Origin of the sequence: Nocardioides sp. CCNWLW239, assembly GCF_037137035.1 — a bacterium.
Lineage (GTDB): Bacteria > Actinomycetota > Actinomycetes > Propionibacteriales > Nocardioidaceae > Nocardioides.
This window is the reverse complement of record NZ_JBBBNW010000002.1, coordinates 171,262-399,799: the sequence shown is the minus strand read 5'-3', so window position 1 is coordinate 399,799 and position 228,538 is coordinate 171,262. Positions and strand designations below refer to the sequence as shown.

Sequence of the window (228,538 nt, the reverse complement as noted above, 5' to 3'; positions counted from 1 at the left end):
TCCTCGCCGGCGGTCACGCCGTCGGGCAGGTGCACGGCGACATCCGGCCGGCCATCATCGCCCTTCCCGACGGGGCCGCCGAGGACGGCAGGGCCGCGCTGATCGCCGGCCCGGCCCCGCGTCCAGGAGAGAGCCTTCCCTACCTGGCTCCCGAGCAGATCGATCACCAGCGCACCAGCCCGGCCAGCGACGTCTACGCGCTGGGGGCGGTGTTCTTCGAGATGCTCGTCGGGCGGCCGCCGTACGCGGGGGCCGAGCCCGAACGAGTCGGCTCCCTGGTGACGGTGCCCGGCCAGATCGACGGCATCGTCACCGCGATGCTCGCCGAGGACCCGGCCGCCCGGCCGCGGGCTGACGAGGTCGCGAACGTGCTGGAGAGCGGGCTCACCGCTCCGCCGAAGAAGATCGTCCGGCCCGACGCCAGGAAGGCGCGCCGTGCGCGGCTGGCAGCACCCGTGCTCGGCGTGCTGATGGTCCTGCTCCTGCCGGGGCTGGTCTTCGGGGGCTGGCGTGCGCTGAGCGCTGCCGAGACCAGGTCGAGCGTCGGTGACGCGGAGCCCCTGGCCGACATCCTGCCGACCAGCTTCGCGCTCGCCTTCGATCTCTCGATCGAGCGGGACGTCCTGCGCAGCAGCGGTCGGGTGCCGGAGGAGTTCCTCCGGGTCACCGACCAGTCCATCGAGGCCTGGAGTGCCGAGGTCGACGGGATCGACGCCGGGGGCGACCCGGGGTTGCGGCGGCGTACGGAACGGACGGCGGCGGCTCTGGAGCGGCTCTCGGAGTTCCGGTCGGTGGTGCGGTCGGGCGACCGGGCCGAGATGTCGGCGGACGCGGCGGTCTACACGTCCGCGGTCAACGGGCTCTTCGACCTGGCCGCCGAGCTCCCGGCGTTCGACGACGCGAGGCTCGCCCGGCAGGCGACGAACCTCGAGTCGATAGGGCCCGTCTCGGAGGTGCTCGGCTTCGAGCGCACGATCATGGCGGAGGCGCTGCGCAAGCGCCGGATCAGCGACCGCGCCATCGCCGACCTGAGATCGGCGCAGAGCTCGTGGACGACCCACTCCGCGTCGATCTACGAGGACGCCGAGCCGGGGACGAAGCAGGCCCTCGACTCCATCTCCGGCGGCTCCTTCGCCTACGGCTCCTTCGGGGTGTCGTCGCAGCGCGCGGTCATCCGCGTGCTGAACGCGCGCGACATCGGCGACGTGGCGAAGCAGCTCGAGGACCGCGCCGACGGCGCACCGGTCGACCAGCTCTGGCTGGCCGACGCCGCCGTCTTCGTCCAGGACCTGAGGAACGTCATCGTGGACGCCGCCCGGAAGCTCGCCGACGACATCCGTCGCGAGCACCAGGACGCGCAGGGCCAGACGATCGCGTGGGGGATGTTCACCGGAGTGATGCTGGTGCTGTTCGTCGGGGCCGGCATCGCCTTGCTACGCTCGCGGGCCGAATCGGTTGATGCGTAAACCGGCGAGACCAGCAAATAACGACGGTTCTCATCGGTGCGTACACAAGACGCACGGGGTGTGAGTCCGACAACATATGCGCATGCGAACGCGCCCCCCGATCGCAGGCCGATACCGCCTGCACCGACTGCTTGGCCGCGGCGGGATGGGGGAGGTCTGGCAGGCGGCCGACATCCGGCTCGAGCGGTGGGTGGCCGTGAAGGTCGTGGAGACCTCTGCCGACCCCAAGGTGACCGAGCGGTTCCGGCGTGAGGCGCTCTCGACGACGGCGGCCAGCCACCCGGGCACGGTGCAGGTGCACGACGTCGGGGTCGAGGAGACCGAGTACGGCAGCATCGTCTACCTCGTCATGGAGCTGCTCCCCGGTCCGACGCTGGCCGACCGCCTCGAGAAGCAGGGGCGGTTCACCGTCGAGGAGGCGAGCGAGGCGATGGTCCAGGTCGCGCGTACGCTCACCGCGGTCCACGCCTCCGGGATCATCCATCGCGACATCAAGCCGTCCAACCTGGTCTATGACGGCGACGGGCGGATCCGGGTGCTCGACTTCGGCATCGCCCAGCTGGCCAGTCACCAGGCCGAGCGGTTGACCTCGACCCGCCACGTGATGGGGAGCCTGCCCTACATCTCGCCCGAGCAGGCCGCCGACACCGTGGTCGGCCCGCCGAGCGACATCTACGCGCTCGGCTGCGTCTACTTCGAGCTGCTGACCGGCCGCCCTCCGTACGCCGGCTCCGAGCCGGTCTCGATGATCTACCAGCACGTGACCGCTCCGGTGCCGCACGTCAACGACGTCGTCACGGTCCCGTCCCACGTCGACGAGTTCGTGGCGTCGATGATGGACAAGGACCCGTCCCGGCGGCCGACCGCCGGCGAGGTGGTCGCCTTCGCGCGCCGGCCCGGGGTCGTCCCTGCGCTCGCTCCGGGCGGTCGTGAGCTCACGGCTGCTCCGAAGCCCTTGGCGATCGCTGCGCTCGCGGCTCCGAAGGCCGCATCGTCCGCATCGTCCGCCTCGTCGTCGTTGTCGTCGTTGTCGGCATCGTCGTCGGCATCGTCATCGGGGATGGCGGTCGCCGGGGTGGCGGAGTCGGTGCAACGTACGCCTCGGTCCCATGCCGCTCCGAAGCCGCGGTCCGTCCGCACCCGGGTGCTCGCCGCGCTTCTGGTGCCGGTGGTGATCGCGCTGGCCCTGGGTGGGCTGACCTTCGTCGACGCGCTCGAGGAGCGTTCCGTCTCCGACGAGGCGATGACCATCGCAGGAGCCCTCCCGGAGAGCTACGAGCTCGGGATGGACCTCATCTTCGAACGGGACGCGCTGAGCTCCGACCAGGTCCCCGAGGCCGTCCGGGAGGCCTACCGGAGCGTGACCGACGACTCGATCGAGGCATGGCACGACGACATCACCAAGGTGGATCTGGCCGACACCCCCAGCCTGCGGGAGCGGGTCGAGCGCACCTACACCGTCCTCAAGGGGATCGACGCCTACCGCAATGACCTCGAGGACGGTGACAAGGCGAGCACGGAGGCCGCGGTCGCCGCCTACACCGACACCGCCTACGAGCTGCTCGACTTCGCGACCGAGATGCCCAACATCCGCAACGAGGAGATCTACAAGCAGGTCACCAACCTGAAGTACGTCCGGTCTGCCTCCGAAGCGCTGGGCGTCGAACGCGTCGTGATGGTGCGCGCGCTGATGACGGGCCAGATCGACGAGGAGTCGCTGGAGGCGATGAGCGAGGCGCGTACGTCCTGGCAGCTCACCTCGCGATCCTTCTACGCCGACGCACCCAAGGCGACCCAGAAGGCGCTCGACAAGATCTCGGACGGCACCTTCGCGGACGGTTCCCGCGGCGTGGTGTCGCAGAACGCCGTCGTCCGGGTCATCAACGACGGCTCCGTCGAGGACGTGATCGCGGACCTGGAGCACGGCCAGGGGCGACCCGCCGTACAGGTCTGGACCGAGGACATGACCCGCTTCATCCAGCTCCTCCAGGACAGCATCGTGGCGATGACGCTGATCGTCGCCGACGACGTCGGCGAGGAGCACCGGGGTGTCCAGACCAAGATCGCGCTGAGCGGGGTCCTCGCCGGCGCTGCTCTCCTCGCCGCTCTCGCCCTTCTCGCCGGGATCTTCCTCGGACGCCCGCTCCGCGGGCGGCGGCGGTCCGTCGAGCGGTGAGCGGTGCCGGGAGCCAGGGCTTCCGGGCTCAGACGAGCGTGCTGAGGCTCGAGACGAGGGCTTCCCAGCGGCTGTCGACGTCGAAGCCCATCTGGCTCAGCATCGCCCAGCCGAAGCCCACGACCGCGTAGAGGCTGATCGGGGTCATCACGACCCACTCGCGGATCGAGCCGGCATCACCGAGGACGGGGAGGGCGAAGTTGCCGCCCCGGGTCCACATGTTGTCGAACGGGAGCCACTTGTTGCGGCGTACCCACTTCGGCGGCTTGGGAGCGATCGGCCAGAAAACCGGGATCCCCATGGTGGTGACGAAGTCACCGAGCAGATGTACGACGCAGCCCAGCCCGACCGAGAACGGCATCCACCACCACTCCTCGGGCGCGAAGACCGCGATCACGGCCGCCAGCGCCACCGCCGGGATCCAGGGCCAGAAGACGCCCTTGCGGGTCAGCTTCAGCGCGTCCATCGCGAAGGCGACCAGCAGGACGCACATGATGCCCGGCCCGATCAGGACGCTTCCGAAGGTCTCGGTCTCGAGGGAGAGCTTCCCCGCGCCCCAGGCCAGGCCGGTGAAGGCCAGCACGCCGAGGATCGAGTGGGTGCCGTTGCGATGGCCGCCGGAGACCTTTCCGACGATCTTGGTCACGCCTTCAGAGACCGGAGGAAGCGAATGGGCGATCGTGCCGTTGTGGTGGTCCGCGTCCGGAAGCAGTGCGGCGCCGGCGCACACGAGCGTGCCGGTCATCACCCCTATGTCCGAGACCCCCGGATACCAGCCGAACGCGATCGGTGCCGACGATGTCACTGCGATCCACGCGGCCGCGCCAGAGGCCGCGTGATGCCCGCCCATCATGTGAAGTTGTGTCCCTCTCCAGTGTTCCCCGCGGTATGACCGCGGACGAACGTACCGGTGTCCGAGTCGCTGTGCGCGCGTCGGGGTGGCGTGTCTGCGTCGCGAGATTCGAATCACTGTTCGAGGAATGGTCTGCGCCGCGAAAGAGGTGCGGCGGATACGGAAATCTGAATATGATGCCCGGTCATGACGACTCCCGGCGCTCAGGGCGATGCCCGCCGTGTGCCGTGGACCTTCGAGACCGGCCGGTGTGCCGCGACGGTGACCCGGGAGGCGATCGAGTTCCGGTTCATGGTCACCGCGCCCGACGGCTCGCTGAGCGAGATGCTGCTCTCGGTGGGCCGACACGACATGCCGACGCTGCTCGAGGAGATCGCCTACGAGATGCCCGAGGCGCTCGAGTGGATGTCGGCCGCGATCATGACGGTCGCCCGCGACCGTCGTCTGACGGCGGAGGCCTCGTCGGTGCCTCATCAGCGCGGGGCATAACCTCGGCTGTCGACGGGTTGTGTCCAGACCCCCGATGTCCGCCGTTCCGAGGAGAGATCTTTGACCACCACGCACGACTTCGAAGTCACCGCCGCCGATGGCAGCGCCGTCTCGCTCGCCGACTACCAGGGCAAGCTGCTGCTGATCGTCAACGTGGCGAGCAAGTGCGGTCTGACGCCGCAGTACGAAGGCCTGGAGGCGCTCTACCGCGCCACCAAGGACTCCGGTGTCGAGGTCATCGGTTTCCCGACCAACCAGTTCCTCGGTCAGGAGCCCGGCACCGACGACGAGATCCAGGAGTTCTGCAAGACGACGTACGACGTGACCTTCCCGGTCCTGGCCAAGGTCGATGTCAACGGGGAAGATGCCGCGCCGCTCTACGACTTCCTGCGTGCCGAGGCGCCGGGAGACTGGGGCCCGCACCTGGGGCAGTTCTACGAGGCGGTCAAGGACGTCAGCCCCGCGACCGAGCCCGGTGACATCAAGTGGAACTTCACCAAGTTCCTCATCGGCCGTGACGGCGAGGTCATCAAGCGCTACGAGCCTCCGGTGACCCCGGAGGAGATCCAGTCCGATCTCGCCCAGTACCTCTGACCCCTCGCCGAAGAGTCAGTTCTCGACGCTTCGGCGTCAAGAACTGGCGTTTCGGCGTCAGTTTGTGACGCTTCGGCGGGCGGGATAGTTGGGCAGAAGATAGTTTGGTAGCGGATGGTTCGCTAGGGTTCTAGTCATGACTGGACCACGTGTCGACCTGTTGTTCCTGCTCAACCAGTCCGCTCATGCCTTCGCGGCCCAGGTCGGTGAGGCGCTGGCCGACCTGGAGCTGTCGGTGCGTGAGTACTGCGTGCTGATGAAGGCCGCCGAGGGCGAGTACACCCAGAACGCCGTGGCCGAGATGGCGATGCTGGACAAGACCACCATGGTCACCACGCTCGACAACCTGGAGCGCCGGGGCCTCGCCGAGCGGCGCGTCTCGAGCACCGACCGCCGGGCCCGGATCGTCGCGCTCACGCCGGCCGGGGTGAAGCTGCTCGAGGAGGCCTCGAAGGCCTACAACGCGACCGTCGCCCAGGCTCTCGCAGGCCTGGCGCCGAGCGAGGGGGAGGCGTTCATCGAGGCGTTGCAGCACCTGGTCGAGGGGCCGTGGGCCACTCCGTCGCACACGGTGACGCTGCGACGTCGTGCGCCCTCCTCTGCTCGATGAGAGATAGATCCAAGAACTGAATATCCCGAAATAGATTGTTTCATAACAAACAATCTTCTATGGTCGTATCTATGACGACCAAGACAGTCGCGCTCGCGACCCTCGCAGCTACGCAGCTGATGGTGATCCTCGACGGCACGGTCGTGACCGTCGCCCTCCCCGCAATCCGCGACGACCTCGGCTTCGGCGACACCTCGCTGGCCTGGGTGGTCAACGGCTTCCTCCTCGCCTTCGCGCTCGTCCTGCTCCCGGCGGGCCGAGCCGGCGACGTGTTCGGCACCCGCCCCGTCTTCCTGACCGGGCTGAGCATCTTCACGCTCGGCTCCGCGTGGTGCGGTCTCGCCTGGGATCCGGTCTCCCTCGTCCTCGCCCGATTCGTCCAAGGTCTCGGCGGCGGCATCGCGTCGGCCGTGGTGCTCGGCATGATCGCCGGCCTCTACCCCGAGTCCCGAGACCGTCTCCGTGCCTTCGCGGTCCTCGCCTTCATCGGCTCGGTCGGTGCCTCGGTGGGGACGGTGCTGGGCGGCGTACTCACGGAGGTGGCCTCGTGGCGCTGGGCCTTCCTGATCAACGTGCCGATCGGGATCATCGCGCTGGTGGTTGCGCTCCGCGCGGTCGAAGGTACGCCGCCGAGCGGTGTCAAGGGTGGCCTGCTCCCGCGCGGCCTGTTCGCGGAGCACCGGTTCGCGTTGGCGAACCTGATCCTGCTGACGTTGACCTTCGCCGGGTTCACCTTCCAGTTCGTCACGACGCTCTACCTCCAGGACGCCCTCGGCCTGGGCGCGCTCGCGACCGGTCTGGCGTTCCTTCCGGTCAGCGGGGTGATCGCGTTCGCCAGCCTCGGCTTCAGCGCCGCCCTGGCGGAAAGGTTCGGGTCCGAGCGCATCCTGACGGCCGGCCTGCTCGCGTTCGTCGCAGGCATGCTCTACCTCGTCCGGCTGCCGGAGACCGGCAGCTACCTGCTCGACGTCCTCCCGGGTGCGGTCGTGATGGGTCTCGGGTTCGGGCTCGCGATGCCGCAGGTGACCGCGCTGGCGATGGGCGCGCTGGCGCCGGAGCACGCCGGGGTCGGCTCGGGGCTGACCACGACCACCCAGCAGGCCGGCGGATTCCTGGGCACCTTGATCGCCGCCGGTCTGGTCACGACGTCCGGTTATGCCGCCGGCTACGTGGCGGCGGCGATCGCGTTGATCCTGGGGACGGCCGTCGCGGCGTACCTGCTCGTGAACGCCGGACGCGCTCGGGCCCCGAAGGGCACCGAGCGCGTCCCGGAGGAGGCTGCCAGGCTCTGACGTCTCGACGTCGACAACTGACCTCTCGGCGCTACCTTCGCGCCGGGAGGGTCAGCGTCGAGGGGTGCGTTGTCGTGTGGTGCACCGTGACCACGCCGGCTGCGCCGCGGACCAGCTGCTTGACGTTGGGCAGCAGGTGGGGGACGTCGTAGGAGTGGACGGTGATGCGGAGGCGGTGCCCCTTCTTGATCACGGCGCCGGTCGGGAAGACCTCGACCGGGACCCGATAGATCTTGCCGGGGGTGACCCGCTGCTCGGCCGCACGGGTGAAGGGGTGCCAGGGCTGGACGACCTGCCCGTTCAGCGTCCGCGCCTTCGACGGGATGACGGCTCGGTGCCGCAGCGTCTGCCAGCCGCCGGTGATCCGGTCGACGGACCCGTCGGGAGCGACATCCTCGACCGAGACCGCGACCAGCCCGTCTGTGCCGGTCGTGGACACCGACAGATCGGCGTTGAGAGGACCGGAGAAGGCCAGGTCGGAGGTCGCCGGCGCCGTCTCGTAGGAGACCCCGAGCGCGTCGTTGATCCGGTTGTCGGTCTCACAGCCGGGGATCGCGAGTGCGCCGGCGGTCCACTGCGCGGTGCTCCGGGAGCACAGTCCCTGAACCGGCAGCGGCAGGATCGTGTCGCCGCCGACCGGCTTCAGGTCCGACCCGACGGCGTACGTCTTTGCGCGGACCTCGGAGCCCAGCCACGACTTCATCGTGCGCCACTTCCCCGACCCGATCTCGTGGTAGGTCACCGGGGCGACGTCACGGTCGAGGGTGGGGTCGGGCAGGCCCTTGATGTGCGTGTCGAACCAGCGCAGCGCCGTCTCGTTCAGGCTGCTGATGCCGCTGCCCTCGAGCCCGCCGCCCATCGAGCCCTCGGCGTGCGTCCACGGTCCGATGAGCAGCTTGGTGTCGACGCCGTTGCGCTGCATCCGGTCGAAGAGCATCGGGGTGCCGCGCTGGAAGATGTCGTACTGACCGGCCGTCACGAACGTCGGTACGTCGATCTCGTCGACCACGCTCAGCGGCGAGCGCTTCTGGTAGAACGGGCCGTCGTAGGCGGCGTCGCTGCCCAGCGCGGCACTCACGAGCATCGGCACCTGGAACCCGAGCGCTCCGCCGACGTGCTGCAGCAGCGTGGTCAACGTGGCTTCCGGGCGGGCCTTGTTGACGGCCGGCGGCACCAGCCCCGATCCGGTGACCAGCCCGAACCACAGCGGGATGAAGCCCGCGTCGATCTGCCCGCCGGAGGCGACGACGTCACGGTAGACGTCGCCGGCCGGCACGATCGGGAACATCGCCTTCAGCCCGCGCGGGTGCTGGGCGGCGGTGAAGAACTGGTTGATCGCCATGTAGGACGGGCCCCACAGGCCGAGCTCGCCGTTGCTCCACGGACGCGCCTTCGAGGTCGCCCAGTTGGCGACCTCGAGCCCGTCCCGCTGCTCGCGGTCGCCGAATGCGTCCCACTGGCCGGCGGAGGAGCCGGTGCCACGTACGTCGGTCTGGACGAAGACGTAGCCGCGCTGCACGAAGTAGTCGCCGCCGCTGCCGCCGGAGGCGTTCTTGTTGTAGGGGTTCTGCGTCAGGATCACCGGGAACCGGCCCGCCGCCGGGGTGCCGTCCGCCTTCGCCGGGCGGTGGATGTCGGCCAGCAGCACGACCCCGTCGGACATGGTGATCGGGACGTCCTTCTCGACGACCACGCCGTACGTCGCGGGGCGGGGCTTCCATGCCCCGGCCCGTGCCTGCGGCGGCTGAGCGGCCGCAGGCACGGAAGCCGCCGCCGCTGGAGTGAGCGTCGGTGGCAGGAAGGTCGCGACGAGTGCCAGGAACGGAACGAGGAATGCCAGTCTGCCGAGTTTCACGACTCACTCCAGGGGTGTGGTGGGTATCACATCCCCAAACGAGAAGTGCAAACGGGAGTTACGGAAACCTGTTCCAGTTTTGGATAGTGAGACTAAGCGACTGCGGCTGTGGTCTTGTCGACGACGGGTGCGCCCGTGGCCGCCACGACCTCGTCGTACGTCACCTCGGGAGCGAGCTCGACGAGCTCGAACGCCTCCCCTGAGACGTCGAGGACGCCGAGGTCGGTGATGATCCGCTTCACGATCCCGCGGCCGGTCAGCGGCAGGTCGCAGGCCTCCAGCAGCTTGGGAGCGCCCTTCTTGGTGACGTGCTCCATCAGCACGATCACCCGACCGGCGCCGGAGACGAGGTCCATCGCGCCGCCCATGCCCTTGACCATCTGGCCGGGGACCATCCAGTTGGCGATGTCGCCGTTGGTCGAGACCTGCATCGCGCCCAGGACGGCGACGTCGATGTGGCCCCCGCGGATCATCGCGAACGAGGTCGCGGAGTCGAAGTAGGAGGCGCCGGCGAGCACGGTCACGGTCTGCTTGCCGGCGTTGATCAGGTCGGGGTCGACCTCGTCCTCGTAGGGGAACGGGCCGACGCCGAGGATGCCGTTCTCGGCGTGGAGCACGACCGTCGAGGTCTCCGGGATGTAGTCGGGGATCAGCGTCGGCAGGCCGATCCCGAGGTTGACGTAGTCGCCGTCCTGCAGCTCCTGCGCGGCGCGCGCGGCCATCTGGTTGCGGTCCCAAGCCATGACTCAGGCCTCCTTGTTCGCTGTGGTCTGGGCGGGGCGCTCGCCGCGCGTCGTACGCTTCTCGATGTCCTTGCGGGCCGCCTGCTCGGGCGTCAGCGCGACGATCCGCTGCACGAAGATCCCGGGAAGGTGGACGTCGGCCGGGGCGATCTCACCGACCTCGACGACCTCCTCGGCCTCGACGACGGTCACCCGTCCGGCCATCGCGGCCGGGACGTTGAAGTTGCGCGTGGAGGCGTTGAACTGGGCGTTGCCGGCTCGGTCGATACGGGTCGCCCGCACCAGCGCGAAGTCGGTGATGATGCTCTCCTCGAGCACCATCTGCTTGCCGTGGAACTCGCGCACCTCCTTCGGGGACGAGGCCTCGGCGATGGTGCCGTCGGGGTGGTAGCGGTAGGGCAGGCCGCCGTCGGAGACCATCGTGCCGACGCCGGTCGGGGTGTAGAAGGCGCCGATCCCGCTGCCGCCCGCGCGCATCCGCTCGGCGAGCGTGCCCTGCGGGGTGAGCTCGAGGGTGATCTCGCCGGCCAGGTACTGGCGGCCGAACTCCTTGTTCTCACCGATGTAGCTCGCGATCACCCGGGAGATGCGGTGGTCGTCGAGCAGCAGCCCGAGACCGGCGCCGTCGACGCCGCAGTTGTTGGAGACGACCATCAGGTCGTCCGCACCCTGCTCCCGCAGCGCCTCGATCAGGAACCACGGGATTCCCACCAGCCCGAAGCCGCCCACGGCCAGGCTGGCTCCGCTGTGAATGTCGGCAACCGCTTCCGCGGCCGACCCGACGACCTTGTCCAGACCCATGTCTTCTCTGCTCTCTCGAAGGCTCTACTGAAATGAAGGGGGCGTACGCCTCAGCGCACCGACTCGAACATCGCCGCGAGCCCCTGCCCGCCGCCGATGCACATCGTCTCCAGGACGTACCGGGCCTCGCGACGCTGCGCCTCACGGGCGGCGGTGGCGAGGATCCGGGCTCCGGTGGCGCCGATCGGGTGGCCCAGCGAGATGCCGGAGCCGTTGGGGTTGAGGCGCTCGTCGGTCGCGTCGATCTTCCACTCGCGCAGGACGGCGAGAACCTGGGCGGCGAAGGCCTCGTTGAGCTCGATCAGGTCGATCTCGTCGAGGGTGAGACCGGCGCGGGACAGTGCGGCCTGGCTGGAGAGAACCGGCCCGATGCCCATCCGCTCGGGCTCGCAGCCGGTCACGGCCCACGACTTGAGCGTCAGCAGGGGAGTCAGGCCGCGCCGCTCCGCCTCGGCCCGCGTGGTCACGATGCACATCGCGGCGCCGTCGTTCTGGCCGGAGGCGTTGCCGGCGGTGACCGTCGACTCCTCGTCGACCTTCAGGCGGATCGGACGCAGCGAGGCGAGCTTCTCCAGCGAGATGTCGGCACGCGGGTGCTCGTCGCGGTCGACGACGACGTCGGGCTTGCGGCGGCCGCCGGGTACGGTCACCGGCACCAGCTCGTCGGCGAACTTGCCGGCCTCGTGAGCAGCCACGGCACGCTGGTTGGAGCGCAGTGCGAGCTCGTCCTGCTCCTCACGGGAGATGGCGTATTCGCGACGGAGGTTCTCGGCGGTCTCGATCATGCCGCCGGGGATCGGGTGGTCCTTGCCGCCCGCGGTCTCGCGGGCTCGGTCGAGGCGGTCGAGCAACTCGATGCCGCCCTGCTTCACCCCGCCGCGCAGCCCGAGCGCGTAGTGCTCGACGTTGGACATCGACTCCGCGCCGCCGGCGATCACGAGGTTGGCGGCGCCGGTGGCGACGGAGCCCGCGGCGTACAGGATCGCCTGAAGGCCCGAACCGCAGCGACGGTCGATCTGCAGACCGGGGACGCCGTTGCCGAGCCCGGCGTCGAGCGCCGCGATCCGCCCGATCGCCGGGTTCTCGCCGCTCGCGTAGCCGTTGCCGAGGATGACGTCGTCGACGTCACCCTCCTGCAGGCCGGTGCGCTCCACGAGCTCGCGCAGGACCGTGGTGGCGAGGTCGGTCGCGGTCAGCGGCGCCAGGGCGCCGAGGAACCGGCCGACCGGGGTGCGGAGGGGCTCGCAGATGACGATGTCGGTGGCGCTGCTCATGCTGTCGACGGTACGCGGGCAGTCATGACTTGAGAAGTACTCATTTGGCGTCGATTGACACCTGTCAAGTCTTTATCTCCCTGTCCGACCGGACAGTGCGCCGACGACGCTATTGCGATAAATTCGCGTTAGCCCCCCATTCGTAGATCCAAGAGGTGACCATGCACGTCCCCGACGGCTTCCTCGACGCACCGACGTCGATCGCCACCGGCGCTGTCGCCGTCGTCGCGGTAGGAGTCGCATTGCGCGGCGCCCGCCGCGAGCTCGACGACAAGACCGCTCCGCTGGCCGGCCTGGTGGCCGCGTTCATCTTCGCCACCCAGATGATCAACTTCCCGGTCGGTGCCGGCACGAGCGGCCACCTGATGGGCGGCGCGCTCGCGGCCGTGCTGGTGGGGCCGTGGACCGGGGTGCTGTGCGTCTCTGTCGTGCTGATCGTGCAGTCCCTGCTCTTCGCCGACGGCGGCATCACCGCCCTCGGCACCAACATCCTGCTGATGGCGGTCACCACCGTCGTCGTCGGCTGGGTCGTCACCCGGGTGCTGCTCAAGGTGCTGCCGAAGCGGGTCGGCATGGTCGCCCCCGCGGCGGCCGTCGGCGCCTTCGTCTCGGTCCCCGCGGCCGCGCTGGTGTTCACCGGGCTCTACGCCATCGGCGGCACTGCCGACATCTCGCTGACCACCCTGGCCACCGCGATGCTCGGCTGGCACACGGTCATCGGTCTCGGCGAGGCCGCGATCACCTTCCTCGCGGTCGGAGCGATCCTGTCCGTACGTCCCGACCTCGTCTACGCCGCTCGCGACGTGATCGCCGAGCGTGACCTGGTCATCAAGCCCAAGGAGTCGGTGGCATGAGCACGGCATCGAAGCGCACGGTGCCGTTCACGTGGGTCGCTGTCGGCATCGCCGTCGTCGCCCTGCTCCTGGCCGGCGTGGTCTCCTACTACGCCTCCGCCCACCCCGACGGCCTCGAGTACGTCGCCGGCAAGACCGGCTTCCTCGACAGTGCCTCCGAGCACGGCGCCGCCGACGGCCCGCTGGCCGACTACGGCACCAAGGGGGTCGACAACGAGCGGCTCTCCGGCGGCCTCGCCGGCGTGATCGGCACCGTCGTCGTGCTGCTGGCCGCCGGTGGCCTCGCGATGGTCGTACGCCGCCGGTCCAGCAGTTCGTCCGACGAGGCCTGAGGTGCCGGCTCATCTGAAGATCCTGGCCCTGGTCGGGTTCATGCTCGTGGTGGTCGCCACCCCGCGGGAGTGGTTCGCTGCCTACGCCTTCTTCCTCGCCGTCCTGGTGACGGTGGGCGCGGTCGCTCGGGTGCGCCCGGGGTGGGTGCTGAAGCGGATGGTCGTGGAGACGCCGTTCGTGATCTTCGCGGTGCTGATGCCGTTCATCGCGCACGGACCGCGGGTCGAGGTGCTCGGGATGAGCCTGAGCGAGTCCGGGCTGCTCTCGGCGTGGGGACTGCTCGCCAAGGGCACGCTCGGCGTGATCGCGGGGCTGCTGCTCGCCGCGACGACCACGCCGCAGGAGCTGGTCCACGGCTTGGAGCGGCTGCGGCTGCCTCAGCAACTGGTGCAGATCATGGCGTTCATGGTCCGCTACCTGGAGGTCGTCACCGACGAGATGCGCCGGATGGCGGTCGCGCGCGCCTCCCGAGGCTTCGTCGCCCGCAACCCGCTGCACTGGCCGGTGCTCGCCCGCTCGGTCGGAGCGCTCTTCATCCGGTCCTTCGAGCGCGGTGAACGGGTGCACCTGGCGATGGTCTCGCGCGGCTACACGGGGAGAATGCCCAAGTGACCACTCCAGTCCTCGACGTACGCGGCTTGGCCTTCGCCTATCCCGACGGCCATCAGGCGCTCTTCGGTGTCGACCTGCACGTCCACCGTGGTGAGCGGGTCGCGCTGCTCGGCCCCAACGGCGCCGGCAAGACGACACTGGTCCTGCACCTCAACGGCATCCACCTCGCCGGCGCCGGATCGGTCGCGGTGAGCGGGCTCCCCGTGACCAAGGCCAACATCAAGGAGATCCGACGCCGCGTCGGCATCGTCTTCCAGGACCCCGACGACCAGCTTTTCATGGGCACCGTCCGCGAGGACGTCGCCTTCGGTCCCGCCAACCTCGGCCTGCGTGGCGATGCCTTGGACGCGAAGGTCACCGAGGCGCTCGCGAAGGTCGGCATGGAGGACTTCGCCGACCGTCCGCCCCACCACCTCTCCTTCGGTCAGCGCCGCCGGGTGGCCGTGGCGACCGTGCTGGCGATGGACCCTGAGATCCTGGTCCTCGACGAGCCGTCCTCCAACCTCGACCCCGCCTCGCGCCGCGAGCTCGCCGACATCCTCCGCTCGCTGGACGTGACCGTGCTGATGGTCACCCACGACCTGCCGTACGCACTCGAGCTCTGCGAGCGCTCCGTCATCCTCGACGGTGGCATCGTCGCCGCCGAGGGCCGCACCGTCGACGTACTCTCCAACACCGACCTCATGCGCGCCCACCGCCTCGAGCTCCCCTTCGGCTTCGACCCGGTCGCCGCGGCCGCGACCCTCCCCTAGCGGGAGACGTCAGGCAGGGGGTCAGTCGGCGAGGCGCCGGGAGCGGTAGCGAAGCTTGGCGCTGACGTAGCCACGCCAGCCGAGGAGGGTCAGGCCGAGGAAGAGGATCGAGACGACGAGGAAGGTCGGCGCGAGCCCCTCGCCGGTGAGGCCGCGCAGCACCATCCCGATGAGGTACGTCCCGAGCCACACGACCACGCCGGCCGGCCAGACACGGGCTCCCGACCAGCGGCGCCAGACCACGACGGCCCAGGCCGCGACCAGCCCGACGAGGAAGGGCCAGGCGATGCGGAGCACGACGAGCACCGGCCCGGAGTCGTGCGACCGGCTGCCGACGTAGGTGAAGAGGAGCACGAAGAAGACATCGAGGGCGAAGGCCGCGAGCGCCCACTTCGGAACGAGCCCGGCGATCAGCGTGGGGGAGGCGTCGGGCTTCGTGGAAGACATGGGCCCAGAATACGAGTCAGGCCGGCGTGGACAGCCAGGCACCACCGCGCATCACTCGGATCGGCTGCAGGGCCTCATCGGTGATCACGAGGTCGGCGCGAACGCCGGGCTCGAGTCGACCCGCGTCGAGGCCCACCACCGATGCCGGCCGCAGGCTGGCGGCCCGCATCAGCATGGCCAGGTCGACGCCGCCGGCCGCGTGGCGGCGTACCTGGTCCAGGAGCCGCGAGGTGCCACCGGCGATCGAGCCGTTGCCGGTCCCGTCGGCGATCCGGGCGACCCCGGAGCGTACCTCCACGGACAGCGGTCCGAGCTGGTAGTCCCCGTCATCCATCCCGGCCGCGGCCATCGCGTCGGTGACCAGCACGACCGAGCCGGGCACCATCGACATCACCGCACGGACGGTCTCGTCGTCGAGGTGTACGCCGTCCGCGATCAGCTCCATACACGCCGAGCCCACCGCGGCGGCCCCCAGCGAGCCGAGCACCGGGCCGGGGTCGCGGTGGTGCGCGGGTGGCATCCCGTTGAACAGGTGGGTGACCAGGTCTCCCGGTCCGGACAGGAACTCGCGGCTCCGGGCGGCGGTGGCAGCGGTGTGCCCGAGCGCCACCACGACCCCGGCCTCGGCGAGGACGGAAGCGACCTCGTCGGCCCCGGGAAGCTCAGGCGCCAGCGTCATCACTCGCAGCTGTCCACGGGCGGCGGCGACGAGCTCGCGGGTGAGGCCGGCGTCGGGAGCGAGCAGCAGCTCGGGATCGTGCGCGCCGCGGCAGGAGTGCTCGAGGAACGGCCCCTCCATGTGGATCCCGGCGATCAGCCCGTCCTCCGCGGCGTCGGCCAGGACCGAGACGACCGACAGCAACCGCGAAGGCGCGTCGGTGACGGTCGAGGCGAGCAGCGTGGTCGTTCCGGCCGCGTGGTGGACGCCGGCCGCGACCGCGATCTCCTCCGCCGACGTGGAGTGGAACGACGCACCGCCGCCGCCGTGGTTGTGGATGTCCACGAGCCCTGGCAGCAGGATCCCGGACGACGACGGGTCGCCGTCGACGGCGGCCCGCACGTCGGAGACGACCCCTGACGACACGGTCACGACGACATCGTCGAACCCGCCTGGCCGCGGCGCTCGGCCGCGCACAACAACATCTAGATCCATCGCTTGAACCAGATCCTCGTCAGCCATTCCTGCCGGGTGAGCAGCTCGTCGGTGTAGATGGGCCAGAACCACGCGAAGTTGCAGATCACCAGCACCACGAAGATGCCGCCGACGACAGCCCCGCCGACCCGTCGCCGGCCACCGGGATCGCCCAGGGAACCGGCCCGCGGTGGCGGTCGGTCCAGCAGCTTGCCCAGGCACAGGCACAGGCCGAGCACCAGGAACGGCAGCGCGATGATCATGTAGAAGGAGAAGATCGGCCTCCCGGCGTACTGCAGCCACGGCAGCCACGTCGAGAGCACTCCGACGACCGCGACCCCGAACCGCCAGTCCCGTGCGGCGACCCACATGAACGCGGAGACGATGAGCGCGACGAAAGCGCCCCACCACAGCACCGGGGTGCCCAGGAGCAGCACCTGTCGAAGACAGGTCCCCGCCTCCTCGGGCCCGTCGCCGTCGGGGTCGGTCGACGGCGTGGCGTCACACATCTCCCCGCGTGACTTCGAGCCCGACAGGATCCCGGTGTCGGCGGCGACGCCCACCGGCCGGTTCAGGACGAGCCAGCCGATCGGATGCGATCCGTAGGTGTGCTCGGCGCACTCCAGGAAGTGGGTGTGGAAGGTGAAGACGTCACGGTGGTAGTACCACAGCGACCGTAGCGACTGGGTCACCTCGCCGAGCCCGGAAGCGTCCGGCTCGGACGCGGTCGGCCAGCGCTTGTCGTTGAGGTTCTCCGGGACGTACGACTTGTTCTCGCAGTGTCCCTCACCGGTGTAGCGCGTGTATTGCGTCGCCGAGAGGGCGTCCTCGTAGACGTCCGCATGGGTCATCCAGGGGATCCACGTCATCACGTAGACGGCGAGCGCGACGCCCACCAGATGAACGAAGGCCGTCGGTCCGTCGGCGACACAGGCCCGGAGCCAGGCGAGTCGTACGCCGAAGGAGCGCCGCATCCCCGCGGACCAGGCCACGTAGAGAAGACCGAAGGCAGCCAGCGGGTAGAGCGCCTCCCACTTGGAGCCGATCGCGAGCCCCCAGGCGATGCCCGAGCAGAGCAGCCACGGCCGGAACAGCATCCGCCGGACCGGTCCCCACGCGCCTGGCTCGGTGAGCTGGGTGGGCGTGAGCGCGGAGAACCGCCGTCGACACCAGTCGCGGTCCACCACCATCAGGTGCACCGCGAGCAGCAGGAAGAACGCGACGAAGAGGTCGAGCAGGGCCAGCCGGGAGAGCACGAACGCGAGCCCGTCGAAGGTGACCAGGATGCCGCCGACGAGACCGAGCAGCATGGAGCCGGAGACGCGGCGTACGAACCGGATCGTCAGCATCACCAGGAGCGCGCCGACCACGACCGAGGCGATCCGCCAGCCGAACGGGTTCATCCCGAAGAGCTTGATGCCGGCCGCGATGATCCACTTGCCCACGTCGGGGTGGACGATCATCGACGGCCCGTCGGCGAACTGCCCGTCGAGCTGCCCGGCCAGGATGTTGTCGTCGGCGCCCTCGACGAAGTTGCGCGCGTAGCCGAACTCCAGCAGCGCCCAGGCGTCCTTGGCGTAGTAGGTCTCGTCGAAGGCGAAGACCTTCGGGGTGCCCAGGTGCCACAGCCGCAGCAGGAACGCCAGCGCGGTGATCCCCAACGTCGCCGCCCAGCCGGCTCGGGGCGACCCGTTGATGCGATGGCGGGCGCGTTCCCACGCGGTGGGGAGGAGGTGACCCGAGGGAGTGCTTGCCAGCCCCTCCATGGGCTCATCGGCCCTGGTCACCGTCGTTGTCACGAAGGCACCTTATAGGCCTGCGACAATATCGGGGTGGTAGATCCAGAGGACGGCGTGCTCATCTTGGCAGCGACCCCGATCGGACGTGTGGAGGATGCTCCACCCCGGCTGGCCTCGGAGCTCGCCACCGCGGATGTCATCGCCGCCGAGGACACCCGCCGCCTGCGTCGGCTGACGACCGACCTCGGGGTCGAGGTCACGGGCCGCATCGTGTCCTACTTCGAGGGCAACGAGCAGGCGAAGACACCGACGCTGCTCGCCGACCTCCTCGACGGCAACCGTGTCCTCCTGGTCACCGATGCCGGGATGCCCTCGGTCTCCGACCCGGGCTATCGGCTGGTCGCGGCGGCAGTCGAGAAGGACGTACGTGTCACCGCGGTGCCCGGCCCCTCGGCCGTCCTCACCGCCCTGGCCGTCAGTGGCCTCCCCGTCGACCGGTTCTGCTTCGAGGGCTTCCTGCCCCGCAAGGCCGGTGAGCGCTCGCGTCGTCTGTCGGGCCTGGCGAAGGAGGAGCGCACCATGGTCTTCTTCGAGGCCCCCCACCGCACTCAGGCGGCGCTGGAAGCCATGCGCGACGCCTTCGGCGACACCCGCGCCGCCGCCGTCTGCCGTGAGCTGACCAAGACCCACGAAGAAGTATGCCGCGGCGGCCTCGCCGAGCTCGTCGACTGGGCCGCCGAGGGCGTGCGCGGAGAAGTCACCATCGTCGTCACCGGCGCCGACCCGTCCGCCGAGATCGGCAACGACCCCGACAGCCTCCGAGGGGCCGTAGCCGACCTGGAAGCCGAGGGCCGTACGAAGAAGGAAGCGATCGCCGAGGTGGCCAAGCGTGCCGGCGTCCCGAAACGCGAGGTCTACGACCTGGTCCACAAGCCCGCCGAGTAGGCGAAATCTGACTTCTCGGCGGGCTTCGGGGAGACAGCACCCGGGTCCGTACGATGCTGGTGTGAGTTTTCCGCCGCTTCCCGAGCCACTGCCCGCTCCTGTTGTCGACAACCACACCCATCTCGACATCGTCAGAGGCGACGAGAGCCTCCCGGTCGAGGAGGCGCTCGCGCAGGCGGCGGCGGTGGGCGTGACCAGGGTGGTGCAGATCGGGTGCGACCTGCCCGGGGCGCGCTGGGCGGTGGAGGCTGCCGAGACGTACGAGAACATGATCGCGGGTGTCGCGCTCCATCCCAACGACGCTCCGCGCCAGCCCGATCTCGAGGCTGCGCTGGACGAGATCGAGAAGCTCGCCGGGACGCACGACAAGGTGCGCGTGGTGGGGGAGACCGGGATGGACTTCTTCCGCACCGACGAGGACGGCCGCGAGACCCAGGCCTACTCGTTCCGGCGCCACATCGACATCGCCAAGCGGCTCGACAAGACCTTGATGATCCACGACCGGGACGCCCACGAGGCGGTGCTCGAGGTGATCGACAGCGTCGGTCCGCCGGAGCGCTGGGTGATGCACTGCTTCTCCGGTGATGCCGAGTTCGCTCGCCAGTGCCTGGACCGCGGCGCCTATCTCTCCTTCGCCGGCACGGTGACGTTCAAGAACGCCCAGTACCTTCGCGACGCCCTCGCGATCGCTCCCCAGGACCGCATCCTGGTCGAGACGGATGCGCCGTTCCTGACGCCCCACCCGAATCGCGGCGCGACCAACTCCAGCTACATGATCCCGGCGACGATGCGGGTCATGGCCGACGTACGCGGCGAGGACCTGGAGGCGCTCTGCATCGCCGTCAACGACAACACCGAGACCGCCTTCGGCGGATCGTGGTGATCGCCCGACGCCCATCGTGCTGACATGGGTCGGGCCCGGAGCCGACTGGCTCCGGGCCCGACCTGTATCGGTTCAGCAGGTCACTTGCGGGTGACCTCGATGTTCATCTGGCCCTTCTTCTCGTTGGAGGAGAGGACCTTGATGACCGTACCGGTGCCGCCGACCTTGGTGGAGGCCCCCGGGAGGTCCGGGCTCCAGTAGGCGTTGACGTCGCTGTCGTCGAAGACAGCGGTCGACTTGGTGGACCGGGTCTGGAGCGTCTCGCTGCTGATGTACGCGCCGGTCTTCGGGTCCATGAAGTCGAACTCGAGGTCCAGAGCGTCGGTCTTGTCGACGTCGAAGGTCGAGTCGAACGCCTGGATCCGCGGGCGGGCGAACGCGCCGTTGCTCCAGGTCAGCGGGGTTGCGCCGTTGGCGTCGACCGGCAGTGCCTGGCCGTAGCCCGGGTGCGCGGAGGTGTTGTTGTCGCCGTACAGCGTCGTGCGGTACCAGACCAGCATGCCGTCCTGGTAGGGGAAGTGCTCGACCGTGTTCGGGGCCGAGTTGAGCCAGCCGAAGTTGTACGGGCCGGTCTTCAGCACCTTGTCGTAACCCTGGTAGGTGCGGTTCTCGACCATGTAGTAGTGCGAGTACGAGACCGGGTAGGTGCCGTTGGTCGCGGCGTACATCTGGTCGATCGTCCAGGTGCCGGTGCCGTTCTCGAAGCCCTCCTGGAGCGCCGAACCGACGGCCACCTCGTCGATGGCAGCGCCCATCTCGTTGGTGTTGGCGTCGTTGTAGTTGTGGAACTGGATCTGGACGTTCTGGCCCGCGTAGGCCGACAGGTCGGCGGTCAGGTCGACCCACTGGCCCTTCGAGGAGCCGGTGATGCCGTAGCCGAGGTTCTGCCCGTTCGGGTTGGCCGTGGTCGACAGGTTGGTGTTGAGCGGGACGAAGGTCTTGCCGCCGTCGTTCGAGACCGTGACGAACAGGTAGTCCCAGTCGAGCTCGATGGCGTAGTTGACCTTCGCGGTGAGTTTGCCGTCCGCAGGGACGGTGAACGACGGCGTCGTGGCGAAGGCGTCGCGGTCGTCGCCGCGGCCGGTGTAGAGGTAGCGCGAGCCGTACGCCGGGGCTGCCCCGACCGACATCTCGGTCTGACCGTCCGGCAGGGCCACGGTCGCGGCCTGCTTGCCGAGGGTCGTGGCGTGGTAGCTCGGGCCGAGCTTGACGTCGGCGTCGTCACCCGCGTCGACGACCGCGAGGTCGTTCTCGCCGTACCAGCCGAGGAACATCTTCTCGGCGGGGCCCATGTGGTTCGGGGTGGTGCCGATGGCGCCGTCACCGTGGCCGAGCCAGGAACCCGCGCTCATCAGGGTCCAGTAGGCGGTCGAGTTCTCGCCACCGGCGGTGTCGTAGAAGTCGGGCAGGCCGAGGTCGTGGCCGAACTCGTGCGCGAAGACGCCGAGGCCGCCGTTCTCCGGCTCGGTGGTGTAGTCGCGGATCCACAGGTTCGTGTCACCGATCTGGATGCCACCCAGCGGGTAGGAAGCGTCGTAGTCGCCCGGACGGGGACCGTCGACGTTGATCCCGCCCTGGTTGACCGCCCAGCGGTGCGACCAGATCGACTGCAGCGGGGCGCCGGCCTCCTCGCCCTCACCGGAGTGGACCGCCTGGAAGTGGTCGATGTAGCCGTCGGACTCGTTCTGGTTGCCGTCACCGTCGATGTCGTAGCGGTCCCAGATGTCGAAGCTCTTCAGGTAGTCGCTGATCTCGGCCTTGGTCTTGCCGGCCGCGATCTGAGAGTCGTACCAGGCGTCGGCGGTGTCCTGGACGAAGTTGGTCATGCCCTGCGCGGTCTCGTCGCCGAGCACGCTGTCGGGGCGGCCGTCACCGTTGTGGTCGAGGCCGTCACCCTGGTAGGAGGCCGAGGTGTAGGGAACCGTGACCCAGTCGGAGACGTCGCCCTCGAGGTCGAAGCGGCCGCTGGACATCTCCTGGTAGGCGTCCTTGAAGGACTCGCCCTCACCGAAGAACATGTCCTTGAAGTGGTCGGAGGAGAAGTCGTCGACCCAGTAGGTGCTGTTGTCGTCGGCGGCCGGCTCCGGGATCGAGTTGTGCGGCAGGGCCGAGTCCTCGAGCGCGGCGTTGGTGTTCTCGTCGCCGAACTCGACCAGGAAGGTCAGCAGCTGCGAGGTCTGCGAGACCGGGTAGGAGACCAGACGGCCGTCCTTCATCTTGATCTTGCGGTCCTTGCCCTTGCCGACGGTCTTCGCCTTGCCCGTGGCGAGCTGGTCGACGGCCTTCTGCTGCAGGTTGGTCTTCGCTGCGGCGAGGGAGTCGGGCTTGTTGTCCTGGGGGGCCTTGGCGCTCCCGGCACGGGTGGGCTGAGTCTCGCCCGTCGTGCTCGGCGCGGCGCCGGCGGGGGCGACCTGCAATGCAACGGCAGCGATGCCGGCCGCAGCGGTCACCCCGAGAACGCTGGTAACGCGTCTGTTCATCGTTCCTCCGGAGTCTGGTGACATCGCGCACATCCGCCTTGCCCGAGAACCGACCGGCACGATGGGCCATCACGACACAGATGACCTCGGAGTACAACACCAAGCAACGCGGTTACCTGTAAAGGATTTGTCGCCTATTGGCCAGCGAGCACGATATTTCGTGGCGGGATTACGACATCGACCTGGATCAGCCTCCTGACCTGCGATTTCGGGGTGGTGAATCGCACACCTGTCATTCGCTACGACAGGTATTGACAACGGGCTCTGGCGCTCAGTTGATGCCAAGATTGCATGCTTGTGATTGCCTGCGGACCGGATGGGCGACTTGCATTTAACCGACCGGATTTGTTCCGCTGTCGGGCGAGAAAGCCGGGATCGGGACAGATCCGGACGGTGTTGGGGGTGGGCCTCAGCGCGTAGATCGTCAGATCTCGCAACACCGTTCGCCCGTGCCCGGGCAGAACGAACATCGGAGCATCGTGCCCGTCAGCAGCACCAACTCGTGGTTCCGCAACATCGCTTCAACCCCCCGCCGTAAGGCCATCCTGGTCGGCGGACTCGCCGCCGCTGTGGTCGCCGCAGGCGGCGCAGCCTACGGAGTCAAGACCGCTCAGACCGACGTCGTCCTCTCGGTCGACGGCAAGGCCAAGGACGTCAGCGTCAACGCCGACACCGTCGGCGAGGTCCTCGAGGCCGAGGGCATCAAGATCGGCGACCGTGACGCCGTCGCTCCCTCGGTCGACACCAAGGTCGAGGACGGCAGCGCGATCAGCGTCCGCTACGCCCGCCAGCTGAGCCTGGAGGTCGACGGCAAGTCCCAGGACCACTGGGTGACCGCGACCACCGTCGGCGGCGCGCTCGCCGAGCTCGGCCGCGACTACGACCGGGCGGAGCTCTCGACCAGCCGCGGTGCCTACATCGGTCGCGACGGGATGTCGCTCGACGTCATCACCCCCAAGAACGTCAAGGTCGAGCTGGCCGGCAAGAAGGCCAAGAAGGTGAGCGTGACCGCGCTGACCGTCGGCGACGCGCTGGAGGAGCTCAAGGTCAAGGTGGAGCCCCGGGACAAGGTCTCGCCGGCCCCCGGCAAGGCTCTGAAGTCCGGTCAGAAGATCGTCTTCACCGACTTCGCCTCCAAGGACCAGAAGGTTGCCCGCGAGACCGTCGAGGCGCCGGTCGAGGAGCGCGAGGACTCGTCGATGTACGAGGGCGAGACCGAGGTCGTCCAGGAGGGCTCCGACGGGGTCCGCTCGGTGACCTACCGCATCGTTCTCAAGAACGGCGACGCCGTCTCCCGCAAGGTGCTCGAGCAGAACGTCATCGAGAAGCCCGAGCCGCGGATCGTCAAGGTCGGCACCAAGGAGAAGGAGGCCCCCGCGGCCAACTTCGCCGGTGGCAACACCGTCTGGGACCAGCTCGCGCAGTGCGAGTCCGGTGGCAACTGGGCCATCAACACCGGCAACGGCTACTACGGCGGGCTGCAGTTCAACCTGCAGACCTGGCAGGCCTACGGCGGCTCCGGCCTCCCGAGCGAGAACAGCCGTGAGACCCAGATCGCGGTGGCGACCAAGCTCCGTGACGCCAACGGTGGCTACGGCGCCTGGCCGCACTGCTCGCAGCAGCTCGGCCTGCCGCAGTAAGGCTGTTTCGGCCTTCGGGCCATAGTCTGTACCCATGACCGACCGCACCCCGCCGCGCCTGTTGGGCCCGGCGGAGGTGCGGTCGCTCGCATCCGAGCTCGATCTGCGCCCCACCAAGCAGCGCGGACAGAACTTCGTGATCGACGCCAACACCGTGCGCCGCATCGTGCGGGAGTCCGGCGTCGACGGCTCCGACGTGGTCGTCGAGGTCGGTCCCGGCCTCGGCTCGCTCACCCTCGCCATCCTCGAGACCGGCGCGCGGGTGACGGCGATCGAGATCGACGAGGTCCTGGCGCAACGACTGCCTCGGACCATCCAGGAGTACGCCCCCCACCAGGCGGACGCGTTCAGCCTGGTCCACGCGGACGCTCTCCGGATCGAGTCGGTCCCGGGCCCGCCGCCGACGGCGTTGGTCGCCAACCTGCCCTACAACGTCTCCGTCCCGGTCCTGCTGCACCTGATGGCCCTGCTGCCCTCGCTGCGGCACGGCCTCGTGATGGTGCAGGCCGAGGTCGCCGACCGGCTGGCCGCCAAGCCCGGCTCCAAGGTCTACGGTGTCCCCTCGGTCAAGGCCGCCTGGTACGCCGACGTGCGCCGCGCCGGCGCGATCGGCCGCAACGTCTTCTGGCCGGCACCCAACGTGGACTCCGGGCTCGTCTACTGGAGCCACCGCGAGCCGCCGTCGACGGAGGTGTCCCGCGAGGAGGTCTTCGCGGTCGTCGACGCCGCTTTCGCGCAGCGTCGCAAGGCCCTCCGCGGCGTACTCAAGCCTCTGGCCGGCTCTGCCGACGCCGCCGAGAAGGCCCTGGTCGCGGCCGGGGTCGACCCGCTCGCGCGCGGTGAGTCGCTGACCGTCGAAGACTTCGTACGCATCACCGAATCGCTCCCGAGAGTTCACTCATGACGATCACCGTCCGCGCGGCTGCGAAGTTCAACCTGCACCTCGGCGTCGGGCCGGTCCGTGACGACGGGTTCCACCCGCTGGCGACCGTCTACCACGCGATCGGGCTCTACGACGATGTCACCGTGAGCGACTCCGCCCAGTGGCAGGTCGCGCTCACCGCTGAGGACCACATCGCGGTCGGGGAGGTCCCGACCGGCGACGACAACATCGTCGTACGGGCCGGCAAGGCCCTCGCTGCCCATCACGGCATCGACCGTGCGGCGAAGATCGAGATCCACAAGGGCATCCCGGTCGCCGGCGGGCTCGCCGGAGGCTCCGCCGACGCGGCTGCGACGCTGGTTGCCCTCGACCGGCTGTGGTCGCTGGAGACGTCGGACGAGGACCTGCTCGCGCTGGCAGGCGTCCTGGGTTCCGACGTACCTTTCGCGCTCGTCGGCGCCACCGCCGTCGGTGGCGGACGCGGCGAGATCGTCGAGCCGGTCACCGACAACGGTGCCTGGTGGTGGGTCGCGGTCGGCAACGCGCAGGGGTTGTCCACCCCCGCGGTCTACCGCGCGTTCGACGAGCACGCCGGCCCGGAGGTCGAAGACCCGCAGGTGCCCGAGCGCCTGCTCGTTGCGCTGGAGAAGGGCGACGCCGAGCTGCTCGCCGAGGCGCTCACCAACGACCTGCAGGCCCCCGCGCTGACCCTGCGGCCCGACCTGGCCCAGACCTTCGCCGACGGCGAGGAGGCCGGCGCGCTGGCCGTCCAGCTCTCCGGCTCCGGACCGACGGTCCTCATGCTCTGTCGCGACGCCGCCCACGCCCGCGAGGTCGCCGGAGCGATGCAGGCCAAGGCCTACGACCGGGTCTGGACTGCACCTGGCCCCGTCGCCGGTGCCCACGTGGTCACCTACTGACCCACCCCTGCCGAGGCGTCACCCAGGTCGGCCGAGACGTCACCCCGGTCGGCCGAGACGTCAGTTAGATCGGCCGAGACGTCAGCGTGTGGCGTCTCGACCGACGTAGCCGACGTCTCGACCGACGTAGGTGACGCCTCGGCAGGGTGGTTAGGCGGCGCTGGAGACGACCTCGTCGGAGATCGCTGCGGCGGCGCGACGCAGGTGGCGGGTGATGCTGGCGGCGTTGAACCCGGCAGCGCTGCCGGAGACGGAGACGGCGGCGATCGCACGGCCCTCGATCATGATCGGGACCGCGGCGCAGACGATGCCGAGCTGGGCCTCCTCGCGGTCGAAGGCGATGCGCTCGCTGTTGGCGCGGCGGAGCTCGGCGAGGAACTTCGCCGGGTCGCCGTGCGAGTGACGGGTGCGTCTCACCAGGCCTGACTCGAGCACGGCCGCGATGTGGTCGCGGTCGCTGAACGAGAGGATCGCCTTGCCGAGGGCGGAGCAGGCTGCGGGTGCTCGCCCGCCGACGTACGTGTCCGGCTGGATGCCGCCGCGTCCGGTGATCTTCTCGAGGATGACGATGTCGGTGCCCTCGAGGATGGCGAGGTGAACGGTCTTGCCGGTGGCCACGTAGAGCTCGGCCAGATGTGGCATCGCGGTCTCCCGGATGCCTTGCGGGCGGCAGATCTGCACCGCGTTGCCGAGCTCGAACAGCCGACGCCCCAGCACGTAGTGGCGGCCGGTGCGCTCGACGTACCCGCTCTGTTCGAGGTGACGCAGAAGTCGGAAGGCCGTGGACTTCGGCAGGCCCGCGGTGCGTGCGATCTCGCTGACGCCGAGCTTCGGGCCGGCTCCGAGAAATGCCTCCAGGATCTGGAGGGCCTTCGTCGCAGACGGGGTCGCCGAGGAGGTCGTCCTCGGGGCACCTTCATGGTCGTGCTGACTAGCCAGGGTGGGGATAGCAGAGACGCTCATGGGGGGATCTCCTTTACTGAGACGGAGGCTCACCACGATGGGGGGATCTGGTGGCTCCGGCTCTCTGTGACAGCAGTCACTGTAACGATCGTTCCGGAGGTTGTGGCAGGAATGTTGAATAAATCTCATTCCTGACCTGCGAAAATAGATGACACGACACACATTTCGATGCGTTTCCGACCGTTAGCGTCGTAGATCCTCTGTGGGTCTACGGTAGTAGGTCAGTGACTGATCTGTGTATGAAACGGCGTCGCCGCGACCAGTCGTGCCAGCAGGTCCGCGGTCGCTGCAGGTGGCATGTCGGGCCGTTCGAGCGCCTCGGCGAAGAGGAGTCCGTCTGCGATCACCAGCAGCAGCGCGGCCATCTCGTCAGCGTGCTCCGGCCCGTCGTCACCGAGAGCTCCTCGGAACCAGCCGGCGAAGTCGTCTCGGGACTGGCTGCGTACGGCAAGGAACCGGTCCCGGCCCGGCAGTGGCTCGGGTCGCTTCGGGAGCACCAGCATCAGCCCGATACGCAGGAACGGGGGCAGCCGGCGGAGGCTGGCCACCAGGGGTGTCAGCAGCAGCGGGAGGTCGGTGGACCAGTCGACGTCCGTGCCCGGCGGCCGCCACGAGGACTGCGCGCGGCTCCAGGCGCGGTAGGAGTCGTCGACCGCGGCCGAGAACAGGTCGCCCTTGTTCGCGAAGTGCCAGTAGAGCGAGGAGGCCGGAAGGCCTGCCGCGGCACAGATCCGGCTGATCGAGGCGCCCTCGTAGCCGCTCTCCGCAGCCACCTCCAGCGCAGCCGCCACGAGCTTCTCGCGGCTGCTGATGTCCCCCGCGTACGTCGGCGGCTGCACGTCCATGATCTCGGGGCCGGGGGTCGGGACGTGAGTGGCGAGATGGTCTGCGAGCTCGACCAGCCCGTCGGCGAGCCGCTGCCGGAGCGGGTCGATGTCGGCGTACTCCTCGGTCTGGACGAGGATGAAGAGGCCGTCATGGGCGGCGAGGGTCAGCCGCGCGAGGGTCTGGGTGTGCGCGGCTGGGAGGTCGACGGCCCCGGACCACCATCGCTCGAAGTCGGCGAGGGTCTGGGTGCGGATCTGGAGGAAGCGCTCTCGGGGGCCGTCGCCGACCGTCGGCCCGGACTCCAGGGCAAGCATCAGGCCCATCCGCCACCAGTCGGCCTTGGCACCGCGGGTGTACGACGTCGTCCGCCGCAGGTTGGCCAGCAGCCCCTCGCGCAGGTCGCGGCTCGGTGTCGGCTGCCAGCGCGGGGCGATGCGGTGCCAGCGGGAGTAGCCGTGCTCGAGCGCCTCGGCGAGAAGCTGGTCCTTGTTGGAGAAGTGCCAGTAGAGGGAGGACGGCGGGAGACCGGTCGCGCGCCGGACCAGCGCCATCGTCGTGCCGACATAGCCGCGCTCGGCTGCCAGCCGGAGCGCTGCTTCGAGGATCATCTGACGCGAGCCGTGGGGGTGCTCGCGGAGCGTCTTCTCGACCATTGCACTGAGTCTAGGCAGGTCAGGGCCGCTTCGTCCGCCGCGTGTGCCGCAGGGTGGCCGCCGCGATGGTGGCCGCCTCACCGCCCTCGGGGACAATAGGAGGCGATATGGCAAACCTCCTCAATCTCGAGCACGTCTCCAAGGCGTACGGCATCCGGCCCCTCCTCTCTGATGTCTCCCTCGGCATCAACGCCGGTGAGCGGATTGGCATCGTGGGTCGCAACGGTGACGGGAAGACGACGCTGCTGCAGGTGATGACCGGCCTGGAGGAGCCCGACTCGGGTCGCGTCTCCCGGCAGCGCGGCCTGCTGGTGGGTTTCCTGCACCAGGGCGACCAGCTCGTCGACACCCACACCGTTCGCGAAGCCGTGCTCGGCGGGCGCTCGGACCACGAGTGGGCCGGCGTACCCGCGCTGCGCGAGATCGTCGAGCAGCTGCTGGCGGGGATCGACCTCGACCGGTCGGTGATGGGCTTGTCCGGTGGCGAGCGACGCCGGTGCGCACTCGCCGAGCTGCTGCTCGGGGACCACGATCTGATCGTGCTCGACGAGCCCACCAACCACCTCGACGTCGAGGCCGTGGCTTGGCTCGCCTCCCACCTGGCCGCGCGCACCTCCGCGCTCGTCGTGGTCACCCACGACCGCTGGTTCCTCGACGCGGTGTGCCAGTTCACCTGGGAGGTCCACGACGGTCAGGTCGACGCCTACGAGGGTGGGTATGCCGCCTTCGTCCTCGCCAAGGCCGAGCGGCAGCGCCAGGCGGCCGCCTCCGAGGTGCGCCGCCAGAACCTCGTCCGCAAGGAGCTGGCCTGGCTGCGTCGCGGCGCGCCGGCGCGTACGTCGAAGCCGAAGTTCCGCATCGACGCCGCCAACCAGCTCATCGAGGACGTACCTCCGCCGCGCGACCGTTTCGAGCTGCAGAAGTTCGCCACCCAGCGACTCGGCAAGGACGTCATCGACGTCGAGGACGTCGATCTCTTCCGTGGTGAGCGACAGCTGCTGTCGCACGCCACCTGGCGGATCGGTCCGGGGGACCGGATCGGGATCGTCGGCGTCAACGGCGCCGGCAAGACCTCGGTGCTGTCGCTGCTGGACGGCTCGCTCCCGCCGGCCGTGGGGAAGGTACGCCACGGCCGCACCGTCGCTCTCCGGCACCTGACCCAGCAGCTCGACGACCTCGACCCTGACGCGCGCGTGCTGCCGACGGTGGAGTCGATCAAGCGGGTCACCAAGACGACCGACGGCCAGGAGCTCTCGGCCACCTCGATGCTGGAGCGTTTCGGCTTCACCGGCGACAAGCTGGTCACCCGGATCGGCGACCTCTCCGGTGGCGAGCGCCGCCGCTTCCAGCTGCTGCGGCTGCTCCTGACCGAGCCGAACGTCCTGCTGCTCGACGAGCCCACCAACGACCTCGACATCGAGACGCTCAACGTCCTCGAGGACTTCCTCGACGCCTGGCCCGGCACCCTGATCGTGGTCTCTCACGACCGCTACTTCCTCGAGCGTGTCACCGACTCCATCTGGGCGCTCCTGGGTGACGGTCAGATCTCCATGCTGCCGCGGGGTGTCGACGAATATCTCGAGCGGCGCCTCCCGATCCCTGCCGATGCGTCGGCCCCGCTGGTCGAGGCGTCACCCGCGTCGGCCGAGACGGCATCGGCAGGCCCGCCGAAGGCCAAGCCCGGCTCCGCTGAGGAGCGGGCCGCGAAGAAGGTCATCGCCCGGATCGACAAGCAGCTGGAGCGGATCTCCGAGCAGCAGCAGAAGCTCGAGCTCGCGATGGCCGAGGCGGTCAACGACTACACCCGCCTCGCCGAGCTCAGCGCTGAGCTGGACCGGCTCGCTGCGGAGAAGGACGATCTCGAGCTGGAGTGGCTCGAGGCCGCAGACGTGCTCGAGTAGTCGAGCGTCCCGCCGACCCGGTGGGATCAGGACGAGAACGGGACCAGCAGTCGACGAAGCAGGTCGGTGAGCTGGCTCTGCTGGTCGTCGGAGAGACCGTCGAGGAACTCGCGCTCGGCGGCGAGGAGCGCTTCGAAGGCGCTGTCGACGGTCGCCTTGCCGTCGGGGGTGAGCCGGACGAGCACGCCGCGGCGATCCGCGGGGTCAGGGAGCCGCTCGACGAGGCCGCGGCCGGCGAGCCGGTCGACGCGGTTGGTCATGGTTCCGCTGGTAACCAGGGTCTCGCGCAGGAGCCGACCGGGGGAGAGCTCATACGGATCACCCGCCCGGCGCAGCGCGGCCAGCACGTCGAACTCCCACGACTCGATCCCGGACCCGGAGAACGCGTCGCGGCGAGCGAGGTCGAGGTGACGCGAGAGCCGGGAGAGGCGCGAGAAGATCTCGACAGGGCCAAGGTCCAGGTCGGGCCGCTCGTGTGCCCAGGCCTCGCTCAGGTCGTCGACTTCGTCGCGCATGGCGTGAGCGTAGCCCAAGTTCGTCTCCTCAAGAATCTTGACATCGAGACAAGTCGGGAGGACGATCAGAAGTATCTTGACATCAAGAGAGATCGAGAGGACGTACGCATGACCGCATGGGATCCCGAGCGCTACCTGACCTACTCCGAGGAGCGGGCCCGGCCGTTCGTCGACCTCCTTCGCCGAGTCGGCGCGGACCAGCCGAGGACCGTGGTCGATCTGGGCTGCGGGCCGGGTAACCTGACGGCGCTCGCGGCCGCGCGATGGCCCGAAGCCAGGGTCGTCGGCCTCGACTCCAGTGCCGCGATGATCGACAAGGCTCGGGCGAGCGTCGACGGAGTCGAGTTCGCGGTGGCGGACCTGCGTGACTGGGCCGACTCGGCGGCGCCGGGATCCGTCGACGTACTCCTCTCCAACGCCACCCTCCAGTGGGTCCCGGGTCACCTGGACCTGTTGCCGGCGCTGGCTCGTGCCGTGAGCGACGGCGGCTGGTTCGCCTTCCAGGTTCCTGGCAACTTCGACGAGCCCAGCCATCGGCTGCGCGAGGAGTTGGCCGCCGAGGCGCCGTACGCCGATCACACCCGGCACCTCGAGGCCCCCGGTTCTCACGATCCTGCCGTCTACCTGGACGTGCTGGTGCAGGAGGGGTTCGAGGTCGACGCCTGGGAGACGACCTACCTGCACGTGCTGACCGGCGAGGACCCGGTCTTCACGTGGATCGCCGGTACGAGTCTGCGGCCCACGGCTGCGGCGCTGGAGAAGGCCGGCCTCTTCGAGTCCTTCGCTGCGGAGCTCAAGAATCGTCTGGTAGAGGCTTATCCGGTAAGAGACGATTCCGTAGGAAACAGTTTCGTTCTGCTTCCGTTCCGTCGAGTCTTCATCGTCGCCCGCAAGCTGGAGGCATGATGCGCATCCATCACGTGCAGATCGGCATGCCCGCCGGCCAGGAGGACGACGCCAGGACCTTCTACGCCGAGGGGCTCGGCCTGACCGAGGTGCCGAAGCCGAGCGAGCTGGCCAAGCGCGGAGGCGCCTGGTTCCGTTCGCCCGGCGGCGCAGAGATCCATCTCGGTGTCGAGGACCCGCACCGACCTCAGGCGAAGGCCCATCCCGCACTGGCGGTCGAGACCGAGGCCGACCTGGAAGCGACCGGGGCACGGTTGACGCGCCTGGGCTTCGACGTGGACTGGAGCCAGCGCCACAACGCCGACACCTTCCAGCGCTTCCATGTCCGCGATCCGTTCGGCAATCGCATCGAGATCGTGTGGCCGCTCGGCGGATAGCACGATCTTCGGCTCGGCGTGAGCGAAATTCGGAATCAACCAGAAAAGGACCGTAACGCTCACTGGTCTGGACCGTTGTCCCCCGGGGGATACAACAACGATGCCAGGAACGATGCCAGAAACGATGGAAGGCAAGACTTTGACTGACGACGTGACCGTCCCCCAGCCTCGGGACGCGGAGACGACGAGCGTGGTCAATCGAGTCCGCAGGGCTCAGGGCCAGCTCGGCGGCGTGCTCCGCATGATCGAAGACGGCCGGGAGCTCGCCGATGTGGTCGGCCAGCTCAAGGCAGTGACCCGCGCCCTCGACAAGGCAGCTTTCGCGCTGCTCTCCAACGAGCTGCGCCGGGCGCACGCCGACGGGGATCGCCCGGAGGAGATCGAGGAGCTCGAGAAGGTCTTCCTCTCCCTCTCCTGATCTCGGGCCAGGAGAGGGGAGGAGGTTACCCTCGGGTAACCTAGCCGGCATGAGCCAGCTCTACGACCTCTGGAAGTCCTTCAACCGAGTCCCGGTTGTCGGCAAGCGAGCATTCTCGGTCGCGTTCGCGAAGAAGGCACCGTACTTCGGGTCCATCCACCCGCTGGTCAACCAGCTGCGGCCCAACTACGCCGAGGTCATCGTGCCCCACCGCAAGGGCAACCACAACCACATCGGGACCGTGCACGCCATCGCGCTGTGCAACGGTCTCGAGATGGCGATGGGTGCCCTTGCGGAGGTCACCATCCCGCGCGACAAGCGCTGGATCCCCAAGGGGATGACCGTCTCCTACACGGCCAAGGCGACCTCCGACATCACCTGCATCGCGGAGACCGACCAGGAGGAGTGGGACCAGGCCGACGGCGACCTCGCGGTCCGCGTCAAGGGCATCCGCGAGGACGGCACGGTGGTCATCGAGGGCACGATCAACCTCTGGGTGACCCCGAAGAAGAAGTAAGAGGCTGTACGAAAACGGCCCGCTGCCTCATCGGAGGCAGCGGGCCGTTTGGCATCTGGCGGCCGTGCTCAGAGGCCGCTCGCGCCCATGGTGCTACCGCTGGCGTTGCCTCTCTGCGCGAGCTCGGCCTCGGCGGCGACTGGGTCGACGTCCCCGGCGTGCCCGACGGGTGCCGCGGTGTGGGCCACCCGCCGCGTACGGGCCTCGATCAAGCTCGCCACCAGACCGAGGATCGTGTTGAGCACGATGTAGATCAGCGCGACCACGATCGCCGCCGGGATCAGGTTGTCGAAGTTCCCGTCGATCTTGTTGATCTGGTTGAGCAGCTCGTCGTAGGCCAGGATGTAACCGAGAGCGGTGTCCTTGAGCAGCACGACCAGCTGGGCGATGATCGCGGGCAGCATCGAGCGCACCGCCTGCGGCAGCAGGATCGAGCGCATGACCTGTCCTTGGGAGAGACCGATGGCGAAGCCGGCCTCGGTCTGCCCCTTCGGGAGCGCGTGGACGCCGGCCCGGATGATCTCGGCGAGGACCGAACCGTTGTAGAGCATCAGCCCGATGACGACCGCCCAGAAGACGTCGGACTGCAGGCCGAGCATTCCGCTCTGGGCGAAGTAGATGAACATCATCAGCAGCAGCATCGGGATCGCCCGGAAGAACTCGACGACGACGGCGCTGGGGATGCTGATGAGCTTGTGCGACGACATCCGGCCGACGGCGAAGACGAAACCGAAGGCCAGGGCGAGCACGGAACCGGCGGCGAAGGCCTGGAGGGTGCCGATGATCCCTGGGATCAGGAAGTTCTCCCACACCGGCGACTCGAGGAAAGGCTGCCACTTCTCGGAGTCCCACTGCCCGGTCTCGTCGAACTTCGAGTAGACGATCCAGGCGATCCAGGCGAGGACTGCGAGGGCGATGGCCGAGTAGACCCAGTTGAGCGCCTTCGCGCGCGGGCCGGGTGCGTCATAGAGGACAGAGGCGCTCATCGGGCCACCGCGAATCGCTTGGAGGCCCAGTTGGCGATGAAGCCGATGGGCAGGGTGAGGATCATGAAGCCGACCGCGAAGATGATGAAGATCAGCAGGATCTGGTCGGAGTTCTTCTCCATGAGGGTCTTCATCTGACCGGAGGCCTCGTTGACCATCGAGGCCGTGGTGACGCCGATGGTGACGGCGACGGTGGTGTTCTTCGTCATCGCGATCATCACGCTGGCCAGCGGGTTGATCACCGATCGCAGCGCCTGGGGGAGCACCACCAGGCGGAGGTTCTGGGTGAAGGTCAGCCCGATCGCGCGGGCGGCCTCGGCCTGCCCGAGCGGGACCGTGTTGATGCCGGAGCGGAGCACCTCGCACACGAAGGTCGAGGTGTAGACGCTGAGCGCGAGCACGGCCAGCCAGAAGGCGTTGCGCCAGATCAGGTCCTTGTCGAAGTTCACGCCGAGCTGGTAGCTCAGCCCGAACAGCGCGAAGAACATCACCAGCGTCAGCGGGGTGTTGCGGATCGTGTAGACGACACCGGCCCCCACCCACCGGAGCACCGGCACGGGCGAGACCCGGAAGATCGCGAGCACGACGCCGAGCAGCAGCGAGAAGATCGCGCTGAAGAAGGCGAGTCTCACGGTCAGCCCGAATGAGGTCAGGATGACCGACCCGCTCTCGGAGATGAGGTCCATGGGTCCTTCCAATTTTCTTGCGCAGGACGAGCCGACGGGGCAGGGGAGCGGACTCCCCTGCCCCGCGGGTGGCTCAGTAGCGGTCGACCGTCGGCGGCTCGGGCAGCTGGTAGCCCGACTCGCCGAGGTTGTCGTTGAACGCCTCTTCCCAGGAGCCGTCCTCGAAGGACTTCTCGATCAGGTCGTTGATCTTGTCGCGGTCCTTGCTGCCCTTGGGCAGGCCGACGCCGTAGTTCTCCTCGGAGAACGGCGCGCCGACGATCTTGAACTTGCCCGGGTCCTGCTGGGCGTAGCCCGCCAGGATGATGTCGTCGGTGGTCATCGCGTCGAGCTGACCGCCCTCGATCGCGGTGACGCACTTGCTGTAGGTGTCGAACTCCTGCAGCTGGACGCCCTTGGCGTAGTTCTCCTTGATGTTCTCCGCCGGGGTGGAGCCGGTGACCGAGCAGAGCTTCTTGCCGTCGAGGTCCTTGGGGCCCGTGATGTCGGTGTTGTCGGCGGCGACCAGGATGTCCTGGCCGGCGACGTAGTAGGGCCCGGCGAAGTCGACCTCGGCCTTGCGCTCGTCGGTGATCGAGTAGGTTGCCAGGATCATGTCGACGGTGCCGTCCTTGAGGAAGGTCTCACGGTTGGCGGAGACGGCCTCGACCCACTCGATCTGGTCGTCGTCGTAGCCGAGACCCTCGGCGATGTACTCCGCCATGTCGACGTCGAAGCCGGAGTAGTCACCGTCGGCCTCCTTGAAGCCAAGGCCCGGCTGGTCGAACTTGATGCCGATCTTGATCTTGTCGCCGCCGGCGTCGGAGCCGGTGTCGTCGCTGCCACCACACGCAGCGAGCGAGCCGGCCAGCGCCAGGACGCTGACGGTCGCGGCGATCTTCTTGAGCTTCATCGTTTCCACCTTCTGGAATCTCTAAGGGTTGGTGCGGGTGCGGGGTTCGCGAGCCGAACGGCTCACCCGAGACGTACGTTCAGTGCTTGAGGATCTTGCCGAGGAAGTCCTTGGCCCGCTCGGACTGCGGGTTGTCGAAGAACTCAGCGGGAGTGTTGGACTCGACGATCTGGCCGTCGGCCATGAAGACGACGCGGTCGGCGGCCATCCGGGCAAACCCCATCTCGTGGGTGACCACGATCATGGTCATGCCCTCCTTGGCAAGGCTGACCATGACGTCGAGCACCTCCTTGACCATCTCCGGGTCGAGGGCGGAGGTGGGCTCGTCGAAGAGCATCACCTGCGGCCTCATCGCCAGCGCGCGGGCGATCGCGACGCGCTGCTGCTGACCGCCGGAGAGCTGCGCGGGATACTTCGCCGCCTGGGCGCCCACGCCGACGCGGTCGAGCAGCTTCTTCGCCTCGGCCTCGGCCTCCGCCTTCTTCAGCTTGCGCACCTTCATCGGGCCCAGCGTGACGTTCTGCAGGATCGTCTTGTGAGCGAAGAGGTTGAAGCTCTGGAAGACCATCCCGACCTCGGCGCGCAGCTTGGCCAGACCCTTGCCCTCCGCGGGCAGCTCCTTGCCGTCGAGCTTGATCGTGCCCGAATCGATCGTCTCCAGCCGGTTGATCGTGCGGCAGAGGGTCGACTTCCCGGAACCCGAAGGCCCGATCACCACGACGACCTCGCCACGCTTGATCTCCAGGTTGATGTCCTGGAGCACGTGCAGGTCGCCGTAGTGCTTGTCGACGTGGTCGAGCACCACCAGGGCGTCGCCCGAAGGTGCGCTGGTGGATTCTGTGTCAAGCACGGTCATGTCGCAGACCTAACCACATCCGGCATGGCACATCTACGACTTGGTCCCCGGTATCGGTTACAAGCAGATAACCAACAAGATTCAGTACGCCGGCCCGCGGTCGTCGTCCGCGCTGGATTCCGCCGCACGGCCCCTGCGGTCGTACGCTTGAAGGCGCTATGACTACGTCGATCGCCTCTGACTCCGCCGCGGCGGTGCGCACCTACGAAGTCCGCACCTACGGGTGCCAGATGAACGTCCACGACTCCGAGCGCCTCTCGGGGTTGCTGGAGGACGCGGGCTACCTCAAGGCGAACCAGGGTGAGCAGGCCGACGTGGTCGTCTTCAACACCTGCGCGGTCCGGGAGAACGCCGACAACAAGCTCTACGGCAACCTCTCCCACCTGGCCCCGATCAAGGAGGCCAACCCGGACCTCCAGATCGCCGTCGGCGGCTGCCTCGCGCAGAAGGACCGCGACACGATCACCACGAAGGCGCCCTACGTCGACGTGGTCTTCGGGACGCACAACATCGGCTCGCTCCCGGTGCTGCTCGAGCGCGCCCGGGTGCGGGAGGAGGCCCAGGTCGAGATCCTGGAGTCCCTCGAGGTCTTCCCGTCCACGCTGCCGACCAAGCGCGAGTCCGCCTACGCCGCCTGGGTCTCGGTCAGCGTGGGCTGCAACAACACCTGCACCTTCTGCATCGTCCCCTCGCTGCGGGGCAAGGAGAAGGACCGGCGGCCGGGCGAGATCCTCGCCGAGATCGAGGCACTGGTCGCCGAGGGCGTGACCGAGGTGACCCTCCTGGGGCAGAACGTCAACGCCTACGGCGTGGAGTTCGGTGACCGCCAGGCCTTCTCCAAGCTGCTGCGCGCGTGCGGCCAGATCGACGGGCTGGAGCGGGTCCGCTTCACGTCGCCGCACCCAGCGGAGTTCACCGACGACGTCATCGAGGCGATGGCCGAGACGCCCAACGTGATGCCGTCGCTGCACATGCCGCTGCAGTCCGGTTCCGACCGGGTGCTGAAGGCGATGCGGCGCTCCTACCGGTCCACCAAGTTCCTCGGCATCATCGAGCGCGTCCGCGCGGCGATCCCGCACGCGGCGATCACCACCGACATCATCGTCGGTTTCCCGGGCGAGACCGAGGAGGACTTCCAGGCCACCCTCGACGTGGTCCGCGAGTCGCGGTTCTCCTCCGCCTTCACGTTCCAGTACTCCAAGCGTCCCGGCACGCCCGCCGCCGACCTCCCCGACCAGATCTCTCCCGAGGTCGTCAAGGACCGCTACGGTCGGCTCGTCGACCTCGTCAACGAGATCGCCTTCGAGGAGAACAAGAAGAACGTCGGACGTACGCTCGAGCTGCTGGTCGCCGAGGGCGAGGGCCGCAAGGACTCCTCGACGAACCGGCTCTCCGGCCGCGCTCCCGACAACCGGCTGGTGCACTTCAGTGCGGCCGGGGCCGAGGGCGTACGTCCCGGCGACATGGTGAAGGTCGAGATCACCCGCGCGGCTCCTCACTACTTGATCGCCGACAACCCGGTGCTCGAGGTGCGTCGCACCCGTTCCGGGGACGCGTGGGAGGCGCGACAGGGCCGTCCCGAGCCCGACGCGAGGTCGGTGGGACTGGGCATGCCCACTGTCGGCGTACCTGCTCCGCTGCCGGCCGCGCCGGCGTGCGGCTGATCGTTCGGTCTGCTGTTACCCGAACAGCAAATTATCCGTAACGCCGTTCCCCCCGACGGTATTTCTGCTCTAGCCTGAGGCAACTTGTCTCAGGAAGGGATACCTCATGTCGATTCCCAAGCTGGTCAACAGAGCAGCAGCGATGGGCGCGCTCGGAGTGCTCGTGGCATCAGGTCTGGCAGCGGCAGCTCCCGCGGGTGCGATGCAGGCGACCGGAGGCGGCGACGCCTGCTTCGACCCGCACGAGGTCGGTGCGGCCCGCGTCGCCGATGGCGCCAAGCAGGTGCGCGACACCAACCATCTGACCGCCAAGCAGGCCGACGCCAAGGAGAAGGCGCTCAGCAACGCGCTGGCGGCGAAGGGTAAGGAGGAGGGCAACGCCAACCTCGGCCCGACGACCATCCCGACCTACATCCACGTCATCCAGGAGAACGCCACCACGGGCGCCGTCCCGCAGGCCAACATCGACGCCCAGATCGACGTGCTCAACGCGGCGTACGCCGGCACGCCGTTCTCGTTCGAGGTGGCCGGTCAGGACACCACGATCAACCCGGCCTGGTACCCCATCATCTCCGGCTCGGCCGGCGAGCGAGACATGAAGGCCGCCCTGCGCCAGGGCGGCGACAACGCGCTCAACATCTACATCGGCGAGATCGACGACGGCCTGCTCGGCTGGGCGACCTTCCCGACCAAGAACATCTCGTCGCAGGACGGGGTCGTGATCCTCGGGGGTTCGCTGCCCGGTGGTGACGCGGCGCCGTACGACGAGGGCGACACGGCCACGCACGAGGTCGGCCACTGGCTGCACCTCTACCACACCTTCCAGGGTGGCTGTCGCGGCAAGGGCGACCAGGTCGACGACACCCCGGCAGAGGCGGCGCCCGCCTTCGGCTGCCCGGAGGGATCCGACACCTGCACGGCTCCGGGCCTCGATCCGATCCACAACTTCATGGACTACACCGAGGACGCGTGCATGGACGAGTTCACGCCGGGTCAGGTGCAGCGCATGATCGATGGATGGGTGGCCTACCGCGCCTGATCACTGCGTGACCAGCTGTTCGTGAGATGCGCCGAGCGCCGGGTCCCTTGCGGGCCCGGCGCTCGATCTGTGTGCGGTCAGCAGAACTGAATCAGTACTGCGACTGCCCCTCGTCGCCGCCGAAGCCGCCCTCGTTGGAGCCCTGCTCCGAGCCCTCGTCGGAGCCGTAGGAGGAGCCCTCGGACTGCTCCTGGCCACCGCCGAAGCCGCCCTCGTTGGACTGCTCGCCGCCACCGAAGCCACCCTCGCTCTGGCCACCCTCGCTCTGGCCACCCTCGGACTGGCCGCCGTCACCGAAGGGCGCGCCGTAGGAGGAGCCCTCGTTGGACTCCTGGCCGGCGAAGCCGCTCTGGCTCGAGTCCTCGGACTGCTCCTGGCCGCCGCCGAAGCCGCCCTCGCTGGACTCGCCGGACTGCTCGCCGTAGGAGGAACCGCCCTCGCTCTGGCCGCCCTCGGAGCCGTAGGAGGAGCCCTCGGACTGCTCCTGGCCGCCGCCGTAGCCGCCCTCGTTGGAGGACTCCTGGCCGCCGAAGCCGCCCTCCTGGCCACCCTCCTGGCCGTAGTTCTGCTGCTCGTCGCTGTTGCCGTAGTTCTCAGACATTTTGGTCCAACTTCCGAGTAGTTGTGCGTGGACCGGAATCGGAGCATGCGGTGCACACTCCGCCCCCCGGCTGCCCCTGGATGGGGGCATGTAGGTGAAACGGTCTAGACCGTTCCATGTGACGGCACTGATGGCAACAGGTCCGTAACAGTGTTTCGCAAAAAGCCACGAAAATTGTCCGTCAGGTGTATAGCGCGGACGACGCGAGGCGGGGAGCGACCCGATGAGGGTTGCTCCCCGCCTCGCGTGATGGTCGGGCGTCAGGCGTTGTTGTTGCCCTCGTTGTTGCCGTCCAGCTGCTCTGCGTGGTTCTTGGCGGTCTCGACGCCCTGGTCGATGTGGTCGGTGTACTTGCCGCCGGTCTTCTCGTCGGCGAAGTCGCCGGCCTTGTCCAGACCCTCGCCGACCTTGTCGGCGCCGACCTTGTCGATGCCCTGCTGGGCGAGGTCCTTCGCCTTGTCCAAGAAGCTCATACTTCCCCCTCTGGATCGGTGGCTCCCCGTTTGAGCCAACTTGCGGCCAGACTAACCACATGGAGTACGACAGCAACAGGGGAACACGCGATTCAGGTAGTTCACTTGGACTACCCGAATTGGGATCTTTTACCCTAGTGGGTATCCCGGTCGTCGCCGTCGTCGGAGCCACCGCAGCGGGTAAGACATCGCTCTCCCTGGACCTCGCCGAGACCCTCGGCGGCGAGATCATCAACACCGACGCGATGCAGGTCTACCGCGGCATGGACATCGGGACGGCGAAGCTGCCGGTCGCCGAGCGACGAGGGATCCCGCACCATCTGCTCGACTTCCTCGACATCGCCGAACCGGCCTCGGTTGCCGACTTCCAGCAGCTGGCGCGGGCCGAGATCGCAGCGCTCCGCGAGGCTGGGAAGGTGCCGGTGCTGGTCGGTGGCAGCGCGCTCTACACCCGTGCGATCCTGGACCGGTTCGAGTTCCCCGGCACCTCGAACGAGGTGCGTGAGCGTCTGGAGAGGGAGCTCGAAACCGCAGGTGAGAAGGCACTTCACGACCGGTTGCGAGCCCTCGACCCGGTGGCGGCCGAACGGATCGAGGTCGACAACGGCCGTCGTGTCGTACGTGCGCTGGAGGTCATCGAGCTGACCGGTGAGCCGTTCAGTGCACGCCTGCCCGAGCAGGTCTACCACGACCCCGCCTCCATCCAGATCGGTGTCGACATCTCTCGAGAAGCCCTGGACGTACGCATCCGGCAACGCGTCTCGGAGATGTTCGAGTCCGGGTTCGTCGACGAGGTGGCTCGGCTCCTGGACGCCGGGCTGGGGCGTTCGCGGACCGCGGCCAAGGCGATCGGCTACCAGGAGGTCGCCGCGCACCTCGCCGGAGAGATGACGCTGGAGCAGGCCATGGAGCGGACCGTCATCAAGACCCGGCAGTTCGCGCGGCGTCAGGACGCCTGGTTCCGCAAGGATCCGCGGGTCGTGTGGGTCTCACATGATGACCCGGCGCGTCTCGACAAGGCCGTCGCTGCGGTTCGGGCGGTGGGACAGTGAGTGAACGCGACCGTCTGCGAGAGCTCTTGGACGTGGTGCTCGACGGTGCCGACGACGGTGAGCCGCGCACGCTGACCCAGATGGCAGGAGACGCCTACACCTCGCCATACCACTTCAGCCGGCTGCTCTCCCGGGGCGCGGGCGAGCCCCCGGTCGCGATGCGACGGCGGGTGATGCTCGAGCGGGCGGCGTGGCAGCTGAAGCACGGCGGCACGGTCACGGAGGCGGCCTGGGCGGCCGGCTACGAGTCGGTGGAGGGGTTCTCGCGGGCGTACGCGCGAGCCTTCGGCCATCCACCGAGCACGGCCGCGGCCAGCCACTGGCTGCCGGCACCGAACGGCATCCACTTCCATCCGCCGGAGTCGCTGTGGGTCGACTCGCAGGAACGGGTGCTCTCGCCGCTGACCGAGCAGCTGGTGATGCACGACGTCGATGACACCAGAGCACTGCTCGACCAGGCGACGGAACTGTCCGAGGACATCCTCACCGCGGTGCGGCTGCCAGGTCACGAGGTGCTGTCGTGGGACGGGCCGGAGGAGTCGATCCTCCAGGTCCTGGAGGCCACCGTGTGGTCCAAGGAGTGCTGGGTGGCCTCGATCGAGGGGCTCTCGATGCCGGTACGCGGCGGCCCGGCCTCGATCGGCGAGCTGGTCCGGCGCCATGAGGCGGTGGCGCCACGGTGGCTGGCGGTCGTCCACGACATCGAGCGCCGTGGGGCCTGGGAGGACCGGCTCATCGACGCCCTGTGCGAGCCGCCGGAGAGCTTCCAGATCGGGTCGGTGATCGCCCACGTCCTGACGTACGCAGCCCACCGCCGCCTGCTGGTCCGGGCGATGCTCCGGATGGCTGGTGTCGGTGTCGACCAGGGCGACCCGATCGAGTGGCTGCGGGCTCGCCGGGGTGAGGTGCTGCCTAATACCCTGGGGCGGTGACCCCTACCTGGACTGAGATCAGCACGCTCGAAGAGCTCGTCGACCTGGTCGGCACGCCGAACGAGCGGGCCGTCACCAAGGGGCGCCCGGCGCTCCTCGACATCGACCGGGCGTGGCTCGCGGCCACGCCGTTCTGCGTGCTCGCGACCGCGGATGCGGACGGCAACTGCGACGCCTCGCCCAAGGGGGACCCGGCCGGGTCGCTGGTGCACGTCATCGATGACACGACGATCGCGATCGCGGAGCGACCGGGCAACAAGCGGATCGACGGCTACCGCAACGTACTCTCCAACCCGCACGTCGGCCTCAACTTCCTGATCCCGGGCCGCGGGGACACCCTGCGGATCAACGGCCGCGCACGGCTGGTCTCCGATGCGCCGTTCTTCGACGAGATGGCGGTGAAGGGCAAGCGACCGATCCTCGCCCTGGTCGTCGACATCGACGACATCTTCTTCCACTGCGCGAAGGCGTTCCTGCGCTCGGGGCTGTGGGACCCGGAGACCTGGGACCCCGACCACCTCCCGAAGCGCGCGGTCATCGCCAAGGAGGTCGAGAACGACCCGCGCACGCTGGCGGAGATGGAGGACTACTACCGCACCGACGCCTACTCGAAGTCGCTCTACTGATGACCTACACCTACCTGAAGGGCCACGGCACGGAGAACGACTTCGTGCTGCTGCCGGACCTCGACGGGTCGGTGCACGGCGCGCTCTCCGACGAGGAGATGGCCGCGCGCGTCCGGGCGCTGTGCGACCGGCGGGCCGGCATCGGCGGCGACGGGATCCTGCGGGTGGTCCGCACCGCCGCCTACACCGGAGCCGACCGCCCGGCCAGCGACGCCGAGTGGTTCATGGACTACCGCAACGCCGACGGCACCCTGGCGGAGATGTGCGGCAACGGCACCCGGGTCTTCGCCGAATACCTGCGCTCGGCCGGTCTGGCCGGCGACGAGGTCACCTTCGCGACGCGCGCCGGTGACAAGACGCTTCGTGCCGACGGGGACGTCTGGACCGCCGACCTGGGCTCGCCGAAGCTGCTGGGGTCGACCCAGGTCACCGTCGCCCACCACTTCTGGTCGGCCTGCAACGTGGACATGGGCAATCCGCACGCCGCCGCCGAGGTCGAGTCGATCGACCCGCACGGCCCCGTCGGCGACCTCTACGACTCCCCGGTCTTCGAGGAGACCGTCTATCCGCACGGCGTCAACATCGAGTTCTTCACCCGCGTCGCGGACCGCCATGTCGCCATGCGGGTCTACGAGCGTGGTGCCGGCGAGACCCGCTCCTGCGGCACCGGTGCCTGCGCGGTGATGGTCGCGGCCGCCGAGGCCGACGGTCTCGCGGTCGCGCGCGATGCCGACGTGACCTACCGCGTCGATGTTCCGGGTGGCACCCTCCACGTCACCTGGACCACCGACGACCGTGTCCTCCTCACCGGTCCCGCCGTTCTGGTCGCCGAGGGCACCACCGCACTCTGAAGCCGCCGAGACGTCACCACGGTCGGCCGAGACGGCAGCTCGCTGCCGTCTCGGCCGACGGATCTGACGCCTCGGCGAGATAGTTAACGGGTGTTCACCGCGGTGAGGGCCGTCACGTCTATGGTGTCGCCCATGGAGTTGACTGAGAGCACAGCGATCGTGACGGGTGCGGCCAGCGGGATCGGGGCGGCGACGGCCCGGGCGCTGGCGGCCAAGGGTGCGACGGTGATCGTCGCGGACATGCAGAAGGACAAGGGCGAGGCTCTGGCGGAGGAGATCAAGGGGCTGTTCGTGCCCGTTGACGTCACCGACACCGACCAGATCACCAACGCCGTCGAGAGGGCCGTGGAGATCGCGCCGCTGAAGGCGGTGGTCAACTCGGCCGGGATCGGGTGGGCGCAGCGCACCATCGGCCGTGACGGTCAGATCGGGTCGGCGCACGATCTGGACGCCTACAAGAAGGTCATCGCGATCAACCTGATCGGCACCTTCGACATGTGCCGCCAGGCGGCCACCTACATCAGCCGCAACGAGCCCGACGCCAACGGACAGCGCGGCGCCATCGTCAACCTGGCCAGCGTCGCGGCCTTCGACGGCCAGATCGGTCAGGTGTCCTACTCCTCGTCCAAGGGCGGCGTCGTCGGCCTCACCCTGCCGCTCGCGCGCGACCTCGCCGCGGTCGGGATCCGCGTCAACACCGTCGCCCCCGGTCTGATCGACACCCCGATCTACGGCGAGGGCCCGGAGGCCGAGGCGTTCAAGGCCAAGCTCGGCGAGAGCGTGCTGTTCCCGCACCGCCTCGGCGTACCCGAGGAGCTGGCCAGCATGGTCGTCGAGTGCCTGACCAACGACTACATGAACGGTGAGACGATCCGCGTCGACGGCGGCATCCGGATGCCACCGAAGTGACCGGGCGCAATCGACGCAACCCACGCTGGTAGTACCCCGACGGCTGGCGCACCGCTAATGTGTGCGCCAGCCGCGGACAGCTCAGACCGCTCCGCGGATGTCGGAGCTAGGGAGTTCGCATGTCCGATAAGGCGTACATCAGTACGTCGAAGGCGCTCGCGATCATCGGGTCCGAGGAGCCGGCGGAACCGACAGAGCCGACCGGGCCCGAGCAGAAGCCACGGTTCAGCCGCGAGACGATCGGGGTGATCGCAGGCGCGGCCGGGCTGTTGGCGGTGTGCCTGCTCGCGACCGCGCTGGTCGCCCACGGCGAGGCGAACCCGGGCGAGAACAGAAGGTGCTCGGGCCCGCCGATGACGGTGGCGGTCGCCCCCGAGGCGGCGAACGTGGTCAGCAGCATCCTCGATGATGCCGGCTGTGACCAGTTCGAGGTGGATGTCACGAAGGCCGACGAGGTCCTGGGGCCTCTGGCGCTCGGTGGCGACCTGCCCGACGTGTGGATCCCCGACTCCTCGCAGTGGCTCGAGCGGATCGACCCGGCGACCGAGCCGGTGACGCTGCGGGCCTCGATGGCCTCCTCACCTGTCGTCATCGTCGCCGGCGACGGGCTCGTCCGGAGGTCGTACGCCGAGGCCTTTGCCGAGGAGGATCTGCTGGTCGGCGACCCGGGGCGGATGATGAGCGCCCTCGGCACGGCGATCGCCAGCCACGGCGACCCCCAGCGCGAGGCCCGGATGGAGTCGCACGCGGCTCGGATCGCCTCCGGTGACGAGGTTGCCGCACCGACCGATTCCGGACGCCTGGCCGAGCTGCAGACCGTCTTGAGCGGTGTGACGGCGACCAGCGAGCAGCAGTGGTCGGAGTACGCGCCGACGCTCAAGGCCGCCGCGCCGAAGGAGGGCACGGTGGTCCTCGACTATCCCGTCCTCATCACCGCCGACTCGTCCCGCCGCAACGCGCTCGCGTCCTCGATCACCACCTTCGCCCGGGTGATCGACAGCGGCGCCGCCGACACCGCCCTGACCGAGGCCGGTTTCCGCACCACCGGTGCCGGAAAGCCGTCCCCGAACGTCGGAGCGTTCACCAGGGTCGATCCGGCCACGGTGGCGAAGACCGCCGCCGACTGGAGCACGAGGCTGCGGCCGACGCGCGCGATCGCGGTCGTGGACGTCTCCGGGTCGATGGCCTGGCCGGCCGCGCCGGACAGCAGCACGTCCCGCCTCGAGCTCACCCAGGCGGGCGCGTCGGAGGCTGTCGAGGCCCTCCCCGGTGGCGCCGCCATCGGGCTGTGGGCCTTCTCCGAGGAGACCGAAGGCAGGCTCGGCGGTGACCATGCGGTCCTCGTCCCGACCCGCCAGCTGGCCGCCAAGGGCCAGCGCACCCAGCTGAGCGAGGAGATCGCCGGCCTCAGCGAGCGCACCGGCGGCGGCACCGCGCTGCACGACACCGCGCTCGCGGCCTATCAAGCAGCGGTCGCCTCCTACGACCCGCTCGCGGCCAACACCGTTCTGCTCATCACCGACGGCACCAACGACGACCCGGACTCGATGGACCTGGCAGAGCTCGTACGCCAGCTGGAGGCCGCCTCCGACCCACGACGGCCGGTCCGGGTGATGGGGATCGGGATCACCGCCGACGCCGACCTGGGCGCGCTGCGCGCGATCGCCGACGCGACCGGCGGGGAGGCGTACGTCGCCGAGCGGCCGGAGGATGTCGGAGCCGTTGTGCGGGAGGCGCTCAGGCACCGTTGAGGGGCCCCGGATCAAGCTCCGCCGGATAAGCATTGTCCCCCGGGTGGTGTGGCGCCGTACCCTTGTTGGTATATGACGAACAACGCACACGATTTTTCACTCGCTGACGAGCTCGAGGCCACCGAGGACTGGGACGCGCTCGACGACGGCTTCGAGAGTGGTTACGCCGACGAGGATCCCGAGGACACCGATCCGACCGTCGGTGCGATGGAGCTCGCCGAGCGACACGCGCTCAAGCGCGTCGCCAGCCTGCGCACCGAGCTCGAGGACATCACCGAGGTCGAATACCGCCAGCTGCGTCTGGAGCGAGTGGTGCTCGTGGGCGTGTGGGCCGGCGGCACCCAGGCCGACGCCGAGAACTCTCTGGCCGAGCTCGCGCTGCTCGCCGAGACGGCGGGCTCCGAGGTCCTGGAGGCGATCTACCAGCGTCGCCAGGCGCCGGACCCTGCGACGTACATCGGACGCGGGAAGGTCGAGGCGCTCAAGGAGATCGTCGCCGCGACCGGCGCCGACACCGTGATCGCCGACGGTGAGCTCGCGCCTTCGCAGCTGCGAAACCTGGAGGACCGCACCGGGGTCAAGGTCGTCGACCGGACCGCGCTGATCCTCGACATCTTCGCCCAGCACGCCAAGTCGCGTGAGGGTCAGGCGCAGGTCGAGCTCGCCCAGCTCAGCTACATGAAGCAGCGGCTTCGTGGGTGGGGTGGCAACCTGTCCCGTCAGGCCGGTGGCCGGGTCGCGGGCGGTGCCGGTATCGGTGGTCGTGGTCCCGGTGAGACCAAGATCGAGACCGACCGCCGCCGGATCAACACCAAGATCGCCAAGCTCAACCGTGAGCTGAAGGCGATGAAGGGCACCCGCGACACCAAGCGTGCCGACCGCAAGCGCCACCAGATCCCGGCGGTCGCGATCGCCGGCTACACCAACGCCGGCAAGTCCTCCCTGCTCAACCGGCTCACCGGTGCCGGCGTGCTCGTCGAGGACGCGCTCTTCGCGACCCTGGACCCGACCACCCGCAAGACGACCACCGAGGACGGGCGGGTCTACACGATGTCCGACACCGTCGGTTTCGTACGCCACCTGCCCCACCAGCTCGTCGAGGCGTTCCGCTCGACGCTGGAGGAGGTGGCCGACGCCGACCTGGTCGTGCATGTCGTCGACGGCTCCCACCCCGACCCCGAGGGCCAGCTGGCCGCGGTGCGCGAGGTGTTCGCCGAGATCGGCGCCAGCGAGGTCCCCGAGCTGGTCGTGATCAACAAGTCCGACATCGCCGACCCGCTGGTGATCGCCAGGCTGCAGCGTGCCGAGCCCCACTCGGTCGCGGTCTCGGCCAAGACCGGCGAAGGCATCGAGGCGGCCATCAAGGCCGTCGAGACCGATCTGCCGCGGCCGGGCGTCGAGTTCTCCGCGCTGGTTCCCTACGAGCGGGGTGACCTGGTCAACCGGATCCACCAGCACGGCGAGATCGACCATCTCGAGCACACCGCCGACGGCACCGTCGTCAAGGGTCGCGCCAACGCGGACCTGGCCGGCGAGCTGGCCGCGTACACGAACTGAGCGCCCATCCCGTCTGATCCCGGGGGCGCTGATCCCGCCACGGGTTCGGCGTTTCGACGTTGGCGATGACAGGCTCGTCCCGCACACTTGGGACGACCGGTCGTTGGAGAGGTCAGGATGCGGACAGAGGTACGCCGAGCAGCGCGCGCCACGATGGTGAGCGCGCTGGCTGGTGCTGTCCTGGTGGCCACGCTCGCCGGCTGTGCCAGCGAGGACGACGGCGTACTTCCTGGGCAGGACGTGAGCCACGGGGCCCAGGTGACCCAGGACCTGTGCACGCGGCTGGCCGCCGAGTCGGTGACCCGCGCGGCGGTGGTGACCGGCGCCGGTGAGCGGGTCGTCGTGATCGGTGACTCCTGGGCATCGGGGTTCGGCCTGGAGGACCCGGCGCTGTCGTGGCCGCGGTATCTCGACGGGGAGGTGCGAGTCTCCGGTTTCGGCGGCACCGGCTACGCGCGAGGGCTGATGGAACGGTGCGGCCCGATCTCCTTCCCCGAGCGGGTCCCCGACGCGATCGCCCCGGGGGCCGACCTGGTCGTGCTCGAGGGCGGCATCAACGACTCCAAGAGCGAGCTCGACGATGTCGAGGAGGGGTTCCGAGACACGCTGGACGAGCTGAAGGGCCACGAGGTCGTCGTGCTCAGTGCGCCCAAGGTGAAGTCGCGGGCCAAGGCCATCAAGGTCGTCAACAAGATGATGCGGCGGGTATCGGCGGAGTACGGTGTGACGTACATCAACGTCTTCGACCTCGAGCTGCCCATGCTCGAGGACAACACCCATCTGACCGTCGCGGGCCACATGCAGTTCGGGGAGATCGTCGCGCAGCGGATCGCGGAGAGCCGATCGGAGACTGTCCCCGCCCACGGCTAAGGTTGCCCGAGTGACCGCAACCGACACCGCCTCCCAGACGCCCGTACGCGAAGCCCTCGCGGATGCGGTCGCGACCCTCGGCGGGGCCACCCGTGAGGGTCAGGTGTTGATGGCCGACGCGGTCGCGCAGGCCCTGGCCGACGAGGAGCACCTGCTGGTCGAGGCCGGCACCGGCACCGGGAAGTCGCTGGCCTACCTGGTCCCGTCGCTGCTCCACGACAGCCGCGTCGTGGTCGCCACCGCGACCCTGGCGCTGCAGCATCAGCTCGTCGAGCGCGACCTGCCGCGCCTGGTCAAGGCGATCGGCTCGCGTCCCGGCGTCGACGCCTCCTACGCGGTGCTCAAGGGCCGCTCCAACTACGCCTGCCTCCACCGCGTGCGCGAGGGCGCTCCCGACGACCAGGGCACCTTGGTCGACGTGCCGTTGGGCCCGATGGCCGAGAAGGTCCTCGAGCTGCGCAGCTGGGCCGAGAAGGAGGCGGAGAAGGGCGGCAGCGGCGAGCGTGACTCCGCGCCCCGTCACACCGACCGCGAGTGGCGACAGGTCTCGGTCAACCACCGCGACTGCCTCGGTGCCGCCAAGTGTCCCTTCGGCGAGGAGTGCTTCGCCGAGGTCGCCCGCGACAAGGCCCAGAAGAGCCACCTCATCGTCACCAACCACTCGCTGCTCGCGATCGACGCGATCGAGGGGGTGCCGATGATCCCGGAATACGACGCGGTGGTGATCGACGAGGCCCACGAGCTCGTCGCCCGAGTGACCCAGGCGGCGACCGACGAGCTGACCGCGGCCGAGGTGGAGCGGGCCGCCCGCCGGGCCCAGAAGCACATCGACGGCTCCGAGGCCGACGACCTGGCCGATGCCTCCGACGCGCTGCGGGCCGCGATCAACGAGACCTCTCCGGGCCGGCTGATCACGCTGCCCGAGGTCGTCTCGGACGCGCTGATCCTCGTGCGGGACGCCGCCCGGTCCGCGCTCTCGGCGCTCCCCAAGCCGAAGGACTCCGACAGCGCCGACCCCGGCTTCCAGCAGGCCAAGGGCGGCCTGCAGGAGGTCTTCACCACCGCCGAGCGGATGGCCGCCGCCGCTGAGTCCGACGTCATCTGGCTCAACGAGGGCGGCGACAGGATTCCTCCGCGCCTGTGCGTCGCGCCGCTGCAGGTCTGGGCGCAGATGCGCGACAAGCTGCTGCGGGAGAAGACCGTCGTCTTCGCCTCGGCGACCCTCAAGCTCGGCGGCGACTTCGGCCCGGTTGCCGGATCGCTCGGGCTCAAGGCGGAGGAGCGCACCGAGCTGGGCGCCGGGGCGCAGCGCACCGAGGACGTGCTGCCGTGGGTCGGGCTCGACGTCGGCAGCCCGTTCGACTACGGCCGCCAGGGGATCCTCTACGTCGCCCGCCATCTGCCCCCGCCCGGGCGCGACGGGATGGGGGCCAAGACCCTCGACGAGATCGTCGACCTGGTCGACGCCGCCGACGGACGTACGCTCGGGCTCTTCTCCTCACGCCGGGCCGCCGAGGCGGCGGCCGAGGTCGTGCGTCAGAAGCTGCCCCACCTGACCACCCTGGCGCAGGGCGACGCGCAGCTGCCCGAGCTCGCCGCGCAGTTCGTCGCCGACCCGCACACCGTGCTCTTCGGCACCCTGTCGCTGTGGCAGGGGCTCGACGTGCCTGGCGACACCTGCCAGCTCGTGATCATCGACCGGATCCCGTTCCCGCGCCCCGACGACCCGCTGATGTCGGCCCGGCAGCAGGCGGCCGACAAGGCCGGCGGCAACGGGTTCATGCAGGTCGCCGCGACCCATGCGGCGCTCCTGCTCGCCCAAGGGGCCGGCCGGCTGATCCGCACCACCACCGACCGCGGCGTCGTGGCCGTCCTCGACGCCCGTCTCGCGACCGCCCGCTACGGTGGGTTCCTCAAGGCGAGCCTGCCGCCGATGTGGGCCACGACGGATCCCGACGTCGTGCGGAAGGCCCTCAAGCGGCTCTCCGAGATGGCCTCTGCCTGACCCACGGCCGAGTCGGCTCGTACTGAGCGACAAGCACGCCGAGTCGGCTCGTTGGAACGAGCCGACTCGGCGGGGGTTGGGTCAGCGGTAGGTCTTCGCCCACCAGCGGTGGGTGGCCTTGTCCGGCGAAGCGATGCCACGGCATGAGTACGCGGTGCCCTGGCCGCACCTGAAGTTGCTGCTCGCGTTGGCGAAGGTGACCTCGACCTTGCGGATCCGCTTGGAGGAGAAGCCCTCGATGGTCTTGGTGGCGATGCCGTCCCGGTTGGGCTTGAGGTAGTAGACGCCGCGGGTGCCGTCGGTGCGGAAGACGCTGACCACGGCCGCGTTGGCGTTGGGGCGGGCGACGTCGACCTTCACGCGCAGCTTCCAGCCCTTGCCGACCTTCTTCGGGACGAGGCGCTGGGAGGCGTACGTCAGGTGCTTGAGGGTGAACTTGCCGTCGACGGTCTGTCGCTTGGCGGGGAGCGCGGTGCGTCCGTCGTAGACCGGCGCGTAGTAGGCGCGGCCCTCGCTGTAGGTCTTCCGGGGGGCCAGGTTGCCGGCGGCGAAGCGGGTGTATTGGGTCTTCAGCGTGGTGCCGCGGTCGGCGAGCGCCCGTCGGATGGCGAGCGTGGAGTAGGTCGACTCGGCTCGTCGCCAGATGTCGAGGACCACTGCCGGAAGCTGGCCGCGCTCGCGCGCGTAGCGCTCGGAGAGGAACCGGAAGAAGATCCAGTTGCCGTAGATGCCGAGGTTGGAGGCGTTGGAGTTGTCCAGCGGCTTGCGCTGGTCCTCGAGCTGGCCGTAGGCGAGATACTGCCGGTTGTCGTCGATGCTGTCGTAGACCTCGTCCTCGACCCAGGTCGCGGTCGACTCCATCATCCAGCGGTCCTCGCCGGCGTCGTAGGCGAACTGGACGGCGTGGAAGTATTCGTGAGCGGCCGTCACCCGGAGGTTCTCGGTGGGCGTGTTGTAGTAGCCGTATTCGCTGCTGGCGTAGTTGTTGTCCAGCACGCAGTAGGCGGTCGCGGCCGTCTTGGAGACCTTCGACTCCGGCGCGCAGTAGCCGTAGTAGCCCTCGTCGTAGAGGTTCTCGAGGTAGATGTCGACCTTGCCCGGCGTGACCGCCTTGTCGGCCGCCGGCTTGCGGTATCCCGCCTGCACGTAGAGGTTGTGGACCTTGGTGACGACGTCACGGACCTGGGTCGCGTACGCCACCGAGGCACGGTCGCCGCCGGAGCCCGGCGTGTAGTGGACGCAGACCGCGGTGCTGCAGGTCTGGCTCGTGGCACGCGGGCGGGCGAGCAGCTCGCGAGCGGCCGTCTTGTCCGAGCCGTCCAGGGCGTCCTTGGCGTTCCACAGGTTGGTCAGCGCGATGGTCGCGTCGGGGCGGCCGGCGACGTGCCGACCCGGCACCACCTGCCGGACGCCGCGTACGGACTGGTTGCGCTTGATCTTCTTCGCCTCGGCGAGCGCCTCACGGGCGGTCTCCTCCGTCACCGGCTGCTCGGCGCTGGCTTCACCGCCGGTCACCGCCGAGGTCGCCGGAGTCGACCCGGTTGCGGGCATGGTGGCGACGAACGTCGCGACGACCATGCCTGCGATCAGGACGAGGGAGCGTTGTTTGCGGGTGATCCGGCGGGCAATGTTTCGCATGAGATACCAGACGTTCGGGATGACAGACCACCGCAGTCTAAGCGCACGACCCCGCCGTGTCCGGGGGACACGGCCGATTGGGCGTTGCCCACGGACGAAGCAGCCGCCGACCCGATGACGGGTCGGCGGCTGGATCGCACGCAGAATGCAGGTCGTCAGAGGCTGCGGAGGACCGCGGTCACCTTGCCGAGGATCGTCGCGTGGGTGCCGTCGATCGGCTCGTAGGCAGCGTTGTGCGGCAGCAGCCAGACCTTGCCGTCCTTGCGGGAAAGGGTCTTGACGGTCGCCTCGCCGTCGATCAGCGCGGCCACGATCTCACCGTTCTCCGCGGTCGGCTGCTGGCGCACGACCACGAAGTCGCCGTCGCAGATGGCGGCGTCGACCATCGAGTCACCGGAGACCGAGAGCAGGAACAGGTCACCGTTGCCGACCAGCTGCTTGGGGAGCGGGAAGACGTCCTCGACGCTCTGCTGGCTCGAGGTCTCCTCGGCCAGGATCGGGCCACCGGCCGCGATCCGGCCGACCAGGGGAACCATCGCGGCGTCGGGGTTGGGGTTGACCCCGGCCTCGGCGGTGACCGTCGACTCGGCCGTGCTGGTCTCCTCGGGCTCGCCGGACATGGCCTTGCGGTGGGCCATCACCTCGGGGAGGAAGACCTCGAGGGCACGAGGCCGCTTGGGGTCCTTGCGGATCAGACCACGCTGCTCCAGCGCGCGGAGCTGGTGGGCGACGCTGCTGGTGCTGGTCAGCCCGACGGCGGCGCCGATCTCGCGCATGCTGGGCGGGTAGCCGCGCTGTTCGATGCTGTCGCGCAGGTGAGCGAGGATGCGCTGCTGACGCGGCGTGAGCCCGGTCGCGTCCGGCGGCCCGTCGGGCAGCTCGCGGACGCGGCTCTTCGAACCGCCTGATCCGGTGCCTGTCTTCTGCGTGGTCATGTCTTCACATTAGTCCCTCTGGCACCACGACTTCAAACATCTGTTCGATCTCGTCACCGGTGCGTGTCGGCGTTCGAAAATTCTTGGGGTCGCTACTTGCGTTGTTCGAACACGTGATCTAACTTCGAACATGTGCTCGATCGAACACGTGATCGAGAGACCGATGAACTGGAGGCCGTGATGAGTGCAACCGTCTATGTGCTGCCCGTAGCCGAACCGCCCCGTCCGGCGCGGGATGTGCGGCGTTCGACGGTGCGGCTCACCCGGCGCGGCCGAGTCGTGGTGTTCGCGTTCGCACTCGTCGTGCTCTTCGGGATCGCGCTGATCGGAGCGCGGGTGGCGTTCGCGGCGAACAGTGCCGGCGCTGATGCCGGATTTCCTGGTGGCTCCGCCCCCGCCGCCCACACGATGGTCGTCGGCGATGGTGACACGCTCTGGGACATCTCCTCGAAGGCAGTTGCCGGCACCGACGCATCGATTCGGGAGATGGAGCAGACGATCAAGGAGCTCAACAGTCTCGAGTCGTCGATGCTCGTGTCCGGTCAGACCCTGATCATCCCGACCGCGCCGTAGGCGCCACACAGATGTCCGGCCGCTCCTTCGACCCTGGCGGCCGGCTACCGGGGAAAAGTGAGAGTGCCGCAGACGATGGGAAGCGTCTGCGGCACTCTCGCTGTGGCGTCAGTGACGCCCGCGGTACGGGGTCCCCGGGTCGGTCGGCGGCCACTGCTTGTTGCGGGTGCTGTGTCGCGGCGGCCACTCGTCGTCCGGTTGGGACGGCGGGTCTTGGGGCGGACGCGGGGTGGGCAGCGCCTGGGTCGCGGCGGGATCCTGGGTCAGCCGGGCCCGCGAACCGGTCTGGCCGTATCCGGTCGGCACCTGGTAGGCGCCCGACTGATACGGCGAGGAGCCGGCTTGCTGGGTCGGGTAGCTGTCCGTGGTGTATCCCTGCGATCCGTACGCCGGGGTGCTCTGCGGTGTCGACGTCGGCGTCGGCGGGTTCGAGTAGTAGGGCTGCGGGGTGGGTGGCGGGCTGGTCGGCGGCTGGTAGGCCGAGGCGCCGTAGGCGGCCCGGCTGCCGGTGCTCCCGTAGCCCTGGTCGTCTCCCGGGTAGCCGTAAGGCGACTGGGAGCCCGTGTCGGTGTAGGCCGAGCGACTTCCGGTGCTGCCGTAGGGCGGGTGGCTCCCGGTGTCGGCGCTGTGGCGGCTGTAGGAGCCGGTGTCCTCGTAGCTGTAGGAACCGGTGCCGTAGTAGCCCTGCTCCGGGTAGGTCTGATCCGCGTAGGGCTGGTCGGCGTAGGCCTGGTCGCCGTAGGACTGGTCCGGGTAGTCCTGCTCCTCGACGTAGGCGCTGGAGTGGTTGCCGGTGTAGTCGTCGGTGGGTGGCGGGGTGGGGGCGCCGGTGAAGTCCCGCCAGGCCTTCCCGGCGAAGGTGAAGGTCAGGAAGAGGCAGGCGACTGCAGCGACCGCCGCGATGGCGAGCTTCACCCAGGCGCCGGAATCGCCTCCCCGTGCGTCGGCCCCGAAACCGACGGCGACCCACACCAGCACACCCCAGATGACGAGGAATGCCAGTGTCGCGATCGCAGGCAAGATGAATGGTGGCCGGGGACCGCTTCTGGGGCGCGTGCCTCTCCGCGACCCGACGCGATTTCCTCCGGAGATGTTTGTCACGGGGGTCATTCTTACGCATCGAGTCCAGCCCGGCGCCGCTGAACCGGAATCTTTCGGCAATTGACCGGCGACACGCCGGGCACGCGGGGAAACCCGACCCTCGCTTGCATCGGCCGGAGGGCGGGCGTACGGTTACCACTACATCTAGTAGTTACACGGCTGTAGTTATCCACATCTAGTTCACATGAACCGATGGATGACCCACAGCGATCAGGGTGTTGTTCCACAGGGATTCACGCTCGTATCCACAGGTTCCACAGGCTCGGGCCGCCGCTGAGACGGCCTGGATCCACAAGCTTCACGAGAGGGGCTCGACCGTGCACTGTCCGTTCTGCCGGCACAGCGACACCAAGGTGCTCGACTCCCGCGTGGCCGAGGAGGGTGGCCAGATCCGGCGCCGCCGGGTCTGCCAGGAGTGCGGGAAGCGGTTCACGACCGTCGAGCAGATGCAGCTGATGGTGGCCAAGCGTTCCGGCGCGGCGGAGCCGTTCAGTCGGGACAAGGCGGTGCACGGCGTACGCAAGGCGTGCAAGGGCCGCCCGGTCACCGAGGACCAGCTCGCGTGCCTCGGCCAGGAGGTCGAGCAGGCGCTGCGGAGCCAAGGACTGGCCGAGGTCCCCAGCCACGAGGTGGGGCTGGCGATCCTCGCGCCTCTGCGAGAGCTCGACGAGGTCGCCTACCTGCGCTTCGCGAGCGTCTACCGGGCCTTCGAGTCGGTGGACGACTTCGAGCGTGAGATCCAGATGCTGCGTACGGAACGGGAAGTCCAGAACTTCGAGACAGAACATCCGGTCGAGGCCCCGGTGGGCTCCGACTAGATACCCACGGCCATTCACAGCGAGATGGCACACAGACGGGCCCGGGCAGGCCGTGGGGAAGCGACCTGTCCGGGCCATCCAGCGAAACAGACCAGGCTCAGCACACGAGCAGGGCGTACGAAGCCCGAACGGGCGCAACAGGAGACTCCACCATCAGCACCGACCAGCAGTACGGCACAGCGATCGATGACAACAGGGGGAACGAAATGACAGACACGGCAGCAGAGGCACAGGCAACGGCGAAGGCGGGCTCCGGGCTGAAGATCGAGCGGATCTTCAGCACCGAAGGCGTCCACCCGTACGACGAGATCACCTGGGAGCGACGCGACGTCGTCCAGAAGAACTGGAAGACCGGTGAGACCGTCTTCGAGCAGACCGGAGTCGAGTTCCCCGACTTCTGGTCGATCAACGCCTCGACGATCGTGACCACCAAGTACTTCCGCGGCGCCCTCGGCACGGCCAAGCGCGAGCAGAGCCTGAAGCAGCTCATCGACCGGGTCGTGAACACCTACGTCGCCTCCGGCAAGGAGAACGGCTACTTCGCCTCCGACGCCGACGCCGACCTCTTCGGTCGCGAGCTCACCTGGCTGCTGGTCAACCAGCACTTCGCCTTCAACTCGCCGGTCTGGTTCAACGTCGGCACCGAGTCCCCCCAGCAGGTCTCGGCCTGCTTCATCCTCTCGGTCGACGACTCCATGGACTCGATCCTGAACTGGTACAAGGAGGAGGGCCTGATCTTCAAGGGCGGCTCCGGTGCCGGTCTCAACCTCTCCCGCATCCGCTCCTCCAAGGAGCTGCTGAAGTCCTCCGGCGGCACCGCCTCCGGTCCGGTCTCCTTCATGCGTGGCGCGGACGCGTCCGCGGGCACCATCAAGTCCGGTGGCGCCACCCGCCGCGCCGCGAAGATGGTCGTCCTCGACGTCGACCACCCCGACATCGAGGAGTTCGTCGAGACCAAGGCGCGCGAGGAGGACAAGATCCGCGCGCTGCGCGACGCCGGCTTCGACATGGACCTGGGCGGCAAGGACATCTCGTCCGTGCAGTACCAGAACGCCAACAACTCCGTGCGCGTCTCCGACGAGTTCATGCGTGCGGTCGAGGAAGGCAAGAAGTTCGGCCTCCGCGCCCGCACCACCGGTGAGGTCATCGAGGAGATCGACGCCCGCGAGCTGTTCCGCAAGATCTCGATCGCCGCGTGGGAGTGTGCCGACCCGGGTCTGCAGTACGACGACACCATCAACGACTGGCACACCAACCCGGAGACGGGCCGGATCACCGGCTCCAACCCGTGCTCGGAATACATGTCGCTGGACAACTCCTCCTGCAACCTGGCGTCGCTGAACCTGCTGAAGTTCCTCAAGGACGACGACACCTTCGACGCGGTCCGCTTCGAGCAGGCCTGTGAGGTCGTCTTCACCGCGATGGACATCTCGATCTGCTTCGCCGACTTCCCGACCGAGGCGATCGGCCAGACCACCCGCGACTACCGCCAGCTCGGCATCGGCTACGCCAACCTCGGCGCCCTGCTGATGGCGATGGGTCTCGGCTACGACTCCGAGGGTGGCCGCACCATGGCTGCCGCCATCACCTCGCTGATGACCGGTGCCGGCTACAAGCGCTCCGCCGAGCTCGCCGGTGTCGTCGGCCCCTACGCCGGCTACGCCCGCAACGCCGAGGCCCACCTGCGGGTCATGCGCAAGCACCAGGCCGCCAACGACGCGGTCCGCTCGATCAACCCGGTCGACCGCAACATCATCGACGCGGCGACCAAGGTGTGGGCCGACGTCATCGAGATCGGTCGCGTCAACGGTTTCCGCAACGCGCAGGCCTCGCTGCTCGCGCCGACCGGCACCATCGGCTTCATGATGGACTGCGACACCACCGGCATCGAGCCGGACTTCTCGCTGGTCAAGTTCAAGAAGCTCGTCGGTGGCGGCTCGATGCAGATCGTCAACCAGGTGATCCCGCGCGCGCTGAAGAAGATGGGCTACCAGCCCGAGCAGATCGAGGCGATCGTCGCCTACATCGCCGAGCACGGCCACGTCATCGACGCGCCCGGCCTGCGCCAGGAGCACTACGAGGTCTTCGACACCGCGATGGGCAAGCGTGCGCTGAAGCCGATGGGCCACGTACGCATGATGGCGGCGACCCAGCCGTTCCTCTCCGGTGCGATCTCCAAGACCGTGAATCTGCCCGAGTCGGCGACCGTCGAGGAGATCGAGCAGGTCTACATGGAGTCGTGGAAGCTCGGCCTGAAGGCCACCGCGATCTACCGCGACAACTGCAAGGTCGGCCAGCCGCTGGCCGACGGCAAGTCGGAGGGGGCCAAGAAGGACCAGGGTCTCTCCACGGGTGCCGCCGCGGCCGCCGTGGCTGCCGAGGCCGAGGTCGAGCCGGAGGTCGTGGAGAAGATCATCGAGAAGATCGTCTACGCGCCGACCCGCAAGCGCCTGCCGAAGTCGCGCGTCTCGCGCACCACCTCCTTCACGGTCGGTGGCGCCGAGGGTTACATGACCTCCGGTGCGCACGCTGACGGCGAGCTCGGTGAGGTCTTCCTCAAGCTCGGCAAGCAGGGCTCGACCCTGGCAGGTGTCATGGACGCCTTCTCCATCGCGGTCTCCGTCGGCCTTCAGTACGGCGTGCCCCTGGAGACCTACGTCTCCAAGTTCACCAACCTGAAGTTCGAGCCCGCCGGTCTGACCGACGACCCGGACGTGCGCATGGCGCAGTCGCTGATGGACTACGTCTTCCGCCGGCTGGCGCTGGACTACATGTCCTTCGAGGACCGCTCGGCCCTCGGCATCTACTCCGCCGACGAGCGTCAGCGCTACCTCGAGACCGGCTCCTACGAGCAGCTCGGCAACGGCACCACCGCCGCCGAGCTCGTCGAGAAGCCGGCTCCCGAGCGCAAGGCCGCTCCGGAGGCGAAGTCCGAGGTCATCGACGCCGACATCACCGAGGACGCCGGTGTCGAGGAGGCCCCGAAGGGTGAGGCCAAGACCGCTCACACCACCGCCGAGCTGCTCGAGTCGATCAGCGGCATGGCCATCGACAGCCCGCTCTGCTTCACCTGCGGCACCAAGATGCGCCCCGCCGGCTCCTGCTACGTCTGCGAGGGCTGCGGCTCGACCTCCGGTTGCAGCTGAGTCGTTGACTGACTGAGTCCGGTCCCGCGCCCCTCCGGGGTGCGGGACCGGTCCGTTTTCGGTCGACCTGGGCGAATAGCCTGGAGCGGTGACGAACGCGGATCTGGCAGAGGTGATGGCCCTCGAGCGTGAGCTGCAGACGGCAGCGGTGCGATCCGACCCGGCTCGTCTCGCCGAGCTGATGGCGCCGGATTTCGAGGAGATCGGCGCATCCGGACGGATGTGGGACCTCACGTCGATCCTGGAGATGCTGTCGGCGGAGGACGACGAGACACCGGAGATCGAGGTGCACGAGCTCACCGGTCGCGAGCTGTCGGACGGCGTGGTGCTCCTGCGGTGGCAGTCCCTCCGCGACGGCCGGCGGGTGCACTGTACGTCGCTCTGGCAGCGGCGCGAGGTGGGATGGCGCCTGGTTCACCACCAAGGCACTCCCGCTGCTTCTCAGGATTCCTGAATGGGGGCGATCGGCGGCGATGGGGTGTATCGCGGGACTGATTTCTACTGCGACGTCGCCATCCCGCACCCTGAGCGCCTGCACGTGGTGCACGAGGACGACCGCGTGCTCGCCTTCCATCACACGCGCCCGTTCTGGGAGGTCCACATCGTGGTGGTGCCGAAGCGCCACATCGGATCGCTCACGACCGTGAGCGCGCAGGACGAGACCGACGTACGTGAGTTACTCCGTGTCGTCCAGACGGTGGCGAGGAACGTGGAGCTCGAGCACGGTGCCGCGGCAGTGCTCACGAATCTCGGTGCCTACCAGGACTCCAAGCACCTGCACGTCCACGTCCACAGCGGTGGGCGCCGAGACCGGAGGTGACGTGGGAGCCCCGGAGTCACTGGGCGACCCTTCGGCAACCTCAGGACACCGCCTCAGGCCTCCCAGGTCGCCCAGGGGTCAGCGGGGCGAAGCGGTCTTGGGCCCAGCCGGCAGCGTCCAGGACGAACCGGAGAAGGACCGAGTCGCCTGTGCCCATGAGCTCGGTGTTCACGCCGCCCGTCCCGAGTCTGGGGGCGTACGCATCTAGGGCACGCCTGCGTCGGTCAGTTGTTCCTCGCGGCCCGGTGATCGTGATGACCGACCTGTTGATGGCAACCCCGGTGACTCGACCGGACCCTATGGGGTGACCTGTGACTGCACGCGCGGTCTCGATGGCTGACGTCACGGAACGCCGGTCCAGGACCGCGCCCAGGGCGGCCCGAGGGTGATGTGCTGCTGCAGCGAGCGCATGCGCGACGGCGTCATGGCAGGCGATGTGGTCCGGGTGGCCGGTCAGTCCATCTGGTCCGACGGTGAGAACGATGTCGGGGCGCAGTGCTTCGAGTGCTGTGATCACGGGAACGGCGAGGTCCGCCGGATCGGCTGCGCTGATCGTCCTTGCCGTCGCGTGGGGCGTGTCCGTCCAGTGTCCGGGTTCCGTGAGATAACCCCAGGTGTCGATGCCTAACAGTTCTGTTGACACCGCGAGGCGTTTCTCCTTGGCGCGGCGTGCGTTCGCGAGACCTGCTGGCGTCAACGGGCTGTTGCGGCCCTCGCCGCCGGTGAAGATGCGTAGGTGAGTGCGCGCTCCGGCGGCTCTGGTGGCGATGGTCGCGGCCCCGGTGGCGAACACTTCATCGTCAGGGTGGGCATGGACGATGAGCACGACCGCGCCGCTCAGGTCGCCGAGCCCCAGGTCGCTGAACATGTCCCACACGCTACGCACGCGGGGTGGGGGCATGGGAACGTGGGAGTCCCAGTGTCACTGGGTGACTCCAGGGCTCCCACGTCACATCCAGGTCTCCAGGGTGCAACTGTCCCCGCACCTTTTCGGGCGTTCCATCCAGCCTCGTCGGCGCAGCAGCTGAGCCATTCTGGCGGCGGTGCGGCACTGGGTCTCGAACACCTGTGGCCTACGGACGCGCGCGGTCAGCCTGCCGCCGAGGGCCAGGTCGTCGAGATCCCGGTCGGCGTCGCGCCCCTGCGCTCGCCAGGACTCGTGGTTGAGGCGGCCATCGAGCTCGACGACTAGGCCGTACGCCTCGTACTCGACATCCCTCAGTTCTCGGCCAGTCGGCGTGGTTCGCTCGCCTTGACGGGTCGCGGTGGGGAGACCGTGGGCGCGTTCGACGCGGGTGAGGTAGGCGTGCTCGAGGACCGAGCAGGTGCCGCTGTCCACGTCGGCGAGTAGATCACCGATGAACGCACGGCGGGGGAGTCTGGAGTGACGCTTCAAGGCGGTGCGTACGGCGTTCGTGGTCACTCCGCGCCGGCCGATGGTGTCGGTCAGGAGGCCGATCACTTCCATCTCGGAGGTTGCGTCGCGTGCCTGGAGAAGAGCGTTGTCCTCGAGTGTGAGGCGGGGTGGGCGCGCGCCGGGGAACATCTGGCGGGACAGGCCGACGACGCGGTGGACGACAACGTCGGGAGGTGGGGCCAGTCGGCGACGACGGTCGATGGCGATATGGATGGGTCCGACAGCGTCCTCGGTGCGACGTGGCTCGAGGATCGTCGGGCCGCACAGCGCGGCGGGCTCGGCGTAGAGCACGGCGGCCCAGGCCCGCTGGCGCCACGTCGGGGGACCGGTGTGGGCGACGTAGACGCCGCGATGCACCTGGCGTAGCTCACGGCGCCTGACCGCTCGACGGATGTCGTTCGGTGTGTAGCCGCCCCAGGTGAGCTGCGCGCGGCTGGCGACACCGTCCTGCAGTTCCAGCTCGCGCGCAGCCCAGGCTCGCCGCGCGGCCAGGTCACGTGCGTCGAGCTCGAGGTCGTTCTCGGTCTTCTCGCTCATCTGCTCCTCCGATGGAGGTCAATCTAGGTGCGACCACCGACAGCCGGGCTTTGTCGGCCGCTGCGACGTACGTGCAGAACTCTTTGCTTGGTGATCAGGGGATCAGGTGGCCTCGAGCCATGCTCGCGCGGCGGCGACCAAGGCGCTCACGCCGACCTCGAGGGTCGGGTCTTGGACCGGAGCGAACAGGGGAGAGTGGTTGGACGGCAGGTCGGCCGCGATCCGCTGGATGTCTTCGGGGCCCTGCGCCTCGGCGAAGTGGGCCGGGTCCGCGCCGCCGAGCAGCCAGAACACGAGCGGCGCGTCGGCGCCGGCAGCGAGAACCCCGACGTCCTCGCTGCCCGTCACGAGGCCAGGGTCGACGATACGGTCGGCTCCGACCACCGCACCCAACGCGTGGTGGACGCGGGCGACAGCGTCTGCGTCGTTGACCACCGCCGGGGACGATTCCAGGTCCTCTACCAACGGCTCGCGAGTCGCTCCGGATGCTTGCGCCTCGGCGTTCACGATGCGTGTGATCCCGGCGCGAACGCTGTCGCGGACGTGGGGGTCGTAGGTGCGTACGGACATCAGGAGCTGTGCTTCGTCCGGGATGATGTTGCTCTTCGTGCCGGCTTGCAGCGCGCCGACCGTCACGACGGCGACGTCGGTGGCGGCGACCTCGCGGGCGACGACCCCTTGCAGTCTCAGCACGGTGGCAGCGGCCATCACGACCGGGTCGATCGTGGTCTCCGGCCGTGAGCCGTGCCCACCGGCCCCGTACATCGTCACCCGCAGGGAGTTGGTGGCGGCGAACGACGGTCCCGAACGCAGACCGATGACGCCGGCAGGTAGCGGGGCGACATGCTGGCCGAGCACCACGTCGGGTCGCGGCACCTGCTCGAACAGGTCGTCCGCGAGCATTCTGGAGGCACCTTGCAGGACCTCCTCGGCCGGCTGGAAGACCACCACCAGCGTTCCCGACCAGTCCGCCTTCGTCGCTACGAGCGTGGCCGTGGCCCCCAGGAGGCAGGTGACGTGGACATCGTGACCGCACCCGTGAGCGACACCATCCACCTCACTGGCGTACGGCAGGCCTGTCGCCTCTTGCAGAGGCAGGGCGTCCATGTCGGCACGCAGCAGCACCGTCGCGCCCGGGCCGTTGCGCAGCACACCCACGACCCCGGTCTCGCCCAGTCCGGCCCGAACCTCGAGACCCAGGTCGTTCAACCACTCGGTGACGATGCCCGCGGTTCGATGCTCCTCGAACGAGAGCTCCGGATGGCGGTGCAGATCCTCGTAGATGCCCTTCAACCGCGTGACCAGAGCCTCGTCCATGCAAATGAGCGTAACGGGAAGGAACGGCGCGGCGAGGCATTCCGTCGAAGGTGCGGGTTCGGCATCGAGACCGGGGTCTCAGGCTCGCGTCGGCTCCGACGGGTCCGTGCGGTGTGGCGCTTCGCGCCCGGCCGTCAGTGGCCGAGGATGCGGCTCAACCAGCTGCCGTTGGGGTCCTTGGGGTCGACGGAGTGGCCGGCGCACCACTGGCCTGCGGGGACGGAGGCCTTGACGTGGGCGACGTGGCGGCCGCAACCGGCCCAGGTGGTTTTCGTGCACTTCTTGCAGCGGACGGGGCGACACATGGTTCTGTTCCTGCTTCTGTGGATCTGGTTCGGTGGTTCAGGCGGGAGGTTCGCCGGCGTCGAGAGCGTCGACGAACTCGCAGAACGCGTCGAAGGCGCGGGCACCGTGGACGGTGGCGGGGCCGCCGTGCATGAGGAATGTGACGCCGATCGCCTCGGCCGCTTCCTGAGGGCTCGCGCCGGCGCGGGCGGCGGCCTGGCCGTGGGAGGCGATGCAGCCGTCGCAGCCCTCGACCACGCCGATCGCGAGGGCGATCAGCTCCTTGGTCTTACGGTCGAGGGCGCCGTCGGCGAAGGCCGCCTTGGAGAGCTCGCCCCAGCCCTTGTAGACGTCGGGGATGGCGCGGCGCAGCTCCTTGTGGAGCGGTCCGAGCTCGCGCAGGACGCGCTTGCCGTGAGGTGAGTCGGTGTGAGGTGAGTCGGTATCGATCGTCGTGATCATGGCGGTTCCTTCGGTTCCTTGTTGCTGCCGCCTGCGGGCGGCGACTCGATCTATAACCCCCCGGGGGGTTACGATTGCGACGGTAACACAACCCCCCGGGGGGTTATAGAATCGTTGGAGAGAAGGAGACCCATGACCAGCTTCACGTTGAGTGCCACCGTTCCGGCGTCGTACGCGGAGACGGTGGCGCGTGTGCGAGACCTCCTCGGCGATGCCGGATTCGGAGTCCTGACCGAGATCGACCTGACTGCCACCCTGCGAGCCAAGCTCGGTGTCGAGGTTCCGCAGCAGGTGATCCTCGGAGCCTGCATGCCGCAGCTCGCCCATCGTGCGCTCGAGGCCGACCCGCGGGTCGCGACGATGCTGCCGTGCAATGTCGTGGTCGCTGCAGAGGGCGACATGACCAGGGTCGAGGTCTTCGATCCTGCCGCGATGACCTCCTTCAGCTCTGACGCCGGGGTCGCCGAGGTGGCGGCGGATGCGCGGCAGCGTCTCACCGGCATGCTGGACGCACTCACTGGAAAGAAGAAGGACGACGATGCAGCTCGAGCCTGACGAGATCAAGGCCATCATCACCCGACTCAAGCGCGCCAACGGTCACCTCGCGTCGGTGATCAGGATGCTCGAGGAGGGCTCGGAGTGCGAGGACGCGCTCACCCAGCTCGCGGCGGTCAACAAGGCTGTCAGCCGGGGCGGCTACGCCCTGGTCGCCACCGGCCTGGAGAAGTGCCTGGCCGAGGGAGGGCGCGACAGCGTGGACGTCAAGAAGATGGAGAAGCTCTTCCTCGCGCTTGCCTGATCGGCGGGCCGATCACTGTCCACAGGCACGCTCCGAACAGAGTTATCCACAGCTCGATGAGCGGCGCTGGCGGGACGTACGAATCCGGGGTCTTCTGGGGTCATGCCCAAACGCACGAAGCACCAGAAGAGGCCAGCCCCGAGAGCGGGAGCTGGGGATCCGCGACGGCGGTCGTTCGCCGAGAAGGTCGTCGACAGTCCTTACTGGCCGGCCCTGTTCGCCGTGAACGATGCCGAGGCCCGCGGGGACGTGAAGGCGGCGCTGGAGATCATCCACCGCACCCGAGACCAGCTCGACAAGGAGCAGTTCTGGCATCCGTCGCGTCTCGAACGCCTGGAGCAGATGTGGCTGCTCGGGGCGCTCATCCCGCGATGGGCACACTCGCGATGGATCGTCGCGCAGGCGCTGCAGGGGACCCATGCGCGCAACAAGCGGCGGATGGCGAAGGCGATCGACCTCGCCCTGGACGTCCGTGGTGGGCCTCATCCCGACCGTGACCGGGAGGACGACCGGATCCAGATCTTGGACCGCGACTGGGTCTACCGGCAGGCGTTCCTCTATGACCTCGGCGGACTCGAAGCGTTCCTGCGGCACCACGCGTCCGGCGACCTCATCGCCGGTGCCGACCGGATCTGGGAGTGGGCGCGGGCGCCGATGCGCGGTGTTCGTCTGCTGCGGCGCGAGCCGCGACACCTGTTCTGGGAGGATCCGGCGACAGGGGAGCAGCCGACCACGATCAACATCGGCGCCGGACTGATGGTCGACGACGGCGAGTGCGTGATCGGTCGGATCGTGCCGATCGACGACGGGCTGATGTTCGAGACAGCACCGCTGAGGGTGCCGGAGGAGGTGGCCTACGCCGTCTCGGACGAGCCGGATCGGTGGATCGACACGCTGCGTGATGCGAGCGGTCCGTCCGATCGTGAGCCGGGGGAGATCTGGACCCACCGCGGACTGCGCGACTACGGCATGCTCGCCGACGTTCCCTACGGGTTGGTCGACCTCGCCATGGAGGCGGGTCTGCGCGCGTTTCGACACCCCGGTGAAGAGGACGACGAGCTCGAGGAGCTGTTCGACCACCCAGCCGACTATCCGGCCTGCCTGGCTGCGTGGTTGGTGCGGCCGGCGACGGTCAAAGCGCTCCGTGGGGGAGTGCCGCTCGAGGGTCATTCCGCGCTCAGAGGATTCATCGAGTTCCTCCACGAACCGGCCGCGAGTCTCGTCCGCGATCTGACCGACAACCGCAAGGAGGCCGCCTGACATTCCGCGCGAATCTCACGCTCGACCCCAGGGTTTGCCCTAGTTTGATTCCAGTAGAGATGTGGGGGTCGCAATGGCAGCATCGATGGTGGCGTCGGACACCGAGCCTCAGCTGAGCCGTCGCAGAATCAACCTCATCTTCGGCACCGTGCTCCTCGGCATGCTGCTCGCGGCGCTCGACCAGACGATCGTGTCGACCGCGCTGCCGACGATCGTGGCCGACGTCGGAGGTGCCGGCCACCTGTCCTGGGTGGTGTCCTCCTACCTGCTGGCCGAGACCGTGGCGACCGTGCTCGCCGGCAAGTTCGGTGACCTCTTCGGCCGCAAGCTGTTGCTACAGGTCTCCGCCGGGCTCTTCATCCTCGCCTCGGCAGCGTGCGGCTTCGCCACCGACATGGTCTGGCTGATCGCCGCGCGCGCCGTGCAGGGCATCGGAGCCGGCGGCCTGATGGTGACCGCGACGGCGCTGATCGGCGACATCATCCCGCTGCGTGAGCGGGGTAAGTATCAGGGCGCGCTCGGCGCTGTCTTCGGTGCCACCACCGTCCTCGGACCCCTTCTCGGCGGACTCTTCACCGACCACCTGTCCTGGCGCTGGGCGTTCTACATCAACCTTCCGCTCGGGATCGCCGTGATCGCGATCGCCAGCCTGACCCTGCCGCAGATCGCCCGTGGCAAGCGGCCCTCGATCGACTACCTCGGCATCCTCTTCGTCGGCCTCGGCGCCTCGATGCTGACCCTGGCCGTCAGCTGGGGCGGGACGGAGTATGCGTGGGGATCAGCGACCATCATCGGCCTGTTCGTCGGCGCGGCCGTCGCCTTCGTGATCTTCGTCTGGGTCGAGTCGCGGGCGGTCTCCCCGATCCTGCCGCTGCGACTGTTCCGGGACCGGGTCTTCACGGTGAGCGTCACCCTCTCGTTCATCGTCGGCTTCGCGATGCTCGGCGCGATGACCTACCTCCCGACCTACATGCAATACGTCCATGGCGTCTCCGCGACGTCATCCGGGATCCGCACGTTGCCGATGGTCGTCGGCCTGCTGGTGACCTCGACGATGGCGGGCTCGATCGTCGGCCGGACGGGGCGCTACAAGATCTTCCCGGTCGCCGGCTCGCTGATCATGGCGTTGGGCCTGTTCCTGCTCTCCACGATGGACGCCGAGACCACCACCCTGACGATGTCGCTGTATCTGTTGATCATGGGGATGGGCGTCGGCCTGAGCATGCAGATCCTGACGATCATCGTGCAGAACACCGCGGCCTACGAGGACCTCGGTGTGGCCACCTCGGGCGTCACCTTCTTCCGGACGATGGGCAGCTCCTTCGGGGCGTCGATCATGGGAACCGTCTACGCCAACGAGCTCGCCGACCGGCTGCCCGCGGCGATCGCCACGGCCGGAGTGCCCGCCGAGGCCGTCGCGTCCCCCGCGGCACTCCATGCGCTGAGCGATGCCCAGAGCGCCCCGATCATCGACGCCTACGCGGAGACGCTTCACCTGGTCTTCCTCGCCGCGGTGCCGGTCGCCGGCCTGGCATTCCTGCTCGCACTCTTCCTCAAGGAGGTTCCTCTTCGGGGCACATCGCGGGCGGCCGCGACCGACCCGGGCGACGGGTTCGCGATGCCCAGCTCCTCCGACAGCGCGACGCGCCTCGACGTCGCCGTCGCCCAGCTGGTCCGCCGCCAGCCGCCGGAGACCTTCACCATGATCCGGGAGTCGTCGGTCGACCTCGGCGCGGCGACGGCATGGTGCGTGCGCCAGGTCGGGATCCGCGAGCGGGTCGGCGGTGAGACCTCGTTGGTCGCGATCGGCCATCGGCTCCAGATGCCGGGCGAGGTGCTGGCACCGGCGTTCACCACGGCCGTCGCGGAGGGCTACCTCGAGGGTGACGAGACGGCGTACGCACTGACGGAGGCGGGCAGCGAGCAGTTCGACAAGCTGGTCGCGGCGTTCAAGCAGTGGCTCGCAGCCGAGCTGTCCGACTGGGGCGCCGACGACGACAAGCTCGAAGAGGCGCTCGCGGCGCTCTCTCGCGAGATCGTGGAGGGCGAGGCCGCCGTATAGGGCTTTTTACCTTCCCGTGTGTTTGAAATCGACAAGAACGGGTAAGACGACGGCATGACCGCCGACATGCACGTCAACCCCGACGATCTCAGGTCCATCAAGAGCACACTGGACACCGCCGGCAGCGATCTGTTCAAGCAGGCCGAGCCGCTGCAGAAGACACCTGACGTGGGCGAGTCCTCGTCGGAGGTCGCGACCGCGCTGGCGTCGCTGGCGGCGGCGGTGGGCGGGATGTCCGAAGGTCTCGGCAAGCTCGGCGACAGCGTGCAGAACGCTCTGGACCACGCGACCGGGGCCGACCAGGCGGCCGGCGACGAAGGCCGCCGTCACGAGCAGAGGGTGAGGGGCAGCTGATGCCGGAGGCGATGGACACCAAGGTCTACGGTGACGCCGCCGCGGCGCAGACCGCGGCGGACGCGTGCACGACCGCCAAGGAAGCGGTCGGCGACGCTCTGGCCGATGTCGGCAAGGCCATCAAGACCGCAGGCTCCTGGAAGGGTCAGGCCGGGGCCGCGTTCGAGACGAAGGCGGAGAGCCGCAAGCGCGATCTGCGGCAGCTCGAGTCGCGCATCGAGGCCATGGGCAAGGGCCTCTCGACCTTCTCGGGCGACCTCAAGGCGGTCGAGACCAAGATGTCGACGATCCGCGACGAGGCCAGCGGTGCCGGGCTCACCGTCAGCGGCACGATGATCTCGCCACCGACCGATCCCGGCGAGGGCGCTTCCGAGGGCGACGTCGAGGCCCACAACACCAAGGTCGAGAAGTGGAACGACCTGGTCAGCCGGGTCGAGACGGCCCGCAAGGACGAGGACAACGCCCACGAGGATCTCGGCAAGGCGATCGCGAAGTCGACCGGTGACGGCTGGATCGAGGACCGCCTCCAGGACCTGGGCCTGCTGCCGAAGGACTTCTCCGACGGCATGCAGATCGGTGCGTACGCTTTGGGGCTGGCCGGCCTCGGCGCCGGCGCCGGCATCGACTGGATGGTGAAGAGCCGCTACGGCATGTTCCAGCCGCGGGTCAATGGTCGGTTCGCCAGCCCCGCGAGCCTGACCAAGCTCGAGCGCGCCGCGAAGGTGCTCAGCGACAAGAACTGGCACGCGAAGGCCAACAAGGCAGCCGTACGCGGCAAGTGGCTCACCGCCGGCAAGTGGGCCACCCGCGCCGGCTGGGTGGTCACCGCGGGCACCTCGGCGTGGGAGCAGTGGCAGAAGGACGCCGACGACCCGTCGCTGTCGACGACGGAACGGGTGAGCCGCACGGTGAGCACCTCGGCGATCACGACTGCGGGCGCGGCCGGGGGAGCCTGGGCAGGGGCCCAGGCAGGCGCTGCGATCGGCAGCATCTTCCCCGGCCCAGGCACCGTCATCGGCGGTGTCGTCGGTGGCCTGGTCGGTGGTGCGATCGGCTCCGGGCTGGCCGGCAAGGCTGCCGACTTCGTGGTCGACGAAGCCGGTGAGCTCGGCGAGGCCGTCGTCGAAGGGGTCAGCGACTTCGCGGAGGGCGCCGGCGAGGTAGCCTCCGATGTCGGCGACGCCATCACCTTCTGGGACTAGGACCGCAATGATCTGGGCCGTATTCATCCTGGCCGCCGGCGTCATCGGCGCCGGGGTCAGCATCTGGCAACATCTCGGGCTCTCGGACCGCGCCCGATCCTGGGCGAACTCGTGGAACCGGGGCGGTGTCGGCGAGGACGTCGTACTCATCCATCTGCCCTGCATCTCCGCACTGGCCATCACCGGGTCGACGGCCTTCGGGCTGGTTCCGGAGCAGACCGCGGCGTGGACGATCATCGGCGGGCTCTTCCTGCTCACCTGCGTGATCTACCCGCTGCTGGTCATCCTGCCGACCCCGCCGTTCATCAAGCCGAAGTGGTATCGCGAGTCGCACCCGAAGAAGAAGCGCACCGCGGGAAAGAAGTGACCGTGCCCGACCGCTCTGAACAGCAGACGAGCCTGAGTCTCCCGGACGGCTGGGAGAGCGTCGAACCGCCCGAAGGAGTACGTTTCCTGGCGCTCGCCCCGGCCGACGGCACCTTCCGCTCCAACATCACGGTGACCGCCCAGACCAACGGCGACATCGGGTTCCGTGACTGGCAGGTCGGCTCCGAGATGGCGTTCTCGCAGATGATGCCGGGCTATACCCCGATCGACCTCGAGCGGCTCACCATCGCCGGACAGGAGGCCGGTCGCCGGCTGGCGATGTACGACGGGCCCGGAGGCGCGGCACTGACCATGGAGCAGTGGTTCGTGGCGATCGACGGGGTCGGCCACACCCTGACCGCCACCGTGGTGACCAGCGACTACGCGACCTGGGCGGCCCAGATCGATGCCACCGCCGCGAGCTGGAGCCCGGCATGAGCGCCGCCGCGACGGAGGTCTCGTGGATCCTCGCCGGTCCGGGCGGACGGCTGGAGCACAGAGCCACGGTCGACCCCGGAGGCATCCACCTCCGGCTGGCGCTCGACGGCACGCGTACGCAGCACCTCGCCGTCCCGCGCGGCCAGCTGGTTCCGAGCCTGGTCCGCACCCTCAAGATCCGCCCGGTCAAGGGGGCAGCCGGATCGGTGCGCCCGTTCCCGACCGCCCGGATGACCGAGCTCCTGGGCGAGGACCAGGCCGCTCGGGACGCGATCCTGGAGGAGCTGGGCGCTCGCACCGCCTGGTCGATCACGGTCGGCCCGTGGCAGCTGATCGGCATCAACGGCCCCGACGGTCTCCATCTCGCGCTGGGGGACCAGCTCACCCCGATGACCAACACCGCGTTCTACCGGATGCTCTGCCAGCAGCTCGGCGCCTACTGATCGCGGCGTAGCGTGAGGGTCTCGAAGTCGGCGCCGAGGATGCGGAAGGCATCGACGAGGAGCCCGGCGACGCGCGAGACCTCAGCCCGGGGGACGGTGCGCCAGTAGTGCGGTGCCGCCGGCGCCGGAGCGATCGGGTCGGTCTCGTCGGGAGTCAGCCACCCGGCCGCGCGCAGCGCTTCGTGCTGCTCGGCGGGCGCCTCCCAGGCACCGCCGATGTGCTGCGTACCTGCAAACTCGGCGTAGAGCACGTCGTCCACGCACAGCACCTGTCCCCAGCGTGACGGTGCGACGGGCGACGACACCTTCGCCTTGAGCCGGCCCAGGAAGCCGGTGGGTTCCGGCGCCGGCGGCTCGGGCTCGCCGATGATCACGAACTCCTGCTGCCCGAGGGCGGCGAGCTCGGAGGTGATCCGTTCCTGCCACTGCGTCGCGTCCACCCGTCCATCCAACCAGCCCTCGGCCTCACCGACACCCCGCATCGGTGAGACCGAGACCCGAGCCCGTACGTCTCGGCGATCCGACCCCGAGGTCAGGTCGCCTGCGAGAAGTCGAAGAGGGCGATCGGGGCCGAGGTCGGTTCCTCGGACCCGCCGTCCGGCTCGACGGTGATCCCGGCGGCGCTGGCGTCCGCGGCGTCACCCTCCAGGACGAAGGTCTGGTCGCTGTCGTCGGGCATCAGGCCGGCGGGGACCATGACGTCGTCGTGCTGGAGCCAGAGCTCGTAGACCTTGCCGTCGGGTGCGGGCGGCATGTCCGAGGTGACGAGCACTGCCTTGCCTTCCGAGACCGAGCGTACGACCCGGGCCTGGGCCCCACGGGGGAGATCGACGGAGACCGTCGTCGCGTCCTCCGCGCTCAGCACCCGGTCGGCCACCGAGACGGTCTGGCTCGAATCGTCGCGGGTCAGCTCGATGGCGGCGACCGTCCCGGTACCGATGACGGCGAGGGTCGCTGCTGCGGCGGCGATCAGGCGCCAACGCGGCCGCCGGACGTACGTCTCGCGACTCTCGGTCGGTTCCGTCGTCTCGGGGGGCAGCGGGCGGATCTCCTTGATCCCCGCGAGAAGGCGGTCCCGCATCTCCGGAGGCGGCGCGACATCGGTCAGTGCGCCGAGCAGCCCGGCGCTCTCCCGCAGGCTGACCACTTCGGCGCGGCAGTCGGCGCAGACGGCGAGGTGTTGCTCGAAGCGGGCGCGTTCGATGTCATCGAGGGCGTCCACGGCGTACGCACCGGAGAGAGCGTGGATGTCTTGCGCGTTCATTGGTTCACTCCCATCGCGTCGCGAAGCCTGATCAGGCCGTCCCGGATACGCGTCTTTGCGGTGCCGACCGGTAGGTCGAGCATGGCGGCGACCTCAGTGTGGGTGTAGCCGCCGAAGTACGCCAGCTGTAATGCCTCGCGTTGAACGGGGGTCAGCGTCTCCAGCGCGGCATGGACACGCCGGGCCTCCAGCGAGGTCTCCGCCGCTTCGGCAGTGGTGTCGTGCGGCGGAGCGTGGGTGGTGCCGTGGTAGGCCGTGTCGTTGCGGCCGGCGGACTCTGCCGACCTGACCCGGTCGACGGCCCGTCGGTGGGCCAGCGTCAGCAGCCAGGAGTGGGCACTGCCCAGGTTCTCGTCGTAGCGGCTGGCCTGGCGCCACACCTGGAGGAACGTCTCCTGGGTGACCTCCTCGGCCTGAGCGGGGTCACGGACCACCCTCAGCACGAGCCCGTGGACTCGAGCGGCGGTCTGGTCGTACAGGGCCGCGAAGGCGGCTTCGTCACCTCGGGCGATGCGACGCAGGAGCCCCGCAAGCCCGGGCAACCCGGTTCCCTCCGGCGACGGGTCGCCGGAGGGAACTGAGCTGAGCGGTCTCATGTGTCGATCCTCGCGGATTTCTGGTCCGAAGTGCTGATCAGGGCATCAGCACGGTGTCGACGACGTACACCGTGGCGTTGGCGGTCGGGATGTTGCCGCAGAGGACCTTGGCGTTCTCCTTGCCGACGGTGAACTCCTCGTCGGCCCCCTCCACGGTGATCGTGTCGCCGGCCAGGGTCTCGTGCTCACCGGCGACGTCCTCCGGGCTGAGCTGTCCCGCCACGACGTGGTGGGTGAGGACCTTGGTCAGCATCTCCTTGTCGGCCAGGACGGCGTCCAGGTCGGCCTTCGGGATCTTCGCGAAGGCGTCGTCGGTCGGCGCGAAGACGGTCAGGGCGTCGGCGCTGTTGAGGGTGTCGACGAGCTCGGCCTCGCCGACCGCCGTCACCAGGGTCTTGAGCAGCGGGTTGGCGCTCGCGGCCGAGGCGACCGGCGCGGTCGCCATGCCGTTGAACGAGCCCTCGCCCTCGGCCGGGATCAGCTTGCAGCCCTCACCGAAGGTCTGCGCGCCGGCCTCGGTGGCCTCGGTCTCCTCGGGTGCGGACTCGGCGGACTCGGAGGTGCTGGAGCCGCTGTCGGAGCCGGCCGAGCTGTCGTCGGAGCCGCAGGCCGAGAGCCCGACACCGAGCAGCAGAGCCAGGGTCGCGGCGGCGCCACCGGTGCGGGTGATCGTGTTGAGCTTCATGAGAGAGCCTTTCGAAGGATGTTGGCTTGCTGTCATGAGTGCTTCGGCACCCTGGCTGGATCGGATTTCCTCTTTTTTCAGCCGACGGTCACGACGACCTCTTGGATCCCGCTGGACCCGTCGGGGAAGGGCGTGGCCCGGTCGGCGCTCTGCACGGTGCCGTCGCGGTCGGTGACGCGTACGGCCAGCTGGTGGCTCCCCGGCTCGGCGTCCCAGGGGAGATACCACTGGCGCCAGTAGTCGATCCCGGCGTCCGGGCCCAGCTCGGCGCGCTGCCACCGGCCTCGGTCGATGCGTACCTCGACCTCGGCGACCCCGTGCTGCTGAGCCCATGCGACTCCGCCGATCACGGTGCGGCCGGCAGGGATGTTGCTCAGCGGCCGTGGGGTGTCGATCCGGCTGGACAGCTTGATCGGGGCGTCGGTCGCCCAGTCACGGTCGGTCCAGTACGCGGTCGCCGCGTCGTACCTGGTCAGGGTCAGCCTGGTGACCCATTTGGTGGCACCGACGTAGCCGTAGAGGCCGGGTACGACGAGCCGGGCCGGGAAGCCGTGGCTGCGGGGAAGGACCTCGCCGTTCATGCCGAGGGCGACCATCGCGTTGCGCCCGTCCAGGACGGCCGCGAGCGGGGTGCTGATCGTGAAACCCTCGACATCGGTCGAGAGGATCTGGTCGGCGCGGTCGCCGACGCCGGCCTCCTCGAGCAGCTCCTGGAGAGGTACGCCGGTCCAGCGCGCCGCGCCGACCAGCTTGCCGCCGACCTCGTTGGAGACGCAGGTCAGGGTGATGTCGTGCTCGACGTTCTCGCGCTCGCGCAGGTCGTCATAGCTGAAGGTCAGCTCGCGCTCGACGTCGCCGTCGATCGTCAGCGTCCAGCTGTCCTGGTCGACGATCGGGACGGTCAGCTTGGTGTCGACCCGGTAGAAGTCACGGTTGCGGGTGGTGAACCGTGTGATCCCGTCGTACGTCTCCTCCAGCCCGGCTGGCAGCGCAGGCAGCGGGTCGCGGACCCGGGGGAGCGTCAGGTTGGCGAGCGCAGTCCGGCTGCGCACGATCACCTGCCCACCGACCGCGGCGGCGGCCGAGAGAACCGTCAGCGCCCCGAATCCGAGCAGGACGCTGCGACGGCTGGCGGTGCCGCCCTCGGGTGTGCCGCCGGCGGTGGCGGTGCCGTCGGTTCCGTTGGTCCCATCGGTCCCGCCGGCCTTGTCGGTGCTCAGCGCTCTGGTCAGGAACACCAGCGTCGCCGGTCCGACGACGAGTGCCACCGCCGTGGGGATGAGGTCAGCGGGCTCGAAGAGCGGCCGGCGGGCCACCGCCGCCCCGGCGAGCAGGACCAGGCCGGCGATGAGCGCGACCCCGATCCGCAGACGGCGCCGGGCGATGACCCCGATGACGGCGGTGAACGCGATCGTCACCAGCAGCACGCTGCCGATCAGGATCGGCTTGTCGGCGCTGCCGAGCTCGCGTACGGCCCACTCCTTGACCGGCGTGGGTGTCGCGTCGATGACCGCGGTGCTGACCGCGAGCGCCGGGGACGAGGCCGGCGTGAGCAGCGCGGCCGCCAGGTGCGCGACCGACATTCCGGCAGCTCCGGCGAGCACGCCGGCGAAGGCATGGGCGAGGGTAGGGCGATCCGGGCGTCTCATGGCGGGGGTTCGCGCTCGGCGGCGGAACGGATTTCTGTGTAACACGCTGTTCGTAGCACTACTCGCCCTAGTGAAACGACCGGATAGTGGTACGAACAGCGTGTTACACGAGCCCGGGGGCGCGATCCGACAGCAGCGAGCAGCGCGGCAGGGCGGGTCAGTCGGTGTCGCGCATTTTCGCGAGCCGGGCCCGCAGCCCGAGCGCGCGGTGGGCGTTGGCGCGCAGCTCGACGTAGGTGTCGCCGTAGACCCAGAGCAGAGCGTCGTCGAGCCGCCGCACGGCGCCGGGCGGATAGCGGTAGTCCATCCGCGCCATCAGGGTCTCCTCGTCGACCGAGCGCAGGGCCTCGCCGAGCTCGGTCAGCGAGGTGATGCCGAGCTCGAGGATGACGCCGGAGATCCACCCGTAGTGGTCGGTCCGCGACCAGCCGGCATCGGCGTACTGCCCGGCCAGGAACGCCGCCAGCTCACGGGGGCTGATCCGGGGATCGTCGTCGAGAGCCTCCGGGCTGGTGGCGGAAGCGCCCTCCCGGAGCCGATCCCGGATCGTGGAGAACTCTCGGTCGGCGAGCTCGAGCAGACCGGCGGCGAGGGTGAACCGGCGGTCGAAGTCGGGCACGTGCTCGCTGGGGATGGTGCCCTTGTAGCGGATGTCGTGCTCGAACTCCGCCCAGGCGTGCTGCAGCACGGTGCGGATCTGGATCTGCGCCTGACGGCCCCGGAGCAGCTCGTACGCCGCCTGGCCCTCGCGCGCGGGGTCGAGGCTGACCAGCAGGTGGCGGCTGGCGTAGCCGAACCGGCCTTCGCTCGCGGTCTCCTCGCCCATGTCACGGTCGTCGTGGACGACCACCTGGTCGTCGAGGAGGTCGGCGACGGCCTGGACGTCGCTGTGGACGTAGGTGATGACCCGCAGCCCGATCTGGTCGGTGATCTGGCGCAGCGGGTCGGTGAAGACCTGCCGTCCGTCGACCGTACGCGCCGCCTTGGCCGCGAACGACGCGACCGACTTCGCGCGGGAGGTCACGGTGAGGTAGTTGATGCCGGCGTCGTCGAGGATCGAGGTCACCAGCTGGACGTACTGGTCGGCCGCCTCCTGCAGCGTCGGCTGGATCGCGGCGTACTCACGGACCGCGGTCGCCGGATCCTGGATCTTCGCGCCGGCACGGCCGCGGGGTGTCGGGCGGAGGTCGTCGGGCAACGTCGGGGTGACGATGTAGCCGGTGGCGAAGTCGCCGTACGTCGTCGTGCGATCCGGCGCGCGGGTCGCGAACAGGCCGATGTAGGCGCTCAGCACCGCGTCGACCTGGTCCTCGACAGCGCGCAGCTCGCTCTTGCGTACGGCACTCTCGGCCGCCGTCCGCAGGGCGTGCCAGGCGGGGTGGTCGAGCAGCAGCGGCGGGTCGGCGCTGGCGAGGCCCTCGAGCAGGCCGAGCAGCATGATCAGCTCGGCCCGGAGCTGGTCGATGTCACGGCCGGACTTGTGCTTGTATTTCAGCGTCCGTCCCAGGCGGAAGAGCGCCACCGTCGCAGGGTGCGGATAGACCTCGATCGCTCGGCGCCGCCGGCCGGACCGGGGGTTCATGTCGAGCCCGAGCCGCGCCGCGATCCGGGCACCGCGAGGCTGCTCGCTGAACTCGGGCTTGCTGGTGTTGGACGGGTGCGCGCCGGCGTCGAAGCGCGCGAAGTCCTTGTTGAGCGCCGCCTCGGCGGGCCGGTTGCCGGTGGCGTTGGTGACGATCAGGGGAGCGTCGATCGCGACGAGACAGTCGCCGTCGACGTACGGCTCCAGGGCCGCGACGATCTCGTCGTCGGTCTTGGCGGCCGAGACGTGGACGAGGCGACCGGTCTCGTCCAGGACGGCGAGGCCGGTGGGCCTGCGCACGCCCCAGGCGAGATCGACTCCGATGAAGTACATGGGGCCAGACTGCCCGCCCGTGAGGCGCGGGTCTAACCCCCGGGCCGTCAGCGAGTCGCCTGAACGATCGTGATCGGCCCGAACCGGTGCTCGATGTGGTCGATCTCGCGGGCATCGGTGAAGCCGGCCTCGGTCAACAGGCTGACGATCCCGTTGTCGAGGTTGCGCTCGGTGTAGGCGTTCATCCCGCGATGCCGGTGGCCCTCATGACCGTGCCCTCCTGGGCCGTGGTCGGGGGCACCGAAGTCGACGATGGTGACCCGCCCGCCGGGCCGGAGGATCCGATGGGCCTCCCGTCCGAACCCTGCCCGGCCGGCGTCGTCGACGTGGTGCAGTGCGAGCGAGGAGACGACGTGGTCGACGCTGCCGTCCTCGGGGAGCAGCCGGTCGGCGTACCCCTGCACCAGCGAGAGACGTACGCCGCGCCGCCGCGCCTTCCGAGCGGCCATCTTCAGCGCGTCCGCGTCGGGATCGTGCCCGGTGACGACGGCCTCAGGCACGGCGCGGAGCACCGCGAAGGAGAGGTTGGCGGTGCCACAGCCGACATCGAGGACGGTCTGGCCGGGCTCGATGCTGGCGAGCTCGACGGTCCGCTCGTGGAGCGGGCGTACGCGGGCGAACCGGGTGAAGAGGTCGTAGAGGGGGAGGAGCCAGGGGCGGCCCATGCCGGGGAGGAAGTCGCGGTCCTGATCGCTCTCGGCGCGGCCGTCGATGATCGGTATGGTGGTCATGTCTCTACGATGGGACATTCTGCGGATCCATGGTGGGAGGGAAGTCGGTGGCTATGGGACGTTCTTCGGATTCGGTCGTGGCTCGCGCGCGTTCGGTGCGCACAGTGCGCTCCGACGGCACCCCGGTCTACGCGTGGGATCAGCGCCCCGGCCTACCTCCTGTCAGAGTCGTACCTCTCGATCCCGACTGCGACAGCGAGCACCTGCCGCCCCACAACCGGCACGCCCACGACTTCTGGATCCTTGCCTACGTCGAGCGTGGCGGGGGAGCAGTCGGCCTCGACGGCGAGCAGGTGGCGTTGCGTGACGGCGAGGTCCACGCGGTGGCTCCCGGCGAGGTCGTGGCCGCCGAGTCGCTCGCCGAGATCGCCGACGCGCGGGCTTGGTCGGTGGCCTTCACCCCCGATGCCATCCCGGCTCTCGCCTCCATCTCCCCGCTCACCTGGGCCCACCACCCGCTGCTCGCCCTCTTCGCCGCCGACGGCCGCCGCGCACTGGTGCCGGAGGCCGAGCGCCCACGCTGGCAGTCCTGGCTCGCCGAGCTCACCGACGAGCTACGCCACCCCGACCGCCTCGGCGCCCACGACGCCATCACCGCCACCCTCACGAACCTCCTGGTGGCGTCGGCCCGCCTGGCCCCGAGCGCCCCCATCGCCCCCGACCCCCTGGTCAGCCGGGTCTTCGATGAGATCGAGAAGACGTACGCCACCAAGGTCACCGCCGGCGACCTCGCCCGCTCCCTCGGCTACACCCCCGGCCACCTCACCACCGTCGTCCGCCAACGCACCGGCCGCACCCTCCTCGACTGGCTCACCGAGCGCCGCCTCACCGAAGCCCGCCGCCTCCTCCGCGAGACCGACCTCCCCCTCTCGGTGATCTCCACCCGCACCGGCCTCACCGACCCCGGCTACCTCGTACGCCGCTTCAAGGCCCGCTACGGCACCACCCCCGACCGCTGGCGTCGGGAGGCGTGAGCCACCGCTCTGTCGGCGGCGACACACTGGCCAGCGATCTGAAAGTGTCGGCGGCGACAGGGACAATGGTGGAGTGAGTTTCAGACCCAGCGACGGCGTCAGCCGCTACTTACGTGGCCATGTCTTCGTCGACGAGACCAAGTCGAAGGACTACGTCGTTGCTGCTGCGACACTCCCCGCCGGCCAGGTTTCTGAGGCGCGGAAGGCGCTTCGGAGCGTGCTGCTGCCGCGGCAGGATCGCGTCCATTTCGCCAAGGAGAAGGACCCCTACCGAGCACGCGTACTCCAAGTGATGTGCGGCCTCGATGTCCAAGTCACGGTCTACGTCGCAAAGACCAAGGACCAACGGGTGGGGCGAGCTGCCTGCATGAACGCCGTGATCGATGATGTGATCAAGGACCGCACTGCCCACGTCGTCATCGAGCGCGACGAGAGCCTCATGCGTGCCGATCTTGAACTCATCGCACGCAAGCTCTACCCGATGACCCACAAGCCGACATACCGACTCGAGGTTCCTCGCAGCGAGCCCCTGCTGTGGATCAGTGATGCCGTCTGCTGGTGCTATCAGCGCGGTGGAGCCTGGATCGACGCGGCGCAGCCTCTCGTCGTCGACGTACGCCACCTCGAGGTGTGAACCTGATCGAGACGGAACGTAGCGGGCCTAGAAATAGCGCGAGCCCGGCTCATCCACCGTCCGGAAGACTGCCGGGCTTACTTCGCGGGCCTATAGGGCCGTTGCGTCTATGACCTTACCCAAGAAGCTCCGAGTTATCCACATCTAGTTCACACCCGCTGGCCACCTGCGTCTTCGACAAGATCGAGAGGACGTACGCCACCAAGGTCACCGCCGGCGACCTCGCCCGCTCCCTCGGCTACACCCCCGGCCACCTCACCACCGTCCTGCGCCAACGCACCGGCCGCACCCTGCTCGACTGGCTCACCGAGCGCCGCCTCACCGAAGCCCGCCGCCTCCTCCGCGAGACCGACCTCCCCTTGTCGGTCATCTCCACCCGCACCGGCCTCACCGACCCCGGCTACCTCGTACGCCGCTTCAAGGCCCGCTACGGCACCGCCCCCGACCGCTGACGTCGGGAGGCATGAGTCGCGTAAGGCGTCTTGCGCGACTTGGTTAGACGGATGCCTCATCGAGGCGCTGGCTCAGCCATTCGGGGATGCTTTCGGCTTCGCGGGGAAAATCGCGTACGTCGATGGCGTAGTTGAACGCGCGGACCGGCATGCTCCATCGCGGCTCGTTGTCGTAGTCGAACGTCGCGCGCGCGTCGGCATGGCCGTCGCCTAGGTCGGTGATGGTCCATTGAGCTGACATCCAGGTGCCGGCACCGGGTGTGTACATGACTCGGCGGAGTTCGTTGAGGAGATCATCGACCTCGAAAGGGACGCCCTCGGACTCATCGATGGTGCCGTCGGGACGTTCGACGACGAGTTCGTGCTCGGACAGCATGGAGAGAGAGCTGCGGTTGAAGGTCAGCTTGCGCCAGGGGCCGGTGACCTCGGCGGGGATGAGCGCGGAGATCTCACTGATCAGCTCCCCCTGACGGGTCAGGTTCGGGCCCTGCGGATTCGGGGCGGACATTGGTGAACGTCCTCTCTCTGCGTTTGCCGTTCACGGTCATGACGGCGTGGATCTTTGACGGGACCTTCTGGTCCCCTTCGTATCTCGGAACGATCTTGAGGGCAATGTCGTAGGCCGGGTCGTCGCCATCGGCGTACGTGCTCACCCACTGGCGGAGCTGCTTCTCCATATCGTAAAAGTTGTCGGTCAGCTTCGCTGGGCCCGCAGCGACCGACTCGTTGAGCTCGGCCAGCATTGCGATGATGTTGATTCGATCGGGGCCGCCACCGCTCGCCCTTTGGAGCAGATGACCTCCCTGGTAGCCAGGTCCGCCGGAGCGACCGACGACGCCCTGGACGTGCTCGGATCGCGTGGCGTCCCTGAGCGCAAAGTGGGGGTCGTTCGCTTCGACCGTTCGCGCCTGTGGGTCGGTGCGAAACACGTGGATGTTGCTCACGACGAAGGTCACTGAAGGAGCAGGCGAGTTGAGGTCCGGATTGAGACTGCCCTTCTCGCCGTACTCGGTGTCGATGTGAGTCAGCTTGCCGTCATCGTCGGTGAAGAAAGTCCCTCGGCCGGCGACGTCGTAGGCGGTGTTGGGTTCGAGGGTCAGGCCTCGCGGCGGGAACTTCGTTCGGGGTCCGAGCGGCCCCACCGCGACACGACTGACCACATCGGGTGCCGGCCATCGCTGCTGGATGCGGATCGAAGACATCGATCCAGGAACAGGAATCACCGCCGCTGCTGGAGTGACCCCTGGTGCCGATGGGGATGCGCTAGCGGGGTTGAGCGCCGAAGGACTCGGTATTGCGACGTTGTGGTGAACCACTCGAGGTCCGACCACCTCGGGTGGCTGGCTCGCCGGGCCGTTGACCGCGGGTGGTGCTTGCGGCGCCGGTTCTGAGAGGGGAGTGACTTGGCGACGCCAGCCAGTGGTCATCCCCCAGGCGAATCCCGCAGCGCCCCAGATGTGACCGACCCCGTAAGCAGCAGGGCGCGTGAACCGCCAGGCGAGGTAGCTCAAGACGGCACAGATCGCGAGCTTGAGAGCGTCATGCATCTGCGTACTGGTCAGGACTTCGCTGAAGAACCGGAGGAGACACAGGGCCACGACGAAGCAGATGGGCCCCATCACCAGCGGGCCGACGAGGCGGTGCAGCCATCCCACGGCCAGGTCGCGGGTGCGGTCGAACATGAACAGGATCCCTGCCGCCGGCGCGAACGGGACGATGAGGCGGATGAGCACGAACGCGAGCAGGATCGCCAAGCCGGCGATGAGCAGGTAGCCGCAGGTGACGATGACCGCGACCAGGTTGATGAGGCCGACGGTCACGCGCTGATTCCAGTGCTCACCCTTGAAGTAGTCGTACGCGACCGAGTCTTCACGGTCGATCTGATCGGCGATCGTCATGAACGCGTCCTGCTTCTCCTCGACGAGAGCCTTCCCCTCACCTTCCGGGTCGGACCGGTAGGTCTCGTACTCGTCGAAGGTGAAGTGGGTCGCCCGGAACAGGTCCGGCCCGTGCTCGCGCGCCGTGGCGGAGTCGGCATCGCCGAAGGCGCCGTTGAGCCAGGTGCGGTACTGGGTGGAACGTACGACCTCGTCCATCTGGCCGTCGACCGCTGCTACCGCCGGGTCTTCGCCAGGCACCGGGTTGTCGTCGAACCCGGTCGCGATCAGCGTGACCGCGCCGCGTACTCCGTCATCGACCAAACGAACCGACTCGGCTGGGTAGGAGATCAGCAGCGTGGTCCCCAGCAGTACGACGCCGGCCCAGGTGGCGGCGGTTGCAGATCCGGCGATGTGCCCGGTGCGTGCGCGCCAGAGCGCGGTCGCCGCGACGAGGAGAACGGCGATCGTGATCCACGGCCGCCACACCCCTTCGGCGACGGCTCGGGTCGCATCGACGACCGGGTTGTCGAGGGCACGGATCGGAGAATCCGGGGAGATGACGGCGTCGAGCAGCGCGTGGGTCCAGTTGGGGATCGTGCCCGAGATCTGAAGAAGGATGTTCCCGATCGCCGTGCCCGCTCCGGCGACGAACTGGCCGGTGCACCCGTTGTCGTAGGTCCACAGGTGCGGAGTTGTGCCGTACGTCGACTCCAGCGTCACCCCGTCGTCCTCGAACGGGTCGCCACCCTCAGGGCTCTCGCCAAGCTGGACGATCCACGACCCCGCACCGTGCGGTGAGGCCGGGATGGGAGCTTCGTCGTTGTTGCAGGGACCGAGACCGTCCGCCCCCGCCGGGGGACCGACGACGACCGCTCCGATGATGAAAGTCAGAGTGAGCAACGCCCCGAGCAGACGCGAGCGCCTACCTGACCGGCGTATTCGAAGTGGTGCCCGACCACCCACCGTGATGCCCCCGATGCTCCCGAAACCAAACAGCAGTTTCACCCACGGTGTGGAGAGCCGCCACCGTTTACCGGCCCTTTGGCCCAGCCCCGGTCGATGGTGCGAAGTAGTCTCCGAGCATCTCGGTGACCCAGGTCGGCTGGTGAGTCTCGCCGCGCGGACCGAACTCGGCGAACCACGGCTTGACGTCGAGGACGGGGGTGCCGTCGACGGCGTCAAGGTCTTCGACGTGGAGGTCGAGTCTGTCGACCTTGATGAGTTTGCAGCGGGAGATGCCGAGCCAGTTGCGGCGACGCATATTCCGGTGGCCGAGGTTGCCGACCTCGGGCCAGGCCGGGTTCTCGCGGGCGCGACGTAGGCCGAGGTTGAGGTCGGTCTGGTCGGTGAGATGGAAGAAGAAGACAACCTCGAGATGGGAGAACTCCTCCAGCCCCTGGGTCGCCTCGACTGGGAACAGATCGGGGTCGAGGCGGATGATCGCCTGGGTGCCGCCCCAGTAGTCGTCGGTGGGCTCGGTGCGGCCGCCGACGACCTGGGCGATGGGAGTCATGCTGATCGATTCCACGATGCTCCTAATAGCTTTCAAGCTCGATGCTGACGTGCAGCCGTGACTGCTCCGGTGTAGGTCTCAGTGGTGAGGTCGGCATCGCCGATCCCGAGTCTCGCGAGGATGGTTCGGATGGTGCTCAGCCCGGTGTCGATCTCATCGGTCGGAGCCAGCGTCTCGACCTCCAGATAGGTGCCTTCGATCTCGGGTACCTCGACGAGAGTCGCGAGGACCTCTCGCCCGTCGGCGGTGAACCGGTGGTTGCGGCACAGCTTGCGAAACGAGATCAGCTCCACCGCCCCCAGAGCCTTCAGAACGGTGTCGGCGACAGCCGGGTCGTACACCTCGGTCTCGTGCTCGGGCCTCGACCCGGAGGACTCCTCGACGGGGGCAGCCTTGAACGTCAGCAGAGACCGGCTGCCAGCAGCGTTGGTCACGGTGCGGACCCGAAGCTCCTGGTCACGGGCGGTGAGGGTCTCTTCCGGGAGGTCGTAGTACGTGTCGTGGTAGGTCTCATCGACACCGGGCGCCAGGTGCTCGAGCTCGGCCCGAACGTGATCGACATCGGCGACCGTGGCCTTCAGTTCGACCTCGATGAGTCCACTCATCGCTCCGCCTTCTCGTGCTCTGCTGACCGGATCGCCGCAGCCGGTGTGGTCAAGGCCTCTATGTGCCGCACGAGCCCGTGGAAAACAGGGCCGCGTGGGGTGGCGATGATCTTGTACATCGCTGACTCGTGTCCTTCCCAGGTGCCGAAGGTGGCTACGAACATGACGGTATCGAGCCGGATCACACGCCACACCGGCATCTGGTCGTAGAGATAGACCTGCACCCCGGGCAGCCCGCCCAGCCGAGACATCGTCATCCGAATGCCTGCTGCGAACTCTTGAGGGCTTTCGCCCACCTCCGCCGCCCTGACGGCGGTTGCCTCGCAGTCGGGGTCGAGAAGCATGATGCGTACGTTGGCACCAGCTCCTCCGGTCAGATGCGAGCGCAGCAGCGAGTCGTTGAGACCGAGAAGGCCGAGCCCGCGGATGGCAAGCACGTCGATGTTCGAGGCGATCTGTAGTTGGGCTGCGATCTCCTCGCGCGCGAAGCCCTGGTCGCGGTAGACGTTGACAACCTCCGGGTAGGCCGACAGATCGGAAGGGTCGCGTTGTCCGGCCGTACGTGCTGGCGCGAGCCCGAGGATGCGTCGGCACTCGGCCGGAATCTCCAACCCGTCGGCGATCCGCTCAAACACGTCGAGCTTGGTGATCTCGCGGCGGCCGTTGATGACCTCGTTGACCCTCGACTGCGACAGACCCGTCGCGGCCGCAATGCGCGCCTGGCTCAACCCGGCGTACTGCTGCATCGCCCGGAACACGCCGCCCATGTCGCGAGCGACCAGGGCTTCACGTACCTCGGGCCGATCCCACGCCCACGAGGGCATCGCGACTGGATCCGAGCCGATGGTCATCCCGCCTCCTCTGCGCGTCCTGAGGCATCCAAGTTATCTCACGGTGAGATACACGCGAAGGGATCGAGCCGGTGTCGTCACCGCGGGCAACGTGGGATTTGCTCCGGCCGCGACACCTCTTAGGCATCGCGGCTGGGGCATTCCATCAGCCTTCAAGGAGACCTGAGGATGACATCGACCCTCCGGGCGGTCGGCCGACCGCGGCACACCGGACAGGCCCCAAGGATCTCAGCCCGTGAGGACATCCTCGACCACGCCGCTCGCCTGTTCACCAGCCGCGGCTACGCAGGCACCTCCACTCGCGAGATCGCCGAAGCCATCGGTATCCGACAGGCTTCGCTCTACTACCACTTCGCGGACAAAGCCGAGATCCTCAGCGAACTGCTCGAGCAGACGATCCGCCCGACGATCGACAAGGTCGAAGAGATCGAACGACTCGCTGCCGAACACGACTGGGCAACCGCCCTGTACGTCCTCGTACTCCTCGACGTCCACACCCTCGCCGTCGCTCCGCACAACGCAGGCATGCTCCCGAGGCTGCCCGACGTGACGAGGCAGCCCCTGTTCGAGCGCTCCAAGGTCGTCCGACGCGAGCTGATGGACGCCTACGACCGGATCGCCTCACACCTGATTGACCACAGGCGCCATCACGACCTCCGCCTGGGCAACGTCCTGCTCCAGCTCGTCGAGGTAGTTATCAGCATGCGCCGTTCGGGCGACACCCTCACGGACACCAAACGCCATGCCGTCGCCGCCTCTGCCCTCCGCATCTGCGACGTACCCGAAGAACAGATCTGGACCGCCGCTGCCGCAGCGGATCGCGTGGTCGGCCAGTTCACCTAGTCTCCCGGCCAGGCCGTTCCGGTGGCTGCCGTCGGGCCGGCAACACTTCCATCCGAACCAGGATTTACCCAGATGTGCATGTCGATGCTGCTCTCCCGCTTGCCAGGAGTCGAGACCCGCTGACGGACTGCCGACTAACGCGTTGGTTGCACGTGTTGAAACGATCGATGCGCCGGGGATTCCCCTGCATCGCGGCGTTCATCACCGTCGCCGGCGACTGTTGGCACCAACTTGCTCCGGAATACCCAGGCCCGCTGACGCTGCGATCAGACTGATGTTCAGCAATCGCCGTTGTCCGGCGGGGGCATCACGTTTCAGACCATGCGACACCAAGAACGGTGCCAATTAGATCGGCCGCGTCTGTCGGGGAATCATGCTCCCATACGCGCACTACAGTCCACCCAGCGTTACGGAGGGCGTCATCGTGGCGTCGATCCCGTTCGACGTTCTGGGCCAGCTTCGGTCCCCAGTAGTCGGCATTCCGTCTGGGGGTCTTCCCCCGGTGCTCAGGGCATGAATGCCAAAAGCATCCGTCAACGAAGACCACCACCTTGGCCCTTGTGAACACTACGTCGGGCCTGGGTTTCACAGATCCGAGATCGATCCGGTAATCCTTGCGGAAGCGGAGGCCCCGACGATGGAGTTCGGACCTGAGCCGGAGCTCCGGCTTCGTGTCGCACCGCTTGTTCGCGAGCATGCTCGCGCGGCTGCCTGGACTGGATGCCCACGACTCGTACGCCACCCTTCAAGACTAAGGGCAGTGTCAGAAAGTTTCCGACAGACGGCGCTAAGGCTTCAAAGCGTCCCGGATGGCCTTCTGGTACACGTCCTGTGCTGGCATGGTGCCCGGTCCTGCGAACGCTTGGGCGACTTGAACGACCGTCGTTGTGTGAACGTGCTGCCGGACAAGGGGAAGTGGTGCACCGGTCTGAGGAGCAGAAGTATCCACGTCGTAAGCCATGAAGGTGATGCTGCTCGACTGCAACGGATAAGGCAGTAGAACTGCATTGCCCCCGAGGCGGTCCATCACCTTGTGGTAGACGGGCGTAGGCGTCACGAAGAACAGACCCTTCATGCACATCTTCTCGCGTTGGAGAACGTTCCCCTTGTAGATCAGTTGCGGAAGGATACGTTTGTTGACGTTCTCCCAGTTGAAGCCTGCAGACGCCATTGTCACGGCCCGGGCCTGATCTAGAAGGTCAGCCCGTGCCCCTCGATAGTTGCCCGTCGTGTCGATCGATTGGACCTCGATCGCTACGAACTCGACGAGGTCGCCGGCGGCGTCGATCCTCGCCAGGATCCAATCCACAAAGTATGCGCCGACACCGCCACGCTGAGGAAGGTGAAGTTCGCCGCCCCACCGCTTGCCGAAGACGGCGACAACGTCGGCTCGGGTGTGCCGCGCTTCGCTGACTGCGGAGGCCCCCGGTTTCAATGGGAGGCCGGGGCCGAACGCGATGTCGGCAACGTCGCGCAAGATCCGGTAGTCGTCGGCGTACAACCGGATCGGGCAACAGATCACCGGTCCCCTCGTCGCAGGCTTGAGTGTGCAAACCCCAGCGACCACACCATCGTTTAGTTTCTTCTGGCACTTGTCCCCGAGGAACGGACACTCCGCAGCGGTTGCGTGGTCGGTCGCTTCCTTGGAACTGTCCGTCGCCTGGAAGCCGAAGAACTCGTAGATTGTCGTCGCCACTCATGGTCCTGTCGGTCGTACTTGGAACGCTAGTTTTGCACGTCTCCGGACGAAGAGTTGGCGGAACTGATCAAGCCGTCTGCTCGCGGTCCGATTTCTCCGCGTCCTGGGCGCGCAGCATCCCGACGACATGCCTGCCGATTGCCTCGCCAAGCTTCACGGGCACCGCATTGCCGACCTGGCGGCCCTGAGCGGTCTTGCTTCCCTTGAAGGCCCAGTCATCAGGGAACGACTGCAAACGTGCGGCCTCACGCACCGTGAGTTGACGGGGCTGCCATGGGTGGATCGGCGGGTGAAACCCGGCGAGATGATCTCCCTTTGGTCCATAGCCGCCGCCGGCGCGGATCGTCGTAGACGGCTTGTCTGGGTCGAGTCGCGCTCGGCGGTAATTCGGATCGGTTTCCCCGGGATCGAGTTCTGCCCACCGTGCCGCAACGTGAGGAGCATGCTTCGGCGGCATGTGTGAGAACTCCTCGTCAAAGTTCCCGTCGAGGTCTGCCAGAGCCTGGCGGACCGTCACGTGCCGACCTGCGTGCGTCGGCTCAGGCATGGTGGGAACACCCTCGCGGAGCCCGATCACGACGAGACGGCGGCGCGCTTGGGGCACTCCGAAGTCAGCAGCGTTTAGCACGCCATAGGTGAAGTTGTAACCCTGCGCTTCCAGCGCAGTCATGATCCCGGTCAGATGGTCGCCGTTCTTCTTGTGGGTCAGCGCCGACACATTCTCGAGGACCATGGCTCGCGGTTTCACACGCTCAACCACGCGCATGTACTCGCGCCAGAGGAAGTTGCGGGGATCACTCGGATCGCCCTTCCCGGCCGACGAGAAACCCTGACATGGGGGCCCACCGATCACGATGTCGACGTCGCGCACCGCAGGGTTGTAGTCACGAATGTCGCCCTCGAAGATGTTCCACTCCGGGCGATTGTGCCGGAGCGTCTTGCACGCCTCGAAGTCGTTGTCGACCGCAACAATCGTCTCGGCGCCGGCCTCTTCAAAGCCGAGATCGAGACCGCCGCATCCGGTGAACAGCGACAGCACCCGATACGGGGATTCGTTGACCTTCAACACCTTCTCCTTCATAAGGTCGGACCGTTAGGCGACCCCGCGGACAGAACGACCGCGCCTGAGGTCGCACTCTACCGAGGTCCCGGTCGGAGGTCGGTACCCGCGCCGGGGATCGGTGAAAGACCGCCTTTGTGGTGGTTGGCAGTGGCGCCCCATGGAGAGGCTCCGACATGTTCAGGTGACCTGTGCGGCTAGACGCGCTTTCTGGCGACGTCGGCACACGTGCTCAGATGTCAAACCGTGGCGAACTGGGGCATCAGGACCTGTTCGCTGCGATCGGTCCGGCTGCTCACACTCGAAAGGGCAGGCAAGGGTTGCGTCCATCGTTCCCTATAATGGTGTCGGCGTCGGCCGGCTCAGGCCGCTGCTCCCAAGCAAGCGGGGCTGGTTCGCGCTGGCCTCTTGAGCCGGTCGATCGTCTCGACTGGTTGACTGCTGAGATGTTAGACGGCCAGCCTGCGCCCCGGATGTGGCCTCGATCATCGGGTCAGTGTCAGATCCGTCGTGACGTCGCTCTGCCTGTTCCATCGTCGTTGGCATTGCCGCGGTCCTCCGTGTCGTTTGGTGATCCTGCGGTCCTTCTTAGTGCGAGGTTGTGTCGCGCTGATGCGGTGGCCAAGCGCGTATCAAGTCCTGGACCTGTCGGCCAATTGCGCACGAGGCTCGCTCGTGCTGTGCGTGGCTGGTGCCGGAGGAGATGCATGCCAAGGAACTGGGCCTGACGAGGGTGTGGAGGGCGCTGTAGACGCATACGAGCGGACGGCCGGGCAGGGCAAGACCACGCGGTGCGAGTAGCGCCGAAGGTCGTCCGACCGCGTTCATGGCGCGGTGTTGAGGGTGGCGGCAATGGCCGACGTGTTGGAGGGCGTTCATCTACGCTGACCCCATGACCAGGGGGCCGCGCCGGGCGACGGTGAAGGATGTTGCGGCGCTTGCGGGGGTGTCGCCGAAGACGGTGTCGAACGTGATGACCGGGACGGTGTTCGTACGTCCCGACACCCGCGAGAAGGTGCTGGCGGCGGTGGAGGAGCTGCGGTTCGTGCCAAACCTGAGCGCCCGGAGCCTGCGCAACGGGCGGACCGGGGTGATCGCGGTGGCGCTGCCGGATCTGGCGACGGCGTTCTCGGCGGACATGGTGCACCGGGTGGTGCAGGTGGCGCACGAGCGGGGGATGGCGGTGCTGATCGAGGAGACGGCGGCGGAGCCGCAGCGGGAGTATGACCTCGTCTCCCGAGCCCGCGAGCACCAGATCGACGGATTGATCCTGAACCCGATCCGGCTCCAGGACAGCATCATTGTCCACGACGACCAGCTGCCGCCGGTGGTGCTGATCGGGGAGGTCGAGCAGCACAAAGTCGATCGGGTGCTGATCGACAGCCGGCAGGCCGGGTACGAGGTGACGAAGCATCTGATCGAGCGCGGTGCGCGGCGGATCGCCGCCCTCGGCGGGGCGACGGGCGCGCAGGACGCGACGGCCACCAGCATCCAGCGGCTGGACGGCTATCACCGGGCGCTGGCGGAGCACGGGATCGAGGCGGAGCCGGAGCTGGAGGTGTACGTCGAGGAGTGGTCGATGGTGGGAGGCGCCGGGGCGGCCGCCGAGCTGCTGGACCGCGCCACCGGGTTCGACGCGATCGTCGCGTTCACCGACTCGATCGCGTTCGGCGCGCTGCACGTGCTCCAAGAGCACGGGATCTCGGTGCCCGGCGACGTCATGATGACCGGGTTCGACGACGTCGAGCACGCCCGGTTCATGAATCCGTCGCTGACCACCATCGCTCTGAACCGGCACGCCTTTGCCGAGGCGGCGGTCGATCTGCTGCTGACCCGGATCGGCGACAGGACGAGCCCGCCCCGCGCGGTGGCGATCCCGCACGAGCTGGTCGTCCGGGCAAGCACTACGCGGTAGGTCGGTCGCGGCGCGATCTAGTGAGCGGCCCGGCGGCCGCGTGCGATCCACGCGCCGACCAGGATGCCCAGCAGATAGCCGATACCTGCGCCGATGAGGAGCGTCGTGCTCATCGGCGGAGCGGCTTTCGGGATCTCATGCTTCCCATTGGCTCTCGTGATCGAGGCGCGATCGCCGGACGGAGGAAGGGATCCACCGAATCGGGGAGAAACAGACCCTTGCCAGTCCCATTACATCGATGTAATAGTGTCGCATGTAACACAGGTCACACCCCACCTCTGTGGCAAGGAGACGCGATGGCACGTCGATCCACGATGCTTTCCAGGCGCGGGCTGCTCACCGGAGCCGCCGCGATCGGCGGGACGGCCGCCCTCTCCGGCGGCCTCTCCGCCTGTGGCGCCGCAAGCGCCACCGACCCCGATCAGATCCAGTTCTGGACCCTTCTCAGCGGCGGCGACGGCGGCACGATGGCCGACATGATCGCGAAAGCGACCGGGTCGGGCGCGGCGTACGACGTCAAGACCACCACCCTGGTCTGGGGCGAGCCCTACTACACCAAGCTCGCGATGGCCGCCACCGGCGGACGGCCGCCCGAGCTGGCGATCATGCATGCGTCCCGGGTCCCCGGCTACGTCCCCGGTGGGCTGCTCGACTCCTGGGACGTCTCCCGTCTCGAAGAGCTCGGCGTGAGCCAGGACGACTTTCCCGAGGACGTCTGGCGCAAGGGCATGGTCGGCGAGAACGTGTACGCCGTCGCGCTCGACGCCCACCCGACGGTGATGATGTTCAACCCCGAGATCTGCGACAAGGCCGGCGTCCTGGACAGCGACGGCAAGCTGCGCGCGACCGAGTCCCCCGAGGAGTTCGTCGACCTCGTCAGCCAAGTGGGCGGCGTGACCAAGGGGTCGCCGCCGCTGTCGTACGGCTATCTCGGTGACGGCTCGCAGATGTTCCGCCTCTTCTACACCTTCTACACCCAGCACGGCGCGGCGATGACCTTCCCGCAGGGCGGGAGGGCCGAGATCGACGACGACATCGCCGTCGCGTCGCTGCAGCTCATGCAGCGGCTGCTCGACGGCAAGCTGGCGCTCCAGCGCAACGACTACGCGGCGGCGCTCGCCGAGTTCGCGACCGGGCGGAGCGGGATGCTGTTCACCGGCGTCTGGGAGCTGAGGTCGGTGAAGGAGGCCGGCGTGCCGTTCGACATGACGACGATCCCGACCCTGTTCGGGACCCCGGCGACCTACGCCGACTCCCACGCCTTCGTCCTGCCTCACCAGAGCGAGGTCGACGAGCACCGTCGCGACCTGACCTACCAGTTCGTGGCCGACCTGCTCAAGGGTTCGTACGACTGGGCGACAGCCGGCCACATCCCCGCCTATCTTCCGGTCACCGAGAGCCCGGACTACGCGAAGCTGATGCCGCAGTCCAACTACGCGCAGGCGGTCCAGCAGGTCAACTACGACCCGGCCGCCTGGTTCACCGGCTCCGGCTCCAACTTCCACGCCGGCTTCGGCAACGCGGTCCAGCCCGCGCTGATGACGGGGAAGGACGCCGCCGGTGCGGTCGATGCGTTCCGGACCCGCATCAACGGGCTGCTGAAGACCCAGAACCCGGTCGACCCCGATGGGACGTGGACGTCATGACCGCCGCAACCGAGACCCGCGTCGCGAGAGTGGCGACCCGTCCCTCGTCGGCGACGGCCACCAGGGCCGGCCGCGAACGACTGGTGAGCTGGGCGTTCCTGGCGCCGTTCCTGGTCGCCTTCGCACTCTTCCTGGTCTGGCCGTTGGTCCACGGCCTCTACCTGAGCTTCACGAACCAGTCACTCACGGGCGCAGGGGGCTCGTGGGTCGGGCTCGAGAACTACCGGGAGGCACTGACCGACGCGACGATGTGGCGGGCGCTGCGTACGACCGTCTGGTTCACCGTCGTCTCCACGATCCCGCTGGTGCTCATCGCTCTCGTGATGGCGCTGCTGGTCCACCGCGGGCTGCCGGGGCAGTGGCTGTGGCGGCTGTCGTTCTTCATGCCGTTCCTGCTCGCCTCCACCGTCATCTCGCAGATCTGGGTGTGGATCTTCAACCCGGACATCGGCGCGGCCAACTCGGTGATCGGCGCGTTCGGGATCGAGCCGATCGCCTGGCTCCAGGACCCCGACACCAACCTCTACGCGATCGTCATCGCCACGGTCTGGTGGACCGTCGGGTTCAACTTCCTGCTCTACCTGGCCGCGCTCCAGAACATCCCCGACCAGCTGTACGAAGCGGCCGCCCTCGACGGTGCCGGACCGTGGCGCCGGCTCACCTCGATCACCTTGCCCCAGCTGTGGCCCGCCACGATCCTGATCGTGATGCTGCAGATCCTGGCCTCGCTGAAGCTGTTCGACCAGGCGTACCAGATGCTCATCGGCGTCTCGACGGACACGACCCGCCCGATCGTGCAGTACATCTACGAGGCCGGGTTCGTCGGCTATCGCTTCGGCTACTCCTCAGCCATCTCGTACGTCTTCTTCGCGCTCATCATCATCGTGGGCGTCTTCCAGATGACCGCCATGAACCGTCGTAGGAGCCTGTCATGAGATCTCCACAGACTCGATCGCCAGGGGAGAAGAGGTTCGGCGTCGGCCGGGTCGTCGCGTTCGCGGTGCTCGCGCTGATGGCGGCCGGCTGGCTGATGCCGTTCCTGTGGGCGGTGGCCACCGCGTTCAAGACCGAGCCGGACGCCGCGACCGAGTCGGGCTGGGTCGGCGACGACGGCCTGACGACGGAGGCGTTCCGGGCGATGCTGTCGAACGGAAACGTGTGGATCTGGGCACTCAACAGCCTGTGGACCTCGCTGGTCATCACGGTGCTGACGGTGACGATCTCGGCACTGGCGGCGTACGCGTTCTCGCGGTTGCGCTTCCCGGGCCGGCGCTGGCTCTTCGCCGTCATCGTGGCGGCGATCATCATCCCGCCGCAGGTGCTGATCATCCCGCTGTTCTACGAGATGCTCACGTTCAACCTGATCGACACCCCGTGGGGCCTGATCCTGCCGCAGATCGTCGCGCCGGCGATGGTGTTCATCCTCAAGCAGTTCTTCGACGGCGTGCCCGTCGAGCTCGAGGAGGCCGCCCGCGTCGACGGCGCCAACCGGCTGCGGGTGTTTTGGTCGATCGTGCTGCCGCTGTCGCGCCCGATCATGGCGGCGGTCGCGATCTTCGTGTTCATCAACGCCTGGAACAACTTCCTGTGGCCGTTCCTCGTCATCAACGACACCCACCTGATGACGCTGCCGATCGGGCTCGAGACCGTCATCGACGCCCACGGCATCCAGTACGCCCAGACGATGGCACAGGCCGTCCTCGCCTCGCTGCCGCTCATCGTCGTCTTCCTCTTCTTCCAGCGCCAGATCATCAGGGGCGTCGCCACCACCGGATTCGGTGGCCGGTAGCCACACCGCACGAGTCACACAACAAGGAGCACCATGACCCGCGCACGTATCACCATCGACCGCGACTTCACGATCGCCGACGTACCCCGACGTCTCTTCGGGTCGTTCGTCGAGCACATGGGCAGATGCGTCTACACCGGCATCTACGAGCCCGGCCACCCGACGGCCGACGAACGTGGTTACCGCAAGGACGTCCTCGAGCTCGTCCGCGAGCTCGGCCCGACGGTCGTACGCTACCCCGGCGGCAACTTCGTCTCCGGCTATCGCTGGGAGGACGGCATCGGTCCGGTGGGTGATCGACCCCGCCGCATCGACGGCGCCTGGCACACGATCGAGACCAACGCCTTCGGGCTCCACGAGTTCATGGGCTGGGCCCGCGAGGCCGACGTCGAGGTGATGGAGGCGATCAACCTCGGTACGCGTGGGGTCGAGGAGGCGCGTGCGCTGGTCGAGTACGCGAACCATCCCGGAGGGACGTACTGGTCGGATCTCCGGCGGAAGAACGGAGCCGAGGACCCGTTCGACATCAAGCTGTGGTGCCTGGGCAACGAGCTCGACGGGCCGTGGCAGATCGGCCACAAGACGGCCCATGAGTACGGTCGGCTGGCGCAGGAGACCGCCAAGGCGATGAAGCTCGTCGACGACTCGATCGAGCTGGTCGCGGTCGGCTCCTCGAACCGCTACATGGAGACGTTCGGGTCCTGGGAGCACACCGTCCTGACCCACACGTACGACGAGATCGACTTCATCTCGATGCACGAGTACTACCAGGAGCGGTCTGGCGACGCCGCCTCGTTCCTCGCCGAGGCGGTCGGGATGGACGCGTTCATCGACGGCGTCATCGCGACCATCGACGCGGTGAAGGCCGCCGGCAAGCACACCAAGCAGGTCGACATCTCCTTCGACGAGTGGAACGTCTGGTACGCCGAGGGCCTCGACACCGCGGACCAGATCCACCAGGTGAAGAAGGAGTGGCGCGAGCACCCACGGCTGATCGAGGACGAGTACTCGGTCACCGACGCCGTGGTCGTCGGCACGCTGCTCAACTCGCTCCTGCGTCACGGTGACCGGGTCCGGATCGCCAACCAGGCGCAGCTGGTCAACGTGATCGCGCCGATCCGCTCGGAGGAGGGCGGGCCGGCCTGGCGGCAGACGATCTTCTGGCCGTTCGCCCGGATGGCCGCGCTGGCGCGGGGTCAGATCCTCCGGCTGGCCGTCACCGCCGACCAGATCCCGACCGAGAAGTTCGGCGACGTGGACGTCATCGACGCCGCCGCGACCTGGTCCGAGGCGGACGGACGGGTGGCACTCTTCGTCGCGAACCGTGGGCTCAAAGAAGCCTCTGAGGTGACCGTCGATCTGCGCGGGCTCGGAGTCGCGGGGGTGGTCAACGCCGAGGTGCTCACCATCCCTGAGGGCGGCGACCGGCACACGTCGAACGTCGAGTCGGCTCCGGACGCGGTCGGGCTCGTCCCGCTTCGCGACGTCGGTGTCGAGGACGGGAGCGTGCGGCTGAAGCTTCCGCCGCTCTCGTGGGCAGTCGTCGAGCTCGAGGTGGCGGTGTCCTGACGGCTGCTTTTACTAGACGATGACACTTTGTGAACCCGTTCACTCAGTGTCATCGTCTAGTAAAAGGCCCGGATCCCGGGCGTCCCGAGTGCGGCGTGGAGGTTGACCTTGACCCTCGATGAGGACCGACTCCGCCGGCTGGGGAAGCAGATCAGCGAGAAGGCGGGCGCTAGGTTCGTTCTCGGGATCGTCGGCCCACCCGGGGCGGGCAAGTCGACGCTGGCGGAGCAGCTGCGGGACATCCTGAACGAGGCCGGACGGGTCGCGCTGGTGGCGCCGATGGACGGGTTCCATCGGAGCAACGCGGAGCTGGACGCGATGGGTGCGAGGGCGCGCAAGGGGGAGCCGGACACCTTTGACGCCGATGCGTATGTGGCCGCCTTACGACAGGTTCGCGCGGGCAACCGGGTTGAGTGGCCGACGTTCAGCCGGGTCACGGACGAGCCGGTGCCGGGCGGAGTGGTGATCGAGGACGAGCCGATCGTGATCACCGAGGGCAACTACCTGCTGCTGCACGAGGGGCCGTGGAAGGACGTACGCAGCCTGCTGGACGAGGCCTGGTTCATCGATGTCCCGGACGAGGTCCTGGTGCCGAGGCTGCTCGAGCGGTTCCTCGCCGGTGGGAGGTCGCGCGAGGAGGCGGAGGCGAAGATCGCGGCGAGCGATCTGCGCAACGCCGCGCTGGTGCGGGCGACGCGGGATCGCGCGGATCTCGTGCTGTGAGCAGTCAGGTCTCGGAGGAGATGGCGCAGTCGACCAGGAACGACATCAGCTCCGTGGCGTCGTCGAGGGTGACGAGGGTGTCGAGGGCGTGGTCGAGCTCGAGGCGACGGACTCCGGGGACGGTGATGGCGTCGAAGCCGTTCGAGATCAGGATGCCGGTCATCATCAGCAGGGCGGTGCGAACGTTGCCGGCCGTGTAGAACCGGGTGCGGGCGGCGGAGCAGAAATAGATCAGCGCCTGGAGCCGTGGGTCGCCGGACTCGGCGATGCGCTCCTGCAGACCCGCGAAGCGGGTGCGGAGCAGCTCGCTGCCACCGCGGCGCAGCGTGCCCTCGCCGCGGAACCTCCCGGCATCCGGCGTCTCGTGGCGGGCGACGATGCGGTTGAGGCGGTCGGACGTCGATTTGTCGATATGGAACCTGCCGTAGCCGACGAGGTCGCGGAGGGTGCCGTACGCCTCGCCGAGCGCCAGCACCTGACGCTCCTCGCCGGCCGGGTGGTCACCGACGGTGACGCCGGTGAGGAGGGTGCGGACCTCGGGGAGGGTGAAGCTGTTGCCCTCCAGACGTGCGGCGTTCCAGACCAGCTCGGGGAGGTGTGCGCGGAACCCACGCCAGGCCCGCTCGGTGTCGCCGGGGACCATCCGGGAGGTGTCGACCTCGGTCCACCAGACGCCGGTGTCACGCACCTGGGCCTCGCGGTCGGCGACCACCCGGAAGGTGTCGTCCGTGGCCGACTTGCGGGCGGCGTACGTCTCGGGGTCAGGTGCCCAGCGGGGCTGTTTTCTCACCATGTCCGGATCTCCTCGCGGGCGCGGTCCGCGGTGTCGCCGCCGACGGAGATGGCGTCGATGGCGATCTGGATCGGGGCGGCGTAGACGACGCGGTCGAGCTCGAAGACACCGAGGAACAGGTCGGGTTCGGCGGCGGCGACGACTACCGTGGCCTGGTCCGGAGAGGACGCGGGGCGGAGGGATCCGCCGGCGAGGAGGGGCTCGAGAGTGCTCGGGTCCTCGCACCACATCACCGAGGTCGGGGGTAGGGCGTCGTCGAAGGACGGCAGGTCCAGACCGGCCGCGCCGGAGAGCGCCCACCGCTGTCCCGACGCGTCGCCGGCGGAGGCGAGCCTGCCGACGGTGGCCTCGCCGCTCAGCAGGACGGCATGGGGGCGGTGCAGTACGCCAGAGGCCCGCGCGGCCTCCTCGACGATCTCGACCGGATCGCCGTCGGCCCAGGCGTCGATCCGGCCGGCCCAGAGCTCGATGTCGGGGCCCACATCGGCTGGATAGAGCGGATCGAGGATCGAGCGCGCACCTGCTGCGGCCTCCGGCGTCGCCAGCGGAGCAGCGCTCATCGTCAGTCCGGCGCCACAGGCCGTGGTGATCGTGTCGAGCGTGTCCACGGACGGACTCACCACGCCGTTCACGATCCGGTGGACCGTCGAGGCGGACACACCCGCCCGCGCGGCCACCTGCCGAGCGCTCAGCCCGGAGCGCTCGATGCACTCCGCGACGAGCCGCCCCACGTCCTGTTCCATATATGCAACGCTAGTCGAGGACGTTGCATATATGGAACAGGCATGCCGACGTCCGTTCTTCTAGGGTGTCCGCCATGACACGACCGATCACGCTGCTCGTCGAGGGAGAGTCGGACAGGGCTCTGGTGGAGGCGCTGGCGCCGAGGTACGGGGTGGATCTGGTCGAGCTCGGGATCGAGGTCGTCTCCATGGGCGGCGCCGGCAACGCGGGCCGCTTCATCCGGGAGAAGACGGCCGCCGGACATCGGGTCGGCGGGCTCTACGACGAGGCCGAGGAGCACTTCGTCACCAATGCCCTCGGGAGGCAGATCGGCGAGGACCTCTCCGGCCAGGGCTTCTTCGCCTGCCGCCGCGATCTCGAGGACGAGATGATCCGTGCGATCGGCGCCGCACGGATCGTCGAGATCCTCGAGGCCAACGGCGAGGGCGGCAAGTTCCGTACGCTGCAGAACCAGCCCGAGCATCGCGGCGAAGAGGTCGCCGACCAGCTGCACCGGTTCTTCGGCACCGCGTCGGGCCGCAAGATCCGCTACGGCACGATCCTGGGTGAGGCCGTCGAGATCGAGGCGATCCCGGACCCGCTCATCGGGCTGCTCACCTGGTGCTGGGGCTGAGCTAGGGCTCCATGTCGTCGTGGACGACGACGCGGGAGAGCTCGATGGTGCCGTCGGGGCACTTCCAGAAGTGCAGCCGGCGGGCGCTGGGGGTGTGGACCTGCATCGAGACCCGGTAGCAGATCGCGCCGTCGGAGCGGGACTGCGGCGCGGAGTTGCCCCCGGCAGAGGTGCGCAGCTGGTGCAGCTCGCGGCCCGTCGACTGCTCCGCGAGGCCGGTGAGCACCTCCATCACCACGTCGGCGATCTTGTCGACGGTGATCCCTTCGAGCGTGTCGACACTGTCGAGGAACCTCTCGCCGATCTTGAAGTCGGGCAGCGGGCGGGTGGGCTGCTCGCCGACCGGGATCCGACGGGCCCAGGATGCCTCGACGAGATGCCGGAAGCCGCGCTCGCGGTCGGCGAAGACGGGCGGAGCGACCTCGGGCGGCGCGCTCCGCTGCTTGGCGCGACGCAGCTGTGAACGCATCCGGGCCAGCTCGGCGTCGCGGGTCTCGACCTGGCGCGCCGCGCGGGCCAGGTCCTTGGCGAACTGGACCCGCTCGTTGCGCAGGCCGGAGACCTGGTCGCGGAGCTCGGTCAGCTCGGCCTCCAGGTGGGCCTTCTCGGCCTTGATCGCGGTCACCTGCAGCGACATCGACTGCACCGCGGCCTTCTTGGCGGGCGCGGGCTCGGGCGGAGGTGTCGGTTCTGGCGGCGGTGCCGGCCGGATCGCGCGGACCGGTTCGCCCTTGCGGCGCGGCATCATCGCCGGGGTGGGGACCGCCGGCTTGGGAGGAGCCTCAGGCAAGGTCTCAGGCAAGGTCTCAGGCACGGCCTCCGGGACCGAGGTGACCTCCGCGACCGCCTCCGGCGGGGCGGGGACGGTCTCGACATGGTCGGCCACCGCGGGCGCAGGAGCGTCCGGGTCGAGCCAGGGCGGGCCACCGGCGTACAGGGCCAGTGCCTCCCGGGCCGTGTCGTGCTCGCGGACCTCGCGCAGCGAGAGCCGCCACCGGGGTCCGGTGGCGACGACTCGCGCGAGAACGACCTCGCCGGGAGTGAGGAGGGCCTGCAGGTCGTCGTCGGGGTCACCGGTCACGTCGGAGCGGAAGACCTCGACGGTGACGTCGGGATGCAGACGCAGACCGGCGGAGCCGGCCAGGACGGAGCGGACCTCGCAGGGGACGACGTCCCCTGCGGCGTACGTCTTCAATGCCTCGTCGGGGGTGGGACGGCTCTCTCGGATGTCGAGCCAACGGGACTTCTTCTCCAGGACGCCGTCGACGTGCATCCCGGGCGCGAGGACACGCTCGATCGGCACTCCGGCCTGGGCGAGCTGCGGCGGGATCGAGGCGAGGTCGCCGGAGCCGAGGTCGACCAGGGCGCGCTCGCTCATGATCGAGCGCACCGTGCCTGACCGGCGCTCGCGGGTGGAGGCGGTGCGGGCGCTGTCGAAGAGCCCGGCCGCGGCGGCCATGTCGAGCGCGTCGTCGATGAGCTGCCCGGTGAGCTTGGGGCCTTCGGACTTGCTCCATGCGAACCGCAGCGGCGCCTGCTTGAGATCGATGTTCCAGGCCACCCCGACGGGATAGACCCGGCCGGCGCCGCCGTAGACCTGCGTCCCCGGCGTCATCTTGTTGGAGAAGGCCCAGGTGTGGCCGCCGGTCGTCACCAGGTAGAGGTCGGCGAGGTCGCCGATCTCGGCCGCGATCCGCTCCACGTCGGCGTAGGGGTCGGTGTGTCCGGACGCGACGGTCACCACCACGGTCGGCCTCGTGCGGGTGTCGCCGTTGAGCAACGCCGCAAGCGCCTCGGCTTCGGACGTGTTCGTCACGCGTTTGATCGCAGACATGCCCCTCCTTTCACCAAACGTACAGCGAACGGAATGCGGACCCAGGGCAACGACCCGGCCCGCGGGAGAGCATTCGACGGACGCCGATACCCGGGGTGGGTGTCAATGACGAGGCCGTGTCATATTTACTTCGCCGAACGGATCATTAGCGCTGGCGGCTTTACGACATTGGCAGGTATCTGCCGCGTACGAAGGCAAAGAACGCCTGCGGCTGAAACAAATTCGGAGAACGCTTCCTCGTGGCAATAATCGATCTGTCCGCATTCCCGGGAAACGCGCACGATCTGCTCACGGGTTTGCCGACGGTATCCGCAAGGAGACCACCTTGAGATATTCACGACTCGGCCGATCGGCCGTAGCAGCCACCGGCATACTCGCCATCACGGCTGCGATGTTTGCCACTCCCGCATTCGCCGGCACCCCTACAGCCGACGACAAGGCCCCCGCGGCCAAGCTCACATCCGCCCTCGAGTCCACGTTCGACAAGTCGGGCCCGACCGACTTCTGGCTCCGCTTCTCCGACAAGGCCGACCTCGGCCCCGCCACCTCCATCAAGGACTGGACCGAGCGCGGTCAGTTCGTCGTCGACGCGCTCGAGAAGACCGCGAAGGCATCTCAGGCCGACGCCGTCGCCGAGCTCGAGGCCGCCAAGGTCAGCTACAAGACGTACGCGATCTCGAACGCGATCCTGGTGAAGGACGCGCCCGAGGAGCTGGCGCTGAAGCTCGCCGCGGACCCGGAGATCAAGTCCGTCCACGAACGGGCGAAGGTCTCGCTCGTCGAGCCGGTCAAGAAGGAGGCGTCGACCCCGGCGCCGCAAGGCATCGAGTGGGGCATCGACTTCGTCAATGCCCCCGAGGCGTGGGAGCAGGGCGCGACCGGCGCCGGCATCGTGGTCTCCAGCGTCGACTCCGGGACCGACTACACCCACCCCGCCCTGGTGAACCAGTACCGCGGCAACAACGGCGACGGGACGTTCACCCACGACTACAACTGGTACGACGCCTACGACGACTGCTCCAACGGCCCCTGTGACCTCGACGGCCACGGCACCCACACCATGGGCACCATGGTCGGCGACGACGGCGCGGGCAACCAGATCGGCGTCGCCCCCGACGCCGAGTGGATCGAGACCAACGGCTGCTGTGGCTCCGACGCCGGACTGCTCGAGTCCGGTTGGTGGCTGCTGGAGCCGACGGACGCCAACGGCGAGAACCCGGACGTCTCCAAGCGCCCGCACGTCATCAACAACTCCTGGGGCTGGAACGGGGTCGGCTACATCGACTCCTTCTTCGACGACGTGAACGCCGCCTGGAACGCAGCCGGCCAGTTCTCCACGTGGTCCTCGGGCAACCCCGGATCGATGTGTCAGGGCACGTCCTCGCCGGGTGCGAACACGCTCACCTACGCCGTGGGTGCGGTCGACTCCGCCGGCCGGATCGCCTCGTTCTCGGGTCGCGGCCCGGGCCAGGACGGTCTGACCAAGCCCAACATCGCCGCACCGGGCGTGAACGTACGCTCCTCCCTCCCGGGCGGTTCGTACGGCAGCTACAACGGCACCTCGATGGCCGCCCCGCACGTGGCCGGTGCCGTCGCCGCGCTGTGGAGCTACAACCCGACCCTGGTCGGGAACGTCGAGGAGACCCGTCGCCTGCTCAACGAGGCGGCGACGAACGTCGACGACACCACCTGTGGTGGCACCGCCGAGAACAACAACGTGTACGGCGAGGGCCACCTCGACCTGGCGCGGCTGATCGCTCTGGCTCCGGCCGAGGGCGGCACCGTGGCGGGCACCGTCACCAGCGGCGGTGAGCCCATCGAGGGCGCGACCGTCGAGCTCGACGGCGCGACCCTCGACCGCACCCTCACGACCGACGCCGAGGGGCACTTCTCGGCCGACGTCTACGTCGGTGAGTACGAGCTGACGGCCTCGGCCTTCGGCTTCGTCACCGAGACCGGGGCGGTGACGGTGGCCGAGGACGCCACGGCGACGGTCGACTTCGACCTCGCCGAGGCGCCGAAGTACACCGTCAGCGGAGCCGTCACCAACGCCAACACCGGCGCTCCGGTCGCAGGAACCGTGGTCCGACTGTCGCCGGGCAACCTGTCCGCGACGTCGAAGGCTGACGGGACCTACTCGCTCGCGGGCGTTCCGCAGGGGACCTACACGATCTCCACCGACGGGTCCGGTTGTGCCGCACCGACGAGCGCCGAGGTCGTCGTGACGGGCAACAAGACCCACAACGTCAAGGTCGTCTTCTCCTACGACGGCAGCGGCTACTTCTGCTCCGAGGGATCGGGCGGCGTACGCTCCGGAACCACCGCGCTCGGGCTGGAGGGTGACGACGTCGCCGCAGCGGTGGACCTGCCGTTCAGCTTCCCGCACTACGGCAGCAGCTATGCCAAGGCGTACGTGTCCTCGAACGGTCACGTGAACTTCCTGGCGTCCAGCACCTCCTACAGCAACGTGGCGATCCCGGCCGCGGGGGTGCCGAACGCGGCGATCTACGCCTTCTGGGACGACCTCGACACGCGCGGCGCGGCTGACGTGTTCACCGGAGCGACGACGATCGACGGTGTGGACGCGTTCGTCTTCGAGTGGCGCGACGTCTACCCGCGGGGCGTCACGGACCAGCTGCTCGACTTCTCGGTCACCCTCTTCGAGGACGGCCGGGTCGAGCTGGGCTACGGCGACCTGCCGGACGCGGACCGTGCCCGGGGCAACTCGGCGACGGTCGGCATCGAGAACGCGAACGGTTCGATCGCCACGCAGTACTCCTTCAACACCGCCTCGCTCAGCGACAACAAGTCGATCACCTTCGACGTGGCCCCGATGGGCACGGTCGCCGGTGTCGTCAAGGACTACAACACCAAGGCCGGCATCGACGGCGCCGAGGTCACCCTGATCCCGTCCGCCGGCGGTGACCCCACGACGGTGACGACCGGAGCCGACGGCACCTACCGGGTCGACCGGGTGGTCGGGAAGTACGCGATCAGCTTCGCCGCGCCCGACTACGACCCGATCAACCGGAACATCACCGTCACCGAGGACACCACGCTCACCTCCAACGCCCAGCTCAAGGCCGGCCGGCTCGCCGTCACCCAGACGGCACTGAACGCCGACCTCGCGATGGGTGGCTCGGTCTCCCGCAACCTGAGGATCACCAACACGGGCTCCGCTCCCGCCGAGGTGAACCTGGGTGCCGCGGGCGAGGAGGTCGTCATTCTCGGCAACAAGACCGCTGCCGGCGGCGTCACGAAGGGCGTCACCAACAAGGCCACGGCCGTCGAGACCAAGCCGGGAGCCGGGTCCAAGGCCTCCGGTCTGACCTCCTCGAAGTCGGGAAGCAAGCTCGGTACGTCGGGACAGCCGTCGGTCACCGCGCTCGCGCCGACGCCCGCGGGTGAGACGACGCTGTCCCACTCGAGCTCGCACGAGGTCGTCCAGGCCAGCTCCGTCGCGTGCCCCTCCGGGACCACGACGATCCTGCGGACGTACTCGCCGGGTGACTTCGGGATCACCGGCAGCTTCACGCCGACCAGCGTGAGCTTCGCGGTCCAGGAGACGGCCAACGGGAACACGCCGGTGACGGCGACGCTCTACACGTTGCCGGAGGGCGCGGCGTTCACCTTCGCCAACCTGACCCCGATCGGGTCGGGCACGACGACGGTGCGCGACGAGTTCGGGTCGACCTACACGGTGCCGGTCGCGGCGTCGACGGAGATCGCTCCGGACGACATCCTGGTCGTCGCCGTCTCGGGAGGTGCGGTCTACTTCGGGGGCAACCCCGCGGCCGAGACCTCGCCGACCTACCTGGCCTCCGACGCGTGCGGTACGCCGGAGCCGACCGATGCGGCGGAGCTCGGGTTCCCCGACTCCAACATCATCCTCGACGTGACCGGTGAGGCCGGCGGAGCCGGTGGCGGTATCGCATGGCTCGACGTCCAGCCGCCGTCGTTCACCCTGGCGCCGGGCCAGTCGGTCGTCGCGGTGGCCGCGTTCACCGCTGCCGTCGACCAGCCGGGCACCTACAAGGCTGATGTCGTCATCGGGAACAACACGCCCTACACCGTGGCGCCGGTCCCGGCGACCATGACCGTGAAGGCGCCCGCAGGCTGGGGCAAGATCACGGGCACGGTGACGGGCTCGGGTGAGCCGCTCGAGGGTGCGGTCGTGGCCCTCGACGGGGTGTCCTACGACGTGACGCTTCGGACCGACGCGGACGGTGGGTACGCCTACTGGATGCAGAAGTCCAACGCGCCGCTCCAGGTCATCGTCGCGGCCGACGGGTTCGTGCCCGCGACCAAGAAGGCGCAGATCGTGGCCGGTCAGACGACCGTCTACGACTTCGACCTGAAGCCTCTGGGCTAGCTCGACAGCGAGGCCCCGGGCACCGATCGGTGTCCGGGGCCTTCGCCCGTTCGTTCGGAACCGCGCAGGCTGGGCTGGAATGTCGGTGCCGCGGTGTACGATCGCCGCGCTTGCGAGAAACAACCCCCTAATCAGCCCCTATGCCTCATTCCTCCGTGCCGGCCGTCGCCGAGATCCTGCGCCTGCGGGCTCCGTTGAGCCTGCCGGTCCTGCGCGCCGCGCTGAAGGGCAAGCGGGTGCTGCTGACCGAGGACGAGCTGCTCTCCGTGCTCGCCTCAGGCGGCTTCGTCGAGGGTCCTCCGGGACAGTGGAGCCTGGCTCCCACCGCCTCCGCGGCGCCCGCACCGGCTCGGTTCAACCAGGCCACGTTGGCTTCGCGTGCGGGGGTGGAGGGTGACGTACTCCTGAAGGTGCTGGACGCGCTGGTGACCGACCATCCCGAGGTCAACTGGGGTGCGCTGCGGGACCGGCTCGAGTCGGGCGCCGACGTCGCCGTCTCCGACCGCACCCTCGGCCTCATCGAGGAGGGCGTACGCCGCTTCGAGGTCGCCCGCCTCCGCGCCGAGAAGCAGCGGGCCGAGGAGCGTGCCCGGGAGGCCGAGCGGCGTCGTGAGCTGCAGCAGTTGGCCGAGAGCGAGGTCGCGATGCTGCGCGCCGAGCTCGACGACGAACGCCGGCGGGCGCACGACGCGGCGGTGGAACGTGACCGGCTGCGGCAGGAGGCCGAGAAGCTGGTCGCGCTCAAGGAGCAGGAGACCGCGTCGTGGGTGGCCACCGCCGCGGGCGGCTGGATGCTCGACCTCGGTGCCCCGGAGACCTTCGGCGAGGAGAAGCTCCGCCAAGCGCTCGGGCAGCTCGAGTCTGCTCTCGTCGTGCTCAACGTCCCGGTCGCGGGCCGTGAGATCGAGGCCGTCGTGGTGCACCCCGGCGGGATCGCCGTCATCGAGCAGTACGACATCCCCTCGACCGCCGGCGTCGTCTCCGTGCCCGCAGCGGGGACGGCGGAGATCGACGGGCGCTCCTTGGAGGTCAGCGACCCACGTGGCGAGGTGCTCGGTGCCGTACGTCTCCTGCAGAAGACCGCGTCGCTCGACCTCGCCTATCTGCCGGTCGTCGCGTTCCAGGGACCAGCCGACGCCGAGGGCGAGGACGTGCTCGTCTGTCTCACCGCCGAGGTCGACCTGGCCGTGGACGAGATGCTCCACTCCCAGTCCTCACGGGTCTCGGCCGACGACGCGGTCGCGTTGCTGGCCAAGCTAGGCGTCCCCGAGGTTCCCCACCCACCCTCTGGCTTCTGAACCCACGGCGGGGTTAGAGGCCGGCGGCTCGGGCGGCTTCGGCGTATGCGGCGGCCAGGGTCGGGACCGTCTCATGGGCGTTCAAGCCCGAGGGGTTGGGTACGACCCAGAGGTCGGCGCCGGCGAGGGGCTCCGGTTGGTGGCCCTGCTTGGCCTTGGGGCGGTTGAAAGCGGTGCGGTAGGCGGTGATGCCGGCGATCGCTACCACTGCCGGCTTTCGGCGTGCGACCAGGGAGAAGAGCTCGGCGCCACCCTCCTTGAGCTCGGCGTTGGTGAGCTCGGAGGCCTTGGCCGTGGCGCGACGGACGATGTTGGTGAAGCCGATGCCGCGGGCCCGGAAGTAGTCGCGGTCCTCCGCGGTCATCCCGGCCGAGGCGTCGATGGGACGCGTCGTGATCCCGGCGCGGAAGATCGCGGGATAGAACCGGTTGAGCGGGTGGGCGAAATGGGTCTGGGTCGCCGCTGTCCACAAGCCGGGGTTGATGCCGACGAAGAGGAGCCGCAGCGGTTGGTCGTCTGCCGGAAGGAGGTCGGGGACCGAGGCGCCGTAGTAGGTCTGGAGCTCGGCCTGGGTGAAGCGGGCCACGGCGCGATCCTCCCATCTGCGTAACAACGTGCCCGTCGAGGGTGCAACAGCAGGGTGCCGAGGGGAGTATGTGGAGTATGGGTTCTCAGCGTCTCCTCCCACTCGCACTCGCTGCGACGGCGCTCCTCCTCGCGGCCTGCGGCACCTCCGAGGAGGCGAGCGACCCCGCCTCGAGCCCGTCCCCGTCAGCGGCTTCCTCGTCGGTTTCCTCGTCGCCACCGCCGAGCTCGGCGACGCCCGTGCGCGGCATGGTCTCTGCCGGCGGTGCCGCCGAGGGCAACCTGGAGACGTCCGCGACGGCGCTCCCGGACGAGGGCGCGATCGAGACGTACGCAGCCACTCTCGGCACCTCGCTCCGAGCTCCCTTCACCGCCGAGGCGACCAGGCTGCTCGGCCAGGTCCCGGCAGGCCAGCAGCTCTATGCTCAGACGGTCTACGACGGCTGCGAGTCTCCGGACCCGGCCACCATCACCGCCGCCACAGCCGGGGGCGAGGTGGTCCTCGAGGTCTCGCCGCCGAAGAGCACCAAGATCCAGTGCCTCGTGGCCGAGCGATCCGTCGCGTTGCTCAGTGTCGACCAGCCTGTCGGCTAACGTTCCCCGCGTGGGAGAGCCGTGGAACACGTTCGTCGAGGGCGACAACCTCGATGTGCTCCAGGCCCTCGCGGCGGCGGGGGAGAGGTTCGACCTGATCTACATCGACCCGCCCTACAACACCGGCAGCCCGTTCGCCTACCACGACGACCGGCGCGGTGAGGACGGACGGCGGGCCGGCCGGCACGAGGCCTGGGTCGCGATGATGAGACCCCGGCTGGAGGCGGCGCGCACCGTCATGTCCGAGCGCGCGGCGATCTATGCCTCCATCGACGACAACGAGGCGGCCTACCTCAAGATCCTGATGGACGAGGTCTTCGGCGAGCGCAACCAGCTCGCGCAGATCGTCGTCAACCTCAACCCCAAGGGCCGCCAGCTCGGCAACGGCTTCGCGACCTCCCACGAATACCTCTTGGTCTACGCGAAGGATGTCCGGTCGTGCGCGCTGGAGTCGAGCATCCCCGAGGCTGTCAACGAGCAGGACTTCCCGCTGGTCACCGATGACGGGCGCCACTACCGGCGGCTGCCGCTGCGCAACACCAACAAGAAGTTCAACCCGGCGACCGCCAGGACGCTGCACTTCCCGGTGTGGGGGGACCCCGACTCCGGGCGCGTGAGCGTCGAGCCGTTCGAGGGCGGCCAGGAGATCTGGCCGGTCTTCGGTGACGGTCGCCCGGCGGTGTGGCGGTGGAGCGCCCCGCTGATCACGGCCCGCCCCGACGACCTGATGTGCCGTCGCGTACGCGGGAAGCTGGGCGAGCGGGTCGACGTCTACCAGCGCGACTGGCTCTCCCGCGACGCCTCCGGCGAGGCCCGGCGCAAGAAGCTCACCTCGATCTGGCTGGCCGAGGAGATCGGCTCGACCGACTCAGCGGTCGCCGAGCTGAAGTCCCTGGTCGGACCGCTGTTCGAGTCGCCGAAGCCGACCGGCCTGATCCGCCGGATCCTGGCCACGATGCCCGCCGACGCGCGCGTCCTCGACTTCTTCGCCGGCTCCGGGACCACCGGCCACGCGGTCGCGCTGGCCAACGTGGAGGACGGGGCGCGGCGTACGTGCTGGTCGGTCCAGATCGCCGAGACGACCCGGCCCGGATCGAACGCGGCCAAGGCCGAGATCGCGTACGTCTCCGACATCACCCGCGCGCGGCTGCAGGCCGTCGTGGCGGCGCACGGGAACGGTGACGCGGAGGGGTTGGTCGAGCGCGACCTGGGCGAGCTGCTCGAGACGTCTGATGTGACGCGCGGCGCGTAGCGGGCGTGGCAGGATCGCGGTCATGGCCCCCAGCGTCCCCCGCCTCCGCCTCGGCTCCACCGAGATCATCGCCCTCGCCGACGGTGAGGGCGCGTTCTTCTCGCCGCGCGCCGATGCCTTCCCCGACGCCACGGCCGCGCAGTGGGCCGAGGTCGACCGCTACGACCCGGGGGCGGTCGACGCCGAGGGTCGCTGGCGGCTCCAGTTCCGCGCCTACGCGATCCGCAGCGAGGAGGGCCTCACCCTCGTGGACGCCGGGATCGGCCCGGCCGACGGCCCGGCCGCCTCCTGGGCGCCGGTGCCCGGGGTGCTGCCTCGGTCGCTCGACGCCGCGGGCATCGACCCGGCCGATGTCGACACCGTGGTGCTCACGCATCTGCACACCGACCACGTCGGATGGGCGGTCGTGACCGACGCCGACGGCCACCGACCCTTCTTCCCGAACGCCGACTACCTGCTCCAGCGCGCCGAGCACGACGCCCTCGACGCGCTCAACCCCCAGCTTCGCGAGACCCTCATCGACCCGCTCGCGGCGGCCGGCCGGCTCCGGCTGCTCGACGGGGACACGACCCTGCGCGCCGGGCGCGTCGTCGCCACGCCCGGTCATACGCCGGGGCACCAGAGCGTGCTGGTCGCCGAGGGACGCGAGCAGGTGCTCGTCACCGGCGACCTTCTGGTCCACGCGCTCCAGCTGCTCCACCCCGAGATCGCCTACTCGCACGAGGTCGACCCCGTTGCGGCGAGGCACTCGCGCGAGCGCATGCTCGGCCGCGAGGCCGCGGGCACGCTTCATCTGGCGACGCTTCACCTGGCGACACCGCATCTGACGGAGCCGTTTCTCTCGGCTTGATCGCGGCAGCTGGGTGAACTTCTCGGAACATCTGGTAACCGCGTTACACGGGATGCGTAAAACGCGGCATCGTCAGGGGGCGACCGAACACCTCACCTCGGGAGCCCCCCATGAAACTCCGTGGCCTGTTCATCCTCGCCTGCGGCACCCTCGTGCCGCTCACGACTCCGGCGGCAGCACATGCCGAGTCCTACTCCCAGCCGCTCTCGACCGCCATCGAGGACCTTCCCGTCGCGGCCGAGAACCGCACCGGCTACAGCCGTGACCTCTTCCAGCACTGGATCGATGCCGACGGCGACGGGTGCAACACCCGCTAGGAGGTGCTGATCGAGGAGGCCGACGAGGCCCCCACGGTCGGCTCCGGATGCTCGCTGTCCGGCGGCCGCTGGTACTCCTACTACGACGGCCTCTCCTGGACCGCCACCATTGACATCGACATCGACCACATGGTTCCGCTCGCCGAGGCCTGGGACTCCGGAGCCCGCACCTGGACCTCGACCGAACGGCGTGACTACGCCAACGACCTCGGCTTCTACGGCTCGCTCGTCGGCGTCACCGACAACGAGAACCAGGAGAAGTCCGACGCCGACCCGGCCGAGTGGATGCCCGACCTCCAGAAGTGCCGCTACCTGAAGGAGTACGTCTCGGTGAAGATCCGCTGGCGACTCACCGTCGACACCGCCGAGCAGTCGGCGCTTGCCGACCTCACCTCCGCCCACGGCTGCGGCGGCCAAGCCGTCTCGGTGACTCTCGCCCGCTGATCCTGTCGAAGCGTCACCCGCGTCGGCCGAGTGGGCACGGCCGTGCCCACTCGACCGACGGGGCCGACGTCTCGGCCGACGCGGGCGACGTCTCGGCAGGGTTCGGACCGATAGGATCGCGGCATGGCGTTCTCTGCCCCACGGGTGACACGGGAGCAGGTGGAGTCCGACGTACGCCGCCGGCTGGCGCGGCTGAAGTCGAAGCGGTGGCACGTGCTGCAGGCCGCCGGAGCGGCCGGGGCGGCGTGGTTCATCGCGGCAGCGCTGCTGGGCCACTACCAACCCGTCTTCGCGCCGATCGCGGCCGTGGTCAGTCTGGGCACCTCCTACGGGCAGCGGCTGCGGCGGGTGACCGAGGTGACCATCGGGGTCGCGCTCGGGGTCTTCCTGGGCGACGTCGTGGTCCAGATCATCGGCGAGGGTGCCTGGCAGATGACCCTGGTGGTCGCGATGGCGATGTCGGTGGGCATCTTCATCTCCTCGGGCCAGGTCTTCCGCAACCAGGCCGCGGTGCAGTCGATCTTCGTGATGGGGCTGCTGCCGACGCCCGGAGCGGCCTTCACCCGCTGGACCGACGCGCTGATCGGCGGTGCGGTCGCCCTGGTGGCCGCCTCGATCGTCCCCGCCGCACCGCTACGCCGCCCTGGCGAGCAGGCGGCCGTGGTCGCCAGGAAGATCGCCTCGCTGCTGCGGGCTGCCGGTCAGGTGATGCTCGACGCGGACGCCGTCCACGGGCTCAAGGTGCTCGCCGACGCGCGCGCCACCGACCCGCTGATCCGCGAGCTGCAGGACGCCTCCGACGAGGGCATGTCCGTGCTCGCCGTGTCGCCGTTCCGGTTCCGACATCGCAGCCACGTGCATCGGATGGCCGAGCTCGTCGAGCCGCTCGACCGGGCGCTGCGGAGCACCCGGGTCCTCGTACGGCGGGCCGCCGTGTCGGCCTACCGCGGCGACGTGGTGCCGGAGAGCTACTACCAGCTGGCCTTCGGGCTCGCCGACGCCGTCGACGTCGTCGAGGCCGAGCTCGCCTCGGGCCTCGGCCCGGACGGGCTGAGCGAGGAGGCCAGGTCCGTGCTGCTCGCGGTCGGCGAGCACTCGGCCGAGGTGGAGCGTACGGAATCGCTCAACGCCGAGGTCATCCTCGTCCAGATCAGGTCGATCATCGTCGACCTGCTCGGGGTCACCGGGATGGGACAGTTCGAGGCGACCGACGCGCTGCCGCCGCTGCCGCCGCGCTGAATGTTGACCGAGGTAACTCGGTGAGCACTCAGAGTGACGCGCGCAGGTCACGAACGACCGAACCGACGACCGCGACCAGATCCCCCTCGGTGGAGGCCGCGATGGCGCGTTGTCGCTGGTAGGAGGCACCCTTGTGGATGATGTCGTGCACTCCGGCGAGCTCCTTCTCGCAGCCGAGGCGCGCGGCCACCGGCTCCAGCCGCACCAGCAGCTCGGCGAGGTCCTCGGTGACCAGCCGCTCGTCGGAGGCGTCGTTGAGGATCACGATCGCGTCCAGGCCGTAGCGGGCGGCGCGCCACTTGTTCTCCTGGACGTGCCACGGCGGTATCGTGGCCACCGGCTCGCCGGCCGCTACCCGCGCGTCCAGGTCGACGCAGAGACAGTGCGCCAGCGCGGCGATCGCGGCCAGCTCGTGGAGCGTGGTGACGCCGTCGCAGATCCGGTTCTCGATCGTGCCGAGACGAGGTGACGGACGGATGTCCCAGCGGATCTCGCTGATGTCCTCGATCACCCCGGTGACGGTCTGGTCCGAGACGTACGCCTCGAACTCCTCCCAGGTCGTGAACTGGAACGGGAGCCCGGCCGTCGGCAGCTGCTGGAACATCAGCGCCCGATTGGACGCGTAACCGGTGTCCACGCCCGCCCAGATCGGCGACGACGCCGACAGCGCCTGGAAGTGGGGGTAGTAGGTCAGCAGGCCGTTGAGCACCGGCAGCAGCCGGTCCCGGTCCGGCATCCCGACATGGACGTGCACGCCCCAGATCAGCATCTGCCGGCCCCACCACTGGGTGCGGTCGATCAGCTCCTGGTAGCGATGGCCGGCGGAGAGCTCCTGCGTGGTCCACGACGCGAACGGGTGGGTCCCGGCGCCGAAGAGGTCGACGCCGAGGTCGTCGCCGGCGCGTACGACACCGGCGGTCGTCTCCCGGAGCTGCTCCACCGCCTCCTCGACCGTCCCGCAGACCCCGGTGACGATCTCCACGGTGTTGCGCAGCAGCTCCTTGTGGATCCGCTCGGGGTTGGGAACCCGCGCCTTGGCCCGTGCGAAGAGGTGGTCGGCGACGTTGACCAGATCCCTCGTCTGACGGTCGACGAGCGCAAGCTCCCACTCGACGCCGAGCGTCGGCCGGGCGGAGGGGTGGAAGTCGATCCGCATGTATTGAGCGTTCCTTGAGCGTGCCCGTTTGTCGAGCACCGTGGATGCCTGTCGTTCACCGGCCGAATGGCACCCTGTGACGGTGGACGCGCGTGAGGTGAACCTGACTCTGGACTTCTGCCTCCGCGTCGGTGAGCTGCTGATCTCGACCGGCGCCGGGGCCGCTGACGTGACCGCGACGATGAGGTCTCTCTCCCAGCATCTGGGGCTCCGCGGGGCCGAGGTCGACGTCACCTACACGAGTCTCTCGATGGGCTACCAGGCCGATCCCGAGGCGATCCCGATCCACACCACCCGCCAGGTGAAGAACCGCACCATCGACTATGACCACCTGACCGCCGTCGACCACCTGGTCCGTCAGGTCGTACGCGACGAGGTGGACCTCCAGGGCGCTCGGATCGAGCTGGGCCGGATCATCTCCGGCGGCCACCGCCGGCCGCGCTGGGCGGTGACGCTCGGCATGGCGGTGATGGCGGCGGCGTTCACGGTCTACGTCGGTGGTGAGCTCCGCGTGATCATGCTCGCCTTCATCTCCGGCGCCGCGATCGACCAGCTGCAGCACTACCTCCACCGGCGCTGGCGGCTGCCGCTCTTCTACCTGCAGGTCGCCGGGGCCGGCGTCGCCACCCTGCTCGCGGTCGTTGCCGCGGCGCTGCCGCTGGAACTCGACGTCTCCACCTCGATCACCGCCAACATCACCGTGATGCTGGCGGGCATCAGCTTCATGGGTGCCCTGCAGGACGCGCTCACCGGGTTCCACGTCACCGCGAGCGCCCGGATCATGGAGGCGCTGGTCTCCACGGCAGGCATCATCGCCGGAGTCACCGGCGGACTGGTGTTCGCGGCCGCGGTCGGGGTGCCGATCCATGGGGCGGTGACGAGCAACGTGACCACGCTGCAGTCGATCACGCTGGCCACCGTCGGCGGAGCGGTCGGTGCGGCGGCCTTCGCCTACGCGGCGTACGCACCCAAGCGGACGCTGGCGCCGATCGCGGTCATCGCAGGCGTCGCAGTGGTCCTCTCGATCGTCGTGCCCGGAGACGTCGGACGTACGTGGCGGGTGGCCGTCGCCGCCCTGTTCATCGGTCTGGTCGCCTACTCGGTGGCCACCCGGCTGAAGGTGCCGCCGCTGGTCATCGTCGTCTCGTCGGTCGTGCCGTTCCTGCCCGGCTACTCGATCTACCGCGGACTCACCATGCTCGCCCAGGAGACGCCGACGACCACCTCGGTCGGCCTGGTCGCCCTCTTCACCGCCGCCTCGGTCGCGCTGGCGCTCGCCTCAGGCGTCTACCTGGGCGAGTTCATCGCCCAGCCCCTCAGCCGCCGGTCGTGGCGCATCGAGACGCGCCTGTCCGGGCCGCGTCTCGTCGGTCCGTTGCGCAAGGACCGCACCACCCCGGTGGTCCCGGCGGCCGAGACGGACTCGTAGGGCGGCAGCGGGCGCGCTCGTTCGTCTAGGTATGCAGAGAAACCGTCACATCCCGAGCGGAGTTCCGCGAGGGATGTGACCGTTCGGCTACATACCTAGACGAACAAGCGCCTCGAACCAGCGCTCGGTGGTGACATCGTCGTACGGCGCCCGGCTCTCCTTGACCGCGAGATAGACCCGCTCGGCGGAGTCCTCGGTCATCGAGATGATCTCAGGCGGATAGCCGTACTCGAGCTGGTGGTGCTCGAACTCGTCCTCGTCGTCGATGTAGACCGAGCCGTCGAACTTCTTGACCACGTCGAGGTCCAGGTCGATGCAGGTGACCGTCGAGTCCTGCCACACCGGCGGAGTGCACATGTCGACATAGATCTGTGAGCTGACCCGGGTGTTGGGCTGGTTGAACGCGGGGAAGTGGGCCGCGTCGTGGTGCGGGACCAGGCTGACCGACGCCCAGTCAGCGACCCAGCCGTGCCCCGGCCGAGCGAACTCGGTGCCGACCGGGTGGCCGATCCACTCACCGTGCTCGTCCTCGCCGAGGTAGAGGCCCGTGAAGGACCAATGAGGCCGGCCACCCCACTTCGTGAACTCGACACGAACAGGGTGACCGGCCTCGAAGCGCATGGCGCTCAGTCTAGGAGGCGTGCGGAGCCTCAGCCGTTCTTCTTCGGCATCACGTACTTGGCTCCCAGGGCGATCAGGTCCTGGTAGCGCGAGCCGGTGAACTTGCCGAAGTTGTGGATGACATGGGCGTCGAGGCCGACGAGCACGCGGGCCTGCTTCTTCTCGATGCCCTTGACGATGATCTCGGCGGCGCGCTCGGGCTCCATCTTGGCGAGCTTCTCGTCGAAGAACTTCGCGGTCGCGGCCTGGTCGTCCTTGGCCGAGACGCGAGCGGAGCGGGCCACGGCCGTCTTGATGCCGCCGGGGTGGACCGAGGTGACGCCGACCTTGTGGCCGTCGATCAGCATCTCCTCGCGCAGCGCCTCGGTGAAGCCGCGCACGGCGTACTTGGCGGCGTTGTAGAAGGCCTGGTCGGGCATCGAGACGAGCCCGAACAGGGAGGAGATGTTCACGATGTGCGCGTCGCCGGACTCGATCAGGGCCGGGAGGAAGAACTTCGTGCCGTGCACGACGCCCCACCAGTCGATGCCCATGATCCAGTCGATGTCGTCCCAGTCGAGGTCGTTGACCCGACCCGACAGCGCGACCCCGGCATTGTTGATCACCACGTTGACGGTGCCGAAGTGGGCGATGACACCCTCGGCGTACGTCTTGAAGGCCTCGCGGTCGGCGACGTCGAGCTTGTCGGCCCTGATCTCGCGGGCCCCGGCCTGCTTGGCGAGCTCGACGGTCTCGGCCAGGCCGGCCTCGTTGACGTCGGAGAGCGCGACCCGGGCGCGGCGGCCGGCGAGGTTGACCGCGAGGGCGCGGCCGATGCCGGAACCGGCTCCGGTGAGTACGACTACCTTGTCGTCGAAGGACTTCATGCGAGGACACTCTCCTTGGTGGAAGCGGGGGTGCTGGCGGCGGTGACGACGTACTTGTCGACGTCGAACGTGCTGGTCAGGTGCCGGAACAGGAACGTGAAGCTCGGCCACAGGGTGGTGTTGCGGCCGTGCTCGTCGAGATACCACGACGCGCAGCCGCCCTCCGACCAGACCGTCTTGCCCATCTTGCGCTGCAGGTCGTCGTTCCAGGCGGAGGTGGCGTCCTCGGTGGGTTCGACGGTGGCGTAGGCGTTCGTACGCATCGTGCGGATCGCGTCGCGGAGGTAGGCCACCTGGGACTCGATCATGTAGACCATCGAGGAGTGGCCCAGGCCGGTGTTGGGGCCGACGATGAAGAAGAGGTTGGGGAACTCCGGGACGGTCGTGCCCTTGTAGGCGCTCATCCCGGTCTCCGCGAACCGCTCGGCCATCGTGCGGCCCTTGCTGCCGGTGATGGAGTGAGCGATCGGGAGGTCGGTGGTGTAGAAACCGGTCGCCACGACGAGGACGTCGATCTCGCGGCTGGTGCCGTCCTGGGCGACGATCGCGTTCTCCTCCACCCGGGCGATGCCGTCGGTGATCAGGTCGACGTTGTCGGCGGCCAGCGCGGGGTAGTAGGCGTTGGAGATCAGCGTGCGCTTGCAGCCGAGGGTGTAGTCGGGGGTGACCTTGCGTCGCAGCTCGGGGTCCTTGATGCCGCGGCGGATGTTGTTCCGCGCCATCAGCTCGTGGGCCTTGGTGAGCTGGGGCTGCACGGCGAGGCCGAGGACGCGGACCTCGAGGCCCCAGTAGACCGCCGCGCGGGCCGCGCGCTGAAGGCCGGGGACGTGGCGGAAGGCGGCCTTCTCGAGCTTCGTGTAGCGGTGCTCGTTGCGGGGGAGGACCCAGGGCGCGGTGCGCTGGTAGACGTCGAGGCGGGCAGCCTTCTTCTGGATCTCCGGGACGATCTGGATCGCGCTGGCGCCGGTGCCGATCACCGCGACGCGCTTGCCGGTGAGATCGACGTCGTGGTTCCACTTTGCGGAGTGGAAGATCTCGCCCTGGAAGTCCTCGATGCCCGCGATGTCCGGGAGCTTGGGCTCGGAGAGGGCGCCGGGGCCGGCGATGAGGGTGGTCGCTGCGTACGTCTTCGTGCCGTTCTTGCCATCGGTCTCGACGAGCCAGCGCTGCTGGGTCTCGTCCCAGGTCGCGGAGGTCATCGCGGTGTCGAAGACGAAGCGGTCGAGGGTGCCGGAGCCTTCGGCGACCTTGGTGATGTACGCCTCGATCTCCGGCTGCGGCGAGAAGCTCATCGACCAGTCGGGGTTGAGCGCGAACGAGTAGCTGTAGAGCTGGCTGGGCACGTCGCAGGCGGCGCCGGGGTAGGTGTTGTCGCGCCAGGTGCCACCGACGCCGGAGCCCTTTTCGATGACGACGAAGTCGCGCTCGCCGTCCTCGTCGAGCTTGATCGCCGCGCACAGGCCTCCGAAGCCGGCACCGACGATCAGGTGGTCGACATGGGTGAGGTCAGCAGTGGTCATACTTCGAGTATGGCTTGCTTATTGAACGGGTGTCAATAGAATGGATCGCATGAGTCAACGGACGAGACTGACGCCCGAGCAGCGCCGCGAGCAGCTGCTGGATCTGGGCATCCGCCTCTTCGCGAACCACTCCCTCGACGAGATCTCGATCGACGTGGTGGCGCGTGAGGCCGGCATCTCGCGCGGGCTCCTCTATCACTACTTCGGCGACAAGATGGCCTTCCGTGAGGCCGTCGTGCGCCGCGCCGCCGACGCGCTCGTCGCCCAGACCGCTCCGCCCTCGACAGGGGAGCCGGTCGAGCGTCTGCTGGCGTCGATGAGCGCATACGTGGACTTCGTCGACGCCAACTACGAGGGCTACGTCTCGATGGTCCGCGGCGCCGCCAGCGACCCCGTCCTGCGCGAGATCTACGACGACGCGTTCGGTGCGCTCGGGACCCGGATCTTCGAGGCCGACGTCGACTTCGTCGCCGACACCCCTGCCGCGCGCCTGATCGTCCGTGGGTGGCAGGCCATGTCGGAGGAGCTGGTGCTCTCATGGAAGGCCGATCCCGCGGGTCTGACCCGCGAGGACCTGCTGGGCCTCCTGGCCGGGTCGCTCCCGGAGCTGCTGGGGTTGCTGGGCCCGGAGGGAGCTGTAACACGTCGTTCGTAGCACTATCCGGTCGTTCTGATAGAGCGAGTAGTACTACGAACGACGTGTTACCCGAGCCCGGTCAACACCCCGGCGGGTGTTCGCTATGCTCCCTCGGCCGGGCTCCGGGAGCGTCCGTGAGCCGGCTCGTCTCAAGGAGCCCCCATGTCATGGATTGCCGTCGCTCGACGTGCGCGTGTGATGCGTTTAGTCGGTGCGATCGCTCTGGTTGCGGCGGTTCTCGCCCCGGGTGCGAGCGGTGCTCCGAGCGCGTCGGCTGCGACGGCGCCGGCGATCGCCGCGACGTCGTACCCGACGTTCCTCGCACCGTCCGACATGCGGTGGCGCGATTCGTACTGGAGGGCGGTTCCCGCCTATCGCTGGAAGCCAGCCACTACCACCGGTGTCGCGAAGTATCAGGTGCAGACCTGGCACGGGGTGCGGAAGGGCTCTTACATCGCTCCCTCGAGGATGCCGGAGCTGGGGACCACGTACGGCATGGTCCGATCGGGATATCAGTCCATGATCGACACGTACCCGGCCTCACGCACATCGGTAGCGAGCGAGGTCCTCTCAGGTGACCAGGTCTGCCGCCGCGTACGGACTCTCACCGCCGCGGGTATCCCCGGTGCCTGGTCGGGATGGCGCTGCACCAACGCTCCGATGAGTACCGAGGAGTTGGAGCGTGGCTTCGACGCCACCGCGTTCGGCTACTACGTCCGCAACAACGGCAACTGCTGCAACCCGCTGACCTCTGAGCGCTACCTCACCAAGGGGGTCCGCATCAAAGTACGCACCGGTCCGACCTTCGGCAAGGCGCGGATCCTGATCGGGTCGACGGTGATCGGCACGGTCGACGGTTACGCCAAGCGGTATGGCTACAAGTACGTCACCCGTCAGCGGTCCGGCAACCTCACCGGTGCGATCAAGATCCGGTCCCTCTCCCGCTTCAGCCGGCCGTTCCGGTTCACGGCGCTGTGGGCGCTACGGGCCACCGCTCCGCTCGCTTCGGTGCGGGTTGTCGAGAAATACGATCCCGGCACCGCCGGGCCCTTCCATGACCCGGTGTCGAACGGTGATACGACACGGCCGAGGTTGACTGCATTTTCCCTGGCGCCGACGTTTCCGACCAAGCGCAACAGCAACGGCGTCTACGGAGGCACGGCGACCTGGAAGGCAACCGACAACGTCAAGGTCGTCGGATACGAGGTCAACTTCAAGTGGGTGACCACCGGGACGTCCTACATCGCTGGTGGAACCTGGACGACCACCGGGACATCCATGCCGGTGCAGGTGGATTTTTCGGGCGATACCAACTGCTACCGGGTCAGGGCTTACGACGCAGCCGTGAACTTCTCGGCGTGGTCGGGGTGGAAGTGTTCCTACTCCCCGCTCGACCCGATGGGCGAATGGACGGCTGGAGCCGGTTACTCAGCGGGTGGCAAGATCTGGACCTCGGTGCGGCTGACGGACGAGTACGGAGCTCGGGCGCGAACCACGGAGCGATACTCCGCGAAGCGGCTGAGGATCCAGTATCGGGTCGGTCCGACGTACGGTCGTGCGAAGGCGTACGTCGGTGGCGTCTACTTCGGCACGATCAACGCCTACGCCGCGCGCTATGCCACGCGTTGGATCACGTTCACCGGACCGCGTGAGGCTCACGAGCGGATCCGCTTCGAGCCGCTCACGAAGAAGGACGTCTACATCGGCAAGGTCCACGTCATCCCCGACGTCACCAAGACGGTCACGCCGGGCCCGACACGCTACTGACGCTCTGACGATGAGAGAGGCCAGAGCTGGAACCCCCTCATATCGCTGGATCTGTTCCTGCGTCCCAACCGATCGACGACTGGCTACGTCAACTGGGGGTCGGGGGTCGGAACCGGAGGAGGAGAGACGTGAGTCGGGACGAGGAGTTCACCGCCTACGTCAGGGAGAGACGCGCGCACCTGTACCGCGCGGCCTACCTGTTGTGCGGTGACGAGCATCGCGCCGAGGACATCGTGCAGCTGACGCTGTCGAAGGTGTACGCGGCGTGGCGGAAGGTGCGGAAGGCCGACAGCGTCGATGCCTACGTACGTCGGGTGCTGGTCAACAGCCATCTGGACGAGGGCCGCCGGCCGTGGCGGCGTGAGCGATCGGGTGAGATCGCCGATCGGCCGGCGACGGCCAGCCTCGGGGTCGAGGAGCTCGATGAGCTCTGGACCGCGTTGCGATCTCTTCCCGCAGGTCAGCGCCAGGTTGTGGTGCTCCGACACTACTGGGGTCTGTCGGTCGAGGAGACGGCCGCCGACCTGGGTGTCAGCAGTGGGACGGTCAAGAGCCAGACCGCGGCCGCGCTGGCCAACCTGCGTCGCACCCTTCGTCCCGACCACGCTTCCGCCGACGTTGCCCGAGGAGGCCAGCGATGAACACGTTCGACGACGACACCCTGCTGCGTGACAGTCTCTATCGCCTCGGCGCGACCGCTCCGGTCCCGCACGCGGACCCCGCCGAGGACGTACGCCGCGGCCGCCGCCGTGTGCGCCGGACCCGCCTGGTCGCGACCGTCGGGACCGTGATGGCGGTCGGGATCATCGGCATCGCCGGGGTGGCGCTCCAGCCCGTCATCACGGACCGGGCCACCGATCCGGCGGGGTCGCCGACGGTCACCTCGACCTCGACGGTGCGCCGGGCGGAGTCGGTCGCGCAGGCGCTGCCCAGCGCGTTCGACCTGGCGATCAACGTGATGTTCGAGCGTGACGGCGCCTTGGCAGGCGTCCCCGCCGTCGTGATGAGGCCGTTGCGGGCGACGACCGATGAGGCCATCACGAACTGGACGGCGAAGGCGGAGCAGATCGACGCCGGCGGTGACCAGGAGCTCGCGGATGTCCTCGGGAGGATCCAGCGGTCGTTGGACGACATGCCGAAGACCCGATCCGACATCGACAACACGGCCCAGACCCAGGTGCAGGGGGAGGCCGCCTACGGGGCGGTCGCCAACGATCTCCTCTCGCTCGCGACGTTCGTGCCGTCGGTCGGTGACGCCGAGATCGACGCCGAGATCGAAGCGCTCGGCGCCGTGCCCCCGGCGTTCGAGGCGTTCGGCGAGGAGCGGGCCATCATGACGGAGTTGCTCACCGAGTGGCGGCCCTCGCAGGCGACGGGTATGTCGGCCGAACCCATCAGCGAGGAAGACCTCGCCGAGCTCGCCTCGGCCGAGGCCACCTGGCGTCGCTCGCTCGCGGACTTCTACACGGCGACCTCGGAGCGTCGGCGCGAGGTGCTCGATCGGATCACCTACAACACTGCGACCGACGGGGCCATCGGGGTCCCGGCGCACCGGGCGGTCAACCAGGTCCTGGCCACCGGCAGCCTGGACCGGGTGACGATGACGTCTGATCAGTACACGGAGTCCTACACCGAGCTGATCCGTGGGCTGCAGGAGCTGTTCGTCGCCGCCGCGGACGAGATCATCGATGATCTCGCCGCGCTCGACGACTAGCGGGGTGTAACACGTCGTTCGACGTACTATCCGGTCGTTCTCTTGGGGCGACCAGTACGTCGAACCACGTGTTACAGAGCGGCTCGGCCCTACTCGGAGACAGCCGCCTCGAGCTGGTCGAGGGCCCAGTGGAGGTCCTCTTCGGCGATCACCAGGGGCGGGGCCAGGCGGATCGTGCTGCCGTGGGTGTCCTTGGCGAGTACGCCGCGGGCGAGGAGGCGCTCGCAGATGTCACGGCCGGTGCCGATGGCGGGGTCGATGTCGACGCCGGCCCACAGGCCGCGGGAGCGGAAGCCGACGATGCCCTTGCCGACCATCGAGGCCAGGCGGTCGTGCAGGACCTTGCCGAGCTTCTCGGCGCGGGCCTGGAACTCGCCGGTCTCGAGCAGCTCGATGACGGCGGTGCCGACGGCGCAGGCGAGCGGGTTGCCGCCGAAGGTCGAGCCGTGCTGGCCGGGGCCGATGACGCCGAGCACGTCACGGTCGGCGACGACCGCCGAGACCGGGACGATGCCGCCGCCGAGGGCCTTGCCGAGGATGTACATGTCCGGCTTCACGCCGGCGTGGTCGCAGGCGAAGGTGTAGCCGGTGCGGCCGAGGCCGGCCTGGATCTCGTCGGCGGCGAAGAGCACGTTCTCCCGGGTGCAGAGGTCGCGCAGCCCGATCAGGAAGTCGTCGCCGGGGATGACGACACCGGACTCGCCCTGGATCGGCTCGACCAGCACGGCCACCGTGTTGGGCGTGATGGCGGCCTCGATGGCGGCCAGGTCGGCGTACGGAACCATCACGAAGCCGGGGGCGAACGGACCGAAGCCGTCGCGGGCGTCGGCGTCGTCGGAGAAGCCGACGATGGTGGTGGTGCGACCGTGGAAGTTGCCGGCCATCACGATGATCTCGGCCTGGTCGGCGGGGACGCCCTTGACGTCGTAGCCCCACTTGCGGGCGACCTTGATCGCGGTCTCGACGGCCTCGGCGCCGGTGTTCATCGGCAGCACCATGTCCTTGCCGCACATCGCGGCCAGGCGGGCGGTGAACTCGGCGAACTGGTCGTGCACGAACGCACGCGAGGTCAGCGTGACCTTGTCGAGCTGCTCACGGGCCGCGGACAGCAGTGCGGGGTGGCCGTGACCGAAGTTCAGCGCGCTGTAGCCGGCCAGCATGTCGAGGCAGCGGCGACCGTCGACGTCGGTCACCCAGGCGCCCTCGGCGTGGCTGATCACGACCTCGAGCGGGTGGTAGTTGTGCGCGGAGTGCGCCTCGGCGGCTGCGAAGGCGGCGGGGGTCAGGCTGGTCGCAACGTTGTCCTGAGCTTCGTCGAGCAGGGTCATCGCACTCCTCATCTCATGGGGCGGTATCGAAACGGATCAAGATGATCTGATTGTCAGACAATCCTACGATCAGCGTACGCCAAATGCTCATCGAGAAGAAGTGCGCTGCTCGGCGCCTCCCGGCGACGTACGCAGTGATTTGTCTCTGCTGCGCGGGGGCTCGTAACCTTGTGAGGTCGTGACTCCTGCCGCGTCCTGCTGTGTTTGATCCTCCTGGTTCACACGGTCGGGGGCGCAGATCCGGATGACTGTCGCTGGGATCCCCCGGGGACAGGGCAAGCCGGGCCGTGTTCGTCAGAAGCCACGCTGCACCATCCCGCCTCCTGCAACCGCTGGGCGGGCACAACGAACTACTAAGAAGGCACACGTGCGTACTTACGCTCCTAAGCCGGGCGACATCGAGCGCGCCTGGCTCGTGATCGACGCGACCGACGTCCGTCTCGGCCGCCTCGCGGTCCAGGTCGCCGAGCTCCTCCGCGGCAAGCACAAGGCGATCTTCGCCCCCAACGCGGACACCGGCGACTTCGTCATCGTCATCAACGCCGAGAAGGTCTCCCTCTCCGGCAACAAGAAGACCACCAAGCTGGCCTACCGTCACTCCGGTTACCCGGGCGGTCTGACGGCCACCCCGATCGGTGAGGTCCTGGACAAGGACGCTCGCAAGGCGATCGAGAAGGCCGTGTGGGGCATGCTGCCGAAGAACAAGCTCGGCCGTCAGATGCTCAAGAAGCTGAAGGTCTACTCCGGCCCTGAGCACCCGCACGCCGCGCAGCAGGCCGTTCCGTTCGAGATCAAGCAGATCGCCCAGTGAGCCAGGACCAGAACATGACTGAGAACACCGTAGAGGTCGAGGAGACCTTCGAGACCGACGAGCAGGGCCTCGCTTACACCTCCGAGAGCGCCCCGTCCGCCGACACCCCCGAGCGTCCGGCGACCATCGCCCCGGCTGCTGCCACCGGTCGTCGCAAGGAGTCCGTCGCCCGCGTCCGGATCGTCCCGGGCACCGGCCAGTGGACCATCAACGGTCGTACGATCGAGGACTACTTCCCCAACAAGCTGCACCAGCAGATCGCGAACGAGCCGTTCGCCGCGCTGCAGCTCGAGGGTCGCTTCGACGTGATCGCCCGTATCGACGGCGGCGGCATCGCCGGCCAGGCCGGCGCGCTGCGCCTCGGCGTGGCCCGTTCGCTCAACAACGTTGACGAAGAGGCCAACCGCCCGACCCTGAAGAAGGCCGGTCTGCTCACCCGCGACGCTCGCGTCGTGGAGCGGAAGAAGGCTGGTCTCAAGAAGGCCCGCAAGGCCTCGCAGTTCAGCAAGCGCTGATCGCCTAGATTGTCGGGGTGCCTCGGTTCGCCGAGGCACCCCGACTCTTTTCGGGCGGGGGCCGACGTACGAAAGAAGGTCACACGGACGTGGCACGCCTTTTCGGCACTGACGGAGTTCGCGGTCTCGCGAACGGCGAGGTACTCACCGCCTCGCTCGCCCAGAACCTGGCGACATCTGCAGCACTGGTCCTGACCGAGGAGCTGCGGTTCTCCGGCAGCGGACGCAAGCCGCTGGCGGTCATCGGCAACGACTCGCGCGTCTCCGGGCAGTTCCTGCAGGCGACGGTCGCCGGTGGCCTGGCCTCGGCCGGCTGCGACGTGATCGAGGTCGGCGTCCTGCCGACGCCCGGGGTCGCCTATCTCACCGCGGCCCTCGAGGCCGATCTCGGCGTGGTCATCTCGGCCTCGCACAACCCGATGCCCGACAACGGCATCAAGTTCCTCCAACGCGGCGGGCACAAGCTCGACGACGTGCTCGAGGACCGGATCGAGGCACACCTCGACGAGCCGTGGGACCGCCCGACCGGCGCCTCGGTGGGCCGGATCTCGTCCCACGAGAACCCCGTGGAGACGTACGCCGCCCATCTGGTCACCACGCTCGAGCGGCGTCTCGACGGGCTGACCGTCGTCGTCGACTGCGCCAACGGCGCCGCTGCGGCCGCCGGGCCGTTGGCCCTGGAGCAGGCCGGCGCGACCGTCATCGCGATCAACGACGCCAACGACGGCCTCTCGATCAACGACGGGGTCGGCTCGACCCACCCGGAGATGCTGCAGAAGGCGGTCGTCGAGCATCATGCCGACGCCGGTTTCGCCTGGGACGGTGACGCCGACCGCTGCCTGGCCGTCGACGCCGAGGGCAACCTGGTCGACGGCGACCAGCTCATCGCGATCCTCGCGCTCGGGCTCCACGACGCCGGCCGGCTCCCCGACGACACCGTGGTCGTCACCGTGATGAGCAACCTCGGCTTCGTCAAGGCCATGTCGGCTGCCGGTTTGCAGGTGAAGCAGACCGCCGTGGGCGACCGTTACGTGCTCGAGGAGATGCGCCGCGGCGGCTACGCCATCGGCGGCGAGCAGTCCGGCCACATCATCATGAGCGAGCACGCCACCACCGGCGACGGCATCCTCACCGCGCTGCACGTCCTGCAGCGGATGTCCGACACCGGGCGCACCCTCGCCGACCTCGCCTCCGTCGTCACCCGCCTCCCGCAGGTGCTGCTCAACGTCAAGGGCGTCGACAAGGCCCGCTGCACGACCGACTCCGGTCTGCTGGAGGCAGTAGCCGTCGAGGAGGACGCCCTCGCCGGCTCCGGCCGGATCCTGCTGCGTCCCTCAGGCACCGAGAACCTCGTACGCGTCATGGTCGAGGCCCCCACCCACCACGAGGCCGAGGCCTGTGCCGAGCGGCTCGCGGATGTGGTGCGGGCGCGGCTGGCGCTCTGAATGTTCGTCTAGGTATGCAGCCGAACCCTCACCTCCCTGGCGGAACTCCGCACGGGAAGTGAGGGTTTCTCTGCATACCTAGAACGACCGCCTAGATCTTCCGCAACCTCACATACCGCACCGAGTGATCGCTGTCCTTGCGGAGGACGAGCGTCGCGCGGGACCGGGTGGGGAGGACGTTCTCGCGGAGGTTGGGGCCGTTGATCTCGTTCCAGATCTCGGTCGCGCGGGTGACGGCTTCGTCGTGCGACAGAGCCGCATACTTGGTGAAGTAGGACGACGGGTCGCGGAAGGCGGTCTCGCGCAGGCGCAGGAAGCGATCGACGTACCACTGCTTGATGTCGCGCGACCCGGCGTCGACGTAGACGGAGAAGTCGAAGAAGTCCGAGAGCGCCAGCGAGATGGTGCCGTCGGCGCGGACCCGCGAGGGCTGCAGGACGTTGAGCCCTTCGAGGATGACGATGTCGGGCTTCTTGACGACCACCGTCTGGTCGGTGACGTCGTAGGTCAGGTGCGAGTAGATCGGCGCGCGCACCTCGTCCTCGCCGGACTTGAGGTCGACGAGGAAACGCAGCAGGGCCTTGCGGTCGTACGACTCGGGGAACCCCTTGCGATCCATCAGGCCGCGACGCTCGAGCTCGGCGTTGGGGTAGAGGAAACCGTCGGTGGTGACGAGGGCGACGTTGGGGTGCTCGGGCCAGTGGGCGAGCATCTGCTGGAGCACGCGGGCGGTGGTCGACTTGCCGACGGCGACGGACCCGGCGACACCGATGACGAAGGGCGTACGCTCCGGCATCGTCTTGCCGAGGAACAGCTCCTGCTGGTCGTGGAGCCTGTCCGATGCACTGACGTAGAGGCTGAGCAGCCTGCTCAGCGGCAGATAGACCTCCTCGACCTCCTTGAGGTCGATCTGATCGCCCAGGCCACGCAGCGACTCGATCTCGGCCTCGGTCAGCGGGCTCTCGGTCTCGGTCGCGAGCTCCGCCCACGCGCTGCGGTCGAGCTCGACGTAGGGCGAAGAGCCGCGGTCGTCGCCGTGTGGCCCGGGGTGTGACATGGCAACGATTGTTACGTACCCAGCGCCGCCGCTTCTTGATGGGGGCCACGAGAGCCGTAGGATCATCGGCCATGTGCGGCATCGTTGGGTACGTCGGAGACCGGTCGGCGCAGGACGTCGTGATCGATGGCCTGCGGCGCTTGGAGTACCGCGGCTATGACTCGGCGGGGATCGCGCTGGTGGCCGACGGCGCGCTCGCCGTCGACAAGAAGGCGGGAAAGCTCGCCAACCTGGAGAAGTCGATCGCGGCCTCCCCGCTGCCGGCGTCGACGACCGGGATCGGACACACCCGCTGGGCGACCCACGGCGGCCCGACCGACGGCAACGCCCACCCGCACGTCGGGCGCACCGGGCGCGTCGCCGTCGTCCACAACGGGATCATCGAGAACTTCGCCGAGCTGCGGGGCACGCTGGAGGCCGACGGGCACGAGTTCACCTCGCAGACCGACACCGAGGTGGCCGCCCACCTGCTCGAGCGCGCGGTCCTCGGCGGGGCCGACCTGACCGTCGCGATGCAGGAGGTCTGCTCGATCCTCGAAGGTGCGTTCACCTTCGTCGCGGTCGACGCCGAGGACCCCGACCGGGTCGTCGCCGCCCGGCGCAACAGCCCGCTCGTGGTCGGTTTGGGCGAGGGGGAGTCGTTCCTCGGCTCCGACGTCGCCGCCTTCATCGAGCACACCCGCGAGGCGCTCGAGCTCGACCAGGACCAGGTCGTCACGATCACCCGCTCCGGCGCATCGGTGACCAACTTCGACGGCACCCCCGCCGAGGGCCGCCGCTTCCACGTCGACTGGGACCTGGCCGCCGCCGAGAAGGACGGCCACGACTGGTTCATGCGCAAGGAGATCCTCGAGCAGCCTCGTGCGGTGGCCGACTCGCTGCTCGGGCGGCGTACTCCTTCGGGGTCTCTTCACCTCGACGAGATGCGGCTCGACGACGACGAGCTGCGCGAGGTCACCAAGATCATCATCATCGCCGCGGGGACGTCGTTCTACGCGGGCATGGTCGCCAAGTACGCCATCGAGCACTGGTGCCGGATCTCGGTCGAGGTCGAGCTGGCCTCCGAGTTCCGCTACCGCGACCCGATCCTCGACAACTCGACCCTGGTGGTGGCGATCTCGCAGTCCGGCGAGACCGCCGACACCCTGCAGGCGATCCGGCACGCGCGCTCGCAGCGCTCCAAGGTGCTCGCGATCTGCAACACCAACGGCTCCACGATCCCGCGCGAGTCCGACGCGGTCATCTACACCCATGCCGGCCCGGAGATCGGGGTCGCCTCGACCAAGGGGTACGTCACCCAGCTGGTCGCCTGCTACCTGCTCGCGCTCTACCTGGCGCAGGTCAAGGGCACCATGTACGGCGACGAGATCGACGGCGTGATGACCCAGCTCGAGGCCATGCCCGCGGCGGTCGAGAAGGTGCTGGAAACGGCGCCGCAGGTCTACGACCTCGCCCGTGAGTACGCCGACCGTCGAGCCTTCCTGTTCCTGGGCCGCCACGCCGGCTACCCGGTCGCCCTCGAGGGCGCGCTCAAGCTCAAGGAGCTCGCCTACCTGCACGCCGAGGGGTTCGCCGCCGGGGAACTCAAGCACGGCCCGATCGCACTGGTCGAGGAAGGCCTGCCGATCTGGTGCATCGTGCCCCCGCGCGGCCGCGATTTCCTGCACGACAAGATGCGATCCGGGATCATGGAGGTGCGGGCGCGCGGCGCGCGGACCATCGCGCTGGTCGAGGAGGGCGACGACTCCGTCGACGCGGTCTCCGACACGATCATCCGGCTGCCCAAGGTGCCCGTGCTGCTGCAGCCCCTGGTCGCGGTCGTCCCGATGCAGCTCTTCGCCTGTCAGCTCGCCACCGAGCTCGGCTACGACGTCGACCAGCCCCGCAACCTCGCCAAGTCCGTCACGGTCGAGTGATGGCGGTCCGCTGATGGCTGTTCTCGGAGTCGGGATCGACGTCTGCGACCTCGAGCGGTTCGAGGAGTCGCTGGAGCGTACGCCGCGGCTGCGTGAGCGCCTGTTCACTCCCGCTGAGGCGACGAAGCCGATGGCGTCGCTGGCCGCCCGGTTCGCCGCGAAGGAAGCGCTCGCCAAGGCGCTCGGTGCCCCGCAGGGGATGGAGTGGCACGACGCCGAGGTGATCTCGGAGTCGTCCGGGCAGCCGCGGTTCGAGCTCCGGGGCACGGTGCTGGCGCAGGCCACGAAGCTCGGGGTCGTCACCGTCCATCTCTCGCTCTCCCACGATGCCGGGATCGCCTCGGCGATGGTGGTCCTGGAGGACTGATCCGGCTTTGTCCGGACCTTCGGCCCGATCCCGTCAGAGCCTCGACGCGTAGGCTGATCCCATGCGGCGTGCGCACTCGGTCGATCAGGTCAGGGCGGCAGAGAAGGCCCTGATGGCGAGCCTGCCGGACGGTGCTCTGATGCAGCGTGCGGCTGCCGGGCTGGCCTACGCGGTCATCGATCATCTCGGTGGTGCCTACGGTCGCCGGGTCGTCCTGCTCGTCGGGAGCGGCGACAACGGCGGAGACGCGTTGTATGCCGGGGCGCTGCTCGCGCGTCGCGGTGCGCGGGTCGAGGCCTGGTTGCTGTCGGAGCGGGCCCATGCGAGCGGGCTGGCGGCGCTGCAGCGAGCCCGCGGCCGGGTTGTGAAGCTCAGCGAGGGCTATCGGTCACTCTCAGGTTCACGACCCTCGGTCGTCGTCGACGGGATCGTCGGGATCGGTGGGAAGCCGGGGCTGCGGCCGGACGCGGAAGCAGCGCTGGAGACGCTCGCCGGGATCCCGGTGGTGGCCGTCGACACGCCGAGCGGGGTCTGTGTGGACACCGGGGAGGTCGACGGGCCCCACGTGAGCGCCGACCTGACGGTCAGCTTCGGGACCTACAAGCCGTGTCATCTGCTCGACCCGGCGGCCTCCGCGTGCGGCAAGGTGCGGCTGATCGACATCGGGCTCGACCTGCCGACGCCGATCGTCGAGAGCCTGGAGGCAGCCGACGTGGCCGCCCTGGTGCCGCGACCGGCGCCGGACGGGCACAAATACACTCGCGGAGTCGTCGGCCTGCGGGTCGGCAGCGCCACCTACCCCGGCGCCGCGCTGCTGGCCGTCGCCGGCGCCAACACCGGGCTCGCCGGGATGGTCCGTTACGTCGGGACCGCCTCGGAGTGGGTGAAACGCCAGCACCCCGAGGTCGTCGGCGACGGTCAGGCCCAGGCCTGGGTGGTCGGCTCCGGCAGCGCCGACGGCGCCAACAGCGCGCTCGCGTTCGCCCGGGCCAGCGGCGTACCTCTGGTCATCGACGCCGACAGCCTCCGCCCGCTGACCGGGCCGCTCGGGGTGCCCGCGATCCTGACCCCGCACGCAGGGGAGCTGGCGGCGCTGGTCCGGGAGGACCGCGGCGAGATCGAGGCCCGTCCGCTGCACTACGCCCGGCTCGCTGCCCAGCGGTTCGACGCGGTGGTGCTGCTCAAGGGGCGGCGCACCACGATCGCCTCGCCGGACCCCGACACGCCGGTACGGGTCAACACGACCGGCACCTCCTGGCTGGCCACCGCCGGCTCGGGTGACGTGCTCGGTGGGCTGATCGGGTCGCTGCTCGCCGCGGGTCTCGCCCCCATCGACGCCGCCTCCGCGGGCGCCTGGCTGCACGGCGCGGCCGCGACGCTGGCGAGCGCGGGCGGGCCGGTCACCGCGAGCGGGGTCGCCGCGGCCATCCCTGCCGTCATCCGATCCCTTCCTGCTGTCTCGCCCGCTTCTCGATAAGCACTGCGCGCCAACTACCCTGGACACATGTCACGGGCAGAGATCGTCATCGACCTCGCTGCGATCCGGCACAACGTCGCGCGGCTGAGAGAGCACCTGCGTACGCCGATGATGACGGTGGTCAAGGCCGACGGCTACGGACACGGTCTGGTCGAGGTCGCACGGGCGGCTCGTGAGGGCGGCGCGGACTGGCTCGGTGTGGCGTCCGCCGACGAGGCGCTCGCGCTCCGCGCGGCCGGCGACGAGGGCCGGCTGCTGGCGTGGCTGATCATGCCGAGCGAGCCCGCCGAGGAGCTCGTGGCAGCCGACATCGACGTCACCGCCTACACCGCCGCCGACCTGGAGAAGTTCGCCGCGGCCGGCGATGCCCTGGGACGTACGCCGCGGGTGCAGCTCAAGGTCGACACCGGGCTCTCCCGGGGCGGCGCGGCGTTCGCCGACTGGTCCAACCTGGTCGCGCTGGCGCGCATCCTGGAGGCCGAGGGGGCGATCCGGGTGACCGGGATCTGGTCCCACTTCAGCGCCAGCGAGGATCCCACCGATCCGATCAGCGCGCTGCAGGAGAAGGTCTTCGGCGAGGCGGTCGCGATCGCCGAGGAAGCCGGCCTCCGGCCCGAGGTACGCCACCTCGCCAACTCCGCTGGAGCGCTGCTGCGCCCCAGCGCCCGGCTCGACCTGGTCCGGGTCGGGATCGCGACGTACGGCATCGACCCGGCGCCCGGAGTCGAGGGCTCGCCGTGGGCCGACCTAGGCCTGATCCCGGCGATGACGGTGCGGGCCGAGCTGGCGCTGGTGAAGCAGATCGAGGCCGGCGCCGGCGTCTCCTACAACCACACCTGGGTGGCCGAGGAGCCGACGACGGTGGGGCTGATCCCGGTCGGCTATGCCGAGGGCATCCAGCGGCGCGGCGGGAATCGCACCGAGGTGTGGATCGACGGTGCCCGCCACCCCGTGCGCGGCACCGTCTGCATGGACCAGATGGTGGTCGAGCTCGGCGATGCCTCGATCGAGCCCGGCGCCGAGGTGATCCTGTGGGGCACCGGCGCTGACGGGGAGCCGACCGCTCAGGACTGGGCGGAGGCGAGCGAGACCATCGCCTACGAGGTCGTCACCAGGATCGGAGGACGGATGAAGCGCCGTTACGTTGACACAGACGTCGACACCGAGCAGGGGGACGACAGATGAGCAGCATCGCAGCACGCATCGGTCAGATCGCGGCCGGGACGTTGGGTGCGGCCGCGGTCGCTGCCGCCGCGCGCGGCGCGGTCGTGGTGAGGAAACGGCGCCGCGCGATCGAGGAACGCCCCGAGGACCGGACCCCGCTCGGTACGCTGCGCTCGTGCCCGGTCACCGTGGTGACGGCCGACGGCGTACCTCTTCATGTCGAGGTCGACGAGGTCGACCCGGCCCACAACGGTGGGTCGAGCGAGGTGACGCTCGTCTTCGTGCACGGCTACTGCCTCAACCTCGACTGCTGGCACTTCCAGCGTGCCGCCTACCGGGGCCTGGTGCGGTCGGTCTTCTACGACCAGCGCAGCCACGGGCGCAGCGGCCGGTCCTCGCTCGGCAACGCCACCATCGAACAGCTCGGTGACGACCTGCTCCGGGTGCTCGACGCGGTGGTGCCGGAGGGGCCGGTGATCCTGGTCGGCCACTCGATGGGTGGGATGACCATCGCCGCGTTCGCCGAGGACCACCCCGAGCTGTTCGCGCCCTACGACGAGGGTGGCCGGGTCATCGGCGTTGCCCTCATCTCGACGACCGCCGGTGGTCTGGACCCGAGCCGGCTGCTGATCCCGGTGCTCCCGGCCAAGCTGTCCGGCGGGATCGCCAACGGCACCATCAGGACGCTTGCGAAGGGGCACGGGATCGTCGACCGGTTCCGTGCCATGGGAGCGTCGGTGGCGACCGTGTTCACCGATGTGTTCGCCTTCGGCGACGAGGTGCCCGAGGCGTACGTCGAGTTCGTCGACGGGCTGCTCTCGCAGACGCCGTTCGAGGTGGTCGCGGAGTTCTTCCCGAGCTTCCGCTCGCTGGACAAGTTCTCGAGCGTCGCCGCGATGGGGCGGGTGCCGACCACGATCATCTGCGGCACCGCCGACCGGCTCACCGCGATCGGCCACAGCCGCAAGCTGCACTCCTACATCCCCGGCTCGAGGCTGGTCGAGTGTGAGAAGGCCGGGCACATGGTCATCCTCGAGCGGCACGGTCAGGTCAACGCCGAGCTCGACCAGCTGCTCGCCGCAGCCACCCGGGATGCGGCTTCGGCATGACGCTCGACTTCGAGCGGGTCGGGCCGGAGGCCGCGGCCGAGATGCTCGGTATCGTCCGGACGGCCTTCTCCGCCCGTCCTCCGTTGGATCCCCCCGCTGATGCGCTCGGCGAGACCGAGGGGTCGCTGAAGGAGCGCCTCTCCGGCTTCGGCGGTGTGCTGGCGCGGTTGGACGGAGTCGCCGTCGGGGCGGTGGTGATGGACCCCGCGGACTCGACCATGTGGTTGCGTCGCTTCGCTGTTCTGCCTGATCAGCAGGGGCATGGGGTCGCGCACAAGATGGTGACGTACGCCGCCGGGATCGCGCGCTCGCAGGGCTTCGACGACCTTGCGGTGATCGCTCGCCCGGAGCTTCCGGAGACGTTGCGGTTCTGGGAGCGGCAAGGCTTTAGAAATCAGCACAGCAGAAGGCAGCACGGTCGCGAAGTCTCGCGTGAGGCGCCTGCGGTGCGGCTGCATCGCCCGCTGAACGAGCATGTCGTCGAGGCGCTCGACGCCGACGCGATGTCCGAGCTGGGCCGGCGGGTCGCCGGCCTGCTCGCCGCGGGGGACGTGCTCGTTCTCTCCGGCGGTCTCGGCGCCGGCAAGACCACTTTCACCAAGGGGCTCGGCGCCGGGCTCGGCGTACGCGGCGAGGTCACCTCGCCGACCTTCGTGATCGCCCGGGTGCATCCGTCGACGGTCGGCGGTCCCGAGCTCGTCCACGTCGATGCGTACCGGCTCGGTGGGATCGACGAGCTCGACGACCTCGACCTGGACACCGACCTCGACGATGCGGTCACCGTCGTCGAATGGGGTGAGGGCCTGGCCGAAGGGCTCTCGGAGTCGCGGCTGGAGATCCGGATCGTGCGCGCCGAAGCGGACGAAGGGCCTTTGGATCGGGTCGAGTCGCCCGCCGGCGCGGACCCGCGACGGGTGGAGATCGTGCCGGTCGGGACCCGTTGGCGCGGCGTCGATCTCAGTGCGCTCTAGGGTGTGAGTGTGCTTCTCGCCCTTGACACCGCCACGCCTCAGGTGACCGTGGCGCTCCACGATGGTGACGACGTCGTCGCCGAGATGGTCTCCGACCGCACCATGAAGCATGGTGAGCAGCTCGCGCCGCTGATCTCCGAGATCATGGCGGGAGCCGGGGTCGTACGCCAGGACCTGACCGCCATCGCCGTCGGTGCCGGACCCGGGCCGTTCACCGGACTTCGGGTCGGCCTGGTCACCGCGCGGACGCTGGGTTTCGCACTGGGAATCCCGGTCCATGCGGCCTGCACGCTCGACGTGCTGGCGGTGGAGGCCGTTGCCTCCGGGGTGGTCTCGATCACCGAAGGTTTCTTCGTGGCGACGGACGCACGGCGCAAGGAGGTCTATCTGGCCTCCTACGATGCCGAGGGCGTACGTCTCGAGGGCCCCGTCGTCGCCCGGCCTGCCGAGGTCGCCACGTCGCGGCCGGTGGTCGGAGAGGGGGCGCTGCTCTATCCCGACGCGTTCCCGTCGGCGGTCGGTCCGCAGCGACCGTCCGCCGGCTGGCTGGCACGGGCAGTGGCCGAGGAGCTGGTCGAGCTGATGGATCCCGAGCCGCTCTATCTGCGTCGGCCGGATGCGCTCGAGCAGGCTGCCCAGAAGAAGGGCCAGAAAGAGGGCCAGAAGAAGGTCTCACCGTGACCGTCCGGTCGGCCGCCCAGGAGGACATCGACGCGATCGCAGCCCTCGAGCTCGAGGCGTTCCCTGAGGATGCCTGGACGCCTGAATACCTGCAGGTCGCGATCGAGGGGAAGATGCCGACCGTCCGGATCCTGGTCGCTGAGGATGATTCCGGGACGGTCGTCGGTCATGCGCTGGTGAGTGTCGTCTACGAGATCGCCGAGCTCCAGCGGATCGCGACCGCCGCGGAGCGGCGCCGCCGTGGGATCGGTGGGGAGCTCCTCGTCGCGTCCATCGACATCGCTCGAAGCGAGGGAGCCGAACGCCTTCTGCTCGAGGTCCGCGAGGACAACGCGTCGGCGATCGCGTTCTACGACCGAGCCGGGTTCGTGGAGATCGACCGCCGGGAGCGCTACTACCGTGACGGGGCTACGGGGATCGTGCTGGCGATGGAGTTCGCCGGATCGTCAGGGTCCCCGGACTGAAATGTCGGTGGTCTGTGGTGCGATCGATGCCATGGCCCTCTACCGCAACACATTCGAATCCCAGGCGGCCGGTGTCGCGATGGCACGGACGATCGGCCGCGACGGTCTGCGTCCGCCGACGCTCAAGGTGGTGGCGGACGCAGCGAACATGGGCCCATCGACCCTGCACGCCTGGTTCAACGGCTACGAGAACATGCTGCCCCACGCGGCGTCGGGGTTCGCCGGCATCTACTGGGAGCAGGTCGCCCAGCGAGTGAACGACCGAGGTTGGGACGGGTATCTGCCCTCGACCGCCGACGAGAAGTTCTTCGCGCGAGCGTGGTTGGGGATCGAGGAGCTCGCGAGATCGAACGACCACATCGGCGAGGTCGTTCGAGAGCTCTGGCACGACATCAGCGTCTTCTTCCGTAGTTCGATCGGCCGGGAGCTCACCGATGTCGAGTCGAGCGGGCTGGTGATCATGCTTCGTGGGTTGTGGGACTCGCTCTGCTCCGCACACCCGATCGACATCGAGGTCGCGCACGATCTCTGGGCCGCGGCCCGCGTCGCGCTGAGCGATGTTCAAGATGGTGGTTCCGAGGATCGCGACCGCGCGGCCTGACCGGTGCTGACATATCCCGTCCTGAAAGATCGCATCCTGAAGATCGCGTGGCGGGCGGAGGTGTGCTCGCCGGCGAGGAGGGCCGTGCCGGCGCCGAACGAATGTTCATTCGGGCAGATGCGGCGAATGAACATTCATTCGGTCATCGGAGCCGAATGAACATTCGTTCGGCGCGCACAAGGCACCACAGATCGCCGGGGCGGAGGATGAGCCGGGGTGGAGGATGAGCCGGGGTGGAGGATGAGGCAGTGGCAGCGCGAAGGCACAATGGGGCCATGACTTCTGGTGCCCATGTCGACGAGCCCCTGGTACTCGGCATCGAGACGTCGTGCGACGAGACCGGGATCGGGGTCGTGCGCGGCCACACGCTCCTGGCGGATGCGGTGGCGAGCAGCGTCGAGGAGCATGCCCGGTTCGGCGGGGTCGTGCCCGAGGTGGCCAGTCGGGCGCACCTGGAGGCGATGGTGCCGACGATCGAGCGTGCGTGTGCGGAGTCGGGCATCAAGCTGAACGATGTCGACGCGATCGCTGTCACCTCGGGGCCGGGGCTCGCGGGAGCACTGCTGGTCGGGGTCGCGGCGGCCAAGGCGCTGGCGCTCGGGCTCGACAAGCCGATCTACGGGGTCAACCACCTGGCCTCGCACGTCGCAGTCGACCAGCTGCAGCACGGACCGCTGCCCGAGCCCTGCGTGGCGATGCTGGTCTCCGGTGGACATTCCAGCCTGCTCAAGGTCACCGACATCACCGAAGGTGTCGACCCGATGGGGGCGACCATCGACGACGCCGCGGGCGAGGCCTTCGACAAGGTCGCCCGCCTGCTCGGCCTCGGGTTCCCGGGCGGTCCCGTGATCGATCGGCAAGCCACCTCGGGCAGCTCGATCGCGATCGACTTCCCCCGCGGTCTCACCAGCAAACGAGACCTGGAGCGACACCGCTTCGACTTCTCCTTCTCCGGCCTCAAGACCGCGGTCGCCCGCTGGGTCGAGGCCAAGGAGCGCAGCGGCGAACCGGTCCCGGTCGCCGACGTGGCCGCCAGCTTCCAGGAGGCCGTGGTCGACGTCCTGGTGCGCAAGGCCCTCGACGCCGCCTCGTCCGAAGGCATCGAGGACATCATCATCGGCGGTGGGGTCGCTGCCAACAGCCGCCTCCGAGTGCTCGCCGAGGAGCGCGCCGACAAGCTCGGCATCCGGGTGCGGGTCCCGCGTCCCGGTCTGTGTACGGACAACGGCGCGATGGTGGCGGCGCTGGGGGCCGAGATGGTGGCCAGGGGGCGTACGCCTTCGGCTCTGGACCTTCCGGCCGACTCCTCCCAGCCGATCACGTCTGTCCTCGTCTAGATTCACCTCGTCTAGATTCGCACCTCGCCTAGAACGGTCTCACCAACAAGCACGTGCCTTCCCCGGCTACGCGGGTGAGCACGATGGTGGCCTCCGCGGAGCCCGAGAGCGCGAGCCGTTTGCGGAGCTGTTCGGGAACGACCTGGACGCCGCGCTTCTTGATCGTCAGCTTCCCGATCCCGCGCGCACGCAGTGCCGCCTTGAGCTGCTTCTCCCGGTAGGGGAGCTCTTCGAGCACCTGATATCCACGGGCGAAGGGCGTCTCGAAGGAGGCGGACGAGGTGACGTACGCGATGTGCTCGTCGATCAGATGACCCTGCACGCCGGCGGCGACGGCGGTGACCAGCCCGGCGCGGATCACCGCCCCGTCGGGCTCGTAGAGGAACTCGGCGACCTCGCCGACCTCGCCGCCCGGATCGTCCTCGGAGGTGAGCGTCGCCAGACCTCGCTCGCCGATCACGGTGGCCCGGCGATGCGTGCTCGCCAGCGCGCCCGACCACAGCGCGGCCTCCTTGACCTCGCCGCGGTCGCTGACCCATTCGGCCTCGACCTTCTCGGGTACGAGGTCGTGCGGGATCCCGGGAGCGACCTTCACGCAGGCATCGCGCGCGAAGAGCGTCTCGACCCACGACCACGGCGGCGTCCACCCCTCCGCGGAGAAGACCCGGCCCTTGGCGCCGCGGCGTGCTGGATCTGCGTACGCCACGTCGAACGGTGAATGGTCGACACCGGTCGCGTCGGCGACGGTGACGGCGCCGGGCAGCTCCAGGGCATCGAGGTTCGCCTGGGCGACCGCGACCCGCTCCGGATCGTGATCGACCCCGGCAGCGGTGAGGCCCGCGCGTGCGGAGGCGATCAGGTCGCCGCCGATCCCGCAGCCCAGGTCGATGACGCTGGTCGCGTCGAAGGCACGCAGGCGCGCCGCCCGGTGGTGGGCGACGGCGAGGCGGGTGGCCTGCTCGAGACCGTCGGGGGTGAAGTACATCCGCGGTGCGAGGTCGCCGAACTTGGCCGCCGCCTTCCGGCGCAGGTCGACCTGCGTCATCGCCGCAGCCACGCGCTCGGCCGTCTCCTCCTTGCGCAGGGCGGTCTGCACCGCCAGGACAGAACCCTGGCCGTCCGGAGAGGTCATCTCGGTGGCCCGCGCCAGCAGCCGCTGCCCGTTGTCGGTCAGCAACCAGGCGAACGCGTCGAGATCCATGGCTCCGATCCTCTCAGGCCGGTTTCCGGACTTGGCAAACTCCATTACCCGGCGGGGTGTTTCTGCTCTAGGATCCGCCGGGTGCGCAGACCCTCACGCCGAGTCCCGGTGAGCCGCTGGGTGCTCGTCGCGACTCTGTCTCTGATGTCCATGGCTCTGCTGTCCGTGACACTGCTGCCGATGCTGTTCGCCGCGCCCGCTTCGGCCGACTCGGTGACGCCGGTTCGTCACTGTTCGCACGGGGACGGTTACCGCGAGGTGGACGGTGACTCCTCCGTGTCGGTGACTGCGCCCGACGGATACCTGATCGTGGCGTACTGCGTGGACAGCCGTGGTCGTCGAGGCACCTCGGAGGTCCATGTCCTGTCCGCCCCGCAACGCACGGTGCTCATCCGGCACAGCGACGGGCGGTCGCTCGAGGGCTACTCGGTGGCGTACTCCAGGGTCGACGCCCCGGACGAGCCCGAGGACGGCCCCGACGGCGACGACGAGGACGACCAGAACGAGCCAGGCGAGCAGAACGAGCAGGGCGATAACGGCGGCCGGGACGACAACGACGATCGGGGCGGCCGTGACGAGGCGAGCCAGACCCCCGAGGCCGAGCCCGGGCAGGGCGCCCCGGCGAAGAACGAGCACAAGAACGGGGCCGGGAAGGCGGAGAAGCGCGAGAAGGCGGAAGGTACGCCGTCGGCCAGCGCTTCCGCAGCGCAGCCCGAGCCGAGCCGTCAGCCCTCCGCCACCGTCTCCGCGCAGCCCGACGGCTCGTTGCAGATGTCGGCCCTGAGCGATGGTGAAGAGCTCCGGACCACCGCGCTCGCGGAGAAGGACGACGACGATGAGGAGGGGCTGCGGTCGCTCGTGGTCGCCGGCGGCATCATCATCCTCGGGCTCCTGGCCGGCATGATCGCGCTGCTGGTGAGGCTCCCCGGCCAGCGGTGACCCGGTCTGCGGGGGACTCATCACTGGCACTCATTACGGCCGAGTGCTAACGTCTGCGTTGGCACTCTCCCCCTGAGTGTGCCAGCGCTTGCGAGCCGGGTGCGACCCCCGCGACGGCGTACGTGGCATATCGCAAGCACAGACGTAGCAACACCCACCAGTCTGACTCCGTAGAAAAGAAATGGGGAGGTCGACACAGTGTCGGTCAACATCAAGCCTCTTGAGGACCGGATCGTCGTCAAGGCCGTCGAGGCCGAGCAGACCACCGCCTCCGGTCTGGTCATCCCGGACACCGCCAAGGAGAAGCCCCAGGAGGGCGAGGTCCTGGCGCTCGGCCCGGGTCGTATCGACGACAAGGGCAACCGCGTCCCGCTCGACGTCGCCGTGGGCGACAAGGTCATCTACAGCAAGTACGGCGGCACCGAGGTCAAGTACGCCGGCGAGGAGTACCTGATCCTCTCCGCCCGCGACATCCTCGCAGTCATCGCCTGACGTCATCCGTCTCGCATCAACGCGGCCGGGCCGACGGGGTTTATCAAGTCCTGGGCCCCGGCCGCGTTCTGCGTACTAGGGAGTAAATACCAATGCCGAAGATCCTGGAGTTCGACGAGAACGCCCGCCGCGCCCTCGAGCGTGGCGTCGACGCCCTCGCCAACGCCGTCAAGGTGACGCTGGGCCCCAAGGGCCGCTACGTCGTCCTCGACAAGAAGTGGGGCGCCCCGACGATCACCAACGACGGTGTCACCGTCGCTCGTGAGATCGAGCTGGACGACCCGTTCGAGAACCTTGGTGCTCAGCTCACCAAGGAGGTCGCGACCAAGACCAACGACATCGCTGGTGACGGCACGACCACCGCGACCGTCCTCGCCCAGGCGATGGTCCACGAGGGTCTGCGCGCGGTTGCCGCCGGCGCGAACCCGATGAGCCTCAAGCGCGGTATGGACGCCGCTGCGTCCGCCGTCGGCGACGCCCTGCGTGCCGCCGCTCGTGAGGTCGTCGACGAGTCCGACATGGCCTCGGTCGCCACCATCTCCTCCCGCGACGCGAAGATCGGCGAGATCCTCGCCGAGGCCTTCGCCAAGGTCGGCAAGGACGGCGTGATCACCGTCGAGGAGTCCAACACCACCGGTACCGAGCTCGAGTTCACCGAGGGTATGCAGTTCGACAAGGGCTACATCTCTCAGTACTTCGTGACCGACCAGGAGCGGATGGAGGCCGTCATCGACGACCCGCTGATCCTGCTCGTCCAGGGCAAGATCAGCTCTGTCCAGGAGCTCCTGCCGCTGCTGGAGAAGGTCATCGCCGCCGGCAAGCCGCTGTTCATCATCGCCGAGGACGTCGAGGGCGAAGCCCTCTCGACCCTGGTCGTGAACAAGATCAAGGGCACCTTCAACGCGACCGCCGTCAAGGCGCCCGCGTTCGGTGACCGCCGCAAGGCCATGCTGCAGGACATCGCGATCCTCACCGGCGCGCAGGTCGTCGCCGAGGAGGTCGGCCTCAAGCTCGACCAGGTCGGTCTCGAGGTGCTCGGCACCGCCCGCCGCATCACGGTCTCGAAGGACAACACGACCATCGTCGAGGGTGGCGGCGACGCTGCCACCGTCGAGGCTCGTGTCAACGAGATCAAGGCCGAGATCGAGCGCACCGACTCCGACTGGGACCGCGAGAAGCTCCAGGAGCGCCTCGCCAAGCTCGCCGGTGGCGTCTGCGTGATCAAGGTCGGCGCTCATACCGAGGTGGAGCTCAAGGAGAAGAAGCACCGCATCGAGGACGCTGTCTCCGCGACCCGCGCCGCCATCGAGGAGGGCATCGTCCCCGGCGGTGGCTCCGCGCTGATCCACGCCGTCTCCGTCCTGGAGAAGGACCTCGGTCTCGAGGGCGACGAGGCGGTCGGCGTACGTGTCGTCCGCAAGGCCGCCGACGAGCCGCTGCGCTGGATCGCCGAGAACGGTGGCGATAACGGCTACGTCATCACCACCAAGGTCCGTGAGCTCGGCGTCGGCCAGGGCTTCAACGCGGCCACCGGTGAGTACGGCGACCTGATCGCCCAGGGCGTCATCGACCCGGTCAAGGTCACCCGCTCCGCGCTGACCAACGCCACCTCGATCGCGAGCATGCTGCTCACGACCGAGACCCTGGTCGTCGACAAGCCGGAAGAGGACGAGGCGCCCGCGGCCGGTCACGGCCACGGTCACGGCCACTGATCCACAGCCGGGCAGAGCCGAGTCGGCCCATCTTGACCGCCATGTTGCGACGCGAAGCGAGCAACCAGGTCACGATGGGCCGACTCGGCGATTTCACGGGACACGGGTCTCCCGTGTCGACACCTGACGCGTTGGCAGGTAAGTATCGCTCATGAGCTTTCGGGGGCTATGGGTTCTGGTGCTGCTGGTGCCGTTGATCGTCGGATGCGGCGCAGACGACGATCCCCACGGAGATGATCGGCCGGCCCAGATCGGGCAGCTCATCCCGGCCGGTTCGGAGCACGTGAGCTTCCAGGGTCGCCCGGTCGAGATCACCCGCCCGGGGCTGCGCTACACCGTGCTGGTGAGCTCGCCGTTCAAGCGGCTCGACGAGTATCGGGCCGAGGATCTCGGCGTCGCGCCCGAGGCGCCGGACGGCGCCGCGTTCATCACGGTGACCTGGACCATCCACGGTATGCCGGGCGACGTCTTCGCGATGGAGCTGGACGAGACGCCGGACGAGTCCCTGGCCCTGGTGATCGACGGTGAGCCGACGACGATCGCCGACCTGGCGGTCTGGCACAAGGCCCTGGGGCCCGGAGGGGAGGACGTTCCCGGCGGCTACTACCTGGTCGTGCCGGAGGACACCGGACTCCAGGACATCGGGGTCAGCCTGGAGTTCGACGGGCACACCGAGTCGGTCGACGACCTGATCCTGGGGGTCGGCACCGACGGGCCGAACATGACCCTGGAGACAGTCGTCCCGCGGGTTTCCTCCCAGGAGTGCCCGGAGCAGAAGGACAGCACGGTGGGCGGCGCCAAGGCGCGCACCTGGCTCAACTGCGCTCTCAAGGTGAGCTCGGGACTGCCGTACCACCGTGAGCTCGGTTGGCCGGGCGAGAACCGTGCCTGGCTGGTCGTCGAGGTCAGCCTGCAGACCAGCAGCAGGACCTGGGGATCCGGTAGGTCGATCACCAGCTATGCGACGGAGCCCGGGGCCGCGGTGATCACCCTGAACGGGGCCAAGCCCACCAAGACGCTGGAGGTCGAGAAGAAGTCGGCTTCCTGGGACGACGTGACCACGGCGAAGGTCGCCTTCGAGGTGGATTGGAGCTTCAAAGGTGGCGACCTGCGGATCAGGCGGGTCTACGACGGCGCCAAGGAGGATTCGAGCGACCCGGGACCGCGGTCCCTGCGTACGGTCTACGACCAGACCGTGACGATCAGCTGAGGTCAGCGGATGGTGAGGTCGGCGAGGTCGTCGTCGTCCGAGAGCACGTTCATGTCGACGTACGCCTCGTCGTCGCTGCCGACGCCGTCGAGCCGGTCACGACTGGAGTATTGCCAGATGGTCCACGATCTTCCGTCCGGCACCCGAGGCGGCCAGGCGACCGATCGGAACCAGATCGGGTTGTCGGGATAGCGGTCGACCAGGAAGGCGCGGTAGGCCGTCGGCGTGGTGTAGATGATCGGCGCGATGCCGTAGTGGTCCTCGAGCGCATCCAGCAGCGGATCGAGGATGGCCCGCACCTCGGTCGCGGGCGGCAGGTTGCCCTTGAAGGATCCGTAGGGCTCCAGGTCGACGACGGGAGCGAGCGTGCCGGCGACACGAGGGACGTGGGCGATCATGTTGCGGGCCTGGTCGGCGCCCGGGCTCTCGAAGCTCATGAAGTGGTAGGCGCCGGTCGCGATCCCGGCCTCCCGGGCCCCGGCCCAGTTGGCCGCGAAGCGCGTGTCGACGTGGGCCGACCCCTCGGTCGCCTTGAGCCAGGCGAAGTCGATGTCCTGCTCGGCGACCTGCGCCCAGTCGACGGTGCCGTTGTGGTGGGAGACATCGATGCCGCGTACGTCGTATCTCGCGGCGAACAGCCGGGTGGGCATGAGCACGCCGGTGTAGACCAGCAGCACGAGAACCACGATGGCGGCGGCGACAATCCCGGCCGCGACGGGGAGGCGCCTCACCGCGATTCCAGCAGCTTCTGCATGATCCCGATCTCGGTCTTCTGAGAGGCCTCGACGTCCTGCGCCATCTCCGTGGCGAGCGTGTCGCTGCCCTTGCTGAGCACGGGTGCGGCCATCTCCAGGGCACCCTCGTGGTGGGCGATCATCCGGGTCAGGAAGAGCCGGTCGAACTCCTCGCCCCGAGCCGCTCCGAGCTCGTCCATCTGCTCGGGGGTGAGCATGCCCGGCATGCCTGCGTGGTCCGGCAGGTCGTCGGCGGCGGGCACCTCGAGGCCGCGGGCCTGGAGCCATCCGCTCATCGAGACGATCTCCGGCCCCTGAGCCGCGGAGATGCTCCTGGCCAGCGACTTCACCTCGTCGCTGGCCGCGCGGGAGCCGGCCAGCTCGGTCAGCTCCAACGCCTGGGCGTGGTGCGGGATCATCATCGTGACGAAGGTGGCGTCGGTCTGGTTCCACTCCGCGTCGGCAGGTGCATCCGAAGGCCCGATCGTTGCCGCGGACTCACCCGGAGCCCCCGGTTGCAGGACGGGCGCCGACTGGGTCGATCCCGCGGCGCTCGGCTCGTGGCCGGCGTGGGTGGGCTGGTCGTCGGCACAGCCGGTGAGCAGCAGAGCGAGTGCAGCGGTGAGGACACCGAGTTTCCGCATGGACCTGCCTTCCGAGGCGTACGCAGGGAGTCAACATATTCAATTTCGCCGACCATGGAACAGAATTTCCCTAGAATCGACGAGCCCGTGGTTTGTCCTCACGGCAGTCGACTCGGAAGGCGACCCCGCATGAGACGTCCTATCCACATCCTGGCCGGAGTCGCATCGGCCATGATCGTCGCCGGAGGGCTGGCCGTCGCGGCCCCGTCCTCGGCCGACGAGTCCCACTCGCACGGCTCCCAGAAAGCCGCCCCTCAGCCGAGCTGCACCGAGGCTGAGAAGAAGGTCCTGGCTGCGGCCGGCGACAACTTCGCCTCGGCCTGCGCGCCGGGCAACGACATCGCGAAGCTCGGCGTCAACAACCCGGTCGTGGAGGCCGGCGAGGCCGAGGGCACGCCCAACCTGAACCTGATCGCGAACATCCCCAAGTCCGGGGCGTTCGCGCCGACGAGCGCGCTCAACAGCGACCTGGCCTTCCAGGGGCACTACGCCTTCGCCGGCAACTACAACGGCTTCAACGTCATCGACATCAAGAAGCCCCACAAGCCCAAGCTGGTCACCCAGGTCGTGTGCCCGGGCTCGCAGAACGACATCTCGGTCTACGGCGACCTGCTCGTCCTCTCCGTCGACTCCAGCCGCAGCAACAACACCTGCGACAACGTCGCCCAGTCGGCGGCGATCAAGGAGTCCTGGGAGGGCATCCGGGTCTTCGACATCAGCAACCCGGCGCAGCCGGCCTATGTCGCTGCGGTCGAGACCAAGTGCGGCTCCCACACCCACTCGCTGGCGCCGAGCAAGGACGGCAAGACCGTCTATGCGTACGTCTCGTCCTACGGTCCCCGCGACGAGTTCCCCGACTGCCAGCGACCGCACGACAAGATCAGCATCGTGAAGATCCCGACGAAGACGCCGGAGACCGCCGCGGTGGTCAACGAGCCGGTGCTCTTCCCCGACGGTGGCTACACCAACACCGCCGGCTGCCACGACATCACCACCTACCCGAGCAAGGACATCGCGGCGGGTGCGTGCATGGGCGACGGCATCCTGATGGACATCTCCGACCGCGAGCACCCGGTCGTGACCGAGCGGGTCCGGGACACCGAGAACTTCGCGTTCTGGCACTCGGCGACGTTCAACAACACCGGCACCAAGGTGGTCTTCACCGACGAGCTCGGTGGTGGCGGTGGGCCCGAGTGCAACCCGGAGGTCGGTCCCGAGAAGGGCGCCAACGGCATCTACGACATCGAGGGCTCCGACCTGGTCTTCAAGTCCTATTACAAGATCCCGCGCACCCAGTCCAACACCGAGAACTGCGTCGCCCACAACGGCTCGCTGATCCCGGTCAAGGGCAAGGACATCATGGTCCAGGCCTGGTACCAGGGCGGCATCTCCGTCTACGACTTCACCGACTCGGCCAACCCGAAGGAGATCGCCTGGTTCGACCGCGGTCCCTTCGAGGACACGACGACCATCGCCGGTGCGTGGTCGACCTACTACTACAACGGCTACATCTACTCCAACGAGATCCAGCGCGGCTTCGACGTCTTCGACCTGCGGGACCCGCGGGTCGCCTCGGCGAAGAAGGTCAGGTTCGACGAGCTGAACGTCCAGGCCCAGCCTTCCTACTGAGAGTTAGCCGAGTCGGCGCATCTTGCCCCGTACCTTGCGAAGCGAAGCGAGCAAGAGGGGCGGGATGCGCCGACTCGGCGATTTCAGTGAATGACCAGCTGGCCGCAACCTCCCGGTCACCAGGTGACGCCAGGGTTCACCCCGATGACCGAGACCGCTGCCGACGAGAAGCGTGTCGAGACCAACATTGTCGAGTGGGCGATCGCTGCCCTCGTCGGCCTCGCTCTGCTCAGGCTCCTGTGGAGCCTGGTGACCAACGAGAACCTGCTCCCGCGCGAGGTCGTCGACCACCTCCTCCACCCGGACGTCCTCGCCGGGGTCTGGCTCACGGTCCGACTGACCACGCTGGTCTTCGCGCTGGCGGTGGTGATCGGAGTCGCCGTGGTCAGGATGACGCGATCGGGCAACCCGCTGCTGTGCGGGTTCGCCGCGGCGTACGTCTGGGTCTTCGGCAGCATCCCGGTGCTCGTCCAGCTGCTGCTGTGGAGCAACATCGCGCTGGTCTTCCCCGACATCACCTTCGGGATCCCGGGGGTGCACATCGACGCGATGCGGCAGGTCACGCCGGCCCTCGCGGCGATCGCGGGGCTGGCACCGGCGATGGGAGCGTACGCGGCCAGGGCCCTCCCCGGTGGCGACCGGCTCACCGCGCTGGGTGACGTGCTCGTGACGACGCTCCGGGCGACCAGCCTGGTCTCGGTGCTCGCGATCACCGACCTGCTCGGGGTCGTCCGGGCGCTCGAGGAGCGCAACCACCTGATCGTCCCGCTGCTGGTCGTGGCCGCGATCTGGTACCTCCTCCTGGCCACCGCGGCTCGCGGCGCGATCCGCCTGATCGGGCTGGCGCGCGGACGGGTGACCGCGGGCTGACGGCGGGCTGACGGTGACGCCCAGGGTAAAAGTCGGCGACTATTGCAAGACCTGGCATCGCAGATCTTTGTAGAGTGCGGCGCGTGACTTTCGAGCAGGCCTGGCAGCGTTGGCGCGACGAGCGGGAGGCCGAGCTGAGAAGTCCCGAGGGTTTTCTGGCGATCACCGGGCTGCACTGGCTGGGGTCCAGGCCGCAGCGGTTCCCCGGGATCCCGGGGGTGTGGTCCAACGGTCCCGAGGGTGCGGTCGTCGAGCTGGGAGCGGGTGAGTGGCTCGAGCTCGGGGGCACGACCATTGCCGGACGGTACGTCTTCGGTCACGTCGATCCGGTCGGGGTGATCGCCACCTTCGACTCCGGGACGGTCGAGGTCGCCGACCGGTTCGGTACGCCGGTGCTCCGGCCACGGCAGCCGGACGGCCCGTTCCTGCGCGACTACACCGGCACGCCGACGTACGATCCGGACCCGTCGTGGCAGATCACCGCGGCTTTCACGGCCTACGAGACGAGCCGCCCGATCTCGGTCGGCTCGGTCGTCGAAGGCCGCTCGAGCATCATCGACGCCGTGGGGGAGGTGGCGTTCGAGGTGGGCGGACGCCCGCAGCGGCTGATCGCCTTCGACGGCGGCGACGACGAGCTGTGGCTGCTGTTCACCGACGAGACCAGCGGAGTGACGACGTACGCCGCCTGCCGCCAGCTCGCCGTCGAGCCGCCCGTCGACGGGGTGGCGATCCTCGACTTCAACCGCGCGGCCAACATGCCCTGCGCCTACACGATCCACGCCACCTGCCCGCTCCCGCCCGCGAGCAACCACATCGACGTGCTCGTCGAGGCGGGCGAGATGACTCCGCCGCGTCCGCCCGCGGACTGATCGCCGCACCGCGTCGAAGGTTTAACCGTGAGAAACGGACCAGAAACAACCGAACAGGCAGACTAGGCGCATGGCGGGGACGATGTTGTGGAGAGTGCGTACGACGCTGCCGGACCGACCGGGCACGCTGGCGGCGCTGGCTCAGCGCTGCGGTGAGGCCGGGGTCAACATCCTGGGGATGCAGATCTTCCCCGGGCTGGACGAGGTGACCGACGAGTTCGTGCTGCGTACGCCACCGGGATGGAGCGACCTGCGGGTGGCCGAGCTGCTGGCCTCGGCGGGTGGGTGCGACATGGTGATCCAGCCCGCCAACGAGGCTGCCCTCGCCGACCAGCCGACGCGCTACGTCCAGGCCGCACGCCATGTGCTGGAGCGGCCGATGTCGTTCCCGGAGGTGGTCGCCCAGCTCTTCGACGCCGAGGCAGAGGCGCCGCCCGGGGTCGTCCACGACACCATGGAGCTGCGGGTCGCCGATGTCGACGTCCAGCTCCACCGCACCGCCCCCTTCACCGCGACCGAGCACGCCCGCGGCGCCGCGATGGCCGACCTGGTCAACGACGTCCTCGACCGCAGCCGTGAGTCGGCGGCGATCGGCACCACCCCGCCCGTACGCCGTCTCGGCACCGGAAGCACCCCCGACCTCGTCGTCACCGGCGAGACCGTGACCGCGCTCATCGACGGGGTCGCCGTCGGCATCGGCGAGGTCCTGGCCCCGACCGAGGACGACGAGCACGTGCGGGTGATCAACCTGCGCGTCGACCCGGCCTGGCAGCGTCGCGGCATCGGCACCCGGCTGCTCGTCGACACCGCCAAGCTCGCGCACATGCTCGGGGCGGACGAGATCCTGCTCACCACCCAGTCCGACAACCAGGCGGTCCTGCCCATGGTCCTCGCCGCCGGGATGCGCGGGCGCATCCGGATGGCGGGAGATCTGCTGACCGTCAAGGTTCCGGTGCGGGATCTGAAGCCGCTGCAGACGTGACTTCGCCGGGATGACGCCTGGCGTTTTCGGTCACGCCGGAGCCTGAACGTAGAATCTCTTCATGGAGATCCCGGAGAAGTTCGCGACGCTCGGCCTCACCTACGACGACGTACTCCTGATGCCTGGGTACTCGGATCTGGCGCCGTCGGACATCGATACGACCTCCCGGCTGACCCGTGAGATCAACCTCCGGGTCCCGCTCATCTCCGCGGCGATGGACACCGTGACCGAGTCGCGGATGGCGATCGCGATGGCCCGTCAGGGCGGCATCGGCGTGCTCCACCGCAACCTGTCGATCGAGGACCAGGCCTACCAGGTCGACCTGGTCAAGCGCACCCAGACCGGGATCATCTCCAACCCGGTGACCATCGGCCCCGACGCGACGCTGGAGCAGCTCGACAAGCTCGCCGGCGAATACCGGATCTCCGGGTTCCCCGTGGTCGACGTCGACCAGAAGCTGATCGGCATCATCACCAACCGCGACCTGCGGTTCACCCCGGTCGCGGAGTGGGCGACCACCAAGGTCAACGAGGTGATGACCTCGAAGGATCTCATCACCGGCCCCGCGGACATCGCCCGCGAGGAGGCCACCAAGCTGCTGCGCCAGCACAAGCTCGAGCGGCTTCCGCTGGTCGACACCGACGGCCGCATCACCGGCCTGATCACCGTCAAGGACTTCGTGAAGTCCGAGCAGTTCCCCGACGCTTCCAAGGACGCCCAGGGCCGTCTGCTCGTCGGTGCCGCGATCGGCTACTTCGGCGACGCCTGGGACCGGGCCACCACGCTCATCGAGGCCGGTGTCGACGTGCTCGTCGCGGACACGGCCCACGGCAACGTACGCATGCTCATCGACATGGTTCGCCGCCTCAAGACCGACCCGGCCACCAAGCATGTCCAGGTCATCGGCGGCAACGTCGCCACGCGCGAGGGTGCCCAGTCCTTCGTCGACGCGGGCGCCGACGCGGTCAAGGTCGGCGTCGGCCCCGGCTCGATCTGCACCACCCGCGTCGTCACCGGTGTCGGCGTGCCGCAGATCTCGGCCGTCTACGAGGCCTCCCTGGCCTGCAAGCCGGCCGGCGTCCCGGTCATCGCCGACGGCGGCCTGCGCTACTCCGGCGAGATCGGCAAGGCCATCGTCGCCGGCGCCGACACGGTGATGCTCGGCTCGATGCTCGCCGGCACCGAGGAGACCCCCGGCGACCTCGTCCTCATGAACGGCAAGCAGTTCAAGGCCTACCGCGGCATGGGCTCCATGGGCGCGATGTCGTCGCGCGGCAAGAAGTCGTTCTCCAAGGACCGCTACTTCCAGGCCGAGGTCACCGACGACGACATGATCGTCCCCGAGGGCGTCGAGGGTCAGGTCGCCTACAAGGGCGCGCTGGCCACCGTCGCCCACCAGCTCACCGGTGGTCTCCACCAGACGATGTTCTACGTGGGCGCGCGCACCATCCCCGAGCTGCAGGAGAAGGGCCGCTTCATGCGGATCACCTCCGCCTCGCTCAAGGAGTCGCACCCCCACGACGTCCAGGTCACCGCCGAGGCACCCAACTACCACGTCTGAGGCCGCTGTCTGTGAGGCGAGATCCGCGTCTCACATGACGGCTTCATCACGAAGTGGTCTTTTCGGGCACGAAGCCGCTCCGGTCGGAGTTCAATCCGACGTCGGCACGAGTCGGCATTCTGAACCTTCCGGGAGGACCCATGACCGTCATCGACACCGAGAGCTTCGCGCAGGAATGGGCGACGTGGCACGAGGAGCACGAGCAGAGGCGGGCGTCGGCCCACGGCTTCCTCGCGATCACCTCGATCCGCTGGCTGGCCGAGGAGCCGGAGACGTACGACGACGTGCCCGGCGCCTGGTCCACCGGCCCCGACGGTGTCGTCGTGTCGCTGGGTGAGGGCGAGACGCTCCTCGTCGACGGCACGCCGCTCACCGGTCGACACTCCTTCGGCATCATCGAGGAGGGCGGCGGGATCACCGCCAGGTTCGGCGACGCGGCGGTGGAGATCGCCAAGCGCGGCGGCAGCGACATCATCCGCCCGCGCCACCCCGACAACCCGGTCCTGACCGGCTACCGCGGCACCGAGGCCTACGCACCGGACCCGCGATGGGCGATCCGCGGCCGCTTCGTCGCCTACGACGCGCCGGTGCCGACCACCGTGGGATCGGTCGTCGACGGCCTGGAGTTCGTCTACGGCGCGGTCGGCGAGATCGAGCTCGAGATCGACGGTGCGGTGCATCGCCTGACCGCCTTCCCGGGTTCCGCTCCGGGCTCGCTGCACGTGCTCTTCCGCGACGAGACCTCCGGCAGGACGACGTACGGGGCCAACCGCTCCTTGTCCGTCGACGCACCCGACGAGGGAGGAGACGTGGTCGTCGACTTCAACCGCGCGACCAACCTCCCATGCGCCTACACGGCCCACGCCACCTGCCCGCTCCCTCCTCCGGGCAACCACCTCCCGGTCGCGGTCGAGGCAGGGGAGAAGAAGCCCTCCTGACGGCAGGTTGTGAAGCCGAGAGTGGCCCATGGACCACTCTCGGCTTCACAACCCCTCAGAGGACAGCGGCCGGGCGCCGCGAGGGGAGCCCGCCGGCCACCAACAGTGCGGCGATCAGGACGAGCACGGCATTGACGCCGATCGCCACCTGCAGTCCCCCGAGCGATGCGATGCCGCCCGCGGCGGTGGCGACAGTGGACATGATCGGGATGCCGAGCGCGATGGCGACCTGCTGGGTCATCATCGCCAGCCCGGTGGCCAGACCCTGCTCGTGATCGGGCAGCCCGGAGGTGGCGGCGACCATGAATCCGACGATCGCGGCGACGTGGCCGATGGCGCCGACGAAGTTCATCAGGCCGAGGAACCACAGCCAGCCGACCGAGGGCCCGAGCAGGACGAGTACGCCGGTGGTGACCGCCTGCAGGGCGAGCCCGCCCGCCACGGTGTTGCGCACCCCGAAGGCCTCGATGAACCGAGGTCCGACCGAGCCGCCGACGATCGCGCCCAGCCCCATCGCGACGAGCATCAGACCGGTCTGCAGGGCGTCGAGCCCGAGGATGTGCTGGAGGTACATCGTCAGCACGAAGACCAGCGAGGACTCGAAGGCGAAGGTCGCGAAACCGGCGATGTTGCCGAAGCCGATGGTGCGGCGGGTGAGGATCTGCAGCGGCACCAGCGGGTGCGGGTGGGTGGACTCGGCCTTCCAGAAGGCGACCAGCAGGACCGCCGCGACGCCGATCGAGCCCAGCCCCCATGCATCGGTGATGCCGGCCTCGCCCAGGCGGGTCGCGCCGTAGACGAGCGCCAGCAGCCCCGAGGTCACCAGCACGGCGCCGGGAAGGTCGAGCCGCGAGCGCTCCCGGTCACCGGAGTCGCGCAGCACGAACGGAGCGACGGCGACCACCAGCAGGGCGATCGGCACGTTGACCAGGAAGGCCCAGCGCCACGACAACAGGTCGGTGAGCACGCCTCCCAGCACCGCTCCAGCGGTGAACCCGGTCGACATCACGACGCTGTTCAGGCCCAGGGCGCGCTGTCGGAGCGGTCCCTCGGGGAAGGAGACGGTGAGCAACGAGAGCGCGGCCGGGGTGACGGCAGCGGTTGCCAGACCTTGCGCGACCCGGGCGGTGAGCAGCAGTTCGGGTGACGTCGCGATCCCGCCCAGCAGCGAGGCGGCGCCGAGCGCGACCATGCCGATCATGAAGACCCGGCGTCGGCCGACATAGTCGCCGATCCGACCGAAGAGCAGGGTGAACCCGGCCGCGCACAGCGCGAACGCGGTGGCGATCCACTGGACGTCGGCCTCGGCGAAGCCGAGGCTTGCGCCGACGGTCGGCAGTGCCACGTTCAGGATCGAGAAGTCGACGGTGAGGGTGAACTGGGAGGCGAGCAGCAGCAGGAGCACCAGCAGCTGCCCGCGGGTCATGCCGGCCTCGCGTACGGGCTCGGCGTGGAGTGTCGTGGTCATGGCCACAACGGTCGTCTGATCGGCGTACGTCAACCAGACACCTGTCCTGCCACCCATCCGTCTGCCTAGCACTGACAGGGTCAGGAAGAAATCCCGGCGCGGCGGCACTATAGGGACCATGACGACCGAGCTCGGAGAGTTCCTGCGCAGCCGCCGGGCGGCGATCAGCCCCGAAGATGCCGGACTGGTGTCCTACGGCGCCCGCCGCGTCCCAGGACTGCGACGGGAGGAGCTGGCGATGCTGGCCGGCGTCTCGCCGACCTACTACACCCGGCTGGAGCAGGCCGACCATCACAACGCCTCCGACGCCGTGATCGACTCGCTCGCCCGGGCGCTGCGGCTGAGCGCCGAGGAGCACGACCATCTGCGTCGACTCGCTCGCCCGGAGACGGCGGCGCCGGCCCGCTACCGCGTCGAGCGGCCCCGGCCGAGCACGGTGCGCCTGATCCGCGCCGCGCCCGGTCCTGCGCTGCTGATCGACCACCGCAACGATGTGCTCGCCTGGAACCGGCTCGGCCACCTCCTCGTCGCCCCCGAGCTGCCCTTCGAGCAGCCCGACGACGTCGAGAACCGGCCCAATCTGACCAGGCGTTTCTTCCTGGAACCAGGAGGGCGTGACCTGTGGGTCGAGCAGGCCGCCACCGCCTACTCCCATGTCGGTTTCCTCCGCTACTCCTCCGGGCTCCACCCCGCCGACCACCAGCTCAGCTGCCTGGTCGGCGAGCTCACCCAGAAGAGCGACGAGTTCGCCGAGCTGTGGGCGCAGCACCCCGTCAACGACTGCGGCTACGGCGTCAAGAAGTTCCAGCACCCGCTCGTCGGCCGGTTCGATCTCGAGTACGAGGCGCCGGTGATGCCCGAGACCAGCCACCGGATGTGCCTCTATCACGCTGAGCCCGGCAGCCCCGCCGCCGACGCCCTCGAGCTCCTCGCGCGCGGGTTGTGATCGCGGGTTGTGAAGCTGAGAGTGGTCCATGGGTCACTCTCGGCTTCACAACCTCTACAGGTCCTTCGCGTACGTCGCCGGGGGAGCACCCACGACGTCGCGGAAGGTGCGCACCAGATGGGCCTGGTCGCTGAAGTCCAGCTCGGCGGCGACCGCGGCCCAGTCGACGTCGCCGGAGTGGGCGCGTGCGGCGACCTCCAGCACGCGGAACCGCTGCACGACCCACTTCGGGCCGATCCCGACGTAGTCGCTGAACAGACGCTGCAGCGACCGCAGGCTCAGGCCGGCGCGGTCGGCGAGCTGCTCGGCACGGGTGATCGAGCGGTCGTCCTCGGCGAGGGCCGTCCAGCTGCGTACGTCCTCCGCGACGGGGTCGTGGGGAAGGCCGACCTCCAGGAGGTAGGACTCCATCGCGGCGGCCATCTCGGCGGGATCCGTCGCGGAGAGGATCCGGGCTGCGGCCGGCCGGTCGTCGACCCCGAGCAGCTCCTCCGCCGGGACCACCTGGTCGGTGATCGCGCTGACCCGGCTGCCGAGCACCGGGCGGAACAGGCCGGGGAGGAAGGAGACGCCGAGCGTGTGGCCGCGGCCGGTCAGGTGCCGGACGAAGGGGCGGCGGCCGATGCCGTGGACCAGCAGCCGGCCGTCCTCGGCGGCGAGGTGGATCCGCGGCTGCGGGATGACCTGCTGGTCGTGCGGCTGCTCGAGGTCCCAGCCGACGTACCAGTGGTAGTCGACGTGTCCCGACAACGCCGCCGAGACCGCGAACCGCTCTGTCGTGATCGTCCGCGCCGCGGTCACCGGGCGCACGATCGCATCCGGGTAGCCCTTGCTCTCCACCTGGCCAGCCATGCCGCCAACGATATGGCGCGTTCCTTCAATCCCGCGCCGCTCCTCCCAGAGGAGGCTGGTGCCATGACCGAACAGAACACTGACACGACCTACGGGAACAAGGCGAGCACCACGATGAGCGTCGCGCGCTGGCACGAGGAGGCCTACGTCGACATCGACGGCGAGGGCACCCGGATGGGCGACGACGTCTACATCCCCACGCGCGGCCTGACCACGGCCGAGACCGACTACACCTACGCCGGGGAGATCGAGGGCAAGGGCACAGCAAGGATGATCGGTGCCTACGGCAACCCCGCCGGTGGCGCGGTCTTCGAGGCGTACGAGCAGTTCACCGGCTCCATCGCCGGCCAGGAGGGCTCCTGCGTGTGGCGGATCAGCGGGACGTACGCGGACAAGACCGTCCGCTCGCACCTCACGATCATCCCCGGCCTCGGCACCGGCGGCCTCGAGGGCCTCGTCGGCGAGGCGGACATGGTGCTCTCCGAGGAGGGTGGCGGGGAGGCGTACGGCCTCGTGCTCTCCTACGACTGGAGCTGAGCGCGCGGGCGGGGGACCCGGGCGGCGGAGGACTGACCGAGCCAGGCTGGCAGGGCGCTGCGCACGTCCTCGGTGGCGCTGATGGTGACCATCTCGGCGCGCAGCGCCATCGGCCAGGCGAGGTCGCCGCGCCAGATCTCGGTGAGGGTACGCAGGCCGCAGGTGAGCCGGGCGTCGACCTCGAAGCCGGGGTCGAAGTCGCAGACCTCGGCCTGGTCGCCGGTGACCACGAGCCACCAGCGGGCGACCTTCGGGTCGACGTCGGTGAGGCGGAACTCGACCACCGTGCGCTGCCGCGGCCACACCTCGATCGGGATCGTGCGGCGCATGTCCCAGAAGAGCAGGTGGGGGTCGAGGTCTGCCTGACCCAGCGAGCCGACCCAGCGGGCACCCCACTCGTTGAGCGCGGTCACCACCGTGGCGAGCTCCTGGCCGCTGTCGGTGAGGTGGTAGGACGTACGCTGCCCCTCGCCGCGCCGCTGGATGATGCCCGCGCGCTCCAGGGTGCGCAGGCGCTTGGAGAGCAGGGCCGGAGACATCTTCGGCACGCCGCGGCGCAGCTCGTTGAAGTGGGTGCTGCCGAGCAGCAGCTCGCGGACGACGAGCAGCGTCCACCGCTCGTCGAGCACCTCCATGGCCTTCGCCATCGGACAGAACTGGCCGTATCCCGCCACCGGACCGCCTCCTCGCGCAGCCCGAGATCCCTGCGTTCAGTAGACCGCTGATGGGGGCGGGTGGCAAGGGCGGGGGACTGGTACAGATTCAGAAGCGGTGGGGGTTCAGATCCGGCACTATCCGGGCGGCGGCCGGGCCGGTGAGGCTGGAGTCTCCAGATCACCTCTCGGGTCGACGTCTTGGAGGACGACATGACCGCAGCACCCGCTTCACCTGACCTGAAGGCCCGGCACCGCGCGATGTGGGGCCTGGGCAACTATGCCCGGGTCGCCGACGAGCTGATCCCCGAGCTCGGGCAGGTGATCGTCGAGGCCTGTGAGATCGGGCCGGGCGACCACGTACTCGACATCGCCGCCGGCACCGGGAACGCGGCCATCCCTGCCGCCCTGGCCGGGGCGGAGGTGACCGCGAGCGACCTGACGCCGGAGCTGCTCGAGATCGGGCAGTCCCAGGCCGAGGCGGCCGGTGCCGACTCGATCACCTGGCGCGTCGCCGATGCCGAGGCGCTGGCGTTCGACGACGGCGCGTTCGACGTCGCCATGTCCTGTGTCGGCATCATGTTCGCGCCGTTCCACGAGAAGGCTGCCGGGGAGCTGCTCCGGGTGGTGCGGCCGGGCGGCCGGATCGGGCTGGTCAGCTGGACCCCGGAGGGCTTCATCGGCCAGATGTTCGCGACGATGAAGCCGTTCATGGCGCCCCCGCCCGAGGGGGCGCAGCCGCCGCCTCGGTGGGGCGACGAGACCCACGTACGCGGTCTGCTCGGGGACGCGGTGACCTCCGTCCAGGCGGAGAAGCGTGTGGTCGACATCGACTCGTTCGCCACCGGGGCGGAGTTCCGGGACTTCTTCAAGGCTTGCTACGGACCGACGATCGTCGCCTACCGCGGGATCGCCGACGACGCGTCCCGGACTGCGGAGCTCGACGCCGCGCTCGCCGAGCTGGGGGACCGCTACCTCTCCGCGGGGACGATGAGCTGGGAGTACCTGCTGCTGACCGCGGTACGCAGCTAGCCTCGTCATCGGTCCAGGTCGGGCGTGCTTTCCGATCTCGATCCGGTCCCGTGGAACAATCCGTCGTGTGACTGAGATCGAGATCGGCCGGGCCAAGCGAGCACGACGGGCGTACGCCTTCGACGACGTGGCGATCGTGCCGTCGCGGCGCACCCGTGACACCACCGAGGTCAGCACCGACTGGCAGATCGACGCCTACCGCTTCGACATCCCGCTGATCGCGGCGCCGATGGACTCGGTGATGTCGCCGTCGACCGCGATCGCGATGGGCAAGCTCGGCGGGCTGGGTGTGCTCAACCTCGAGGGCGTGTGGACCCGTTACGACGACCCGCAGCCGCTGCTCGACGAGCTCGCCTCGCTGAGCGGAGTGGACGCGACCCGGCGACTGCAGGAGATCTACGAGGCCCCGATCCGGGCCGAGCTGATCACCGAGCGGCTGCGCGAGGTGCGCGCCTCCGGTGTCACCGTCGCCGGCGCGCTCTCCCCGCAGCGCACCAAGGAGTTCGCCAAGGCGGTCGTCGACGCCGGCGTCGACCTCTTCGTCATCCGCGGCACCACCGTCTCCGCCGAGCACGTCTCCTCGCAGGCCGAGCCGCTCAACCTCAAGGAGTTCATCTACGAGCTCGACGTGCCGGTCATCGTCGGCGGCTGCGCGACCTACCAGGCCGCGCTCCACCTGATGCGCACCGGCGCGGCCGGTGTCCTCGTCGGCTTCGGCGGCGGCGCGGCCCACACCACCCGGACCGTGCTCGGTGTCGCGGTGCCGATGGCCTCCGCCGTCGCCGACGTCGCCGCCGCGCGCCGCGACTACCTCGACGAGTCCGGCGGCCGCTACGTGCACGTCATCGCCGACGGCGCCGTCGGCCGCTCCGGTGACATCGCCAAGGCGATCGCCTGCGGTGCCGACGCGGTCATGGTGGGTAGCCCGTTCGCGCGTGCGACGGACGCTCCCGGCAAGGGCTTCCACTGGGGCAACGAGGCCCACCACGCCGACCTGCCCCGCGGTGAGCGCGTCGCCTTCTCGCCCGTCGGCACCTTCGAGGAGGTCCTCTTCGGGCCGTCCCACGTCGCCGACGGCACCATGAACCTCGTCGGCGCCCTCAAGCGCGCGATGGCCACCACCGGCTACACCGATCTCAAGGAGTTCCAGCGGATCGAGGTCGTCGTCGGCTGACCCGCCGGCGCCGAGAGGTCACCTACGCAGGCCGAGAGGTCACCTACGCAGGCCGAGAGGTCGCTCCCGCAGGCCGAGACGTCACCCTGGTGACGTCTCGGCCTGTTTGCGTGACGGTTCGCGGTGCGGCTTTGGGGGCGGCTGCCGAGAAGTCGCTCCGGTCGGCCGAGGCGTCACCGTCGTGACCACTCGGCCGACCGGAGTGACGCCTCGTCATACGTACGTGACGGCTCGCCCGACGTACGCGACGGTTCGCCGGACGTACGTGACGCCTCGCCCGACGTACGTGACGGCTCGCCCGACGTACGTGACGGCTCGGCCGACGCGCCTGACGCCTCGCCCGACCTACGCGACGCCTCGGCCGGCGCGGGTGACTTCTCGGCATTGCTTGGACATCGACCTTCCATGTTCTTGGGCTACCCCGTAGAGTGACGGTCACCACCACCTAAGCGAGCGCTTAGATTAGCCGAGCACAGACGAGGGATTGAGCATGTCGAGGTTCGAGGGACGTACGGCGATCATCACCGGGGCCAGTCGGGGGATCGGGTTGGGCATCGCCCAGCGCCTGGTGGACGAGGGGGCGAGGGTCGTCATCACCGCACGCAAGCCCGAGGCGCTGGCGGAGGCGGTCGAGTCCCTCGGGGGCAAGACGAAGGCCCTCGGCATCGCCGGGAAGGCCGACGACCCCGCGCACCAGGAGGAGGTCGTCAAGGCGGCCATCGACACCTTCGGCAGCGCCGACTTCATGGTCAACAACGCGGGCATCAACCCGAAGGCGGGCGGCCTGATCGACATGGACCGCGAGTCGGCCCGCAAGACGGTCGAGGTCAACTGCCTCTCGCCGATCGGCTGGACCCAGCAGGTCTGGCGGCAGTGGATGTCCGAGCACGGCGGTGCGGTCGTCAACATCTCCTCCGTGGCCGGCCTGGCCCCGACGCCGCTGATCGCCACCTACGGCGCGAGCAAGGCGATGCTCAGCTACATCACCCAGGAGCTCTCGGTCGAGCTCGGCCCGAAGGTACGCGTCAACGCGATCCTCCCGGCGGTCGTGAAGACCAAGTTTGCCGAGCTCCTCTACGAGGGCCGCGAGGACGAGGTCTCGGCCGCTTACCCGCTCAAGCGCCTCGGGACTCCCGAGGACATCGCCGGGGCCGCCGCGTTCCTCCTCTCCGAGGACGCCGGCTGGATGACCGGCCAGCTCGTCACCGTCGACGGCGGCCTCACCCTCGCCGGCGGACGCGTCTGATGCCGATCGCTCCCGACAGCACCGCCGTCGTCACCGGCGCCGCGGGCGGGATCGGCCGCGCGCTGGCCGCCCGCCTCGTCGCCGAGGGCGTCCGCGTCGTGGTCAACGACATCGACGACGTACGCCTCGCCGAGACCGCCAAGGAGATCGGCGCCCACCCGGTGGCCGGCGACGCGGCTTCCGTGGAGGGCGTCGCCCGCCTGGTCGAGGCGGCGAAGGACCACCTCGGCCAGATCGACGCGTGGTACGGAAACGCCGGCATCGACCGCGGCATCGGCCTGGACTGTTCCGAGGAGGACTGGCAGGCGTCGCACGAGGTCAACGTCATGGCCCACGTCAGGGCGGCGAGGCTCCTCGTCCCCGACTGGGTCGAGCGGAAGGCGGGCCGTTACGTGGTGACCGCGAGCGCGGCGGGGCTGCTGATGATGATCGGCGCTCCTACCTACACCGTGACCAAGCACGGCGCGGTCGCCTTCGCGGAGTGGCTCTCGGCGACCTACCGCCATCACGGGATCGTCGTCCAGGCGATCTGCCCGCAGGGCGTGCAGACCGGGATGCTCGAGCGGTCGGGCCAGATGGCGGGCCTGCTCGGCCGTGACGGAACGCTGTCGCCCGAGCAGGTCGCCGACGCGGCCTGGGAGGCGACCAAGGACGACCGCTTCCTGGTGCTCCCGCACCCGGAGGTGGGTGACTACTACGCCGCGCGAGCCACACAGACCGACAAGTGGCTCGGCGGCATGAACCGACTCTGGCAGCACGTGGAGGGACAGGTATGAAGGCGTGGCGGATCAACGAGCTCGGTGAGCCCAAGGACGTGATGCGTCTCGAGGAGGTGCCTGACCCGACACCCGGCTCCGGGCAGCTGGTCGTGAAGGTGCTGGCCAGCCCGGCCAACTTCCCCGACGTACTGATGGCTCGTGGCCTCTACCAGGTCAAGCCCGAGCTGCCGTTCACCGCGGGTGTCGAGCTGTGCGGCGAGATCGTCGCGCTCGGTGAGAACGTGGCCGGGTTCCAGATCGGTGATCGCGTCATCGGCGGCGCAGCCCTGCCGTACGGCGGCTTCGGCGAGCTCGCGCTGATGGACGCCGCGACCACGTTCCCGGCCCCCGAGGCGCTCACCGACGCCGAGGCGTCGAGCCTCTACATCGGCTACCAGACCGGCTGGTTCGGACTGCATCGCCGAGCACACATCCAGCCCGGCGAGACGCTGCTCGTGCACGCCGCCGCAGGCGGGGTCGGCAGCGCCGCGATCCAGCTCGGCAAGGCCGCCGGCGCGACCGTGATCGGCGTCGTCGGCGGGCCCGAGAAGGCCGCGGTGGCCAAGCAGCTCGGCGCCGATGTCGTCATCGACCGCCACACCGAGGACTTCGTGAAGGTGGTCAAGGAGGTCACCGGCGGCAAGGGCGCCGACGTGATCTACGACCCGGTCGGCGGCGACACCTACGACCGTTCGACCAAGTGCATCGCCTTCGAGGGCCGGATCCTGATCATCGGCTTCGCCGGTGGCCGCATCCAGGAGGCCGCGCTCAACCACGCCCTGATCAAGAACTACTCGATCGTCGGGCTCCACTGGGGCCTCTACAACATGCTCGGCCCCCAGCTCGTCCAGGAGTGCCACGCCGAGCTCACCCGGATGGCGGCCGAGGGCTCGATCAAGCCGCTGGTCAGCGAGGAGCTGTCCCTGGACGAGGTGGCCGACGGCGTGCAGCGTCTTGCCGACGGCACCACGGTCGGACGGGTCGTGTACGTCGCATGAAGGCCGTCATCTTCGACTACGGCGGGGTGCTGACCACGCCGATCGGTGACTCGATCCGGACCTGGCTGGAGGCCGACGGCATCAAGCCGGAGAGCTTCACGGTGGTGCTCAAGGAGTGGCTGGGTCGCTACGCGGACGCCGGCACCCCGATCCACCGCCTCGAGCTCGGTGAGCTGTCGGTCAAGGAGTTCGACAGGCTCCTGGCCGCCCGCCTGGAGACGTACGACGGCAGTCCGGTCGATCCCGAAGGCGTCCTGAACCGGCTCTTCGCCGGGATGCGGCCCAACCCGGAGATGTTCGCGCTGGCCGAGGAGCTCCGCGACGCCGGCATCCGGCTGGCCCTGCTCTCCAACAGCTGGGGCAACTTCTACCCGCGCAAGCAGGTCGACGCGCTGTTCGAGGTCGTGGTGATCTCCGAGGAGGTCGCGATGCGCAAGCCGGAGGCACCGATCTTCGAACGCACCCTGAGCCGGCTCGGGCTCCGGGCCGAGGAGTGTCTCTTCATCGACGACGCCGAGCCCAACGTCCTCGGAGCCCGCGCGGTCGGTCTCGACGCCCTGCTCCACACCGACGCGGCGAGCACCCGCGCAGCGCTCGCCCGGATGATCCCCGCACTCGGAGGTGCCGCGTGAGTAACACCCCACGACGTCCTCGCTCCGCTCCGGGCGCCGCGGGGACCCCGAAAACCACGACCGAATCCCTGCCCGGACTCGACCTGGACCGCCTGGGCCCATGGCTCGCCGAGAACGTGGCTGGCGCGGGCACCGAGCTGAGCGCCACCCACATCTCCGGGGGCAAGTCCAACCTGACGTACGCCGTCTCCGACGGCACCCACGAGTGGATCGTCCGCCGCCCGCCGCTGGGGCACGTGCTCGCCACCGCCCACGACATGAAGCGTGAGCACACCGTGATCACGGCGCTGCGCGACACCGACGTGCCGGTGCCGCACACGTTCGCGTTCTGCGCCGACGAGGAGGTGCTCGGCGCGCCGTTCTACGTGATGGAGAAGGTCGACGGCCGGCCCTACCGCTACGCCCGCGAGCTCGAGCCGCTCGGTGCGGACCGCACGAGGGCGATCTCGGAGCAGCTCATCGACGTGATGGCGGCGCTGCACGCGGTCGACCCGGCGAAGGTCGGACTGAGCGAGTTCGGCCGTCCGGAGGGGTTCCTGTCCCGGCAGGTCCGGCGCTGGAAGAAGCAGCTGGACGCGTCGTACTCCCGCGATCTTCCGGCCGCCGACGAGCTGTACGCGCTGCTGGAGCGCAGGGTGGATGCCGCCGAGGCCGCCTCGACCGGTCCCGGGATCGTGCACGGCGACTACCGGCTCGACAACGTACTCACCGACGAGGCCGACCAGATCAAGGCGGTCGTCGACTGGGAGATGGCCACGCTCGGCGACCCGGTGACCGATCTGGCGATCCTGCTCACCTACCAGCGGATGGCGGAGGTCTCCGGCGACGGCACCGTGACCGACGTCAGCAACGCGCCCGGCTGGCTCACCGAGGACGAGATCATCGCCCGCTACGACGCGGCCAGCCCGCGCGACCTGAGCGAGTTCGGCTTCTACCGCGGGCTGGCCGCCTACAAGCTCGCCGCGATCCTCGAGGGGATCCACTACCGCTACCTCAAGGGCCAGACCGTGGGGCCCGGTTTCGACAAGATCGGGGACGGGATCCACCCGCTCCTGGACATGGGACTGTCTGCAATGAAGGAGAAGTGACGCATGGATTTCGCACCCGATGCCCGGACCGAGGAGCTCGTCGCCGCGGTCTGGGACTTCCAGAAGACGTACGTCGAGCCGAACGAGTCGGTCTTCCACGAGCAGCTCGCTGCCCAGGACGACCCATGGGCCTGGGACTCGGTCCCGGTCCTCGGTGAGATCCGCGCCGAGGCTCGCAAGCGCGGCCTGTGGAACCTCTTCCTGCCGGGTGAGGGCGGAGCCGGCCTGACGAACCTGCAGTACGCCCCGCTGGCCGAGATCACCGGCCGCAGCCACCTCGCGCCGGCCGCGTTCAACTGCGCCGCGCCCGACACCGGCAACATGGAGGTGCTGCACGACTTCGGCGACGAGGCACAGAAGAAGGAGTGGCTCGAGCCGCTCCTGGACGGGCAGATCCGCAGCGCGTTCGCGATGACCGAGCCGGCCGTGGCCTCCTCCGACGCGACCAACATCGAGACCTCGATCGTGCTCGACGGCGACGAGTACGTCCTCAACGGCCGCAAGTGGTGGATCACGGGCGCGATGAACCCCAACGCCAAGATCTTCATCGTGATGGGCAAGACCGACCCGACCGCCGAGCGCCACAAGCAGCAGTCGATGATCCTGGTCCCGCGCGACACCCCGGGCCTCACGATCAAGCGCGGCATGGAGGTCTTCGGCTACGACGACCACGACCACGGCGGTCACGCCGAGCTGGTCTTCGAGGACGTACGCGTCCCGGCGGCGAACCTCATCGGCGCCGAGGGCATGGGGTTCGCGATCGCCCAGGCCCGTCTGGGTCCCGGCCGCATCCACCACTGCATGCGCTCCATCGGCCTCGCCGAGCGGGCGATCGAGCTGATGTGCGCCCGCGTCGAGGACCGGGTCGCCTTCGGCAAGCCGCTCTCCGAGCAGGGCGTGATCCGGGACTGGATCGCCGAGTCGCGGGTGCGGATCGAGCAGCTGCGCCTCCTCGTCCTCAAGACCGCCTGGCTGATGGACACGGTCGGCAACAAGGGCGCCCACACCGAGATCCAGGCGATCAAGATCGCCACCCCGGCCACCGTCCAGTGGATCCTCGACAAGGCGATCCAGGCGCACGGCGCCGGCGGTCTCTCCCAGGACTTCCCGCTGGCCAAGGCCTACGCCGGCATCCGTACGCTCCGGTTCGCCGACGGCCCGGACGAGGTGCACAAGAACGCGCTGGCCAAGGCCGAGCTGCGCAAGCAGGCGGCACGACGGGAGGGACGCCAGTGAGCGGGCCCATGACCTCGGAGGAGCTGAAGGGCCGCGTCGAGGACTTCCTCGCCGAGCACCCGGTCGCGACGACCGAGCCGAGCGCCTTCCTGCATGCTCGCTATCAGGCGGGACTGGCCTGGGTCGCCTTCCCCGAGGGCCACGGCGGGCTGGGGCTGTCCCGGGCGATGCAGCCGCAGGTCGACAAGCTCTTCGCCGCGGCCGGTGCCCCCGACAACAACCCGCGACGCAACGGGATCGGGCTCGGCATGGCCGCGCCGACGATCCTCGCCTACGGCACGCCGGAGCAGAAGTCGCGGTTCCTGGAACCGCTGTGGTGCGGCGACGAGATCTGGTGCCAGCTCTTCTCCGAGCCCGGCGCCGGTTCCGACCTCGCCGGGCTGGCGACCCGGGCGGTGCTCGACGGCGACGAGTGGGTCGTCAACGGACAGAAGGTGTGGACCTCGGGCGCCCACAACGCCGACTACGCGATCCTGGTCGCCCGGACCGACCCGGACGTCCCGAAGCACCGCGGTCTCACCTACTTCTTGTGCAACATGCACGATCCGGGTGTCGAGGTGCGGCCGCTGCGGCAGATCACCGGCGAGGCCGAGTTCAACGAGGTCTTCCTGACCGACGTACGGATCCCCGACGCCCACCGGCTCGGTGCGGTCGGTCAGGGCTGGGAGGTCGCCAACGCCACCCTCAACAACGAGCGTGTCGCCATCGGCGGCGCCGCCATGCCCCGCGAGGGCGGGATGCTCGGTGTGGTCGCCGAGTCGTGGCGGGAGCATCCGGAGAACCACACCCCGGAGCTGCGCGACCGGCTGCTCAAGCTCTGGGTCGAGTCCGAGGTGGCCCGGCTGACCGGGACCCGGTTGCGACAGAAGCTGGCCGTCGGTCAGCCCGGTCCCGAGGGGTCGGCGATGAAGCTGACCTTCGCCAAGATCAACCAGCAGCTCACCGGTCTCGACCTCGAGCTCCGCGGTGACGAGGGTCTTCGCTACGAGGACGGCGACGGCTGGGCCATGGTCCGGCCCGAGCACGTCGACTTCGTCGGCCGCGACGCCGTCTATCGCTACCTGCGCGCCAAGGGCAACTCCATCGAGGGCGGCACCTCGGAGATCCTGCGCAACATCGTGGCCGAGCGCGTCCTCGGCCTCCCCGGGGAGCACCGGGTCGACAAGGACGTTGCCTGGAAGGCCATCCCCCGATGAAGGAGTCCGCGATGAGCACAGCCGAAGTCGAACTGCTCGACAACGAGCTCGACGCCGACCTACGTGCCACGGTCAGATCGTTCCTGTCCGAGCGCTGCGACCCTGCTGAGGTCGTCAAGGCCTACGACGGTGACAGCTCGCTCACCCCGGTCCTGTGGAAGGGGCTCGCCGGCGAGCTCGGGCTTGCGGGGCTGCTGGTCCCGGAGTCCCACGGTGGCGCCGGCGCGACCACCCGTGAGGCCGCCGTGGTGCTGGAGGAGCTGGGCCGGGCAGTCGCTCCGGTGCCCTTCCTGACCAGCGCCGTCGTGGCGACCTCGGTGCTGCTGGCCGGGCCGACCGAGGCGGGTGCCGACCTGCTCGCCGGGCTGGCATCCGGGGAACGGACCGCCGCCCTGGCCGCACCCTTGTCGGCCTCGGTCATGTCGGGGGTGGGGACGGGCTCGAGCACCGTACGCTCTGTCGCGGGCGCGCTGGAGGCGGACACGTTCCTGGTGCCGGTCTGGACGCCGGACGGCGTCGAGGTACGAGCGGTCCCGGCGGCGCAGGCGAAGGTCACGCCGGTCTCCTCGCTCGACATGACCCGCCAGCTCGCCGACGTACTCGTCGACCCGTCCGCGGGGGAGCTGGTGGTGACGACCGATCGCGGTGCCGACGGCGTACGTTCCGGTCTGCTCGCCGGGGCCGCGCTGATGGCCTCCGAGCAGGTCGGGGTGGCGCAGTGGTGCCTGACCACGACGGTGGACTACCTCAAGGTCCGGCGCCAGTTCGGCCGGATCGTGGGTGGCTACCAGGCACTCAAGCACCGGCTCGCGGATCTCTACACCAACGTCGAGGGGGCCGGTGCGGCTGCACGCTACGCCGCCGGAGCGCTGGCCGTCGGGAGCGCCGAGGAGGCCGAGATCGCGACTCACGTCGCGGCGGCGTACTGCGGCGACCTCGCCGTCACCGCGGCCGAGGAGGCGGTGCAGCTGCACGGTGGCATCGGGATGACGTGGGAGCACCCCGCCCACCTCTACCTCAAGCGGGCCAAGGCCGACCAGATCGCGTACGGCCTCCCCGGCGCCCACCGAGACCGCCTGGGGACCCTGGTCGACATCTGATGCCGAGGCGTCACACCGGTCGGCCGAGCCGGCACCTCGGTGCCGGCTCGGCCGACGCGGGTGACGTCTCGACTACTTCTCCAGGGCCATCAGGGCCAGGGCCAGGAGGAGACGGTCGCCGGGGGCGGCGATGCTCTTGCCGGTGAGGTCCTGGATCTGCTTGATGCGGTAAATGACCGTGTTGCGGTGGCAGATCAGGTCCTGGGCGGCGTGGGTGGGGGAGCCGCCGTGGGCGATGAGGGCACGGAGCGTCGCCAGCAGCACGTCGGACTGGTGCGGCGGCTGGGCGAGGATCGGGCCGAGGGTGCGGCGGACGAGCAGGTGGGAGACCGCGGGGGACGCGGTCAGGAGCACCTGCGGGAGCCGGTCGTCGACGACCGCGATGTCCGTACGTCCTCGGGGCACCGTCTCGACCGTGTGCGTCGCGAGCTGGAAGGCGGTGCCGAACCCGCTCAGGTCGTCGGCGGTGGCGATCCCGACTCGGCCGGAGTTGCAGCCGACGAGCTGGTCGACCAGGTCGGCGACCGCGTCGGCAACAGGGCGCGTCCCCAGCGGCACCAGCCCGAAATGGTGGTCACCGCGGACGTGCCAGAACGACATCAGGTTGGCCTTCTCCAACCGGTCGTCGGGGTTGCGCAGCGGTGAGTCGCGGCTGCCGTCGAAGGCGGCGACGACGCAGGCCATCTGCTCGTTCGCGGCGATCCCGAGGATGTCCTGGACCTCGGCGGCGAAGGCCGGGTCACCACCGCGGCCCTCCGCGAGCCCGTCGAGCAGGCGGCCCTGGAGCTGCAGGTCGCGACGCTGCAGCAGCGCCGACTCTCTTCGGTAGGCCGCCGACATCACCGAGTTCTGCACGTCCAGGTCGGTCCAGACCTGACGGCCGGCGAGCACCATGACCCGGTCGTCGATCCCCAGCGTCGCCTGCTGGTGGACCATCGCCTCCCACAGCATCCGGGTGCCGACGGTGTAGGCGTTGAGACAGAACTCCAGAGGCACGCCCTGACGTGCCCGCCGCCGGCCGGTCTCGCGCCACAGGTCCACCGGATTGGCGCCCGGGGTGAGCCCCGCCATGGCGCGGATGCCGCGGCGTACGTGCTCGCGGGTGCTCGAACGAAGGTCCGCCCGGATCGAGGGGTCGGCGTTGCGGTGCCACTCCGGCTGGATGGCGATCAGGGTGAGGGTGATGTCGTCGGCGATGGCGTCGGCCTGGCTCACCAAGGAGGCCCAGGCACGCTCCACCAACGGACGAAGCTCCGAGTCGGGAGATGTGTCACGCATCACATCCATGTGCGGAGCGTCCCATGCGGATCACCGTATCCGCCAGCAAACGAGGGAATCTCAGACGCTGCGCCTGAAAGATTTTGGGCGCAGTGCCCATATCCCCGGTTGTGCGGAGAGTCCAAAGTGATAGCCGTCACAGAAGGTGAAGGGAGCACCATGCAGATGCCTGGCGAAGGCGATCCGACCTCGCCGCTGTTCGCGGTCGACGGAGTCTCGGTCCGGTTCGGCGGCGTACGCGCCCTCGAAGACGTCTCCTTGGAGGTCGCACCCCATGAGGTGCTCGGCGTCATCGGCCCCAACGGCGCCGGTAAGACGACGCTGTTCAACGTGGTGTGCGGTTTCGTCAGCCCCGCCGAGGGCGAGCTCCGACTGCGCGGCACGACGATCCACGGTCTTCGGCCGCACCAGCTCGCCGGCCACGGCATCGCCCGGACCCTGCAGGGCCTCGGGCTCTTCGAGCGGATGACGGTGCTCGAGAACGTGATGGTCGGGGCCGACCGGCTGGCACGCGCCGGCTTCGTACGCGGTCTGCTCGGGCTCGGCCACCGCGACGACGCCCGCCTCGCCGCCAAGGCGCGCGAGGTCCTCGGTGAGCTCGGGATCGAGTCGTACGCCGCCCGTTACCCCGGCAGCCTGCCCTACCCGATCCGGAAGAAGGTCGCGCTCGCCCGCGCCCTGGTCGCCGAGCCGGAGCTGCTGCTCCTCGACGAGCCCGCCAGCGGGCTCAGCGCGGAGGAGATGAGCGAGCTCGGCGAGATCATCACCGGGCTGACCGAGCGCACCGCCGTGATGCTCGTCGAGCACCACATGGACCTGGTGATGTCGGTCTGCCACCGGATCACCGTGCTCGACTTCGGCCGCGTCATCGCGGCCGGCACACCCGACGAGATCCGCAACGACCCGGCCGTCCTCGCCGCCTACCTGGGTGACCAGGTCGAGCACGACGACGAGGACGCCGAGGTCCACGCGGTGGTCACGACGGGCTCGACCAACGACGAGGTGGAGGCCTGATGTTCGCCGTCGAAGACCTGAGCGCCGCGTACGGGCCCGTCAAGGCGCTCAACGGGGTCAGCTTCACCGCGTCGAGAGGGCAGGTCACCGCGGTCCTGGGTGCCAACGGCGCCGGGAAGACCACGCTGCTGCGCACGGTCTCCGGGCTGGTCAGGTCCACCGGGGGCAGCGTGACGCTCAACGGCAAGGACATCACCCGCACCGCGACCGAGAAGCTGACGTCCTACGGCCTGTCCCACGTCCCGGAGGGGCGCGGCGTCATCGCCGAGCTGACCGTCGTCGAGAACCTGCGTCTCGGCGGTCTGCACCGCGCGACGGGGTCCGAGCCGATGCCGATCGAGCGGATCTTCGAGCTCTTCCCACGTCTGGGCGAGCGCCGCGAGGCCACCGCCCACATGCTCTCGGGCGGTGAGCGGCAGATGCTCGTCATCGGCCGTGCGCTGATGGCGCGGCCCACCGTCCTCCTGCTCGACGAGCCCTCCCTGGGGCTCGCCCCTCGGGTCGTCGCGCAGATCTTCGACCTGCTCCGCGGGCTGGTGCAGACCGAGGAGCTCACCGTCGTGCTCGTCGAGCAGAACGCCCGAAGTGCCCTGTCCATCGCTGACCACGGCGTCGTGCTCAACCTCGGCAAGGTCGTCGCCTCGGCGCCGGCCGCCGAGCTGGCCGCCGACGAGCAGCTCCGCCACGCCTATCTCGGGTTCTAGGAGAACAGGACGATGCAACAGTTTCTCGACACCACCCTCGGCGGGCTGGTCCTGGGCGCGGTCTACGCCGCGTTCGCGCTGGCCCTGTGCCTGATCTGGCGCTCGACCCGGATCGTCAACTTCGCCCAGGCCGCGATGGCGATGGTGACCACCTACATCGCGCTCTCGCTCATCAACGTGGACGTGCCCTACTGGGTGGCCTTCCTCGCCGCGATCGCCGCCGGGTTCGTGCTCGGCGCGGTGATCGAGCGGGTGATCATCCGCCCGGTCGAGGGCAAGGCCGAGCTCAACGCGGTGATCCTGACCCTCGGGCTGTTCATGGTGCTCCACGGGCTGACCGCGATCACCTTCGGAGTCCAGCACCGCGGCTTCCCGGCCCCGGTCAGCACCAGCGCGATCTCGGTCGGGGACACCTCGATCGGGATCACCCCGTTCGGCATCCTCACCATCGTCGTGGTCGCCGTGGTGATGGCTGGGCTCGTCGTCCTCTTCCGCTTCACCGACCTCGGGTTGCGGATGAGGGCCTCGGCCTTCAACGGTGAGGTCTCCCGGCTCCTGGGCGTACGCGTCGGCCGCATGCTCACCCTCGGCTGGGCGCTCGCCGCGGCCGTGGGAGCGGTGGCCGGGATGCTCATCGCGGGCGGTGACCTGGTGAACCCGGCGTTCATGGACCCGTTCGTGATCTACGGCTTCGTCGCCGCCGTCCTCGGCGGGCTCGACTCGCCGATCGGATCGGTGATCGGCGGGCTGATCCTCGGGCTCTCGCTCTCCTACGTGACCGGCTACGTCGGTGAGCACCTGGCGCCGCTGGTGGCGCTGGGGATCTTGATGCTGGTGCTGCTGGTACGTCCCAGCGGCCTGTTCGCGGCGGCTGCGGCCAGGAGGGTCTGACCCATGGAGCGTCTGAGTTCTTTCATCGGCCCGCTGGTCCGTCCGGTCCGGAGCGTGCCGCTGGCCTGGCACCTCCTCGTCGGGCTCCTCGCGTTCCTGGTGGTGGCGACGGTTATCGGCTCCTCCAGCCAGTACCTGCAGACCCGCTACGCCGAGATGGCCTTCTTCGCCATCGCCGCCGGCGGTCTCACGCTGCTGACCGGGCTCTCCGGCCAGCTCTCGCTCGGCCACGGCGCCCTGATGGCCGTCGGTGCGTACGCGGCCACCCTGGTGCTCGAGCGCACCGGCGGCGAGACGCTGGCCGACGTCTTCGTCGCCCTGCTGGTGGCGATCGCCGTGTGTGCTGTGGTGGGGGTGATCGTCGGGGTCCCGGCAGCACGGTTGCACGGTCCCTACATCGCCGGCGCGACGCTGACGTTGGCGGTCGCGGTCCCGCGCCTGGCCAACCAGTGGGAGTTCCTCGGTGGCGAGCAGGGGCTCCAGGTGCCGGTGCCGCGCGCTGCCGAGCTGCCGGCGTGGATCCAGGACCTGGTGTGGTTCTTCACCGCCGCCGAGATCGACCAGTACTCCTTCCTCGCCTACCTCGGCTGGCTCCTCCTGATCCTCGCGTTCGTGGCGCTCGCCAACCTGAGCCGGTCCCGGGTGGGGAGGAGATGGCGGGCCGTGCGGGACGACGACGTCTCCGCCGAGCTCGCCGGGATCCACCTCGGCCGGGCCCGGGTGGTCGCCTTCACCGTGAGCGCGATGTGCGCCGGGCTCGCGGGCGGGCTGATGGCCATGAACGTACGTCTCACGGCGCCGGGCGCGTTCACGATCACCCTCTCGCTGACCCTGCTGGCAGCGGTCGTCCTGGGTGGGCTGGGGAGCCTGACCGGGGCGCTCATCGGGGCCGGTGTCCTGGCCTTCCTTCCTCATTTCGCCACCGATCTCGGGGAGTCGGCCGGGCTCAGCGCGACCCAGGCCGCAGAGGTCACCCCGGTGGTCTACGGGCTGGTGCTGATGCTCGTCATCCTCCTCGCCCCAGCGGGGATCGTCGGCAGCCTTCGCTTGTTCCTAGCGCGCTCATCTCTCGGGTCATCAACCAAGGAGAAGACAACATGAGAAGCACCGCACGCAGAGCCGCACAGGTCGTCTGCGTCCTCACCACCGCCTCACTTCTCGCGGCCTGTGGCGCGGGGAAGGAGCGGCCCTCCGAGGACGGGACGGCGGTCGGCGTCACCGACACCACGATCAAGATCGGCGCGCACTTCCCGCTGACCGGTCCGGCCGCGCCCGGCTACTCCGAGATCCCATCGGGCCATGAGGCGTTCTATGAGTACGTCAACGACGCCGGAGGCGTCCACGGTCGCGAGATCGAGATGATCGTCAAGGACGACGCGTACAACCCGACCAACACCAGCGCCGTCACCAACGACATGATCCTGCAGGACGAGATCTTCGCGATGGTTGCGGGCCTCGGCACCCCCACGCACCGCGCGGTCGTGCAGCGGCTCAACGACGACGGCATCCCGGACCTGTTCGTCTCCAGCGGCTCGCTGCAGTGGGGCGACGATCCCGAGACGAGCCCGATGACGTTCGGCTGGCAGCCGGACTACGAGATCGAGGGCAAGATCATCGGGCAGTACGTCAAGGAGAACATGCCCGACGCCAAGGTCGGCCTCTTCCTGCAGGACGACGACTTCGGCGAGGACGGCGAGAAGGGCGCGCGACAGTTCCTCGACTCCCAGATCGTCGACGTACAGAAGTACACGCCCGGTGGGTCGACCGACTTCTCCCCGCAGATGTCCTCGTTCAAGTCCAAGGGCGTCGACCTGGTCCTCGGTTTCAACACGCCGTCCTACACGGCGCTGAGCCAGATCGCCGCGCAGGGTGTCGGCTTCAAGGCGAAGTGGTTCTACTCGAACGTCGGTGCTGACCCGGCGCTCGTCGGTGGTCTGCTGGCGTCGATGACCAAGGGCAAGATCCCTGCCGAGCAGGGCGTGAAGCTGATGGACGGGATGATGACGACCGAGTACATCCCCGGCGTCGACGCTCCCGACGACGAGTGGGTCAAGCTCTGGCAGAAGGTCTGGGACTCCTACTCCAAGAAGGGATCCGAGAAGCTGACGAACTACCGGATCTACGGCATGTCGCAGGCCTACACGTTCGTCCAGGCGCTGCAGGCCAACGGCAAGGACCTGACCCGGGAGTCGATCGTGGAGACGATCGAGAAGGAAGGCGCGTCCTTCGAGGGGCCGGGCCTCGCGCCGTTCCGGTTCTCCGAGGACTCGCACCTGGGCATCTCCGGGGTGAGCGTGGTCGAGCTCAAGAACGGTGCTTCCGAGCCGCTCACGCCGGTGCTCGTCACCGACATCGGCGACGCGCCCATCAAGGAGGACGACAGCGCCGCCTCGGACGCCCCGCCCTCGTCCGGCATCCCGGAGTGACGTGGGACTCACTCGATACTGATCAGTAGGTTGCTGCACGTTCACGGACCGGCCTCGGTTACAGTGGTTGACCCTCACCAACGCCACTGGAGGTGGTCGGTCCGTGAACGTACTCGCACCCGGTAGCGGCGTGGTTGTGACCGGTGCAGCCCGGGGGATCGGGAAGGCCATGGCCACCCGGTTCGCCGACGAGGGATGCCGTGTCGTCGTGGCGGACATCGACGCCGCCGAGCTCGGCTCGGTCGCTGACTCGATCGGCGCCCTCGCGGTCCCCGGCGACGCCGCCTCGGCCGCCGGCACCGCGGCGCTCGTGGACGCTGCCCGGGAGGAGCTCGGCAAGATCGACGCCTGGTACGGCAACGCCGGAGTCGAGCGCGGCCGCGGCCTCGAGGCCTCCGACCACGCCTGGCTGACCTCCTACGAGGTCAACGTGCTCGCCCACGTACGCGCCGCGCGGCTGCTGCTGCCGGAGTGGGTCGCCCGCGGTGCCGGTCGGTTCGTGGTCACCTCCTCCTCCGCGGGTCTCCTCACGCTCCTCGGCTCGCCCTCCTACGCGGCCACGGAGCACGCCGAGATCGCCTTCGCCGAGTGGCTCGCCGCCACCTACCGGCATCAGGGCGTCGTCGCCCAGGCGATCGTCGCGCGCAGCGTGAAGACGGCGATGCTCGAGCGCTCCTCCGGACTCCCGGGCTTCCGCACGGCCGAAGGCGCGCTCACCGCCGAGGAGGTCGCCGACGCCGCCTGGGACGCCGGGCAGGGCTCGCAGTTCTGGATCTCGCTCGAGCCCGACGTGGCCGAGGAGTACGCCACCCGTGCCGCAGATGTCGATGCCTGGCTGGATGGTGTGAACCGGATCCGGCAGGAGCTCGACGGCGAGTCCGACCAGCAGTGAGGGGGCGAGCGCTCCTGGCGCTCGCCCCCTGCTGCTGTCAGCGAGCGGTCAGCCCGCGAGCTCGACCGTGACCGCGTTGGAGCAGCGGTCGGTCCCGGCGTCGCAGAGCCGGTATTCCGGCGCAGGTGCCGAGCGGTCCACCGTCTTGTCGGTGTAGTGACCGGTGTTCGGCACCGTTGCGACGACCGTGCCGTCGCGGACGACATCGACCTGTGCGGCGGTCGCGCCGTGCCAGGCCAGGTCCACGGCGATGCCCGAGCGGGTCTCGTGGGCCTCAGCGCTCAGCCGGTAGGCCGCGCCGACCCGGACCTTGACCACCTTGCCGGGGCCGGTCCTGGTGCCGAAGTAGACGTACTCGCCCTTGGGGTCGACCGCCGCCGCGACGAGACCGTCCTCGCCCTTGTCCAGCGTGGTCGAGCCAGCCTTCTCGAAGGTGTCGAGATCGATGTTGAACACCTGGCCGGCCAGGGTTCCGAACGTCGCGAACCGGCCGCTGGGGTCGATGACACCGGAGGTCAGTCCCACGGCCACGTCGATGGCCGTATCGCGCTCGAACTCGGCCAGGTCGATCCGCACCAGCTTGCCGGCGCTGGCCTCACCGCTGCCGAAGTAGGCATAGCGTCCGTCCGGGTCCATCACCGACGAGCGCAGGTAGCGCTCACCCGAACCCAGTGTGATCGAGCCGACCTGCTCCATGGTGTCGAGATCGACCTTGATCACGCGTCCCTGCGGATAGTTCAACGTGCCGAAGTAGCCGAACCTGCCATCGGGATCGATGACCCCGGTCGTCAGGTGCTCACCGGCGACCGTCGCGGCGCCCACTCTGGTGAACGTCGTGAGGTCGACCTTGATCACCTTGCCCGGGTTCGTCCCGGTGCCGAAGTAGGCGTAGCGACCAGCGGGGTCGATGACCGACGAGCGGAGGTTGTGCTCGTCGGCCGCCAGCAGCAGGATCTTGTCGAGCTTGAAGGTGTCCAGATCGATCCGTACGACGCGCGCCGGCGAGGTCGCGATCCCGAAGTAGGCGTACTTGCCCTGAGGGTCCATGACTGCGGTCTGGAGCATCTTCTGGGCGACGCCGACGCCGAGGGTCCCGACCCGCTTGAACGTCTTCAGGTCGTACTTGACGATGACGCCCGGCAGCGGCTCCGACTGGTTGGCGGTGCCGAAGTAGGCGAACCGCCCGGCCGGGTCGATCACCGCGGACTGCAGGTACTTCTGCAGGCTCGCGGTCTGCTGGCTGCCGACCCGTGCCGGGATCGGGGTGCCGGCGCCTGCGAGGGCGACCCGCTGGCCGGGGCCGGCGCTGCTCGCGACCGCGAAGCTCGCCTGCGCCGCACCCTGCTCGGTCGGCCGGAAGGTGATCTCCAGCGTGCAGGTCTCGAGCCTGGCCAGCTGGAACGGAACACCCGAGCAGGTGCCGCTCTCGTGGACGAAACCGTTGGCGTGGTCGGTCACGTCGAACACCGTGACCGGGACGCCGCCGGTGTTGGACAGGGTGATCGTCTTCGCCTCGGCGGTGGTGCCGATGGGGACCGAGCCGAAGTCGAGCGCGTCGTCGGACAGCGCAATGGCCTTACCGGTCGGTGCCTCCAGCGCCAGGTCGACGGTGGTGGTCTCGTCGGTGCTGATGGCCGCCGGCTGAGAGCCGGTGACGTAGGCGGTGGCCGAGGCGGTGACGGTGTAGCTCCCGGTGGAGACGAGGGCCGAGAAGTGGCCCTCGGCGTCGGTCGTCGCCGGCAGGCCGACCGGGCCGGACTCGGCCTTCACCGAGACGGTGGCGTTCGCCACCGGTGCCCCGGTATCGGCGTCGGTGACGGTCCCGGACACGGTCCCGGTCTCGCCACGCGGCGCAGCCGCTGCCGCTGCGTACGTGTCGAGCCGGCCCTGGCCCCACACGTTGTTGTCTCCTGCGGTGCCGCCACAGCTGAGGTCCTCGACGTCGATCGCGGTCTCGTCCAGAAGCCGCCTGGTCAGGTCGATGTCACGCCTGACGGCCGGCGCGGCCGACCACAGCAGTGCGATCGAGCCGGCAACGTGGGGTGCGGCCATCGAGGTGCCGCTGCCGACGGCGTACTTGCTGCCCGGGTAGGCGGAGCGGATGGCGACGCCGGGGGCGGAGACGTCGGGCTTGATCAGGTCGTCGTCCCACTGGGAGGGGCCGCGGCTGGAGAACGGGGCGATGTTGCCGTCGGCGTCGAACGCGCCGACGCCGTAGCTCGCCTCCATGTTTCCGGGGTTGCCGTCGCTACCGCAGGTGGGGCCCTCGTTGCCGTTGGAGAACACCGGGAAGATGCCGGCCGCGACCCAGGCGTCGACCGTCTGCTTGAACCACGGGTCCTCGCCTGCGGCGGCGCTGCCCCAGGAGTTGTTGACGACGTCGGGACGCAGGTCCGGGCGCGGGTTGCGTCCGCCACGGGCGGTCGGCGCCAGCATGAACTGTCCGCTGGAGAGCAGCATGCTCTGGTTGCAGGTCGATCCCGAGCATCCCTTGGCCGCGATCCACTTCGCGCCGGGAGCGACACCGATGTGGTTCTCGGCACCGTCGTCGCCGACCATGGTGCCGGTGGTGTGGGTGCCGTGACCGACGTTGTCGCAGGGCACGGTGTTGATGATCCCGCACGAGACGCCCGGGTCCCACCAGCTGTAGTCGTGGTTGAAGGTGCCGTCGCCGTTGTTGCCTCGATACTGCTTGACCAGCGCCGGGTGGTTGTACTGGACGCCGGAGTCGATGCTGCCGACCACGATGCCCTCGCCGGTGGCGTCGAACTCGTCCCAGACCTTGGGTGCGCCGATGCGGTCGATGCCCCACTCGACGTCGTCGGTGGCGGCGATCTCGCCCGCAGGTGTCGGCTCGGGCAGCGTGTAGGTCCGGTCGGCCGTGACCTGGGCGACCTCCGGGAGCGAGGTGATCCGGTCGAGCAGGTCGGCGTCGCCGGTCACCTCGACGGCGTTGGCGATCCAGAACGACTGGTAGTCGGCCCCGGCCTCGTCGAGGACGTCGATCAGGTCGGCCTGGCTGGTCTCGGCCGTCTCCTGCAGCTCGTCGCGTACGACCTCACCCTGCCGGGCACGGTCGGTGATCCGGGCCGCGTCGTCCAGGTCGGCCTGGTCCTTCAGATAGACCCAGAACGTCGTGGTGGTGTCGTCGTCGCCGGCGAGCTCGGTGAGGACCCGGGGCTCGACCTCGACCTCGTGCCCAGCGGCGTCGGCTCCTGAGGCCGCGGACAGGGTCGCGCCGGCGGGCAGCGCGAGTGCCGCCAAGGCGGTGGCCAGTGCGATGCTCGCCGTACGCGGCGCGGCTGGGATCAACCAGCCGGGCTTCCATCTGGATCTGGTCATGATTTCCTCTCGCAGTGGGGTAGGGCAGGTGCCGTGATCACAGGGGCTCGAACCCCGCGCCGGCCTCGTCCGGCTCGGGGTCCTCGTCCGCGTCTCGGTCGCTCACGGCCTCGGTCTCGTCGGGGCAGTCTTGGCAGCCGCTCATGATCGATCAGCGTGGCCGGGGCAGGTGCTGCGGTGCGAGTGGGCAGATGACCCAATCAATGGGTCACCTCGACGGTGGTCAGCGGTGGGGCTCGTCGAGGAGCCCTGCCTCGGCGGCGGTCATCGCGGCGGCGGTGCGGGTCGAGACCTGCAGCTTGCGCATGGCCGATTCGAGGTGGCGACCGACGGTCCGAGGCGAGAGGAACAGCGCCGTGCCGATCTCCCGGTTCGTCATCCCCTTGGCGACGAGGGCCAGCACCTCGCGTTCTCGCGGCGACAGCTCCTCGCCGTAGCCGTGTCGGCCACGGCGCCACGTCCGGGCGACGTCGGCGCCCAGCGCGCGCAGCTGTCGGGCGACCCGGTCGGCGTCCCGTCGGGCGCCGAGCGCGGCGAAGCCTGCTTGGGCGCGCTCGAGGGCGGCCATCGCCTCTTCGGTCCGGTCCGACCCCGTCGCCAGCAGGCAGCGGCCGCGTCCTTCGACGGCGACGAGCTCGTCGTACGGCCGAGGGATCGACGCCCACGACGCCGCGCTCTCGGCGTAGTGCTCGGCGGCCCTGCCGACCTCACCCTCGGCCTCGGCGAGGACGGCCCGACAGCCGGCGACCGCTGCCGCGGCCGCCGGAGCCGCGGCGAGATCCAGAGCGTCGGCGATGGTCGAGACGAGCTCGACGGCCTGATCACGTCGCCCGGTTCGGACCAGTGCCTCGACGTGGACGACGACGAGGTCTGTCGCCCACAGCCACACGCCCTTGGTGGCGACGAGGTCCATCGCCGGGGAGGTGAGTGCGTACGCGCGCTCCGGATCTCCCTCGACCAGGGCCGTGCGGCCCAGCGACGCGGCCGGCACCACGGTCATCGGCTCGGCGATGCCGAGCTCTCGCAGCGTGCCCGCGACCTCGGTCAACGCGAGCGCGCCGGCATGGCCGTCCTGGCCGGTGACGTGGCGGACCAGGCCGGACAGCACGGTGGCCAGCAGCCGGTCATGGACCTCGGTCGTCTCGCGGCGGGCGAGGCCGGACATCGTCTCGGCGAGACCGTCCCAGGCGCCGGTGTACCAGGACAGGATCGCGGTCGTGATCTGTGAACCCTCGGCGACCCGATGATGCTCGGGGTCGGGGAGGTGGGCCTCCGCGGCGGCGATCAGCCGCCGGGTCTCCTCGAACCGGCCCCACGGGAGCGAGGCCGCGGCCACGTTGAGCAGGCCCGCCGCGTACAGGCTGACGTCCCGAGGCCGATCCGATCGCGGCTGCTCGATGCGATGCACGGCGTCCCAGGCGGCGTCGTCTCCCAGCAGGAGCAGGGCGGAGGGGCGAGCCGTGCCGACCGCCACGTCGAGCTGCGAGGCATCGATGGTCTCGGCCAGCTCCGTCGCGCGGTCGAGCCATGCGGCGTGACGGGCGGCGGGCCAGTCGGGCACGAGCGGCATCGCGAGGTTGCACATCATCATGCCGGCGAGGTCCGGACGGTGGCTCAGGTCGGGGATCGCCGCCTCGAACTCGCCGAACGCGGCCTGTTGCCGACCGATGCGCCACAACGAGCGTCCCAGCAGCAGCCGGAGCTCGCCCCGGTCGGGCGCCGCCAACCTGGTGTCGGCGATGACGCCGTGGATGGTGCCGACGACCCGGTCGAGCACGTCGCCGAGGGCGGCGCCGCCGTAGTAGACGGCCTCGCCGAGCTTCGCAGCGAGCCGCAGCCGCCGGTCGACGGGATGCTCGAGGTCGAGCAGCTGGAGGAGCAGGGTCACGGCGTTGCGGTCGTCGCCCGACTGCAGCGCCACGTCCGCGCCGGCCTCGGCGTAACGGCACCAGGACGCGGTGTCACCGGACTCGCGCGCATGGCGGATCAGCCGGTCGAGCGCATCCGGGTCGAGTCGAGCGACCGCTGTGGTCGCGCGGGCGTGCAGGTGGCGTCGCCGCGAGGCGGGCATCGCCTCGTCGACCGCCTGGGCGTCGAGAGCGTGCCGGAAGGCGAACCGGCCGGTGCCGGCCTCCTGCATCAGGCCGGACGACAGTGCTGCTGCGACGCCGTCGCGGGCGTCGTCCTCGGACAGGTCGGCGACCTCGGCCACCAGGTCCGCACCGACCGGGGCCGCCAGCACCGCCGCGGCCTCGAGCGCGCCCCGAGCCGCCGGCGGCAGCCGCACCAGACGCTCCAGCACCGAGTCGCGCACCGTCGCCGGCACCGCCAGCTGATCGAGTACGCGGCGAACCCACTGGCCCTCGCGGCGCACGATGTCGCGGCGGTCGGCGAGCAGGCGTACGCACTCCTCGACCGCCAGCGGCACGCCGTCGGTGCGCTCGTGGAGGAAGGCCGCGAAGCCTGTCGAGACCTGGTCGGAGCCGAACATCGACCCCACCAGCCGTCCGGTCTCCTCGACCGAGAGGGGCGTCAGGGCGATGCGTACCCGGGCCGTCCCGGCCGGGGCGCGCGAGGTGAGCCGGAGGAGCGGTGCTGACTCAGCGACCTCGGCCGGCCGGTAGGTCACCACCAGCGAGCGATCGGCGGCACCCGAGGCGACGAGGGTGAGGAGCAGCTCCAGGGTCGCGGTGTCCGCCCAGTGCGCGTCCTCCAGGACCAGCACCGCGACCTCGAGCCGGTCGAGGAGCTCCGTCAGGGCGCGGAAGAGGCGGTGCCGGGTCGCGCCGGCCGTGTCCAACGGGTCCAGCGCCGCCGGCAGCACGTCGGTCCACTCCGGGAAGAGCGGCCGGAGCGCGCCCGCGATCGGCGTCAACCCGGTCGGTGGGCCATCCGGGCTCAGGCGCCGGATGCCGTCGACGATCGGACCCAGGGGGAACGGCTCCGCGAGCGGTGGAGCCGTGCACGTCAGCACCCGGGCGTCGCTGAGGGCGTCGACGGCCTGCCCGACCAACCGGGTCTTGCCGATCCCCGGCTCACCCTCGACGACCACCAGCGCGGGCCCGTCCCGCAGTGCGTCGACGATCGAGGCGAGGTCGCCGTCGCGTCCCACGAAGGCTGGTGGCGCGCCCGCAGGATCCGCCGACTCCCGGATCAAGTCGTTCACCTCGCTGTCCTCGCCCCAGGTGGGCGGGGACAGGCTAGCGGGTGGCTCCGGCCGGGGTAACACGTCGTTCGTGGTCCCTCGGTTCGCCGAGGAGACCAGCGCGAACGGGACTCTTCAACTAGGGCATGTCTGACAAATCCACGCCCGCTACGCGATGTTTCGCATCCGATCTGGCTGCGTTGCCGCCACTCGAAAGCCGTCAGGATGTCTTCGCGACGGACGCCTTGCCAGATCGGCCCGAAACACCGCTCGCGGCCGCCGTGTCTTTACCAGACATGCCCTAGTCTCGCGGGCGTGGAACCTTTGGTCTCGACCTGGCTCAGTGGCCTCGACGGCATCCCGACGCAGGCCCAGAACGTCAACCAGCAGCACTATGCGGCCAGCCTGATGAAGCTGCCGGTCGCGATCGCGGCCTATCGGCTCCGCGACCGCGGGCTGCTGTCGCTCGACGAGCCGATCTCGGTCCATCCCGACTTCGACTCCGCTGTCGAGGGATCGCGCTTCGAGATGGACCCGGCCGAGGACCAGGATCCCGAGACCTGGGAGGCGGTCGGCTCCGCGCTGCCGCTGGGTGATCTCGTACGCCGCTCCCTGACCGTCTCCGGCAACCTGGCCGTCAACCTCGTGCTGGAGCGCGTCGGCCTCGAGGAGGTCGCTGCGGTGCTCGCCGACGCCGGCGTGACGCCGATGACGACCGTCTCGCGGGGGATCGAGGACGCACCCGCGCGCGAGGCCGGGCTGCAGAACCTGGTGACCGCCAACGACATGGGCAAGCTGCTCAGCAAGCTCGCCTCCGGCCGGCTGCTGTCGCCCGAGTCGACCGCGGAGGTCGAGGGGATCCTGGTGGCCCAGGAATACCGCGACGCGATCCCGCTCGGCGTGCCCGAGGACGCCGTGGTGGGCAACAAGACCGGCTGGGTCGACGGCGTACGCCACGACATGGCGATCATCCGGCCTGCCGAGGGCCCCGCTCAGGTCATGGTCGTCCTCACGACCGGCCTGGACGACGACGAGTCGGAGTTCCGGATCAGCGAGGTCGCGCGCTATCTGTGGTCGACCCTGTGACGGTGCCGTCGGTCGTCGCGGTGCGCACCCAGCGTGTCCGGGTGCCGCTGCACACCCCGTTCGTGACCGCGCTGCGGCGTACGGAGTTCGCGGAGACGGTCGTGGTCACCGTCGAGGACTCCGACGGGTGCCTCGGGTGGGGCGAGGCGCCGCAAGTATGGCAGGTCACCGGGGACTCGCTCGCCGGATCGGCTGCTGCTCTCGAAGGGCCCATCACGGATGTGCTGGTCGGGGCCGCCGCTGATCTGTCGTCGGCCGGACTGATCCAGCGTGCGGTCGTCGGCAACCGATCGGCCAAGATGGCCGCCGACATCGCGCTCCACGACCTCGTCGCCCGGCGTGCCAGGGTGTCCATGGTCGAGCACCTGGCCGGTGGACCGGGCATCCCGACGCACCTCACCACCGACATGACCCTCTCCGTAGGCACCCCTGCCGAGCTGGCGGAGGCGGCGGCCGCACGAGCCCGAGACGGCTTCACGACGCTGAAGATCAAGGTGGGCACCGATGCCGCCGGAGACGCCGAGCGCGTGCTCGCGGTCCGCGAGGCCGCCCCGGGCTGCGTACTCCGCCTGGACGCCAACACCGGCTGGCGCGCGGACGAGGCGGTGGCGGTGCTGACCACCCTGGCCGACCAGGACGTCGAGCTGGAGTTCGTCGAGCAGCCGGTGGCCCGGCGGGACCTGGAGGCGATGGCGTACGTCCGTCGTCATCAGCCCTACCGGATCCTGGCCGACGAGTCGGTCTTCGACCTCGAGGACCTCGTCGACGTCATCCGGGCGGGCGCGGCGGACGCGATCAACGTCAAGCTGGCCAAGTGCGGCGGGATCACGCCCGCCATCGAGCTCCTGCGGGTCGCCGAGAGCCACGGTCTGGGCCGTCTGGTCGGCTGCATGATGGAGTCCCACCTCGGCATCGGTGCGGCGGCGGCGCTGGTCGCGGCGACCGGTATCCCCGGCGAGCAGGACCTCGACGCGGGCTGGTGGGCGAGGACCAGTCCGTACGCCGGTGGCATCACCTACGACGGCCCCCGCATCGTCTTCCCCCACGCCCACGGTCTCGGCATCGAAGGAGTCCTCCCATGACCACCGTCAACCAGCCCACCTTCGTCGTCGCCGAGCCCGCCGCCGACGCCGAGCACGAGACCGAGATCGTTCCCGGTGAGGAGGTCGTCGTCCTGAAGTCGCAGGGCGAGTGGACCTACGTCGTCGTCCCCGCGCACGCGTCCTCGAAGGACGAGCGTGGCTACCCCGGCTGGCTGCCGACGGACGCCCTCGCCGGCGATGTGGACACCGTGCTCGCCAAGGCCCGCACCTATCTCGGCGTCCCCTACGTCTGGGGAGGCACCACTGAGGCCGGCATCGACTGCTCCGGCCTGGTCTTCCGAGCCGCAGAGGCCATCGGCGTACGTGTCCCGCGGGACGCCCGCGACCAGGCCGCCGCGCTCCCGGCGATCGAGCTCGACGAGGTCACCGCCGGCGACCTCTACTTCTTCGCCCTGGAGCCGGGCGACCGGATCACCCACGTCGCCATCGCCACCGCGCCACCCGAGCCGGGCGGCGTACGTCCGATGATCCACGCCGACGGCGACAAGATGCTCGTGGTCGAGGAGCCCATGCCCGCAGACCGCCTCGCCACCCTCGTCGGCGCCGCTCGTCTATGACGCCGAGGCGTCAGCTACGTCGGCCGAGACGTCACAGTCCTGCCATCTCGGTCAACATAGCTGACGTCTCGCGCGGCAGAAGTGACATTTCGGCCCGGTGAGTTAACTTCGAACGTATGACTCGCACAGGGGCACTGAGTCCGCAGAGCCGCGATCTCGCGATCGGCACGATGGTCGGTGCGGCGGGGGAGACCGAGCTCGACGTACTCGTCGTCGGCGGAGGTGTGACTGGCGCCGGAGTGGCGCTGGACGCCGTCACCAGAGGCCTGAGCACGGGCCTGGTGGAGCAGCGCGACCTGGCCTCGGGAACGAGCTCGCGGAGCTCGAAGCTGGTCCACGGAGGTTTGAGATACCTGGAGATGCTCGACTTCGAGCTGGTCCGCGAGGCGCTCCAGGAACGCGGGCTGCTGCTCAACACCCTGGCCCCGCACCTGGTCCGGCCGGTGCCGTTCCTCTACCCGCTGACCAACCCGGTCTGGGAGCGCGCCTACATCGGCGCCGGCCTCGCGCTCTACGACGGGATGGCGAGCTTCGGCCCGCTCTCCGGACTCGGCAACTCCGGCCTGCCGCGCCACCGCCACCTGACCCGCCGGGGCGTCGCCAGGATCGCCCCCGACTTCAACACCGACGCGATCACCGGCGCGATCCAGTACTACGACGCCCAGGTCGACGACGCCCGTCTGGTGATGACGATCGCGCGCACGGCCGCCTCCCACGGCGCCCACATCGCGACCCGGGTCCAGGTGACCGGGTTCCTGCGCGAGGGCGAGCGGGTCGTCGGCGTCCGGGCCCGCGACCTCGAGCACGACCAGGACTTGGTCATCCGCGCCAAGACCGTCGTCAACGCTGCCGGGGTCTGGACCGACGACATCCAGGCCATGGTCGGCGGTCGCGGGGCCCTGCACGTGAAGGCGTCCAAGGGCATCCACCTCGTCGTCCCGCGCGACCGGATCCGCTCCGAGTCGGGCTTCATCGTGCGCACGGAGAAGTCGGTCCTCTTCGTCATCCCGTGGGGCCGCCACTGGATCATCGGCACCACCGACACCCCCTGGACCTACGACCTGGCCCACCCGGCGGCCTCGAAGACGGACATCGAGTACGTCCTCGAGCACGTCAACGCGATCCTGCGAGTGCCGCTCGATCTCGAGGACGTCGAAGGCGTCTACGCCGGGCTCCGCCCGCTCCTCACCGGCGAGTCCGACCAGACGGCTGCCCTCAGCCGCGAGCACACCGTGGTCACGCCCCTGCCGGGCCTGGTGCTGATCGCCGGCGGCAAGCTGACGACCTACCGGGTGATGGCCAAGGACGCCGTCGACGCGGCGGCCCACTCGCTCGGGACGACCACCAACATGACCCTGCGCGACTCGATCACCGACAAGGTACGCCTGGTCGGGGCCGAGGGCTTCGAGACCCGGTCCAACCAGCGGGTCCTCCTCGCCCGCCGCTCCGGTCTGCACGTCGCCCGGATCGACCACCTCCTCGGCCGCCACGGCGGGCTGATCGACGACATCCTCGACCTCATCTCCCAGCGCCGCCCACTCGCGCTCCCGCTCGAGGGTGCCGAGGACTACCTCGCCGCCGAGGTCGTCTATGCGGTCACCAACGAGGGCGCCCGTCACCTCGACGACGTGCTCGAACGCCGCACCCGGATCTCGATGGAGACCTTCGACCGCGGCGTACGCGCTGCTCCAGCCGTTGCCAAGATCATGGCCGAGGAGCTCGGCTGGGACGAGCAGCGTGCCAAGGAGGAGGTCGACCACTACCTGCGCCGCATCGAGGCAGAACGCCGCTCCCAGCTCATGGTCACCGACGAGGAGGCCGACCGCGCGCGACTGGAGGTCGAGGATCTCGTCTGAGTTCGTCCGACCCCGGCGGAATTGCCGTGGCGTGCCAAGCGGTTGACGTAGCACTCTGTTCGCATGTTCCCATCGGCAGGCTTCCACCGCCTGGTCGCAGATCCCCCCGAGCCGCTGGCTACGGATGACTTCTACCTCGCACCGCTCCGGCCGGAGCTGCTCGACCTGGACACCGAGGCCTATCTGGCCAGCCCTGACGTGATCCGCGATCACAGCTGGGGCAGGTGGCCGGTCGAGGGTTTCGGCAGCGAGGACAACCTGCCGCTGGTGATCCGGCACTGGTCCGACCATCAGGCGGGACGTGCCTTCACCTACCTCTTCCTCGACCCCGAGAGCACCTGCTCGCTCGGCTGCCTCTACGTCCAGCCGCTGTTCCCCTACCTGGAGGCGATGGGCGCCGACGCCCAGACCCTGCTCAGGTACGCAGGTGGCGCCACCGCCCGGGTCAGCTACTGGCTCCGCCAGGACCGTGAGCCCGGGCTCAGCGCATCGGTCGCCGAACGGTTGGACGAGTGGCTGCGTACGAAATGGCCGTTGGACGGCTATCTCTACCGCGCCGCCCCGGCGGAGGAGTGCACCGTGCACGCCCTCGACCGGTTGCCGCTGGACCGTGTCGTGATCGACCTTCCTGCGGAGCGCTACGACTACCTGTGGTGGTCCGCAGTATGAGTTAGTGGGACGCGTGTCTGGCGTCCGAGACGCCGGTCACATACTCTCGGTACATGAGCGCATCGAACCCGACCCCGTCCGGCGGCCCGATCGTCGAGGGCCCGCTCGATCCCGAGCACGACGCCACGGCGTCCCTGGCCCTCGAGCCCGACTATGTCGCCCGGCTGACCGGTCGCATCGTGGCGACGACGGGGGAGAGTCGAGAGGTCATCAGTCCGCTCAACGGGGCGCCGCTGGCGCACATCCCGCAGTCGAGCGACGACGATGTCGCCGCGGCCTTCGCCAAAGCCCGGGTCGCGCAGGAGAAGTGGGCCGCGACCCCGGTCGCCGAGCGCGAGCGCATCCTGATGAGGCTGCACGACCTGGTCCTCGACCGGCAGGACGAGATCCTCGACCTGATCGTGCTGGAGTCGGGCAAGGCCCGCAAGCACGCCTTCGACGAGCCGCTGCACATCGCGCTGACCGCGCGCTACTACGGGCGGCGGAGCAGCAAGATCCTCGACACCGAGCGCAAGCTCGGCGTCATCCCGGTGCTCACCCGGGTCGAGCTCAACCACGTGCCGAAGGGCGTCGTCGGCATCATCAGCCCGTGGAACTACCCGTTCACGATGGCGCTGTGCGACGGCATCGCCGCGATCGCCGCGGGCAACGCGGTGGTCATCAAGCCCGACTCGCAGACGATGCTCAGCGCGCTGCTCGGCGCCGAGCTGCTCGCGGAGGCCGGGCTCCCGGAGAACCTGTGGACGGTCGTGGCCGGTCCGGGCTCGAAGGTCGGCACCAGCATCATCCAGCGCGCCGACTACGTCTGCTTCACCGGCTCGACCAGCACCGGCAAGCTGGTCGCCAAGCAGGCGGCTGAGCGCCTCATCGGCGCGTCCCTCGAGCTCGGGGGCAAGAACCCGATGCTCGTCCTCAGGGACGCGGACATCGAGAAGGCAGCCGAGGGTGCCACCCGCGCGGTCTTCTCCAACTCCGGCCAGCTCTGTGTGAGCGTCGAGCGGCTCTTCGTCGACGACAAGGTCTACGACCGCTTCGTGGAGCGCTTCGTGGCCCGCACCCAGGCGATGACCCTCGGTGCCACCCTGGGCTGGGAGAACGACATGGGCACCCTGATCTCGCAGGCCCAGGTCGACACCGCGACCGCCCACGTCGAGGACGCCGTCTCCAAGGGCGCTCGCGTGCTCACCGGCGGCAAGGCCCGCCCCGACCTGGCGCCCTACTTCTTCGAGCCGACCATCCTCGAGGGCGTCACCCCCGAGATGACCTGCTTCGGCAACGAGACCTTCGGTCCGGTCGTCTCGATCTACCGCTTCCACAGCGAGGAGGAGGCGATCGAGCGCGCCAACGACGGCGAGTACGGACTCAACGGCTCGATCTACAGCCGCGACACCGCCCGCGCCCGGCGCATCGCCCGCCAGATCAAGTGCGGCACGATCAACATCAACGAGGCTTTCGGTGCCACCTTCGCCAGCATCGACGCCCCGATGGGCGGCATGCGCGAGTCCGGCCAGGGCCGTCGTCAGGGAGTCGAGGGCATCCTGCGCTACACCGAGACCCAGTCGGTCGCTTCGCAGGCCGTCCTGCGCTTCGCCCCGCAGTTCGGGATGAGCGAGCAGGCGTACGCCAAGTTCATGACCGCCTCGCTGCGGGTGCTGAAGTCGCTGGGCCGCGCATGAGTCACTACGACGTTCTCGTCATCGGCTCGGGGTTCGGCGGGTCGGTCAGTGCGCTGCGCCTGACCGAGAAGGGCTACAAGGTCGGGGTGGTCGAGGCCGGTCGCCGGTTCAGCGACGACGAACTGCCCAACACCTCCTTCGACCTGCGCAAATACCTCTGGGCGCCGGCGATCGGCTGCTACGGCATCCAGCGCATCGACATGGTCAAGGACGCCGTCATCATGGCCGGCGCCGGGGTCGGTGGTGGCTCGCTGGTCTACGCCAACACGCTCTACGAGCCGCTCGACCCGTTCTACGAGGACCCTTCCTGGAGCCACATCACCGACTGGAAGGACGAGCTCGCGCCCTACTACGAGCAGGCCAAGCGGATGCTCGGCGTCACCCTCTACCCGCACCTGACCCCCGCCGACGAGGTCATGCAGAAGGTCGCGGCCGAGGCCGGACGCGGTGACACCTTCCACAAGGCGCCGGTCGGCGTCTTCTTCGGAGGCCCTGGCCACGTGGAAGGGCAGGAGGTCGCGGACCCCTACTTCGGAGGGGAGGGCCCCGACCGGCGTACGTGCACGAACTGCGGCGAGTGCATGACCGGCTGCCGCCACAACGCGAAGAACACCCTGGTCAAGAACTACCTCTACCTGGCCGAGAAGAACGGCGCCGAGGTGCACCCGCTGACCACGGTTACCCGCGTCTACCCGGCCAGGACCGGAACCGGGTACGTCGTCGAGACCCGCTCCACGAAAGCCAAGCTGGGCATCGGCCGGACGACGCGGTTCACCGCCGACCAGGTGATCTTCTCGGCGGCCTCGCTCGGCACCCAGAAGCTGCTCCACAAGCTCAAGCGCACCGGCGACCTGCCGCAGATCTCCGACCGTCTCGGCGAGCTGACCCGCACCAACTCGGAGTCGATCCTCGGCGCGATCGCGCCGGACACGGCCATCGACTACACCGAGGGCGTGGCGATCACCTCCTCGTGGCATCCCGACGAGCACACCCACATCGAGCCGGTCCGCTACGGCCACGGCAGCAACGCGATCGCGGCGATGCAGACGGTGCTCACCGAGGGCGGTCCCCGGCGGTTCCGCCGTTGGCTCAAGGAGATGTGGCTGCAGCGGCGGTCGCTGCGTACGTTCTACGACTTCAAGCACTGGTCCGAGCGCACCGTCATCGCGCTGGTCATGCAGGCGCTCGACAACTCGATCACGACCTTCCCGAAGCGGACGATCTTCGGGTGGCGGATGTCGTCGAAGCAAGGTCACGGCAAGCCGAACCCGACCTGGATCCCGGCGGGTCTGGACGCCGTGCGGAAGATGGCCGGAGTGATGAGCTCGGGGGAGAAGCCGGGATACGCCGGCGGCACCATCGGCGAGCCGTTCAACAAGCCGATGACCGCCCACTTCATCGGCGGCTGCACCATCGGCGACTCGGTGGAGACCGGTGTCATCGATCCCTATCAGCGGCTCTACGGCCACGAAGGCCTGCACGTCGTCGACGGTTCCGCGATCTCTGCCAACCTGGGCGTGAACCCGTCGTTGACGATCACCGCACAGGCCGAGCGGGCCATGGCGTACTGGCCCAACAAGGACCAGGCCGACCCCCGTCCCGAGCTGGGTGCGGGCTACGCGCGGATCCAGCCGGTGCCCCCGGCCTCGCCGGCGGTGCCCGCGACCGCTCCGGCTGCGCTGCAGCTGCCGATCGTCGATGTCCGCTGACCGATCTGCCGCCGCCGCGGCAGGGTCCCTGGCAGGGGTCGTTCCGGAAGATTCTGGCAGGAAGTTCGCAGATGCCCCGTAACCGAGGTTAAGAGGGATCGTTGGAGTGATCAGACCCGGGATTGCTCCCTCCCTAATACATCGCCGGGTCTCCAGTCCGGACATCTTTGTCTCGGGCAATCAGGGCCCGACCACCTCCCTCCCCGGTCGGGCCCTGGTGCATTTCCTGGCATTTCGCGGGCGACGTGCGTCCTCGTTACGATTCGTGCATGACGCAGGCTGCTGGGGCGGAAGAGCACGATCTGGTTCTCGTGGTGGACTTCGGCGCGCAGTATGCGCAGCTGATCGCCCGCCGCGTGCGTGAGGCGAAGGTCTACTCCGAGATCGTGCCTCACTCGATGCCGGTCGAGGAGATGCTCGCCAAGAACCCGAAGGCGATCATCCTCTCCGGCGGCCCCTCGAGCGTGTACGCAGAGGGTGCCCCGGCCATCGACAACGGACTGTTCACCGCGGGCACCCCGGTGTTCGGAATGTGCTACGGCTTCCAGCTGATGGCCCAGGGCCTGGGCGGGACCGTCGACGACAACGGGGCGCGGGAGTACGGCCGCACGCCAGTCACCGTCGGCGTCCCCGGCACGCTGCTCCGGGACATCCCGCCGGCCCACAACGTGTGGATGTCGCACGGCGACTCGGTCTCCGAGGCGCCCGAGGGCTTCACCGTGCTCGCGAGCACCGCGGACACCCCGGTGGCTGCCTTCGAGAACGTCGACAAGCAGCTCGCCGGCGTCCAGTGGCACCCGGAGGTGCTCCACTCCGAGCACGGCCAGCAGGTGCTCGAGCACTTCCTGTGGGACATCGCGCAGTGCCGTCAGACGTGGACCATCGGCAACATCGCCGAGGACCAGATCGAGCGGGTCCGCCAGCAGATCGGCGACCACCGCGCGATCTGCGCGCTCTCCGGCGGTGTCGACTCCGCGGTCGCCGCGGCCATCGTCGCCAAGGCGATCGGTGACCGGCTGACCTGCGTCTACGTCGACCACGGCCTGATGCGCAAGAACGAGTCGGTCGCGATCGAGAAGGCCTTCCGGGAGTCCACCGGTGCCGAGCTGAAGATCGTCGACGCCGAGAAGGAGTTCCTCGACGCGCTCGCCGGGGTCACCGACCCGGAGGAGAAGCGCAAGATCATCGGGCGCGAGTTCATCCGCTGCTTCGAGCGTGCCGAGGTCGAGATCCTCGGTGACTCGGACGAGAAGGTCGCCTTCCTCGTCCAGGGCACCCTCTACCCCGACGTCGTCGAGTCCGGCGGCGGTGCCGGCACCTCCAACATCAAGTCCCACCACAACGTCGGCGGCCTCCCCGAGGACCTCGAGTTCGAGCTGGTCGAGCCGCTGCGTGAGCTCTTCAAGGACGAGGTGCGCGCGGTCGGCTCCCAGCTCGGCCTGCCCGACGAGATCGTCCAGCGCCAGCCCTTCCCGGGCCCCGGTCTGGGCATCCGCATCATCGGCGAGGTCACCAAGGAGCGGCTCGACATCCTCCGCGAGGCCGACGCGATCGCCCGCGAGGAGATGACCAAGGCCGGCCTCGACCGCGACATCTGGCAGATGCCGGTCGTGCTGCTCGCCGACGTCCGCTCGGTCGGCGTCCAGGGCGACGGCCGCACCTACGGCCACCCCGTCGTGCTCCGCCCGGTCACCTCCGAGGACGCCATGACCGCCGACTGGGCCCGGCTTCCCTACGAGGTCATGGAGCGCATCTCCACCCGGATCACCAACGAGGTGAGCGAGATCAACCGGGTCACCGTCGACATCACCTCGAAGCCTCCGGGCACCATCGAGTGGGAATGATTCGTCGGGCGGTCCCGGCCGTGGACAATGTCGTCCATGACTGAGCCGGACCTCGCTCGACGACTTCTCGACGCCCATGTCGCCCACGAGGTGGCGGCGATGCGTGGCGTACGCTTCCTCGATCTCGCCACCGGCGAGATCGACTTCGCGCTGCGTGCCGCCGGTGACCTGACGCTCGACCAGGTGATGCCGCGCGACCTGATCAAGGAGGTCGCGCTGAAGTACGTCAGCACCTTCCGGCTCCCCGGTGCGATCCCGGAGGTCGCCGGCGCGCTCGCGACGAGGCTGAAGGCGCATCCTGCCAACGACACGCCGCTGGGCGCCGTGGTCAGCCGCCCGCGGATCGCGGAGCTGGTCGAGGCCCTCGTCGAGATGCGTACGTTGCGCCGGCAGGTCCTGCGGACCCTCGCCGACAACTCGGGGATCCAGGCCGGCGTCGGCACCGTGGTGCGGGGCACGGCGAGGGGCGCCGTCGACACCGGTCGCCGGCTCGCCGACAGCCTCCCGGGTGGTGCCTTCGGATTCTCGATCGCCGAACGCGTCGCCGGCCGGATGGCGGACACGGTGAAGAGCACCCCGGTCGGCGCCGCCGTCGACCAGAGCGCACGTGAGCTCGCCGAGCGTGGTGCCGGCGCGCTGCTCGCCTACCTGTCCGACACGGCCGCGAGCTCGGTCACCGACGAGGAGGTGCACGACGCGCTGCTGGAGATCTGGGACGCGCTCGCGACCCGGCCGGTGCGCGAGATCGCCGATCTGGTCGACGACGAGCAGCTGGTCGCACTCTTCGTCGGGCTCTACCAGGTCTGGCTCGACGTCCGTGACTCGGACTACCTGCAGGCCTTGGTCGACACGGGTGTCGACTTCTTCTTCGACACCTACGGGGCGTTCACCCTCGACCGGCTTCTGGAGGAGTGGGGCCTCGGCCGCGACGACCTGGTCGAGGAGGCGCTCCGCTTCGGGCCGCCGGTCATCGAGGCGCTCGCCGAGGCAGGAGTCCTCGAGCAGCTGGTCCGTCGCCGGCTCTCGAGCTTCTACGAGTCATCGGAGGCTCGGGCACTTCTGGGCTGACGCCGTGTGCCGGGCCGCCGGGGTGGGTACCGGACTCCGAGCAGTCGATCAGGCAGGAGGCACGAGATGGCCGAGACGATCGTCGACGACAGGCTCTGGGAGAACTTCCACCGCGCGGTGAACATGACCTCGCGTGACCTGCGGAAGTGGCTCGCCGTGCAGGGTGCGGGGGAGACGGCCGAGACCGAGCCGGACCGGGCCGGCAGTGAGCTCGGGCACCGGGTCGCCGACATTCTGGGCAAGCGCCGCGCCGACCTCACCCCCGACGACGTCGAGGTGATGCACCGGGTCGTCGACAAGGTCACCGACCTGCGTGGTGGTGACACCGGCCAGTGGGAGCCGACCGCGGGCGATGCCCAGTGGCGCCGCCGGCTGATGAACATCGGCCACGACCCGCTCGCGCCGTGAGCGCGCCCCACGTGCGATGAATGCCATGAGCACCGTGGGCGCCGCGGAGTGGGTGCCGGAGTCGCCGACGCTCGCCGACCTGCGCAGCGCCGTCCAGGACTGCCGCGGCTGCGAGCTCTACCGCGACGCCACCCAAGGGGTGATGGGCGAGGGACCCACGCCGGCTCCGCTGATGCTGCTCGGCGAGCAGCCGGGTGACCGCGAGGACCGCGAGGGCGAGCCGTTCGTCGGCCCGGCCGGCGGCATCCTCCACGAGGCCCTTGCCGATGCCGGGATCGACCCGGAGCAGACGTACACGACCAACGTGGTCAAGCACTTCCGCCACCGTCTCTCCGGCAAGCGCCGCATCCACCAGTCACCGACGAGCAAACAGGTCGGCGCCTGCGCTCCGTGGCTGGCGGCGGAGCTGGATCTGGTACGTCCCACCGGCGTCGTCCTGCTCGGCGGCACGGCGGGCAAGGCGCTGTTCGGTTCCTCGTTCCGCGTCGGTGTGGCTCGAGGGCATCTCCTCGAATGGCCCGACGCCATCGCCACGGAGACCCTCGACCCCTGGGTGCTCGCCACGACCCACCCCTCGGCCGTCCTCCGGGCGGAGGACGAGCGGCAGGCGACGTACGACGGTCTGGTGGCCGATCTGAAGGTCGCTGCGGGTGCGCTGAAGAAAAGATCGAAGAAGTGACGGAGGCGATGTCGAGATCCCTGGTGCGCACTCGACGCGTGGGTGAGAGCAACCCCACCCACCTCTGAGGAGATCGAGATGAGCACCAACGCACAACGAGCCGGCTGGATCATCACCGTCCTGGTCACCCTGTTCCTCGGCTTCGACATCGTCACCCACCTGCTCCGGGTCGAGGCCGTCATGGACTTCAACGACAAGATCGGCGCGCCGGGCTGGTTCCCGGTTGTCTGCGGCGCCGTTCTCGGCCTGTCGCTGGTCGCCTACCACCTGCCCGCCACCCGGGCGATGGGGACGATCCTGATCACCGCCTACCTGGGCGGCGCGGTCACCGTCAACCTGATCTTCGGGCAGCCGGCCTTCAACACCGTCTTCGCCATCGCCACCGCCGTCCTCGTCTGGGCCGGCGCCTGGCCCCGCGACCAGCGCCTGCGCGGGTTGGTCGCGGTCTGAGGTAGGCGGCATCGTCGGGGTAGTCCGGGAGCGAACTGCCTATTACTCGCCAGTAAATAGGCAGTTCGCTCCCGGACTACCCCCTCAACACGAGCCGTCAGCCCTGACGCAGGCGGGTGAAGGCGCCGAGGACAGTACGTTCGGAGAGCACCAGGTAGTCCTGCAGCTCGGTCGCGGCGGCGGGGCCACCGTGCTCGAGGAAGGTCTCGAGGAGGGCGCGGTTGCGGGTGACGAACGGGGCGTGCAGGGCTTCGGGGTTGTCGATCTCGAGGAACGCGAGCCGCAGCTCGGCGGCGATGTCGCGGAAGAGGCGCTCGAGCCGGGGGCTGTCGGCGAGGGCGACGATGGCGTCGTGGAAGGCCATGTTGGCCGTGCCGACCGTACGCCAGTCGCGCGCCTCGAGGCTGGCCTCGCCCAGTTCCACGGCCTCGCGCATCGCGGCCACCGCGGGGTGCAGCGGGGAGCCCGCGGCCAGGGCGGCTGGTTCGACGTAGCGGCGTGCGCGGTAGATGTCGACGACGTCGGCCACGCCGGGGGAGGCGACCGAGACTCCGCGATGGGGAACGTGCTCGATGAGTCCTTGCTCGGCGAGCACCCGGAACGCCTCCCGCAGCGTGTTGCGGGAGACCCCGAGCTTTTCGGCCAGGGAGATCTCCGAGAGCCGGGTGCCCGGCGCGAACTCGCCGTCGATGATCCGCCGGCGCAGAGCGTTCGTCAGGGTGTCCTCGACATCGGCCATGACGGCATCCTAGGGGAATCGCATCCGCGAACAATCGAAACATGATTTTAACGGACTCGACTATCATTGTTGAACAATCGATGTCATCCTGTACTACACACAGAATGTGGCCCCGACCACATGGCCCCGCGGATGGCAGGAGTCCCCCCATGACTGACACGACCAGCGCCGAGCGCGCGAAGAGCTTCGCGCGCTCGCGCCGAGGACCGATCCTCGGCGCCATCTTCCTGATGGCCACCTCGGCCATCGGCCCCGGCTTCATCACCCAGACCGCGACGTTCACCGCTCAGCTCGGCGCGGCGTTCGCGTTCGCGATCCTGGCTTCGATCCTGATCGACTTCGCGCTGCAGATGAACGTGTGGCGGATGATCACCGTCGCCGGCAAACGGGCCGGTGACCTGGCCAACGAGGCCGTGCCCTACTCCGGTCACCTTCTCGCGACCCTCATCGTGATCGGCGGCCTGGCGTTCAACATCGGCAACATCGCGGGCGCGGGCCTCGGCCTGAACGCCCTGCTCGGCATCGAACCGAAGATCGGTGGCCTGCTCTCGGCCCTGCTGGCCATCGGCATCTTCATGTACAAGCGGGCCGGCCGCGTCGTGGACATGGTCGTGCTCGGGCTCGGCCTGCTGATGATCGGCCTCACCCTCTTCGTCGCGATCGCGTCCCAGCCCCCGGTCGGCGACGCGCTGCGTCAGACCTTCGTGCCCGACACGCTCAACTTCGCGACGATCACCACGATCGTCGGCGGCACCGTCGGCGGCTACATCACCTACGCCGGCGCCCACCGCTACCTCGACTCCGGCCTGGTGGGTCCCGAGCACGTGCCGGCCGTCCACCGGGCATCGATGAGCGGGATCCTCGTCACCGGGATCATGCGTTACGTACTCTTCCTGGCGATCCTCGGTGTGGTGGCCTCGGGCGTCACCCTCGACTTCTCGAGCCAGGCCGCCAACCCGGCCGGCCAGGCGTTCGGGGCGGTGCTCGGTGACGCCGGCATCCGCATCTTCGGGGCGATCTTCTGGGCCGCCGCGATCACCTCGGTCATCGGTGCCGCCTACACCTCGGCGACCTTCATCTCGACGTTCTCGAAGAAGCTGGGGACGGGATGGCGGCTGCAGGTCGCGACGGTCGCCTTCATCGTGGTCTCCCTGGTCCTCTACCTGCTGATCGGCGCCGCGCCCGCGTCGATCCTGGTCTTCGTCGGTGGTTTCAACGGCCTGATCCTGCCGATCGGCATGACGATCTTCATGTACATCGGCTGGTTCCGTCAGCGCGACGTCCTGAACGGCTACCGCTACCCGGTGTGGCTGTTGACCCTCGGCACCCTCGCGACCCTGCTCAGCTGGTACATGGGCATCGTCTCGATCCGCCCGATCTTCGCCTTCATCGGCATTGGAGCATGAGAACTGTGACAACGAACCCTGTGGCAACCATCGATCTGAACTCCGACCTCGGCGAGAACGCCCCCGACCGGGTGGTCGCCGACGACGCGGCCATGCTCGGCATCGTCTCGAGCGCCAACGTCGCCTGCGGGTTCCACGCCGGCACCCCCGAAGGGATCCGTACGACGCTCGCCGACGCCGTGGCCAACGGCGTCACGATCGGCGCTCACCCCGGTTATCGCGACTACGAGGGCTTCGGCCGCCGGGCGATGGACATCGACTCGGCGACCCTGCAGGCGCACGTCGAGTACCAGCTCGGTGCGCTGCTCGGCCTGGCCTCGACGGTCGGCGGCGAGGTCCGGTACGTCAAGCCGCACGGCGCCCTCTACAACACGATCGCGCGTGACGAGCGTCAGGCGCGCGACGTGGTCGCCGCGGTCAAGGCGATCGACCCGTCCCTCGTGCTGCTCGGGCTGGCCGGCGGCGTCGTGCTCGACGTGGCTGAGAAGTCCGGGCTGGCGACGGCCGCGGAGGCCTTCGCGGATCGTGCCTACACGCCCGGCGGCGAGCTGGTCTCGCGCACCGAGCCCGGTGCGGTCCTCCACGACGCCGACGCCGTCGCGGCCCGCATGCTGCGGCTCGCGCGCGAAGGTGTCGTCGAGGCGATCGACGGCACCGACGTGGCCGTACGCGCTGAGTCGATCTGCGTGCACGGCGACAGCGACGGGGCGATCCGGATGGCCGCGGCCATCCGGGAGCTGTTCGAGGCCGAGGGCATGGTCATCGCGCCCTTCGCCGGAGCGGCTGCATGATCGCGAGCACCAGCCAGCTGGCGGAGGCGCGCGCTGCGCGCGCCTCCTACCGGGCCGGCGAGGTCGTCCCGACCAGTGGGGTCGCCCATGGTCTGGTGCAGGCCAACCTGATCTCGGTGCCGGCCGACTGGGCCTTCGAGGTGCTGCTCTTCGCGCAGCGCAACCCGAAGCCGTGCCCGGTGCTCGAGGTGCTCGACCCGGGCGCCCACGAGTCGTCCCTGGCGCCCGGATCCGACCTGCGCACCGACATCCCGGCGTACCGGGTCTGGCGCGACGGCGTGCTGGCCGAGGAGGTCACGGACGCGAGCGCGGCCTGGGAGGAGCACCCCGACCTGGTCTCGTTCCTGATCGGCTGCAGCTTCACCTTCGAGGCGGGTCTGGCCGACGCCGGGATCCCGATCCGTCACCAGGAGCTCGGCCGCAACGTGCCGATGTACCGCACCTCGCGCGCGTGCGCGCCCGCCGGTCGCCTGCGCGGCGACATGGTGGTCTCGATGCGCCCGATCCCCGCGGACCGCGTCGCGGATGCCGTACGCATCTCCGGGCGCTATCCGGCGGTGCACGGCGCGCCCGTGCACGTCGGTGACCCGGCCTCGCTCGGCATCGCCGACCTCGGCGCACCCGAGTTCGGAGACGCGCCCGAGGTGCGGGACGGCGAGGTGCCGGTGTTCTGGGCCTGCGGGGTCACGCCGCAGGCGGCGATCATGGCCTCGCGTCCGCCGTTCGCGCTGACCCATGCTCCGGGCCACATGTTCATCACCGACGTACCGGATGCGGAGTATCTGGCGTGAGGCGCGTGCTCATCGCATCGGACCAGGCGCTGCTGGTCGAGGAGGACGACCTCGAGGGCGCGATGCGGCTGCATGCAGCACTCGCGGCCGTGCCCCCGACCGGGGTCGTCGAGCTGGTGCCGGCGGCGCGGACGGTGCTCGTCCGGTTCGATCCGACCCTGGTCGACGAGGAGGCGCTCGCCAAGGAGCTGGTCCGTATCGAGCCCGTCCACGGCGGCCTTCCGACGGCAGGTGAGGTCAGGATCGGCGTGCGCTACGACGGCCAGGACCTCGACGAGGTCGCCGAGCTGCTCGGGGTCAGCGCCGAGGAGGTCGTGGCGCGCCATACGGCCGCGACCTGGCGGGTGGCCTTCACCGGCTATGCGCCCGGGTTCGGCTACCTCGTCGGTGACGACCCGCTCTTCGACGTACCGCGTCGCTCCTCACCGCGCACCCGGATCCCGGCCGGCTCGGTCGGGCTGGCCGGGACGTTCTCCGGCGTCTACCCACGGGAGAGCCCCGGCGGCTGGCAGCTCATCGGACGTACGGACGCACCGATGTGGGACCTGCACCGAGAGCCGCCCGCGCTGCTCGCGCCCGGGATGACCGTGCGGTTCGAGCGGCTCGAGCGTGAGTCGGTCAACTCGACAAGCTCGATACAACGCTCCGTGACCCAGGCCTCGCCGGCGGCCGAGGCCGTGGAACACCCCTTCGCCGTCGAGGTCGTACGTCCCGGCCTGCAGCTCGTGCTCGAGGACCTCGGCCGCCCGGGCAACGCCGCGCTCGGCGTCTCCGCGTCGGGCACCGCCGACCGCCGCGCCCTGCGGGCCGCGAACCGTGCCGTCGGCAACGCTCCCGGCACAGCCGGCTTCGAGCTCGCCGGTGGTGGCGCGGTGCTGCGTTTCACCGGCCCCACGGTCGTCGCGGTCACGGGCGCCGCCGCCGATACCGAGATCGTACGCAGCGACGGCCCGTCGCTCCCGGTGGAGCACGGCACAGCGACCGCGATCGAGGACGGTGAGGAGCTGCACCTCGGCTGGGTCGGCGAAGGCTTGCGCACGGTCGTCGCCGTGCGCGGCGGCCTGGACCTGGAGCCTGCGCTCGACAGCCTCGCCAGCGACACGCTCGCGGGTCTGGGCCCGGGTGACGTCGGCGGTCGGCCGCTGCGCGAGGGCGATGTCGTGCCGCTGCACGGCCCCTCAGCGGCGCCCTACGCGGTCGATCCCTGCCCGGCCCCCAGCGATCAGTTGCCCGCGCCCGGCGACACGGTCGAGCTGCGCATCGTGCTCGGCCCGCGCGACGACTGGTTCACCGACGCCGGGGTCCGCACCCTGGTGGAGCAGGAGTGGACTGTCACGCCTCGCTCCGACCGCGTCGGCGTACGCCTCGAAGGGGCCGTCCCGTTGGAGCGTGCCGTCCCCGGCGAGCTGCCGAGCGAGGGCGCGGTGACCGGTGCCATCCAGGTGCCGCCCGACGGTCAGCCCGTGCTGTTCCTTCCGGATCACCCGCTCACCGGCGGCTATCCGATCATCGGCGCGGTCATCGACCGCGACCTGGACCTGGCCGGGCAGCTGCCGCCCGGGGTCCGCATCCGCTTCCGACCCGTCGCCGAGATCCGAGGAGACTGACATGCGCAGGGTGCTCATCGCCAACAGGGGAGAGATCGCCGTCCGCGTCGTGCGGGCGGTCGCCGAGGCCGGCCTGGTGTCGGTCGCCGTCTACGCCGACCAGGACGCCGACGCGTTGCATGTGCGGCTCGCCGACGAGGCGTACGTCCTGGGCGGCTCCACCGCCGCCGACTCCTATCTCAGCATCGAGTGGCTGATGGCCGCGGCCCAGGCGTCCGGTGCCGACGCGGTGCATCCGGGCTACGGGTTCCTGTCGGAGAGCGCCGAGTTCGCGCGCGCCGTCGAGGCGGCCGGCCTGATCTGGATCGGTCCCAGCCCGGAGAGCATCGACCAGCTCGGCGACAAGATCACCGCCCGCCGGATCGCGCAGAGCGTGGGTGCACCGCTGGTGGCGGGCACCGACCGGCCGCTGGAGTCCGCCGACGAGGCGGTGGCGTTCGCGCGCGAGCACGGGCTCCCCATCGCGATCAAGGCCGCTTTCGGCGGCGGCGGTCGCGGCCTGAAGGTGGCCCGCGAGCTCGAGGATGTCGCCGACGCCTTCGAGTCGGCGTCGCGCGAGGCGCTGGCGGCCTTCGGTCGGGGTGAGTGCTTCGTGGAGCGGTTCCTGGAGCGTCCGCGGCACATCGAGGCGCAGGTGCTGGGCGACGGCACGGGGAACGTCGTGGTCGTCGGGGACCGGGACTGCTCGCTGCAGCGGCGCAACCAGAAGCTCGTCGAGGAGGCACCCGCTCCGGGCCTGACCGACGAGCAGCGCCGCCGGATCCACGACGCCGCCCGCGACATCTGCGCCGCCGTCTCCTACCGCGGCGCCGGGACCGTCGAGTTCCTGATGGGGGCCGACGGAGTGATCTCGTTCCTCGAGGTCAACACCCGGCTCCAGGTCGAGCACCCGATCACCGAGGCGGTCACCGGCGTCGACCTCGTCGCCGAGCAGCTCCGGATCGCCGCGGGAGAGGGCCTCTCCTTCACCGAGACGCCGGCGCCGAACGGTCACGCGATCGAGCTCCGGATCAACGCCGAGGACCCGGGTCGTGGCTTCCTGCCGAGCCCGGGCGTCGTGACCGGCCTGCGGGTCCCGGCCGGGCCCGGTGTCCGCTGGGACGCCGGGATCGAGGCCGGCGACACGGTGCAGAGCGCCTTCGACTCGCTGATCGCCAAGCTGATCGTGCATGCGCCGGACCGGGACACCGCCCTCGTCCGTGCCCGTCGGGCGCTCCGCGAGCTCTCCGTCGAAGGCGTCGCGACCGTCGTCCCCTTCGCTCGTACGCTGCTCGACGACCCGGCGTTCTCGACCGACGGGTTCGGGGTGCACACGCAGTGGATCGAGACGGAGCTGATGCCGCGCCTCGAGGTGCAGCGTCGCCCCGAGCCGGCACCGGAGAGGCCGTTGCGGCGGGTGCCGATCGAGATCGACGGTCGGCGGGTGATGCTCGGACTCCCCGACGACCTGCTGAGCGGTCTCGCCGCGGGCGGGACCGCGCACGCGGAGCCCGGACCGGCCGCCGCCGTCGCCGACCCGAACGCGCTCGAAGCCCCCGTCCCCGGCGTACTCGTCGACTGGCTCGTCCCCGACGGCGAACAGGTCAGCGAAGGTCAGGACGTCGCGGTCATCGACGCCATGAAGATGGAGACCCGGGTCGCCGCGCATCGTGCGGGCGTGCTCTCCCGAGGCGCCGACGTGGGTGGCACGGTCGCGATCGGGGACGTGCTCGGGAAGATCGAGTAGCTCGGGCCCCCGGGTGGCTCCCGGCAGGGCGCACTGCGCCCTGCCGGGAGCGGCAAGGGTTCCTGGGGGACCGATCGCCCGTCAGCGGTCGATCACGCCGGTCCAGTGCGCTCGCCCGTGATCGCACCAGGTCGGCGCGGCCACCAGAACGTCGGGCCAAGCCACAACGACAGGGCGGGCACCAGCACGGTGCGCACGAGCAGCGTGTCGAGCAGCACGCCCACGAAGATGACGATGCCGAGCTGGGCAAGCACCACCAACGGGAGCACGCCGAGCACGGCGAAGACCGACGCCAGCAGGATGCCCGCGCTGGTGATCACCCCGCCGGTCGCGGTGAGACCGCGGAGCATGCCGTCGCGGAGTCCGTGCGCCCGCGACTCTTCCAGAGCCCGGGTGATGAGGAAGATGTTGTAGTCCACGCCGAGCGCGACCAGGAACAGGAACGCCAGCAGCGGCACGCCGACGTCGATCGCAGAGAACCCGAAGACACCGGTGTAGATCCACCACGAGGTGCCGAGGGCGGCGAAGAAGGTGCCGACCACCGTGGCCACCAGCAGCAGCGGAGCGACGATCGATCGCAGCAGCAGCACCAGGCCGATGATGACCAAGCCGAGGATCAGCGGGATCAGCAGCGCCCGATCGCGCTCCGCGGCGTCGCGCTCGTCGACCGACTGCGCCTCGGTGCCGCCGACCCAGGTGTCGTCGAAGCCGTCGAGCCGGTCGCGAAGGTCGACGACGGCAGTCTCGGCGGCTGTGGTGTTGCTCGCGGCGTCGAAGACCACGGCGAGCCGGGTGAGGTCGTCGTTCTGCCCTGTGATGCGCACGGATACCACGTCGTCGCCCTGCTCGATCGCGGCCGTCACCTGTCCGGGATCGCTGCGGGTGATGACCGTGGCGGGGTCGACGGTGCCGGCGGGGAAGGACTCGCCGAGGCGGGTGGCGGCGCTGATCGACTCCGGCGTGTCGAGGAACTGCTCGGAAGTCGGCAGTCCCTGCTCGATCTGGGTGACGGAGAGGCCCAGCAGTGCGACCACGCCGATCGCGCCCAGGGCGAAGCCGCGGGGACGTCGGGAGACGGTGGTGCCCAGCCGGTGCCACGCAGACGTGCGCGAGTCGACCAGTGGCTCCTGGCCGACTCGCGGGACCAGCGGCCAGAACACCCACCGTCCGAACAGCACAAGAGCGCAGGGCAGCACGATCAATGCGTACGATGCCGCGATCACCACGCCGACTGCGCACGCCAGTCCGAGGCCGCGGGTGGTCGGTACCACCGACAGCAGCAGGGTCAGCAGGCCGAGCGTCACCGTCGTGGCACTGGCCAGCACCGCTTCGAACGTACCGCGCACGGCGGTGGCCATCGCGACGTATCGGTCCTGTTGAACTCGCAGCTCGTCGCGGTAGCGGCTGATCAGCAGCAGCGCGTAGTCCGTGCCGGCGCCGAAGACGAGGACGCTCAGGATCCCGATGGTCGACTCGTCCCAGGCGACACCGAACGTCGCGAGAACATGGGTGGCCGATACGGCGGCGACCTGGTCGGCGAGCCCGACCACCAACAGCGGAACGATCCAGAGCAACGGGCTGCGGTAGGTGATGATCAGCAGCAGCGCGACGATCACGGCGGTGGCGGCGAGCAGGGTGACGTCGGCGCCTTCGAAGACCCCGGCGAGGTCGGCCTGGACCGCAGCCGGACCGGTGACCTGAGCGTTGACGCCGTCGGGCGTCTGGTCGTCGAGGAGTGTGCGGATCTGCTCGACCGCGTCGGCGGTCTCGCTCGCGCCCTCGGTCCCGATGGGCACCACGCCCAGGGCAGCTGTGGCGTCCTCGCTGACTTGAAGCGGTTGCTGCTGCGCGGGTTGACCGCTGTCACCTTGTTGCGAAGTCTCCGACGCCACGACCTGGCCGTACAGTGCCGTGAGCTCGCCTTCGACCATCTCGGTGGACAGCGTGCCGTCGTCGGCGGTGAACAGCACGATGGCCACCGCAGAGTCGTCGGCCCCGAACTCGTCAGCGAGTTCCGCAACGGTGCTGGAGTCGTAGCCGTCGGGGAGGCTGTCGGTCGCCGACGGTGTGCGTTCCGCCTCGCCGACGGCGCCTATCAAGAGGCCGGAGAGAACGAGTGCGACGAGCGAGACCGCAGCGGCCAGGGATGGTCGCAGCAGCCGGCGGGTGGCCGGTGCTCGGTGCGAGGAACGAGGCGGCACGAGCGTCCTCCTAGGTAGACTTGAATCGAAACTATGAAAGAAACTTAGTAAGTTGGTGAGAGAAATCCAAGGGGACGACCCGAACGAGGCTCCGGTGATGCCCTCGCCTGGGCAGGTAGCCGAGGCGATGAGCACATCCACGCTGCAGTTGCTTCGGCGACTGCTCGACGCCGCGCAGGAGTCGGCGCCGGCGGTGGCTCGTCGCGCCGACTTGAATCACCACGAGCTCTCTGCGATGAAGCTGATCACCCGCGCGCCGATCGGGCCGAGCGACCTGGCCCGTCACTTGGGTGTGAGCTCGGCAGCAGCCTCCGGGATCGTCGACCGGCTCGCCTCGCGCGGCCACGTCCGGCGTGAACCGGACCCGGACGATCGCCGTCGGACCCAGGTCGTGGTGACCGACTCCGGTCGCGCGGACATCCTCGGTCAGCTGATGCCGATGTTTGTGGCCCTGGACGATCTCGATCGCCGGCTTTCACCTGAAGATCGTGCGGTCATCGACGCCTATCTCACTGCGGCGATCGCGGCGGTCGAGCGGCTCCTCTAAGTCGCGTCGGTCGGACTCGTGTGGTCGAGGATCGCGGGGATGGCCGTCTCCCAGGTGTAGGGAGGCGGCGGCTCGTGGCCGACGTCCTCGAGCGTCAGCAGGGTGGCGTCCGGGATCTCGCGGGCGAGGACCTCGCCGTGCCCGACGGGCATCAGCGGGTCGGCGGTGCCGTGGATGACCAGGGTGGGAGCGGTGATGTCGGCGAGCGAGGCCTCGATGCGCTCGCCCTCCGGAGCGGCATCGTGGTTCTCGAAGCTCGGTCGCAGGTCCGGTGTACGTCGCACGGACCGCTCGCACACCGCGCGCATCCGCTGCTCGTCGAAGCGCCGCGGGATGAAGGCCCGCTGGTCCTCGACCAGCATGGTCACCAGTGCGTCGTGGTCGTCCACGTCGGGCATCGGCCGGTCGGCCGCCGCTGCGAAGAACTCGGCCATCGCCTCGCCGATCGGCGGCAGCTCCACCCCCTCGAACGCGGACGTGGTCTGGTCGAGGATCAGGGTGATGACCCGCTCGGGATAGAGGACGGCAGCGCACTCGGCCACCGCGCCACCCATCGAGATCCCGAAGAGGTGCGCCCGGTCGAGGCCTAGGGCGTCGAGGATGCCTGGGACGTCCGCGACCATGTCACGCCAGGTGTAACCAGGCGCTCCCGCCGGCCAGGTCGTCGAGCGGCCGGTGTCGCGGTGGTCGTAGCGGATGACGTACCTGCCCCCGGCGGCCAGCGCCTCGCAGAAGTCGTCCTCCCAGTAGTCCATCGAGGCGGACTTGCCGCCGATCAGCAGGATCGGCGGATCGCTGGGTGAACCGAACGTCTCCGTGCACAGCTCGATCCCGTTGACGGCCAGCATCTGCTCCATGCCGACCAGCAGATCGCCGTCGGCAGATCGCGTCAAGCGTTATTCGGCAGCGGAGGCGTACGCGCCGATCTCGCTGCGCAGTCGCGCCTTGACGTCGTCGGGGGCGTAGGAGACGTCGACCGCGGTCCGGGCGAGGTCGGCGATGCCGGCGACGTCGAGGCCGAGAAGGTCGGTCGCGATCTCGTACTCCTGGTTGAGCGTGGTGGCGAACATCGGCGGGTCGTCGGAGTTGATCGTGACCGGCACGCCCGCGTCGACGAACGTCTTCAGCGGGTGCTCCTCGAGCGACGCGACCGCACCGGTGGCGACGTTGGACGAGGGGCAGACCTCGAGCGGGATCCGGTGCTCTGCCAGGTGGGCGAGGAGCGCGGGATCCTGGGCGGCGGAGGTGCCGTGGCCGATCCGCTCGGCCTTCAGCACCCTCAGCGCGTCCCAGATCGTCTGCGGCCCGGTGGTCTCCCCGGCGTGCGGCAGCGAGCGGAGTCCGGCGGCGCGGGCGGCGTCGAAGTGACGCTCGAACTGCGGCCGGGGGACGCCGACCTCGGGCCCACCGAGCCCGAAGCCGATGAGCGCTTCGGGCCCGTGGTCGACGGCGTACGCCAACGTCGCGTCGGCCGCCGGGATCCCCGCCTCTCCCGGGATGTCGTAGATCCAGCGCAGCGTGATCCCGAAGTCGCGCTCGGCGCCCACCCGGGCGTCCTCGAGTGCCTCGGTGTAGGCCTCGATCGGCATGCCGGCGTGCCCCGTCCCGGCCGGCCGCTCGGCCAGGTCGGGACGTACGGAGGTGTAGGGGGTGCAGGTCAGCTCGGCATAGCGGACCTGCTGGGTCTGTGCCAGGTCCCGCGCGATCTCGTAGGTGAGATAGCGGATGTCCTCCGGCGTCCGCACCAGGTCGACCACCGAGAGGTAGACCTCGATGAAGTGCGCGAAGTCGCTGAACGTGAAGTACTCCTTGAGGAGCTCGACGTCCGCCGGCACCGCTCCCGGGTGCCGCGCGGCCAGCTCCGCGACGATCCGCGGCGACGCCGACCCGACGTGGTGGACGTGCAATTCTGCCTTCGGCAGCCCGGCGATGAAGCTCTTCAGGTCACTCACCCCCCGATCCTCACACGCAGGCCGCCGCTCCCGCGACTCGGTTTGTGGGCTGCCCCAGAGGTACGCCGTGCGGGTCAGAACGAGGCTAGGGTGATGGCATGCGGGCGATCCATCACTGGGACCTCTGGGTCGACGACTTCGAGACAGCCTCGGGTGAGTGGGGCTGGCTCTTCGGTGAGCTCGGCTGGGAAGCCGGCGAGGACGGTCACTTCTGGGAGGCGTCGGACGGGACGTACGTCTTCATGGAGCACTCCACGGACCAGCACGGCGCTCAGGACCGCCTCCGGCCCGGCGTCAACCACATCGCGTTCATGATCGACGACCGCGATCAGCTCGACCGGATCCGCGCGGCGTCGACGGAGCACGGCTGGCACGAGCTGTACGCCGACCGCTATCCCCACGCCGGCGGCGAGGAGCACACCGCGCTCTACCTGGAGAGCTCCGAAGGGTTCGAGGTCGAGATCGTGCTGGAGGTCGAGGACCTCACCGCGTAGGGCTCGGACCGCTCAGCGGTAGTCGTCGCCGTCCTCGTCGCTGTCGTCGATGATGTGCATGGCGGCTTCCTCCGCTGAGGCACCGGCTCCGTCGATGCCCGCGTCGACGCCGTAGACCTCGGACTCGGTGTCCTCGCCGCCGCCCTGGTCGGGATCGACCAGCCGGCCCGCTCGCTTGTTGCCGACCTCGCGGCCGTCGGGGTCGTCGCACTCCTCCGCGTCGTCGTACTCGACCGCGTAGGGGTCCGGCTCGGGGATCTCCTGGCGCTGTCGCTGGTCGATGCTCTCCCGGTGCTCCTCCTCCCACGGCGTGTTGCCGTAGTCGGTCGAATAACGGTCGGCGGTGACGATGCCGTGGTCGAGCTCGTCGCGCACCTCACCCTCGAGGACGTCTCCGGAGAGCGCGTCCTCACCGGTGATCTGGTCCTCGTCATCGACGCTGTAGTCCCCATAGATCTCGCGCGATTCGCTCACCTGAGTCTCCTCATCGGCCGGCATTGGGGTCATCGAGGTCCCCTTCGGTAACGTTAACCCGGTCCGGTATGGAGTGGAACCGGACGGAAACAGACGACGCGGGGATCGAACGAGGGAGCAGACTCAGATGGTGCCTCGCGCCCGGCTGGCAGTGGCGGCGGTTGCGGTGCTCGCGGGCTCGTCGATCGCGCTCGGTGTGATGCCCGACGTGGGCGGTCCGCTGGGCTCGTTGGGGTCGCTGGCCGGGAACGCCTTCGCGCGTGTCGGGAACGCGTCTGCCGACGGTGTGGTGCCGTCGACCCCCACTCCGACGCCCGACTGGGCGCCCTACTCGACCCGGCCCAACATCCTCATGATCACGGCGGACGACCTCGCCTACGAGGACCTCGACTACATGCCCCACGTCCGCAGCCTCCTGGCCGAGCAGGGCACCTCGATGACCGAGGCGATCGCGCCCACGCCGATCTGCGTGCCGGCCCGGGCGTCGCTGCTGACCGGTCAGTACTCCCACAACCACGAGACCGTGACCGTCAACGGCGAACGCGGCGGCTACGCGTCGATGGACCACACCGGGACCCTGCCCGAGGCGATGCAGAAGGCCGGCTACGACACCCTCTTCACCGGGAAGTACCTCAACGGCTACGGCATCGGCAAGACCGCCAAGGACGTCCCGCCCGGGTGGACCGACTGGCGCGCGACGACCGACATGTCGACCTACAACTTCGTGCAGCCGCGGATCAACCACAACGGCAAGCTCACGACGCACCACCGCTACACGACGTACGTCATGCGCGACCAGGCGAACCAGATGATCTCGGCGCCGGAGCGCGCCGAGAAGCCGTGGTACATGTGGGTCAACTACGTCGCGCCGCACCATGGCGGCCCGGGGGAGAAGGACGACCCGAAGGGCATCAGCACCACGCGGCCGTCCGACGAGGACAAGCACTCCTTCGACGGTCTGGAGCTGCCCGACACCCCGAACATGTTCCGTACGCCGACCGACGCGCCGCCGATCTCGCCTTCCCAGACGTTCGTCGACCCGCAGCGACGGGCTGAGCTGCGGATGGCTCACGAGCAGCGCGTCGAGGCGGTCCAGGCCGTCGACCGCGCGGTCGCCAGCCACCTGCTCGAGCTCCGGGAGACCGGGCAGCTGGACAACACGATCGTCATCTTCTCCTCGGACAACGGCTACACCACCGGCGGCCACAACATCAACGGCAAGCTGATGCACTACCGCGAGACGCAGCGGATCCCGCTGATCCTGCGCGGACCGCGGATCCCGGCCGGACGGAGCCTGTCCACGGGGGTCGGCAACCCCGACATCGCCACCACGATCATGGCGATCGCCGGCGCCGAGCCCGGACGTCCCCAGGACGGCGTCAACTTCATGCCCTGGCTCACCGCCCCCGCGCAGGACCGGGTGATCCCGCTCTCCGCCTGGCGGGTCAGCAACGGTCACAAGCAGATCTACTCCGGGATCCGCTTCGGTGACTGGACCTACGCCCGTTTCGCCGACGGCAGCGAAGAGCTCTACGACATGGCCGACGACCCCTATCAGGTCCGCTCGCTCGCGCTGCTCCCCGGCTACGCCGACGAGCTGGCCGAGCTGCGCTCGCTGAGCGAGAAGTACGCCGACTGTGCCGGCGACACCTGCCCGAAGGAGTTCTACCCGGCCGACTGATCAGCCGGCCTGCTGATCCGCTGCGTCGGCCGCGCAGCGGAACCCCAGGTTGCCCGCGGTCGAGTCGGGCGGGCTGCTGGAGCGCGCCGAGAGCCGGTAGCGGTGGCAGTAGGAGTCGTGGCACAGGTAGGAGCCGCCGCGCATCACCCTGGTCAGTCCCTCGGTCGGACCGCGCGGGTCGGTGGCGAGGCCGTCGACGAGATCGGCGTAGTAGGTCGGCGAGAACCAGTCGGCACACCACTCCCAGACGTTGCCGATCATCTGGAACAGCCCGAAACCGTTCGGTTCGTACGTCCGCACCGGCGCGGTCGTGACGAATCCGTCGTCGGCGGTGTTGGTGTCCGGGAAGTCGCCCTGCCAGACGTTGGCGTGGTGGGTGCCGTCCTGCTCCAGGTCGTCACCCCAGGGGAACCTGGAGCCGTCACGACCCCCACGCGCGGCGTACTCCCACTCCGCCTCGGTCGGCAGCCGTGTCCCGGCCCACGCGCAGTAGGCCAGCGCGTCGTCGTGGGAGACGTGCACGACAGGGTGGTTGCCTCGGCGGCCGACGTTGGAGCCGGGCCCCTCGGGTGCCCGCCAGGAGGCGCCGCGTACGCCGAGCCACCAGGGCGCCTCCGGGGAGCGGCCGAGGATGTCACGTGCGGAGCCCTCGAAGGCGAGGTGGAAGACGGCCGAGAAGCCTTCCCGCTCGGCGGTGGTGACATGACCCGTCGCCTTCACGAACCGGGCGAACTCCTCGTTGGTCACCGCGGTCGCGTCGAGTCGGAAGCCGGGCAGGTCGACCGGGTGCACCGGACCTTCGCCGTCGGCCTGGTAGCCCTCGCCGAAGGAATCTCCGGCGGCGTACGTCCCGGCCGGCAGGTCGACGAGCGTCCGGCGGCGCTTGCGGGGCAGGGCCGGCGGGCGCTGCGCCGGGTCGGGGCTGGGTCCGCGGGTCGCGCCGAAGGTGAGGTCTGAGGGCACGGCTCCAGCCTACGAGCCGGTATAAGTGGCCTTCAGACTGCCCGCGCTGGCCACGACCTTTCCCTTCTTCCCGGTGACCATGAGGCCGGGCGTGCGGGCCTTGCCGTTGGTGTCGGCCTTGATCCTGACGGTGCACGTCGGCTTCTTGCCGGCGCACCTGAAGTCACCCGAGGGCCGGTAGGTGACCGTCACCGTCTGGTTGTCGGCGAGGCCCTCGACGTACGCGGCCATATAGGTGCACTTCGGCTTGCCCTTCGGGCACGAGCGCTCGACCGTGTGCCACTCCATCCGGGCCGGGGCTGCCTTGCCGCAGAGCCTGGCCGGCTCGCCGGTGCGGACCGTGCCCCAGGCGTACGTCACCTCGGTCGTCGCCTCGACGCAGGCCTCCGCGCCGCCTTGGGCGACGGGCAGGGTGTAGGTGAGCTCGGGGGCCTTGCCGGCGGTGGGCTCGGCGCTGCCGTCGTCGATGGAGACGGTGCCGGCCGGGACCGCCGGGGCGGTGACCTTCAGGGTCACCTCGCGGTAGCCCGCCGTCGCGGCGCCGGTCGGTGCCTCCGGCGTACGCGCGTAGCAGCTGTCCAGGTCGGTGATCGCATCGACGTTCTTGGCGCTGATGTCGTCGTCGCCGAGTCGCAGATCGGTGGCCGCGAGGACACCGGCGATCGCGTGACGGCCGATCTTCCGCAGGCACTGGGGACTGTCGAGGGTCCAGGCGGCGGCGACCTGCCGACTCCAGCTGTTCGGTCCGCCACCGGCGCAGCCGAGCAGCTCCGCGTACCACTCTGCGCCCAGCGCCGAGGGCCATGCGCCGGTGTAGCTGTGGCCGCTGCCGGTCCGGGCGATCACGCCGGCCTTGGTGAGCCCGGTGCTGCCCTTGTCCCTGACGACGGCCTCCGCTGCGCAGCGGATCTGCTCCGGGTCGGCCCACGCCGGGGTGTCGCCGGCGAGGCTGAGGGTGCGTGCGACGGCCTTCTCCTCGCCGCGCAGCGGGCCGATCACGCCGCTGAAATACGCCCACGCCGACGTGCCGAGGAAGGCGATCGCCACGAGCACGCCGACGATCACGAGCCAGCGCAGCACCCGGCGTACGGGCCGCGTCCGGTCGCGTCGCCGCCGCGGCAACGGTGGCAGCCCGAGCCGTCGGCGTCGGGCCTCCTCGGCCGCCGCGTTGGCGATCTCGGTCGGTTTCGGTTGTTGTTGAGCGGTGCTTCCGGTGGGGTCGGACATCTCACTCCCTCGAGAACAGGTCAGCGAGGATCGTAGAGGGTGGTCGTTTTCGGATACCCCCTGCCACTCCCTCAGGAGCTCCACATCAGGCTGTGACTGAAAATATGGTCATGTGACCGACAGTTTGTTCATGTGGCCTTCAACGACGCCTGACCTGGAGCGATACAGCCCGGCCGCGGGTGACGCCATCCACGCATGCATCAGTGCCAAGGACGCGATCATCGCGTCGTTGTCGGGTGCGGCCGGTAAAGCCAAGGATCACGCCCGCGCGCCAAGGAGCTCTCCGAGGCGCTCGGAGCTCGCGCCGAAGGGAAGCCGGCGGAGAAGGCCCTACGTGAGCTCGTCTCCGCCAAGGGCGATGTCGAGTACGGGGTCGAACTCATCACCGGGGTGAAAGCCGAAATCTGGTGCGTCGAGCACGCATGCTCGTCGACCTTGCGATCTCGATCGTTCGGCTCGGACGCTGACCGGTTCTATCGCAGGATGTCGTGTCGAAGGCGTAGGCCGAACTCGACCAACTGCTGGAAGTGCGCCTTCATCCCTTCGTCGACCGGATTCACCGGGATCTCGTCGAGGTGTTCCAGCGCAGCGTCGAGAAACATCACTGAGTCCGCCTCATACTCATCCGCTCGAAGGCGATGTGACCTGAGCGGCTCAACTGCCGCGTCGCCGGCGAGCAGGACAGCTGCCGTGCACAGCGGAGCGGCCGTCAGGTCGCCGTCGCATCGGGCAAGTGAGAACAGGAGGTCGTCGGTGATCTCATCGGGGGTGCAGGCAAGGCTGAGCCAGGCGCCCATCACGACTGGTCGCCAGTGCAGATGATCTGGACCAACGCCGGTGACATGGGCCAGCAGGGCGGCCCGATCCGGCGACTCAGCCGCAGCCTCGTGCCACGCATCGACCGTCAGCGAGCCGCCCCGCAGCAACGCCCTCACTTCCGTGTGCGTCGCCTTCCGTCCGACGCGGACCAGCTTTCGGTACCGCCTCGTGTCCAGGAAGGTCACGTTCGAATCCATCATCTTCAGGTAGAACGGCGCGACGAGCCGCCGCTCCACCTGCCGCAGGTTCACCGCGTCCCGTACAGCGTGGTCCGTTCGGCGACCGGGCGGCCGATGCCGGCGCCGATCTCCTCGAGCTCGGCGACGGTCTTGGCCGACCCGTGCTCGGAGCCGGCCATCCGGGAGATGGTCTCCTCCATCAGGGTGCCGCCGAGGTCGTTGGCGCCGGCCTGGAGCATCGCCCTGGTGCCGTCGACGCCGAGCTTGACCCAGCTCGTCTGGATGTTGTCGATGCGGCCGTGGAGCATGATCCGGGCGAGCGCGTGGACGGCGAGGTTGTCGCGCAGCGTCGGACCCGGGCGGGCCGCGCCGGCGAGGTAGATCGGGGCGCTGGTGTGGACGAACGGGAGCGGCACGAACTCGGAGAATCCGGCGTTTCCGTGCTCGCGGGCCTGGTCCTGGATGCCGGCGAGGACGCGGAGGTGGCCGACCCAGTGCCGCGGGTTGTCGACGTGGCCGTACATCATCGTCGACGTCGTCGGGATGCCCACGCGGTGAGCGGTGGAGACGATCTCGATCCAGGTCTTGGCGGGCAGCTTGCCCTTGGTCAGCACCCAACGGACCTCGTCGTCGAGGATCTCCGCGGCCGTGCCCGGGAGCGAGCCCAGCCCGGCCTCGCGGACCTTGATCAGGAAGTCCTCGATCGACAGCCCGGTGCGGGCGGTGCCGTTGACGATCTCCATCGGGCTGAACGCGTGCACGTGCATCTCCGGTACGCGCTGCTTCACGGCCTGGACGAGGTCGAAGTAGGCCGTGCTCGGAAGCTCCGGGTCGATGCCGCCCTGCATGCAGACCTCGGTGGCGCCGAGGTTCCACGCCTCCTCGGCACGGTCGGCGACCTGGTCCAGGTCGAGGGAGTACGCATCCGCGTCGGTCCGTCGCTGGGCAAAGGCGCAGAACCGGCAGCCGACGTAGCAGACGTTGGTGAAGTTGATGTTGCGGTTGACGACGTACGTCACGGTGTCGCCGTTGACCTCCTTGCGCAGGTCGTCGGCGAGCCTGGTGACCTGGCGCAACAGGTCGCCCTCGGCGGTCATCAGGGTCAGCGCGTGCTCGTCGGAGAGGTTGCCGGGGTCCTTCTCGGCGGCGGCGAGAGCGGCGTTCCCCTCCGCGTGGAGGATCGCCGGAGCGCCGGTCGAGCTGGCCGCCTCCCGGACGGCGTCCCAGTCGCCGTAGACCGTCTCGAAGTCGTCACGGCGGTCGTTGGTGCGCCCGGTGGTGTCGACAGAGGCGTGCAGGTCGACCCGCCCGGCCGACTGGAACCCGCCGTCCGGCTCCTGCCACGGGCGACCCTCGGGCCGGACACCGTCACGGGCCAGACCGTCCTCGTCGGCGAGCGCCTCGACGTGGGAGAGGACGCGGGGGTCGATCCAGGACTGGCCGTCGCGCAGGGTGCCGGCGACGTATTCCGGGTGGACGGTGAGCCGCGGCCGCAGGGTGAAGCCGGCCTCGGCGGTGACCCGGCGCAGCGCGTCCAGAGACGGCCAGGGGCGCTCGGGGTTGACGTGGTCGGGGGTCAGCGGCGAGACCCCGCCCCAGTCGTCGATCCCGGCACCGAGCAGCGCCCGGCACTCATCGAGATCGACCAGGTTGGGCGGGGCCTGGACCCGCGCCTTGGGCCCGAGGACGATGCGGGTGACCGCGATCGCGGCCAGGTATTCGTCGAGTCCGAGGTCGTCGACATGACGCATCGCGGTCGACGGCTTGGCCCGGAAGTTCTGGACGATGATCTCCTGCAGCCCGGCGTACGCCTTGTGCACCTTCCGCAGGGCGAAGATCGTCTCCGCGCGCTCGGTGAGCGTCTCGCCGATGCCGACCAGCAGCCCGGAGGTGAACGGGATCGAGAGCCGTCCGGCATCCTCGAGGACGCGGAGCCGCACCGCCGGGTCCTTGTCAGGGGAGCCGTAGTGGGCCTCGCCCTTGGTCTCGAACAGCCTGCGGCTCGTGGTCTCGAGCATCATCCCCATCGACGGGGAGACCGGCTTGAGCCGGTTCATCTCCTCCCACGACATCACGCCGGGGTTGAGGTGGGGGAGCAGCCCGGTCTCCTCGAGCACTCGGACCGCCATCGCCCGTACGTAGTCGAGGGTCGAGTCGTAGCCGCGACTCTCCAGCCACTCCCGAGCCTCCGGCCACCGGTCCTCGGGCCGGTCGCCGAGGGTGAACAGCGCCTCCAGACAGCCCAGCTTCGCGCCCTCGGAGGCGATCTCGAGGATCTCGTCGGGGCTCAGGTAGGGCTCGCGCCCCTCACGCTCGGCCTGCCCCGGCGTCTCCACGAACGTGCAGTAGTGGCATCGGTCCCGGCACAGCTTGGTGACCGGGATGAAGACCTTGGGGGAGTACGTCACCGTCTCCGGTCGTCCCGCCGCGACCAGGCCGGCGTCGCGTACCTTCGCCGCGGCCGCGGTCAGCCGGTCGAGGTCGTCGCCACCGGCCGCGAGGAGAGCCGAAGCCTCCGCCACGTCCAGGGCTGCGCCGCGTTCGACCCGGGCCAGCGCCCGGCGGATCTGCTGGGGTGTCGGCTGTTCACTCATCACTGGGCAGCCTAATGGGCGCCGCCCAGTTGTCGAACTAGTTGTCGATCTGAGCGCTCGCGCCGGGTGCCTTCGCGACGAACTTGTCGTTCCAGACCTTCGGACCGGACCAGTCGACGACCGCACCCTTGCCCTCGCCGTCGGGCATGCCCGGCCAGTCGCACTTCGCGCCCTTGCCCTCGGAGCACTTGCCGCCGTTGCGGGTGAGCTTCACGTTGAACTCCTTGCCCGGCTGGAAGCCCTCGAACGTGAGCCGCCAGGTGTTGCACTCGACCTTCTGCTTCGTATAGATCGGGTCGGTGCACTTGTCCAGCTTGACCCACGAGAGCTTCTTCGGCTCGGCGTTGCCGCAGACATCGGCGTCGGTCGCCTTCTCGGTGCCCCAGGCGAAGTTGACGGTGGTCTTGACCGCGATGCAGCCTTCGACGCCACCCTCGGTGACGGGGAGCTCGTAGGTGGAGCCCTTGAGCTCCTCGTAGCTGGTGCTGCCCTCCTTGGCGATCCCGATCTCCGACTGTCCGCCGGGAGCGGTGGGCTCCTGCACGTCGAAGTCGACCTGCATGTAGGCAGGCTTGGGAGTGACCTTGGCGCCGAGCGCGTCGGCCTTCACGTAGCACGCGTCGAGGGCCTCGACGGCCTTCTCCTTGGCGGGGCCGGCGGCGCCGGGGTCCCCGTCCTTGAGGAGGTCGTCGACCGCGATCAGGCCGGCCATGGAGGTCTTGTCGACCTCCTTCTCCATGCAGCGGGTGTCCCCGACCTTCCAGTTGTCCCCGATCTCGGTCGACCAGGACTCGGTGCAGTCGAGCAGGCCGCGGGCGAAGTTCATCGCGTCGTCGGCGGGCCACTCGCCGGTGTAGGTCCAGTCGTCGCCCGCGTCCACGACACCGTGGGAGCGCAGCTCCGCGGCGGGAACCTTCTCGACCAGGCTCTCGGCCGCGCAGGTCATCTGGTCCTCGGTGGCCCACCCGGGCTTGGGTACGCCGCTGGCGATCGCCTCTGCGGCCTTGGCGTCGTCGCCGTGGAGGCCGAAGATGCCGAAGCCCTGGGTGAAGATGCCGGCTCCGATGAGAAGGACTGCGGCGACTCCGCCGCCGATGAGAGCGTAGCGCTTCTTCTTGTCGCCGCCGTCGCCCTGGCCGGCGCTGGAGTGGTGGGACGGCAGCCACTCGGGCTGGCCGGCACCGGTCCCGCCGCCGGCACCTGTCGCCCCCGCGGCGGCAGCGGCATGGGGGAGGCCCTTGCCGCTGTGCACGACCGTGGAGTCGGTCTCGTTGGCGAGCGGAGCGGGGGTCGGGGTGCCGTCTCCCGGACGCTTGACGACCGTCGGCTGGGCCTCGGCCTCGGGTGCGTCGGCGCCGGCACCGGAGGTGCCGTCCGCGGTGGTGTCCCAGGTGACCCCGGGTCGCGAGCCCAGATCGGCGGCAGCGGCTCCGGCAGCGCCGCCGACGACGCCACCACCGAGCCCGCTCTCCTCGAGCCGGTCGGCGGCCTTGTCGAGCGCCTTGGCGAGCTCGGCGGCGGTGCGGAAGCGGTTCTCCGGCTTCTTGGCCAGCGCCCGCTGGATGATCGGGTTGAGCAGGTCGGCGCCAGGAGTCGAGGCGGGCAGCCGCGGCACCGGGCTGTTGATGTGGGCACTCATCAGCTCGAAGTCGGAGCCGGTGTAGGGGGCCTTGCCCGTCAGACAGGCCCACAGCAGACAGCCGGCGGCGTAGATGTCGCCCGACGCGGTCGCCTGCTCGCCCATGTGACGCTCGGGCGACATGTAGGGCAGCGAGCCCACGACGGACCCGGCCCGGGTCACGTTGGAGTCGCCCTCGGTCGCGATGCCGAAGTCGGTCAGGTAGGGGACGAGCTCACCCTCCTGGCGCTCCCACAGGAGCACGTTGGACGGCTTCACGTCGCGGTGGACGACGCCGGCGCGGTGGGCGTCGAAGAGTGCGTCGCTGACGTCGCCGACCAGGCGGAGCGCCTGGACGGTCTCGAGCGGACCCTTGGTCTTCAGCCAGCCGTGCAGGTCACCGTCGGGGACGTATTCGGTGACGAGGTAGACGGTGCCCTCGACCTCGCCGTACTCGATGATCTGCACGATGTTGCGAGAGCGCAGCTTGGCCAGGATGTTGGCTTCCCGCTCGAAGCGGGTGATGAAGTCCTTGTCGACGGTGAGCGAGGGCAGCACCAGCTTCAGCGCCACCTTGCGTCGCAGCGCCGGGTCCTTCGCCTGGTAGACGACACCCATGCCACCTTGACCCAGGACCCGCTCGATCACGTAGCGACCGAACTGCTCGCCTTCCTGGGGGAACGCCACCATCTTGAGAACCTCGCCCTGATTTTTTTAACTGATTCCGACCTCTGTCGAAACCCTAGCGTCCCGTCAACGATCGTCGTGCGGCAACGCCACGGGCGAGACCGATTGTTAAGACGCCAGGGTTCATTTCGACATGTGGGTCAGTTCGGAAGGACGGCGGTGAGCCCGTCGACCTCGGCGGTGAACCGGTCCTTCCAGCCCTTGGGGGCGGTCCAGTTGGTCCAGGTGCCGCTCGGCTTGGTGACGAAGGCCCTGTCCGAGCACGATCCCGAGGCCGACCGGCAGTTGCCGCCGTTGAGCTTCAGCTTGATCGTGACGGTGGAGAGGAGCTCGTAGCCCTCGTAGTGGAGCGTCCAGGAGCTGCACGGGGCGTACCTGGGCTGGGCGCAGGACTTGTCCTTCGTCCACCACAGTCGCCGGTCCTTCGCCTTGCCGCAGGCTTCGGTCTCGCTGGTCTTGGTGGTGCCCCACGGATAGTTGATCGCCGCCTCGATGGTGGCGCAACCCTCCTGGCCGCCTTCGCGGACGGGGATGTTGACCTTCCCGTCGGTCACCGGGGTCCACTCCGAGGAGTCGGCGGACTTCGCCCGCAGGACGACGTCGCTGCCCTCGACGGCAGGGGCCTCGACGGCGAAGTCGACGCCGAGCACCGCAGGAGTCGCGGTCGCGGTCGGTGCGCTGAGCTCGTCGCTCACGTAGCACTCGTCCAGCGCCGAGACCGCCTTGTCGGCCTGCTTCGTGACGCCGGCATCCTCGACCTCCATGATCTGGGTGGTGATCAGGCCGGCCATCGCCTTCTGGTCGATGTCGCCGAGACAGTCGGTGTCGGCCAGCGCCCACTCCTTGCCGATCGCGGCGCTCCAGTCACCCGAGCAGGAGAGCAGGCCTTCGGAGTACGCCGTCGCCTGAGGCCCTCGCCAGGTGCCGGTGAAGGTCACGCTCTCGCCGCTGACCTTGATCAGCCCGGCCTCGCGCAGGGCATCGCTGCGCTCGTCCTTGACCAGCTGATCCGCGGCACACTTCGCGTCGCTGTCCGAGGCCCAGGCCGGTGTGGGCGCGTCGGCGGCGATCGCGGTCACCGCCTTCTTGTCCTCCGCACTCAGCGGGCCGAAGCCGAGACGCCCGGTGAAGAACGCCCACGCCCCGGTCCCGAGCAGCGCGACGAGCACCAACGCACCGGCCGCGCCCAGCCCGATCAGCAGCCCCTTCCGGCTCTTCTTCGGCTGGTGGTGCGGCGGCAGCCCATAGCCCGAGCCGTAGGCGCCCGGCGGCTGCCCAGGAGGCGGGCCGTAGCCGCTGGGCGGCGCCGCAGGCATCGCCATCGTGGGCGGTGGCGGCGGGGGCGGTGCCGACGGCTGCTGGGCCGTCGGTGGTGCGGCCGGCGGCGGCGTGGCCGGCGGCGGAGACGACGGAGGAGGCGGAGGGAACGACGGCGGGGGCGGCGGAGGAGGCGGCGGAGTAGCGCTGGTGCCGGGGATCCGGGTCGCGTCCGGGTCGACCGGGTTCGCCGGTGCGGGCGTCGCCGGAGGCGGCGTGGGCCGCGGCGTACCGGGTCTCGTCTTGTCCTGGTCGTCTGGCCCCATGTCGCACGCCCCGCATGTCAGTGAAGTGGAGCGACCGGGCCGAGCGACCCGAGTCGTTGGGCACATCGTAAAGTCACTTCGCCGAATTCGCAGCCGAGCGGTCAGTACCGGCGCGGATCTCGGGGTCGCGGGCCTGGCATCGGCGGCGGCTGATGAGACGAGTGGCGGAACTGCTCGCGCATCGGCGCAGGTCACACCGGACTCGGACCAGCGGTGTTTGCTGGTGAATGAACGTTCGTTCGCGGGTGTGCTCGTGAATGAACGTTCATTCGAGGATCTACCCCTGAACGAATGTTCGTTCGCCCCGGGCGAGCCCGCTCGGCCACCAGATCACGCTGGTGATGACCCCGCCGGTCGCCGAGAGTGCGACGAGGGAGGCGCGCCGGGTGTCGCCGTGCCCACTGGTCTTTCCGGCAACGGCTCCTCGCGGACGCCGTGCATCAGGAGGATGTTGCGAGTTCACAGCCGACCGGAGGATCAGGCCAGCCACTCCTTGACCTGGGCGATCGACGCGAGTGCGTCGGTGCCGAAGGCGGGCGTGACCTGGAGGCTGGTGACGCCGGCCTCCTTGAAGGCGGCGATCCGCTCCTTCACGAACGACTCCGGTCCGACCAGGTTGCCGGCCTCGAGCCAGGCTTCGGGGACCTCGGCCTCGGCATCGCGCTTGTGCCCGTCGAGGTAGAGGTCCTGGATCTTCTTGGCCGCGTCGCCGAAGCCGTACTTGACGGCCATGTCGTTGTAGAAGTTCTTGCCGCGCGCGCCCATGCCTCCGACGTACAGCGCGATCAGGCCGCGCATCGAGTCACGATGGCGCGTGATCTCCTCCGGGTCCTCCGTGATCGCGAGGAGCCCGCCGGCGGAGATCTCCAGCGGCTTCAGGTCGGCGGAGCGCTTGGCCAGACCCTTGTCGATGGCCTCGCCCCACACGTCGCGGGCCTTGTCCGGGAGGAACTGGAACGGCAGCCAGCCGTCGGCGACCTCGGCGGTCATGGCGACGTTCTTGTCGCCGAGCGCGGCGACCCACAGCGGGGTGTCGGCACGCTCGGGCTTGTTGAGCAGCTTGAGCGGCTTGCCGAGCCCGGTGCCCTGGTCGGCAGGCAGCGGCAGCTTGTAGAGGCCGTCGCTCTGCAGCCGCTCACCACGCAGCCCGGCGCGCAGCAGCGCGATGATCTCGCGGGTGCGCGTCAACGGCTTGTCGTACGCCACCCCGTGGAAGCCCTCGATGACCTGGGGCCCGCTCGCGCCGAGGCCGAGGATCGCGCGGCCGCCGGAGACGTTGTCGAGGCCGGCCGCGGTCTGGAGCAGCGCTCCGGGCGTACGGCTGTAGATGTTGAGGATGCCCGCGCCGAGCTCGACGGTCTCGGTCTTGGCGGCCAGGTAGCCGAGCAGAGAGACCGCGTCGAAGCCGTAGGGCTCTGCGACCCAGAGCTGGTCGAGCCCGGCCTTCTCCAGGCCGACGACCTGGTCTGCGGTCTCGCGCGGGTTGCCGAAGTAGGTCAGGGGCATCGCAAGCTTCATGCCGAGGAGGCTACCGTGACCGTGTGACGGAGATCAGGTTCGGATACAAGGCGTCCAACGAGCAGTTCGCACCCACGGAGCTGCTGAACTACGGCGTGATGGCGGAGGAGCAGGGTTTCGACTCGGTCTTCATCTCCGACCATCTCCAGCCGTGGCGGCACGACGGTGGGCACGCGCCGTTCGCGATGACCTGGCTGGGCGCGCTCGGCGCGCGCACGGAGCGGATCACGATGGGCACCTCGGTGCTCACCCCGACGTTCCGCTACCACCCGGCGATCGTGGCGCAGTCCTTCGCGACCCTCGGCTCGCTCTTCCCCGGCCGGGTCGTGCTCGGGATGGGCACCGGCGAGGCGATGAACGAGGCGCCGCTGGGCGTGGAGTGGCCCGAGGGCAAGGTGCGCTTCGCCCGGTTCCGCGAGGCCGTGCGTGTGATCAAGAAGCTCTGGACCGAGGACCGGGTCACCTTCGAGGGCGACTACTACCAGCTCGACCGGGCGACCATCTACGACAAGCCCGAGATCCCGGTCCCGATCTACCTGGCCGGCTCCGGCCCGGCCGCCACGAAGTACGCCGGCCGCGCCGGCGACGGCTACATCACCACCTCCGGCAAGGGCGCCGAGCTCTACACCGAGACGCTGCTCCCGGCCGTTCGCACCGGCATCGAGCTCTCCGAGCGCAAGCCGGAGGACGTCGACATGATGATCGAGGTCAAGGTCTCCTTCGACCACTCGCTGGAGGACGCCATGGAGGCCACCCGCTTCTGGGGCGCCCTCGGTCTGACCCCCGAGCAGAAGCACTCCGTCGAGGACCCGGTCGAGATGCAGCGTCTCGCCGACGCGCTGCCGACCGAGGCGACCGCCAAGCGGTTCATCGTCTCCACCGACCCCGACGAGCATGTCGCCCGGATCAAGGAATACCTCGACATGGGCTTCACCCACCTGGTCTTCCACGCACCGGGCCCGGACCAGGCGAAGTTCCTCAAGCTGTACGGCGAGGAGATCCTGCCCAAGCTGCGCGCCCTGGTCTGAGCAGTCCGGGAGACCCAGGGCCCCGGCCGGGAGATCATTTCACTCGACAGCGGCCGGGACCCTGGGAGGACCGTCCCACATACGCGATACGTCGTGCTGGCGGGTTGTGTTGCACCCCGCCTCCGGTGGTCGAGCTTGTCGGGACCCCGCCTGAGGAGCAGCCACTACGCTCACCCGCTATGAGCGTGATTGCCGACCTGTTCGTCGAGGCCGCCGAGAAGCACCGGCGTGAGCTGAGAGTGCACTGCTACCGGATGGTGGCGAGCTTCGACGAGGCCGAGGATCTCGTGCAGGAGACCCTGATCAAGGCGTGGGAGCGGCGCGACCAGTTGACCGACCCCGAGGCGATGCGCGCGTGGCTCTACCGGATCGCGACCAACACCTGCCTCGACTTCCTGCGCCGCAACGAGCGGCGCCCGAGGACGTACGCACCGCTGCCGGGCTTCGACCACGGCACCGGTGAGCCTCCGGAGCTGCTGGAGTGGCTCCAGCCGTTCCCGGACGCCCTGCTCGAGCCGGAGCGCCCGGAGGAGGAGGCGGTCGCGCGCGAGACGATCGAGCTGGTCTTCCTCACCGCGATCCAGCACCTGACCCCGCAGCAGCGTGCGGTGTTCGTCTTCCGCGAGGTGCTCGGCTGGTCGGCTGCCGACACCGCGGCCGCGCTCTCGGTCAGTGTCGCCACGGTCAACTCGCTGCTCCAGCGGGCTAAGCCCGCCCTGCGCCGTCATCTGCCGGAGGACCGGTCGGCCTGGCGCACCGAGGGGCCGACCGAGGAGGAGCGCAAGGTCGTCGACGCCTACATCGCGGCCGGGGCGAGCAACTGGCGCGAGGGCATCGCCGAGCTCCTGACCAGCGACGCCGTGCTGACCATGCCGCCGAACCCGTTCTGGTTCACCACCCGCCAGTCGCTGATGGACTTCGTGATGCCCAGTCTGGACCCGTCCTCACCGACCTACTTCGGCGAATGGCGCTTCCTTCCCGCGAGTGCGAACCGGATGCCCGCCGTCGCCGGCTACGTACGCCGCCCGGGGACCACGATCTACCGGCCGCAGGTGCTCGACGTGCTCCGGGTGGTCGACGGCCGGGTCGCCCAGATCACCACGTTCGAGCCGCATCTCTTCCCGGCCTTCGGCCTCCCGCAGGCACTCACCTGAAAAAAGTTTCGCCTCACCCGATGAGTGGATGAGGCGGCGTACGTCCTACGGGCAGATCACGCACACCAGGTGCGTGAGAACAGCTCAGGAGACACCATGAATGCACAGCTTCAGGACCGCACCGCCATCGTCTGGGGCGGCGCGGGCGACATCGGTTCGACCACCGCGAAGGCCTTCGCCGACGCGGGCGCCACGGTCTACCTGGCCGGTCGCACCGAGGCCACGCTCGCGGCCAAGGCCGCAGAGGTCGGCGCCGCTGGCTACGGGGTGGTCGACATCCTCGACGAGGACGCCGTGGTCGCCTTCGTGGAGCGGGTCGTCGCCGAGACCGGCTCGCTCGACATCTCGTTCAACGTCGCCGACCGGGGTGACATCCAGGGGCAGACGCTGCTGGAGATCTCGGCCGCCGACTACACCCAGCCGGTCGTACGTGGCATCACCGGCTCCTTCCACACCGCCCGGGCGTCCGCCCGGCAGATGGTCGCGCAGGGTCGTGGGGTGGTCCTCGCTCTCGACTCGGGCTCCGCCCGCGGCTCGGCGCCGGGCATGGGCGGCACCAGCGCCGCCGACGGTGCCCTCGACGCCCTGGTCCGGGATCTGGCTGCGGAGGTCGGGCCCTCCGGCGTACGCGTCGTGGGGATCTGGACCGCCGGGATCACCGAGACCTTCACCCCGGAGAAGTTCGAGCGGGTCGTCGGGACGCGGCTCCCGGAGGAGGCGCTCGACGGGATCCGGGCGAACCTCGACGACATGCGGATGACCAAGCGCTCGCCGCGGCTGAAGGAGGTCGCCGACACCGCGACCTTCCTCGCCTCCGACGGCGCCGGCGCGATCACCGGCACCTGGCTCAACGTGAGCAGCGGGATGTTTCCCGGCTGAGCCGGGGTAGTCCGGGAGCGAGCTGCCTATTACTGGCCGGTAAATGGGCAGTTCGCTCCCGGACTACCCTGACCTGACCGTCCAACCGGTCAGGTGCGCCAGGAGTCCCAGAGCTTCGCGTAGGACCCGCCGGCGGCGACGAGCTCGTCGTGGGGCCCGAACTCGCTGATCCGGCCGTCCTCGACCACGGCGACGCGGTCGGCGTCGTGCGCGGAGAAGAGTCGGTGGGCGATCGCGATGACCGTACGTCCCTCCAGCACCGCGGCCAGGGACCGCTCCAGGTGCCGGGCCGCGCGCGGGTCGATCAGGGACGTGGCCTCGTCCAGCACCAGGGTGTGCGGATCGGCGAGGACGAGCCTGGCCAGGGCGATCTGCTGGGCCTGGGGCGCGGTCAGGGCACGACCTCCGGAGCCGACCTCGGTGTCCAGGCCGTCCGGGAGCGCGACGACCCACTCGCGGGCGTCCACCGCGGCGAGTGCCTCGAGCACCTCCGCGTCGGCGGCTCCGGGGCGTGCCAGGACCAGGTTGTCGCGCACGGTACCCGCGAAGACGTGGTGCTCCTGGGTGACCAGCGCGACGTGGCCGCGCAGCTCGTCGAGCGGAAGGTCGACCAGCGGCACGTCGCCGACCGTCACGGCTCCCGAGCCCGGCGGATGGATGCCCGCGAGCAGCCGGCCGAGCGTCGACTTGCCGGCGCCGGAGGGCCCGACCATGGCCACCCGCTCACCGACGCCGATGTCCATCGAGATCCCGTGGAGGACGTCGCGGCCCTCGACGTACGAGAACCTCACCTCGGTGGCCTCGATCTTCTCGTCGGCGGGTTCGGCACCGGTCGCGACGCGGTCGTCGGGGACGTGCGCGACACCGAGCAGCCGAGCCAGCGAGGTGTTGCCCATCTGCAGCTCGTCGAGGATGGAGACGATCCGGTTGACCGGGTCGATCAGCATCTGGACGTACAAGGTCGCGGCGGTGACGTCGCCGAGGGAGCACACCCCCTGGGTGTAGAGCCAGCCGCCGAACAGCAGCGTGGCGACCGTGGGGACGAGGTAGGAGATCTCCATCGCCGGGAAGAAGACCGTACGGAGGAACAGCGTGTAGCGCTCGGCACGGAACGAGGTCGCGATGTCGGCGTCGGCCGCCTCGATCCGAGCGCGCTGGAGACCGAGCGCCTCGACCGTACGCGACCCCTCGGCGGTCTCGGTGAGGGTCGAGTTGATCTGCGAGTAGGTCGCCGACTCGCGGAGGTAGCCGCCCTTGGCGCGGCGCAGGTACCAGCGCAGGCCGATCACGAGCGCCGGCACACCGAGCAGGCACGGGAGCGCGACCCACCAGCCGACGGTGAGGGCCGCGGCGAGCGTCGCGATCGCGGTCAGGCAGGCGATCGTCCATTCCGGCAGCGCGTAGCGGATCGACCAGTTGAGCTGGTCGACGTCGCGGCCGGTGCGGGTCAGCAGGTCGCCGGAGCCGGCGTCCTCGACGGTGCCCAGCGGCAGCGCCAGGGTGTTGTCGACGAACTCCTCGCGCAGCTCGGCCAGCACCTGCTCGCCCAGGACCTGAGAGAGGAACCGGGCGTAGCGGGTGAGCAGCACCTGGACCACGAGGAACCCGGCCAGCAGTGCGAGCAACAGATCGACGTGTCCGGTCGTCGTGCCGGTCTCGACCGACTCGACCAGGTCGCCGATCAGCCGTGGCGGGGCCAGCGCGGCGCCCGCGGCGAGCAGGTGCAGGCCCAGCGCGCCCCAGAGCATCCGCGGATGGCGGCGGGCGAGGGTGGCGACGTAGGCGCGGACGTCCTTGTCGGTCGCCACCGGGAGCGCGGTCGTCACGTCGTGACCTCTTCCTGTACGTATTCCTGTACGTCTCGGACGACCACCCGGCGGTAGCCGGGGAAACTGGTCATCAGCTCGTGGTGGCTGCCGGTGGCGGCGACCTTCCCGTCCTCGATGAAGACGACGACGTCGGCAGCGTCGAGCAGCAGCGGGCTGGTGGTGGTGACCACGGTCGTACGCCCGGCGCGGTGCGCCCGCAGCCGGGAGGCGATCCGGGCCTCGGTGTGCGCGTCGACCGCCGAGGTCGGCTCGACCAGGATCAGGATCTCGGGGTCGACGGTGAGCACCCGGGCCAGCGTCAGCCGCTGGCGCTGACCGCCGGAGAAGCTCCGTCCGCGCTCGCTCACCTGGGACCGGTAGCGGTCGGGAAGTGCCTCCAGGATGTCCTCGGCCGAGGCTGTGCGGACGGCTGCCTCGGTGATCGTGCTGCCGGCCAGGCCGGTGACGTCGAGGACCTCGCCCAACGGGCCCGAGAAGAGCTGGGTGCTGGTGTCGGAGACGATGATCCGGCGGCGTACGTCCTCCAGGGGGAGGTCGTGCAGAGCGACGCCGCCGAGCGTGACCGAGCGGTCCGTCGGGTCGTCGGGCGTCATCCGGCCGAGCCGGTCGGCGAGGCGCGAGGTGTCGTCGGGCTGCTCGGAGACCAGCGCGGTCAGCCGCCCGGGTTCGATGCGCAGTCCCGAGACGTCGTCGCGCAGCTCGGACCCGCCCGGAGGCATCGGGATCGGGGAGTCGATCGAGGCGTTGTCGGGGTCGAGCGCGAGCACCTTGATGATCCGCTTCGCCGAGACTCGCGCGCGGATGAGCTTGTTGGCGTACTCCACCACGGTCCGCAGCGGCAGCATCAGGAACGCCGCGTAGCCGTAGAACGCGACCAGCTGTCCCGCGGTGATCTCGCCGGCGACCGCCATCCGCGCGCCGAGCCAGACGACGGCGACGACGAACAGCCCCGGCAGCAGGATCTGCATCGCGTCGAGCACGGACTGCAACCTCGCGACGCGGACCCCGGCGTGGCGTACGTCCTGCGACTGCCTCCGGTAGCGCGCCCCGAATACCTCCTCGCCGCCGATCCCACGCAGCACCCGCAGCCCGCCCACGATGTCGGAGGCGGTGTTGGACAGCTCGCCCATCAGGTGTCGCTGGTCGGCCGAGACCTTCTGCAGCGGCGAGAGCAGCGGACCGACCATGAGGACGACAAGAGGTACGCCGACCAGCACCACCAGACCGAGCGTGACCGAGGTCTGCAGCAGGACGACGGCGACGACGACGAAGGAGACCACCGCGCCGGCGAAGCGAGCGGAGACGTCCATGACCTGACCGATGTGGGACAGGTCGGAGGTGCCGATCGCGGCGACCTCGCCGGTCGAGACCTTGCGGGGGAGCGATGCGCCGAGGCGTACGGACTGGCGGGTCACCAACTGCACGACCCGGTAGGCCGCGGTCAGCCAGTTGGTCACCGCGAACCGGTGGCGCACGATGCCGGCGACCGCCTGCACGAGCCCGACGCCGAGCAGCGCGGCTGCGTAGGCGGCGAGCGTGGGGACGTCCTTGGTCGCCACGCCCTCGTCGATCGCCCGCCCGATGACCAGCGGCATCACGGCCTGGGCGCTCATCCAGACGACGCCGAAGAACATCCCGCCGAGCAGGGTGTGCCACTGCCCTCGTGCCATCCACCACAGGAAGCTGCCCGCAGACCGGTGGTCGGCGACCCCGGGATGATCGAGAGGGAGTCGGCGCACCTGGTCGATTATCAGCATCGATCGGCATGGTTGCGAATGGTTTTTCCGGTCGCCGGATCTGCGCGGGTTATGGTTCGCGGCATGTCTTGGACCAGGGGTGAGCCGCTCACCGACGTACATCGGGAGCGGCTCATCGCCGCGGGGCTCGAGCCGGAGGTGCTCACCGGGCTCGAGCTGAGCGAGATCACCGGTCCGCTCCCGGAGTGGTGGCACGAGGGCGGCAACGCGCTCTACCTCCGCGACGGCTTCCCGCTCGATCCACGGCTGATCGAGCTGCTCGGCTTCTACCCGTTCTCGGACGCGCTGATCGTGGTCGCCACCGACATCACCTCGATGCAGGCGCTGCTGGTCGGCGGTGACTCGCCGACCATCTTCATCGGCCCGGACACGAGCATGGTCTGGGGCGAGATCTACTGCGGCGGCGGCTCCTCGGTGGTCCTCACCGGCGGACTCGTCGCCACCTCGCGCGTCCAGATCGACGCCCGCAACGGCGGCTCCATCGTCGCTGCCCGCGACCAGCTCTGGGCCGCCAACGTCTACGTCGCCACCGACGACATGCACCGGCTCGAGGACGCCTCGACAGGGCAACGGATCAACCCCTACGGCGCGCACATCCGGTTCGGCGAGCACGTCTGGCTCGGTCGCGACGCCATCGTCACCGGCCACGCCGAGATCGGCGACGGCGCGGTCGTCGGCATGCGCGCGATGGTCCGCAACCAGAAGGTCGAGCCGGGTACGGCGGTGGCCGGTGTGCCGGCTCGGCTGATCCGGGAGAACGTCGTCTGGTCCGGGGACGACACGCCGTAGGTCGCGCCGGGGCGGAGGCGGATGCTCGTCTAGGTATGTAGCCGAGCATCCACATCCCACGTGGAGTTCCGCGAGGGAAGCGACGGTTCGTCTGCATACCTAGACGAACATCCACCCGGCCGCCACCCGAACCGCCCGCCGCTCGTCACCTCCCATTCACGCCGCACCCACCGCGGTGTCGCCGCTGCCACGCACGCTGGCGTCATGGCACCGGCCCACCGTCCTCTTGTGATCGGCCATCGTGGAGCGCCCGGTTATCTTCCGGAGCACTCTTTGGAGTCCTATCGCCTGGCGTTGCGCCAAGGCGTCGACGCGCTCGAGACCGACGTCGTGATGACCAAGGACGGGGTGATGGTGCTCCGGCACGAGAACGAGCTCAGCCGCACCACGGACGTGGCCTCGCACGAGGAGTTCGCGGACCGGCGTACGACCAAGGTCGTCAGCGGCAAGAAGTGGACCGGCTGGTTCACGGAGGACTTCACCTTTCCCGAACTGTTGACCCTCGGGGCTCCGACGACGAGCCAGCCGATCATCACCCTCGACACCCTGCTGCTGCTCGTCGCCGACGAGTCGCAGCGTCGCGGGCGGCGGGTGGGCCTGCACGTGGAGGTCAAGCACCCGACGTACTTCGCCTCGATCGGCCTCCCCGTCACGGAGACCCTCCTGCGGACCCTGGCCGACCACGGCGTCGACGCCTGGAACAGACTGCCGGGGCTGCCCACGCAACGGGTGTGGCTGCAGAGCTTCGACGAGGCCTGGGTGCGCGAGTTGAGCACCCGCACCGACCTGGCGCTGGTGCAGCTCGTCGACAAGAAGTGGGGCGCGGTCGACTGCGCCGAGATCGCGACGTATGCCCAGGCCATCGGCCCCAAGAAGTCGATGGTCCGCAAGAAGGGGCAGCCGCCGACCGGCCTGGCGGACGAGGCCCACCGGCACGGCTTGAAGGTCTTCGTCTGGACCCTGAAAGCGGGTCGTGACCAGGCGAATCGCCTCTTCGAGGCGGGCGTCGACGGGGTGTTCGCGGACTACCCGAACCGGCCGATCGCGGCGTTGGCCGAGATCACACCGGCACGTACGGCCTGAGGCGGGCGCCCCGACGTAGGGTGTGGGGCATGCCGCCCCTCAACGCAGACCGCGCGGTCCTGATGGCCGCTCGCGACGTGCTGCTCAGGGATCCGCGCGCGACCATGGCCGCGGTCGCCGAGGAGGCCGGGATGGGCGTGGCGGGGCTCTACCGGCGCTATGCCAACAAGCAGGCGCTGCTGCGGGCGGTCGCTGCCGACAACTACCGCCGCTACATCGCATTCGCGGAGGCGGCGCTGAGTGACACCGAGGACCCCTGGCACGCGTTCACGGACTTTCTGCGCCAGGTGCTCGACGACGGGCTCCCGCGGCTCACCCTCGCGCTGCGCGGCGAGGTCGACGTCGATCAGGGCCTACGTGACCTGGACAGACTGGCGATCGACACCACCAACCGGCTCCTGCGGGGCGCACGCGGCAGCGGCATCCTCCGCCCCGACGTGACCCGTGCCGACATCACTCTTCTCCTCGAGCAGATCGGTCGCATCGACGTAGGAGACGACGTACGCAGCGCCGCCCTGCGCCGGCGCTACCTGGCCCTCTTCTGCGACGGGCTGCGCGCCGAGGCGGCCCGCCGACGACTGCCCGGACCGCCGCCCCAGGAAGGCGAGCTGCTCGGGCGGTGGAGCGTGACGACGTCCTAGGGGGCGCGTCAGCTCTTTCGGAGCAGCGCGGCGAGCAGGCCGATGGAGCCGCCGACGATCCAGGGGAGCGGGAGGAGCCAGCGGAGGTCCTCGACGCTGTGGATGGCCACGGTGTCCGTCTCGATCAGAGCCCAGACGACGACGAAGACGAGGAAGGCGAGCCCCATGACGAGGTGGCCGATGTTGACCGGGTGCTTGCCGGTGCGCTGGGGCGGCTGAGCCTGGTCCTCGAAGCGTGGCGGGCCGTAGTCATAGCTCACGGGGTGCTCCTCTCGGGTGTCTCGACGAAGCGTGCGGCTCGGGGGTCGCTCTCCTGGTAGACGTTGATCGCACCGAGATCGGCCGATGCGGTCAGCTCGAGGTCGGCGTCGTCGGCGATGCCCGGCTTGCTGCCGGTCTCACCGGCGACGTGGGTGCGCTCCAGGCTGAACCCGCCGGCCTCGCTGCGGGTCTCGTCGAAGACCTGCGCCTCGCCCAGGGCGTCGATCGTGGCCTCCACCGTCACGGTGGCGTCGTCGGGGACGATCACGGTGATCTCGCCGAACGAGCTGCTGATGTCGAGATCGCGGCCGGCGAACGTCTTCGGGTCGATGGCGCTCAGATCCAGGACGATCGCGCCGGCGTCGATCTCGTAGGAGCTCTCCAGGTCCGCGACGCTCTGCGGGCGGGACTCGATGCTGCTGCCGGTATCGATGTCCGCGAGGTCGATCATGGTGAGCGGCAGCGCGGCCAGGGCCAGCAGCCCGAGGAAGATCAGCCCGCCGGCCCGTCCCCAGAAGGCACCGAGCACCAGGAAGCCACCGAAGACGGCCAGCAGCGCGGCCGGATAGGCACTGGTCGGAACGGGCGCCCAGTCCGCGACATCGACGAGACCGAGGACTCCCATCACCAGGGCGGCGACCGCGACGGCACGACCGAACAGCAGCGGCGGTCGCCGGCGGGCGGCCTGCGGCACCGGCATCGTGGGGTCGTACGAGCCAGGTGGCCACGGAGCCGGGAGGTAGCTCGTCCGTGCGGGAGGAGCGTCCAGGCGAGCGGTCGCCGGAGCTGTGGTCGAAGTGGTCGATGCGGTCGATGCGGTCGAGGTGGTCGACGGGCCCGACGTGGATGTCATCGGCGATGGCTGCCCGCTGCGCCTGCCGCTGAGCTTGCCGCGGTTGGCGTACCAGATCGCGACGACCGCGAGCACCGCAAGCCAGAACCAGGGCACGCTGGTGTCGCCGAACGCGTCACCGAGCAGGGAGATCGACGCGATGCCACCGGCGATCCAGAGGAGGAGGTTACGCGCCGGCGGCCCGACGGGGATCATCCCGTCCTCGGCGCCCTCCTCGGGCGCGAGCACCCAGGCCGCGACGTACACGATCCCACCGGCTCCCCCGAAGAACACCGCGACCACCAGCAGCACCCGCACCAGGAGCGGATCGATGTCGAGATGGCGCGCGATCCCACCCGCGACACCGGCGATGTGCCGTCCCTCCGGGGAGGCATGGGTCGTACGCCGCAGGTTGCTGAGATTGCGCAGCTGCTCGCCATTCGGGCGGGTGCGCGGCTCGGAAACAGGCGGTGGCGGCTCCGGGGTGGGAGGCAGCGGCGCCTCGGGCGGGATCGTCACACCCCTACTCTGACCCCTCGTGACCCTGCACACCATCAGGGACGGCCCTGAGTTCTCGTCGAGCCAGGATCAGGGTGAATCCTCATGGTCAGCGCCCGTGGGAGGTGTGACGATGGTGTCATCATGACGACTACCCCTGCGACAGCGGAGCTGCCGCCACCGCCCCCGGAGCCGACGGGGCCCGTTGCTGCGGGCTCCGCTTCAGCAGTACGCCGCGCCTACCGCGACACCGACGCGTCGGTGATCGGCGGTGTGGCCGCCGGTCTGGCCGACCACCTCGGTCTGCCGGTGCTGGCCGTGCGCGCGTTCTTCGTGGTGACCGCCGTGTTCAGCGGCTTCGGCGTGGTGCTCTACGCCGCGCTGTGGATCTTCATCCCCGCCGCGCCCCTCCTCGAGCAGTCCACCCCGGGCGGCGAGAGCGCCACCCGCGGGGGCCGCCGCCCGTCGGCCCGGCCGGCCGGGGTCGACAAGGGGCCGGCGATCGCGCTGCTCGCCCTCGGCTTCGGCGCGGTGGTCATCTTCGACACGATGCTCGGTGCCGGTGCGCTGATCTGGCCGGCGATGCTCGGCGTCGCCGGGGTCGCGCTGCTGTGGCGCCAGGCCGACGCCGCCCAGCGGGAGCGCTGGATCGACGGCACCGGGCGCCTCGACCTGGTGCGGATGGTCTTCGGCAAGGGCGGCTGGCAGGCGTACGTCCGGGTCGGTGTCGGCGTCGGGCTGATGCTCTTCGCGGTGATCCTGGCCGGCGGCCAGCTCGACCTCGGCAACGCCACCGCGCTGATCATCGCCGGGCTGATCGTGCTCGGCGCGGGCTTCCTCGTCGCCGGTCCGTGGGTACGCCAGCTCGCCAGCGACCTCGGCAGCGAGCGCGAGGAGCGGATCCGGTCCCAGGAGCGTGCCGACATGGCTGCCCACCTGCACGACTCCGTCCTGCAGACCCTCGCCCTGATCCAGCGCAACTCCGGCGATCCGGCGATGGTGCAGAAGCTCGCCCGCGCCCAGGAGCGCGACCTGCGGGAGTGGCTCTTCTCGACCCCGACCGATGCCGACGAGACGTTCGCCGCCGCGCTGAAGGCGGCCGCCGCGGAGGTCGAGGACGCCCACGGTGTGACCGTCGACGTGGTGGTGGTCGGCGACGGTCCCTTCGACGAGACCGTACGTCCCATCGTCGCGGCCACCCGCGAGGCCGTCACCAACGCCGCCAAGCACGCGGGCACCGG

The 228,538-nt window shown here is 69.2% G+C and carries 214 protein-coding genes and 1 pseudogene (2 of these 215 running past the window's edge); 139 read left to right on the top strand and 76 right to left on the bottom strand.

The genetic code is table 11. The annotated features are described in order from the left end of the window. Both WBG06_RS07855 and WBG06_RS07850 read left to right on the top strand, forming a co-directional pair. A protein-coding gene (locus WBG06_RS07855) for a nitrate- and nitrite sensing domain-containing protein (RefSeq protein WP_336736033.1) crosses the window boundary here: on the top strand, positions 1–1,466 show its 3' portion. It extends 160 nt beyond the left edge of the window; only the last 1,466 of its 1,626 coding nucleotides appear in the window; its start codon lies off the left edge, out of view; its stop codon occupies positions 1,464–1,466. Positions 1,467–1,548: 82 nt separating this feature from the next. Beyond that, positions 1,549–3,642 (top strand): protein kinase domain-containing protein, encoded by a 2,094-nt coding sequence (locus WBG06_RS07850; protein ID WP_336736032.1) that lies wholly within the window; start codon positions 1,549–1,551, stop codon positions 3,640–3,642. Positions 3,643–3,670: 28 nt separating this feature from the next. Here WBG06_RS07850 and WBG06_RS07845 read toward each other — a convergent pair whose 3' ends face one another. Further along, complete coding sequence (locus tag WBG06_RS07845) at positions 3,671–4,492, bottom strand: metal-dependent hydrolase (RefSeq protein WP_336736031.1); 822 nt, start codon at positions 4,490–4,492, stop codon at positions 3,671–3,673. Positions 4,493–4,681: 189 nt separating this feature from the next. On the opposite strand from WBG06_RS07845, the gene WBG06_RS07840 reads away from it, so the two are divergent. From WBG06_RS07840 to WBG06_RS07825, 4 genes are all read left to right on the top strand, one after another. Further along, complete coding sequence (locus WBG06_RS07840; protein ID WP_336736030.1) at positions 4,682–4,984, top strand: hypothetical protein; 303 nt, start codon at positions 4,682–4,684, stop codon at positions 4,982–4,984. A 60-nt stretch (positions 4,985–5,044) separates the two neighbouring features. Beyond that, positions 5,045–5,578: a glutathione peroxidase gene (locus WBG06_RS07835; RefSeq protein ID WP_336736029.1), complete on the top strand. Its 534-nt coding sequence runs from the start codon at positions 5,045–5,047 to the stop codon at positions 5,576–5,578. Positions 5,579–5,714: 136 nt separating this feature from the next. Continuing rightward, positions 5,715–6,188 carry a MarR family winged helix-turn-helix transcriptional regulator gene (locus WBG06_RS07830; RefSeq protein WP_336736028.1) on the top strand — a complete coding sequence of 158 codons (474 nt, stop codon included), beginning with the start codon at positions 5,715–5,717 and terminating at the stop codon, positions 6,186–6,188. 71 nt (positions 6,189–6,259) lie between these two features. Next, complete coding sequence (locus WBG06_RS07825; RefSeq protein ID WP_336736027.1) at positions 6,260–7,480, top strand: MFS transporter; 1,221 nt, start codon at positions 6,260–6,262, stop codon at positions 7,478–7,480. Between the two features lie 31 nt (positions 7,481–7,511). On the opposite strand, the gene WBG06_RS07820 is transcribed toward WBG06_RS07825, so the two are convergent. The 4 genes from WBG06_RS07820 to WBG06_RS07805 form a co-directional block, all read right to left on the bottom strand. After that, on the bottom strand, positions 7,512–9,335 hold the full coding sequence (locus tag WBG06_RS07820) for a CocE/NonD family hydrolase (protein ID WP_336736026.1): 1,824 nt from the start codon (positions 9,333–9,335) through the stop codon (positions 7,512–7,514). A gap of 92 nt (positions 9,336–9,427) precedes the next feature. Next, positions 9,428–10,078: a CoA transferase subunit B gene (locus WBG06_RS07815; RefSeq protein ID WP_336736025.1), complete on the bottom strand. Its 651-nt coding sequence runs from the start codon at positions 10,076–10,078 to the stop codon at positions 9,428–9,430. A 3-nt stretch (positions 10,079–10,081) separates the two neighbouring features. Beyond that, the gene (locus tag WBG06_RS07810; protein WP_336736024.1) at positions 10,082–10,879 is read right to left on the bottom strand and encodes a CoA transferase subunit A; all 798 of its coding nucleotides are present in this window, start codon (positions 10,877–10,879) and stop codon (positions 10,082–10,084) included. Between the two features lie 50 nt (positions 10,880–10,929). Next, the gene (locus WBG06_RS07805; protein WP_336736023.1) at positions 10,930–12,153 is read right to left on the bottom strand and encodes an acetyl-CoA C-acetyltransferase; all 1,224 of its coding nucleotides are present in this window, start codon (positions 12,151–12,153) and stop codon (positions 10,930–10,932) included. 161 nt (positions 12,154–12,314) lie between these two features. Between WBG06_RS07805 and WBG06_RS07800 the strand changes: the two genes are divergently transcribed. From WBG06_RS07800 to WBG06_RS07785, 4 genes are read left to right on the top strand one after another with little or no spacing between them, the layout of a single operon-like run. Then, on the top strand, positions 12,315–13,007 hold the full coding sequence (locus tag WBG06_RS07800) for an energy-coupling factor ABC transporter permease (RefSeq protein ID WP_336736933.1): 693 nt from the start codon (positions 12,315–12,317) through the stop codon (positions 13,005–13,007). Then, a complete protein-coding gene (locus tag WBG06_RS07795; protein ID WP_336736022.1) occupies positions 13,004–13,339 on the top strand; it encodes a PDGLE domain-containing protein in 336 nt (111 codons plus the stop codon). The genes WBG06_RS07800 and WBG06_RS07795 overlap by 4 nt, the downstream gene beginning before the upstream one ends. A gap of 1 nt (position 13,340) precedes the next feature. Beyond that, a complete protein-coding gene (gene cbiQ, locus WBG06_RS07790) occupies positions 13,341–13,952 on the top strand; it encodes a cobalt ECF transporter T component CbiQ (RefSeq protein WP_336736021.1) in 612 nt (203 codons plus the stop codon). After that, a complete protein-coding gene (locus WBG06_RS07785; protein WP_336736020.1) occupies positions 13,949–14,704 on the top strand; it encodes an energy-coupling factor ABC transporter ATP-binding protein in 756 nt (251 codons plus the stop codon). Before cbiQ ends, WBG06_RS07785 begins: the two co-directional genes overlap by 4 nt. 21 nt (positions 14,705–14,725) lie before the next feature. Here WBG06_RS07785 and WBG06_RS07780 read toward each other — a convergent pair whose 3' ends face one another. From WBG06_RS07780 to WBG06_RS07770, 3 genes are read right to left on the bottom strand one after another with little or no spacing between them, the layout of a single operon-like run. Beyond that, on the bottom strand, positions 14,726–15,151 hold the full coding sequence (locus WBG06_RS07780) for a DUF3054 domain-containing protein (protein ID WP_336736019.1): 426 nt from the start codon (positions 15,149–15,151) through the stop codon (positions 14,726–14,728). 16 nt (positions 15,152–15,167) lie between these two features. Further along, positions 15,168–16,241 (bottom strand): N-acetylglucosamine-6-phosphate deacetylase, encoded by a 1,074-nt coding sequence (locus tag WBG06_RS07775; RefSeq protein ID WP_336736018.1) that lies wholly within the window; start codon positions 16,239–16,241, stop codon positions 15,168–15,170. A gap of 53 nt (positions 16,242–16,294) precedes the next feature. Then, complete coding sequence (locus WBG06_RS07770) at positions 16,295–18,082, bottom strand: dolichyl-phosphate-mannose--protein mannosyltransferase (RefSeq protein ID WP_336736017.1); 1,788 nt, start codon at positions 18,080–18,082, stop codon at positions 16,295–16,297. 33 nt (positions 18,083–18,115) lie between these two features. On the opposite strand from WBG06_RS07770, the gene rsmI reads away from it, so the two are divergent. After that, the gene (gene rsmI / locus WBG06_RS07765; RefSeq protein ID WP_336736016.1) at positions 18,116–18,967 is read left to right on the top strand and encodes a 16S rRNA (cytidine(1402)-2'-O)-methyltransferase; all 852 of its coding nucleotides are present in this window, start codon (positions 18,116–18,118) and stop codon (positions 18,965–18,967) included. Positions 18,968–19,028: 61 nt separating this feature from the next. Next, positions 19,029–19,850: a TatD family hydrolase gene (locus WBG06_RS07760; RefSeq protein WP_336736015.1), complete on the top strand. Its 822-nt coding sequence runs from the start codon at positions 19,029–19,031 to the stop codon at positions 19,848–19,850. 80 nt (positions 19,851–19,930) lie between these two features. Here the strand turns inward: WBG06_RS07760 and WBG06_RS07755 are convergent, their stop codons facing one another. Next, entirely contained in the window at positions 19,931–22,330 is a 2,400-nt protein-coding gene (locus WBG06_RS07755) for an immune inhibitor A domain-containing protein (protein WP_336736014.1), read from the bottom strand. A 449-nt stretch (positions 22,331–22,779) separates the two neighbouring features. On the opposite strand from WBG06_RS07755, the gene WBG06_RS07750 reads away from it, so the two are divergent. From WBG06_RS07750 to WBG06_RS07740, 3 genes are read left to right on the top strand one after another with little or no spacing between them, the layout of a single operon-like run. Continuing rightward, positions 22,780–23,970 carry a ubiquitin-like domain-containing protein gene (locus WBG06_RS07750; RefSeq protein ID WP_336736013.1) on the top strand — a complete coding sequence of 397 codons (1,191 nt, stop codon included), beginning with the start codon at positions 22,780–22,782 and terminating at the stop codon, positions 23,968–23,970. Between the two features lie 34 nt (positions 23,971–24,004). Next, on the top strand, positions 24,005–24,874 hold the full coding sequence (rsmA, locus tag WBG06_RS07745; RefSeq protein ID WP_336736012.1) for a 16S rRNA (adenine(1518)-N(6)/adenine(1519)-N(6))-dimethyltransferase RsmA: 870 nt from the start codon (positions 24,005–24,007) through the stop codon (positions 24,872–24,874). Further along, complete coding sequence (locus WBG06_RS07740) at positions 24,871–25,773, top strand: 4-(cytidine 5'-diphospho)-2-C-methyl-D-erythritol kinase (RefSeq protein WP_336736011.1); 903 nt, start codon at positions 24,871–24,873, stop codon at positions 25,771–25,773. Before rsmA ends, WBG06_RS07740 begins: the two co-directional genes overlap by 4 nt. A 150-nt stretch (positions 25,774–25,923) precedes the next feature. Here WBG06_RS07740 and WBG06_RS07735 read toward each other — a convergent pair whose 3' ends face one another. Further along, on the bottom strand, positions 25,924–26,736 hold the full coding sequence (locus tag WBG06_RS07735) for an IclR family transcriptional regulator (protein WP_336736010.1): 813 nt from the start codon (positions 26,734–26,736) through the stop codon (positions 25,924–25,926). Between the two features lie 221 nt (positions 26,737–26,957). Beyond that, positions 26,958–28,217, bottom strand: a complete 1,260-nt coding sequence (locus WBG06_RS07730; protein WP_336736009.1) for a TetR/AcrR family transcriptional regulator — start codon at positions 28,215–28,217, stop codon at positions 26,958–26,960. Between the two features lie 107 nt (positions 28,218–28,324). Between WBG06_RS07730 and WBG06_RS07725 the strand changes: the two genes are divergently transcribed. Next, a complete protein-coding gene (locus WBG06_RS07725; protein WP_336736008.1) occupies positions 28,325–30,118 on the top strand; it encodes an ABC-F family ATP-binding cassette domain-containing protein in 1,794 nt (597 codons plus the stop codon). 26 nt (positions 30,119–30,144) lie between these two features. Here WBG06_RS07725 and WBG06_RS07720 read toward each other — a convergent pair whose 3' ends face one another. After that, positions 30,145–30,633 (bottom strand): MarR family winged helix-turn-helix transcriptional regulator, encoded by a 489-nt coding sequence (locus WBG06_RS07720; RefSeq protein ID WP_336736007.1) that lies wholly within the window; start codon positions 30,631–30,633, stop codon positions 30,145–30,147. Positions 30,634–30,741: 108 nt separating this feature from the next. Between WBG06_RS07720 and WBG06_RS07715 the strand changes: the two genes are divergently transcribed. The 4 genes from WBG06_RS07715 to WBG06_RS07700 all read left to right on the top strand — a co-directional run bounded on the left by WBG06_RS07715 (position 30,742) and on the right by WBG06_RS07700 (position 32,851). Next, positions 30,742–31,539 carry a methyltransferase domain-containing protein gene (locus tag WBG06_RS07715; protein ID WP_336736006.1) on the top strand — a complete coding sequence of 266 codons (798 nt, stop codon included), beginning with the start codon at positions 30,742–30,744 and terminating at the stop codon, positions 31,537–31,539. Continuing rightward, entirely contained in the window at positions 31,536–31,916 is a 381-nt protein-coding gene (locus WBG06_RS07710; protein WP_336736005.1) for a VOC family protein, read from the top strand. The genes WBG06_RS07715 and WBG06_RS07710 overlap by 4 nt, the downstream gene beginning before the upstream one ends. A 151-nt stretch (positions 31,917–32,067) precedes the next feature. Next, positions 32,068–32,334, top strand: coding sequence for a metal-sensitive transcriptional regulator (locus tag WBG06_RS07705; protein WP_179661117.1), 267 nt, complete (start codon positions 32,068–32,070; stop codon positions 32,332–32,334). 49 nt (positions 32,335–32,383) lie between these two features. Next, positions 32,384–32,851 carry a hotdog fold domain-containing protein gene (locus WBG06_RS07700; RefSeq protein WP_336736004.1) on the top strand — a complete coding sequence of 156 codons (468 nt, stop codon included), beginning with the start codon at positions 32,384–32,386 and terminating at the stop codon, positions 32,849–32,851. A 68-nt stretch (positions 32,852–32,919) separates the two neighbouring features. Here WBG06_RS07700 and WBG06_RS07695 read toward each other — a convergent pair whose 3' ends face one another. The 4 genes from WBG06_RS07695 to WBG06_RS07680 form a co-directional block, all read right to left on the bottom strand. After that, the gene (locus WBG06_RS07695; RefSeq protein WP_336736003.1) at positions 32,920–33,837 is read right to left on the bottom strand and encodes an amino acid ABC transporter permease; all 918 of its coding nucleotides are present in this window, start codon (positions 33,835–33,837) and stop codon (positions 32,920–32,922) included. Continuing rightward, positions 33,834–34,523 (bottom strand): amino acid ABC transporter permease, encoded by a 690-nt coding sequence (locus WBG06_RS07690; RefSeq protein WP_336736002.1) that lies wholly within the window; start codon positions 34,521–34,523, stop codon positions 33,834–33,836. The genes WBG06_RS07695 and WBG06_RS07690 overlap by 4 nt, the downstream gene beginning before the upstream one ends. A gap of 73 nt (positions 34,524–34,596) precedes the next feature. Then, entirely contained in the window at positions 34,597–35,415 is an 819-nt protein-coding gene (locus WBG06_RS07685) for a glutamate ABC transporter substrate-binding protein (RefSeq protein ID WP_336736001.1), read from the bottom strand. A 79-nt stretch (positions 35,416–35,494) separates the two neighbouring features. Continuing rightward, positions 35,495–36,271: an amino acid ABC transporter ATP-binding protein gene (locus tag WBG06_RS07680; RefSeq protein ID WP_442945413.1), complete on the bottom strand. Its 777-nt coding sequence runs from the start codon at positions 36,269–36,271 to the stop codon at positions 35,495–35,497. Between the two features lie 158 nt (positions 36,272–36,429). Here WBG06_RS07680 and miaB point away from each other — a divergent pair, with 158 nt between their 5' ends. After that, positions 36,430–37,935: a tRNA (N6-isopentenyl adenosine(37)-C2)-methylthiotransferase MiaB gene (miaB, locus tag WBG06_RS07675; protein ID WP_336736000.1), complete on the top strand. Its 1,506-nt coding sequence runs from the start codon at positions 36,430–36,432 to the stop codon at positions 37,933–37,935. A gap of 106 nt (positions 37,936–38,041) precedes the next feature. Next, the gene (locus tag WBG06_RS07670) at positions 38,042–38,974 is read left to right on the top strand and encodes a zinc metalloprotease (RefSeq protein ID WP_336735999.1); all 933 of its coding nucleotides are present in this window, start codon (positions 38,042–38,044) and stop codon (positions 38,972–38,974) included. 91 nt (positions 38,975–39,065) lie between these two features. On the opposite strand, the gene WBG06_RS07665 is transcribed toward WBG06_RS07670, so the two are convergent. Together WBG06_RS07665 and WBG06_RS07660 are read right to left on the bottom strand one after the other, a co-directional pair. Continuing rightward, a complete protein-coding gene (locus tag WBG06_RS07665) occupies positions 39,066–39,575 on the bottom strand; it encodes a hypothetical protein (RefSeq protein ID WP_336735998.1) in 510 nt (169 codons plus the stop codon). 260 nt (positions 39,576–39,835) lie between these two features. After that, positions 39,836–40,048, bottom strand: coding sequence for an antitoxin (locus WBG06_RS07660; RefSeq protein WP_336735997.1), 213 nt, complete (start codon positions 40,046–40,048; stop codon positions 39,836–39,838). Between the two features lie 137 nt (positions 40,049–40,185). Between WBG06_RS07660 and miaA the strand changes: the two genes are divergently transcribed. From miaA to WBG06_RS07615, 9 genes are all read left to right on the top strand, one after another. Continuing rightward, on the top strand, positions 40,186–41,100 hold the full coding sequence (miaA, locus tag WBG06_RS07655; RefSeq protein ID WP_336735996.1) for a tRNA (adenosine(37)-N6)-dimethylallyltransferase MiaA: 915 nt from the start codon (positions 40,186–40,188) through the stop codon (positions 41,098–41,100). Continuing rightward, complete coding sequence (locus tag WBG06_RS07650; RefSeq protein ID WP_336735995.1) at positions 41,097–42,032, top strand: helix-turn-helix transcriptional regulator; 936 nt, start codon at positions 41,097–41,099, stop codon at positions 42,030–42,032. Before miaA ends, WBG06_RS07650 begins: the two co-directional genes overlap by 4 nt. Beyond that, the gene (locus WBG06_RS07645) at positions 42,029–42,658 is read left to right on the top strand and encodes a pyridoxamine 5'-phosphate oxidase family protein (RefSeq protein ID WP_336735994.1); all 630 of its coding nucleotides are present in this window, start codon (positions 42,029–42,031) and stop codon (positions 42,656–42,658) included. Before WBG06_RS07650 ends, WBG06_RS07645 begins: the two co-directional genes overlap by 4 nt. Continuing rightward, the gene (gene dapF / locus WBG06_RS07640) at positions 42,658–43,509 is read left to right on the top strand and encodes a diaminopimelate epimerase (RefSeq protein WP_336735993.1); all 852 of its coding nucleotides are present in this window, start codon (positions 42,658–42,660) and stop codon (positions 43,507–43,509) included. The genes WBG06_RS07645 and dapF overlap by 1 nt, the downstream gene beginning before the upstream one ends. Positions 43,510–43,641: 132 nt before the next feature. Beyond that, the gene (locus tag WBG06_RS07635) at positions 43,642–44,418 is read left to right on the top strand and encodes an SDR family NAD(P)-dependent oxidoreductase (protein WP_336735992.1); all 777 of its coding nucleotides are present in this window, start codon (positions 43,642–43,644) and stop codon (positions 44,416–44,418) included. A 119-nt stretch (positions 44,419–44,537) separates the two neighbouring features. Then, positions 44,538–46,169, top strand: coding sequence for a VWA domain-containing protein (locus WBG06_RS07630; RefSeq protein WP_336735991.1), 1,632 nt, complete (start codon positions 44,538–44,540; stop codon positions 46,167–46,169). A gap of 72 nt (positions 46,170–46,241) precedes the next feature. Next, positions 46,242–47,726, top strand: coding sequence for a GTPase HflX (hflX, locus tag WBG06_RS07625; protein ID WP_336735990.1), 1,485 nt, complete (start codon positions 46,242–46,244; stop codon positions 47,724–47,726). A gap of 117 nt (positions 47,727–47,843) precedes the next feature. Continuing rightward, positions 47,844–48,596, top strand: coding sequence for an SGNH/GDSL hydrolase family protein (locus tag WBG06_RS07620; RefSeq protein WP_336735989.1), 753 nt, complete (start codon positions 47,844–47,846; stop codon positions 48,594–48,596). A 10-nt stretch (positions 48,597–48,606) separates the two neighbouring features. After that, positions 48,607–50,601 (top strand): ATP-dependent DNA helicase, encoded by a 1,995-nt coding sequence (locus tag WBG06_RS07615; RefSeq protein WP_336735988.1) that lies wholly within the window; start codon positions 48,607–48,609, stop codon positions 50,599–50,601. Between the two features lie 81 nt (positions 50,602–50,682). Here WBG06_RS07615 and WBG06_RS07610 read toward each other — a convergent pair whose 3' ends face one another. Together WBG06_RS07610 and lexA are read right to left on the bottom strand one after the other, a co-directional pair. Continuing rightward, complete coding sequence (locus WBG06_RS07610) at positions 50,683–52,239, bottom strand: MXAN_6640 family putative metalloprotease (RefSeq protein WP_336735987.1); 1,557 nt, start codon at positions 52,237–52,239, stop codon at positions 50,683–50,685. 155 nt (positions 52,240–52,394) lie between these two features. After that, complete coding sequence (lexA, locus tag WBG06_RS07605; protein ID WP_336735986.1) at positions 52,395–53,174, bottom strand: transcriptional repressor LexA; 780 nt, start codon at positions 53,172–53,174, stop codon at positions 52,395–52,397. 180 nt (positions 53,175–53,354) lie between these two features. On the opposite strand from lexA, the gene WBG06_RS07600 reads away from it, so the two are divergent. Then, on the top strand, positions 53,355–53,747 hold the full coding sequence (locus WBG06_RS07600; protein WP_336735985.1) for a LysM peptidoglycan-binding domain-containing protein: 393 nt from the start codon (positions 53,355–53,357) through the stop codon (positions 53,745–53,747). Positions 53,748–53,855: 108 nt separating this feature from the next. Here the strand turns inward: WBG06_RS07600 and WBG06_RS07595 are convergent, their stop codons facing one another. Beyond that, on the bottom strand, positions 53,856–54,767 hold the full coding sequence (locus WBG06_RS07595) for a hypothetical protein (RefSeq protein ID WP_336735984.1): 912 nt from the start codon (positions 54,765–54,767) through the stop codon (positions 53,856–53,858). 398 nt (positions 54,768–55,165) lie between these two features. Here WBG06_RS07595 and nrdR point away from each other — a divergent pair, with 398 nt between their 5' ends. The 4 genes from nrdR to WBG06_RS07575 all read left to right on the top strand — a co-directional run bounded on the left by nrdR (position 55,166) and on the right by WBG06_RS07575 (position 59,632). Further along, complete coding sequence (gene nrdR, locus WBG06_RS07590; RefSeq protein ID WP_336735983.1) at positions 55,166–55,666, top strand: transcriptional regulator NrdR; 501 nt, start codon at positions 55,166–55,168, stop codon at positions 55,664–55,666. Positions 55,667–55,872: 206 nt separating this feature from the next. Continuing rightward, positions 55,873–58,812: a vitamin B12-dependent ribonucleotide reductase gene (locus WBG06_RS07585; RefSeq protein WP_336735982.1), complete on the top strand. Its 2,940-nt coding sequence runs from the start codon at positions 55,873–55,875 to the stop codon at positions 58,810–58,812. 88 nt (positions 58,813–58,900) lie between these two features. Continuing rightward, a complete protein-coding gene (locus WBG06_RS07580) occupies positions 58,901–59,266 on the top strand; it encodes a nuclear transport factor 2 family protein (protein WP_336735981.1) in 366 nt (121 codons plus the stop codon). Further along, a complete protein-coding gene (locus tag WBG06_RS07575) occupies positions 59,267–59,632 on the top strand; it encodes an HIT domain-containing protein (RefSeq protein WP_336735980.1) in 366 nt (121 codons plus the stop codon). A gap of 40 nt (positions 59,633–59,672) precedes the next feature. Here the strand turns inward: WBG06_RS07575 and WBG06_RS07570 are convergent, their stop codons facing one another. The 5 genes from WBG06_RS07570 to WBG06_RS07550 all read right to left on the bottom strand — a co-directional run bounded on the left by WBG06_RS07570 (position 59,673) and on the right by WBG06_RS07550 (position 63,650). Next, positions 59,673–60,500 (bottom strand): PIG-L deacetylase family protein, encoded by an 828-nt coding sequence (locus WBG06_RS07570; RefSeq protein ID WP_336735979.1) that lies wholly within the window; start codon positions 60,498–60,500, stop codon positions 59,673–59,675. An 81-nt stretch (positions 60,501–60,581) separates the two neighbouring features. After that, positions 60,582–61,586 carry a hypothetical protein gene (locus tag WBG06_RS07565; protein WP_336735978.1) on the bottom strand — a complete coding sequence of 335 codons (1,005 nt, stop codon included), beginning with the start codon at positions 61,584–61,586 and terminating at the stop codon, positions 60,582–60,584. Positions 61,587–61,688: 102 nt separating this feature from the next. Continuing rightward, positions 61,689–62,903: an amidohydrolase gene (locus WBG06_RS07560; RefSeq protein ID WP_336735977.1), complete on the bottom strand. Its 1,215-nt coding sequence runs from the start codon at positions 62,901–62,903 to the stop codon at positions 61,689–61,691. Between the two features lie 134 nt (positions 62,904–63,037). Continuing rightward, on the bottom strand, positions 63,038–63,208 hold the full coding sequence (locus WBG06_RS07555; RefSeq protein ID WP_336735976.1) for a hypothetical protein: 171 nt from the start codon (positions 63,206–63,208) through the stop codon (positions 63,038–63,040). Positions 63,209–63,245: 37 nt separating this feature from the next. Continuing rightward, on the bottom strand, positions 63,246–63,650 hold the full coding sequence (locus tag WBG06_RS07550; RefSeq protein ID WP_336735975.1) for a carboxymuconolactone decarboxylase family protein: 405 nt from the start codon (positions 63,648–63,650) through the stop codon (positions 63,246–63,248). Positions 63,651–63,782: 132 nt separating this feature from the next. Here WBG06_RS07550 and WBG06_RS07545 point away from each other — a divergent pair, with 132 nt between their 5' ends. The 9 genes from WBG06_RS07545 (at position 63,783) to WBG06_RS07505 (ending at position 70,574) form a co-directional block, all read left to right on the top strand. Further along, on the top strand, positions 63,783–64,205 hold the full coding sequence (locus tag WBG06_RS07545) for a DUF302 domain-containing protein (RefSeq protein ID WP_336735974.1): 423 nt from the start codon (positions 63,783–63,785) through the stop codon (positions 64,203–64,205). Next, complete coding sequence (locus WBG06_RS07540) at positions 64,189–64,449, top strand: metal-sensitive transcriptional regulator (RefSeq protein ID WP_336735973.1); 261 nt, start codon at positions 64,189–64,191, stop codon at positions 64,447–64,449. Before WBG06_RS07545 ends, WBG06_RS07540 begins: the two co-directional genes overlap by 17 nt. A 102-nt stretch (positions 64,450–64,551) precedes the next feature. Continuing rightward, complete coding sequence (locus WBG06_RS07535) at positions 64,552–65,709, top strand: hypothetical protein (RefSeq protein WP_336735972.1); 1,158 nt, start codon at positions 64,552–64,554, stop codon at positions 65,707–65,709. 73 nt (positions 65,710–65,782) lie between these two features. Beyond that, positions 65,783–67,771 (top strand): MDR family MFS transporter, encoded by a 1,989-nt coding sequence (locus tag WBG06_RS07530; RefSeq protein ID WP_336735971.1) that lies wholly within the window; start codon positions 65,783–65,785, stop codon positions 67,769–67,771. A 54-nt stretch (positions 67,772–67,825) separates the two neighbouring features. Next, positions 67,826–68,125, top strand: coding sequence for a hypothetical protein (locus WBG06_RS07525; protein WP_336735970.1), 300 nt, complete (start codon positions 67,826–67,828; stop codon positions 68,123–68,125). Next, complete coding sequence (locus tag WBG06_RS07520) at positions 68,125–69,327, top strand: hypothetical protein (protein ID WP_336735969.1); 1,203 nt, start codon at positions 68,125–68,127, stop codon at positions 69,325–69,327. Before WBG06_RS07525 ends, WBG06_RS07520 begins: the two co-directional genes overlap by 1 nt. 7 nt (positions 69,328–69,334) lie before the next feature. Further along, positions 69,335–69,694, top strand: coding sequence for a hypothetical protein (locus tag WBG06_RS07515; protein ID WP_336735968.1), 360 nt, complete (start codon positions 69,335–69,337; stop codon positions 69,692–69,694). 2 nt (positions 69,695–69,696) lie between these two features. After that, positions 69,697–70,131: a hypothetical protein gene (locus WBG06_RS07510; protein ID WP_336735967.1), complete on the top strand. Its 435-nt coding sequence runs from the start codon at positions 69,697–69,699 to the stop codon at positions 70,129–70,131. Beyond that, positions 70,128–70,574 carry a hypothetical protein gene (locus WBG06_RS07505; RefSeq protein WP_336735966.1) on the top strand — a complete coding sequence of 149 codons (447 nt, stop codon included), beginning with the start codon at positions 70,128–70,130 and terminating at the stop codon, positions 70,572–70,574. Before WBG06_RS07510 ends, WBG06_RS07505 begins: the two co-directional genes overlap by 4 nt. Here WBG06_RS07505 and WBG06_RS07500 read toward each other — a convergent pair. The 7 genes from WBG06_RS07500 to WBG06_RS07470 all read right to left on the bottom strand — a co-directional run bounded on the left by WBG06_RS07500 (position 70,568) and on the right by WBG06_RS07470 (position 77,414). Continuing rightward, positions 70,568–71,014: a TY-Chap domain-containing protein gene (locus WBG06_RS07500; protein WP_336735965.1), complete on the bottom strand. Its 447-nt coding sequence runs from the start codon at positions 71,012–71,014 to the stop codon at positions 70,568–70,570. The two genes, WBG06_RS07505 and WBG06_RS07500, sit on opposite strands and share 7 nt — an antisense overlap. Positions 71,015–71,106: 92 nt before the next feature. Then, positions 71,107–71,838: an anti-sigma factor gene (locus WBG06_RS07495; RefSeq protein ID WP_336735964.1), complete on the bottom strand. Its 732-nt coding sequence runs from the start codon at positions 71,836–71,838 to the stop codon at positions 71,107–71,109. Next, the gene (gene sigK, locus WBG06_RS07490; RefSeq protein WP_336735963.1) at positions 71,835–72,434 is read right to left on the bottom strand and encodes an ECF RNA polymerase sigma factor SigK; all 600 of its coding nucleotides are present in this window, start codon (positions 72,432–72,434) and stop codon (positions 71,835–71,837) included. The genes WBG06_RS07495 and sigK overlap by 4 nt, the downstream gene beginning before the upstream one ends. Before the next feature lie 37 nt (positions 72,435–72,471). Next, positions 72,472–73,119 carry a fasciclin domain-containing protein gene (locus WBG06_RS07485; protein WP_336735962.1) on the bottom strand — a complete coding sequence of 216 codons (648 nt, stop codon included), beginning with the start codon at positions 73,117–73,119 and terminating at the stop codon, positions 72,472–72,474. Between the two features lie 77 nt (positions 73,120–73,196). Then, on the bottom strand, positions 73,197–74,768 hold the full coding sequence (locus tag WBG06_RS07480) for a molybdopterin-dependent oxidoreductase (RefSeq protein ID WP_336735961.1): 1,572 nt from the start codon (positions 74,766–74,768) through the stop codon (positions 73,197–73,199). Positions 74,769–74,925: 157 nt separating this feature from the next. After that, a complete protein-coding gene (locus WBG06_RS07475) occupies positions 74,926–76,683 on the bottom strand; it encodes a DUF429 domain-containing protein (RefSeq protein WP_336735960.1) in 1,758 nt (585 codons plus the stop codon). A gap of 47 nt (positions 76,684–76,730) precedes the next feature. Further along, entirely contained in the window at positions 76,731–77,414 is a 684-nt protein-coding gene (locus WBG06_RS07470; RefSeq protein ID WP_336735959.1) for a class I SAM-dependent methyltransferase, read from the bottom strand. A gap of 77 nt (positions 77,415–77,491) precedes the next feature. Between WBG06_RS07470 and WBG06_RS07465 the strand changes: the two genes are divergently transcribed. From WBG06_RS07465 to WBG06_RS07455, 3 genes are all read left to right on the top strand, one after another. Further along, entirely contained in the window at positions 77,492–78,388 is an 897-nt protein-coding gene (locus tag WBG06_RS07465; RefSeq protein WP_336735958.1) for an AraC family transcriptional regulator, read from the top strand. 73 nt (positions 78,389–78,461) lie between these two features. Beyond that, positions 78,462–79,022 (top strand): hypothetical protein, encoded by a 561-nt coding sequence (locus WBG06_RS07460; protein WP_336735957.1) that lies wholly within the window; start codon positions 78,462–78,464, stop codon positions 79,020–79,022. A gap of 158 nt (positions 79,023–79,180) precedes the next feature. After that, entirely contained in the window at positions 79,181–79,474 is a 294-nt protein-coding gene (locus tag WBG06_RS07455) for a helix-turn-helix transcriptional regulator (RefSeq protein ID WP_336736931.1), read from the top strand. 43 nt (positions 79,475–79,517) lie between these two features. Here the strand turns inward: WBG06_RS07455 and WBG06_RS07450 are convergent, their stop codons facing one another. The 5 genes from WBG06_RS07450 to WBG06_RS07430 all read right to left on the bottom strand — a co-directional run bounded on the left by WBG06_RS07450 (position 79,518) and on the right by WBG06_RS07430 (position 84,323). Next, positions 79,518–79,982, bottom strand: a complete 465-nt coding sequence (locus WBG06_RS07450) for an agglutinin cell wall attachment protein (RefSeq protein WP_336735956.1) — start codon at positions 79,980–79,982, stop codon at positions 79,518–79,520. Beyond that, complete coding sequence (locus tag WBG06_RS07445) at positions 79,924–82,254, bottom strand: DNA/RNA non-specific endonuclease (protein ID WP_336735955.1); 2,331 nt, start codon at positions 82,252–82,254, stop codon at positions 79,924–79,926. Before WBG06_RS07445 ends, WBG06_RS07450 begins: the two co-directional genes overlap by 59 nt. A 130-nt stretch (positions 82,255–82,384) precedes the next feature. After that, entirely contained in the window at positions 82,385–82,882 is a 498-nt protein-coding gene (locus WBG06_RS07440; protein ID WP_336735954.1) for a TrmO family methyltransferase domain-containing protein, read from the bottom strand. Positions 82,883–82,899: 17 nt separating this feature from the next. Next, on the bottom strand, positions 82,900–83,472 hold the full coding sequence (locus WBG06_RS07435) for a class IV adenylate cyclase (RefSeq protein WP_336735953.1): 573 nt from the start codon (positions 83,470–83,472) through the stop codon (positions 82,900–82,902). Continuing rightward, positions 83,469–84,323 carry a helix-turn-helix domain-containing protein gene (locus WBG06_RS07430; protein ID WP_336735952.1) on the bottom strand — a complete coding sequence of 285 codons (855 nt, stop codon included), beginning with the start codon at positions 84,321–84,323 and terminating at the stop codon, positions 83,469–83,471. The genes WBG06_RS07435 and WBG06_RS07430 overlap by 4 nt, the downstream gene beginning before the upstream one ends. A gap of 168 nt (positions 84,324–84,491) precedes the next feature. On the opposite strand from WBG06_RS07430, the gene WBG06_RS07425 reads away from it, so the two are divergent. Beyond that, positions 84,492–85,166, top strand: coding sequence for a TetR/AcrR family transcriptional regulator (locus tag WBG06_RS07425; protein ID WP_336735951.1), 675 nt, complete (start codon positions 84,492–84,494; stop codon positions 85,164–85,166). 307 nt (positions 85,167–85,473) lie between these two features. On the opposite strand, the gene WBG06_RS07420 is transcribed toward WBG06_RS07425, so the two are convergent. The 3 genes from WBG06_RS07420 to WBG06_RS07410 all read right to left on the bottom strand — a co-directional run bounded on the left by WBG06_RS07420 (position 85,474) and on the right by WBG06_RS07410 (position 87,946). Beyond that, positions 85,474–85,863 carry a very short patch repair endonuclease gene (locus WBG06_RS07420; RefSeq protein WP_336736930.1) on the bottom strand — a complete coding sequence of 130 codons (390 nt, stop codon included), beginning with the start codon at positions 85,861–85,863 and terminating at the stop codon, positions 85,474–85,476. Positions 85,864–85,953: 90 nt separating this feature from the next. Next, entirely contained in the window at positions 85,954–86,862 is a 909-nt protein-coding gene (locus tag WBG06_RS07415) for a NotI family restriction endonuclease (protein WP_336735950.1), read from the bottom strand. A 70-nt stretch (positions 86,863–86,932) separates the two neighbouring features. Next, entirely contained in the window at positions 86,933–87,946 is a 1,014-nt protein-coding gene (locus WBG06_RS07410; RefSeq protein ID WP_336735949.1) for a DNA cytosine methyltransferase, read from the bottom strand. An 871-nt stretch (positions 87,947–88,817) separates the two neighbouring features. On the opposite strand from WBG06_RS07410, the gene WBG06_RS07405 reads away from it, so the two are divergent. From WBG06_RS07405 to WBG06_RS07380, 6 genes are all read left to right on the top strand, one after another. Next, positions 88,818–89,840 carry a LacI family DNA-binding transcriptional regulator gene (locus tag WBG06_RS07405; protein WP_336735948.1) on the top strand — a complete coding sequence of 341 codons (1,023 nt, stop codon included), beginning with the start codon at positions 88,818–88,820 and terminating at the stop codon, positions 89,838–89,840. A gap of 296 nt (positions 89,841–90,136) precedes the next feature. Next, positions 90,137–91,486 (top strand): extracellular solute-binding protein, encoded by a 1,350-nt coding sequence (locus tag WBG06_RS07400; RefSeq protein WP_336735947.1) that lies wholly within the window; start codon positions 90,137–90,139, stop codon positions 91,484–91,486. Beyond that, positions 91,483–92,421: a carbohydrate ABC transporter permease gene (locus WBG06_RS07395; protein ID WP_336735946.1), complete on the top strand. Its 939-nt coding sequence runs from the start codon at positions 91,483–91,485 to the stop codon at positions 92,419–92,421. Before WBG06_RS07400 ends, WBG06_RS07395 begins: the two co-directional genes overlap by 4 nt. Continuing rightward, positions 92,418–93,275 carry a carbohydrate ABC transporter permease gene (locus WBG06_RS07390; protein ID WP_336735945.1) on the top strand — a complete coding sequence of 286 codons (858 nt, stop codon included), beginning with the start codon at positions 92,418–92,420 and terminating at the stop codon, positions 93,273–93,275. The genes WBG06_RS07395 and WBG06_RS07390 overlap by 4 nt, the downstream gene beginning before the upstream one ends. A 33-nt stretch (positions 93,276–93,308) precedes the next feature. Continuing rightward, positions 93,309–94,844, top strand: coding sequence for an arabinosylfuranosidase ArfA (gene arfA, locus WBG06_RS07385; protein WP_336735944.1), 1,536 nt, complete (start codon positions 93,309–93,311; stop codon positions 94,842–94,844). 108 nt (positions 94,845–94,952) lie between these two features. Beyond that, positions 94,953–95,567 (top strand): nucleoside/nucleotide kinase family protein, encoded by a 615-nt coding sequence (locus WBG06_RS07380; RefSeq protein WP_336735943.1) that lies wholly within the window; start codon positions 94,953–94,955, stop codon positions 95,565–95,567. A 4-nt stretch (positions 95,568–95,571) separates the two neighbouring features. Here WBG06_RS07380 and WBG06_RS07375 read toward each other — a convergent pair whose 3' ends face one another. Next, a complete protein-coding gene (locus WBG06_RS07375; RefSeq protein ID WP_336735942.1) occupies positions 95,572–96,357 on the bottom strand; it encodes a hypothetical protein in 786 nt (261 codons plus the stop codon). Continuing rightward, positions 96,354–97,103, bottom strand: coding sequence for a helix-turn-helix domain-containing protein (locus tag WBG06_RS07370; protein ID WP_336735941.1), 750 nt, complete (start codon positions 97,101–97,103; stop codon positions 96,354–96,356). The genes WBG06_RS07375 and WBG06_RS07370 overlap by 4 nt, the downstream gene beginning before the upstream one ends. A gap of 74 nt (positions 97,104–97,177) precedes the next feature. On the opposite strand from WBG06_RS07370, the gene WBG06_RS07365 reads away from it, so the two are divergent. Beyond that, positions 97,178–97,717, top strand: a complete 540-nt coding sequence (locus WBG06_RS07365; RefSeq protein ID WP_336735940.1) for a TOPRIM nucleotidyl transferase/hydrolase domain-containing protein — start codon at positions 97,178–97,180, stop codon at positions 97,715–97,717. 1 nt (position 97,718) lies between these two features. Here WBG06_RS07365 and WBG06_RS07360 read toward each other — a convergent pair whose 3' ends face one another. After that, on the bottom strand, positions 97,719–99,551 hold the full coding sequence (locus tag WBG06_RS07360) for a hypothetical protein (protein ID WP_336735939.1): 1,833 nt from the start codon (positions 99,549–99,551) through the stop codon (positions 97,719–97,721). Between the two features lie 391 nt (positions 99,552–99,942). On the opposite strand from WBG06_RS07360, the gene WBG06_RS07355 reads away from it, so the two are divergent. Then, positions 99,943–103,923 carry a carboxypeptidase regulatory-like domain-containing protein gene (locus WBG06_RS07355; protein ID WP_336735938.1) on the top strand — a complete coding sequence of 1,327 codons (3,981 nt, stop codon included), beginning with the start codon at positions 99,943–99,945 and terminating at the stop codon, positions 103,921–103,923. A 140-nt stretch (positions 103,924–104,063) separates the two neighbouring features. Then, the gene (locus WBG06_RS07350; RefSeq protein ID WP_336735937.1) at positions 104,064–105,221 is read left to right on the top strand and encodes a hypothetical protein; all 1,158 of its coding nucleotides are present in this window, start codon (positions 104,064–104,066) and stop codon (positions 105,219–105,221) included. Between the two features lie 13 nt (positions 105,222–105,234). On the opposite strand, the gene WBG06_RS07345 is transcribed toward WBG06_RS07350, so the two are convergent. After that, complete coding sequence (locus WBG06_RS07345; protein ID WP_336735936.1) at positions 105,235–105,807, bottom strand: mismatch-specific DNA-glycosylase; 573 nt, start codon at positions 105,805–105,807, stop codon at positions 105,235–105,237. Between the two features lie 77 nt (positions 105,808–105,884). On the opposite strand from WBG06_RS07345, the gene WBG06_RS07340 reads away from it, so the two are divergent. The 6 genes from WBG06_RS07340 to WBG06_RS07315 all read left to right on the top strand — a co-directional run bounded on the left by WBG06_RS07340 (position 105,885) and on the right by WBG06_RS07315 (position 110,502). Beyond that, entirely contained in the window at positions 105,885–106,400 is a 516-nt protein-coding gene (locus tag WBG06_RS07340; protein WP_336735935.1) for a hypothetical protein, read from the top strand. A 10-nt stretch (positions 106,401–106,410) separates the two neighbouring features. Then, positions 106,411–107,652, top strand: coding sequence for a site-specific DNA-methyltransferase (locus tag WBG06_RS07335; RefSeq protein ID WP_336735934.1), 1,242 nt, complete (start codon positions 106,411–106,413; stop codon positions 107,650–107,652). Between the two features lie 22 nt (positions 107,653–107,674). Next, the gene (locus WBG06_RS07330; RefSeq protein ID WP_336735933.1) at positions 107,675–108,502 is read left to right on the top strand and encodes an MBL fold metallo-hydrolase; all 828 of its coding nucleotides are present in this window, start codon (positions 107,675–107,677) and stop codon (positions 108,500–108,502) included. A gap of 110 nt (positions 108,503–108,612) precedes the next feature. Next, a complete protein-coding gene (locus WBG06_RS07325) occupies positions 108,613–108,819 on the top strand; it encodes a hypothetical protein (RefSeq protein WP_336735932.1) in 207 nt (68 codons plus the stop codon). 3 nt (positions 108,820–108,822) lie between these two features. Continuing rightward, positions 108,823–109,263, top strand: coding sequence for an HNH endonuclease family protein (locus WBG06_RS07320; protein WP_336735931.1), 441 nt, complete (start codon positions 108,823–108,825; stop codon positions 109,261–109,263). Between the two features lie 123 nt (positions 109,264–109,386). Then, entirely contained in the window at positions 109,387–110,502 is a 1,116-nt protein-coding gene (locus WBG06_RS07315) for an FUSC family protein (RefSeq protein ID WP_336735930.1), read from the top strand. Positions 110,503–110,530: 28 nt separating this feature from the next. On the opposite strand, the gene WBG06_RS07310 is transcribed toward WBG06_RS07315, so the two are convergent. Beyond that, complete coding sequence (locus WBG06_RS07310; RefSeq protein ID WP_336735929.1) at positions 110,531–111,658, bottom strand: glutamate--cysteine ligase; 1,128 nt, start codon at positions 111,656–111,658, stop codon at positions 110,531–110,533. An 82-nt stretch (positions 111,659–111,740) separates the two neighbouring features. Here WBG06_RS07310 and WBG06_RS07305 point away from each other — a divergent pair, with 82 nt between their 5' ends. After that, a complete protein-coding gene (locus WBG06_RS07305) occupies positions 111,741–113,087 on the top strand; it encodes a threonine/serine ThrE exporter family protein (protein WP_336735928.1) in 1,347 nt (448 codons plus the stop codon). An 87-nt stretch (positions 113,088–113,174) separates the two neighbouring features. Here the strand turns inward: WBG06_RS07305 and WBG06_RS07300 are convergent, their stop codons facing one another. The 3 genes from WBG06_RS07300 to WBG06_RS07290 are packed head-to-tail and all read right to left on the bottom strand — an operon-like array spanning position 113,175 to position 116,094. Beyond that, on the bottom strand, positions 113,175–113,708 hold the full coding sequence (locus WBG06_RS07300; protein ID WP_336735927.1) for a DUF402 domain-containing protein: 534 nt from the start codon (positions 113,706–113,708) through the stop codon (positions 113,175–113,177). Between the two features lie 29 nt (positions 113,709–113,737). Beyond that, on the bottom strand, positions 113,738–114,574 hold the full coding sequence (locus WBG06_RS07295; RefSeq protein ID WP_336735926.1) for an SDR family NAD(P)-dependent oxidoreductase: 837 nt from the start codon (positions 114,572–114,574) through the stop codon (positions 113,738–113,740). After that, on the bottom strand, positions 114,571–116,094 hold the full coding sequence (locus WBG06_RS07290; RefSeq protein ID WP_336735925.1) for a flavin-containing monooxygenase: 1,524 nt from the start codon (positions 116,092–116,094) through the stop codon (positions 114,571–114,573). The genes WBG06_RS07295 and WBG06_RS07290 overlap by 4 nt, the downstream gene beginning before the upstream one ends. 49 nt (positions 116,095–116,143) lie before the next feature. On the opposite strand from WBG06_RS07290, the gene WBG06_RS07285 reads away from it, so the two are divergent. From WBG06_RS07285 to WBG06_RS07270, 4 genes are all read left to right on the top strand, one after another. After that, entirely contained in the window at positions 116,144–116,749 is a 606-nt protein-coding gene (locus tag WBG06_RS07285) for a TetR/AcrR family transcriptional regulator (RefSeq protein ID WP_336735924.1), read from the top strand. A 642-nt stretch (positions 116,750–117,391) separates the two neighbouring features. After that, positions 117,392–118,498 (top strand): hypothetical protein, encoded by a 1,107-nt coding sequence (locus tag WBG06_RS07280; protein WP_336735923.1) that lies wholly within the window; start codon positions 117,392–117,394, stop codon positions 118,496–118,498. 128 nt (positions 118,499–118,626) lie between these two features. Further along, positions 118,627–119,139, top strand: coding sequence for a SigE family RNA polymerase sigma factor (locus tag WBG06_RS07275; protein WP_336735922.1), 513 nt, complete (start codon positions 118,627–118,629; stop codon positions 119,137–119,139). Beyond that, entirely contained in the window at positions 119,136–120,212 is a 1,077-nt protein-coding gene (locus WBG06_RS07270; protein ID WP_336735921.1) for a nitrate- and nitrite sensing domain-containing protein, read from the top strand. Before WBG06_RS07275 ends, WBG06_RS07270 begins: the two co-directional genes overlap by 4 nt. An 89-nt stretch (positions 120,213–120,301) precedes the next feature. Here the strand turns inward: WBG06_RS07270 and rocD are convergent, their stop codons facing one another. Beyond that, positions 120,302–121,540, bottom strand: coding sequence for an ornithine--oxo-acid transaminase (gene rocD / locus WBG06_RS07265; protein WP_336735920.1), 1,239 nt, complete (start codon positions 121,538–121,540; stop codon positions 120,302–120,304). Between the two features lie 367 nt (positions 121,541–121,907). On the opposite strand from rocD, the gene rplM reads away from it, so the two are divergent. The 3 genes from rplM (at position 121,908) to glmM (ending at position 124,311) form a co-directional block, all read left to right on the top strand. Further along, positions 121,908–122,351, top strand: a complete 444-nt coding sequence (gene rplM, locus WBG06_RS07260; RefSeq protein WP_008362447.1) for a 50S ribosomal protein L13 — start codon at positions 121,908–121,910, stop codon at positions 122,349–122,351. 14 nt (positions 122,352–122,365) lie between these two features. After that, positions 122,366–122,866 carry a 30S ribosomal protein S9 gene (gene rpsI / locus WBG06_RS07255; protein ID WP_336735919.1) on the top strand — a complete coding sequence of 167 codons (501 nt, stop codon included), beginning with the start codon at positions 122,366–122,368 and terminating at the stop codon, positions 122,864–122,866. 89 nt (positions 122,867–122,955) lie between these two features. Then, positions 122,956–124,311 carry a phosphoglucosamine mutase gene (glmM, locus tag WBG06_RS07250; RefSeq protein ID WP_336735918.1) on the top strand — a complete coding sequence of 452 codons (1,356 nt, stop codon included), beginning with the start codon at positions 122,956–122,958 and terminating at the stop codon, positions 124,309–124,311. A gap of 91 nt (positions 124,312–124,402) precedes the next feature. On the opposite strand, the gene coaA is transcribed toward glmM, so the two are convergent. Continuing rightward, complete coding sequence (gene coaA / locus WBG06_RS07245) at positions 124,403–125,368, bottom strand: type I pantothenate kinase (protein ID WP_336735917.1); 966 nt, start codon at positions 125,366–125,368, stop codon at positions 124,403–124,405. 71 nt (positions 125,369–125,439) lie between these two features. On the opposite strand from coaA, the gene glmS reads away from it, so the two are divergent. The 10 genes from glmS (at position 125,440) to tsaD (ending at position 135,455) form a co-directional block, all read left to right on the top strand. Next, positions 125,440–127,284: a glutamine--fructose-6-phosphate transaminase (isomerizing) gene (gene glmS, locus WBG06_RS07240; RefSeq protein ID WP_336735916.1), complete on the top strand. Its 1,845-nt coding sequence runs from the start codon at positions 125,440–125,442 to the stop codon at positions 127,282–127,284. Between the two features lie 13 nt (positions 127,285–127,297). Further along, positions 127,298–127,651 carry a holo-ACP synthase gene (locus tag WBG06_RS07235; protein ID WP_336735915.1) on the top strand — a complete coding sequence of 118 codons (354 nt, stop codon included), beginning with the start codon at positions 127,298–127,300 and terminating at the stop codon, positions 127,649–127,651. A 61-nt stretch (positions 127,652–127,712) separates the two neighbouring features. Then, a complete protein-coding gene (locus WBG06_RS07230; RefSeq protein ID WP_336735914.1) occupies positions 127,713–129,128 on the top strand; it encodes an NAD(P)H-hydrate epimerase in 1,416 nt (471 codons plus the stop codon). A gap of 27 nt (positions 129,129–129,155) precedes the next feature. Then, entirely contained in the window at positions 129,156–130,313 is a 1,158-nt protein-coding gene (gene alr, locus WBG06_RS07225; protein WP_336735913.1) for an alanine racemase, read from the top strand. Then, entirely contained in the window at positions 130,310–131,401 is a 1,092-nt protein-coding gene (locus tag WBG06_RS07220) for an alpha/beta fold hydrolase (protein WP_336735912.1), read from the top strand. Before alr ends, WBG06_RS07220 begins: the two co-directional genes overlap by 4 nt. Further along, complete coding sequence (gene tsaE / locus WBG06_RS07215) at positions 131,398–132,372, top strand: tRNA (adenosine(37)-N6)-threonylcarbamoyltransferase complex ATPase subunit type 1 TsaE (protein ID WP_336735911.1); 975 nt, start codon at positions 131,398–131,400, stop codon at positions 132,370–132,372. The genes WBG06_RS07220 and tsaE overlap by 4 nt, the downstream gene beginning before the upstream one ends. Before the next feature lie 9 nt (positions 132,373–132,381). Next, positions 132,382–133,053: a tRNA (adenosine(37)-N6)-threonylcarbamoyltransferase complex dimerization subunit type 1 TsaB gene (gene tsaB, locus WBG06_RS07210; RefSeq protein WP_336735910.1), complete on the top strand. Its 672-nt coding sequence runs from the start codon at positions 132,382–132,384 to the stop codon at positions 133,051–133,053. Then, positions 133,050–133,517, top strand: coding sequence for a ribosomal protein S18-alanine N-acetyltransferase (rimI, locus tag WBG06_RS07205; RefSeq protein ID WP_336735909.1), 468 nt, complete (start codon positions 133,050–133,052; stop codon positions 133,515–133,517). The genes tsaB and rimI overlap by 4 nt, the downstream gene beginning before the upstream one ends. Before the next feature lie 79 nt (positions 133,518–133,596). Further along, the gene (locus WBG06_RS07200; protein ID WP_336735908.1) at positions 133,597–134,118 is read left to right on the top strand and encodes a hypothetical protein; all 522 of its coding nucleotides are present in this window, start codon (positions 133,597–133,599) and stop codon (positions 134,116–134,118) included. Between the two features lie 275 nt (positions 134,119–134,393). Next, positions 134,394–135,455 (top strand): tRNA (adenosine(37)-N6)-threonylcarbamoyltransferase complex transferase subunit TsaD, encoded by a 1,062-nt coding sequence (tsaD, locus tag WBG06_RS07195; protein ID WP_336735907.1) that lies wholly within the window; start codon positions 134,394–134,396, stop codon positions 135,453–135,455. A gap of 28 nt (positions 135,456–135,483) precedes the next feature. On the opposite strand, the gene WBG06_RS07190 is transcribed toward tsaD, so the two are convergent. Next, positions 135,484–136,656 carry a class I SAM-dependent methyltransferase gene (locus WBG06_RS07190; protein WP_336735906.1) on the bottom strand — a complete coding sequence of 391 codons (1,173 nt, stop codon included), beginning with the start codon at positions 136,654–136,656 and terminating at the stop codon, positions 135,484–135,486. Between the two features lie 144 nt (positions 136,657–136,800). Between WBG06_RS07190 and WBG06_RS07185 the strand changes: the two genes are divergently transcribed. From WBG06_RS07185 to WBG06_RS07170, 4 genes are all read left to right on the top strand, one after another. Continuing rightward, a complete protein-coding gene (locus WBG06_RS07185) occupies positions 136,801–137,595 on the top strand; it encodes a hypothetical protein (RefSeq protein WP_336735905.1) in 795 nt (264 codons plus the stop codon). Positions 137,596–137,793: 198 nt separating this feature from the next. Then, a complete protein-coding gene (gene groES / locus WBG06_RS07180; protein WP_008362423.1) occupies positions 137,794–138,087 on the top strand; it encodes a co-chaperone GroES in 294 nt (97 codons plus the stop codon). 92 nt (positions 138,088–138,179) lie between these two features. Next, on the top strand, positions 138,180–139,799 hold the full coding sequence (gene groL / locus WBG06_RS07175; protein ID WP_336735904.1) for a chaperonin GroEL: 1,620 nt from the start codon (positions 138,180–138,182) through the stop codon (positions 139,797–139,799). A gap of 151 nt (positions 139,800–139,950) precedes the next feature. After that, positions 139,951–141,009: a hypothetical protein gene (locus tag WBG06_RS07170; RefSeq protein ID WP_336735903.1), complete on the top strand. Its 1,059-nt coding sequence runs from the start codon at positions 139,951–139,953 to the stop codon at positions 141,007–141,009. A gap of 2 nt (positions 141,010–141,011) precedes the next feature. On the opposite strand, the gene WBG06_RS07165 is transcribed toward WBG06_RS07170, so the two are convergent. Next, positions 141,012–141,740 carry a GH25 family lysozyme gene (locus WBG06_RS07165; protein ID WP_336735902.1) on the bottom strand — a complete coding sequence of 243 codons (729 nt, stop codon included), beginning with the start codon at positions 141,738–141,740 and terminating at the stop codon, positions 141,012–141,014. Further along, a complete protein-coding gene (locus WBG06_RS07160) occupies positions 141,737–142,387 on the bottom strand; it encodes a DUF305 domain-containing protein (protein WP_336735901.1) in 651 nt (216 codons plus the stop codon). Before WBG06_RS07160 ends, WBG06_RS07165 begins: the two co-directional genes overlap by 4 nt. A 129-nt stretch (positions 142,388–142,516) precedes the next feature. Here WBG06_RS07160 and WBG06_RS07155 point away from each other — a divergent pair, with 129 nt between their 5' ends. The 6 genes from WBG06_RS07155 (at position 142,517) to WBG06_RS07130 (ending at position 149,236) form a co-directional block, all read left to right on the top strand. After that, positions 142,517–144,016, top strand: coding sequence for an LVIVD repeat-containing protein (locus WBG06_RS07155; protein WP_336735900.1), 1,500 nt, complete (start codon positions 142,517–142,519; stop codon positions 144,014–144,016). 144 nt (positions 144,017–144,160) lie between these two features. Next, positions 144,161–144,886 carry a hypothetical protein gene (locus tag WBG06_RS07150; RefSeq protein ID WP_336735899.1) on the top strand — a complete coding sequence of 242 codons (726 nt, stop codon included), beginning with the start codon at positions 144,161–144,163 and terminating at the stop codon, positions 144,884–144,886. Between the two features lie 83 nt (positions 144,887–144,969). Next, a complete protein-coding gene (locus tag WBG06_RS07145; protein ID WP_336735898.1) occupies positions 144,970–145,755 on the top strand; it encodes a DUF1684 domain-containing protein in 786 nt (261 codons plus the stop codon). 70 nt (positions 145,756–145,825) lie between these two features. Further along, the gene (locus WBG06_RS07140) at positions 145,826–146,737 is read left to right on the top strand and encodes a GNAT family N-acetyltransferase (RefSeq protein WP_336735897.1); all 912 of its coding nucleotides are present in this window, start codon (positions 145,826–145,828) and stop codon (positions 146,735–146,737) included. Positions 146,738–146,798: 61 nt separating this feature from the next. After that, the gene (gene guaB / locus WBG06_RS07135) at positions 146,799–148,298 is read left to right on the top strand and encodes an IMP dehydrogenase (RefSeq protein ID WP_336735896.1); all 1,500 of its coding nucleotides are present in this window, start codon (positions 146,799–146,801) and stop codon (positions 148,296–148,298) included. 140 nt (positions 148,299–148,438) lie between these two features. Further along, positions 148,439–149,236, top strand: a complete 798-nt coding sequence (locus WBG06_RS07130) for a DUF1684 domain-containing protein (RefSeq protein ID WP_336735895.1) — start codon at positions 148,439–148,441, stop codon at positions 149,234–149,236. 55 nt (positions 149,237–149,291) lie between these two features. On the opposite strand, the gene WBG06_RS07125 is transcribed toward WBG06_RS07130, so the two are convergent. After that, positions 149,292–150,704: an MFS transporter gene (locus tag WBG06_RS07125; protein WP_336735894.1), complete on the bottom strand. Its 1,413-nt coding sequence runs from the start codon at positions 150,702–150,704 to the stop codon at positions 149,292–149,294. Positions 150,705–150,822: 118 nt separating this feature from the next. Between WBG06_RS07125 and WBG06_RS07120 the strand changes: the two genes are divergently transcribed. After that, entirely contained in the window at positions 150,823–151,650 is an 828-nt protein-coding gene (locus WBG06_RS07120; protein WP_336735893.1) for a helix-turn-helix transcriptional regulator, read from the top strand. Between the two features lie 54 nt (positions 151,651–151,704). On the opposite strand, the gene WBG06_RS07115 is transcribed toward WBG06_RS07120, so the two are convergent. Then, positions 151,705–152,502, bottom strand: coding sequence for a helix-turn-helix domain-containing protein (locus tag WBG06_RS07115; protein WP_336735892.1), 798 nt, complete (start codon positions 152,500–152,502; stop codon positions 151,705–151,707). A gap of 63 nt (positions 152,503–152,565) precedes the next feature. Here WBG06_RS07115 and WBG06_RS07110 point away from each other — a divergent pair, with 63 nt between their 5' ends. Then, positions 152,566–153,039: a DUF3224 domain-containing protein gene (locus WBG06_RS07110; RefSeq protein WP_336735891.1), complete on the top strand. Its 474-nt coding sequence runs from the start codon at positions 152,566–152,568 to the stop codon at positions 153,037–153,039. Here the strand turns inward: WBG06_RS07110 and WBG06_RS07105 are convergent. Continuing rightward, entirely contained in the window at positions 153,024–153,713 is a 690-nt protein-coding gene (locus tag WBG06_RS07105) for a winged helix-turn-helix transcriptional regulator (RefSeq protein WP_336735890.1), read from the bottom strand. The genes WBG06_RS07110 and WBG06_RS07105 overlap by 16 nt on opposite strands. Positions 153,714–153,905: 192 nt before the next feature. Between WBG06_RS07105 and WBG06_RS07100 the strand changes: the two genes are divergently transcribed. The 11 genes from WBG06_RS07100 to WBG06_RS07050 all read left to right on the top strand — a co-directional run bounded on the left by WBG06_RS07100 (position 153,906) and on the right by WBG06_RS07050 (position 164,152). Beyond that, on the top strand, positions 153,906–154,724 hold the full coding sequence (locus WBG06_RS07100) for a class I SAM-dependent methyltransferase (protein WP_336735889.1): 819 nt from the start codon (positions 153,906–153,908) through the stop codon (positions 154,722–154,724). Between the two features lie 67 nt (positions 154,725–154,791). After that, positions 154,792–155,898: a GuaB3 family IMP dehydrogenase-related protein gene (locus WBG06_RS07095; RefSeq protein WP_336735888.1), complete on the top strand. Its 1,107-nt coding sequence runs from the start codon at positions 154,792–154,794 to the stop codon at positions 155,896–155,898. 123 nt (positions 155,899–156,021) lie between these two features. Further along, positions 156,022–156,330 (top strand): hypothetical protein, encoded by a 309-nt coding sequence (locus WBG06_RS07090; protein WP_336735887.1) that lies wholly within the window; start codon positions 156,022–156,024, stop codon positions 156,328–156,330. Positions 156,331–156,388: 58 nt separating this feature from the next. Continuing rightward, positions 156,389–157,144: an SDR family oxidoreductase gene (locus tag WBG06_RS07085; protein ID WP_336735886.1), complete on the top strand. Its 756-nt coding sequence runs from the start codon at positions 156,389–156,391 to the stop codon at positions 157,142–157,144. Next, positions 157,144–157,920: an SDR family oxidoreductase gene (locus tag WBG06_RS07080; protein ID WP_336735885.1), complete on the top strand. Its 777-nt coding sequence runs from the start codon at positions 157,144–157,146 to the stop codon at positions 157,918–157,920. Before WBG06_RS07085 ends, WBG06_RS07080 begins: the two co-directional genes overlap by 1 nt. Continuing rightward, positions 157,917–158,900, top strand: a complete 984-nt coding sequence (locus WBG06_RS07075; RefSeq protein ID WP_336735884.1) for an NADPH:quinone oxidoreductase family protein — start codon at positions 157,917–157,919, stop codon at positions 158,898–158,900. Before WBG06_RS07080 ends, WBG06_RS07075 begins: the two co-directional genes overlap by 4 nt. Next, a complete protein-coding gene (locus tag WBG06_RS07070; RefSeq protein WP_336735883.1) occupies positions 158,897–159,532 on the top strand; it encodes an HAD family hydrolase in 636 nt (211 codons plus the stop codon). Before WBG06_RS07075 ends, WBG06_RS07070 begins: the two co-directional genes overlap by 4 nt. Further along, positions 159,529–160,620 carry a phosphotransferase family protein gene (locus tag WBG06_RS07065; RefSeq protein WP_336735882.1) on the top strand — a complete coding sequence of 364 codons (1,092 nt, stop codon included), beginning with the start codon at positions 159,529–159,531 and terminating at the stop codon, positions 160,618–160,620. Before WBG06_RS07070 ends, WBG06_RS07065 begins: the two co-directional genes overlap by 4 nt. 3 nt (positions 160,621–160,623) lie before the next feature. Then, positions 160,624–161,856, top strand: a complete 1,233-nt coding sequence (locus tag WBG06_RS07060) for an acyl-CoA dehydrogenase family protein (RefSeq protein WP_336735881.1) — start codon at positions 160,624–160,626, stop codon at positions 161,854–161,856. Positions 161,857–161,864: 8 nt separating this feature from the next. Beyond that, complete coding sequence (locus WBG06_RS07055) at positions 161,865–163,052, top strand: acyl-CoA dehydrogenase family protein (RefSeq protein WP_336735880.1); 1,188 nt, start codon at positions 161,865–161,867, stop codon at positions 163,050–163,052. An 11-nt stretch (positions 163,053–163,063) separates the two neighbouring features. Continuing rightward, positions 163,064–164,152 carry an acyl-CoA dehydrogenase family protein gene (locus WBG06_RS07050; protein ID WP_336735879.1) on the top strand — a complete coding sequence of 363 codons (1,089 nt, stop codon included), beginning with the start codon at positions 163,064–163,066 and terminating at the stop codon, positions 164,150–164,152. A 72-nt stretch (positions 164,153–164,224) separates the two neighbouring features. On the opposite strand, the gene WBG06_RS07045 is transcribed toward WBG06_RS07050, so the two are convergent. Further along, positions 164,225–165,430, bottom strand: a complete 1,206-nt coding sequence (locus tag WBG06_RS07045) for a PucR family transcriptional regulator (protein WP_336735878.1) — start codon at positions 165,428–165,430, stop codon at positions 164,225–164,227. A gap of 159 nt (positions 165,431–165,589) precedes the next feature. On the opposite strand from WBG06_RS07045, the gene WBG06_RS07040 reads away from it, so the two are divergent. The 6 genes from WBG06_RS07040 to WBG06_RS07015 all read left to right on the top strand — a co-directional run bounded on the left by WBG06_RS07040 (position 165,590) and on the right by WBG06_RS07015 (position 171,357). Further along, positions 165,590–166,444: an ABC transporter ATP-binding protein gene (locus WBG06_RS07040; protein WP_336735877.1), complete on the top strand. Its 855-nt coding sequence runs from the start codon at positions 165,590–165,592 to the stop codon at positions 166,442–166,444. Then, entirely contained in the window at positions 166,444–167,148 is a 705-nt protein-coding gene (locus WBG06_RS07035; RefSeq protein ID WP_336735876.1) for an ABC transporter ATP-binding protein, read from the top strand. The genes WBG06_RS07040 and WBG06_RS07035 overlap by 1 nt, the downstream gene beginning before the upstream one ends. A gap of 12 nt (positions 167,149–167,160) precedes the next feature. Then, the gene (locus WBG06_RS07030; RefSeq protein WP_336735875.1) at positions 167,161–168,039 is read left to right on the top strand and encodes a branched-chain amino acid ABC transporter permease; all 879 of its coding nucleotides are present in this window, start codon (positions 167,161–167,163) and stop codon (positions 168,037–168,039) included. A gap of 3 nt (positions 168,040–168,042) precedes the next feature. After that, positions 168,043–169,140, top strand: coding sequence for a branched-chain amino acid ABC transporter permease (locus tag WBG06_RS07025; protein ID WP_336735874.1), 1,098 nt, complete (start codon positions 168,043–168,045; stop codon positions 169,138–169,140). Then, positions 169,137–170,465 carry an ABC transporter substrate-binding protein gene (locus WBG06_RS07020; protein ID WP_336735873.1) on the top strand — a complete coding sequence of 443 codons (1,329 nt, stop codon included), beginning with the start codon at positions 169,137–169,139 and terminating at the stop codon, positions 170,463–170,465. The genes WBG06_RS07025 and WBG06_RS07020 overlap by 4 nt, the downstream gene beginning before the upstream one ends. A gap of 103 nt (positions 170,466–170,568) precedes the next feature. Next, a complete protein-coding gene (locus WBG06_RS07015) occupies positions 170,569–171,357 on the top strand; it encodes an SDR family NAD(P)-dependent oxidoreductase (RefSeq protein WP_336735872.1) in 789 nt (262 codons plus the stop codon). A 48-nt stretch (positions 171,358–171,405) separates the two neighbouring features. On the opposite strand, the gene WBG06_RS07010 is transcribed toward WBG06_RS07015, so the two are convergent. Then, complete coding sequence (locus tag WBG06_RS07010) at positions 171,406–174,699, bottom strand: S8 family serine peptidase (protein ID WP_336735871.1); 3,294 nt, start codon at positions 174,697–174,699, stop codon at positions 171,406–171,408. Between the two features lie 223 nt (positions 174,700–174,922). Beyond that, complete coding sequence (locus tag WBG06_RS07005; protein WP_336735870.1) at positions 174,923–177,865, bottom strand: helix-turn-helix transcriptional regulator; 2,943 nt, start codon at positions 177,863–177,865, stop codon at positions 174,923–174,925. A gap of 294 nt (positions 177,866–178,159) precedes the next feature. Between WBG06_RS07005 and WBG06_RS07000 the strand changes: the two genes are divergently transcribed. The 12 genes from WBG06_RS07000 to WBG06_RS06945 all read left to right on the top strand — a co-directional run bounded on the left by WBG06_RS07000 (position 178,160) and on the right by WBG06_RS06945 (position 190,949). Next, positions 178,160–178,930, top strand: a complete 771-nt coding sequence (locus WBG06_RS07000) for a serine hydrolase (protein ID WP_336735869.1) — start codon at positions 178,160–178,162, stop codon at positions 178,928–178,930. Then, complete coding sequence (locus tag WBG06_RS06995; RefSeq protein ID WP_336735868.1) at positions 178,915–180,012, top strand: dipeptide epimerase; 1,098 nt, start codon at positions 178,915–178,917, stop codon at positions 180,010–180,012. The genes WBG06_RS07000 and WBG06_RS06995 overlap by 16 nt, the downstream gene beginning before the upstream one ends. Then, positions 180,009–180,590 carry a C40 family peptidase gene (locus WBG06_RS06990; protein WP_336735867.1) on the top strand — a complete coding sequence of 194 codons (582 nt, stop codon included), beginning with the start codon at positions 180,009–180,011 and terminating at the stop codon, positions 180,588–180,590. The genes WBG06_RS06995 and WBG06_RS06990 overlap by 4 nt, the downstream gene beginning before the upstream one ends. A gap of 116 nt (positions 180,591–180,706) precedes the next feature. Next, complete coding sequence (locus WBG06_RS06985) at positions 180,707–182,446, top strand: glycerol-3-phosphate dehydrogenase/oxidase (RefSeq protein WP_336735866.1); 1,740 nt, start codon at positions 180,707–180,709, stop codon at positions 182,444–182,446. Between the two features lie 63 nt (positions 182,447–182,509). Beyond that, complete coding sequence (locus tag WBG06_RS06980) at positions 182,510–183,115, top strand: hypothetical protein (RefSeq protein ID WP_336735865.1); 606 nt, start codon at positions 182,510–182,512, stop codon at positions 183,113–183,115. Positions 183,116–183,168: 53 nt separating this feature from the next. Further along, complete coding sequence (locus tag WBG06_RS06975) at positions 183,169–184,791, top strand: succinic semialdehyde dehydrogenase (protein WP_336735864.1); 1,623 nt, start codon at positions 183,169–183,171, stop codon at positions 184,789–184,791. Beyond that, positions 184,788–186,500, top strand: coding sequence for a GMC family oxidoreductase (locus WBG06_RS06970; RefSeq protein WP_336735863.1), 1,713 nt, complete (start codon positions 184,788–184,790; stop codon positions 186,498–186,500). The genes WBG06_RS06975 and WBG06_RS06970 overlap by 4 nt, the downstream gene beginning before the upstream one ends. A gap of 269 nt (positions 186,501–186,769) precedes the next feature. Further along, the gene (guaA, locus tag WBG06_RS06965) at positions 186,770–188,344 is read left to right on the top strand and encodes a glutamine-hydrolyzing GMP synthase (RefSeq protein WP_336735862.1); all 1,575 of its coding nucleotides are present in this window, start codon (positions 186,770–186,772) and stop codon (positions 188,342–188,344) included. 36 nt (positions 188,345–188,380) lie between these two features. Beyond that, positions 188,381–189,412: a hypothetical protein gene (locus WBG06_RS06960; RefSeq protein ID WP_336735861.1), complete on the top strand. Its 1,032-nt coding sequence runs from the start codon at positions 188,381–188,383 to the stop codon at positions 189,410–189,412. 66 nt (positions 189,413–189,478) lie between these two features. Continuing rightward, complete coding sequence (locus tag WBG06_RS06955; RefSeq protein ID WP_336735860.1) at positions 189,479–189,820, top strand: DUF3140 domain-containing protein; 342 nt, start codon at positions 189,479–189,481, stop codon at positions 189,818–189,820. Positions 189,821–189,845: 25 nt separating this feature from the next. Further along, on the top strand, positions 189,846–190,499 hold the full coding sequence (locus tag WBG06_RS06950) for a UdgX family uracil-DNA binding protein (protein WP_336735859.1): 654 nt from the start codon (positions 189,846–189,848) through the stop codon (positions 190,497–190,499). Positions 190,500–190,577: 78 nt separating this feature from the next. Then, positions 190,578–190,949, top strand: coding sequence for a DoxX family protein (locus tag WBG06_RS06945; RefSeq protein ID WP_336735858.1), 372 nt, complete (start codon positions 190,578–190,580; stop codon positions 190,947–190,949). Between the two features lie 97 nt (positions 190,950–191,046). On the opposite strand, the gene WBG06_RS06940 is transcribed toward WBG06_RS06945, so the two are convergent. Beyond that, positions 191,047–191,688: a GntR family transcriptional regulator gene (locus WBG06_RS06940; protein WP_336735857.1), complete on the bottom strand. Its 642-nt coding sequence runs from the start codon at positions 191,686–191,688 to the stop codon at positions 191,047–191,049. A 149-nt stretch (positions 191,689–191,837) separates the two neighbouring features. On the opposite strand from WBG06_RS06940, the gene WBG06_RS06935 reads away from it, so the two are divergent. The 6 genes and pseudogenes from WBG06_RS06935 (at position 191,838) to WBG06_RS06910 (ending at position 198,009) form a co-directional block, all read left to right on the top strand. Then, positions 191,838–193,094 carry an NRAMP family divalent metal transporter gene (locus WBG06_RS06935; protein WP_336735856.1) on the top strand — a complete coding sequence of 419 codons (1,257 nt, stop codon included), beginning with the start codon at positions 191,838–191,840 and terminating at the stop codon, positions 193,092–193,094. 20 nt (positions 193,095–193,114) lie between these two features. Beyond that, positions 193,115–193,885 carry a LamB/YcsF family protein gene (locus WBG06_RS06930; RefSeq protein ID WP_336736929.1) on the top strand — a complete coding sequence of 257 codons (771 nt, stop codon included), beginning with the start codon at positions 193,115–193,117 and terminating at the stop codon, positions 193,883–193,885. Next, entirely contained in the window at positions 193,882–194,676 is a 795-nt protein-coding gene (locus tag WBG06_RS06925; RefSeq protein WP_336735855.1) for a putative hydro-lyase, read from the top strand. Before WBG06_RS06930 ends, WBG06_RS06925 begins: the two co-directional genes overlap by 4 nt. Next, positions 194,673–195,275: pseudogene (locus tag WBG06_RS06920) on the top strand (5-oxoprolinase subunit B family protein); the annotation flags it as partial. The gene WBG06_RS06925 and the pseudogene WBG06_RS06920, both read left to right, overlap by 4 nt. Beyond that, a complete protein-coding gene (locus tag WBG06_RS06915) occupies positions 195,258–196,283 on the top strand; it encodes a biotin-dependent carboxyltransferase family protein (protein ID WP_336736927.1) in 1,026 nt (341 codons plus the stop codon). The pseudogene WBG06_RS06920 and the gene WBG06_RS06915, both read left to right, overlap by 18 nt. 1 nt (position 196,284) lies before the next feature. Further along, positions 196,285–198,009, top strand: coding sequence for an acetyl/propionyl/methylcrotonyl-CoA carboxylase subunit alpha (locus WBG06_RS06910; protein WP_336735854.1), 1,725 nt, complete (start codon positions 196,285–196,287; stop codon positions 198,007–198,009). A 92-nt stretch (positions 198,010–198,101) separates the two neighbouring features. Here the strand turns inward: WBG06_RS06910 and WBG06_RS06905 are convergent, their stop codons facing one another. Further along, on the bottom strand, positions 198,102–200,210 hold the full coding sequence (locus WBG06_RS06905) for an MMPL family transporter (RefSeq protein WP_336735853.1): 2,109 nt from the start codon (positions 200,208–200,210) through the stop codon (positions 198,102–198,104). Positions 200,211–200,337: 127 nt separating this feature from the next. On the opposite strand from WBG06_RS06905, the gene WBG06_RS06900 reads away from it, so the two are divergent. Continuing rightward, positions 200,338–200,757 (top strand): MarR family winged helix-turn-helix transcriptional regulator, encoded by a 420-nt coding sequence (locus WBG06_RS06900; protein WP_336735852.1) that lies wholly within the window; start codon positions 200,338–200,340, stop codon positions 200,755–200,757. Here WBG06_RS06900 and WBG06_RS06895 read toward each other — a convergent pair. Both WBG06_RS06895 and WBG06_RS06890 read right to left on the bottom strand, forming a co-directional pair. Beyond that, a complete protein-coding gene (locus WBG06_RS06895; protein WP_336735851.1) occupies positions 200,754–201,650 on the bottom strand; it encodes an alpha/beta fold hydrolase in 897 nt (298 codons plus the stop codon). The genes WBG06_RS06900 and WBG06_RS06895 overlap by 4 nt on opposite strands. Before the next feature lie 3 nt (positions 201,651–201,653). Continuing rightward, entirely contained in the window at positions 201,654–202,709 is a 1,056-nt protein-coding gene (locus tag WBG06_RS06890; protein WP_336735850.1) for an adenosine deaminase, read from the bottom strand. 98 nt (positions 202,710–202,807) lie between these two features. On the opposite strand from WBG06_RS06890, the gene WBG06_RS06885 reads away from it, so the two are divergent. Beyond that, a complete protein-coding gene (locus tag WBG06_RS06885; protein WP_336735849.1) occupies positions 202,808–203,203 on the top strand; it encodes a VOC family protein in 396 nt (131 codons plus the stop codon). 12 nt (positions 203,204–203,215) lie between these two features. On the opposite strand, the gene WBG06_RS06880 is transcribed toward WBG06_RS06885, so the two are convergent. Further along, positions 203,216–203,677: a DUF5709 domain-containing protein gene (locus WBG06_RS06880; protein ID WP_336735848.1), complete on the bottom strand. Its 462-nt coding sequence runs from the start codon at positions 203,675–203,677 to the stop codon at positions 203,216–203,218. A 130-nt stretch (positions 203,678–203,807) separates the two neighbouring features. On the opposite strand from WBG06_RS06880, the gene WBG06_RS06875 reads away from it, so the two are divergent. Then, positions 203,808–205,358 carry a sulfatase-like hydrolase/transferase gene (locus WBG06_RS06875; RefSeq protein WP_336735847.1) on the top strand — a complete coding sequence of 517 codons (1,551 nt, stop codon included), beginning with the start codon at positions 203,808–203,810 and terminating at the stop codon, positions 205,356–205,358. Here WBG06_RS06875 and WBG06_RS06870 read toward each other — a convergent pair whose 3' ends face one another. From WBG06_RS06870 to WBG06_RS06840, 7 genes are all read right to left on the bottom strand, one after another. After that, positions 205,359–206,321: a formylglycine-generating enzyme family protein gene (locus tag WBG06_RS06870; RefSeq protein ID WP_336735846.1), complete on the bottom strand. Its 963-nt coding sequence runs from the start codon at positions 206,319–206,321 to the stop codon at positions 205,359–205,361. A 9-nt stretch (positions 206,322–206,330) separates the two neighbouring features. Next, the gene (locus WBG06_RS06865; protein WP_336735845.1) at positions 206,331–207,548 is read right to left on the bottom strand and encodes a hypothetical protein; all 1,218 of its coding nucleotides are present in this window, start codon (positions 207,546–207,548) and stop codon (positions 206,331–206,333) included. A gap of 473 nt (positions 207,549–208,021) precedes the next feature. Next, positions 208,022–208,618: a hypothetical protein gene (locus WBG06_RS06860; RefSeq protein ID WP_336735844.1), complete on the bottom strand. Its 597-nt coding sequence runs from the start codon at positions 208,616–208,618 to the stop codon at positions 208,022–208,024. After that, entirely contained in the window at positions 208,615–211,140 is a 2,526-nt protein-coding gene (locus WBG06_RS06855; protein ID WP_336735843.1) for a bifunctional FO biosynthesis protein CofGH, read from the bottom strand. The genes WBG06_RS06860 and WBG06_RS06855 overlap by 4 nt, the downstream gene beginning before the upstream one ends. A 37-nt stretch (positions 211,141–211,177) precedes the next feature. Continuing rightward, positions 211,178–213,448 carry a serine/threonine protein kinase gene (locus WBG06_RS06850; protein ID WP_336735842.1) on the bottom strand — a complete coding sequence of 757 codons (2,271 nt, stop codon included), beginning with the start codon at positions 213,446–213,448 and terminating at the stop codon, positions 211,178–211,180. Between the two features lie 137 nt (positions 213,449–213,585). Beyond that, positions 213,586–215,028: a hypothetical protein gene (locus tag WBG06_RS06845; protein ID WP_336735841.1), complete on the bottom strand. Its 1,443-nt coding sequence runs from the start codon at positions 215,026–215,028 to the stop codon at positions 213,586–213,588. A gap of 477 nt (positions 215,029–215,505) precedes the next feature. Next, positions 215,506–216,546 (bottom strand): LLM class F420-dependent oxidoreductase, encoded by a 1,041-nt coding sequence (locus WBG06_RS06840; RefSeq protein WP_336735840.1) that lies wholly within the window; start codon positions 216,544–216,546, stop codon positions 215,506–215,508. A 23-nt stretch (positions 216,547–216,569) separates the two neighbouring features. Here WBG06_RS06840 and fgd point away from each other — a divergent pair, with 23 nt between their 5' ends. From fgd to WBG06_RS06825, 3 genes are all read left to right on the top strand, one after another. Then, entirely contained in the window at positions 216,570–217,574 is a 1,005-nt protein-coding gene (fgd, locus tag WBG06_RS06835; protein ID WP_336735839.1) for a glucose-6-phosphate dehydrogenase (coenzyme-F420), read from the top strand. Between the two features lie 179 nt (positions 217,575–217,753). Next, positions 217,754–218,728: an RNA polymerase subunit sigma-70 gene (locus tag WBG06_RS06830; protein WP_336735838.1), complete on the top strand. Its 975-nt coding sequence runs from the start codon at positions 217,754–217,756 to the stop codon at positions 218,726–218,728. Between the two features lie 96 nt (positions 218,729–218,824). Beyond that, entirely contained in the window at positions 218,825–219,607 is a 783-nt protein-coding gene (locus WBG06_RS06825; RefSeq protein ID WP_336735837.1) for an SDR family NAD(P)-dependent oxidoreductase, read from the top strand. A gap of 89 nt (positions 219,608–219,696) precedes the next feature. Here WBG06_RS06825 and WBG06_RS06820 read toward each other — a convergent pair whose 3' ends face one another. After that, a complete protein-coding gene (locus WBG06_RS06820; protein WP_336735836.1) occupies positions 219,697–221,433 on the bottom strand; it encodes an ABC transporter ATP-binding protein in 1,737 nt (578 codons plus the stop codon). Further along, on the bottom strand, positions 221,430–223,175 hold the full coding sequence (locus tag WBG06_RS06815; protein WP_336735835.1) for an ABC transporter ATP-binding protein: 1,746 nt from the start codon (positions 223,173–223,175) through the stop codon (positions 221,430–221,432). The genes WBG06_RS06820 and WBG06_RS06815 overlap by 4 nt, the downstream gene beginning before the upstream one ends. 81 nt (positions 223,176–223,256) lie before the next feature. On the opposite strand from WBG06_RS06815, the gene WBG06_RS06810 reads away from it, so the two are divergent. The 3 genes from WBG06_RS06810 to WBG06_RS06800 all read left to right on the top strand — a co-directional run bounded on the left by WBG06_RS06810 (position 223,257) and on the right by WBG06_RS06800 (position 225,706). Further along, the gene (locus tag WBG06_RS06810) at positions 223,257–223,982 is read left to right on the top strand and encodes an acyltransferase (RefSeq protein ID WP_336735834.1); all 726 of its coding nucleotides are present in this window, start codon (positions 223,257–223,259) and stop codon (positions 223,980–223,982) included. A 204-nt stretch (positions 223,983–224,186) separates the two neighbouring features. Then, positions 224,187–225,065 carry a glycerophosphodiester phosphodiesterase family protein gene (locus tag WBG06_RS06805; protein ID WP_336735833.1) on the top strand — a complete coding sequence of 293 codons (879 nt, stop codon included), beginning with the start codon at positions 224,187–224,189 and terminating at the stop codon, positions 225,063–225,065. A gap of 29 nt (positions 225,066–225,094) precedes the next feature. Beyond that, a complete protein-coding gene (locus WBG06_RS06800) occupies positions 225,095–225,706 on the top strand; it encodes a TetR/AcrR family transcriptional regulator (protein ID WP_336735832.1) in 612 nt (203 codons plus the stop codon). 8 nt (positions 225,707–225,714) lie between these two features. Here WBG06_RS06800 and WBG06_RS06795 read toward each other — a convergent pair whose 3' ends face one another. Together WBG06_RS06795 and WBG06_RS06790 are read right to left on the bottom strand one after the other, a co-directional pair. Beyond that, the gene (locus tag WBG06_RS06795; RefSeq protein ID WP_336735831.1) at positions 225,715–225,966 is read right to left on the bottom strand and encodes a hypothetical protein; all 252 of its coding nucleotides are present in this window, start codon (positions 225,964–225,966) and stop codon (positions 225,715–225,717) included. Continuing rightward, positions 225,963–227,318, bottom strand: coding sequence for a PspC domain-containing protein (locus WBG06_RS06790; protein WP_336735830.1), 1,356 nt, complete (start codon positions 227,316–227,318; stop codon positions 225,963–225,965). The genes WBG06_RS06795 and WBG06_RS06790 overlap by 4 nt, the downstream gene beginning before the upstream one ends. Before the next feature lie 123 nt (positions 227,319–227,441). On the opposite strand from WBG06_RS06790, the gene WBG06_RS06785 reads away from it, so the two are divergent. Beyond that, a protein-coding gene (locus WBG06_RS06785) for an ATP-binding protein (protein WP_336735829.1) crosses the window boundary here: on the top strand, positions 227,442–228,538 show its 5' portion. 241 nt of this gene lie beyond the right edge of the window; only the first 1,097 of its 1,338 coding nucleotides appear in the window; the start codon lies at positions 227,442–227,444; the stop codon falls past the right edge of the window.

Coding starts and splice junctions, on each gene's coding strand:
- WBG06_RS07850 (WP_336736032.1), top strand. CDS start 1,549: ATGCGAACGCGCCCCCCGATCGCAGGCCGATACCGCCTGCACCGACTG.
- WBG06_RS07845 (WP_336736031.1), bottom strand. CDS start 4,492: ATGGGCGGGCATCACGCGGCCTCTGGCGCGGCCGCGTGGATCGCAGTG.
- WBG06_RS07840 (WP_336736030.1), top strand. CDS start 4,682: ATGACGACTCCCGGCGCTCAGGGCGATGCCCGCCGTGTGCCGTGGACC.
- WBG06_RS07830 (WP_336736028.1), top strand. CDS start 5,715: ATGACTGGACCACGTGTCGACCTGTTGTTCCTGCTCAACCAGTCCGCT.
- WBG06_RS07825 (WP_336736027.1), top strand. CDS start 6,260: ATGACGACCAAGACAGTCGCGCTCGCGACCCTCGCAGCTACGCAGCTG.
- WBG06_RS07815 (WP_336736025.1), bottom strand. CDS start 10,078: ATGGCTTGGGACCGCAACCAGATGGCCGCGCGCGCCGCGCAGGAGCTG.
- WBG06_RS07810 (WP_336736024.1), bottom strand. CDS start 10,879: ATGGGTCTGGACAAGGTCGTCGGGTCGGCCGCGGAAGCGGTTGCCGAC.
- WBG06_RS07805 (WP_336736023.1), bottom strand. CDS start 12,153: ATGAGCAGCGCCACCGACATCGTCATCTGCGAGCCCCTCCGCACCCCG.
- WBG06_RS07800 (WP_336736933.1), top strand. CDS start 12,315: ATGCACGTCCCCGACGGCTTCCTCGACGCACCGACGTCGATCGCCACC.
- WBG06_RS07795 (WP_336736022.1), top strand. CDS start 13,004: ATGAGCACGGCATCGAAGCGCACGGTGCCGTTCACGTGGGTCGCTGTC.
- WBG06_RS07780 (WP_336736019.1), bottom strand. CDS start 15,151: ATGTCTTCCACGAAGCCCGACGCCTCCCCCACGCTGATCGCCGGGCTC.
- WBG06_RS07755 (WP_336736014.1), bottom strand. CDS start 22,330: ATGAACAGACGCGTTACCAGCGTTCTCGGGGTGACCGCTGCGGCCGGC.
- rsmA (WP_336736012.1), top strand. CDS start 24,005: ATGACCGACCGCACCCCGCCGCGCCTGTTGGGCCCGGCGGAGGTGCGG.
- WBG06_RS07740 (WP_336736011.1), top strand. CDS start 24,871: ATGACGATCACCGTCCGCGCGGCTGCGAAGTTCAACCTGCACCTCGGC.
- WBG06_RS07735 (WP_336736010.1), bottom strand. CDS start 26,736: ATGAGCGTCTCTGCTATCCCCACCCTGGCTAGTCAGCACGACCATGAA.
- WBG06_RS07730 (WP_336736009.1), bottom strand. CDS start 28,217: ATGGTCGAGAAGACGCTCCGCGAGCACCCCCACGGCTCGCGTCAGATG.
- WBG06_RS07725 (WP_336736008.1), top strand. CDS start 28,325: ATGGCAAACCTCCTCAATCTCGAGCACGTCTCCAAGGCGTACGGCATC.
- WBG06_RS07720 (WP_336736007.1), bottom strand. CDS start 30,633: ATGCGCGACGAAGTCGACGACCTGAGCGAGGCCTGGGCACACGAGCGG.
- WBG06_RS07715 (WP_336736006.1), top strand. CDS start 30,742: ATGACCGCATGGGATCCCGAGCGCTACCTGACCTACTCCGAGGAGCGG.
- WBG06_RS07710 (WP_336736005.1), top strand. CDS start 31,536: ATGATGCGCATCCATCACGTGCAGATCGGCATGCCCGCCGGCCAGGAG.
- WBG06_RS07700 (WP_336736004.1), top strand. CDS start 32,384: ATGAGCCAGCTCTACGACCTCTGGAAGTCCTTCAACCGAGTCCCGGTT.
- WBG06_RS07695 (WP_336736003.1), bottom strand. CDS start 33,837: ATGAGCGCCTCTGTCCTCTATGACGCACCCGGCCCGCGCGCGAAGGCG.
- WBG06_RS07690 (WP_336736002.1), bottom strand. CDS start 34,523: ATGGACCTCATCTCCGAGAGCGGGTCGGTCATCCTGACCTCATTCGGG.
- WBG06_RS07685 (WP_336736001.1), bottom strand. CDS start 35,415: ATGAAGCTCAAGAAGATCGCCGCGACCGTCAGCGTCCTGGCGCTGGCC.
- WBG06_RS07680 (WP_442945413.1), bottom strand. CDS start 36,271: ATGACCGTGCTTGACACAGAATCCACCAGCGCACCTTCGGGCGACGCC.
- miaB (WP_336736000.1), top strand. CDS start 36,430: ATGACTACGTCGATCGCCTCTGACTCCGCCGCGGCGGTGCGCACCTAC.
- WBG06_RS07670 (WP_336735999.1), top strand. CDS start 38,042: ATGTCGATTCCCAAGCTGGTCAACAGAGCAGCAGCGATGGGCGCGCTC.
- WBG06_RS07665 (WP_336735998.1), bottom strand. CDS start 39,575: ATGTCTGAGAACTACGGCAACAGCGACGAGCAGCAGAACTACGGCCAG.
- WBG06_RS07660 (WP_336735997.1), bottom strand. CDS start 40,048: ATGAGCTTCTTGGACAAGGCGAAGGACCTCGCCCAGCAGGGCATCGAC.
- dapF (WP_336735993.1), top strand. CDS start 42,658: ATGACCTACACCTACCTGAAGGGCCACGGCACGGAGAACGACTTCGTG.
- WBG06_RS07635 (WP_336735992.1), top strand. CDS start 43,642: ATGGAGTTGACTGAGAGCACAGCGATCGTGACGGGTGCGGCCAGCGGG.
- WBG06_RS07630 (WP_336735991.1), top strand. CDS start 44,538: ATGTCCGATAAGGCGTACATCAGTACGTCGAAGGCGCTCGCGATCATC.
- hflX (WP_336735990.1), top strand. CDS start 46,242: ATGACGAACAACGCACACGATTTTTCACTCGCTGACGAGCTCGAGGCC.
- WBG06_RS07620 (WP_336735989.1), top strand. CDS start 47,844: ATGCGGACAGAGGTACGCCGAGCAGCGCGCGCCACGATGGTGAGCGCG.
- WBG06_RS07610 (WP_336735987.1), bottom strand. CDS start 52,239: ATGCGAAACATTGCCCGCCGGATCACCCGCAAACAACGCTCCCTCGTC.
- lexA (WP_336735986.1), bottom strand. CDS start 53,174: ATGACCACGCAGAAGACAGGCACCGGATCAGGCGGTTCGAAGAGCCGC.
- WBG06_RS07600 (WP_336735985.1), top strand. CDS start 53,355: ATGAGTGCAACCGTCTATGTGCTGCCCGTAGCCGAACCGCCCCGTCCG.
- WBG06_RS07585 (WP_336735982.1), top strand. CDS start 55,873: ATGACAGACACGGCAGCAGAGGCACAGGCAACGGCGAAGGCGGGCTCC.
- WBG06_RS07575 (WP_336735980.1), top strand. CDS start 59,267: ATGGGGGCGATCGGCGGCGATGGGGTGTATCGCGGGACTGATTTCTAC.
- WBG06_RS07570 (WP_336735979.1), bottom strand. CDS start 60,500: ATGTTCAGCGACCTGGGGCTCGGCGACCTGAGCGGCGCGGTCGTGCTC.
- WBG06_RS07565 (WP_336735978.1), bottom strand. CDS start 61,586: ATGAGCGAGAAGACCGAGAACGACCTCGAGCTCGACGCACGTGACCTG.
- WBG06_RS07560 (WP_336735977.1), bottom strand. CDS start 62,903: ATGGACGAGGCTCTGGTCACGCGGTTGAAGGGCATCTACGAGGATCTG.
- WBG06_RS07555 (WP_336735976.1), bottom strand. CDS start 63,208: ATGTGTCGCCCCGTCCGCTGCAAGAAGTGCACGAAAACCACCTGGGCC.
- WBG06_RS07550 (WP_336735975.1), bottom strand. CDS start 63,650: ATGATCACGACGATCGATACCGACTCACCTCACACCGACTCACCTCAC.
- WBG06_RS07545 (WP_336735974.1), top strand. CDS start 63,783: ATGACCAGCTTCACGTTGAGTGCCACCGTTCCGGCGTCGTACGCGGAG.
- WBG06_RS07540 (WP_336735973.1), top strand. CDS start 64,189: ATGCAGCTCGAGCCTGACGAGATCAAGGCCATCATCACCCGACTCAAG.
- WBG06_RS07535 (WP_336735972.1), top strand. CDS start 64,552: ATGCCCAAACGCACGAAGCACCAGAAGAGGCCAGCCCCGAGAGCGGGA.
- WBG06_RS07530 (WP_336735971.1), top strand. CDS start 65,783: ATGGCAGCATCGATGGTGGCGTCGGACACCGAGCCTCAGCTGAGCCGT.
- WBG06_RS07525 (WP_336735970.1), top strand. CDS start 67,826: ATGACCGCCGACATGCACGTCAACCCCGACGATCTCAGGTCCATCAAG.
- WBG06_RS07520 (WP_336735969.1), top strand. CDS start 68,125: ATGCCGGAGGCGATGGACACCAAGGTCTACGGTGACGCCGCCGCGGCG.
- WBG06_RS07515 (WP_336735968.1), top strand. CDS start 69,335: ATGATCTGGGCCGTATTCATCCTGGCCGCCGGCGTCATCGGCGCCGGG.
- WBG06_RS07505 (WP_336735966.1), top strand. CDS start 70,128: ATGAGCGCCGCCGCGACGGAGGTCTCGTGGATCCTCGCCGGTCCGGGC.
- WBG06_RS07495 (WP_336735964.1), bottom strand. CDS start 71,838: ATGAACGCGCAAGACATCCACGCTCTCTCCGGTGCGTACGCCGTGGAC.
- sigK (WP_336735963.1), bottom strand. CDS start 72,434: ATGAGACCGCTCAGCTCAGTTCCCTCCGGCGACCCGTCGCCGGAGGGA.
- WBG06_RS07485 (WP_336735962.1), bottom strand. CDS start 73,119: ATGAAGCTCAACACGATCACCCGCACCGGTGGCGCCGCCGCGACCCTG.
- WBG06_RS07480 (WP_336735961.1), bottom strand. CDS start 74,768: ATGAGACGCCCGGATCGCCCTACCCTCGCCCATGCCTTCGCCGGCGTG.
- WBG06_RS07475 (WP_336735960.1), bottom strand. CDS start 76,683: ATGTACTTCATCGGAGTCGATCTCGCCTGGGGCGTGCGCAGGCCCACC.
- WBG06_RS07470 (WP_336735959.1), bottom strand. CDS start 77,414: ATGACCACCATACCGATCATCGACGGCCGCGCCGAGAGCGATCAGGAC.
- WBG06_RS07450 (WP_336735956.1), bottom strand. CDS start 79,982: ATGTCCGCCCCGAATCCGCAGGGCCCGAACCTGACCCGTCAGGGGGAG.
- WBG06_RS07435 (WP_336735953.1), bottom strand. CDS start 83,472: ATGAGTGGACTCATCGAGGTCGAACTGAAGGCCACGGTCGCCGATGTC.
- WBG06_RS07430 (WP_336735952.1), bottom strand. CDS start 84,323: ATGACCATCGGCTCGGATCCAGTCGCGATGCCCTCGTGGGCGTGGGAT.
- WBG06_RS07425 (WP_336735951.1), top strand. CDS start 84,492: ATGACATCGACCCTCCGGGCGGTCGGCCGACCGCGGCACACCGGACAG.
- WBG06_RS07420 (WP_336736930.1), bottom strand. CDS start 85,863: ATGCTCGCGAACAAGCGGTGCGACACGAAGCCGGAGCTCCGGCTCAGG.
- WBG06_RS07410 (WP_336735949.1), bottom strand. CDS start 87,946: ATGAAGGAGAAGGTGTTGAAGGTCAACGAATCCCCGTATCGGGTGCTG.
- WBG06_RS07405 (WP_336735948.1), top strand. CDS start 88,818: ATGACCAGGGGGCCGCGCCGGGCGACGGTGAAGGATGTTGCGGCGCTT.
- WBG06_RS07400 (WP_336735947.1), top strand. CDS start 90,137: ATGGCACGTCGATCCACGATGCTTTCCAGGCGCGGGCTGCTCACCGGA.
- WBG06_RS07395 (WP_336735946.1), top strand. CDS start 91,483: ATGACCGCCGCAACCGAGACCCGCGTCGCGAGAGTGGCGACCCGTCCC.
- WBG06_RS07390 (WP_336735945.1), top strand. CDS start 92,418: ATGAGATCTCCACAGACTCGATCGCCAGGGGAGAAGAGGTTCGGCGTC.
- arfA (WP_336735944.1), top strand. CDS start 93,309: ATGACCCGCGCACGTATCACCATCGACCGCGACTTCACGATCGCCGAC.
- WBG06_RS07370 (WP_336735941.1), bottom strand. CDS start 97,103: ATGGAACAGGACGTGGGGCGGCTCGTCGCGGAGTGCATCGAGCGCTCC.
- WBG06_RS07365 (WP_336735940.1), top strand. CDS start 97,178: ATGACACGACCGATCACGCTGCTCGTCGAGGGAGAGTCGGACAGGGCT.
- WBG06_RS07360 (WP_336735939.1), bottom strand. CDS start 99,551: ATGTCTGCGATCAAACGCGTGACGAACACGTCCGAAGCCGAGGCGCTT.
- WBG06_RS07355 (WP_336735938.1), top strand. CDS start 99,943: ATGTTTGCCACTCCCGCATTCGCCGGCACCCCTACAGCCGACGACAAG.
- WBG06_RS07350 (WP_336735937.1), top strand. CDS start 104,064: ATGCCTCATTCCTCCGTGCCGGCCGTCGCCGAGATCCTGCGCCTGCGG.
- WBG06_RS07340 (WP_336735935.1), top strand. CDS start 105,885: ATGGGTTCTCAGCGTCTCCTCCCACTCGCACTCGCTGCGACGGCGCTC.
- WBG06_RS07330 (WP_336735933.1), top strand. CDS start 107,675: ATGGCCCCCAGCGTCCCCCGCCTCCGCCTCGGCTCCACCGAGATCATC.
- WBG06_RS07325 (WP_336735932.1), top strand. CDS start 108,613: ATGAAACTCCGTGGCCTGTTCATCCTCGCCTGCGGCACCCTCGTGCCG.
- WBG06_RS07315 (WP_336735930.1), top strand. CDS start 109,387: ATGGCGTTCTCTGCCCCACGGGTGACACGGGAGCAGGTGGAGTCCGAC.
- WBG06_RS07310 (WP_336735929.1), bottom strand. CDS start 111,658: ATGCGGATCGACTTCCACCCCTCCGCCCGGCCGACGCTCGGCGTCGAG.
- WBG06_RS07300 (WP_336735927.1), bottom strand. CDS start 113,708: ATGCGCTTCGAGGCCGGTCACCCTGTTCGTGTCGAGTTCACGAAGTGG.
- WBG06_RS07295 (WP_336735926.1), bottom strand. CDS start 114,574: ATGAAGTCCTTCGACGACAAGGTAGTCGTACTCACCGGAGCCGGTTCC.
- WBG06_RS07290 (WP_336735925.1), bottom strand. CDS start 116,094: ATGACCACTGCTGACCTCACCCATGTCGACCACCTGATCGTCGGTGCC.
- WBG06_RS07285 (WP_336735924.1), top strand. CDS start 116,144: ATGAGTCAACGGACGAGACTGACGCCCGAGCAGCGCCGCGAGCAGCTG.
- WBG06_RS07280 (WP_336735923.1), top strand. CDS start 117,392: ATGAGTACCGAGGAGTTGGAGCGTGGCTTCGACGCCACCGCGTTCGGC.
- WBG06_RS07270 (WP_336735921.1), top strand. CDS start 119,136: ATGAACACGTTCGACGACGACACCCTGCTGCGTGACAGTCTCTATCGC.
- rocD (WP_336735920.1), bottom strand. CDS start 121,540: ATGACCCTGCTCGACGAAGCTCAGGACAACGTTGCGACCAGCCTGACC.
- rpsI (WP_336735919.1), top strand. CDS start 122,366: ATGACTGAGAACACCGTAGAGGTCGAGGAGACCTTCGAGACCGACGAG.
- coaA (WP_336735917.1), bottom strand. CDS start 125,368: ATGTCACACCCCGGGCCACACGGCGACGACCGCGGCTCTTCGCCCTAC.
- glmS (WP_336735916.1), top strand. CDS start 125,440: ATGTGCGGCATCGTTGGGTACGTCGGAGACCGGTCGGCGCAGGACGTC.
- WBG06_RS07235 (WP_336735915.1), top strand. CDS start 127,298: ATGGCTGTTCTCGGAGTCGGGATCGACGTCTGCGACCTCGAGCGGTTC.
- WBG06_RS07230 (WP_336735914.1), top strand. CDS start 127,713: ATGCGGCGTGCGCACTCGGTCGATCAGGTCAGGGCGGCAGAGAAGGCC.
- alr (WP_336735913.1), top strand. CDS start 129,156: ATGTCACGGGCAGAGATCGTCATCGACCTCGCTGCGATCCGGCACAAC.
- WBG06_RS07220 (WP_336735912.1), top strand. CDS start 130,310: ATGAGCAGCATCGCAGCACGCATCGGTCAGATCGCGGCCGGGACGTTG.
- tsaE (WP_336735911.1), top strand. CDS start 131,398: ATGACGCTCGACTTCGAGCGGGTCGGGCCGGAGGCCGCGGCCGAGATG.
- WBG06_RS07200 (WP_336735908.1), top strand. CDS start 133,597: ATGGCACGGACGATCGGCCGCGACGGTCTGCGTCCGCCGACGCTCAAG.
- tsaD (WP_336735907.1), top strand. CDS start 134,394: ATGACTTCTGGTGCCCATGTCGACGAGCCCCTGGTACTCGGCATCGAG.
- WBG06_RS07190 (WP_336735906.1), bottom strand. CDS start 136,656: ATGGATCTCGACGCGTTCGCCTGGTTGCTGACCGACAACGGGCAGCGG.
- WBG06_RS07185 (WP_336735905.1), top strand. CDS start 136,801: ATGTCCATGGCTCTGCTGTCCGTGACACTGCTGCCGATGCTGTTCGCC.
- groL (WP_336735904.1), top strand. CDS start 138,180: ATGCCGAAGATCCTGGAGTTCGACGAGAACGCCCGCCGCGCCCTCGAG.
- WBG06_RS07170 (WP_336735903.1), top strand. CDS start 139,951: ATGAGCTTTCGGGGGCTATGGGTTCTGGTGCTGCTGGTGCCGTTGATC.
- WBG06_RS07160 (WP_336735901.1), bottom strand. CDS start 142,387: ATGCGGAAACTCGGTGTCCTCACCGCTGCACTCGCTCTGCTGCTCACC.
- WBG06_RS07155 (WP_336735900.1), top strand. CDS start 142,517: ATGAGACGTCCTATCCACATCCTGGCCGGAGTCGCATCGGCCATGATC.
- WBG06_RS07150 (WP_336735899.1), top strand. CDS start 144,161: ATGACCGAGACCGCTGCCGACGAGAAGCGTGTCGAGACCAACATTGTC.
- WBG06_RS07140 (WP_336735897.1), top strand. CDS start 145,826: ATGGCGGGGACGATGTTGTGGAGAGTGCGTACGACGCTGCCGGACCGA.
- guaB (WP_336735896.1), top strand. CDS start 146,799: ATGGAGATCCCGGAGAAGTTCGCGACGCTCGGCCTCACCTACGACGAC.
- WBG06_RS07130 (WP_336735895.1), top strand. CDS start 148,439: ATGACCGTCATCGACACCGAGAGCTTCGCGCAGGAATGGGCGACGTGG.
- WBG06_RS07125 (WP_336735894.1), bottom strand. CDS start 150,704: ATGACCACGACACTCCACGCCGAGCCCGTACGCGAGGCCGGCATGACC.
- WBG06_RS07120 (WP_336735893.1), top strand. CDS start 150,823: ATGACGACCGAGCTCGGAGAGTTCCTGCGCAGCCGCCGGGCGGCGATC.
- WBG06_RS07115 (WP_336735892.1), bottom strand. CDS start 152,502: ATGGCTGGCCAGGTGGAGAGCAAGGGCTACCCGGATGCGATCGTGCGC.
- WBG06_RS07110 (WP_336735891.1), top strand. CDS start 152,566: ATGACCGAACAGAACACTGACACGACCTACGGGAACAAGGCGAGCACC.
- WBG06_RS07100 (WP_336735889.1), top strand. CDS start 153,906: ATGACCGCAGCACCCGCTTCACCTGACCTGAAGGCCCGGCACCGCGCG.
- WBG06_RS07085 (WP_336735886.1), top strand. CDS start 156,389: ATGTCGAGGTTCGAGGGACGTACGGCGATCATCACCGGGGCCAGTCGG.
- WBG06_RS07080 (WP_336735885.1), top strand. CDS start 157,144: ATGCCGATCGCTCCCGACAGCACCGCCGTCGTCACCGGCGCCGCGGGC.
- WBG06_RS07075 (WP_336735884.1), top strand. CDS start 157,917: ATGAAGGCGTGGCGGATCAACGAGCTCGGTGAGCCCAAGGACGTGATG.
- WBG06_RS07070 (WP_336735883.1), top strand. CDS start 158,897: ATGAAGGCCGTCATCTTCGACTACGGCGGGGTGCTGACCACGCCGATC.
- WBG06_RS07060 (WP_336735881.1), top strand. CDS start 160,624: ATGGATTTCGCACCCGATGCCCGGACCGAGGAGCTCGTCGCCGCGGTC.
- WBG06_RS07055 (WP_336735880.1), top strand. CDS start 161,865: ATGACCTCGGAGGAGCTGAAGGGCCGCGTCGAGGACTTCCTCGCCGAG.
- WBG06_RS07050 (WP_336735879.1), top strand. CDS start 163,064: ATGAGCACAGCCGAAGTCGAACTGCTCGACAACGAGCTCGACGCCGAC.
- WBG06_RS07045 (WP_336735878.1), bottom strand. CDS start 165,430: ATGCGTGACACATCTCCCGACTCGGAGCTTCGTCCGTTGGTGGAGCGT.
- WBG06_RS07040 (WP_336735877.1), top strand. CDS start 165,590: ATGCAGATGCCTGGCGAAGGCGATCCGACCTCGCCGCTGTTCGCGGTC.
- WBG06_RS07035 (WP_336735876.1), top strand. CDS start 166,444: ATGTTCGCCGTCGAAGACCTGAGCGCCGCGTACGGGCCCGTCAAGGCG.
- WBG06_RS07030 (WP_336735875.1), top strand. CDS start 167,161: ATGCAACAGTTTCTCGACACCACCCTCGGCGGGCTGGTCCTGGGCGCG.
- WBG06_RS07025 (WP_336735874.1), top strand. CDS start 168,043: ATGGAGCGTCTGAGTTCTTTCATCGGCCCGCTGGTCCGTCCGGTCCGG.
- WBG06_RS07020 (WP_336735873.1), top strand. CDS start 169,137: ATGAGAAGCACCGCACGCAGAGCCGCACAGGTCGTCTGCGTCCTCACC.
- WBG06_RS07010 (WP_336735871.1), bottom strand. CDS start 174,699: ATGACCAGATCCAGATGGAAGCCCGGCTGGTTGATCCCAGCCGCGCCG.
- WBG06_RS06990 (WP_336735867.1), top strand. CDS start 180,009: ATGACCACCGTCAACCAGCCCACCTTCGTCGTCGCCGAGCCCGCCGCC.
- WBG06_RS06985 (WP_336735866.1), top strand. CDS start 180,707: ATGACTCGCACAGGGGCACTGAGTCCGCAGAGCCGCGATCTCGCGATC.
- WBG06_RS06980 (WP_336735865.1), top strand. CDS start 182,510: ATGTTCCCATCGGCAGGCTTCCACCGCCTGGTCGCAGATCCCCCCGAG.
- WBG06_RS06975 (WP_336735864.1), top strand. CDS start 183,169: ATGAGCGCATCGAACCCGACCCCGTCCGGCGGCCCGATCGTCGAGGGC.
- WBG06_RS06970 (WP_336735863.1), top strand. CDS start 184,788: ATGAGTCACTACGACGTTCTCGTCATCGGCTCGGGGTTCGGCGGGTCG.
- guaA (WP_336735862.1), top strand. CDS start 186,770: ATGACGCAGGCTGCTGGGGCGGAAGAGCACGATCTGGTTCTCGTGGTG.
- WBG06_RS06960 (WP_336735861.1), top strand. CDS start 188,381: ATGACTGAGCCGGACCTCGCTCGACGACTTCTCGACGCCCATGTCGCC.
- WBG06_RS06955 (WP_336735860.1), top strand. CDS start 189,479: ATGGCCGAGACGATCGTCGACGACAGGCTCTGGGAGAACTTCCACCGC.
- WBG06_RS06950 (WP_336735859.1), top strand. CDS start 189,846: ATGAGCACCGTGGGCGCCGCGGAGTGGGTGCCGGAGTCGCCGACGCTC.
- WBG06_RS06945 (WP_336735858.1), top strand. CDS start 190,578: ATGAGCACCAACGCACAACGAGCCGGCTGGATCATCACCGTCCTGGTC.
- WBG06_RS06940 (WP_336735857.1), bottom strand. CDS start 191,688: ATGGCCGATGTCGAGGACACCCTGACGAACGCTCTGCGCCGGCGGATC.
- WBG06_RS06935 (WP_336735856.1), top strand. CDS start 191,838: ATGACTGACACGACCAGCGCCGAGCGCGCGAAGAGCTTCGCGCGCTCG.
- WBG06_RS06925 (WP_336735855.1), top strand. CDS start 193,882: ATGATCGCGAGCACCAGCCAGCTGGCGGAGGCGCGCGCTGCGCGCGCC.
- WBG06_RS06915 (WP_336736927.1), top strand. CDS start 195,258: ATGACCGTGCGGTTCGAGCGGCTCGAGCGTGAGTCGGTCAACTCGACA.
- WBG06_RS06910 (WP_336735854.1), top strand. CDS start 196,285: ATGCGCAGGGTGCTCATCGCCAACAGGGGAGAGATCGCCGTCCGCGTC.
- WBG06_RS06900 (WP_336735852.1), top strand. CDS start 200,338: ATGAGCACATCCACGCTGCAGTTGCTTCGGCGACTGCTCGACGCCGCG.
- WBG06_RS06885 (WP_336735849.1), top strand. CDS start 202,808: ATGCGGGCGATCCATCACTGGGACCTCTGGGTCGACGACTTCGAGACA.
- WBG06_RS06865 (WP_336735845.1), bottom strand. CDS start 207,548: ATGTCCGACCCCACCGGAAGCACCGCTCAACAACAACCGAAACCGACC.
- WBG06_RS06855 (WP_336735843.1), bottom strand. CDS start 211,140: ATGAGTGAACAGCCGACACCCCAGCAGATCCGCCGGGCGCTGGCCCGG.
- WBG06_RS06850 (WP_336735842.1), bottom strand. CDS start 213,448: ATGGTGGCGTTCCCCCAGGAAGGCGAGCAGTTCGGTCGCTACGTGATC.
- WBG06_RS06845 (WP_336735841.1), bottom strand. CDS start 215,028: ATGGGGCCAGACGACCAGGACAAGACGAGACCCGGTACGCCGCGGCCC.
- WBG06_RS06840 (WP_336735840.1), bottom strand. CDS start 216,546: ATGAAGCTTGCGATGCCCCTGACCTACTTCGGCAACCCGCGCGAGACC.
- WBG06_RS06830 (WP_336735838.1), top strand. CDS start 217,754: ATGAGCGTGATTGCCGACCTGTTCGTCGAGGCCGCCGAGAAGCACCGG.
- WBG06_RS06825 (WP_336735837.1), top strand. CDS start 218,825: ATGAATGCACAGCTTCAGGACCGCACCGCCATCGTCTGGGGCGGCGCG.
- WBG06_RS06810 (WP_336735834.1), top strand. CDS start 223,257: ATGTCTTGGACCAGGGGTGAGCCGCTCACCGACGTACATCGGGAGCGG.
- WBG06_RS06805 (WP_336735833.1), top strand. CDS start 224,187: ATGGCACCGGCCCACCGTCCTCTTGTGATCGGCCATCGTGGAGCGCCC.
- WBG06_RS06800 (WP_336735832.1), top strand. CDS start 225,095: ATGCCGCCCCTCAACGCAGACCGCGCGGTCCTGATGGCCGCTCGCGAC.